At 72.6% G+C, this 227595-nt stretch carries 195 protein-coding genes, 1 tRNA gene, 1 pseudogene and 1 riboswitch (1 of these 198 only partly in view); of the genes and pseudogenes, 90 read left to right on the top strand and 107 right to left on the bottom strand.

All coding sequences use genetic code 11. The features are described from left to right. From ACQ9ZG_RS30120 to ACQ9ZG_RS30045, 16 genes are all read left to right on the top strand, one after another. Positions 1-596, top strand: partial view of an SAM-dependent methyltransferase gene (locus tag ACQ9ZG_RS30120; protein ID WP_028417226.1) — the 3' portion only. It extends 214 nt beyond the left edge of the window; the window shows 596 of its 810 coding nt (coding positions 215-810); the start codon falls outside the window, past its left edge; the stop codon is at positions 594-596. 875 nt (positions 597-1471) lie between these two features. Next, positions 1472-3253 carry a fatty acyl-AMP ligase gene (locus ACQ9ZG_RS30115; RefSeq protein ID WP_109914262.1) on the top strand — a complete coding sequence of 594 codons (1782 nt, stop codon included), beginning with the start codon at positions 1472-1474 and terminating at the stop codon, positions 3251-3253. Then, positions 3250-4974 (top strand): acyl-CoA dehydrogenase family protein, encoded by a 1725-nt coding sequence (locus tag ACQ9ZG_RS30110; protein ID WP_499281419.1) that lies wholly within the window; start codon positions 3250-3252, stop codon positions 4972-4974. Before ACQ9ZG_RS30115 ends, ACQ9ZG_RS30110 begins: the two co-directional genes overlap by 4 nt. After that, the gene (locus tag ACQ9ZG_RS30105; protein WP_499281418.1) at positions 4971-6689 is read left to right on the top strand and encodes an acyl-CoA dehydrogenase family protein; all 1719 of its coding nucleotides are present in this window, start codon (positions 4971-4973) and stop codon (positions 6687-6689) included. Before ACQ9ZG_RS30110 ends, ACQ9ZG_RS30105 begins: the two co-directional genes overlap by 4 nt. Positions 6690-6781: 92 nt before the next feature. Further along, positions 6782-7066, top strand: coding sequence for an acyl carrier protein (locus tag ACQ9ZG_RS30100; RefSeq protein WP_084990758.1), 285 nt, complete (start codon positions 6782-6784; stop codon positions 7064-7066). Beyond that, on the top strand, positions 7063-7995 hold the full coding sequence (locus tag ACQ9ZG_RS30095) for a 3-oxoacyl-[acyl-carrier-protein] synthase III C-terminal domain-containing protein (RefSeq protein WP_109916627.1): 933 nt from the start codon (positions 7063-7065) through the stop codon (positions 7993-7995). The genes ACQ9ZG_RS30100 and ACQ9ZG_RS30095 overlap by 4 nt, the downstream gene beginning before the upstream one ends. Positions 7996-8029: 34 nt before the next feature. After that, positions 8030-9394: a preATP grasp domain-containing protein gene (locus ACQ9ZG_RS30090; RefSeq protein ID WP_109916628.1), complete on the top strand. Its 1365-nt coding sequence runs from the start codon at positions 8030-8032 to the stop codon at positions 9392-9394. Next, positions 9391-10692, top strand: coding sequence for an alanine racemase (locus ACQ9ZG_RS30085; RefSeq protein WP_109916626.1), 1302 nt, complete (start codon positions 9391-9393; stop codon positions 10690-10692). The genes ACQ9ZG_RS30090 and ACQ9ZG_RS30085 overlap by 4 nt, the downstream gene beginning before the upstream one ends. Then, positions 10689-10952 (top strand): acyl carrier protein, encoded by a 264-nt coding sequence (locus ACQ9ZG_RS30080; protein ID WP_028417218.1) that lies wholly within the window; start codon positions 10689-10691, stop codon positions 10950-10952. Before ACQ9ZG_RS30085 ends, ACQ9ZG_RS30080 begins: the two co-directional genes overlap by 4 nt. A 3-nt stretch (positions 10953-10955) precedes the next feature. Beyond that, the gene (locus tag ACQ9ZG_RS30075) at positions 10956-11867 is read left to right on the top strand and encodes a hypothetical protein (protein WP_499281417.1); all 912 of its coding nucleotides are present in this window, start codon (positions 10956-10958) and stop codon (positions 11865-11867) included. After that, positions 11864-12526, top strand: a complete 663-nt coding sequence (locus tag ACQ9ZG_RS30070) for a hypothetical protein (protein WP_499281416.1) — start codon at positions 11864-11866, stop codon at positions 12524-12526. Before ACQ9ZG_RS30075 ends, ACQ9ZG_RS30070 begins: the two co-directional genes overlap by 4 nt. After that, positions 12523-13686 carry an acyl-CoA dehydrogenase family protein gene (locus ACQ9ZG_RS30065; protein ID WP_028417215.1) on the top strand — a complete coding sequence of 388 codons (1164 nt, stop codon included), beginning with the start codon at positions 12523-12525 and terminating at the stop codon, positions 13684-13686. Before ACQ9ZG_RS30070 ends, ACQ9ZG_RS30065 begins: the two co-directional genes overlap by 4 nt. Then, entirely contained in the window at positions 13679-15079 is a 1401-nt protein-coding gene (locus ACQ9ZG_RS30060) for an MATE family efflux transporter (RefSeq protein ID WP_499281415.1), read from the top strand. Before ACQ9ZG_RS30065 ends, ACQ9ZG_RS30060 begins: the two co-directional genes overlap by 8 nt. A gap of 1 nt (position 15080) precedes the next feature. Beyond that, a complete protein-coding gene (locus tag ACQ9ZG_RS30055) occupies positions 15081-16535 on the top strand; it encodes a condensation domain-containing protein (protein ID WP_109917471.1) in 1455 nt (484 codons plus the stop codon). Beyond that, complete coding sequence (locus ACQ9ZG_RS30050) at positions 16532-17224, top strand: 4'-phosphopantetheinyl transferase family protein (RefSeq protein WP_109917472.1); 693 nt, start codon at positions 16532-16534, stop codon at positions 17222-17224. The genes ACQ9ZG_RS30055 and ACQ9ZG_RS30050 overlap by 4 nt, the downstream gene beginning before the upstream one ends. Before the next feature lie 75 nt (positions 17225-17299). Further along, positions 17300-17947, top strand: a complete 648-nt coding sequence (locus tag ACQ9ZG_RS30045) for a DUF6518 family protein (RefSeq protein WP_219995647.1) — start codon at positions 17300-17302, stop codon at positions 17945-17947. A gap of 71 nt (positions 17948-18018) precedes the next feature. On the opposite strand, the gene ACQ9ZG_RS30040 is transcribed toward ACQ9ZG_RS30045, so the two are convergent. Next, positions 18019-18792 (bottom strand): glycosyltransferase family 2 protein, encoded by a 774-nt coding sequence (locus ACQ9ZG_RS30040; protein WP_028418784.1) that lies wholly within the window; start codon positions 18790-18792, stop codon positions 18019-18021. A 563-nt stretch (positions 18793-19355) separates the two neighbouring features. On the opposite strand from ACQ9ZG_RS30040, the gene ACQ9ZG_RS30035 reads away from it, so the two are divergent. Further along, a complete protein-coding gene (locus tag ACQ9ZG_RS30035) occupies positions 19356-19589 on the top strand; it encodes a DUF397 domain-containing protein (RefSeq protein ID WP_018492084.1) in 234 nt (77 codons plus the stop codon). Positions 19590-19693: 104 nt separating this feature from the next. Continuing rightward, positions 19694-20623: a DUF5753 domain-containing protein gene (locus ACQ9ZG_RS30030; RefSeq protein ID WP_232790439.1), complete on the top strand. Its 930-nt coding sequence runs from the start codon at positions 19694-19696 to the stop codon at positions 20621-20623. A 16-nt stretch (positions 20624-20639) separates the two neighbouring features. Here ACQ9ZG_RS30030 and ACQ9ZG_RS30025 read toward each other — a convergent pair whose 3' ends face one another. Together ACQ9ZG_RS30025 and ACQ9ZG_RS30020 are read right to left on the bottom strand one after the other, a co-directional pair. After that, positions 20640-21506, bottom strand: coding sequence for an SAM-dependent methyltransferase (locus ACQ9ZG_RS30025; RefSeq protein ID WP_050451559.1), 867 nt, complete (start codon positions 21504-21506; stop codon positions 20640-20642). A gap of 122 nt (positions 21507-21628) precedes the next feature. After that, positions 21629-22039, bottom strand: a complete 411-nt coding sequence (locus ACQ9ZG_RS30020; RefSeq protein WP_258312467.1) for a SigE family RNA polymerase sigma factor — start codon at positions 22037-22039, stop codon at positions 21629-21631. A gap of 503 nt (positions 22040-22542) precedes the next feature. Between ACQ9ZG_RS30020 and ACQ9ZG_RS30015 the strand changes: the two genes are divergently transcribed. The 9 genes from ACQ9ZG_RS30015 to ACQ9ZG_RS29975 all read left to right on the top strand — a co-directional run bounded on the left by ACQ9ZG_RS30015 (position 22543) and on the right by ACQ9ZG_RS29975 (position 31163). Beyond that, entirely contained in the window at positions 22543-22917 is a 375-nt protein-coding gene (locus ACQ9ZG_RS30015) for a hypothetical protein (RefSeq protein ID WP_181398417.1), read from the top strand. A 737-nt stretch (positions 22918-23654) separates the two neighbouring features. Further along, positions 23655-24116: an SUKH-4 family immunity protein gene (locus ACQ9ZG_RS30010; protein WP_109917475.1), complete on the top strand. Its 462-nt coding sequence runs from the start codon at positions 23655-23657 to the stop codon at positions 24114-24116. A gap of 238 nt (positions 24117-24354) precedes the next feature. Further along, entirely contained in the window at positions 24355-24687 is a 333-nt protein-coding gene (locus ACQ9ZG_RS30005; protein WP_109917476.1) for an SCO4225 family membrane protein, read from the top strand. A gap of 884 nt (positions 24688-25571) precedes the next feature. After that, positions 25572-27080, top strand: coding sequence for an ATP-binding protein (locus ACQ9ZG_RS30000; protein WP_499281414.1), 1509 nt, complete (start codon positions 25572-25574; stop codon positions 27078-27080). Next, entirely contained in the window at positions 27077-27520 is a 444-nt protein-coding gene (locus tag ACQ9ZG_RS29995; protein WP_018492076.1) for a roadblock/LC7 domain-containing protein, read from the top strand. Before ACQ9ZG_RS30000 ends, ACQ9ZG_RS29995 begins: the two co-directional genes overlap by 4 nt. Continuing rightward, positions 27517-27879, top strand: a complete 363-nt coding sequence (locus ACQ9ZG_RS29990; protein ID WP_026238238.1) for a DUF742 domain-containing protein — start codon at positions 27517-27519, stop codon at positions 27877-27879. The genes ACQ9ZG_RS29995 and ACQ9ZG_RS29990 overlap by 4 nt, the downstream gene beginning before the upstream one ends. A gap of 61 nt (positions 27880-27940) precedes the next feature. Further along, positions 27941-28489, top strand: coding sequence for a GTP-binding protein (locus tag ACQ9ZG_RS29985; protein ID WP_109914058.1), 549 nt, complete (start codon positions 27941-27943; stop codon positions 28487-28489). Continuing rightward, positions 28486-29844, top strand: coding sequence for a cytochrome P450 (locus ACQ9ZG_RS29980; protein WP_109914059.1), 1359 nt, complete (start codon positions 28486-28488; stop codon positions 29842-29844). The genes ACQ9ZG_RS29985 and ACQ9ZG_RS29980 overlap by 4 nt, the downstream gene beginning before the upstream one ends. A gap of 116 nt (positions 29845-29960) precedes the next feature. Further along, positions 29961-31163 carry a cytochrome P450 family protein gene (locus ACQ9ZG_RS29975; RefSeq protein WP_109914064.1) on the top strand — a complete coding sequence of 401 codons (1203 nt, stop codon included), beginning with the start codon at positions 29961-29963 and terminating at the stop codon, positions 31161-31163. A gap of 343 nt (positions 31164-31506) precedes the next feature. Here ACQ9ZG_RS29975 and ACQ9ZG_RS29970 read toward each other — a convergent pair. After that, positions 31507-31580, bottom strand: a tRNA-Pro gene (locus tag ACQ9ZG_RS29970). A gap of 126 nt (positions 31581-31706) precedes the next feature. Between ACQ9ZG_RS29970 and ACQ9ZG_RS29965 the strand changes: the two genes are divergently transcribed. After that, a complete protein-coding gene (locus ACQ9ZG_RS29965) occupies positions 31707-32426 on the top strand; it encodes a thiamine pyrophosphate-binding protein (protein ID WP_109914065.1) in 720 nt (239 codons plus the stop codon). 93 nt (positions 32427-32519) lie between these two features. Then, positions 32520-33422, top strand: coding sequence for a transketolase family protein (locus tag ACQ9ZG_RS29960; RefSeq protein WP_109914060.1), 903 nt, complete (start codon positions 32520-32522; stop codon positions 33420-33422). Positions 33423-33590: 168 nt separating this feature from the next. Here ACQ9ZG_RS29960 and ACQ9ZG_RS29955 read toward each other — a convergent pair whose 3' ends face one another. Next, on the bottom strand, positions 33591-33989 hold the full coding sequence (locus tag ACQ9ZG_RS29955; protein WP_109914061.1) for an MmcQ/YjbR family DNA-binding protein: 399 nt from the start codon (positions 33987-33989) through the stop codon (positions 33591-33593). A gap of 230 nt (positions 33990-34219) precedes the next feature. Here ACQ9ZG_RS29955 and ACQ9ZG_RS29950 point away from each other — a divergent pair, with 230 nt between their 5' ends. The 3 genes from ACQ9ZG_RS29950 (at position 34220) to ACQ9ZG_RS29940 (ending at position 39817) form a co-directional block, all read left to right on the top strand. Then, complete coding sequence (locus ACQ9ZG_RS29950) at positions 34220-37726, top strand: ThuA domain-containing protein (RefSeq protein ID WP_109914062.1); 3507 nt, start codon at positions 34220-34222, stop codon at positions 37724-37726. A 149-nt stretch (positions 37727-37875) separates the two neighbouring features. Further along, positions 37876-38604, top strand: a complete 729-nt coding sequence (locus tag ACQ9ZG_RS29945; protein WP_109914063.1) for a sugar phosphate isomerase/epimerase family protein — start codon at positions 37876-37878, stop codon at positions 38602-38604. Positions 38605-38956: 352 nt separating this feature from the next. Next, positions 38957-39817 (top strand): TetR/AcrR family transcriptional regulator, encoded by an 861-nt coding sequence (locus ACQ9ZG_RS29940; RefSeq protein ID WP_499281413.1) that lies wholly within the window; start codon positions 38957-38959, stop codon positions 39815-39817. Between the two features lie 235 nt (positions 39818-40052). Here the strand turns inward: ACQ9ZG_RS29940 and ACQ9ZG_RS29935 are convergent, their stop codons facing one another. The 3 genes from ACQ9ZG_RS29935 to ACQ9ZG_RS29925 are packed head-to-tail and all read right to left on the bottom strand — an operon-like array spanning position 40053 to position 42880. Beyond that, positions 40053-40931 carry an ABC transporter ATP-binding protein gene (locus ACQ9ZG_RS29935; RefSeq protein ID WP_109915601.1) on the bottom strand — a complete coding sequence of 293 codons (879 nt, stop codon included), beginning with the start codon at positions 40929-40931 and terminating at the stop codon, positions 40053-40055. A gap of 5 nt (positions 40932-40936) precedes the next feature. Further along, positions 40937-41956 (bottom strand): ABC transporter substrate-binding protein, encoded by a 1020-nt coding sequence (locus ACQ9ZG_RS29930; RefSeq protein WP_109915602.1) that lies wholly within the window; start codon positions 41954-41956, stop codon positions 40937-40939. 60 nt (positions 41957-42016) lie between these two features. Next, entirely contained in the window at positions 42017-42880 is an 864-nt protein-coding gene (locus ACQ9ZG_RS29925) for an ABC transporter permease (protein ID WP_026238234.1), read from the bottom strand. A gap of 253 nt (positions 42881-43133) precedes the next feature. On the opposite strand from ACQ9ZG_RS29925, the gene ACQ9ZG_RS29920 reads away from it, so the two are divergent. Then, positions 43134-44156 carry a LacI family DNA-binding transcriptional regulator gene (locus ACQ9ZG_RS29920; protein WP_109915603.1) on the top strand — a complete coding sequence of 341 codons (1023 nt, stop codon included), beginning with the start codon at positions 43134-43136 and terminating at the stop codon, positions 44154-44156. Between the two features lie 19 nt (positions 44157-44175). Here the strand turns inward: ACQ9ZG_RS29920 and ACQ9ZG_RS29915 are convergent, their stop codons facing one another. Genes ACQ9ZG_RS29915 through ACQ9ZG_RS29895 form a run of 5 tightly spaced genes read right to left on the bottom strand, consistent with a single transcriptional unit; the run spans position 44176 to position 48202 of the window. Continuing rightward, positions 44176-44760 carry a GAF domain-containing protein gene (locus ACQ9ZG_RS29915; RefSeq protein ID WP_028418765.1) on the bottom strand — a complete coding sequence of 195 codons (585 nt, stop codon included), beginning with the start codon at positions 44758-44760 and terminating at the stop codon, positions 44176-44178. Continuing rightward, positions 44757-45380: a GTP-binding protein gene (locus tag ACQ9ZG_RS29910; RefSeq protein ID WP_018492060.1), complete on the bottom strand. Its 624-nt coding sequence runs from the start codon at positions 45378-45380 to the stop codon at positions 44757-44759. Before ACQ9ZG_RS29910 ends, ACQ9ZG_RS29915 begins: the two co-directional genes overlap by 4 nt. Further along, the gene (locus ACQ9ZG_RS29905; RefSeq protein ID WP_018492059.1) at positions 45358-45729 is read right to left on the bottom strand and encodes a DUF742 domain-containing protein; all 372 of its coding nucleotides are present in this window, start codon (positions 45727-45729) and stop codon (positions 45358-45360) included. Before ACQ9ZG_RS29905 ends, ACQ9ZG_RS29910 begins: the two co-directional genes overlap by 23 nt. A 2-nt stretch (positions 45730-45731) precedes the next feature. Next, positions 45732-46166 (bottom strand): roadblock/LC7 domain-containing protein, encoded by a 435-nt coding sequence (locus tag ACQ9ZG_RS29900; protein WP_018492058.1) that lies wholly within the window; start codon positions 46164-46166, stop codon positions 45732-45734. A gap of 5 nt (positions 46167-46171) precedes the next feature. Beyond that, entirely contained in the window at positions 46172-48202 is a 2031-nt protein-coding gene (locus ACQ9ZG_RS29895) for a sensor histidine kinase (protein ID WP_499281412.1), read from the bottom strand. A gap of 373 nt (positions 48203-48575) precedes the next feature. On the opposite strand from ACQ9ZG_RS29895, the gene ACQ9ZG_RS29890 reads away from it, so the two are divergent. Beyond that, on the top strand, positions 48576-50021 hold the full coding sequence (locus ACQ9ZG_RS29890; protein ID WP_109916623.1) for a glyceraldehyde-3-phosphate dehydrogenase: 1446 nt from the start codon (positions 48576-48578) through the stop codon (positions 50019-50021). 215 nt (positions 50022-50236) lie between these two features. Here ACQ9ZG_RS29890 and ACQ9ZG_RS29885 read toward each other — a convergent pair whose 3' ends face one another. Next, on the bottom strand, positions 50237-51451 hold the full coding sequence (locus tag ACQ9ZG_RS29885; protein WP_109916624.1) for an MBL fold metallo-hydrolase: 1215 nt from the start codon (positions 51449-51451) through the stop codon (positions 50237-50239). Between the two features lie 96 nt (positions 51452-51547). Then, on the bottom strand, positions 51548-51988 hold the full coding sequence (locus ACQ9ZG_RS29880; protein WP_109916625.1) for a PPOX class F420-dependent oxidoreductase: 441 nt from the start codon (positions 51986-51988) through the stop codon (positions 51548-51550). Positions 51989-52137: 149 nt separating this feature from the next. Here ACQ9ZG_RS29880 and ACQ9ZG_RS29875 point away from each other — a divergent pair, with 149 nt between their 5' ends. After that, positions 52138-52749: a TetR/AcrR family transcriptional regulator gene (locus tag ACQ9ZG_RS29875; RefSeq protein WP_499281411.1), complete on the top strand. Its 612-nt coding sequence runs from the start codon at positions 52138-52140 to the stop codon at positions 52747-52749. Positions 52750-52848: 99 nt separating this feature from the next. Here ACQ9ZG_RS29875 and ACQ9ZG_RS29870 read toward each other — a convergent pair whose 3' ends face one another. Beyond that, positions 52849-53850: a DUF6745 domain-containing protein gene (locus ACQ9ZG_RS29870; RefSeq protein ID WP_109914628.1), complete on the bottom strand. Its 1002-nt coding sequence runs from the start codon at positions 53848-53850 to the stop codon at positions 52849-52851. Positions 53851-53999: 149 nt separating this feature from the next. Further along, positions 54000-54326: a DUF8820 family protein gene (locus ACQ9ZG_RS29865; RefSeq protein WP_018492051.1), complete on the bottom strand. Its 327-nt coding sequence runs from the start codon at positions 54324-54326 to the stop codon at positions 54000-54002. A gap of 334 nt (positions 54327-54660) precedes the next feature. Here ACQ9ZG_RS29865 and ACQ9ZG_RS29860 point away from each other — a divergent pair, with 334 nt between their 5' ends. The 6 genes from ACQ9ZG_RS29860 to ACQ9ZG_RS29835 are packed head-to-tail and all read left to right on the top strand — an operon-like array spanning position 54661 to position 60955. Beyond that, complete coding sequence (locus ACQ9ZG_RS29860) at positions 54661-55620, top strand: STM4015 family protein (protein WP_109914627.1); 960 nt, start codon at positions 54661-54663, stop codon at positions 55618-55620. Positions 55621-55625: 5 nt separating this feature from the next. After that, positions 55626-56579, top strand: coding sequence for an STM4015 family protein (locus ACQ9ZG_RS29855; protein WP_109914626.1), 954 nt, complete (start codon positions 55626-55628; stop codon positions 56577-56579). 22 nt (positions 56580-56601) lie between these two features. Further along, entirely contained in the window at positions 56602-57792 is a 1191-nt protein-coding gene (locus ACQ9ZG_RS29850; RefSeq protein WP_258312010.1) for an STM4014 family protein, read from the top strand. Between the two features lie 31 nt (positions 57793-57823). After that, complete coding sequence (locus ACQ9ZG_RS29845; RefSeq protein WP_099218385.1) at positions 57824-58633, top strand: STM4013/SEN3800 family hydrolase; 810 nt, start codon at positions 57824-57826, stop codon at positions 58631-58633. After that, entirely contained in the window at positions 58633-60015 is a 1383-nt protein-coding gene (locus ACQ9ZG_RS29840) for an STM4012 family radical SAM protein (protein ID WP_109914625.1), read from the top strand. The genes ACQ9ZG_RS29845 and ACQ9ZG_RS29840 overlap by 1 nt, the downstream gene beginning before the upstream one ends. 7 nt (positions 60016-60022) lie before the next feature. Then, positions 60023-60955, top strand: coding sequence for an STM4011 family radical SAM protein (locus ACQ9ZG_RS29835; RefSeq protein WP_109914624.1), 933 nt, complete (start codon positions 60023-60025; stop codon positions 60953-60955). A gap of 26 nt (positions 60956-60981) precedes the next feature. Here the strand turns inward: ACQ9ZG_RS29835 and ACQ9ZG_RS29830 are convergent, their stop codons facing one another. Together ACQ9ZG_RS29830 and ACQ9ZG_RS29825 are read right to left on the bottom strand one after the other, a co-directional pair. Further along, positions 60982-61809, bottom strand: a complete 828-nt coding sequence (locus tag ACQ9ZG_RS29830; RefSeq protein WP_028418753.1) for an SGNH/GDSL hydrolase family protein — start codon at positions 61807-61809, stop codon at positions 60982-60984. 171 nt (positions 61810-61980) lie between these two features. Then, entirely contained in the window at positions 61981-62982 is a 1002-nt protein-coding gene (locus ACQ9ZG_RS29825) for a LysM peptidoglycan-binding domain-containing M23 family metallopeptidase (RefSeq protein WP_499281410.1), read from the bottom strand. Positions 62983-62985: 3 nt separating this feature from the next. Then, positions 62986-63146, bottom strand: a riboswitch (cyclic di-AMP (ydaO/yuaA leader). 411 nt (positions 63147-63557) lie between these two features. On the opposite strand from ACQ9ZG_RS29825, the gene ACQ9ZG_RS29820 reads away from it, so the two are divergent. Then, positions 63558-64370 (top strand): tyrosine-protein phosphatase, encoded by an 813-nt coding sequence (locus tag ACQ9ZG_RS29820; protein WP_018492042.1) that lies wholly within the window; start codon positions 63558-63560, stop codon positions 64368-64370. A gap of 4 nt (positions 64371-64374) precedes the next feature. On the opposite strand, the gene ACQ9ZG_RS29815 is transcribed toward ACQ9ZG_RS29820, so the two are convergent. The 17 genes from ACQ9ZG_RS29815 to ACQ9ZG_RS29735 form a co-directional block, all read right to left on the bottom strand. Beyond that, a complete protein-coding gene (locus ACQ9ZG_RS29815) occupies positions 64375-64551 on the bottom strand; it encodes a DUF6126 family protein (protein WP_165272950.1) in 177 nt (58 codons plus the stop codon). Between the two features lie 109 nt (positions 64552-64660). Then, the gene (locus tag ACQ9ZG_RS29810; RefSeq protein WP_028418751.1) at positions 64661-65269 is read right to left on the bottom strand and encodes a helix-turn-helix domain-containing protein; all 609 of its coding nucleotides are present in this window, start codon (positions 65267-65269) and stop codon (positions 64661-64663) included. A gap of 66 nt (positions 65270-65335) precedes the next feature. Beyond that, positions 65336-66733 carry an aspartate aminotransferase family protein gene (locus ACQ9ZG_RS29805; RefSeq protein WP_109916275.1) on the bottom strand — a complete coding sequence of 466 codons (1398 nt, stop codon included), beginning with the start codon at positions 66731-66733 and terminating at the stop codon, positions 65336-65338. Then, positions 66730-67749: an adenosyl-hopene transferase HpnH gene (gene hpnH / locus ACQ9ZG_RS29800; protein ID WP_018492038.1), complete on the bottom strand. Its 1020-nt coding sequence runs from the start codon at positions 67747-67749 to the stop codon at positions 66730-66732. The genes ACQ9ZG_RS29805 and hpnH overlap by 4 nt, the downstream gene beginning before the upstream one ends. A 5-nt stretch (positions 67750-67754) precedes the next feature. Further along, positions 67755-68402, bottom strand: coding sequence for a phosphorylase family protein (locus ACQ9ZG_RS29795; RefSeq protein ID WP_499281409.1), 648 nt, complete (start codon positions 68400-68402; stop codon positions 67755-67757). Next, entirely contained in the window at positions 68402-70402 is a 2001-nt protein-coding gene (gene shc, locus ACQ9ZG_RS29790; RefSeq protein WP_109917238.1) for a squalene--hopene cyclase, read from the bottom strand. The genes ACQ9ZG_RS29795 and shc overlap by 1 nt, the downstream gene beginning before the upstream one ends. Positions 70403-70509: 107 nt before the next feature. After that, entirely contained in the window at positions 70510-71613 is a 1104-nt protein-coding gene (locus tag ACQ9ZG_RS29785; protein WP_050451552.1) for a polyprenyl synthetase family protein, read from the bottom strand. Beyond that, positions 71610-72995 carry a hydroxysqualene dehydroxylase HpnE gene (hpnE, locus tag ACQ9ZG_RS29780; protein WP_499281408.1) on the bottom strand — a complete coding sequence of 462 codons (1386 nt, stop codon included), beginning with the start codon at positions 72993-72995 and terminating at the stop codon, positions 71610-71612. The genes ACQ9ZG_RS29785 and hpnE overlap by 4 nt, the downstream gene beginning before the upstream one ends. A gap of 118 nt (positions 72996-73113) precedes the next feature. Next, positions 73114-74034 (bottom strand): presqualene diphosphate synthase HpnD, encoded by a 921-nt coding sequence (gene hpnD / locus ACQ9ZG_RS29775; protein WP_181006453.1) that lies wholly within the window; start codon positions 74032-74034, stop codon positions 73114-73116. 29 nt (positions 74035-74063) lie between these two features. After that, positions 74064-74975: a squalene synthase HpnC gene (gene hpnC, locus ACQ9ZG_RS29770; protein WP_028418745.1), complete on the bottom strand. Its 912-nt coding sequence runs from the start codon at positions 74973-74975 to the stop codon at positions 74064-74066. 430 nt (positions 74976-75405) lie between these two features. Beyond that, positions 75406-76191, bottom strand: a complete 786-nt coding sequence (locus ACQ9ZG_RS29765) for an ABC transporter ATP-binding protein (RefSeq protein WP_018492031.1) — start codon at positions 76189-76191, stop codon at positions 75406-75408. Further along, complete coding sequence (locus ACQ9ZG_RS29760) at positions 76184-77113, bottom strand: ABC transporter permease (RefSeq protein ID WP_028418744.1); 930 nt, start codon at positions 77111-77113, stop codon at positions 76184-76186. The genes ACQ9ZG_RS29765 and ACQ9ZG_RS29760 overlap by 8 nt, the downstream gene beginning before the upstream one ends. A gap of 101 nt (positions 77114-77214) precedes the next feature. After that, a complete protein-coding gene (locus tag ACQ9ZG_RS29755; RefSeq protein WP_109914634.1) occupies positions 77215-78087 on the bottom strand; it encodes a glycosyltransferase family 2 protein in 873 nt (290 codons plus the stop codon). 8 nt (positions 78088-78095) lie between these two features. After that, positions 78096-78875 (bottom strand): CDP-alcohol phosphatidyltransferase family protein, encoded by a 780-nt coding sequence (locus tag ACQ9ZG_RS29750; protein WP_026238229.1) that lies wholly within the window; start codon positions 78873-78875, stop codon positions 78096-78098. Further along, positions 78853-79914, bottom strand: a complete 1062-nt coding sequence (locus ACQ9ZG_RS29745) for an iron-containing alcohol dehydrogenase family protein (RefSeq protein ID WP_018492027.1) — start codon at positions 79912-79914, stop codon at positions 78853-78855. Before ACQ9ZG_RS29745 ends, ACQ9ZG_RS29750 begins: the two co-directional genes overlap by 23 nt. Further along, on the bottom strand, positions 79902-80639 hold the full coding sequence (locus tag ACQ9ZG_RS29740) for a phosphocholine cytidylyltransferase family protein (RefSeq protein ID WP_018492026.1): 738 nt from the start codon (positions 80637-80639) through the stop codon (positions 79902-79904). Before ACQ9ZG_RS29740 ends, ACQ9ZG_RS29745 begins: the two co-directional genes overlap by 13 nt. After that, the gene (locus tag ACQ9ZG_RS29735) at positions 80636-82468 is read right to left on the bottom strand and encodes a DUF5941 domain-containing protein (RefSeq protein WP_499281407.1); all 1833 of its coding nucleotides are present in this window, start codon (positions 82466-82468) and stop codon (positions 80636-80638) included. The genes ACQ9ZG_RS29740 and ACQ9ZG_RS29735 overlap by 4 nt, the downstream gene beginning before the upstream one ends. Before the next feature lie 319 nt (positions 82469-82787). Here ACQ9ZG_RS29735 and galE point away from each other — a divergent pair, with 319 nt between their 5' ends. The 4 genes from galE (at position 82788) to idi (ending at position 87173) form a co-directional block, all read left to right on the top strand. After that, positions 82788-83777 carry a UDP-glucose 4-epimerase GalE gene (galE, locus tag ACQ9ZG_RS29730; protein ID WP_109916963.1) on the top strand — a complete coding sequence of 330 codons (990 nt, stop codon included), beginning with the start codon at positions 82788-82790 and terminating at the stop codon, positions 83775-83777. Between the two features lie 158 nt (positions 83778-83935). Next, complete coding sequence (locus tag ACQ9ZG_RS29725) at positions 83936-84877, top strand: cation diffusion facilitator family transporter (RefSeq protein ID WP_028418740.1); 942 nt, start codon at positions 83936-83938, stop codon at positions 84875-84877. Between the two features lie 289 nt (positions 84878-85166). After that, positions 85167-86432, top strand: a complete 1266-nt coding sequence (locus ACQ9ZG_RS29720) for a GNAT family N-acetyltransferase (protein ID WP_499281406.1) — start codon at positions 85167-85169, stop codon at positions 86430-86432. A 147-nt stretch (positions 86433-86579) separates the two neighbouring features. Then, a complete protein-coding gene (gene idi, locus ACQ9ZG_RS29715; RefSeq protein WP_018492021.1) occupies positions 86580-87173 on the top strand; it encodes an isopentenyl-diphosphate Delta-isomerase in 594 nt (197 codons plus the stop codon). 188 nt (positions 87174-87361) lie between these two features. Here the strand turns inward: idi and ACQ9ZG_RS29710 are convergent, their stop codons facing one another. Both ACQ9ZG_RS29710 and ACQ9ZG_RS29705 read right to left on the bottom strand, forming a co-directional pair. Continuing rightward, positions 87362-87817 carry an ATP-binding protein gene (locus ACQ9ZG_RS29710; protein WP_078562645.1) on the bottom strand — a complete coding sequence of 152 codons (456 nt, stop codon included), beginning with the start codon at positions 87815-87817 and terminating at the stop codon, positions 87362-87364. 146 nt (positions 87818-87963) lie between these two features. Continuing rightward, positions 87964-88686, bottom strand: coding sequence for an HdeD family acid-resistance protein (locus tag ACQ9ZG_RS29705; protein WP_181398096.1), 723 nt, complete (start codon positions 88684-88686; stop codon positions 87964-87966). Between the two features lie 80 nt (positions 88687-88766). On the opposite strand from ACQ9ZG_RS29705, the gene ACQ9ZG_RS29700 reads away from it, so the two are divergent. Beyond that, complete coding sequence (locus tag ACQ9ZG_RS29700) at positions 88767-89543, top strand: enoyl-CoA hydratase/isomerase family protein (RefSeq protein ID WP_415738420.1); 777 nt, start codon at positions 88767-88769, stop codon at positions 89541-89543. A 213-nt stretch (positions 89544-89756) separates the two neighbouring features. Here ACQ9ZG_RS29700 and ACQ9ZG_RS29695 read toward each other — a convergent pair whose 3' ends face one another. Together ACQ9ZG_RS29695 and ACQ9ZG_RS29690 are read right to left on the bottom strand one after the other, a co-directional pair. Next, entirely contained in the window at positions 89757-90392 is a 636-nt protein-coding gene (locus ACQ9ZG_RS29695) for a DJ-1/PfpI family protein (RefSeq protein WP_109916349.1), read from the bottom strand. Positions 90393-90494: 102 nt separating this feature from the next. Next, a complete protein-coding gene (locus ACQ9ZG_RS29690) occupies positions 90495-91457 on the bottom strand; it encodes a GlxA family transcriptional regulator (protein ID WP_099218375.1) in 963 nt (320 codons plus the stop codon). A gap of 134 nt (positions 91458-91591) precedes the next feature. Here ACQ9ZG_RS29690 and ACQ9ZG_RS29685 point away from each other — a divergent pair, with 134 nt between their 5' ends. Beyond that, positions 91592-92458: an SCO6745 family protein gene (locus ACQ9ZG_RS29685; RefSeq protein WP_499281405.1), complete on the top strand. Its 867-nt coding sequence runs from the start codon at positions 91592-91594 to the stop codon at positions 92456-92458. A gap of 183 nt (positions 92459-92641) precedes the next feature. Beyond that, positions 92642-95077 carry a Tex family protein gene (locus ACQ9ZG_RS29680; RefSeq protein WP_499281404.1) on the top strand — a complete coding sequence of 812 codons (2436 nt, stop codon included), beginning with the start codon at positions 92642-92644 and terminating at the stop codon, positions 95075-95077. A gap of 66 nt (positions 95078-95143) precedes the next feature. Here the strand turns inward: ACQ9ZG_RS29680 and ACQ9ZG_RS29675 are convergent, their stop codons facing one another. From ACQ9ZG_RS29675 to ACQ9ZG_RS29665, 3 genes are all read right to left on the bottom strand, one after another. After that, positions 95144-96781 (bottom strand): ABC-F family ATP-binding cassette domain-containing protein, encoded by a 1638-nt coding sequence (locus ACQ9ZG_RS29675; protein WP_084990858.1) that lies wholly within the window; start codon positions 96779-96781, stop codon positions 95144-95146. Between the two features lie 433 nt (positions 96782-97214). Then, positions 97215-97949 (bottom strand): carbonic anhydrase, encoded by a 735-nt coding sequence (locus ACQ9ZG_RS29670; protein WP_499281403.1) that lies wholly within the window; start codon positions 97947-97949, stop codon positions 97215-97217. Positions 97950-98095: 146 nt separating this feature from the next. Then, a complete protein-coding gene (locus ACQ9ZG_RS29665) occupies positions 98096-99292 on the bottom strand; it encodes a glycoside hydrolase family 64 protein (RefSeq protein ID WP_499281402.1) in 1197 nt (398 codons plus the stop codon). A gap of 277 nt (positions 99293-99569) precedes the next feature. Here ACQ9ZG_RS29665 and ACQ9ZG_RS29660 point away from each other — a divergent pair, with 277 nt between their 5' ends. Next, on the top strand, positions 99570-100502 hold the full coding sequence (locus ACQ9ZG_RS29660; RefSeq protein WP_499281647.1) for an FAD-dependent oxidoreductase: 933 nt from the start codon (positions 99570-99572) through the stop codon (positions 100500-100502). Positions 100503-100662: 160 nt separating this feature from the next. Here the strand turns inward: ACQ9ZG_RS29660 and ACQ9ZG_RS29655 are convergent, their stop codons facing one another. Both ACQ9ZG_RS29655 and ACQ9ZG_RS29650 read right to left on the bottom strand, forming a co-directional pair. Beyond that, on the bottom strand, positions 100663-102408 hold the full coding sequence (locus tag ACQ9ZG_RS29655) for a BCCT family transporter (RefSeq protein WP_109917189.1): 1746 nt from the start codon (positions 102406-102408) through the stop codon (positions 100663-100665). A gap of 73 nt (positions 102409-102481) precedes the next feature. Then, the gene (locus tag ACQ9ZG_RS29650) at positions 102482-103870 is read right to left on the bottom strand and encodes a M14 family metallopeptidase (protein WP_499281401.1); all 1389 of its coding nucleotides are present in this window, start codon (positions 103868-103870) and stop codon (positions 102482-102484) included. A gap of 372 nt (positions 103871-104242) precedes the next feature. On the opposite strand from ACQ9ZG_RS29650, the gene ACQ9ZG_RS29645 reads away from it, so the two are divergent. Then, complete coding sequence (locus ACQ9ZG_RS29645) at positions 104243-105838, top strand: M1 family metallopeptidase (RefSeq protein WP_109914040.1); 1596 nt, start codon at positions 104243-104245, stop codon at positions 105836-105838. Between the two features lie 52 nt (positions 105839-105890). Here the strand turns inward: ACQ9ZG_RS29645 and ACQ9ZG_RS29640 are convergent, their stop codons facing one another. After that, entirely contained in the window at positions 105891-106811 is a 921-nt protein-coding gene (locus ACQ9ZG_RS29640) for an oxygenase MpaB family protein (protein WP_499281400.1), read from the bottom strand. 303 nt (positions 106812-107114) lie between these two features. On the opposite strand from ACQ9ZG_RS29640, the gene ACQ9ZG_RS29635 reads away from it, so the two are divergent. After that, positions 107115-107846 (top strand): MerR family transcriptional regulator, encoded by a 732-nt coding sequence (locus ACQ9ZG_RS29635; protein ID WP_109915619.1) that lies wholly within the window; start codon positions 107115-107117, stop codon positions 107844-107846. Positions 107847-107882: 36 nt separating this feature from the next. Here the strand turns inward: ACQ9ZG_RS29635 and ACQ9ZG_RS29630 are convergent, their stop codons facing one another. Genes ACQ9ZG_RS29630 through ACQ9ZG_RS29615 form a run of 4 tightly spaced genes read right to left on the bottom strand, consistent with a single transcriptional unit; the run spans position 107883 to position 113644 of the window. Beyond that, entirely contained in the window at positions 107883-110057 is a 2175-nt protein-coding gene (locus ACQ9ZG_RS29630; protein WP_109915618.1) for a 3-hydroxyacyl-CoA dehydrogenase NAD-binding domain-containing protein, read from the bottom strand. 36 nt (positions 110058-110093) lie between these two features. Then, complete coding sequence (locus ACQ9ZG_RS29625; protein ID WP_109915617.1) at positions 110094-111308, bottom strand: acetyl-CoA C-acetyltransferase; 1215 nt, start codon at positions 111306-111308, stop codon at positions 110094-110096. 48 nt (positions 111309-111356) lie between these two features. After that, positions 111357-112499: an acyl-CoA dehydrogenase family protein gene (locus ACQ9ZG_RS29620; protein WP_084990874.1), complete on the bottom strand. Its 1143-nt coding sequence runs from the start codon at positions 112497-112499 to the stop codon at positions 111357-111359. A gap of 8 nt (positions 112500-112507) precedes the next feature. Next, positions 112508-113644 (bottom strand): CaiB/BaiF CoA transferase family protein, encoded by a 1137-nt coding sequence (locus tag ACQ9ZG_RS29615; RefSeq protein ID WP_499281399.1) that lies wholly within the window; start codon positions 113642-113644, stop codon positions 112508-112510. A 272-nt stretch (positions 113645-113916) separates the two neighbouring features. Between ACQ9ZG_RS29615 and ACQ9ZG_RS29610 the strand changes: the two genes are divergently transcribed. Continuing rightward, positions 113917-115107 (top strand): saccharopine dehydrogenase family protein, encoded by a 1191-nt coding sequence (locus ACQ9ZG_RS29610; protein ID WP_109917213.1) that lies wholly within the window; start codon positions 113917-113919, stop codon positions 115105-115107. 71 nt (positions 115108-115178) lie between these two features. On the opposite strand, the gene mmpA is transcribed toward ACQ9ZG_RS29610, so the two are convergent. Beyond that, positions 115179-115325 carry a morphogenic membrane protein MmpA gene (mmpA, locus tag ACQ9ZG_RS29605; RefSeq protein ID WP_018491998.1) on the bottom strand — a complete coding sequence of 49 codons (147 nt, stop codon included), beginning with the start codon at positions 115323-115325 and terminating at the stop codon, positions 115179-115181. Between the two features lie 178 nt (positions 115326-115503). Further along, entirely contained in the window at positions 115504-116196 is a 693-nt protein-coding gene (locus ACQ9ZG_RS29600) for an endonuclease V (RefSeq protein ID WP_028418717.1), read from the bottom strand. A 53-nt stretch (positions 116197-116249) separates the two neighbouring features. Here ACQ9ZG_RS29600 and ACQ9ZG_RS29595 point away from each other — a divergent pair, with 53 nt between their 5' ends. The 6 genes from ACQ9ZG_RS29595 to ACQ9ZG_RS29570 all read left to right on the top strand — a co-directional run bounded on the left by ACQ9ZG_RS29595 (position 116250) and on the right by ACQ9ZG_RS29570 (position 126830). Next, entirely contained in the window at positions 116250-116552 is a 303-nt protein-coding gene (locus ACQ9ZG_RS29595) for a YciI family protein (protein ID WP_028418716.1), read from the top strand. 265 nt (positions 116553-116817) lie between these two features. Beyond that, positions 116818-117231: a spore wall synthesis regulator SsgD gene (gene ssgD, locus ACQ9ZG_RS29590; RefSeq protein WP_028418715.1), complete on the top strand. Its 414-nt coding sequence runs from the start codon at positions 116818-116820 to the stop codon at positions 117229-117231. Between the two features lie 262 nt (positions 117232-117493). Then, positions 117494-119125: an ATP-binding cassette domain-containing protein gene (locus tag ACQ9ZG_RS29585; RefSeq protein ID WP_109917214.1), complete on the top strand. Its 1632-nt coding sequence runs from the start codon at positions 117494-117496 to the stop codon at positions 119123-119125. 159 nt (positions 119126-119284) lie between these two features. Further along, positions 119285-123280 carry an eIF2A-related protein gene (locus ACQ9ZG_RS29580; RefSeq protein WP_109917215.1) on the top strand — a complete coding sequence of 1332 codons (3996 nt, stop codon included), beginning with the start codon at positions 119285-119287 and terminating at the stop codon, positions 123278-123280. Between the two features lie 93 nt (positions 123281-123373). Then, positions 123374-125695 (top strand): ATP-binding cassette domain-containing protein, encoded by a 2322-nt coding sequence (locus tag ACQ9ZG_RS29575; protein WP_109917216.1) that lies wholly within the window; start codon positions 123374-123376, stop codon positions 125693-125695. Between the two features lie 160 nt (positions 125696-125855). Further along, positions 125856-126830, top strand: a complete 975-nt coding sequence (locus ACQ9ZG_RS29570) for an acyl-ACP desaturase (protein ID WP_109917217.1) — start codon at positions 125856-125858, stop codon at positions 126828-126830. A gap of 42 nt (positions 126831-126872) precedes the next feature. Here the strand turns inward: ACQ9ZG_RS29570 and ACQ9ZG_RS29565 are convergent, their stop codons facing one another. The 3 genes from ACQ9ZG_RS29565 to ACQ9ZG_RS29555 all read right to left on the bottom strand — a co-directional run bounded on the left by ACQ9ZG_RS29565 (position 126873) and on the right by ACQ9ZG_RS29555 (position 128675). Next, positions 126873-127310, bottom strand: coding sequence for a hypothetical protein (locus tag ACQ9ZG_RS29565; protein ID WP_499281398.1), 438 nt, complete (start codon positions 127308-127310; stop codon positions 126873-126875). 243 nt (positions 127311-127553) lie between these two features. Continuing rightward, positions 127554-127808, bottom strand: a complete 255-nt coding sequence (locus tag ACQ9ZG_RS29560) for a WhiB family transcriptional regulator (protein WP_018491989.1) — start codon at positions 127806-127808, stop codon at positions 127554-127556. A gap of 45 nt (positions 127809-127853) precedes the next feature. Next, on the bottom strand, positions 127854-128675 hold the full coding sequence (locus ACQ9ZG_RS29555; RefSeq protein ID WP_109917624.1) for a VOC family protein: 822 nt from the start codon (positions 128673-128675) through the stop codon (positions 127854-127856). A gap of 294 nt (positions 128676-128969) precedes the next feature. On the opposite strand from ACQ9ZG_RS29555, the gene ACQ9ZG_RS29550 reads away from it, so the two are divergent. After that, positions 128970-131168 carry a DEAD/DEAH box helicase gene (locus ACQ9ZG_RS29550; protein ID WP_499281397.1) on the top strand — a complete coding sequence of 733 codons (2199 nt, stop codon included), beginning with the start codon at positions 128970-128972 and terminating at the stop codon, positions 131166-131168. Positions 131169-131257: 89 nt separating this feature from the next. On the opposite strand, the gene ACQ9ZG_RS29545 is transcribed toward ACQ9ZG_RS29550, so the two are convergent. Beyond that, positions 131258-132307: a multicopper oxidase domain-containing protein gene (locus ACQ9ZG_RS29545; RefSeq protein ID WP_109914494.1), complete on the bottom strand. Its 1050-nt coding sequence runs from the start codon at positions 132305-132307 to the stop codon at positions 131258-131260. A 221-nt stretch (positions 132308-132528) separates the two neighbouring features. On the opposite strand from ACQ9ZG_RS29545, the gene ACQ9ZG_RS29540 reads away from it, so the two are divergent. Both ACQ9ZG_RS29540 and ACQ9ZG_RS29535 read left to right on the top strand, forming a co-directional pair. Further along, a complete protein-coding gene (locus tag ACQ9ZG_RS29540) occupies positions 132529-135039 on the top strand; it encodes a ThuA domain-containing protein (protein ID WP_239008963.1) in 2511 nt (836 codons plus the stop codon). Continuing rightward, positions 135036-137282, top strand: a complete 2247-nt coding sequence (locus ACQ9ZG_RS29535; RefSeq protein WP_109914493.1) for an OmpL47-type beta-barrel domain-containing protein — start codon at positions 135036-135038, stop codon at positions 137280-137282. The genes ACQ9ZG_RS29540 and ACQ9ZG_RS29535 overlap by 4 nt, the downstream gene beginning before the upstream one ends. A 35-nt stretch (positions 137283-137317) precedes the next feature. Here ACQ9ZG_RS29535 and ACQ9ZG_RS29530 read toward each other — a convergent pair whose 3' ends face one another. Both ACQ9ZG_RS29530 and ligD read right to left on the bottom strand, forming a co-directional pair. Next, on the bottom strand, positions 137318-138385 hold the full coding sequence (locus ACQ9ZG_RS29530) for an ABC-2 transporter permease (RefSeq protein ID WP_109914492.1): 1068 nt from the start codon (positions 138383-138385) through the stop codon (positions 137318-137320). Continuing rightward, entirely contained in the window at positions 138382-139413 is a 1032-nt protein-coding gene (ligD, locus tag ACQ9ZG_RS29525) for a non-homologous end-joining DNA ligase (protein ID WP_258311981.1), read from the bottom strand. Before ligD ends, ACQ9ZG_RS29530 begins: the two co-directional genes overlap by 4 nt. 76 nt (positions 139414-139489) lie before the next feature. Between ligD and ACQ9ZG_RS29520 the strand changes: the two genes are divergently transcribed. Further along, positions 139490-140551, top strand: coding sequence for an ATP-dependent DNA ligase (locus tag ACQ9ZG_RS29520; protein ID WP_109914491.1), 1062 nt, complete (start codon positions 139490-139492; stop codon positions 140549-140551). 115 nt (positions 140552-140666) lie between these two features. Continuing rightward, a complete protein-coding gene (locus tag ACQ9ZG_RS29515; RefSeq protein WP_028418703.1) occupies positions 140667-141095 on the top strand; it encodes an ATP-binding protein in 429 nt (142 codons plus the stop codon). Positions 141096-141116: 21 nt separating this feature from the next. Here ACQ9ZG_RS29515 and ACQ9ZG_RS29510 read toward each other — a convergent pair whose 3' ends face one another. The 20 genes from ACQ9ZG_RS29510 to ACQ9ZG_RS29415 all read right to left on the bottom strand — a co-directional run bounded on the left by ACQ9ZG_RS29510 (position 141117) and on the right by ACQ9ZG_RS29415 (position 161971). Then, positions 141117-141524 (bottom strand): STAS domain-containing protein, encoded by a 408-nt coding sequence (locus tag ACQ9ZG_RS29510; protein WP_109914490.1) that lies wholly within the window; start codon positions 141522-141524, stop codon positions 141117-141119. Next, complete coding sequence (locus ACQ9ZG_RS29505; RefSeq protein ID WP_084990900.1) at positions 141521-142612, bottom strand: cobalamin B12-binding domain-containing protein; 1092 nt, start codon at positions 142610-142612, stop codon at positions 141521-141523. The genes ACQ9ZG_RS29510 and ACQ9ZG_RS29505 overlap by 4 nt, the downstream gene beginning before the upstream one ends. Continuing rightward, positions 142609-144288 (bottom strand): PP2C family protein-serine/threonine phosphatase, encoded by a 1680-nt coding sequence (locus tag ACQ9ZG_RS29500; protein ID WP_499281396.1) that lies wholly within the window; start codon positions 144286-144288, stop codon positions 142609-142611. The genes ACQ9ZG_RS29505 and ACQ9ZG_RS29500 overlap by 4 nt, the downstream gene beginning before the upstream one ends. 207 nt (positions 144289-144495) lie before the next feature. Then, positions 144496-145833 carry a lytic transglycosylase domain-containing protein gene (locus ACQ9ZG_RS29495; RefSeq protein WP_499281395.1) on the bottom strand — a complete coding sequence of 446 codons (1338 nt, stop codon included), beginning with the start codon at positions 145831-145833 and terminating at the stop codon, positions 144496-144498. 102 nt (positions 145834-145935) lie between these two features. After that, a complete protein-coding gene (locus ACQ9ZG_RS29490) occupies positions 145936-146685 on the bottom strand; it encodes a hypothetical protein (protein ID WP_499281394.1) in 750 nt (249 codons plus the stop codon). Between the two features lie 63 nt (positions 146686-146748). Next, positions 146749-147279: an Rv1363c family protein gene (locus ACQ9ZG_RS29485; protein WP_032756112.1), complete on the bottom strand. Its 531-nt coding sequence runs from the start codon at positions 147277-147279 to the stop codon at positions 146749-146751. 20 nt (positions 147280-147299) lie between these two features. Then, a complete protein-coding gene (locus ACQ9ZG_RS29480; RefSeq protein ID WP_499281393.1) occupies positions 147300-147995 on the bottom strand; it encodes a hypothetical protein in 696 nt (231 codons plus the stop codon). Then, positions 147992-148534: a hypothetical protein gene (locus ACQ9ZG_RS29475; RefSeq protein WP_028418695.1), complete on the bottom strand. Its 543-nt coding sequence runs from the start codon at positions 148532-148534 to the stop codon at positions 147992-147994. The genes ACQ9ZG_RS29480 and ACQ9ZG_RS29475 overlap by 4 nt, the downstream gene beginning before the upstream one ends. Beyond that, on the bottom strand, positions 148531-149799 hold the full coding sequence (locus ACQ9ZG_RS29470; protein ID WP_028418694.1) for an MlaD family protein: 1269 nt from the start codon (positions 149797-149799) through the stop codon (positions 148531-148533). The genes ACQ9ZG_RS29475 and ACQ9ZG_RS29470 overlap by 4 nt, the downstream gene beginning before the upstream one ends. After that, complete coding sequence (locus ACQ9ZG_RS29465; protein ID WP_258312331.1) at positions 149796-151085, bottom strand: MCE family protein; 1290 nt, start codon at positions 151083-151085, stop codon at positions 149796-149798. Before ACQ9ZG_RS29465 ends, ACQ9ZG_RS29470 begins: the two co-directional genes overlap by 4 nt. Continuing rightward, complete coding sequence (locus tag ACQ9ZG_RS29460; protein ID WP_099218929.1) at positions 151082-152212, bottom strand: MCE family protein; 1131 nt, start codon at positions 152210-152212, stop codon at positions 151082-151084. Before ACQ9ZG_RS29460 ends, ACQ9ZG_RS29465 begins: the two co-directional genes overlap by 4 nt. Position 152213: 1 nt before the next feature. Beyond that, on the bottom strand, positions 152214-153230 hold the full coding sequence (locus ACQ9ZG_RS29455; protein WP_018491968.1) for an MCE family protein: 1017 nt from the start codon (positions 153228-153230) through the stop codon (positions 152214-152216). Next, entirely contained in the window at positions 153227-154258 is a 1032-nt protein-coding gene (locus tag ACQ9ZG_RS29450; RefSeq protein ID WP_109917298.1) for an MCE family protein, read from the bottom strand. The genes ACQ9ZG_RS29455 and ACQ9ZG_RS29450 overlap by 4 nt, the downstream gene beginning before the upstream one ends. Beyond that, complete coding sequence (locus ACQ9ZG_RS29445) at positions 154255-155535, bottom strand: MCE family protein (protein ID WP_109917297.1); 1281 nt, start codon at positions 155533-155535, stop codon at positions 154255-154257. The genes ACQ9ZG_RS29450 and ACQ9ZG_RS29445 overlap by 4 nt, the downstream gene beginning before the upstream one ends. Continuing rightward, the gene (locus ACQ9ZG_RS29440; RefSeq protein WP_028418688.1) at positions 155535-156338 is read right to left on the bottom strand and encodes an MlaE family ABC transporter permease; all 804 of its coding nucleotides are present in this window, start codon (positions 156336-156338) and stop codon (positions 155535-155537) included. The genes ACQ9ZG_RS29445 and ACQ9ZG_RS29440 overlap by 1 nt, the downstream gene beginning before the upstream one ends. A gap of 3 nt (positions 156339-156341) precedes the next feature. Beyond that, complete coding sequence (locus ACQ9ZG_RS29435) at positions 156342-157232, bottom strand: MlaE family ABC transporter permease (protein WP_109917296.1); 891 nt, start codon at positions 157230-157232, stop codon at positions 156342-156344. Further along, positions 157229-158227: an ABC transporter ATP-binding protein gene (locus ACQ9ZG_RS29430; RefSeq protein WP_084990924.1), complete on the bottom strand. Its 999-nt coding sequence runs from the start codon at positions 158225-158227 to the stop codon at positions 157229-157231. The genes ACQ9ZG_RS29435 and ACQ9ZG_RS29430 overlap by 4 nt, the downstream gene beginning before the upstream one ends. A gap of 139 nt (positions 158228-158366) precedes the next feature. Continuing rightward, positions 158367-159902 (bottom strand): DUF6801 domain-containing protein, encoded by a 1536-nt coding sequence (locus ACQ9ZG_RS29425; protein WP_109917295.1) that lies wholly within the window; start codon positions 159900-159902, stop codon positions 158367-158369. A gap of 315 nt (positions 159903-160217) precedes the next feature. After that, on the bottom strand, positions 160218-160874 hold the full coding sequence (locus ACQ9ZG_RS29420) for a hypothetical protein (protein ID WP_018491961.1): 657 nt from the start codon (positions 160872-160874) through the stop codon (positions 160218-160220). Between the two features lie 161 nt (positions 160875-161035). Next, positions 161036-161971: a hypothetical protein gene (locus ACQ9ZG_RS29415; protein WP_109917294.1), complete on the bottom strand. Its 936-nt coding sequence runs from the start codon at positions 161969-161971 to the stop codon at positions 161036-161038. Between the two features lie 637 nt (positions 161972-162608). Between ACQ9ZG_RS29415 and ACQ9ZG_RS29410 the strand changes: the two genes are divergently transcribed. The 5 genes from ACQ9ZG_RS29410 (at position 162609) to ACQ9ZG_RS29390 (ending at position 167304) form a co-directional block, all read left to right on the top strand. After that, positions 162609-163823 carry a PucR family transcriptional regulator gene (locus ACQ9ZG_RS29410; RefSeq protein ID WP_109917293.1) on the top strand — a complete coding sequence of 405 codons (1215 nt, stop codon included), beginning with the start codon at positions 162609-162611 and terminating at the stop codon, positions 163821-163823. A 363-nt stretch (positions 163824-164186) separates the two neighbouring features. Then, a complete protein-coding gene (locus ACQ9ZG_RS29405; RefSeq protein ID WP_084990932.1) occupies positions 164187-164450 on the top strand; it encodes a hypothetical protein in 264 nt (87 codons plus the stop codon). A gap of 178 nt (positions 164451-164628) precedes the next feature. Beyond that, positions 164629-165585, top strand: a complete 957-nt coding sequence (locus tag ACQ9ZG_RS29400; protein ID WP_181398393.1) for a hypothetical protein — start codon at positions 164629-164631, stop codon at positions 165583-165585. 53 nt (positions 165586-165638) lie between these two features. After that, complete coding sequence (locus ACQ9ZG_RS29395) at positions 165639-166412, top strand: hypothetical protein (protein WP_109917291.1); 774 nt, start codon at positions 165639-165641, stop codon at positions 166410-166412. Then, positions 166396-167304, top strand: a complete 909-nt coding sequence (locus ACQ9ZG_RS29390; RefSeq protein ID WP_499281392.1) for an inositol monophosphatase family protein — start codon at positions 166396-166398, stop codon at positions 167302-167304. The genes ACQ9ZG_RS29395 and ACQ9ZG_RS29390 overlap by 17 nt, the downstream gene beginning before the upstream one ends. Before the next feature lie 19 nt (positions 167305-167323). Here the strand turns inward: ACQ9ZG_RS29390 and ACQ9ZG_RS29385 are convergent, their stop codons facing one another. After that, positions 167324-168487, bottom strand: coding sequence for an ArsB/NhaD family transporter (locus tag ACQ9ZG_RS29385; RefSeq protein ID WP_028418677.1), 1164 nt, complete (start codon positions 168485-168487; stop codon positions 167324-167326). 267 nt (positions 168488-168754) lie between these two features. Here ACQ9ZG_RS29385 and ACQ9ZG_RS29380 point away from each other — a divergent pair, with 267 nt between their 5' ends. From ACQ9ZG_RS29380 to ACQ9ZG_RS29370, 3 genes are all read left to right on the top strand, one after another. Beyond that, positions 168755-174634 carry a TIR domain-containing protein gene (locus ACQ9ZG_RS29380; protein ID WP_499281391.1) on the top strand — a complete coding sequence of 1960 codons (5880 nt, stop codon included), beginning with the start codon at positions 168755-168757 and terminating at the stop codon, positions 174632-174634. Positions 174635-174856: 222 nt separating this feature from the next. Continuing rightward, positions 174857-175696: an ATP-grasp domain-containing protein gene (locus ACQ9ZG_RS29375; RefSeq protein ID WP_109916807.1), complete on the top strand. Its 840-nt coding sequence runs from the start codon at positions 174857-174859 to the stop codon at positions 175694-175696. Between the two features lie 57 nt (positions 175697-175753). Further along, positions 175754-177847: an MDR family MFS transporter gene (locus tag ACQ9ZG_RS29370; RefSeq protein ID WP_499281390.1), complete on the top strand. Its 2094-nt coding sequence runs from the start codon at positions 175754-175756 to the stop codon at positions 177845-177847. A gap of 36 nt (positions 177848-177883) precedes the next feature. On the opposite strand, the gene ACQ9ZG_RS29365 is transcribed toward ACQ9ZG_RS29370, so the two are convergent. Next, positions 177884-178474, bottom strand: a complete 591-nt coding sequence (locus tag ACQ9ZG_RS29365) for a GNAT family N-acetyltransferase (protein ID WP_109914672.1) — start codon at positions 178472-178474, stop codon at positions 177884-177886. A 43-nt stretch (positions 178475-178517) separates the two neighbouring features. After that, positions 178518-178955, bottom strand: coding sequence for a YchJ family protein (locus ACQ9ZG_RS29360; RefSeq protein ID WP_109914673.1), 438 nt, complete (start codon positions 178953-178955; stop codon positions 178518-178520). Positions 178956-179061: 106 nt separating this feature from the next. Here ACQ9ZG_RS29360 and ACQ9ZG_RS29355 point away from each other — a divergent pair. Then, positions 179062-179178, top strand: a pseudogene (locus ACQ9ZG_RS29355) (cupin domain-containing protein); the annotation flags it as partial. Between the two features lie 12 nt (positions 179179-179190). Here ACQ9ZG_RS29355 and ACQ9ZG_RS29350 read toward each other — a convergent pair. From ACQ9ZG_RS29350 to ACQ9ZG_RS29340, 3 genes are read right to left on the bottom strand one after another with little or no spacing between them, the layout of a single operon-like run. Continuing rightward, positions 179191-180000, bottom strand: a complete 810-nt coding sequence (locus ACQ9ZG_RS29350; RefSeq protein ID WP_109915117.1) for an SAM-dependent methyltransferase — start codon at positions 179998-180000, stop codon at positions 179191-179193. A 46-nt stretch (positions 180001-180046) separates the two neighbouring features. Then, positions 180047-180283: a DUF397 domain-containing protein gene (locus ACQ9ZG_RS29345; RefSeq protein WP_018491947.1), complete on the bottom strand. Its 237-nt coding sequence runs from the start codon at positions 180281-180283 to the stop codon at positions 180047-180049. After that, complete coding sequence (locus ACQ9ZG_RS29340; protein ID WP_018491946.1) at positions 180283-181143, bottom strand: Sco1979 family transcriptional regulator; 861 nt, start codon at positions 181141-181143, stop codon at positions 180283-180285. The genes ACQ9ZG_RS29345 and ACQ9ZG_RS29340 overlap by 1 nt, the downstream gene beginning before the upstream one ends. A 207-nt stretch (positions 181144-181350) precedes the next feature. On the opposite strand from ACQ9ZG_RS29340, the gene ACQ9ZG_RS29335 reads away from it, so the two are divergent. Together ACQ9ZG_RS29335 and ACQ9ZG_RS29330 are read left to right on the top strand one after the other, a co-directional pair. Continuing rightward, complete coding sequence (locus tag ACQ9ZG_RS29335) at positions 181351-181812, top strand: ATP-binding protein (RefSeq protein WP_028418668.1); 462 nt, start codon at positions 181351-181353, stop codon at positions 181810-181812. Continuing rightward, positions 181806-182231, top strand: a complete 426-nt coding sequence (locus ACQ9ZG_RS29330) for a hypothetical protein (RefSeq protein WP_018491944.1) — start codon at positions 181806-181808, stop codon at positions 182229-182231. The genes ACQ9ZG_RS29335 and ACQ9ZG_RS29330 overlap by 7 nt, the downstream gene beginning before the upstream one ends. A 9-nt stretch (positions 182232-182240) precedes the next feature. Here ACQ9ZG_RS29330 and ACQ9ZG_RS29325 read toward each other — a convergent pair whose 3' ends face one another. From ACQ9ZG_RS29325 to ACQ9ZG_RS29290, 8 genes are all read right to left on the bottom strand, one after another. After that, positions 182241-183587, bottom strand: coding sequence for a 6-phospho-beta-glucosidase (locus ACQ9ZG_RS29325; protein WP_109915116.1), 1347 nt, complete (start codon positions 183585-183587; stop codon positions 182241-182243). Between the two features lie 108 nt (positions 183588-183695). Next, positions 183696-185264 (bottom strand): cytochrome P450, encoded by a 1569-nt coding sequence (locus ACQ9ZG_RS29320; RefSeq protein ID WP_499281389.1) that lies wholly within the window; start codon positions 185262-185264, stop codon positions 183696-183698. A gap of 186 nt (positions 185265-185450) precedes the next feature. Further along, on the bottom strand, positions 185451-186065 hold the full coding sequence (locus ACQ9ZG_RS29315) for a GTP-binding protein (RefSeq protein WP_003964952.1): 615 nt from the start codon (positions 186063-186065) through the stop codon (positions 185451-185453). Beyond that, entirely contained in the window at positions 186046-186417 is a 372-nt protein-coding gene (locus ACQ9ZG_RS29310; protein WP_026238214.1) for a DUF742 domain-containing protein, read from the bottom strand. Before ACQ9ZG_RS29310 ends, ACQ9ZG_RS29315 begins: the two co-directional genes overlap by 20 nt. Beyond that, a complete protein-coding gene (locus ACQ9ZG_RS29305) occupies positions 186414-186821 on the bottom strand; it encodes a roadblock/LC7 domain-containing protein (RefSeq protein ID WP_018491940.1) in 408 nt (135 codons plus the stop codon). The genes ACQ9ZG_RS29310 and ACQ9ZG_RS29305 overlap by 4 nt, the downstream gene beginning before the upstream one ends. After that, the gene (locus ACQ9ZG_RS29300; RefSeq protein WP_499281388.1) at positions 186818-188485 is read right to left on the bottom strand and encodes a sensor histidine kinase; all 1668 of its coding nucleotides are present in this window, start codon (positions 188483-188485) and stop codon (positions 186818-186820) included. Before ACQ9ZG_RS29300 ends, ACQ9ZG_RS29305 begins: the two co-directional genes overlap by 4 nt. A gap of 673 nt (positions 188486-189158) precedes the next feature. Beyond that, on the bottom strand, positions 189159-189665 hold the full coding sequence (locus ACQ9ZG_RS29295; RefSeq protein WP_109917485.1) for a MarR family winged helix-turn-helix transcriptional regulator: 507 nt from the start codon (positions 189663-189665) through the stop codon (positions 189159-189161). Continuing rightward, on the bottom strand, positions 189662-191398 hold the full coding sequence (locus ACQ9ZG_RS29290; protein WP_499281387.1) for an FUSC family protein: 1737 nt from the start codon (positions 191396-191398) through the stop codon (positions 189662-189664). Before ACQ9ZG_RS29290 ends, ACQ9ZG_RS29295 begins: the two co-directional genes overlap by 4 nt. 180 nt (positions 191399-191578) lie before the next feature. On the opposite strand from ACQ9ZG_RS29290, the gene ACQ9ZG_RS29285 reads away from it, so the two are divergent. The 4 genes from ACQ9ZG_RS29285 to ACQ9ZG_RS29270 all read left to right on the top strand — a co-directional run bounded on the left by ACQ9ZG_RS29285 (position 191579) and on the right by ACQ9ZG_RS29270 (position 194802). Next, on the top strand, positions 191579-192007 hold the full coding sequence (locus ACQ9ZG_RS29285; RefSeq protein WP_109917059.1) for a hypothetical protein: 429 nt from the start codon (positions 191579-191581) through the stop codon (positions 192005-192007). 137 nt (positions 192008-192144) lie between these two features. After that, complete coding sequence (locus ACQ9ZG_RS29280; RefSeq protein WP_109917060.1) at positions 192145-192795, top strand: thioredoxin-like domain-containing protein; 651 nt, start codon at positions 192145-192147, stop codon at positions 192793-192795. Between the two features lie 35 nt (positions 192796-192830). Further along, positions 192831-193448, top strand: a complete 618-nt coding sequence (locus tag ACQ9ZG_RS29275; RefSeq protein ID WP_032756158.1) for a DUF305 domain-containing protein — start codon at positions 192831-192833, stop codon at positions 193446-193448. Between the two features lie 106 nt (positions 193449-193554). Further along, entirely contained in the window at positions 193555-194802 is a 1248-nt protein-coding gene (locus ACQ9ZG_RS29270) for an ROK family protein (RefSeq protein ID WP_499281386.1), read from the top strand. Between the two features lie 126 nt (positions 194803-194928). Here the strand turns inward: ACQ9ZG_RS29270 and xylA are convergent, their stop codons facing one another. Further along, the gene (xylA, locus tag ACQ9ZG_RS29265) at positions 194929-196095 is read right to left on the bottom strand and encodes a xylose isomerase (RefSeq protein ID WP_415738347.1); all 1167 of its coding nucleotides are present in this window, start codon (positions 196093-196095) and stop codon (positions 194929-194931) included. A 220-nt stretch (positions 196096-196315) separates the two neighbouring features. Between xylA and xylB the strand changes: the two genes are divergently transcribed. The 4 genes from xylB (at position 196316) to ACQ9ZG_RS29245 (ending at position 201651) form a co-directional block, all read left to right on the top strand. Continuing rightward, positions 196316-197797 (top strand): xylulokinase, encoded by a 1482-nt coding sequence (xylB, locus tag ACQ9ZG_RS29260; protein ID WP_499281385.1) that lies wholly within the window; start codon positions 196316-196318, stop codon positions 197795-197797. Between the two features lie 70 nt (positions 197798-197867). Continuing rightward, a complete protein-coding gene (locus tag ACQ9ZG_RS29255; protein ID WP_109914424.1) occupies positions 197868-199148 on the top strand; it encodes a VWA domain-containing protein in 1281 nt (426 codons plus the stop codon). Further along, entirely contained in the window at positions 199148-199990 is an 843-nt protein-coding gene (locus ACQ9ZG_RS29250; protein ID WP_499281384.1) for a hypothetical protein, read from the top strand. Before ACQ9ZG_RS29255 ends, ACQ9ZG_RS29250 begins: the two co-directional genes overlap by 1 nt. A gap of 80 nt (positions 199991-200070) precedes the next feature. Continuing rightward, a complete protein-coding gene (locus ACQ9ZG_RS29245; protein WP_109917282.1) occupies positions 200071-201651 on the top strand; it encodes an aspartate:alanine exchanger family transporter in 1581 nt (526 codons plus the stop codon). A gap of 78 nt (positions 201652-201729) precedes the next feature. Here the strand turns inward: ACQ9ZG_RS29245 and ACQ9ZG_RS29240 are convergent, their stop codons facing one another. Next, positions 201730-201954, bottom strand: coding sequence for a DUF6243 family protein (locus ACQ9ZG_RS29240; protein WP_109917283.1), 225 nt, complete (start codon positions 201952-201954; stop codon positions 201730-201732). A 149-nt stretch (positions 201955-202103) separates the two neighbouring features. After that, positions 202104-202832, bottom strand: a complete 729-nt coding sequence (locus tag ACQ9ZG_RS29235) for a GNAT family N-acetyltransferase (protein ID WP_499281383.1) — start codon at positions 202830-202832, stop codon at positions 202104-202106. A gap of 221 nt (positions 202833-203053) precedes the next feature. Between ACQ9ZG_RS29235 and ACQ9ZG_RS29230 the strand changes: the two genes are divergently transcribed. Next, entirely contained in the window at positions 203054-204421 is a 1368-nt protein-coding gene (locus ACQ9ZG_RS29230; protein ID WP_028418651.1) for a cytochrome P450, read from the top strand. 50 nt (positions 204422-204471) lie between these two features. On the opposite strand, the gene ACQ9ZG_RS29225 is transcribed toward ACQ9ZG_RS29230, so the two are convergent. The 8 genes from ACQ9ZG_RS29225 to ACQ9ZG_RS29190 form a co-directional block, all read right to left on the bottom strand. Then, a complete protein-coding gene (locus ACQ9ZG_RS29225; RefSeq protein ID WP_109916991.1) occupies positions 204472-205446 on the bottom strand; it encodes an ABC transporter substrate-binding protein in 975 nt (324 codons plus the stop codon). A 1-nt stretch (position 205447) separates the two neighbouring features. Beyond that, a complete protein-coding gene (locus tag ACQ9ZG_RS29220; RefSeq protein WP_499281382.1) occupies positions 205448-207433 on the bottom strand; it encodes an ABC transporter permease in 1986 nt (661 codons plus the stop codon). Continuing rightward, complete coding sequence (locus tag ACQ9ZG_RS29215) at positions 207433-208554, bottom strand: quaternary amine ABC transporter ATP-binding protein (protein WP_499281381.1); 1122 nt, start codon at positions 208552-208554, stop codon at positions 207433-207435. Before ACQ9ZG_RS29215 ends, ACQ9ZG_RS29220 begins: the two co-directional genes overlap by 1 nt. After that, positions 208551-210170 carry a GMC family oxidoreductase gene (locus tag ACQ9ZG_RS29210; RefSeq protein ID WP_109917323.1) on the bottom strand — a complete coding sequence of 540 codons (1620 nt, stop codon included), beginning with the start codon at positions 210168-210170 and terminating at the stop codon, positions 208551-208553. Before ACQ9ZG_RS29210 ends, ACQ9ZG_RS29215 begins: the two co-directional genes overlap by 4 nt. Before the next feature lie 101 nt (positions 210171-210271). After that, on the bottom strand, positions 210272-211774 hold the full coding sequence (locus ACQ9ZG_RS29205) for an aldehyde dehydrogenase family protein (RefSeq protein WP_084990984.1): 1503 nt from the start codon (positions 211772-211774) through the stop codon (positions 210272-210274). Between the two features lie 151 nt (positions 211775-211925). Next, positions 211926-212759: an ATP-grasp domain-containing protein gene (locus tag ACQ9ZG_RS29200; RefSeq protein ID WP_109917531.1), complete on the bottom strand. Its 834-nt coding sequence runs from the start codon at positions 212757-212759 to the stop codon at positions 211926-211928. A 22-nt stretch (positions 212760-212781) separates the two neighbouring features. After that, the gene (locus ACQ9ZG_RS29195) at positions 212782-214044 is read right to left on the bottom strand and encodes a cytochrome P450 family protein (RefSeq protein ID WP_109917530.1); all 1263 of its coding nucleotides are present in this window, start codon (positions 214042-214044) and stop codon (positions 212782-212784) included. Then, positions 214041-215342, bottom strand: coding sequence for a cytochrome P450 (locus ACQ9ZG_RS29190; RefSeq protein WP_109917529.1), 1302 nt, complete (start codon positions 215340-215342; stop codon positions 214041-214043). The genes ACQ9ZG_RS29195 and ACQ9ZG_RS29190 overlap by 4 nt, the downstream gene beginning before the upstream one ends. A 493-nt stretch (positions 215343-215835) precedes the next feature. Here ACQ9ZG_RS29190 and ACQ9ZG_RS29185 point away from each other — a divergent pair, with 493 nt between their 5' ends. From ACQ9ZG_RS29185 to ACQ9ZG_RS29160, 6 genes are all read left to right on the top strand, one after another. Next, positions 215836-216570 carry a response regulator transcription factor gene (locus ACQ9ZG_RS29185; RefSeq protein WP_018491915.1) on the top strand — a complete coding sequence of 245 codons (735 nt, stop codon included), beginning with the start codon at positions 215836-215838 and terminating at the stop codon, positions 216568-216570. A 136-nt stretch (positions 216571-216706) separates the two neighbouring features. Next, the gene (locus tag ACQ9ZG_RS29180; protein ID WP_375138355.1) at positions 216707-218923 is read left to right on the top strand and encodes a sensor histidine kinase; all 2217 of its coding nucleotides are present in this window, start codon (positions 216707-216709) and stop codon (positions 218921-218923) included. A gap of 414 nt (positions 218924-219337) precedes the next feature. Then, positions 219338-219817: a hypothetical protein gene (locus tag ACQ9ZG_RS29175; protein WP_499281380.1), complete on the top strand. Its 480-nt coding sequence runs from the start codon at positions 219338-219340 to the stop codon at positions 219815-219817. Between the two features lie 90 nt (positions 219818-219907). After that, a complete protein-coding gene (locus tag ACQ9ZG_RS29170) occupies positions 219908-220582 on the top strand; it encodes a class F sortase (RefSeq protein WP_499281379.1) in 675 nt (224 codons plus the stop codon). A 211-nt stretch (positions 220583-220793) separates the two neighbouring features. Next, positions 220794-221783, top strand: coding sequence for a sphingomyelin phosphodiesterase (gene sph / locus ACQ9ZG_RS29165; protein ID WP_109916436.1), 990 nt, complete (start codon positions 220794-220796; stop codon positions 221781-221783). Positions 221784-221796: 13 nt separating this feature from the next. Next, entirely contained in the window at positions 221797-222600 is an 804-nt protein-coding gene (locus ACQ9ZG_RS29160; protein ID WP_109916435.1) for an N-formylglutamate amidohydrolase, read from the top strand. 45 nt (positions 222601-222645) lie between these two features. Here the strand turns inward: ACQ9ZG_RS29160 and rbsD are convergent, their stop codons facing one another. From rbsD to ACQ9ZG_RS29140, 4 genes are all read right to left on the bottom strand, one after another. Then, positions 222646-223035, bottom strand: coding sequence for a D-ribose pyranase (rbsD, locus tag ACQ9ZG_RS29155; protein WP_109916434.1), 390 nt, complete (start codon positions 223033-223035; stop codon positions 222646-222648). Further along, positions 223032-223955, bottom strand: a complete 924-nt coding sequence (locus tag ACQ9ZG_RS29150; protein WP_109916433.1) for a ribokinase — start codon at positions 223953-223955, stop codon at positions 223032-223034. The genes rbsD and ACQ9ZG_RS29150 overlap by 4 nt, the downstream gene beginning before the upstream one ends. A 76-nt stretch (positions 223956-224031) precedes the next feature. Then, positions 224032-225987: an ABC transporter permease/substrate-binding protein gene (locus tag ACQ9ZG_RS29145; protein WP_499281378.1), complete on the bottom strand. Its 1956-nt coding sequence runs from the start codon at positions 225985-225987 to the stop codon at positions 224032-224034. Next, the gene (locus ACQ9ZG_RS29140) at positions 225977-227503 is read right to left on the bottom strand and encodes a sugar ABC transporter ATP-binding protein (RefSeq protein ID WP_109917371.1); all 1527 of its coding nucleotides are present in this window, start codon (positions 227501-227503) and stop codon (positions 225977-225979) included. The genes ACQ9ZG_RS29145 and ACQ9ZG_RS29140 overlap by 11 nt, the downstream gene beginning before the upstream one ends. Between the last annotated feature and the right edge of the window lie 92 nt (positions 227504-227595).

Raw genomic sequence — 227595 nt, 5'->3', positions numbered from 1 at the left:
GCATCCGGCAGTTCCTGGACGTCGGTACGGGGCTGCCGACCTCGCCCAACCTGCACGAGGTCGTGCAGGAGGTGGCCCCGGAGTCCCATGTCGTCTACGTGGACAACGACCCGATCGTGCTCGCCCACGCGCGCGCCCTGCTCCAGAGCTCGCCCGAGGGCGCCACCGCGTACGTCGACGCCGACATGCACGACCCCGACGCGATCCTCGGCAGCCAGGAGTTCCAGGAGCTGATCGATCTGGACCGGCCCGTCGGGCTGATGGTGATCGGCATCATGCACTTCATCCTGCCGCCCGACGACCACCGGCTGGTCCGGCGGCTGCTGGACCCGCTGCCGTCGGGCAGCTATCTGGCCATGACCATCGGCACGGCGGACTTCGCGCCCGAGGAGGTCAACCGGGTGGCGCAGGAGTACCGCGAGCAGGGCATGCCCTTCGTCCTGCGCGATCTGCCCGCCGCCACGTCGTTCTTCGACGGGCTGGAGATCCAGGAGCCGGGGGTCACCCAGGTGCACACCTGGCGCCCCGGACCGGAGCAGGACGGCGTCGACGGCCGGGACATCGCCATGTACGGCGCGGTCGCCCGGAAGCCCTGAGGGCGCGCGGGGATCGCTGCGGCCGGGGTGCGGGAGGGCACCGCACTCCGGCCGGGGTGGCGGGGCTGTCTGCACGGCCGGAGTGCCGGGGCCCCTGTACGGCCGGAGTGCCGGGGCCCCTGTACGGCCGGAGTGCCGGGTTGTCTGTACGGCCGGGGTTCCGGGGGCGCCTGTACGGCCGGGGCGCCGGGAGCGCGACCGGGACCGGGCCCGCCTCCGCTCCTGGGGCCTGGCCGGTCCGCGAGATCGGTCCGTCCCGTTTCCCACCCCTTCCTCCCCGGCCGGATTGGTCTATACCTTTGACCTCGAAATGCTCCGGCCGGGAATCATTTCCCCCTTTCGTCAATACCAGCGGGCGAGCCTGAATTCGCTCACTTCACGCCCCCCGCACCGCACACACCGTCACGGACATCCGGAATGCGGATACGCGTCACCGGCCTACCGCCAAGTATTCAGGAACGACTTTCCAAGTCCTCCACATTCCTTTACGATCAGCCGGGCGACGGGCCAATTTCGGCCCCGCCCACGCGCTGACAGGATTTTCGACGTGACCGTGTACGGCAAATTACCCGCCCTCGCGGGCTCGACCTCCCTCGGCAGCATCACGGCGGCCACCTCGCCCTGAACCGCCCTCCGGACGCCCGGTCGACGGAGCGGCACCCTCCGCTCCCGTAGCGGTGTCGCACGTTCCCTTCCGGCCCGCCCCTGCCCCCGCTCCGGCCGCCCTTTTCCCGCCGGCACAGGCATGCGGACTCTGTCTCGCCCGGTCGCCCCGAAATGATCCGCCCATTCCGCCGTGGGCCCCGCACGGGCTTTTTTCACGCCGAAAGCAAATAGCGGAGCACGGGAAACAATTCTGCAGGAGGTCTGCCTAAATGCCTGAGCGCGAGAGTCTGGTGGCCCTGCTCCGCGAACGCGCCGCCGCACACGGCGAGCGGCCCGCGGTCGGGTTCAGCGCCGATCCGGCCGATCCGGCGGCCTACGAGGAGACCACCTACGGGGAGCTGGACGAGACGGCCCGCCGTACCGCCGTCCTGCTCCGGAGCGCGGGCGTGGCGGAGGGCGACCGGGTCCTGCTGCTCCATCCGCCGGGGCTCGGGTTCCCCCGGGGGTTCACCGGCTGTCTCTACGCCGGGGCGATCGCCGTGCCCGCCCCGATGCCCGACGGCTACCGGCGTCAGCGCGAGCGCCTCGCGGGCATCGCCCGGGACGCCCGGGTGAGCGCCGTGCTCACCGACCGCGTGACGGCCGAGGCGGTCACCGCGTGGGCCCGGGAGTGCGGCCTCCCGGACCTTCCGGTGCTCACGGTGGATCCCGACTCCCTTCCGCCCGCCGGGGATTGGCGCGCGCCGCGGATCGGAGCCCGTACGGTCGCCTTCCTCCAGTACACCTCCGGTTCGACCAGCGACCCCAAGGGCGTCGTCGTCGACCACGGCAACGTCCTCGCCAACGCCGAGGCGTTCGTGGGGACGGTCGACGTACGGCAGGAGACGCGCTGGGGCGGCTGGCTGCCCATGTACCACGACTTCGGGCTGATCGGGCTGCTGATCACCCCGCTCACCCTGGGCAGCACCACCGTCCTGATGTCGGCCGCCACCTTCCTCAAGCGCCCTTTTCTCTGGCTGCGGTTGATGGATGCGTACGACCTCCAGGTCTCCCCCGCCCCGAACTTCGCCTACGACCTGTGCGTCCAGCGGGTCACGGAGGCCCAGTCGGAGGGGCTGGACCTGTCCCGGTGGACGCACGCCATGAACGGATCGGAGCCGGTCCGGGCCCGTACGCTCACCGCCTTCGCCGAGCGCTTCGCCGCCGCCGGGCTGCGCGCCGACGCGCTGACCCCCGGCTACGGCCTGGCCGAGGCCACCCTCTGCGTCTCCGGGGCGCCCTCCCACCGCCCGCCGGTGATCACCCCGGTCGACGCCGGGGCACTGGCCGGGGACGTCTTCCGCCCCGCCGGTCCCGCGACGCCGCCCGGGGCGGCGCGTCCGCTGGTCAGCAGCGGCCGGCTCTGTCCCGGTGTGGAGGTCGTCGCCGTGGACCCGGGCGACGGCACGGTCCTGCCGGAGGGCACCATCGGTGAACTCTGGGTGCGCGGGCCGAGCGTGGCCCGGGGTTACTGGGAGAAGGAGGAGCAGAGCGCGCTGACGTTCGGGGCCGTCACCCGGGACGGCCGCGGCGGCTGGCTGCGCACCGGGGACCGGGGGCTGCTGGCCGACGGCGAGCTGTACGTCACCGGGCGGATCAAGGAGCTCCTGATCCTGGGCGGCCGCAACCTCTATCCGCACGATCTGGAGGCGGCCGTCCGCGCCACCCATCCGGCGCTGGAGCGCACCGCCACCGCCGTGTTCACCGTGCCGTCCGCCGGGGACCAGCTGGTGGTGGTGCAGGAGGCACGCCCGGCGCAGCTCGGCCCGGCCTCGGCCGGGGAGCTGATCGACGGGGTGACCCGGGCGCTGGGACGGGAGTTCGGCGTCGCCGTGCCCAACGTCGTCCTGGTCCGCCCGGGTGATGTCCAGCGGACCACCAGCGGCAAGATCCAGCGCACCCTGACCCGGGAGCTGCTGCTGGGCGGGGAGTTGCGGGTGGTCGAGCAGCGGGTGAGCCCCGCGCTGGAGCGGGCCCGGGCCGCGTACGCCACGACGGGGGCGCACCCGTGAGCGCGCTGACCGCCGCCGCCCTGGAGCGGGCGCTCGGGGACCCCTCGGACCCGAAGACACTGTTCTCGTACGCCCGTTGTGCGGAACTCGACCGGGCGGAGGCGTTCCCCGAGGCGATCTGCGCGGAGCTGGACCGGCTCGGCCTCCCCCGGCAGTACGTCCCCGAGGAGTACGGCGGTGCGCTCGCCGGTCTCCAAGAGCTGGCCGACCTGGTCCGGGTCGTCGCGCGGCGCGATCTCACGGTGGCGATCGGCCACGCCAAGAGCTATCTCGGCGCGGCCTGTGTCTGGACGGCCGGGACTCCGGAGCAGGCCCGGGCCCTGGCCGACCGGCTGTCCGCCGGGGCTCCGGTCTCCTGGGGGCTGACCGAGCGCGCCCACGGCAGCGATCTGCTGGCGACCGGGCTGGCCGCGGTACCCGACGCCTCGGGCGGCCACCGGCTGACGGGGGAGAAGTGGCTGATCAACAACGCCACCCGGGGCGAACTGGTCTGTCTGCTCGCCCGGACCGATCCGGCGGGCGGTCCGCGCGCGCTCAGCCTCTTCCTGGTCGACAAGGACCGGCTGGCGCCGGGTGCCCACCACTGCCTGCCCAAGCAGCGCACCCACGGGATCCGGGGCGCCGACATCAGCGGCATCGCCTTCGACGGGGCCCTGATACCTGCGGACGCCCTGGTCGGGGAGGCCGGGCACGGTACCGAGACCGTGCTCAGGACGCTCCAGCTCACCCGTACGGTCTGCACCGCGCTCTCCCTGGGTGCCGCGGACCACGCGCTGCGGCAGGCGGCCGCCTTCGCCGCGGGGCGCGAGCTGTACGGCGGCCGGCTGGCCCGTTTCCCGCATGTGCGGCGGACCCTCGGCCGCGCGCACGCCACGCTGCTGGCCTGCGAGGCGGTGAGCCTGGTCGCCAACCGCTCGGCCGGTGCCCTGCCCGGCGAACAGAGCGTCGCCGCGAGCGTGGTGAAGTCCTTCGTACCGGAGAGGGTCGACGCGCTCATCGCCGACTGCGGTGAAATCCTGGGCGGCCGGGCGTTTCTGACGGATGTTCATGAACACGGCACGTTCCAGAAGCTGGCCCGGGACCACCGGGTGGTGGGCATCTTCGACGGCAACCAGGCGGTCAACCGCAACGCCCTGATCAACCAGTTCCCGGTGCTGGCCCGCCGCTACCGGGAGGGCCGGGTGGACACGGCCGGGCTCGCGGCGGCGGTCGCCCCCGGCTCGCCCCTGCCGCCCGTCGCGCCCGGCCGGCTGGAGCTGGTCTCGCGGGGCGGCTCCAGTCTCGTGCAGAACCTGCCGTCCGCCGTCGCCGCTCTCCGTACGGCGGAGGGAACCGACCCCCGGCTGCTCTCCCTGGCCGAGCGGCTCCTCGACCGCTGCGAGGCGCTCCACGGGGAACTGGCCGCGCTGCGCCCCGCGCGCATCGCGTCCGCGCGCTCCTTCGATCTGGCCGAGGAGTACGAGGCGTGCTTCGCCGGAGCCGCCGTGCTCCACCTGTGGCTCGCGGGCGGCGGGCCTCCCGCCCGATCCGAGCCAGGGCTGCGGGCCGGGCCCGAGCTGTGGCGGGACGGGCTGTGGGCCAGGGCCGCGCTCGCCGCCGTGCTCGGCCGGAGGGACCAGGAGCCGGGCGACGGCGCCGAGTCGGACGCCCTGTACGACGCCGTGGAGGCCGTCGGTGCCGCCCCCGCCCCGGCGGCGGCGGCCGGAGAGGAGACCCGGTGAGCGGGACGGGACCGGCCGCGCACCCCGGCGCGGCGGAGCTGGAGCGTGCCTTCGGCGACCCCTGGGACCCGGCCAACCCGGTCGGTCACGCCGCCACGGTCGCGGCGGACGAGCGGGACGAGGTCGTGGCCGGTGGTGAGCGGCTGCTCGACGCGTACGGTCTGGGCGCCGAGTTCGTCCCCGTGGGCCTGGGCGGACGGCTGGACCGGCTGGACCGGCTGGTCGAGGTGGTGCGGCCGGTCTTCCGCCGTGATCCGGCGCTGGGGCTCGGCTACGGGGCCGCCTCCTTCATCGCGGCCGTCAACGTCTGGTCCTCCGGCGACGACGAGCAGCGGCGCCGGCTGGCGGACCTCCTGCTGGGCGGCGGCCGGGTGGCGACGCTGTACCACGAGCTGGAACACGGGAACGACCTGGCGGGCGCCGCGTTCGCCGCCCGCCCGCAGGCCGACGGCACCCTGCGGCTGCACGGCCGCAAGGAGGTGGTGAGCAACGCCGAGCGAGCCGAGGCGATGGTGGTCTTCGCCCGGACCTCGGACGCTCCCGGATCCCGCAGCCATACGCAACTACTGCTGGAGAAGCGGGAGTTGCCAGCCGACCGCTACCGGTACCGGCCGCGCTTCGCCAGCGTCGGCATGCGCGGGGTGCGGCTCGGCGGCATCGAGTTCGACGACTGCCCGGTCGGCCCGGAGACCGTGGTGGGCCGCCTGGGGCAGGGGGTGGAGAACGCGTTCCGCTCCTTCCAGATCACCCGGACCGCCCTGCCCGCGATGGCCACGCCCATCCTGGACACCGGGCTGCGGACCACCCTGCGCTTCGTCCGCTCCCGCCGGCTGTACGGCGGGTACGCGGGCGACCTGCCGCTGGTCCGCCGGACCCTGGCCGAGGCCTTCGCCGATCTGCTGGTCTGCGACGCCGTGGCCACCACCGGGACCCGGGCCGTGCACCTGCTGCCCGGCGCCACCGCCCTGTACTCCCCCGCCGTCAAGTACCTGGTGTCCAAGCGGCTGATGGACGCCATGGACCGCCTCTCGGTGGTGCTGGGAGCGCACTTCTATCTGCGCGAGGGCGAGTTCGCCATCTTCCAGAAGCAGTTGCGGGACCTCCAGGTGGTCGGCTTCGGCCACGCTGCCCGGGTCGTCTGCCTGTCCGCGGTCCTGCCCCAGCTGCCGGGGGCGGCCCGCCGGGCGGCCCGGGCCGGTGGAACGCCCGCGCTGCTGTCCCGGATCGGGGCGCCCCTGCCGCCGCTGGACTTCGGACGGCTCGCCCTCGCCGCCACCGGCCCGGACGAGCTGGCCGCCGTACCGGAGCGCATGGCGGAGGAGCTGGCCGGGAGCACGGACCACCGGGCCCTGGCGGGGCTGGCGGCGGTGTTCGCGGCGGAGTCGGAGCGCGTACGGGCCGGGGCTTCGGCGCTGGCGCCACGGGACCTGGCGGTCGGCGGCCCGGCCGACGCCCTGGAGCTCGCCGCCCGCTGGACGACGGTGGTGGCCGCCGCCTGCTGCCTCACCACCTGGAGGGACAACCGCGACGGCGGTGACCCCTTCCTGGCCGACCCGCTCTGGGCCGAGGCCGCCCTGACCCGGCTGCTCGCCGGGACGGGCCGGGGCGACGGCCGGCTGCCGCCCGAGCGGGCCGAGCCGCTCCACCGCGCCCTGCTCGACCGCGACGACGCCGGGCTCGGCTTCGACCTGGCCCGCCGCGAGCTGCCCGGCTGACCCCCTCCTGCCGCGACCAGCCCCCGCCGACACGCCCCCTCGGCCGCCGAGCCCGGCCCGCAACCCACCGCACCACGACCCTGGAGTACGCCTTGCCCGCCACCGACCACCCCACCGAACTGCGGGAGTGGATAGCCCACCGGGTCGCCGACTATCTGGAGTGCGCTCCGGAGGCGATCGACCCCGGGGTCCCGCTCAGCGACTACGGCCTGGACTCCGTCTACGCCTTCGTCCTCTGCGGGGACCTGGAGGACCACCTCGGCTTCCCCGTCGACCCCACCGTCGTCTGGGACCACCGCAGCGTCGAGGAGCTGTCGGCCCATCTCGCCCAGGTCGCCGCCGGGCACCGCGCGGACCCGCCGGGGACGGCCCCGTGACCGCGCTGCGGGCGGTATCGGCCCATCTGCCCTCCCGGAGCGTGCCGGTGGCCTCCCTCCAGGGTGAGCTGGATATGAGCGACAGTCAGCTGAGGGTCATGCAGCGGGTGTTCGGGCTCTCCGAGGTGCTGCGCGAGCCGGCGGGGACGGTGGCGGAGCTGATGCTCGCCACCGCCCGGGGGCTGGACGCGCTCCGGGGCCGGGAGCATCTGGTGCGCTACGTCGTGCAGGCCCGCACCATGCCGGCGGTCGCGCCCTACCCGGTCAACCCGCTGCACGAGGTCCGGGAGGCGCTGGGCCTGGGCCATGCCCAGGTGTTCAGCGTCTTCCAGCACGCCTGTGCCTCCGGGCTGCTCGCCGTGGACCTGTGCGGCAAGCTGCTGGCCGCCGACGGCGACCCGGACGCGCTGGCACTGGTGCTCACGGGCGAGAAGACGTTCACCCCCGCCGCCCGGACCGTGCCCGGGACGGCTGTCAACGGTGAGGCGTCTGCTGCGGTCCTGGTCGGCGTCGGCGGGGAGCGCGACCGGGTGCTCGGCTACGCCACCCGCACCCACGGCCGGTTCAACGCGGCGCTCTCGCTCACCCCCGAGGTGGCCGCCCAGTTCCAGCAGGCCTACCCCGCCGCCCTGGCCGAGGTGCTGCTCGCCGCCGCCGAGCGGGCCGGGACCACCCTCGGCGAGCTGGCGCTGATCCTGCCGCACAACGTCAACCGGGTCTCCTGGGTGCGGCTCTGCCGGGACCTCGGCATCCCCCTGGAGAAGGTGCTGCTGGAGAACGTGCCGGTCACCGGCCACTGCTTCTGCGCGGACCCCTTCCTCAACTACCGCACCGCCGCCGACCGGGGGCTGCTCCGGCCCGGCGACCGCTATCTGATGGCGGCGGTCGGCCTCGGCGCCACCTTCTCCGCCATGGTGCTCCAACACTGACCAGCCGATCCGACAGAAAGGAGCGGTCACCGTGATGCTGGACTTCATGGGCCGGCTGAGAACGGCCCTCACCGGCTCGCCCGACACCCCGCTCGTCCTCCTCGGCAACTTCGAGGTCGAGGAGGAGTGGGCCCGCGACGAGCCCGGACTGCCGCGCGTCGCCTTCACGGCGGGCAGCGCGGTCGTCCACCGCATGGACGCCTTCACGCTGCTCCTTGCGGGCAAGAGCGACCATGTCGTCCTCAAGGCGGCGCCCGACCCGGACCACCTGGGCTACCTGGAGGAACTGGGCCTGGACCTCCCCCGGGTGCACACCGTCCTGGGCGGCGATCCCGGGCAGACCGTCACGCGCGACGCCCTCGCCGACCCGGCCCTCCAGGAGACGCTGCGCGCCCTCGGGCCCGACGCCCGGATCGTGCCCCACGGCACCTCCGTACGGGAGGAGGAGCTGTCCGGTCTCACCGGCCTGCCCCTGGGCACCCCGCCCGCCGCCCTCTGCAAAGCGGTCAACAGCAAGGTCTACAGCCGGGCCGTGGCCGAGTCCACCGGGCTGCGCCAGGCCCCCGGCTGGAGCTGCGAGAACCTCACCGACCTGGACGCCGCCTTCGAGGAGGCCCGGTTCCTCCTGCGGGTCGGCCGCCGCGTCGTCGTGAAGGACGCCTTCGGGGTCTCCGGCAAGGGCATCAGCGTCCTCGACGACGAGCGGCGGCTCGACACCCTGCGGCGGATGATCGACCGGCGGGCCGCGCGCTCCGGCGACGACCGGGTGGTGCTGGTGGTGGAGGAGTGGGTCGACAAGACCGCCGACCTCAACTACCAGTTCACCCTGGGCCGGGACGGCTCCGTCCACTTCGACTTCGTCAAGGAGGCGATCACCGAGGGCGGAGTGCACAAGGGGCACCGCTTCCCGGCCCCGCTCACCACCCTCCAGCTCGACGCCGTACGCCACGCCGTCGAGGTGCTCGGCGGGCGGCTCGCCGCCGACGGGTACTTCGGGGTCGTCGGTGTCGACGCGATGACCGACCCGCAGGGCGGCCTCTACCCGGTCGTGGAGATCAACGCCCGGCACAACATGTCGACGTACCAGGTCCGGCTGCAGGAGCAGTTCCTCGGCCCCGGGAGCCACGCGCTGGCGCGCCACTACCCCGTACGGCTGCGGACGCCGCTCGCGTTCGGCCGACTCCGCACCCTGCTCGGGGAGTTGCTGTTCACCGGCAGCGGCAGCGGGCTGCTGGTCAGCAACTTCGCGACCGTCAACGCGGCCGCCACCGAGGACGGCACGCCCTACGAGGGCCGGCTCCACGGCCTGCTGATCGGGGACTCCCCCCGGTCCCTGGAGAGAACCGACGAGGCGGTCACGGCCCTGCTGGCCGCGCTCGGAGAGGAAGAGGGCGCATGACAGGGGAATTCCGCATCCAGGGGCTGGGCGTCAACCGGCTCACCGAAGAGTTCGGCACCCCGCTCTATCTGTACGACGGGGACGTGCTGCGGGCGCAGTTCGAGGGGCTGCGCGCACCGCTGCATCCGGCGCTGGAGATGTTCTTCTCGCTCAAGGCCAACCCCAACGTCTCCGTCTGCGCCCTGCTCCGCTCGCTGGGCGCCCGCGCCGAGGTCTCCTCGATGGCGGAGCTGGTGACCGCGCTGCGGGCCGGGGTCCCGGCGCACGACATCATCTTCCTCGGGCCTGGGAAGAGCCGCGAGGAGATCGCCGCCTGTCTCTCCGAGGGCATCCTGGCCACCGTCGTGGAGTCGTTCGAGGAACTGGCCCTGGTCGACGAACTCGCCGCCGAACAAGGCGTGTCGGCCCCGGTCGCCCTGCGGGTCAACCCGGGTTTCGCGGTCAAGGGATCCGGTCTCACCATGGGCGGCAAGCCCCGCCAGTTCGGCATCGACGAGGAGCAGATCCTCGCCGCCGAGGGGCTGGCCGAGCGGCACCCGCACGTCCGGCTCATGGGCGTCCACGCCTATCTGGGCACCCGCATCCTCGACGAGAACGTCATCGTCGAGAACTCCGCGCGCATCCTGGACCTCGCGGAGCGGGTCTCCGAACGGCTGGGCTTCGCCCTCGAACTCGTCGACGTGGGCGGGGGCCTGGGAGTCGGCTACTTCGAGAAGGAGCGGGACCTGGACCCGAAGGTCCTGGCCGACGGACTCAACCCGCTGGTCGAGGCCTTCACCCGCGACCGTCCCGCCACGCGGCTGCTGCTGGAGCTGGGCCGCTATCTGACCGCCCCGGCGGGCACCTATGTGGTCCGGGTCCGCTATGTGAAGACCTCCCTGGGCGAGAACTTCGCCGTCGCCGACGGGGGAACCAACCACCACATGGCGGCCGTCGGCATCGGCTCCTTCGTCAAGCGCAACTTCCCGATGCGGCTCCTCAACCGCCTCGACGAACCCGCCGACCGCCCGTGGGTGGTCACCGGCCCGCTCTGCACCCCCAACGACACCCTGGGCAAGAACGTCCCGCTGCCACCGGTCCGGGCCGGAGACCTCATCGGGGTCGACCGCTCCGGCGCCTACGGCCCCACCGCCTCGCCGGTCCTCTTCCTCAGCCACGGCTATCCGGCGGAAGTGCTCGTGGACGGCGGCCGGGCCCATCTGGTCCGGGACCGCGACACCACCGACGACCTGCTGGGCCGCCAGCACCGCTACGACCTTCCGGCCGCCGGGGCCGGGACACCCACCGAAGGAGCGTGACCACCATGTCCGACCTCACCCGCACCACCGTCGTCACCCGGATCAACGAGTCGCTCGGCCAGGTCCTCCAGCGCGAGCTGGAGCCCGCCGACGAGTCGCCCCGCCTCTTCGACGACCTCGGCCTGGACTCCACCAGCGTGCTGGAGCTGCTGATGCGGCTGGAGGACGAACTCGGCATCGAGTTCGACACCGACTCCCTGGAGCAGCACCACTTCGACAGCGTCGGCACCCTCGCCGACTACGTGATCGAGCAGGCCTGACCCATGTATCTGAGCGCCGCGGCCACCCTGGCCGCACCCCCCGGGCCGGGCCCGGTCCGGCTGCCCCTGCGGGTGCGCGCGATCACGGCCCGGCGCTTCGGGCCCGGCCGGCGGTTCGTCCGGGGCCCGGTGCCCTGGCTGGAGCAGTACTTCGCCGACCTCGCCGGGATCCACGGCGTGGGGCGGCGCCCCGGCTTCCTGGAGACCGCCACACGGAACAGCTACGCGGAGATGGCGGCCGAGACGGCGCTCGCACTCGGGCCGTTCGACGGCCCGGTCGGCCTGCTGGCCACCGCACACGCCGTCGAGGACTCCGACATGGAACGCTCCCCCACCGGCCACGTCTGCGAGCTGCTCCCGGGCGACCCGCTGCCGATCGGGGTGAGCGACCAGGGCTCGGCGGCGCCCTTCACGGCGCTGCGGCTCACCAGCGCGTACGTACGTCCCGGCGGGCTCGACCGGGCGGTCCTGATCGCCCTGGACCAGTCCAGCCGGCCGTACGCGGCCCCCGTACCGCCGGAGCGGGAGGTGACGGCCGACTGCGCGGTGGGGCTGTGGCTGACCGCCGACGAGGACGCCGACACCCGGCTGGCCCAGTGGACCGGCGTACGGCCCGAGGCGGTGGCCGGGCTGCTGGCCGGTGCCCTCGCCGCGGAGCCCGCGCCCGGGGTGCTGCTGGCCGGTGCCGGTCTGGACCCGGGCCTGGACCTGCCCGGCCGCGCCGAGGGGGCCGGGAGGCTGATCACCACCGGCCGGGGACTTCCCTGCACCGGGGTGTGGGAGAACCTCGCCCGGCTGCAACCCGCCCCGGGTGAGGGGCCGTTGCGCGTGACCGTCGTCGCGTACGAGCGGGCGCTCGGCCATCTCTCCCTCTGCTCGCTGACCCTGTACCCACGGGAGGAGGAGGGCCGATGACCACCCCCCACGACGGAGTCCGGCGCACCGCGCGCGACGCGGGTCTGGTGGCGGCGCTGACCGCGCTCCAGGACGAACTGGCTCCCGGAGCACTCCCCTTGGGCCCGGCCGGTCACGCACTGCTGCCGGAGGCCGTCGCCGCGGCCGCCCACGGCGTACGGCGCGGCGCGCGCACCGCCCCCCGTGAGCGGACCGCCGAGTCCTCGCCCCGTACCGTACGGCTGCACGGCGACACCCTCGTCGCGCTGCGCCATCCGCTGCCGCCCGGCCCCGAGGACCCCGACGACCCGTGGGCGCTGGGCCTGGCCCGGCTGCGGCTCGGGCTCTCCGAGGCGCTGCTCGACCGCTGCCTGGAGCATCTGTCCGGCCGGAGCTTCGGCGGCAGTCCCCTGCTGGTACGGCAGTTGGTGCAGGACGGCCTCGCCGAAGCGCTCACCGACCACCTGGAACTGGGTGAACTACTCGCCCCGGAAGCCCGGTTGACGGCCGGTGAGCTGGCCGCGCTGCACCGCGCCGTGACCCGGACCGACCGGGTCCTGCTGCGGCTGCTGGGCGGCCACGGCTTCCGGACCGACGGCCCCGGCCAGAGCGCCCATGTCTCCGAACTGCTCGCGGACGTCTACGCCGCGCCCCCCGCCGCCCCCGAGGAAGCCCCGTGACCCTGCTCGACGAACGGCTCCGGACCCTCCAGCACACCGCGCGGGAGTGGGCGGAGCAGCTCCGGCCGCTGGCGCTCGCCCTGGAGGAGGACCCGGACCGCGTCCGCGACCACCTGGACCTGCCGCTGTTCTCCTACCTCTCCCGCACCCCCGTCCCGCGCGCCTACCAGCCCGACCCCATCACGGTGGACGGGCGGGCGTACTACGGGACGGGCGGGCTGGAGCGGGTGGTGTTCTGCGAGGAGATCGCCGCCGTGGACGCGGGAATGCTGCTGGCCGCGCCCGGCCCCTCGCTCTCCGGCGTCCTGGTCTCCCTGCTCGGTGACGAGGAGCAGCAGTCCTGGTTCTACGGGCGGCTGATGGAACGTACGTCCTGGACCTTCCTCGCCCTCACCGAACCCGAGCGGGGCTCGGACGCGGCCTCGCTCACCACCACCCTCACCCCCCGGGAGAAGGGCGGCCCGCTGCTGCTCAACGGGGCCAAGCGCTTCATCGGCAACGCGGCGCGCAGCGACGTCGGGGTGGTCTTCGCCCGCACCCGGCCCGGCCCCCTCGGTGTGGTGGCGGCGCTCGTGGAGACCGGCGGGCCCGGCTTCGCGGCGGTGCCGTTCGAGACGGTCGGGCTGCGCGGCAACCAGATCTGCGAGGTCCGGCTGACCGATGTGGAGGTGCCCGCCGAACGGGTCCTGGGGCGTCATCTCTCCCCCACCCGGCGCGGGTTGATGGGCGCCGTCCAGGGGTTCAACCGGCTGCGCCCGGGGGTGGCCGCCCTGGCCCTGGGCATCGCCCGGGGTGCGTACGAGTACGTCGTGGCCCACCGTCGTACGCTGCGGGCGGACGAGGCGGCGGGGCTGGAGCGGATGGCGTTGCGGATCGAGGGGGTGCGACGGCTGGTGTACCGGGCGGGGGCCGCGGTGGACCGGGACGACCCGGGGCTAGGCGCGCTGGCCTCGGCCGCGAAGGCCCGGGCCGCCCAGCTGGCCGAGGAGGTCACCCTGGAGGCCCTGGAGTACTTCGGCCCCGGGGCACGGCTGGAGCATCCGCTGCTCGACAAGTTCGCCCGGGACGCGCGCGGGGTCGAGTTCATGGAGGGGACCCGGAACATCCAGCGGCTGAACGTGTTCCAGGGTCTGTCCCAGGGGAAGATCGACCGTGGCTGAGACCCGGGGCGCCGTCGGGAGCCCGGCCCGGTCGGTGCTCCGGATCGCCGTCCCGATGCTGCCGGCCGATCTCGTCGCCGTACTCGTGCCGCTGGCGGTGCTGGCGCTCATGGGGCGCATCGACGGGGACGCGCACTACGTGCGGGCGCTGTTCATGCCGGTGCAGTTCCTCTTCCTCGCCCTCATCGCCGGGATCGGCGCGTCCAACCAGGTGGCCGCCGCCGTCGCGCACGGGGCCGGGGACCTGCGCGGGGCCGGGGCGGCGCTGCGGGCCGACGCCCGGATCGCGGCGGGCGCGGGAGCCGCGTTCAGCGTGCTGCTGATCGTGTCGGCTCCGCTGCTGGGCGACCTGATGGGGGTCTCCGAGACGGCACGGGAGGAGTTCACGGGCTTTCTGCGCGCCATCGCCCCGGCCTCGGCCCTGCTGCTGGGCCCGGCCCTGACCGCCGCCACTCTGCGGGGCTGCGGTCTCGCCCGGCAGGCGGCGGCGGTGACGCTGCTGGCCGCGCTGACGGAGATCGGCGGGGTCGCCCTGCTCGCGCTGGGCGCCGGACTCGGCATCGCCGGGGTGGCCCCGGCCGTCGCCCTGTCGGGGCTGGCGGGCACCGCGCTGGGCTGGGTGCTGCTGCGCCGCGCCGGGCTGCTCGGCCCGGCGGCCTCGGCACCGGCGGGCCGCCCCCGGCCCGTGCCGCTGCGGTCCGCCGTCCGGCGGCTGACCGCCGTCGGCCTCCCGGTCGGCGCCTCCTATCTGGTGATCTGTGCCGCGAATCTGGTGCTGATGCGGATCCTGGCCCCCTTCGGTCCAGCGGTGCAGTCGGGCTACGCGGGCGCGGCGACCCTCCAGACCCTGCTGATCATCCCGGGGCTGGTGCTCGGCTCGGCCACCGCCATCGTGCTGAACAGCCACCGGGGCGCGGGCCGGAGCGGGCTGCTGAGCCCCACGCTCCATGCGGGTCTGCGGATCACGGCCGGAGCGTACGCGGTGCTCGCCGTGGTCTCGTACGCCGGTCGGGACCTGCTCGCCGGGGTGCTGTCCGGGGACCCGCAGATCGCCGCGGAGACCGCCCGGTACCTCCAGACGGTGGGGCTCAGCTATCTGCTGATGGGCCTGGTACTGGCGGCGCTGACGGTGCTGGAGCAGGTCGGCGGCGGGCCTGCGGCGCTCGCGATGAACGCCGTGTACTTCGTGGGCGCGGTGGCCGTCGGCGGGCGGCTGGCCGCCGACGGGGGCCCCGACGCGCTGTACCGCACCATCGCCGTCTTCAACGGGCTCGGGGCGGTGGCCGTGGGAGTGACCGTGTGGTTCGTCCGCCGACTCGCCGCCCGTGAGACGTCCGGCGCATCCGCCCCGGACACCCGACCCTCCACGATCCGTACCGGCAAGGGGACATGAGATGACCCGTCCGACACCGCACGCCCTGGCCGCCCCGACACCGGAGGCCACCCGGCACCTGATCGCCTTCCGGGGCGAGCGCGCCGCCACCGGTCCCGCCACCTGGGGTCAGCAGCACATCTGGCGGGACATCGTGGCGATGCTGCCCGACACGGCCTTCTTCAACATCGCCCAGGTGGCCTTCGTCCCGGCGGGCGTCGATCTCCCCTGCGTACTGGCGCAGTTGGCCGAGCTGGTCAGCCGTCACGAGTCGCTGCGCACCCTGGTGGCCCCGGGGGCGGACGGGGCTCCGGCACAACGGGTGCTCAGCGAGGGGGCGTTCGAGGTGGACGTCCTCGAACTGACCGGCGCCGAGCACGGTGCGGAGCTGCGCGAGCACTTCGCCGGGGCGGCCCGGCGGCTGGAGGCCCGGGGCTTCGACAACACCGCCGAGGTGCCCTTCCGGGCGCTGGTCGGCGTCCTGGACGGGGCGCCGCAGGCCGTCGTCCTGTGCCTCTCGCACTTCGCCGCGGACCTGGCCGGGGTACGCCTGCTGGCCGGGGAGCTGGACGCTCTCCTGGCGGCCCGCGCCGGGGGTGGTGAGCCGCCGGCGCGCCGGTCCGCGCGGGAACCCCTGGAGCAGGCGGAGTTCGAGAACTCGCCGGAGGGGCTCCGTATGGAGGAGAAGGCGCTCCGCCACTGGAGCGCCCAGCTCGACCGCGCCCCGGCGGACAACTTCCCCCGGCCGCCCGGCGATCCGGCCGAGCCGCGCTTCTGGCGGGGCGAACTGGTCTCGCGGGCGGTGCCGGAGGCGCTGCGGGCCGCCGCCGAGCGGTATCGCGCCACCGTCCCGAACGTGCTGCTGGCCGCCACGGCGGCCCTGCTGGCCCGGAGCGAGGGGCTGGATGCCTGCGGACTGAAGCTGGTGACCGCCAACCGCTTCCGCCCCGAACTCCACCACGCGGTAGGCAACCTGGCCCAGGAGGTGTTCGTCGCGGTCGATGTGTCCGGGGACTCCTTCGCGGACGTCCTGCGCAGCGTGTGGACCGCCACGCTCGGCGCCCACCGCAACGGGCAGTTCCGCCCAGAACGGGCCCGCGCCCTGGCCGAGGAGGCCGGGGTCGCGGTGGACTGCCTGGTCAACGATCTCTGGTCGACGACCTGGGAGGCGCCCGACCGCCCCGCCCTCTCCCCCGGCCAACTAGCGGAAGCGGCAAGGGAGTCGGTGTTCCGCTGGGCGGACCGCCTGGACCAGGACGAGGTGGCCTTCTTCCTGGAGACGTTCGCGGTCTTCGAGGACCCCGGGCTCATCCGGATCACTCTGCTCGGCGACACGTCCCGGATGGAGCCCGCCCGGATCGAGGGGTTCCTGCGCGGCCTGGAACGGGTCCTCCTCGCCCTCGCCGAAGGCGACCTGCCCCCGGCCGGCTTCCCGTCGGCGGCGGTACTCGACGCCCCGGGCCCGGTCCCCCGATGAACGGAGCGGAGGACGTGGTGGAGATCCGCCGCTTCCGGCTCGACCTCCCGCCGCCCGAGGTGGAGTCGCTGGCCGGGCTCCTCGACGTACGTGAGCGGGCCCGGCTGGAGACGCTGCGCTCGGCGGAGCACCGGCGCCGCTTCACCGTCGCGCACGCCCGCACCAGGCAGGCGCTCGGGGAACGGCTCGGGCTCCCTGCCGTACGCGTACGGTTCCGCTTCGGCCCGCACGGCAAGCCCGGCCTCGACGGCGACGCGGAGGCCCGGGGCCTCCGCTTCAGTCTCACCCACTCCGGCGAGGTGGCGGTGGTGGCGCTGAGCCGGGGCCGGGAGGTCGGCGTGGATGTGGAGCACCTGGATCCGTCCCGGGACCCGGTCCGGTTCGCGGCCCGCTGGTTCCCGCCGGACGAGAGCGCGTGGGTGGCCGGGGCGGCGGCCCCGGACCGGCTCCCCGGCTGCCTGCGCCTGTGGACCCGGAAGGAGGCGTGCGTCAAAGCCACCGGGGGCCGTCTCGTCCAGGGCCTGGCCCTCCCGGTGGGCACGGCCCCTCGCCCCCGGACGGTCGAGGGCCCGCCCGGCTTCCCCGGCCCCTGGACGGTCATGGACCTCCCGGCCGGCCCGGCCCATGCGGGGGCGGTCGCGCTGGAGGGCCCGCTCCCCTTCCGGCTGCTGGAACGCTCCATCGGCTGACGCCCCCTCCCCCCGCAGCGGGTGAGCCGGATCCGACTATGCACCCCATGTATAAACCGAAGGTATAGTCGGACCATGTCCACCACGCGATCTCTCGCGCACCCCGTCCGACCGCCGACCAGGGCGGCGGGCCTGCCGGCCGTGTGCCTCGGCGCGGGGATCGCGCTCGGCGTCCTCACCAATCTGCTCCAGGGCTGGCTTCCCTGGCCGTGGAGTCAGTTGGCGAACTCCGGCGGCGTCTGGTCCGTGTTCGCCTTCGTCGCGGGCGCGCTCGCGGCCGGCCGCACCGACAGGCTCCGTACGGCCGCGGCGGCCGGGGCGCTGACCGAGATCGGGCTGGTCGTCGGCTACTACGGCTACGCCGAGTTCGGGCGGGACGGCATGGGGTCGCTCGTCTTCCCGCTGCTCTGGATCGCGATGGCCTGCGTCGCGGGCCCGCTGTTCGGCATCGCGGGCGCCTGGTGGAGGCGGGGTGCCCAGCCCTGGCGCCGGTACGTGGCGCTCGGCGCGTTCGGGGGCCTCTTCGGGAGCGAGGCCCTCCACTCCTGGCTCACTCTCGGGTACGCGTCCCAGGCGGCGGCCTGCGCCGCCGTCGCCTGCGCGCTCCCGCTGCTGCTGGGCCGGACGGGGAAGGAGCGCGCCTGGAGTCTGGCGGCGATGCCCGTCGCCTCCTTCGCCGCGTACCTGGCCGTCTACGGCCTGCTCGACCAGGTCTCCGCCTGAGGGAGGCCGGGTGAGGCGCGCACCGGACGCCCTCGGCCCCGGGGCCGCCGCCCGTCCGCCTGCGCCTCCCGCTAGATGCGCGAGTTGCGCAGCGACTGCCAGGCGGCACCGGCCAGCGCGCGCGTCGACCGGACGACCGACAGATGCTCGTGCCGGCGATAGAGGGCCCAGTTGTACTGGACGAGCGAGAGCTTGTTGGAGGAGAGCGATCCCGCCTGGTGGGCCCGGTACACCGCGAGCGGCTCGGCCAGCCCCCGGGCGTCGGCGCCGTTCCGCATGATCGACAGCCAGAGGGCGTAGTCCTGCCGCTTGCGCATCTCGGGCATCAGCCTCGTGCCCAGGACCGTGCGGTCGTACATGGCGGTGAGGGCTCCGATGTAGTCCCGGACCAGCATGGCCCGGTAGTCCACGTGCTCCCGGGCACGGATCACGCGGTCGGTCGGGACCCAGTCGACGCTCTCACCGGCGTGGTCGGCGTCCATCTTGAAGTACGAGGTGAACGTGAGGGGAGCATCGCCTTCCGCGGCGAAGGCGAGCTGCTTCTCGGTCTTCTCCGGCAGCCACATGTCGTCGGAGTCCAGGAAGGCGATGTAGTCGCCGCGGGCCCGCTGGATCGCGAGATTACGGGCCCGTCCCGCGCCGCCCTGCTCGGGCGCCGTCTCCGGCAGGACCCGCTCGTCCCGCTCGGCGAACTCACGCAGCAGGTCCATGGAGCCGTCGGTGGACCGGTCGTCGGTGACCAGAAGCTCCAGGTCGGCGTGGGTCTGGGTGAGCACCGACCGGACGGCAGCGCCGAGGGTCGCCGCCGAGTTGTACACGGGCATCACGACCGACACCAGGGGCACAGCGCATCTCCTTGCCAGATCAGGTTCGACCGGTTCATTCAAGCATCGCCACCGAGGGGGAGCCGACACGAGGGTGGGCCGTCACCGGTCGGAACCACCGTGGGGGCGACCGGAACCACCGCGGGGCTTCCGTCGGCCGCCCCGCCGCCGTGCGGCCGGGGCTCGGCACCGCATGGCAGGTCACACCGTCAGTCACACCGGGGGCACGTGCACCCCATCCACCCCGTTAATTGAACGAGAAAATAGTCTTCCGCCACAATGCGCCACGTTCAACCAGGCCCTCGCCACCGCATGCCGGTCGGCCAATCCCGCGGCACCCTCCGGCCTCCAGCCCGAGCAGCACGTCAATTCACGCATACATTCATATCGTCACCTCAAAGGAACACCCTTTCGAGGGACACCGGGCGGCCCCGCCCTGCGGATATGATCACCATCACCTCAGTGGCCCATGAAATTTCATGGACCCGTGAAAGTGGGTATCGACCGGACACGCCCGCCTGGCGGGCATGGACCACCCTCTTCCCCATCTCTGCAGGTCAGGACCGAAAGGGCAAGTGGCACGCATGTACAAGAACGGTGTTTCGGCGGATTCCATCCAGGGCGTCACATGGGTGAAGTCGTCGCTGAGTGACGGTATCGGCGGCAACTGCGTGGAAATTGCCGAGCTCGGTGAAGGCCACGTCGCGCTGCGCAACTCCCGGGACGCCAGTGGGCCCGCGCTGGTGTACACCCCCGGGGAGTGGGAGGCGTTCGTCCAGGGCGCCAAGAACGGTGAGTTCGACGGCATGACTGTCTGAAAAGGGGATAGCCCCTCACTGCCGCCCCGTCGTTGACTCTTCGCTCTGGAATACTGGCCGCCGGGTCAGCGGCAGGGCGAGGAGTGATGATGTCCGATCGGAATTTGAGCATTGTTCCGGACGGTGACGTCGGCAGGCCGCCGGCCGTCGCAGCTGACCTTCTGGGAAGGCATCTGCGACGGCTTCGCGAGCGCGCCGGGCTCCTGCAGAAGGACGTGGTGGCGGCCAAGGCGATCGGCTCCGAGTCGATGCTCAGCAAGTACGAGACCGGCAAGGTCCCGGTCCAGGAGCGCCACGTCCGCCGCCTGGTACAGCTGTACGCGCTGTACACCCAGGGCGACCCGGTCGATCTGGAGGCCTGCCTCACCATGGCCAGGCAGTCCAACGAGAAGGAATGGTTCGCCGAGTACCGGGACGTCATCCCCGACCACGGAAACCGTCTCTTCAGCCAGGAGCGCGCGGCGCGGGAGATCCGCACGTTCGAGGCCCACCACGTGCCCGGACTGCTCCAGACACCGGAGTACGCGCAGGCCATCATGGAGGAGGCGGCGGCGCATGCCCAAGGTGCCCCGCACCCGCCCGATCGCGCGGCCCTCCGCCGCCGCATAGCGTTCCGCCTGGAGCGCCAGATGCATCTGTTCCTGCCGGGCGCACCGGACTTCTACGCCGTCCTGGACGAGAACGTGCTGCGCCGCACGAAGTTCAGCACGCCCGTCATGCGGGCCCAGCTGCGCCATCTGTTCACCCTCGCCGAGAACAGCCCAGGTATCCACATCCGGGTTCTTCCGTTCGACGCCGACGCGGGCCTCGTGCCACCGCACAGTTCGGTCACGCTGTTGCTGATGCAGTCGGGGTACGGCGACGACCTCGTCTACATCGAGTCCAGCAACATGGGCGGGGTCTACGTCGGCGATCCGGCCGCGGTGGAGAAGCACCGCCAGCGGCTCACCACGCTGTTCATGGGAGCCGCCGACAAGGACGCGACCCTGGCGATCATCGACGAACACATCCAGCGCCTCGTCGGCAGACGTTAGGAGAGATCCGGAGACGTCAGGGGATGCGGGCCACGCCTCCGAACTCCACCCATTCCTTCGTCTTCTGCCGGGGTCCGATCTCACCGTCGGGCCGCCAGAGCGACACCTCGCACGGAGCCTGGGCCTCCACCAGCTCCAACCCCTCGAAGAACCGGCCCACTTCGTCCAGGGAGCGCACCTCCCCCCAGTTCCCGCCCGTGATCTCACGCATGAACTGCGTGATGTCGGAACGCAGTTGCCCGTCATCGCTCGCCAGTTGGGAGATCACCAGGTGACTGCCCGGCGGCAGCCGGCGCGCCACGTCCCGTACGAGCTTCCAGGGGTCGTCCTTCTCCGGCACGCAGTGCAGGACCGACACGAAGAGACAGGCGATCGGCGTGTTCCGGTCGATCAGCCTGCGGACTTCGTCACTCTCGAAGATCGCCTCGGTGTTCCGCATGTCCTGGAGTATCACGGCGGTGGTCGCCGTGTCCTCCGCCAGCATCATTCTCCCGTGCCCGAGGACGATGGGGTCGTTGTCGACATAGACGACGCGTGCATCGGGATGGAACTGCTGAACGACCTGGTGCACATTGGGCGACGTCGGCAGCCCGGATCCGTGGTCGATGTACTGAGTGATTCCGCATTCTTCGGCGAGATAACGCACCGCGCGGACAAGGAAGGCACGATTCACCAGCGCCAGTTCGCGCGTACTGGGAGCTATCCGCAGAAGTTCTTCACAGGCTTCCCGGTCCACCGGATAGTTGTCACGGCCTCCGATTAACCAGTCGTACATTCTCGCCACGCTGGGCTTACTGAAATCAGGCTGGATGGCTTTTCTCCCCGCGTCCCGTCCGCGCGGCGCCCCCGCGCAGCGTCGGAGCCCTTTCGGACAGGGACCCATGCTAGGAGTTTCCCCCCCAGGAGGGCCAGCCACTTCACTACTCCGAGGGACGAAAAGGCCGTGAAACCACTACTTTCAGTCACCGGCCCAGCGGGCCAACGCCCCAGAAGCAGGAGGAATTGTCAGCCGTTTATGCTTTCCGCATATGCCACTCCCGCCGCCGTCCTGGTCGCGTACTGGAGCATTCCGTTGACCTCCAGTTCGTCGATGCCCATGAGGTCCGCCACCTCCGCCGGTCCGAGGCCCAGGCGGTAGCGCAGTACGACGACGTCGGCGTGCGGGCGGGGCAGGACCCGGTACACCGAGCCACCGGGCCTCGACCGGGCCCGCGCACTGCCCCGTTCGCTGATCAGGTTCCAGGAGACCGCCGCCGGCGACGGACTGCGCAGGGCCCTCTCCCAGACGGTCGCCAGATCCCCGAGCGCGTCCTGCGCCAGTTCCCTTCCGGAACCCGGGCATCCGGTGCAGGCGGTCGCGAATCGTATGTACGCGGCCAGACGGAGTGTGCAGAAAGCGGTGAACGTGACGGGCATCCGTAGTTCCAGCACCTCGTCCCCGACCGGCGGGAGGGGGGACCGGTCCCGTGAACGGACCTGTTCACCGCGCGGTATCGGTGCGCCGTACGCGGTCCGGGCGCGCCGGGCGCGGACCGCCCCCGGAGTTTCACTCCACACGCGCGCCCTCACCGTCCTCGCGGGGAGAGAGTAATGCGGGACCGCTCAGGGCGGAGTGGCGGGCCTGCTCCCACAATGGCCGAAACCGTTCAGCAGGGGCCCCCAGGTGCTCGATGAGCTCCCGTGCCTGTTCCCAGTCCTCCAGGATGCCGGGGAGGTCCCGCTCCTCCTGGGCCAGGCGGGCGTCGGTCTCGCCCCGGGCCACCGGGCCGGGCTGCGAGGCGAGCCTCAGCCCCCGGAGCGCGGCCCGGAGCCGGTCCATCGCACCATCGCGAGATGCCGGGTACGGGGGCCGGTGCCCCCGGGCCCACTCCCAGAGCCCGCGTACGTCGTCGGGCGAGCCGCGCATCACGGTGACGACCATGAAGGCCGTCGGCCAGGTCGGCACCACCTCACCGTCGAGGATCGCCCTCAGGCGGCCGGGCCGGATGCGGGTGAGGTGGCCGACCTCGCGGACGGTCAGCCCGCTGAACCAGAAGAGGTTCCGCAGCGCCTGCCCGAGCAGCCGGCGGCCGTCCCGCTTCCCGGCCCTCCCTCCGGCACCGCGCGGCCGGACGGCGCCAGAGCCGGGACCAGGACCGGGAGGGGGGCTGAGGCTGGAGCTGGAGCTGGAGCTGGAGCTGGAGCTGGAGCTGGAGGGACGGTCGCCTTCCGGGGCACGGTCACGCCAGTACTGCGCTCGACGCCGACAGGCGATCTGGCAGTACACCCGCGGCCGGCCCGTCCCCTCGCGCTGACGGAAACGGCGCCCGCACCCCTGGAACGCGCACTTCCTGTAGACCGCCTTCCCCGCCCCCTTCTTGCTCCCCTGCCGATCCGCCGTCGTGGCCACCGCGCTCCTTGGTCGGAATGGTGATGCCGGGACTCACCAGAGATCTGCTGAACGGGCTACGGACAGCGCGCTCCTCGAAGCCCTTGCGCGCCTTCGCCCCTGTGCGTCTTCCTGACGAAGAACGTAGGCAGCCAACCTGAGTCGGCACCAGTTCGAGAAAGTCCATGAAAGCGGAATGATCATGTATCGCTCGCCGGGGCGACCTGAGGAACACCCGGACAATTCCGCCGACTTGGCGATCACGTTCAGTCAACTTCCCCTGGAATGCGGAGAGAAAGTCGGGCATGCGGCCCTGTCTGCCGCAGACGAGGCCTTCCACTTCCGCGGCGCCAATCACTCTGAAGAGTGAAGTTGATAGCTCGCCTTTCCGTTCGCCGTGCAAGTGCACCAGAAGCCGCAGCGACGTGGGAGAGGGAAAGGACAGACGTGAGCCGCGGGACGACGGCATCGGGGGGCGACGGCATCCGGGGGCGCCTCGGTGACCGCCGCACCGGTCATCGAGGCGCTCCGCCCCGGCCCGTGGGGCAGGTCCGTGAGACGCACGTCCAGGAGCAGCCGTCGGGTCGGCAGGACAAGCAGTGCTCCGACCGCGCGGGTTCACCGGCTCGCCGAGACGTCGGCGGGCTGGGCTATGTTGCGGACATGAACGACGCTGAAGTCGCCTCGCTCCTGGCCGAATGCACCCGGTGCCCGTACCCCGGGGTGTGGCAGAGCTCCCCTTTCGCTGAGCGCACGGTCGACGGTACGCCGTATGCCCTGGTCGCGGTCGACCCCGGGGTGAGCGCGCTCGCCCTGCGGCCCGATGACGGCTCGCTGTGGTGTCTGCCGGAAGGTGATGCTCCCCAACTGGTGAACACCAGTGTCGAAGCGTTCCTCGCCTTCAACCGCGCCTATGAGGAAGCCGCCGCCGAGGCAGCCTCGTACGAGGGACCCGGTGACGGTCCGAGCGAGGACGAGGCCGTGGACCTGGCGGAGCAGGCCGCCGACGCGCTCACCGAAGCGCTGCTGGAACGATTCGGGGCGCTCGACGCCGAGGCCGTTGCCGACGAGAACTCCTTCTGGCACATCGGGGCCGAGGAGCTCGGCTACGGCATGAACGTGTGACCACGCTGATCACCGGGACAGGCCGCTCACCACGTGACCAGCGGCTCCCCGCCCACCGGCCGGTATCTCGTCGGAAGCGGGGGCGGCCCGAGCACCCGGACCCGGCCGGCACCCGCGACGGCCGGAGCCGATGATGAGTATGGGTACTCATGTGGCGGATTCCGGCGGGGGGCATCGTTCAGACCGTCAGCAGGTCAGCCACCGCACCGGGCATTCCGGCATTCTCAGGAGATCCGCCATGGAAAAGAACAGTCGCTCGTTTCCCCGGACTCTCCGCCACTACCTGGTGAACCCGCTGTCCCTGGGATACCTGGGCGTTGTTCTCGCCGTGTGCCTGTGGGTGACCGTCGACACCGTCTCCCACGCGTCCTCCGGAGACGCCAGTTTCGCCGGAGTGTGGGCCTTCCTGGTCACCGCGCCGACCTCGATGGTCTTCCTCGTCGCCGGCCCCGCGGGGCTGGCAGGCATTCCCATCGGCGCCCTCGTCCAGGCCGCCGCGCTCGGCGCCCTGCACCGCAACATCACCGAACGGCGGGCCCACCGCACCGGGAACGGCGTCAGCAACGCCTGACTGCCGGGCAGTTCGACAGGTCCCAGCACCAGGGCCCGCCCCTCTTCCGCCATGCCCTGAGCGCGAAGGCCGGCCACGGGCCCGGATCTCGCGCGGCAGGGCCGGGCGGCCTTCGTCATGGCCGTAGCCACCGGCACCAGGACCGGCACGAGTGACACAACTGAGCCTGATGACGATGAGGTTGCCGCCGTCCTGGACGAGGTTCAGATGGAGGCTCTGGACCGAGCCGGACATGTCCGGCCTTCATCGACCCCACAGAGGCGCACTCTTTCAGCCACCCGCACAGCTCGACGGCCGCACGTCGCCCAGGGCGGGACCCGAACGGCGTGTTGCCCCACAGCCAGGAAAACGTTGTCCGAGGCGGCACCACACGAACATGACGCACCATCAGAACAAGTGGGACCAGGACCCCTTCGAGGCCGGTCGAAAGGGTGCGACGCACGCGACCTGATGCGCCATCGGAAGGATGCCGCCCTGAGTGCGTCACAGTAAGGGCAGGTCAGAGGGGTCTTCGCGACTCGGCGTACAGCCAGGTGACGCTCGGAGCCTCCATCGGGCGTCGCAGCGGACAGCCCGTGCCGCCCGGGCGAGCCCTTCCCCCGCCTCGCCACCATCGTCCGCACCGGCGCCCGATTCGGACGCGGCCGCGGTGTACCGACACCGCCCTCGCGCGCCACCCCGGGAACGGACGGCCCATAGGCGTCAACGCGCCATTCTCAGTGACCTGTTGCAACCCAATGGGATCAAGAGATAAATAATTGAGATTAGTTGACCTACGCTTTACATGCCTTCAAACCCGAACCTGGGTTCGACATTTCGTGAAAGGTTTCGCTTCTCGTGGCTGGTACCGCCGTCCGCAGGATCGTCAGGCCGGGGCTGCCGCAGTGAGACGACCATCGAAAGAGCCACGACGCGCCCCTGGTGCGAGTGCCGCCGCCGGCTGGGCCGTCTCCCTGCCGGCCGCCGCCGGTGCGGGGTGGGCCGCCATCACCGTGGACGCCGAGTGGCACCGGGCCCTCGCGGGAGCCTGCGCCGCGGTCGTCGCCCTGCTGATCGCCCACGTACTGATCCTCACGCGGCGGCTCTCCGCCGAACGCGCTCACCGTGCCCGGGAGGCCGAAGTGGCCGCCGCCCGGGGCTCCGAGGTGGCGCATCTGGCGGCAGTGCGCGTTCCGGCCATCGCGGAGCGGTTGCACACCGGGCAGCAACTGGACGGCGTCCCGGGGCCGATGGCGCCTCCGGAGAAGACCGGTGAGGAGTTCGCACGGGCGCTGGACTCGGTCGTCGTCGCGCTCGGCTCGGACACGGCCGTGCACCGCGAGCGCGCTCTGCGCGACTCGGTCCAGGCCGCCTTCGAGTCCGTGGCACGCACCATGCACGTGATGGCGACCGTGCAGCAGCAGGTCCTGGACGAGGTCGAACGCTCCATCGAAGACCCTCTTCTGATGGCGAACGTGATGAAGGCCGACCACGCGGCCTCCCAGATGACCCGCAAGGCACAGACGCTTCTGGTGATGTGCGGGATCTGGCCCGCCCGTCGGGAGACCCGGCCGGTCTCGCTCTACGACTGCGTACGGGGCGCCCAGTCCCGGATCGTGGAGTTCGGGCGGATCGAGGTGCACGGCGGTCAGACCTTGTACGCGGTGCCCCCGGCCGTGGAGGGGCTGATGCACTCCATCGCCGAACTGCTGGAGAACGCCACGGTGTTCTCGCCGTCCAGTTCCCCCGTGGTCGTCAGCGTGCGGGAGGTGGGCTCCGGTGCGGTCATCGAGATCGACGACGCCGGGCTCGGGATGCCGCCGGACGTCCTGCACCAGGCCCTCGGCCATCTCCGCGACGACCTGGACCTGACCCGCCTGGGTGCGGTGCCCCGGCTCGGCCTGGCGTGTGTCGGGCGCTGGAGCCGGGAGCTGGGATTCAACGTGGAACTGAGCGGGTCTTCGGCGTACGGCGGCACACGTGCGGTGATGTTCGTACCGTTCCGCCTTCTGACCGACCCGTTGCCGAGGGCCGCGGCGCACCGCCGCCCGGCGAGCGAACCGGCCGGACACGCCATGCCCGCCGTTCCCCCGGCGGGCGTGCGCGACGACGCCCCCGAGCCGGCCGGCGTACCCGCCCCGACAACCGGTCTGCCCCGGCGTCGCAGCCGGCGCGGCGCCACCCAGGCCACGAGCGTCGCGCGGCACTCGGCGCCCGACCCGCAGCCCGGTGCCGCGCCCGCTGAACCCTGGACGCCGGAGGCGGCGCGCGCCTCGATCGCCAGTGTGGTGTCCGGGACGCTGCGCGGCCGGGCGGCCGTCGACGCGGACGGCGAGACCGGACCGGCATCGCCCCCGCACGGCGGACAGTCCCTGCCCAGTAACCCGAACGAGCACGCCGGAGGCCGACCGTGACCGGAACCATCACTCGACTCCCCGACCTGGGCTGGATGCTCCGCCCCCTCACCGAGATTCCCGGTGTCCGGCACGCCGTGGTGGTCTCCGAGGACGGGCTGCGTCTCGGGCACGCCTCCGCCGAGAACCTCTCGGGCCCGGTGGCCAGCCTGAGCGTCGCCGACGCCGAGTCGCTCTCGGCGGCCTGTGCCGCGATGACCATGACGGGCCGGTCCACCAGTGCGCTGCTGTTCGGGCGGGGTGCCGGGACACGCCAGCTGATGCTGGAGACCGACCAGGGGTTCGTGCTGTTCACCCACGCCGGGGTGGGCGCGCACCTGGGCGTCGCCACCGATCTGGACGCCGACGTGGGCCTGGTGGCCCAGCAGATGCAGCTGCTGGTGGCGAAGATCGGCGCCCACCTGACCAGCCTGCCCCGGGACGGGGCCACCGCGACGTGACGGCGGAGCGGCCTGAGGTGCCGCGGGCATCGGCGATCCGACCGTATGTCATCACACGCGGCCGCACGGAGTCCGAGGGCGAGCCGCTGTCCTGGGAGTCCCTGGTGATGACGTCGGAGACGGCGTTCCCCTCCACCCTCCAGCCGGAACACATCGCCATCCTCAAGCACTGCGAGGGGCTCATCTCGGTCGCGGAGGTGGCCGCCCACCTCGGCCAGCCGCCGTCGGTCGCGCAGGTGCTGCTCTCCGATCTCCTCCGATGGGGGCTGATCGTGACCCGGCCGCCCATCCCGGCGGCCGAACGCGCCGATGTGACCATGCTCAGAAAGGTCCTCCATGGTCTCGAAAGCTGCCTCTGAAACCCTGGCCGAGGCAGGCCCGCCACCCGCCGCGACCGACGGGAAGTACCTCGACTCGACGGTGTCGGGCGCGGCGAAGATCCTGGTCGTCGGCCCCCTGGGGGTGGGCAAGACGACGCTGATCGGTACGGTCTCGGAGATCGAACCGCTCTCCACCGAGGCATCGATGACCCAGGCGGGCGTCCGGGTCGACCCGGAGGTCGACAGCGGCAAGCGGACGACCACGGTCGCCCTCGACTTCGGCCGGCTGACCGTCGACGGCGACCTGGTGCTGTACCTGTTCGGCACGCCGGGCCAGCAGCGGTTCCTGCCGGCCTGGCAGGACCTGGCCAAGGGGGCGCTCGGCGCACTCGCGCTGGTGGACTCCCGGGACCTGGCGGCCTCTTTCGACGCGCTGGGCAACCTGGAGGATCTGGACCTCCCCTTCGCGGTCGCCGTCAACGTCTTCCCGTCCGGCCCCCGGTACGACGCCGACGACATCCGTACGGCCCTCGACCTGCTGCCCGACACCCCGCTGGTGACCTGTGACGCCCGGGACCGGGCCTCATCGATCCGGGCACTGATCGCCCTGGTCCGCCACCTCATCCACGTCGCCACGGAGTCCGCATGAGCACGCCCCACCCCACGGCCGGGCCGGCCGCCCGCTGCCCCGTGACCGGCGCCCCCGCCAAGGCGGCCGCACTGTACGGGCCGGGGCTCGACGGCAACACGATGCCCGCGCTGTACGAGGAACTGCGCGGCACGCACGGCCCGGTGGCGCCGGTCTCCCTCGCCCCCGGCATCGACGCCTGGCTGGTCCTGGGCCACCGGGAGCTGCTCCGGCTCACCCGCGAGGAGCAGGACTTCTCGCACGACCCGCGCCGGTGGAGCCTGCTACGCGAAGGCCGGGTGCCGGCCGACTCGCCGATCCTGCCCATGGTCGGCTGGCGCCCCGCGCTGCTCTTCGCGGACGGACAGCAGCACCGCAGGATGCGCGGCGCCGTCTCCGACGCGCTGGCCGGGATCAACGGGCACGAGTTGCGCCGCAGCGTACGGACCACCGCCGAGGCCCTGATCGCCGGATTCGCGGACGACGGCGAGGCCGATCTCGTCGCCTCGTACGCGCGCATGCTGCCGCTGCGGGTGATCGCCGGGCTGCTCGGGGTGGACGACCGGACCGGCCGGGAGCTGGTGGACGCGGTGGGCGGCCTGGCGTCCGGTACCAGCGGGGCGGCGGAAGCCAGCCGCCGGATGGGCGCCATCCTCCTGTCGCTGATCGAGGAGAAGCGGCGGGTGAGGGGCGAGGACATCGTCTCGGCGCTGCTGCACCACCCGGCGCGGCTCACCGACGAGGAGGTGCTGCACAACCTGGTGGTCATGTTCGTCGCGGGCAACCAGACCACGGTGAACTGGATCGCCACCACGCTGCGCATCCTGCTCTGCGACCCCGCGCTGCGCTCCTCCCTGAGCGGCGGCCACCTCAGTGTCGACGACGCACTGGACCTCGTCCTGTGGCGCTTCCCGCCCACCCAGAACTTCCCGGCCCGCTACGCCACCCGCGACATGAGGTTCGGCGAGCAGGACATCCGGGCGGGCGACATGCTGATCCTGGGTCTGGCGGCGGCCAACGCGGATCCGGAAGTCCTGCCGGTCGACGGCGCCCCGGTGGTCGGCAACCGCTCCCATCTGGCATTCGGCGCGGGCCCGCACACCTGCCCCGCCCAGGACCCGGCCCGGTTGATCACCCGGACCGCGGTCGACACGATCCGGCACCGGCTGCCCGACCTGGAACTGGCAGTCCCGGAGAACGAGTTGAAGTGGGTCAACTCGCCTTGGAGCAAGGGGCTGGGCACGCTGCCCGTGCGCTTCACCTCGCCGCAGTTGCCGCAGTTGCCGCAGTTGCCGGTACCCTCCCAGGCGTTCGAGGCCCCGGCCACCCCATGGCCGTACCGCGACGGGACGCGGCCACAGGCCCGTCCGCACTGACCCGTTCGCAGCCCGTCCTCCCCCGGCCTGTCTCCCCCTCCCCCTCCGCCCTCCGTAGACCTGGAGCCCTGTTGAACACCTCACCGCAGAAACCCACGGCCGACCGCCCGCACCGCCTGGACCCGGCGGGGGGCTGCCCGCACGCGGCCAACGCCCGACTCCTGGCTCAAGGCGCGGTGACCCCGGTGGTCCTTCCCGGCGAGGTGGAGGGGATGGCCGTGCTGGGCCACGACGCGCTGAAGGAGTTCCTCGCGCACCCCGACGTCGCCAAGAACGCGCAGCACTTCACCGCGCTCCAGGCCGGGGAGATCGCCGACGGCTGGCCGCTGAAGACCTTCGCCACGGTGCAGGGGATGACGACCGCGGACGGTGACGACCACCGGCGGCTGCGGTCGCTGATGGGCAAGGCGTTCACGGCCCGCCGGGTCGAGGAACTCCGCCCCTCCGTGAAGGAGTTGACGTCCCGCCTGCTGAACGGCCTGGAGGCGGCCGCCTCCGAGGACGGCGTCGTCGATCTGCGCGCCCACTTCGCGCTGCCGCTGCCGATGGGGGTCATCTGCGAGCTGCTGGGCGTGGACGAGGCCCACCAGGACCGGCTGCACGACCTCTCCAACAAGATCGTGGCCACGGACATCGGGCCGGCCGAGGCGATGGCGGCCAACCGCGAGATGGTGGAGGTGCTGAGCGCGGTCGCGGCCGCCCGTACGGCCGACCCGGGCGACGACCTGACCAGCGCGATGATCGCGGCCCGCGAGGAGAGCGGCGACCGGTTCAGCCCGCAGGAGCTGATCGGCACGCTGATGCTGACCATCATCGCGGGCCACGAGACGACCCTGAACCTGATCACGAACGCCGTACGCGCCCTGTGCACCCACCGCGACCAGCTCGACCTGGTCCTCTCCGGCGGGGCGAGCTGGGCGGACGTGGTGGAGGAGACCCTGCGCTGGGACAGCCCGGTCAGCTACTTCCCCTTCCGCTACCCGACCCGCGACCTGACCCTGGACGGCACCGTGATCCCCCAGGGCACCCCGGTCCTCGCCGGGTACTCGGCGGCCGGCCGCGACACCCGGGCCCACGGCCCGGACGCGGCCCGCTTCGACATCACCCGCACCGGCACGTCCCGTCACCTCTCCCTGGGACACGGGGCGCACTACTGCATGGGCGCGCCCCTGGCCCGTCTGGAGAGCACCACGGCCCTGGAACAGCTCTTCACCCGCTTCCCGTCGCTGGACCTGGCGATTCCGGATGCAGAACTGCCGCGCCACGCCTCGTTCGTGGGGAACAGCGTGCGGAAGTTGCCGGTGCGGCTGAAGGGGTGAGGGAGAGCCGCTTCCGGTAGGACCTGACCTTGATCCGCCGACGCCGAGGTCCCGGGTACACGTCCTGCGCGGGATCGCCGGCCCCGGCTCACCGAGCACCACCCAGAACCACCGACACCCGCACATCCGCAAGACCACGGCGGCCGGGACCGCTCTCCCGGTCCCCGTCACCGCGCTGAGCGCACCGCGCTCGCCGCCGGGCCCCGTCGTCATGACCCGCTGCCCCGGTCAGGGACGCCGGACCTCCGGCTGGTCCCGACCGGTCCCTACCTGGTCCCCAAAAATGATCAAGGGCCGGTCTCGGATTGCTCCGAAACCGGCCCTGATCTGCGACTGTCTCCAGTCGGGACGACAGGATTTGAACCTGCGACCCCTTGACCCCCAGTCAAGTGCGCTACCAAGCTGCGCCACGTCCCGCTGCCCGCCTGACCTGGGGTTTCCCCTGGCCGAACGCGCATGAGAACAATACCGCACTCCAGCAGGTGGTCACGAATCCCTTTCCCGCTTGACCTCAAGTTTGGTTGAGGTCGGATGCTCGGTGGCATGACGAACATGACCGCCGCACCGGTACGCGGCCTCCACGGCTCCTACGACTTCCACGACCTCGGCCGGCTGATCTCCCTGATGACCGGCGCCGAGAAGCACGCCCCCGCCGCGCACTCCACCACGGACGCGCTCTGGGTGCTCTACGACCGGGTCCTGCGCGTGACGCCCGCCACCGCCGACGATCCCGGGCGGGACCGCTTCCTCCTCTCCAAGGGCCACGGCCCCATGGCGTACTACGCCGTCCTGGCGGCCCATGGGTTCTTCGACGAGGAGGTGCTGCGCGGCTTCGGGACGTACGGTTCGCCGCTCGGGCACCACCCGGACCGGCTGCTCGTCCCGGGAGCGGAGATCGGCAGCGGCTCGCTCGGGCACGGTCTGCCGCTGGCCGTCGGGACCGTGCTCGGCCTACGGGCGCAGGGGCTCACCGACCCCCGGGTCTGGGTGCTGGTCGGTGACGCCGAGCTGGACGAGGGCAGCAACCACGAGGCCATCGCCCACGCGGGACCGGCCGGGCTGGAGCAGCTCCACACCCTGGTGATCGACAACGCCTCCGCCACCCACGGCTGGCCCGGTGGCATCGACTCCCGGTTCGAGGCGGCCGGCTGGTCGGCGGCAACGGTCGACGGCCGCGACCACGAGGCCCTGTACGCGGCCTTCACCGCGCCCCACCCCGGCCGGCCCCGGGCCGTGGTCGCCCGCGTCGAGCCCAAGCACTGACCGCCCCCGCACGTCCCACCCCGAACAGCCCAGCCCGGCCCGGACCGCTGCGAACCGCTCCGGACCGGCGGATTCCCTGGAGGAACCCTTCCCATGGACACCATGCGTGACCGATTCATCACCACCGCCTCACAGCTCCTGGAGGAGGAGCCCCGGCTGGCCGTCGTGCTCGCCGACATCAGCGCCGACGGCTTCGCCCCGGCCCGGCGGGCCCACCCCGACCGGGTGATCAACGTCGGCATCAGGGAGCAGTTGCTGATCGGCGCCGGAGCGGGGATGGCGCTGACCGGGATGCGGCCGATCATGCACACCTTCGCCAGCTTCCTGGTGGAGCGGCCGTTCGAGCAGGTCAAGCTGGACTTCGGCCACCAGGGAGTGGGCGGGATCCTCGTCAGCGCCGGGGGCTCGTACGACTGGCCCGCCGGGGGCTTCACCCACATGTCACCGGGCGATGTGGCGCTCCTGGACACGCTGGAGGGCTGGACGGTCCATGTGCCGGGCCACCCGGACGAGGCGGAGGCGCTGCTGCGGGGCGCGGTGGACGGCGACGACCGGGTGTACGTACGTCTCTCCCTCCAGGCCAACCGGGAGGCGCGGCCGGTGGCCGGTGGCGGCGGGTTCTCCGTCGTACGCGAGGGGCGGAACGGGACCGTCGTCGCGGTCGGCCCCATGCTCGACAACGTCCTGACGGCCACGGAGGGGCTGGACGTGAGCGTGCTGTACGCGACGACCGTCCGGCCGTTCGACGCGGCGGGCCTGCGCCGGGCCGTGGGTGCGGGCGCGCGGGCCGATGTGGTGATCGTGGAGCCCTATCTGGCCGGTACGTCGACGGCGCGGGCGAACGAGGCGCTGATGGAGGTGCCGCACCGGGTGCTCGGCCTGGGGGTGGGACGCGCCGAGCTTCGGCGGTACGGGCAGCTCGACGAACACCTGGCCGCGCACGGACTGGACGCACGGGGGCTGCGGGAGCGGATCACCGGCTTCCTGCGAGGCTGAGGCTGAGAAGCCAGGACGAGGATGCGTGTACGTACGCGAGGACGCGTGTGCGGGGTGTGCGAAGAGGCTCGGCCGGCACGCCTGCCGGGGCGGTCCCGGCGCCGCGCGGGGACCCCGTACACCGAACCCGGTCGGCGCCCCTCGGCATCCACCGGAGGTAGTGCCCCCTCACCCCTCCCCCGGCCCCGCCGGCTCCGGCTGGGCCGCCAGCAGGCGGCGGGGGGCGACCTGTCGCCAGGCGTCGGCGAGGATGGCGGCCAGTTCGTCCGCACCCTCCAGGGCGGCCAGCCGGACCCGCAGCCAGGCGTAATGGTCGTCGTGCCCCTCCTTGAGGAAGAACTTCTCCGGTTCGGCCGCGATCAGCTCCGCCCGGTCCTCCCTGGGGCACTTCACCCCCATGGCCGTGTCGTCGTCGCCCAGCGAGGCGAAGATCCTGCCCGCCACCCGGAAGGTGGGCTGCCCCCAGGCAAGCTTCTCGCTCGTGTCGGGCAGGGAGAGGGCTGCCGAGCGCACGGCCGCGGCGGTGACGCCGCCCGCCTTCCCGCTCCTGGTGCTTCTGGCGGTCATCCCGGTGCTCCGATCTCCCGACCCGGTGGCCCCCGGCGGCCGTTGCCGGGATTCGACCGTAGCCCCCGGCACCGACATCCGCCCCCGGCCGGGGCTTCCGCCGCCCCCGGACCGGCGGGCTCCGCAGACCCATTGACCCCGTCGGAGCCGTGAACCTACCCTGAACGGCGTACTTCAGAAAGCGCTTTCTACACCCCCGTAGTCGGCATCTACCGCACAGGGAGCGCCCCATGAAACGCCGTTCGTCACGCCGGTCCGGCCGCAACGGCCGTTCCCTCGCCAGACCGTCCCCCCTCATCGCCGTCACCTCGCTCCTGGCGCTGGTCCTCGCCCTGCTGGTGGCGGTGCCACCGGGGGCGCAGGCGGCGGCTCCGTACCGGGTGCTCGTCTACTCCGAGGTCACCAACTTCACCCATGACTCCATTCCGGCCGGGATCGAGGCGGTGCGAAAGCTCGGGGCCGAGCACGGCTTCGAGGTGGAGGCGACCGACGACTCCGCCGTCTTCAACGACGCCGACCTCGGCCGCTTCCAGGCCGTCGTCTTCAACAACACCAACTCCACCCCGGAGTCGGGGGACTTGCTGAACGCCGACGAGCGGGCCGCGCTCCAGCGGTTCATCCGTGCGGGCGGCGGCTGGGTGGGCGTGCACGCGGCGTCGGCCAGTGAGCGGGACTGGGAGTGGTACGAGGGACTGGTCGGCGCGATCTTCGACCAGCACCCCGCGGTGCAGACGGGCCGGATCAAGGTCCTGGACCGCGCCCACCCGTCCACCGGGCATCTGCCGGAGCTGTGGGAGCGGACGGAGGAGTGGTACAACTGGCGCTCCAACCCCACCTCCAAGGTGCACACCCTCGCCCAGATCAAGGTGCGTGACGGGGTCACCGGTCTCGACGAGGGCGTGGACCACCCGTTCTCCTGGTGCCAGAACTACGACGGCGGGCGCTCCTGGTTCACCGCGGGCGGCCACGACAGGGCCGCCTTCCAGGAGGAGGGGTTCGTCAACCATCTGCTCGGCGGCATCCAGTGGGCGGCCGGTGCGGCGGAGGGCGACTGCACCGCGACGCGTACCGGGTCGTTCCAGCGTACGGCGCTCGCGACGAGCGACCTGGCCGACCCGTTCGAGCTGGCCGTCGCCCCGGACCGCCGGGTGTTCTTCGCCCAGCGGACCGGAAAGCTGAAGGTGGTCGACCAGGTCACGATGAAGGTGTCGACCGCGCTGGACTTCGCGTACACCCCGGAGATGACCAGCCAGTCGGACGGGCTGCTGGGGCTGACCCTGGACCCCGGGTTCGCGGAGAACAACTGGCTCTATCTCCTCTACTCCGACAAGGTCGAGAAACGGCTGAACCTCTCGCGCTTCACCGTGGACGGCGACACCGTGGACCCGGCCTCCGAGAAACGGCTGCTGACCGTGCCGACGCTGCGCGGCGAGGGCCGGGCCAACTCGCACATGGCCGGTTCGCTCACCTTCGACAAGGAGGGCAATCTGTACGCGGCGACCGGTGACAACACCGACCCGTTCGCCTCGGACGGCTTCACTCCCATCGACGAGGGCGAGGGCAGGCGCGCCTGGGACGCGCAGATGACCGCGGGCAACACGAACGACCTGCGCGGCAAGATCCTGCGGATCACCCCGCAGGACGACGGGACGTACACCGTGCCGGAGGGGAACCTCTTCACCCCGGGTACGGAGAAGACCCGGCCGGAGATCTACGCGATGGGGATGCGCAACCCGTTCCGGATCACCACCGATCCGCGGAGCGGGGCGCTGATGGTCGCGGACTACGGCCCCGACGCGCGGGCCGCGGTGGCGGACCGGGGGCCGGAGGGGACCGTCGAGTACATGCGTATCACCGAGGCGGGAAACTTCGGCTGGCCGTACTGCATCGGGAACAACACCCCGTTCAACGACTACGACTTCGCGACGAAGACGTCCGGTCCGACGTTCGACTGCTCGGCTCCGGTCAACGACTCGCCGAACAACACGGGGCTGCGTGAGCTGCCGCCCGCCCAGCCCGCGACGGTCTGGTACGCCTACTCCGCCTCGGCCGAGTTCCCCGAGCTCGGCACCGGCGGCGGCGGGCCGATGGCCGGGCCCGTCTACGCCTACGACCCGGACAACACCTACCGCACCAAGTTCCCGGCGTACTTCGAAGGGAAAGCGTTCAACTACGAGTTGACGCGACAGTGGTTCAAGACGTTCTCGTACCAGAGTGAGGACCAGAGCTTCAGCGATCCCCGCTTCGGGCCGGTGCGGGCGGGCGACCTCCACTCCATCAACGGCATCTTCGAGGACATGGAGTGGAACCAGCCCTTCGACGCGGACTTCGGACCCGACGGGGCGCTGTACGTCATCGACTTCGGGCTGGGCAGCGGCACCGGGCGGGGCGGCAGCAACGAGGGCGCGGGCATCTACCGCATCGACTACGTCGGTGACGGCCGGCTGCCCGACGCCAAGCTCTCCGTCGACCGGGACAGCGGTCCGGCCCCGCTCACGGTGAACTTCTCCAGCGAGGGCTCCGGGCTCTTCCTCTCCGGCGACCAACCGGTGGATTATGCCTGGGACTTCGACGGAGACGGCGCCACGGACTCGACGGAGGCCAACCCCTCGCACACGTACACCGCGAAGGGGCTGCACACGGCCCGGCTCACCGTCACCGGACCCGGCGGGCTGACGGCACTGGCGGTGCGGGACATCACCGTCGGGAACACCCGGCCGGAGGTGACCATCCAGCAGCCGCCGGACGGAGGGATGTTCAGCTTCGGCGACACCATTCCCTTCACGGTCGAGGTGAGCGACGAGGAGGACGGGCAGAGCGGTCCGATCGACTGCTCGCGGGTCGTGGTGCAGTCGCAGCTCGGCCATGACACCCATCTGCATCCGCTCGACAACTACACCGGCTGCACGGGCGAGATCGTCACGGACGCCGGAGACAGCCACGGCCCCGGACAGAACCTCTATTACGGGATCACCGCCCAGTACGAGGACAAGGGCGCGCCGGACGCCCCCGCGCTCACCGGCTCCGCCTCACTGACCCTGCGCACCTCCTTCCGCGAGGCCGAGCACTTCATCGCGACCGGGGGCCGTAACGGCGGTGCCGAAGTGGGGAGTCGGGCGGACGCCTCGGCCGGGAAGCGGCTCATCGAGATCGAGGACGGCGACTGGGTCACCTTCGATCCGGTCCACCTCCAGGGGGTCGAATCGGTGACGGTCGGCGCGTCCTCGGGCGGGCTCGGCGGCACGGTCGAGTTCCGGTCGGGCTCCACGACGGGCGAGTTGCTCGGTTCGGTGACCGTGCCGAACACCGGCGGCTGGGAGAAGCTCGTCTCGCCGACGACCGCGCTCAAGGACCCGGGCTCCACGACGAAGCTGTACGCCGTCTTCAGCAACCCGCAGTGGAGTTCCGACAAGGCCGACCTGCTCTCCCTCGACTGGCTGCACTTCAACGGGCCGGGCGTGGAGAAAGAGGGCGGTGCGCGGGTGGTGGTGGAGGCCGAACCGGCCGACGGTGCGGCGCCGTCGACCGTCGCGCTGAGCAGCACGGTCGAACCGGCGGCGGGCCGCACGATCGCCTCGTACCACTGGGACTTCGGGGACAACGCGAAGCCGACCGGCCCCGAGGGGCCGACGGCGACGCACACCTACGACCGCAAGGGCGCCTACACCGCGCGTCTGACGGTCACCGACGACAAGGGCGACACGACGACCGGCGCCGTGCGCATCGATGTGCGATGAGAGGCGGGAAGCACGTGAACAGCACACGAAGAGCCTTTCTCGGCACGTCACTCGGGGCGGCCGCCGCGGTCGCCCTGGGCTCGGGACCGGCAGCAGCCGCGGCGGGCGGGCGGCGGGGCTGCCGTCGCATCCCGCCGTCCGGGATCGGTATGCACCTGTACACGATGCGGACACCGCTCGCCGCGGACTTCGCCGGGACGCTGGAGCGCCTCGCCGCGATCGGATACGCGACGGTCGGGGTCAGCGGCCGGCACGGCAACTCCCCCTCCGCGATACGGCGGATGCTGGACCGGGTGCGGTTGAGGGCGGTCCTGGAGCACGTCGGCTACGACACCGTGACCGGCGCCGGACTGCCGCAGGCCCTGGAGGACGTCCACACGCTCGGCGGGCGGTGGATCGTGGTGCCGAGCCTGCCGGGAGCACTGCACTCCCCGGCCGGATACCGGGAGGTGGCACGGCAGTTCAACCGGGCCGGGCTCGCCGCCCGGGAGTCCGGCCTCAAGCTGCTGTACCACAACCACGGCGGCGACCACGAGGTGGTGGACGGGGTCAGCCTGTACGACATCCTGCTGGCCGAGACCGATCCGGAGCTGGTCGGCTTCGAGCTGGATGTGTACTGGGCGGCCAAGGGCGGCTCCTCGGCTCCGGGCGACCTGTTCGTCCGGCATCCCGGGCGGTTCCCGGCGCTCCATGTGAAGGACATGGCGCCGAACGGGGACTTCGCGGATGTCGGGTCGGGGGTCCTGGACTTCCCGGCGATGTTCGACACCGCGCGACAGGGCGGGGTGCGGCAGTGGCTGGTGGAGCATGACGCCCCGGCCGGCCCGTTCGCCTCGGCACGGGCGAGCTACCGCTATCTGTCGCGGCTGCGCTACTGACCCGGCGGCGGCGCGCGGCACGGTGTGAGGTGGTGCGCCGTGGCGGTACGTGGCGCGGTGCCGCGTACGGGACGCGCGCCGCGCGGTCCGGTGCCGGGTGCGGGGTTCCGCGCCCGGGACCGGGCCGCGTCCGGTGCCGGGCGCGGCCGCGAGGAGTTCGCCGTACCGGGGGAGGACGGGCAGTCCGGGGGCGGTGTGCGGAGCGGGCTCGGTGGTGGTCATGGGGTGCTCCGCGCCGAGATCGATTCCGTCTGGCTCCCGTCGGACACCGCGATTCCAGAAATGGGTCGTCCCCCTTGCGGTTGTTAGACTCTGTAACAGGGGTGAGCACGGTCGGCGAGAGGGGACCGCCATGGAACGGGCCCAGCAGGGACCGCGCGCCCGGTACCGGGAGCAGACCCGCGCGGAGATCAAGAACCTGGCCCTGCGGCAGCTCGCGGAAGGCGGTGGCGGCGCCCTCGCCCTGACCCGGATCGCCAAGGAGATGGGCCTCTCCGGACCCGCCCTCTACCGCTATTTCACCAGCCGGGACGACCTGCTCAGCGCCCTGATCAGGGACGCGTACGACGATGCCGCGGCCGCGATGGCCCGAGCCGCGGCCCGCTCGGCCCGAGGCTCGCGCGGGGGGCGGGCACGGCTGCACGACCTCGCCGCCGCCTACCGTGCCTGGGCGGTCGCGGAGCCGCACCGCTATCTGCTGATCCGGGGCGATCCGGTCCCGGGCTATGTAGCGCCGGCCGACACCCTGGAGCGGGCCCGCGCGGTGCTGGGGCCCTTCCTCCCGCTCTTCGCCGCCGGGAAACCTGGTCCGGCGGTGGCCGGCACGGTGGAGGAGATGGCCGCCTGGCTGGCGGCGGACGGGACGGTGGGGGCGTGGGTGGCCCGGTACGCACCGGATGCGGTCGCACCCGGCTTGGAGGCCGGTGAGGCCGGTGAGGCCGGGACTGCCCAGGCGACCGGTGAGGCCGGAACCGCCGTGGAGGCTGGGACTACCAGGGCGACGGGTGAGGCCGACGCTGTTCGTGGAACCCGGACCGGAGGCGGGGACCGAGCCGCTGCCTCGGCGCTGGCGGGGGCGGTGCTGGCCTGGACCCAGGTGCACGGCTCGGTGAGCCTGGAGGTGGCCGGACAGTTCACCGGGATGGCGCACCGGGGCGGCACCTTGCTGGGCGCCCACATGGAGCTGCTGGCGGACGCTTTCGGGCTGGACTGAGGCGTCCGGGGGGGCGCCCCCGGGAGAGCGGGCCCCGGGGAGGCCGTCCCGCGAAAGGTACGGGGCCCCGGGAGACCGTCCCGCGCGAGGCCGGGGGCGCGCGGAGTGCCCCGTACCGAAAGGCAGAGGTCCCGAGCGGGGTGCCGTACGGACTCGCCCACCCGCCCCCGTACGACTCCCTCCCAGCTCCGCTCCCGTACGGCTCCCCCGCAGGCCGCCCCCGTACGGCCCCCGCTCAGTCCTGCGCCGACACCGCCCCCAGCAGTTCGCGGATGCGGGCCGCCGCCGCGCGGAACTCCGGGCGCCCCAGCGTCTCGCCGTAGTCGCGCTCGGCGGGCAGCCCCACCTCGATGATCTCCGTGATGGTCCCGGGGCGCGGGCTCATCACCACGACCCGGTCGGCCAGATAGACCGCCTCCGAGATCGAGTGGGTGACCAGCAGGACCGTGGTGCCGGTGGTGCGCCAGATCCGGTTCAGCTCGGTGTTCAGCTGCTCGCGGGTCAGGGCGTCGAGCGCGCCGAACGGCTCGTCCATCAGCAGGACGGGCGGCTCGTGGAGCAACGCCCGGCAGAGCGCGACCCGTTGCTGCATGCCTCCGGAGAGTTCGTGCGGGTAGGCGTCCTCGAAGCCGGTGAGGCCGGTCATCCGGATCAGCTCGTCGGCCCGGGCACGCGCCCGCGCCGCGGGCATGCGGCGCATCTCGGCCTGGAGCAGGATGTTGCGCAGCGCGGAGCGCCACTCCAGCAGGGCCGCGCGCTGGAAGACGTAACCGATGTCGTGGCGCGGGCCCTTGACCCGTTCGCCGCCGAGCAGCACCTCGCCCGAGGAGGCCGTGAGCAGGCCGGCGACCAGTTTGAGGAGCGTGGACTTGCCGCACCCCGACGGGCCGACGATGGCGACGAACTCCCCCGGCGAGACATCCAGCGAGATATCACTCAGCGCCGTCACGTCGCGCTTCTTGCTGCGGAACCGGACCTGTACGTCGGCCAGTTGTACTGACGCGGCCCCGACACCCGCCCCGGCACCGGCGGTAGGTGCCCGCTCGGCCGAAGTCCGCTCGGCCGGAGCCTCCTCCGCCGCGGCCCGCTCGCTCGTCGCCCGCCCCTTCGGCATCGTCGTCATCCCTTCAACGCCGTCTTCGTGTCCCAGTACTCGGCCACGGCCTTCGGCGAGGCCACCATGCCCGCCTCCGCGAACACGTCGATGGTCTGCTGCCAGTCGGCCTCGGTGTTGGTGCCCGGCGCCTGCCCCTCCGTGGCCTCGGTGTGCAGCAGGGTGAGCGTCGTGGCGAACTGCTCCGACAGGACCGACTCGGGGGGCAGTTGCCCGGACGCGCCCTGCATCGCGGTGACCGCGGGCCCCGGCGCCTTCGCGGCCGCCGTCCACGCCTCGCTCACCGCCGCCACCATCCGCCGGGCCAACTCCGGCTTCGTGGCGAGGATCTTCTGCCCGGCGAGCAGCCCGTTGGAGTAGAAGTTCAGGCCGTGCTCGGAGAACCGGAGGTAGGAGACCGGCTTCTTGGCCTTGTCCTGCATGGTGGGCCCCTGGTCGCTGGCGTAACCGAGCAGCCCGTCCGTCTTCCCCGAGATCACGGCGGCGATCTTCCCCGCCGGGTCGGTGTTCTGGACCTTGACGTCCGACTCGCCGATGCCGTTCTTCTTCAGGAAGATGGGGAAGGTCTTGGAGAGCGCGTCCCCGGCCGTTCCGGCGATGGTGCGGCCTTTGAGGTCGGCCGGTTCGGAGATGCCCTCCGCGCCGAAGGACTGCACGGAGGCGGGCGTGGTCTGGAGGAAGACGCCGAGGCTCTTCACCTTGACTCCCTGGTCCACCCCGGAGAGCAGCGCCGGGGTGTCCGCCCAGCCGAAGTCCGTCTGTCCGGCGGCGGTCGCCTGCACCGTCTTCTGCGAGCCCTGGCCCGCGCGGACTTCGAGGTCGATGCCGTGCTTCTCGAAGATCTTCTGCTGCTTTCCGTAGTAGAACGGGGCGTGTTCGCCGTACGGATACCAGTTGAGCGTGAGCGTGACCCGGTCCAGCTTCTTGCCGGAGTCGCTGGTGGTGGTCGACGCGTCCTCGCCGCCGCAGGCGGTCGCCACCAGGACGAGGGGTACGGCACCGATGAGGAGTCTGCGCGCGTGCATGGGCTGGCCCTTCTCGCGACGGGTCGGTACGGGAGGCGACCCGGAATCGTCGTGCTGGCGTCAGTACGTGGTGGTGGCCGAGGTGTCCCGGCGGCTCGCGTGCCACGGGAGCAGGAGCTTCTCCGCGATCTCGACGACGACGAAGAGGACGACGCCGATCAGCGACATCACCAGCAGCCCCGCGAAGAGCATCGGGGTGTCGAGGTTGCCGTTGGCCTGGAGGATCACATAGCCGAGGCCCTCGTTCGCCCCGACGAACTCCCCCACGACGGCCCCGGTCACCGCGAGGGTGACGGCCACCTTGAGGCCCGAGAACAGATGCGGGAGCGAGGCCGGGAAGCGGATCTTCACGAAGGTCTGCCAAGGCTTCGCCCCCATGGTGGCGGAGAGTTGGAGCATCTCCGGGTCGACGGCCTTGAGCCCGGTGACCATCGAGATCACCACCGGGAAGAAGGCGATGAGGACGGCGATCAGGATCTTGGGGGCGATGCCGAAGCCGAGCCACACCACGAAGAGCGGGGCGATGGCGATCTTCGGCACGACCTGGGCGAAGAGGAGGATCGGGTAGAGCGTGCGCTCGACGGTGGACGAGTACACCATCACCACCGCCGCGAGCACCCCGACGGCGACCGCGATGACGAAGCCGAGGAGCGTCTCGTACGTCGTCACCCAGCTGTGCTGCCAGAGATAACCCGCCTTGCCCGTCAGGACGTCGAGGGTCGCGCCGGGCGACGGTACGAGATAGGGCTCGACCACCTCGGCCGCCGCGACGGCCCACCAGAGTGCGAAGCAGGCGAGCAGCAGCGCCACGGGCCGCCAGCTCCGTTCCGCCGCCCGGGCCAGCCGCTCCCCCGCCGTGGGGCCCGCCCGGTGGGCGACCCCTGCCACCTCGGCGGGCCTCTTGGCCAACACACTCCCACTCACGGTGAACTCCCTGGATAACGAGGGTAGTTGTGACGAGCTGCGCCTTGCTGCGATGCTGCTGCCGGTCGGCTGAACGCGCTTTCAGAAAGCGCTTTCTGATAAGGTGCCGCCACGCTAATGACTCGCCGCGCACACGGTCAAGAGGCCGTCCGCAAGTTTCGGAACCTGCCACCGCCGCACCCTGGGGGCCGAGTTGAGTGAACGGGAACCATCGCCCCGCCCCACCGAACGCCGCCGCGCCCGGGCCCCCCACGTGACGCTCGCCGCCGTGGCCCGCGAGGCGGGTGTCTCCCCGGCCACCGCCTCCCGGGCGCTCAACGGCACCACCCGGGTCCGCGAAGAGCTGCGCGGCCGGGTGCGCGCGGCGGCCGATCTCCTCGGCTACATCCCCAACGCCCACGCCCAGGCGCTGGCCGGCACCGAGGGGAACCGTACGGTCGGGCTGATCTGCCACGACGTCGGCGACCCCTACTTCGCGGGCATCGCCGGCGGGGTGATGCGGGCGGCGGCGGAGCAGGACCTGCTGGTGATGCTCGCCTCCACCTTCCGTGAGCCGGCCCGGGAGATCGCGTACGTCTCGATGCTGCGGGCCCAGCGGGCGCGGGCCATCCTGCTGATCGGCTCCGGGTTCCAGGACCGGGCCTGGGAGCGGGCGATGGACGCGGAGCTGGGTCCGTATCTGCGCGCGGGCGGACGGGTCGCGGTGGTCAGCAGGCACCGGTCGCTGCGGGTGGACACCGTGCGGCCGGAGAACCGGGCCGGGGCCGCCAAGCTGGCGAAGGCGCTGGTGGCGCTCGGCCACCGGGAGTTCGCCGCGCTCACCGGTCCGCCCGAACTGACCACGGTGGCGGACCGGTTGGCCGGTTTCCGGGACGGGCTGGCGGAGGCGGGGATCGGGCTCGGCCGAGTGGTGCGCGGGGCGTTCACCCGGGAGGGCGGGCATGACGCGGCCCGGCGGTTGCTGGCCGCCGGTGGCTCCCGGCCGACGTGTCTCTTCGCGGTGACCGACGTGATGGCGGTCGGCGCGCTGGCCGCGCTGCGCGAGGCGGGGGTGCGGGTGCCGGAGGACATGTCGCTGGCGGGGTTCGACGACATCCCTCTCGTACGGGAGTTGTCGCCGCCGCTGTCCACGGTCGCACTGCCGCTCGCCGCCATGGGCGAGCGCGTCATCGCCCTGGCCCTGCGCACCCCTTCGGGGGCCGGGCGGTCGCGGGTGGTGCGGGTCGACGGAGAGGTGGTGCTGCGGGGCAGTACGGGTGCCCCGCCCGGGAGTTGAGGCGCGCGGCCCCGGATGGTCAGGGGTTCCGGTAGCCCTCCCGGTGGTCGATCTGGCGGACGAGTTCCTGGGCGAGGGACTTGATGGTGTCGAGCCCGGCGCGGCCCCAGGGGCGGGGCACGGTGTCCACGGCGCAGACGGTGCCCAGGGCGATCCCCGTACGGTCGATGAGGGGTGCGCCGAGATAGGAGCGCACGCCTATGTCGTCGACGACCGGATTGCCGGCGAAGCGCGGGTAGTCGCAGACGTCGTCCAGGACGAGGGCCTTGCGGCGCACGACGACGTGCGGGCAGTAGCCGCGGTCGCGGGCCATGTAGCGCGCGCTGCGGCTGCTGCTCGCCGCGGTGGCCCCCAGGTCCCGCCCGCCGCTGTTCCCCGCCGGGGTGTGCAGTCCCGCGAAGAACTGCCGGTTCTCGTCAATGAAGTTGACCATCGAGAAGGGGGATTCGGTCACTTCGGCGACCTTGTCGGCGAAGGCGTCGAAGTTGTCGAACGAGGCGTCGGCCCGTTCACCGAGGTCCAGCCTCCGCAGCCGCTCCGCGCGGGCCGGGCCGTCCCGGTCGGCGGGGGTCAGCAGCATCCGGCCGGTGGCGAAGGACGTCACTGGTGGGCTCCGAAGGCCTGGAGCGGAGCGGGCGCGGAGGTGGCGTTGATCAGATGCTGTACGAGGGTGACCAGCGCTCCCGTACCGGAGCTGGCGATCCGGGCGTCGCACAGGACGACGGGGACCGCGGGTCCGAGGTCGAGTGCGGCCCGGATCTCCTCGGGTTCGTAGCGGTAGGCGCCGTCGAACTCGTTGACGGCGACGATGAAGCCGATGCCTCGCCGCTCGAAGAAGTCCACGGCGGCGAAGCACTCGGCCAGCCGCCGGGTGTCGGCGAGCACCACGGCGCCGAGCGCGCCCTGGGAGAGCTCGTCCCACATGAACCAGAACCGCTCCTGTCCCGGCGTGCCGAACAGGTACAGCACATGCTGCTCGGAGAGCGTGATGCGGCCGAAGTCCATGGCGACGGTGGTGGCCGTCTTGGACTCGACGCCCTCCAGGTTGTCCGTGCCCACACTGACCTGGGTGAGCAGCTCCTCCGTGCTCAGCGGAGCGATTTCGCTGACCGCGCCGACGAAGGTCGTCTTGCCGACACCGAAGCCGCCCGCGACCAGGACCTTGAGGGCCACGGGGAAGAACTCGGCGGTTCCGGTGCGGTCAGAGCTGTCGTCGTAAACCATCGAGCACTGCCTCCAGCAGGGATCGGTCGGTGGGTGTGTCATGGAATGCGGGGGCGTGCGCGGTGACCGCGCCGCAGTCGACCAGGTCGGAGAGGAGCACCTTGGTGACGACCGCGGGCAGCCGGAGGTGTGCGGCGATCTCGGCGACGGACATGGGTCCCTCGCACAGTCCGAGGGCCACGGTGTGCTCGGGGCCGAGGTGGATGTCCGGTTCGATGCCCGTGGCCATGACCAGGGAGAGCAGATCGAAGCCGGTGGACGGCCGGGTGCGGCCGTTGCTGACGGTGTACGGGCGGATCAGCCGGCCGGCCGCGTCGTCGAGCAGGGGCCCGTCCTGCGGGGCCGGCACCCTCACAGCCCCGGGGTGAACGGGGCCCCGGCCGGCTGGCGGAGCGGGGTGGTCAGATAGGGCCGGACGCTCTTGACGAGCATCGCCATCTCGTAGCCGAGGACGGCGGCGTCCGCCTCGCGTCCGGCGAGGACGGCGAGACAGGTGCCGGATCCGGCGGTGGAGACGAAGAGCAGGGTGGAGTCGAGTTCGACGACCACCTGCCGGACGTCGCCGTTGTCCCCGAAGCGGGCCCCGGCGCTGCGGCCCAGGGAGTACAGCCCGGCGGCCAGGGCGGCCATGTGGTCGGCGCTGTCGGGGTCCATGCCGTGGACGGATTTCACCAGTCCGTCGGCGGAGAGAAGCACCGCGCTGCGCGTGTAGGGCACGCGCTGGACCAGTCCGCTCAGCAGCCAGTCCAGGTCCGAGACCTGACCGGACGCCATGTCGCTCGCCATCGTGTCTACTCCTTGAAGGTCGTGTCTTTACGGGGTTCCGGCACGGTGTGGCCCGGCAGGAAGGGGGCGTGCCCGGTCTGCGGGCGTCCGGGGGACGCGGGCGCTCCGGCGGCTCCTCGTACGGGGAGGGGGGCGAGGGTCTCCAGGGGGGCGTCGAGCGCGGTGGGCGCGGCCGGGTCGCCGTAGCCGGTGGTCTCGTCCTCCTGCGCGTTCTGCGCCTCGGCGAGGTCGACGCCGCGCCGGAAGGCGGCCATGAGGCCCGGGTCGTGCAGGGCGTGCTCGTCCTCGACCCGGGGGGCGGGCGCTTCGCGGAGCTGCGGAACGAGGTGTTCCTGGTTGGAGCGCTTCGGCAGCTCGGGGCGGGCGGCGGGCGGTGCGGGCCGGTCGACCCGCTGGGGGGTGAAGGGGGCCGGGGCGGTCCGGTCGGGGGCGGCCCCGGGGGGCACGGTCCGGTCGGTTGCCGGGAGCGCGGACCCGTCGGTGACGGCTGCCGGTGCGGCGGTCCGGTCGGGGGCGGCCGCGGGCGGTGCGGGCCGGTCGGCGCGCAGGGGCAGGGGTGGGGCCTCGGCGCGCGGCCCGGGCGTGCGGCTCTCGGGTGCGGCGTGGGCGTGCGAACCCGGGGCCTGGGCATCACGCGGATGACCGGCGGGCGCCTGGGCCGCGGGGACTGCGGCCTGCGGGGGTGCGGCCCGGACCTGCGGGGGCGCGGGCGGGGCCGGGGTCCCGTCGTCGGCGGGCGGCCGGTGCACGGCTCCCGGGGGCGGTACGGGGGCGGTGCCCGGGGCTGCCGGGTTCTCGGGGTCGGCCCCGAGGAGGGTCTGCGGCAGGACCAGGACCGCCTGGGTGCCGCCGTAGATGTTGCTCTGCAGGCGGACGGCGATGCCGTGGCGGCGGGCCAGGGCCGAGACGACGAAGAGACCGATCCGGCCGTCCTGGAGCAGATGGGCGACGTTGACCCGGTCGGGGTCGGAGAGGAGCGCGTTCATCCGGTTCTGCTCGTGGTCGGGCATTCCGAGGCCGCGGTCCTCCACCTCCAGCGCGATGCCGGCGGTGACGCGCTGGACGCGCAGCAGGACCTGGGTGTGCGGGGCGGAGAACACCGTGGCGTTCTCGACCAGTTCGGCCAGCAGGTGGATCACGTCGGCGACGGCGTGGCCGCGCAGGGTGCCGTCCATCGGCGGGACGAGCTTGACCCGGGGGTACTGCTCGACCTCCGCGATGGCCGAGCGGAGCACCTCGGTCATGGTGACCGGGTTGCTCCACTGGCGCCGGGAGACGGCCCCGCCGAGGACGGCGAGGTTCTCGGCGTGGCGGCGGATGCGGGTGGCGAGGTGGTCGACGTGGAAGAGGCCCTTGAGCAGGTCGGGGTCCTCGACCTCGTGCTCCAGCTCGTCCAGGATCTGGATCTCGCGGTGGACCAGGGACTGGAGCCGGCGGGCGAGGTTGACGAAGACCTCGACCTTCTGTTCGTTGCCCGCCGAGCTGACGAGCTGGGAGGCCTGGACGACGGCGGTGACCGCGGCGTCCTGGGCCCGGCCCATCTCCTGGGCGAGCAGGTCGAAGGCGTCGCCGTCGGGGGTGGCGGGCGGGGGCACGGGCCGCCGCGGTCCGACGGGCTCCCCGGCCCGGAGCTGCTCGACCACCCGCTGGATCTCGGCCTGGCCCTGGGCGCTGGTGCGGCGGAGCGTCAGCGCCCGGTCGAGCACGGCACCGGCCACCCGGTGGGCGCCGAGGTAGGCGGCGGCCACCGCGGCGACGGCCAGGGCCGCCGATCCGCCGAGCGCGGCCCAGAGGCTCGGGGACGGGTCGACCGCGCCGTCGCGGATGGTGAAGATGACGGCCGCCGCGCCGCTGAGCAGGGCGGCGACGGTGGGGAGCAGTGCGGTACGCAGCAGTTGTGGGCGTACGCGGGACTCGGCGGAGGGCTGTGCGGCGCGCGGCCTGCTGGTGCCCGAGTGGGCGCGAGCGCCGGGGCGGCCGTGCCGCCCGCCCTCACGGCGGTCCGGTCGCGCGGCGGGTGCGCGAAGTTGAGACATCAGCGTCCTCGGTACAGGGGGCACCCGAAATCGGCGTTCCCGGCGCCCCTGTCGGCGTTCATACGGTGTTCATGCGGTGGCACCGACGGTGGTGGTTCCCGTTCGGACCGGCGGTCGGCCGGTCCGGGGTACAGGAACCCCCCGTTGATCACCGAGCACACACGGTAGTCGCCACCAACCTGTGTGCGACGGGCAGTTGTGGAACTTGCCCGCCATCCGTCCCGCTCTGGTATGAGCCCTCGCACGAGCGCCCGATTACGCCGCATTGACACCGGTGCGCCCACCCGGCCGATCCCCCGAGGGGGACCACCTGAAGGATGATCGGACCGGGGCGGCTACCATATGAGCGCCGCCTAGCTCGAAAGATAAACACGTGACTGTCAATGACGACTCGTTCACCAACTGGATGCACCGCGAGGAGATCGCGGAGTCGATGATCCCGATCATCGGGAAGCTGCACCGCGAGCAGGACGTGAATGTCCTGCTGCACAGCCGCTCCCTGGTGAACAAGTCGGTGGTCAGCATCCTCAAGACCCACCGCTTCGCCCGGCAGATCGCCGGTGAGGAGCTGTCCGTCACCGAGACGATGCCGTTCCTCGAGGCGCTGACGACGCTGGACCTCGGCCCCTCCCAGATCGACATCGGCATGCTGGCCGCGACCTACCGGGCCGACGACCGCGGCCTGTCGGTCGAGGAGTTCACCGCCGAGGCGGTCGCCGGGGCGACCGGTGCCAACAAGATCGAGCGCCGCGACTCCCGGGACGTCGTGCTCTACGGCTTCGGCCGCATCGGCCGCCTGATCGCCCGGCTCCTCATCGAGAAGGCCGGTTCCGGCAACGGGCTGCGGCTGCGCGCCATCGTCGTACGCAAGGGCTCCGGCCAGGACATCGTCAAGCGCGCCTCACTGCTGCGGCGCGACTCGATCCACGGCCAGTTCTCCGGCACGATCACCGTCGACGAGGCGAACAGCAAGATCGTCGCCAACGGCAACGAGATCAAGGTGATCTACTCCGACGACCCGACGGCGGTGGACTACACCGCGTACGGGATCAAGGACGCGATCCTGATCGACAACACCGGCCGCTGGCGGGACCGCGAGGGGCTCTCGAAGCACCTGCGCCCCGGCATCGCCAAGGTGGTCCTGACCGCTCCGGGCAAGGGCGACGTCCCCAACATCGTCCACGGGGTCAACCACGACACGATCAAGGACGACGAGCAGATCCTCTCCTGCGCGTCCTGCACCACGAACGCGATCGTGCCGCCGCTCAAGGCGATGGCGGACGAGTACGGCGTGCTGCGCGGCCACGTGGAGACCGTCCACTCCTACACCAACGACCAGAACCTGCTGGACAACTACCACAGCTCCGACCGCCGTGGCCGTTCGGCGGCGCTCAACATGGTCATCACCGAGACCGGTGCGGCCTCCGCCGTGGCCAAGGCGCTGCCCGAGCTGGACGCGCCGATCACCGGCAGCTCCATCCGCGTCCCGGTGCCGGACGTCTCGATCGCGATCCTGAGCCTGCGCCTGGGCCGTGAGGCGAGCCGCGAGGAGGTCCTCGACTACCTGCGCAACGTGTCGCTGGCCTCCCCGCTGAAGCGCCAGATCGACTTCATCAGCGCCCCCGACGCGGTCTCCAGCGACTTCATCGGCTCGCGCCACGCCTCGATCGTCGACGCGGGCGCCACCAAGGTCGACGGCGACAACGCGATCCTCTACCTCTGGTACGACAACGAGTTCGGCTACTCGTGCCAGGTCATCCGGGTCGTCCAGCACGTCTCAGGCGTCGAGTACCCGACGTACCCGGCCCCGGCGGCCTGACCCCGTACGCCGTCCTCCCGCGAGGCGGACGGCGGCACCCGCCCCACCACGGCGACGCGGGCCGGCACCCCTTCCGTACGGGGTGCCGGCCCGCTCGCGTCCGCCAGCTGCTGCGGGACGGCGTGGTGGGGGCGGGGGCGGATGCTTGCCCCGTCCCCGACGGCTACCGTGTCCCGGCTCCGACGGTCACCGTGTCCCGGCCCCCGCCCCGGGGGTCAGCGCTCCCCGGCGACGTCCAGATCCCGCCGCACGACCGGGGCTGAGCCCGGGACCGGATCGGCCTCCGCCTCCGCCGTACGCCAGCGGGGCGGCGCCATCGGGGCGGAGACGGGCCGCCACCAGGGGGCCACCGGAAGCACGCCGGCCGGTTCGAAGGGTTCGCCCGGCCGGGGGAAGGCCGCCGCCTGCTCGGCCTCCTCGGCGACGTCCTTCGTCCACTCCGCGGGCTCGGCCCAGGCGTGCGGGGCGAGGTTGAAGGTGCCCCAGTGGATCGGCAGGAGCACCCCGTGCGGGCCTCCGCCCTGGAGGTCCAGGTGGGCGCGCATCCCCTCGGCGGGGGTCATGTGGATGTCCGGCCAGTACTCCGAGTAGGCGCCGATCTGGATCATCGTGGCGTCGAAGGGGCCGTGCTCGGCGCCGATGTCCCGGAAGCCGGGGAAGTAGCCCGTGTCGCCGCTGTGGTAGATGCGGTGCTCCGGGCCCCTGACGGACCAGGAGGCCCACAGGGTGTGCTGGTTGTTCCGCAGGCCACGGCCGCAGAAGTGGCGGGCGGGGGTGGCGGTGAGGCTGATCCCGTTGACCTTCGCGGTCTCGTTCCAGTCCAGTTCGCGCAGCCGGTCCGGAGCCACTCCCCAGCGCTCCAGATGGGCGCCGACCCCGAGCGGCACGGCGAAGACCGTGCCGGTGCCCGCCAGGGCGCGGATCGTCGGCAGGTCGAGGTGGTCGTAGTGGTCGTGGGAGATCACCACCACGTCGACGTCACCGAGCGTGGTGAGCGGCACGGGCACCGGGTGCAGCCGCTTGGGCCCGACGAAGGGGAACGGGGAGCACCGGTCGCCCCAGACCGGGTCGAAGAGCACCCGTCGGCCGTCGATCTCCGCGAGGACGCTGGAGTGGCCCATCCAGGTCAGCCGCAGCCCGCTGGCAGGCGGCGCGGCCAGATCCGCGAGGGTGGTGGCGTGGACCGGCACGGTGCCGGCCGGCGCCCTGCGGATCCGCTGCTCCTTCTGGAAGTAGACCTTCGCGAACTCCAGGGTGGAGCCGGACGGCCGGGTCCGGGCACCCAGCGGGTTCTGGAAGACCCCGTCGGCGAAGTTCGGCGAGTTCAGGATGCGCTGCAGCCGCGCTCCCGAGGGATCGGCCCCGAAGGGCTCGGAGCGCATCGAACGCAGCTTCGTGCGGAAGGGGACAAAGTAGTCGGCGCCGGTCACAACATCTCCAGGGGGAGTCGGTGTCGTCTCATTATCGTCGGACTGTCCGACAGGGCGAGAAGAGAGCGGTGAACGGAGCAGCCCGCGGGCGGCCCCTCAGCCACGCGGCTGTCCGTACACGTGCTCGATGCGCAGGGTGAGCACCACCCTGCGGTCCGCGACCATGGCGCGCCGGTAGTCCGCCCAGTCCGGGTGCTCGCCCCGCACGTCCCGGTAGAGCGCGATCAGGGACTCCACCGTGGCGTCGTCCGGCTCGGCGGCGGGCGGGGTCAGCTCGGCGGTGCCCTCCGCGACGGTCCAGGCCCAGCGGTCGCCACTGGTGACGTGGTAGCTCGCGCGGGGGTCGCGCCGGAGGTTGCGGGTCTTCGCCCGGCCCTCGGTGACCGACACCCGGATCGCCCGCTCGGCCGGATCGTAGGCGTGGCTCACGTTGGACAGCTGGGGCCGCCCGTCCCGCTTGAGAGTGACCAGCACTCCCCCGTCCTGCTCACCGATGAGCGTGAGCAGCGCTTCCTGGTCCGGTTCGAATGACGTCATGAACGGTCCAACGTGCCTGCCGCCGCCAGGATTCCGGCCCGGCCGCCTCGGCGGGGTGCGTCCCACCCGGGTGGCGCCGTCGCGTCGTCCCGGGGACGGCATGGTCTGCGGTGACCGGCAGTGACCAGGACATTGATTAGGGTGGTCGGGTGGCTAGAGTCCGGTTGAACGTGGCGGAGCGGCGCGAGGAGCTGCTGCGGGCGACGGTCGAGCAGATCGAGATCCGCGGGGCCTCCTCCGTGCGCATCGCCGATGTGGCGTCCGCGCTGGGGGTGAGCAACGCGCTGGTGCTCTACCACTTCACGACCAAGGAGAAGCTGGTCGCCGCCGCCTTCGCGTACGCGGCCGAGGCCGACCTCGCCCATCTGCGCAAGCTGCTGGCCCGCCGCACCACCGCCGTACGCCGCCTCCGCGCCGCCGTGCGGTGGTACGCGCCGACCGGGCAGGCCAAGGGGTGGCGGCTCTGGATCGAGGGGTGGGCCGCCTCGCTGCGGGAGCCCGCCCTGCGCGAGGTGGCCGGCGACCTCGACCGGCGGTGGAAGACGGAGCTGGCCGGGGTCATCGAGCAGGGTGCCGCCGCCGGGGAGTTCCGGTGCCCGGACCCGGAGTCGGCGGCCTGGCGGCTGACCGCCCTGCTGGACGGTCTGGCCGTGCAGATGACCTCGTACGAGGGTCCGCTGCCCCGGGCCACGATGCTGCGCTGGACCGACCAGGCGCTCGCCCGCGAGCTGGGCATCGACGAGTCCGCGCTGACCGCCTGACGCCCGTGTCCCGACGGTGCCCCCGCGCGCATCCAGGCACCTCACCGGCCCGCCCCGGCGCCTCGGCTGCCCCTGCTCCTCTCCCCCTTCCCCACCGCCTCAGGTCTGGCGGACCGGGGCGTAGGCCGCGCCCTCCAGTCCGAACGTCCAGGCCACCCCGTCCTTGGCGGTCCGCGTCCCGGGCGGCACGCGCAGCCAGTACGTGCGGTGGGTGCCGTCGGGCTCCGGGGTGGAGTTGACCACCTCGACCATCACCACGTCCTCGTCCCCGTCGAGGGCGATGCGCCAGAGGATGCCGGTCTCGTCGCGGTGGACGGGCTCGGCGCCGGACTCCGTGAGGTAGCGGTCGTAGCCGTAGTACTCCAGCATCACGCGGCGCAGCTCCGCGTTCTCCTCCTCGCGGATGCGCTGCGGGGTGAGCGAGGCCAGCTCCGCCAGGAACGCGGCGGGCACCGGCATCCCCCGCCAGGCGTACAGGGCGAACCCGTCCCGGTAGGCGAGGGCCGGTCCCTCCCCGTGGTCGAGCCGCCCCGCCTCGTCGCGGTGCAGGACCTCCGGCCGCTCGCTGATCACCACGGCCCGCTCGTAGGGCCACCACCAGCCGGCGGTCCGGGCCACCTCGGCCAGACCGGCCAGCCGGTCACCGCGCCCGTCGAAGGCGGCGAGCCAGGCGGCGTCGTGCTGGCCGAGCACCGCGTCGAGCAGCACCAGCCGCACGGCGCCCTCCTCCGTGGGCCGGGGCGCCAGATCGGCGACGACCCCGGCCCGTATCCGCTCGGCGAGCGCGGCCGTGGTCTCCCAGAGCTGCGCCCCGGTGGCGGACCAGAGGGCGGACCAGCCCGCCGGGCCCAGCTCGTCGTACATCCGCCGGCGCTCCTCGGCCCACGGCCGGGTGCGGACCTCCTCGCGCACCGACCGTCCGGCGTCGGTGAGCTTCTCCACGGCCTCGACGGCCGCCCGGGGCGACTGGGCCCAGACGATCCGCTCGGGCTCGGCCAGTCCCGCCAGACGGTAGGCGCGCCGCACGCCCTCCTCGGCGGCCGCCCGGTCCGCCGCGCCGGTCGCCGCCGCCACGTCCCGCCAGGAATTCACGTGCTGCATCGGTTGTCCCCGTCCCCAGTTCGCTGTGTGCTCGTCGTGCTCGGTTGTCGTCGTGCTCGGTAGTCGTACTCGGTCTGCCGTACCCGGTTCGTCTGCGGCGGGCGCGCCCGGTCGTGGTGACCGGTCCGCCGCCGGTCTCCCCGCGGGCGTCAGTCCGCGACGATGCGGACCGCGCCGGGCGCGTACTCCCGCTGGCGCACCACCCGGAACCAGCCCTGCGGCAGCGCGATCGTGGCGTGCTCCTCGTGCACCACCCGGCCGCCTTCGGGGAGATGGAGCAGCATCGGGCCGAACGGCCCCGCCTCCCGGATCAGCCGGCCGGGCCCCTGCACGGCGTGGGCGTGGCCCGTCACCTCGCCCAGCGCGAGCACCAGCCGCCCCCGGCCGTCGCGCAGTTCGCCCGACGCCTTGAGGAAGGGGGCGGGCACCGCCGACTCCTCCAGCGCCATGATCAGTACATCGCCCTGCCGGTACACAGACGTCTCCCCTCGGTCGCGGCACCCGCTGTGCCGGCCACGGGAAAAACGCTACGGGCAGGGTCTGACAACGGGCCCCCGCAGCAGGCTCGAAGCGGCCTTCCGCAGGGCTCGGAGCGGCCCGCCGACGGGATGCCGGAGCGGCCCGGCCGACAGGTTCCGAGCGCTCCGCCGACGGACTCCGAGCGGCCCGGCGGCAGATCCCGAGCCGTCCGGGCGACACGTCCCGACCGGCCCGTCGGGCGGTCCTCAGCGGTCCCGGTCGCGGCATTGTCAGTGCGGCTTGATAAACCTTGCGGACATCAGCAGTCCCCAGGATCAGGAGCTCAGGGCCATGTACGGTGCGCAGCATCTGCACGAGTTCGGCGGCCTCCCCGCCGTCGACTTCCAGCACACGGGCGCCGGGGGCTCCCGGCCCGCCGCCCACGCCGCCGCCTGGCGCGTCTCCGTCGAACCGTACGGCGACGACGACCGGGACCGGCCGTGGGCGGACGAGTTCGCGGACTTCCTGGACGCGGTCGACCCGGCCGGGGTCAAGGCCCTGATCATCGGCCAGTGGGGCGAGGCGTACGAGGAGGACTCCTCGGTCCCGATCGGCCTGGTGATCGCCGCCGCCGACCGGCTGACCTCGCTGGAGGCGGTGTTCGTCGGGGACCTGGAGGCGGAGCAGGCCGAGATCACCTGGATCGAGCAGTCGGACGTCACGGCCCTGCTGACGGCTTTCCCGGCGCTGACCGAGTTCGGGGTGCGGGGCGGCACCGACCTGGTGTTCCCGCCCGCCAAGCACGAGCGGCTGCGGTCGCTGACGATCCAGGCGGGCGGCCTGCCCGCACAGGTGGTCCGCGGAGTGATCGACAGCGAACTGCCCGCGCTGGAGCGGCTCGACCTGTGGCTCGGCGTGTCGGCGTACGGCGGTGACACGGAGGTCGCGGACCTGGCGCCGCTGCTGTCGGGCACCCGCTTCCCGCGCCTGCACCACCTGGGGCTGCGCAACAGCGAGGTGCAGAACGAGATCGCGGCGGCCGTGGCCTCGGCGCCGGTCGTCGCCCAGCTCCGGACGCTGGACCTGTCGAACGGGACGCTGGGCGACGAGGGCGCCGCCGCGCTCCTGGAGGGGCAGCCGCTCACCCATCTCGAAGTGCTCGACCTCCACCACCACTTCCTCACCGAGGCGATGGAGGAGCGGGTCCGCGCGTCGCTGGAGCCGCACGGAGTGCGCGTCGACCTGTCCGAGCGGAGCGAGCCGTGGGGCGACCGCGGCGCCGAGGGCCGCTACACGGCCGTTTCGGAGTGAGTGTCATGACCGACATCGATATCGAGCATCCCGACCACTTCCACGGCCTGCCGGTCCAGATCTGGGCGGCGTCCAGGGCTCGGCCCGCCGCCGACTCGGTGGCCTGGCGGCTGGAGACCGACTACGACGAGCAGACCGACTTCGCCGTCCTGTGGCAGCGGTTTCTCGACACCGTCGACACGGCACGGGTCCGGGCGCTCCTCGTCGGCCCGTGGTGGGACGGGGACTACAGCTCGTTCGAGCCCGTTCGGGACCTGCTCGTCGCCCACGCCGACCGCTTCCCGGCCCTCCGCGGCCTCTTCCTCGCCGATGTGGTGGGCGAGGAGTGCGAGGTGTCGTGGCTGCAGATGTGCGACGTCACCCCGGTGCTCGAAGCGTTTCCGCTGCTGGAGGAGTTCACCGTACGCGGCTGCGGCCAGGAAGGGCTGGCGCTGCGGCCGGTCCGTCATGCGCCGCTGAAGACGCTGCGCTTCGAGTCCGGCGGGCTCCCCGGTGACCTGGTGCGGGCCGTCGCCGCGAGCGAACTGCCCGCGCTGGAGCGGCTGGACCTCTGGTTCGGCAGCTCGTGGTACGGAGCCGACGCCACGGTCGAGGACATCGGACCGGTCCTGGCGGGCGGCACCTTCCCCCGGCTGCGCCACCTGGGCCTGCAGAACAGCGAACTCCAGGACGAGATCGCGGCGGCCGTGGCCTCGGCGCCCGTCGTGGCCCAGCTGGAGACCCTCGCCCTGTCCATGGGCACCCTCAGCGACACGGGCGGGGAGGCGCTGCTGAACGGGCAGCCGCTCAACCACCTCACCACGCTCGACCTGCGCCACCACTACCTCACCGACCCCGTGCTCGACCGGATCAGGAAGGCCTGCGCCCCGGCCGTGGTCGAGGCCGACGAGGCCGAGGACGACTACGCGGACGAGGGAGACGACGAGGAGCCGGAGCGCTATGTCGCGGTCAGCGAGTAGCGCGAAGGCGAACGTCCCCGGGATGAACGTCAGCGGGGCGAAGGGCAGCGGGGCAGGCGCATCCGGCGTGGGCGCACCCGGGGGCGCGGAGGCCCCGCGCTTCGCCGTGGTCGGCAATCCGGAGAACCGCCGGGTCGCCTTCTTCGAGGAGGCCGTGCGGGCCGCCGGGCTGCCCCCGGCCCGGGTGGTCCCCTGGCTCCAGGTGCTGGGCGGTGGGGCGGCGTTCGAGCCGGGCGAGACCGTACGGATCGACTCGCCCGGGGAGAACGCCGAGGTGGAGCGGCTGCTGCGCGGGGTGGACGACCCGACCCGGGTGGAGGGGTCGGCCCGGTGGTACGCCGCGTTCCGCACGGCGGCGGACGAGGTGGCACGGGCCGCCTCGGCCGTCGGCGCCACGACGCTGGCCTCCCCCGGTGACCTCGCCGCGCTCTTCGACAAGCGGCTCTGCCATGCCCGCCTGCAGGCGGCGGGGGTCGCCGTGCCCGCCTCGCCCACCTCGGGGCCGCACGGTGCGCAGGTGCGGGGCTGGTCCGACGTACGGGCGCTGATGCGGGAGCACCGGATGCCCCGGGCCTTCGTCAAGCTCGCGCACGGCTCCTCCGCCTCGGGGGTGCTGGCGGTCGAGACCGCGGGCCCCGGCCGGGTCCGGGCCGGCACCTCGGTGGAGCGGGACGGCGAGGGGAGGCTCTTCAACTCGCTGCGGGTGCGCCGGTACACCACGGAGCAGGAGGTGGGCGCACTCGTGGACGCACTGGCCCCGGACGGGCTGCACATCGAGCGCTGGCTGCCGAAGGCGTCCCAGCGGGGGCGCGTCGCCGATCTGCGGATCGTGGTGGTGGGCGGCCGGGCGACCCACGCCGTCGTCCGCACCAGCCTCTCCCCCATGACCAACCTCCACCTCGGGGGCGCCCGCGGCGATCTCGACGAGGTGCGGGCCGCCGTGTCGGCAGTGGGCGGCTGCTGGCGCGAGGCGCTGGCGATGTGCGAGCGGGCCGCCGCCTGCTTCCCGGGGACGCTGTGCGTGGGCGTCGACCTGCTGCCCGCGGCCGGCTGGCGGCGCTTCGCCGTCGGCGAGGTCAACGCCTTCGGTGATCTGCTGCCGGGGCTGACCGGGCTGCCGGGCAGCGGTGCCGAGGGGCTGGACACCTATGCGGCGCAGGTCGCCGCCGTACTGGACCGAACGAGGAACGACCATGCCGTCACGTCTCTCTGACCCCCCACGCCCCGACAGGGCCGAGCCCGACATGGCCGGGGTCGTGGGCAGTCACGACCTGCTGCTGGTCACCCTGGACACCCTGCGCCACGATGTCGCCGTCGAGCTGGCCGCCGCCGGGCGCATCCCCAACCTCGCCGCCCACCTCCCCGGCGGTGTGTGGGAGAAGCGGCACGCGCCGGGCAGCTTCACCTACGCCTCGCACCAGGCGATGTTCGCCGGGTTCCTGCCGACGCCCGCCGCCCCCGGCCCGCACCCGCGGCTCTTCGCGGCCCGGTTCGCGGGCAGCGAGACGACGGCGGACGGCACGTTCGTCTTCGACACCCCGGACCTGGTGTCGGGGCTCGCCGCCGAGGGGTATCGCACGGTGTGCATCGGCGGGGTCGGGTTCTTCAACCGGCAGGGGGCCCTCGGGTCGGTGCTGCCCGGGATGTTCCAGGAGAGCCACTGGGAGCCGGAGTTCGGGGTCGCCTCCCCCACCTCGTTCGAGGAGCAGGTGGCCCGGGCCGAGAAGGTCGTCGCGGAGCTGCCCCGGGAGCGGCGGCTGTTCCTCTTCGTCAACGTCTCCGCCCTGCACCAGCCGAACTGGTTCCACACCCCTGGCGCGACCCGCGAAGCGGGTGACTCCCGGGCCACGCACGCGGCCGCCCTGGAGTACGTCGACCGGCACATCGGCCGGCTCTTCGCCGCCGCGAGCAGCCGCCGCCGGTGCTTCGCCGTCGTCTGCTCCGACCACGGCACGGCATACGGCGACGACGGCTACACCGGCCACCGGCTCGGCCACGAGGCCGTCTGGACCGTGCCGTACGCCCATTTCTTCCTGGAACCGGGGGCCTCCTGATGACCACCAGCACCACCGCGGCGACCGGCGTACCCGGCGTGAGGCCGTACGAGAGCTACGTCTACGCCTATCCGCACAAGACGGCCTACCGCCCGCTGCCGGAGCGGCCCGCGCTGCGGGAGCTGTGGGCGGCCGAGCGGAAGGACGCCCTCTCCCTCTACCTGCACATACCGTTCTGCGAGGTCCGCTGCGGCTTCTGCAACCTCTTCACCCGGATCGGCGCGCCCGAGGAGCTGACGACCCGCTACCTCGACGCCCTGGACCGGCAGGCCGTGGCCGTACGGGACGGGCTCGGCGACGAGGAGCCGGTGCGGTTCGCGGCGGCGGCCTTCGGTGGCGGGACGCCGACCTTCCTGACGGCGGGCGAGCTGGAGCGGCTCTGCGACATCGCGGAGAAGCGGATGGGCGCCGACCTGCGGGCGGTGCCGCTCTCGGTGGAGACCTCGCCGTCCACCGCGACCGCCGACCGGCTGGCGGTGCTGGCCGACCGGGGCACGACCCGGATCAGCATCGGGGTGCAGAGCTTCGTGGACGCCGAGGCGAAGGCGGCCGTCCGCCCGCAGCGCCGGGCCGATGTGGAGGCTGCCCTCGGCCGGATCCGGGACGCCCGGATACCCCTGCTGAACATCGACCTGATCTACGGCATCGACGGCCAGACCGAGCGCACCTGGCTCACCTCGCTGGACGCCGCGCTGGCCTGGCGGCCGGAGGAGCTGTACCTCTACCCGCTGTACGTCCGCCCGCTGACCGGCCTCCACCGGCTGGGCGCGGGCGTGAGCGGCCCGGAGGCTGAGGCCCTGGAGCAGGCGGCCTGGGACGAGCAGCGGCTGCGGCTCTACGCGGTGGGCCGCGACCATCTGCTGGCGCACGGCTACGAGCAAGTGTCGATGCGGATGTTCCGCCGGGCCGACGCCCCCCAGGAGGGTCCCGAGGACTACGCCTGCCAGACCGACGGCATGATCGGCCTGGGCTGCGGGGCCCGTTCCTACACCTCCGCCCTGCACTACTCCTTCGACTACGCGGTCGACATGCGGGAGATCCGCTCCATCATCGACTCCTTCACCGCCACCCAGGACTTCTCCCGGGCCGAGGTCGGGCGGTACGTCGACGAGGAGGAGGCCCGCAGGCGCCACCTCCTCCAGTCCGTCCTCCAGGCGGCCGGTCTCCCCGTGGCCGACTACCGCGCGCGGTTCGGTACGGACCCGTGGGCGGACTTCCCCGCCGAGCTGGCGGGGTTCGCGGCCCGGGGCTGGCTGGACGAGGGGGCGCCGGAGGGGCTGCTGCGGCTCTCCGCGTCGGGCCTGGCCCACTCCGACGCGCTGGGGCCCGTGCTGTTCTCGCCCGGGGTGCGGGCGGCGATGGCCGCGTACGAGCGGAAGTGAGCGGGCCGTGGACCTGACCATCCTCTACCGGGGCCCGCTGGCCTCGTGCGACTACGACTGTCCGTACTGCCCGTTCGCCAAACGGCGGGACAGCCGGGCGCAGTTGACCTCCGACCGGGAGGCGCTGGAGCGGTTCACGGGGTGGGCGGCGGCGCAGACCGACGACCGGCTGTCGGTGCTGTTCACCCCGTGGGGCGAGGGACTGGTCCGGTCCTGGTACCGGCGGGCGCTGACCGAGCTGTCGCATCTCCCGCACATCGGCCGGGTCGCCATCCAGACCAATCTGAGCGGCCGCACGGCCTGGCTCGCGGACGCCGATCCGGAGCGGATCGCGCTCTGGTGCACGTACCACCCGGGGCAGACGCCGTACGAGCGGTTCCTCGGCAAGTGCCGTGAGCTGTCGGCCCGGGGCATCCGGTTCAGTGTGGGCGTGGTGGGGTTCGAGGCCCATCTGGAGGAGGCCCGGCGGCTGCGGGCGGCGCTGCCCCCGGAGGTCTACCTCTGGGTGAACGCCGCCGAGGGGCGGACGTACACGGACGAGGAGGCGGCGCGGTGGACGGAGCTGGACCCGCTCTTCCCGTACAGCAGGCATCCGCACCGGTCGGCCGGGCTGCCCTGCCGGACGGGCGAGTCCGTGATCTCGGTGGACGGCGAGGGGACCGTGCGGCGCTGCCACTTCGTCAAGGCCGAGCTGGGCAATCTGTACGACGGCAGCTACCGCCGGGCGCTCGGTCCGCGGGCCTGTCCGCTCGCCGTCTGCGACTGCCACATCGGCTATGTGCACCTGGAGACGCTGCCGCTGTACGACGTCTTCGCGGGCGGTGTGCTGGAGCGGATACCGGCCGGGCCGGGCGGGGGCCCGGCGCCGGACGGACCCCTGGTCCCGGGCCCGACCCGGCGTACGCTCCCCCTGCTGAACCCTGAGCCCCTGAATCCCTGAGAACCCGAGCCCCTGGGCACCTGCTGCTACAGCGGCAGCAGGTCCGGGCGCTTGGCCTCGACGTGGTCGCCGGACGACTCGCCGCGCAGCCGCCGCCCGATCCACGGCACGAGGTACTCCCGCGCCCACTGGATGTTGTCGCGCCCCTCGTGGAAGGTGCTGCGCTGGGCCTGCGGCGGCCAGGGCTGGTCCGGGTCGGCCGGGACGTCGTGGCCGAGGACCTGGGCGGCGCGCAGCGCGACCCGGGTGTGGCCCTCGGGCGAGAGGTGGAGCCGGTCGGCGTCCCAGGCGCGCCGGTCCTGCACCGAGCGCAGCGACCACAGGTCGAGCACCGGGCAGCGGTAGCGGTCCGCGATGGCCCGGAGGTGGACGTTGTACGTGGCGATCTTGCCCCGCATATGGCGCAGCACCGGGACGCCCCGGGTGTCGAAGCCGGTGGTGATCATGACGGAGCCGACCGCCTCGGTCAGCTCCGCGACGGCCTTCTCGTACCGCTCGGCCAGGTCGTCGGGGTCGGTGCCGGGCCGGATGATGTCGTTGCCGCCCGCGCAGAAGCTGACCAGGTCGGGGGCCAGCTCCTTGGCGCGGGGGATCTGCTCCTCGACGATCTGGTCGAGGAGGCGTCCGCGTACGGCGAGATTGGCGTAGCGGAAATTCCCGTGCCGGGTCTCGTCCGGGTTCGTCGCCGCGTCGGGGGCGGGGAGCCGGTCGGCGAGGAGAACCGCGAACCGGTCCGCCCAGCCGACAAAGGTGCCGTCGGGGCCGGGGTCTCCGACGCCTTCGGTGAAACTGTCCCCGATCGCCGCGTACGACCCGATGGTGTTCTGCTGCTGGGTTCTCGAATCGTCTGCCACAAGCACATATCCTGCACCGTTCAATGTGACCTACGCGACCGTAATACGGGGTTGACGGGTGGTGACATAGACCACCCGGTCTGATTTGGGTAAAGCCGGAATAAGTAGAGGGCGGTGTGCCACAGCACACCGCCCTCGATCACTTCACGCCCGGTGCGGGCCGCCCTCGGGTCAGAGGGAGACGCCGTGCTGGCGCAGGTAGGCGACCGGGTCGACGTCCGAGCCGTAGCTCGGGCCGGTGCGGACCTCGAAGTGGAGGTGCGGACCGGTGGAGTTGCCGGTGGAGCCGGAGAGGCCGATCTGCTGGCCGCCGGTGACGGTCTGGCCGGTGGAGACGTTCAGCGAGGACTGGTGGGCGTACTGGGAGTACATGCCGTCCGCGTGGCGGATGACGACCTCGTTGCCGTACGAACCGCTCCAGCCTGCCGAGACCACGGTGCCCGGGCCGATGGCGCGGACGGGGGTGCCGGAGGCGGCGCGGAAGTCGGCACCGGTGTGGTAGCCGCTGGACCAGCTGGAGCCGGAGGCGCGGTACTGGGTGGTGACCTGGGCGCTGTCCAGCGGGGCGGTCCAGCCGGAGCCGGTGGACTGCGAGGCGCCGGTCTGGGTGGTGGCACCGCTCCGCTTCTGCGCGGCGTCCGACTCGTCGGCCGAGATGGTGTCGCCCTTGGGCGCCTGCTCGGCCTTCTTCGGCGCGGCCTTGGGGGCGGCCTTCTTCTCGGCCTTCGGGGCGGACCTGGGCGCCGGGGCGGCCTTCTTGGCCTCGGAGGGCGCGGCGGAGCCGGCGGCCTTGGCGCCGAGGGTGAGCTTCATGCCCGGGAAGATCAGGCTGGGGTTCTCGCCGACGGTGGAGCGGTTGTCCTGGTACAGCTTCTGCCAGCCGCCCTTGAGCTGGTGCTCGGCGGCGATCTTCGCGAGGTAGTCGCCGGAGACGACGGAGTACGTCTTCGGGGCGGCCTTCGCCTTGGCGGGCGCGGCCTGCGGGGCGGCGGCCGGCACGACCGCGGCCGTGGCGGCGGCGGGCTTGACGGCCGGGGCGGCCTTCTCCGCTGCGTGGGCGCCGGTGGCGCCGATCAGCGGGAGGGCGAGTACGGCGCCGCCGGTGCCCGCGGCGAGGACGCCGCGGGTGATCGGGCCGGACTTGGGACGGCGGTGCTTACCCTGTGCGGGCATGGGGAAGTTCCTCTCCGGCGCCTGCGAGGTGAGCTGTCGGGTTCGGGCTGGAGATGCCCGGCCGCTGGATGGCGGCTTCACCCCTAGCCGGTCCGGATCGCTCCGGGCCGGCGGCTTACCTGGTTCCCCCGCTCCTGCCACACGTGAGTGGGTGGGTGCGAATTCCGGGCGGCGGCAGGATTAGGCGGTCCGTCCGGATTGACGGTGACCGTAAACGAGTCAGGACGACGGGAACAAGCCGTCGGTTGCCTCCCGGAATCATCGATTCAATTCCGCCCCGGATTTCCCGTCACACTCCGTGGATTACGGATCTTGGCTTTCCGTACGGATCCCGGGAAAACGACCGGGCTCCGTCGCCACGGTCCGTCACGGATATGATCCCGCTCACCTAGGGAATCCCATCTCCCCCATTAGCGGGGCATGTTCTGCGAAATGCACCAATACGGACATGCCGTCGGCACCACTTCTGACACTCCGTCATCCGGCCCATGATTTTCGGCCGAATCGATGTCGTATCGTCACAGGAGCGCCCTCGCCGGAGAGCCGCGCCGACGCCAGAGACTTCAGGAGCCACCGTGACGCAGCAGGTGCCGCAGGTCCCGCCGACCGAGACCGCACTGAACGGAGTCCGCAACTTCCGCGACGTGGGCGGGCTCCCCACCACGGACGGGCGGCGCACCGCCTTCGGCCGGCTCTACCGCAGCGGCCACCTGGCACACGCCACCGCCGAGGACGCGGCCTTCCTCTCCGGGCTCGGGCTGCACACCGTCTTCGACTTCCGCAACTCCGCCGACCACCAGCTCGACGGATACGACATCGAGTTGGCCGGTGTCCGCAATGTCAGCATTCCGCTCTCGGATCCGGCCGACGGAGCCGAGTTCTGGCGGCTGGTGCGCGACGGGAACATCGAGCAGCTGCGCTCGATCCTGGCCGGCGGCAAGGGCACCGAGCGGATGCTCCACATGTACCGCGCGACCATCGTGGACCGCACCGCCGAGCACAGCCGCGTCCTCCACGCCCTGGCGGAGGACAGCGTTCCGGCCCTGATGCACTGCGCGGCGGGCAAGGACCGGGCGGGGCTGTCGATCGCGGTCTCGCTGCTCGCGGTCGGCGTCGAGCGCGAGGCGATCGAGGCGGACTACCTCAAGTCCAACGACCCGCACCGCCGGTACAAGGTGAAGCGCACGGACATGTCCGCGACGGGGATGTCCCCCGAGGTGATGGAGCTGCTCAACCCGCTCTTCGGGGCCCAGTCCTCCTACCTCGCGGCGGCGTTCACGGCCATCGACGAGACCTGGGGCTCGACGGACCGCTATCTCTCGGAGGGACTGGGCGTCTCCGCCGCCACCCGGGAGCGGCTGCGCGAGCGCCTGCTCGACCAGGGCTGAGCGGCTACTCCGCGCCCGCCACCATGAAGAGCAGGTAGAGGAAGGCCGCGATCACATGGCCGACCACCAGGTAGGCGATGAGGCGGATCACCAGACCGCGCGGCATCCGGCGCTCCTGCGCGTCCTTCGTGGCCTTAGGCCGCCGGGGACTCAGCGGGTCGTAGTGTTCGGAATCGGACATGACGGTCCTCTCTGCCGGTCTCACGGCCGGTGGGTACGAAGGGTCCGGAGGTACGGGGGTCCGGAGCGCGGAGGTCCGCAGGTGTGCGGGGCCGCGGTGGTACGCGGGGTCAGCGCGCGTGGAGGGCGTTGCCGAGGCACAGCTCGGCCGCGGGGCTCTGGAGCAGGGAGTGGACGAAGAGCAGCTCCGCCCCGCCGCGGTCCAGGGCCGCGATCCGGTGCGGGGTGAGCGAGTCGAAGTGGGCGCTGTCGCCCGGGTCCAGATCGTGCACGGTCTCCCCCAGCGCGACCCGCAGCCGTCCGCCGACGACGTACAGCCACTCCTCACCGGGGTGCACGCGGACCAGGTCGCCCTGGGCGCCGTACGGGACACGGACCCGCAGCGCCTGCATGGCGCGGCCGGGGCTGCCGGCCCGGCGGTACATCCAGCCGTCGGCCTCGGCGCCCTCGAAGGCTCCGCCCCGGATGACCGCGTCGCGCTCGGGGGGCTTCTCGCCGAGCAGCTCGGAGACCGTCGTACCGTAGATACGGGCCAGGCCCAGCAGCATCGGCAGCGAGGGCTGGCGGCGGCCGGTCTCCAGCCGGGAGAGGTGGGCCGGGGAGAGTCCGGCCCGCTGGGCGGCGGTCTCCAGGGTGAGGCCGCGCCCGCGGCGCAGTTCGCGCAGTCGGGGGGCGACGCCGGGAAGCTCGTCGGCCGCCCCCTCGTCCTGAGGGTTCATGGTTCCATTGGGCCAGGAACTTTCCTCCCGGGCAAATAAATTGCCCGGGAGGCAAATCCCTCGGCCTCAGCGGTTGGCCACGGCCTGCTTGACCAAGGTCCGGCCGAAGTCCCACATCAGCCCGCCCCCGCTGTGGGCGTCATCCATCACCTCGGTGAACGCCGTCACGAAGCGGTCCACCTCCGGCTCCCCGATGATCAGCGGCGGGATCAGCTTGATCACTTCCAGATGGTCGCCGGAGACCTGGGTGAGGATGCGGTGCTTCTGGAGCAGCGGCACCACGACCATCTGGGCGAAGAGCCCCTTGCGGGCCGCCTGGAGCATGGTCCAGCGGCTGCGGAGCTTCAGCGAGGACGGGCGGCCGAACTCGATGCCGATCATCAGCCCGCGCCCCCGCACCTCGTGCAGCAGCTCGTAGCGGTCCACCAGGGCCGCCAGCCGCCCGCGCAGCAGGTCCCCGGTGCGCCGGGCGCCCGCGACGGTCTCCTCGTCCTCCATGACGGAGAGCACCGCGAGCCCCGCCGCCATGGCCTGGGCGTTGGAGCCGAAGCTCGCGGAGTGGACGAGGACCCGGTCCATCGAGGAGTAGACCTTGCGGAAGATCCACTCCTTGCCGAGCGTGGCGCCGACCGGCACATAGCCGCCGGAGAGCGCCTTGGCCACGCAGACGAGATCGGGCTCGACCCCTTCCTCGTGCTGGTAGGCGTAGAAGTCACCGGTCCGCCCGAGACCGGTCTGCACCTCGTCGGCGATCAGGAGCGCCTTGTGCCGGTGCAGCAGCTCCTGTGCCTCGCGCAGGAAGCCGGGAGGCGCGGCGTGCACTCCCTTGCCCTGGACGGGCTCGACGACCAGGGCCGCCACGTCGCCGCGCTTCAGCTCCCGGCGCAGCCCGTCCAGGTCGCCCAGGGCGATCGGGGTGTCGGGCAGCAGCGGGGCGAAGCCGTCCCGGAAGCCGCGCTCGCCGTTGACCGAGAGGGAGCCGGTGGTCAGCCCGTGGAAGGCGTGGTCGCAGTAGAGGACCCGGGGCTTCCCGGTGGCGTACCGGGCGAACTTCAGGGCCGTCTCGACCGCCTCCGTACCGCTGTTCCCGAAGAAGACCCGGTCCAGGTGCGGGCTGTGGCCGAGCAGCTTCTCCGCCAGCAGTCCGGGCAGCGGCTGGCAGTCGAAGCGGGTGAGGTCGGCGAGCTGGGCGTCGAGCACGTCGTGCAGGGCCCGGCGGACGACCGGGTGGTGCCGGCCGAGCCCCATGACGCCGAACCCGGCCAGCATGTCCAGGTAGTCCTGGCCGTCGGCGTCCCAGAAGTACGCGCCCTCGGCCCGCTCGTAGACCTTGTCGAAGCCGATGGTGTGCAGCATGCGCGGCAGCTGGTGGTTGAGGTGGCGTGCGTGCAGCTCGTACCGCTCGCCCCCGCGCTCCGCCAGCAGCCGCCCGAGGTCGAAGCCCTTTGGCCCGCCGTCCGTCACCGGTTGCCGCCGACGCTCTCCCGGGCCGCGCGCAGCGACTCCTTGAGCGATCCCATGGTCGCGAGGACGGCGGTGGGCTCGTAGCCGCAGTGGGCCATGCAGTTGGCGCAGCGCGGGTCCTTGCCCCGGCCGTACTTGTCCCAGTCGGTCTCCTCGATGAGCTGACGGTACGTCGGTACGTAGCCGTCGCTCATCAGGTAGCAGGGGCGCTGCCAGCCGAAGAGCGAGTAGTTGGGGATGGCCCAGGCGGTGCACGGGAAGTCCGCCTTGCCCTCCAGGAAGTCCAGGAAGAGCGGCGAGTGGTTGAGCCGCCAGCGGGCCCGGTTGCCGCCCGCGAAGGCCTTCTTGAAGAGTTCGCGGGTCTGGTCGACGCCGAGGAAGTGCTCCTGGTCGGGCGCCTTCTCGTAGGCGTAGGCGGGCGAGATCATCATCTCGTCGACCTTCAGGTCGTCGTTGAGGTAGTTGAGGACCTCGATGATGGTCTGCGGGGTGTCGGTGTTGAAGAAGGTGGAGTTGGTGGTGACCCGGAAGCCTCGCCGCTTGGCCTCCTTCATCGCCTCCACCGCCTCGTCGAAGACGCCCTCCTTGGCGACCGACTCGTCGTGCCGCTCCCGCAGTCCGTCGATGTGCACGGCGAAGGCGAAGTAGGGCGAAGGGGTGAACTTGTCGAGCTTCTTCCGCATGAGCATCGCGTTGGTGCAGAGGAAGACGTATTTCTTCCGCGCGACGAGCTGGCGCACGATCTCGTCGATCTGCGGGTGCATCAGCGGCTCGCCCCCGGCGATGGAGACCATGGGGGCACCGGATTCGAGCACCGCGCCCACGGCCTGGGCGACCGGCATGCGCTGCTTCAGGACACCGGCCGGGTGCTGGATCTTCCCGCAGCCCTCGCACGCGAGGTTGCAGGCGAACAACGGCTCGAGCTCGACGATCAGGGGGAACTTCTCACGCTTGCGGAGCTTCTGCTCGAAGAGATACGTCGCGACCTTGATGGACTGACGGAGCGGCATGGCCATCTGGCTCACCTCCTGGGGAGCAGTAAAGATCGGTGCCATTCGTAGAAAGCGGGAAGGACGGCACGGAGAACACGGAAGGCCGATATTCCACCGCGGACCGTGCCGATACGGACCAGCTCATGCTCTGGAGCGTCCACGACCACCCGGACGGCCGCAACCGGGCGCGGCCCGTGGCACAGGGCGGTGCGCAGTGTCGCGGCGGACTCCATGTCCACGGCGATGGCCCCGGTGGCCCGCAGCGCGGCTCTCTCGGGGCCGCGGACGACGTGGTCGGAGCCGGTCAGGGGGCCGGTGTGGACGGTGGCGCCGGGGACGGCCCTGGCCAGGGCGGCGACCAGCAGTCCGGTGCCGGTGCAGGGGGTGGCGCCGTCCGCGTCCCGGGCCTCCTCGGCGACGACCAGGTCCCCGGGGTGCATCCCGGGGGCCAGGCCCGCGCAGAAGCCGGAGGCGATGACGGCGGCCTCGGGGGCGCCACCGGGGGCGAGGGCGGCCGCCACGGCCGCCTCCGCCGCCCGGGGGCCCATTCCGGTCCGCAGGACCCGGACCGGGCCCGCGGGACGCCTGCCGCTGCGCAGGGCCACCTGTTCGATGCCCAGCGCGCAGGCGACCAGCAGCGGTGTCTGGTGGCTCCCGGGCCCCGGTGCGCCGGCCATCAGGCGCCCTGGGCGGCGCCCGTACGGTCGGCGAACGGGTCGCCGTACACGTAGCGCCCGAGTGCCGTGAGGGGGAAGACCTGGCGGTAGAGGTGGTAGTTGATGGAGAAGTCCCAGGGGAAGCCGGTGCCGGTGAAGTACGGCTCGTCCCAGGAGCCGTCGGCCTGCTGGGCCTCGGTCAGCCAGGTGACCCCGCGGGTGACGGCGACGCTGTCGCGGCGGCCGGCCGCCAGCAGGGCGAGCAGGGCCCAGGCGGTCTGGGAGGCGGTGGACTCACCGTGCCCGATCCACTTCTCCTCCCGGTACGAGCGCAGGTCCTCGCCCCAGCCGCCGTCGTCGTTCTGCACGGACTCCAGCCACTCCACCGCCCGGCGGACCGAGGGATGGGCGGCGGGCAGTCCGGCGGCGATCAGGGCGGGGACCACCGACCCGGTCCCGTAGACGTAGTTGACGCCCCAGCGCCCGAACCAGGCGCCGCACGCCTCCTGTTCGGCGAGCAGCCACTCGATGCCCCGTCGCGTACGGGGGTGCCGGGCGCGCCCCTCGACGGCGAGCATCTCCACCACGTGGCCGGTGACATCGGCCGACGGCGGGTCGATGACCTCGCCGAAGTCGCAGAAGGGCAGCCGGTTGGGGAAGGAGCTGGTGTTGTCGGCGTCGAAGGCGCCCCAGGCCCCGTTGCGGGACTGCATCCCGAGGTTCCAGCGGACCCCGCGCTCGATGGCGGCCTCCACCCGGGCGGGGTCGGGGTGGCGGACCCGGCGCAGCGCCAGGACGACTTCGGCGGTGTCGTCGATGTCCGGGTAGTTGTCGTTGTGGAACTCGAACGCCCAGCCTCCGGGGGCGAGTTCGGGCTTGCGTACGGACCAGTCGCCGGGCCGGGTGATCTCCTCGGCCAGCATCCAGTCGGCGGCCTTCACCAGCGCCGGGTGGTCGGGTCTGAGTCCGCCGTCGACCAGGGCGATGGTGGCCAGGCAGGTGTCCCAGACGGGCGACTGGCAGGCCTCGACCATCCGGGCGCCGTCCTCGCGGTGGACGGCGAACCGGTCCAGCGAGGCGAGGCCCGCCTTCATCACCGGGTGGTCCAGGTCGTAGCCGAGGAGGTGCAGGGCGATGAGGGAGTAGACGGCCGGGGGCTGGATGCCGCCCCAGCAGCCGTCGTTCTCCTGGCGTTCGACGATCCAGCGGGCCGCCACGTTCATCGCGATGCGGCGCAGCGGGCGCGGGGCGACCTTGTGGTAGAGGTGCAGCCCCTTGTCCAGGCGCTGGAAGAGTCCGTCCCAACTGACCGCCGGAGCCAGCTTCCTGGACGGGTTGGGGCGGGCCGGGTCGGTGTGCAGCTCGTCCAGGGCGAAGGGCGCGGGCCGCACGGGGCGCTTCGCGGAGACGACGGTCAGGGGGACGATGGTCTGCCGGGCCCAGCAGCCGAAGTCGTAGATGTTGAGCGGGACCCAGGAGGGCAGGAACATCAGCTCGGGCGGGAGCTCGGGGAGGTCGTCCCACTTCCACCAGCCGAAGAGCGCCAGCCAGATGCGGGTGAAGACCCGGGCGGCCGCGATGCCGCCCTGTTCCCTGATCCAGGAGGCGGCGCGGGCCATGTGGGGTGCGTCCGGGGCGTCCCCGGCCAGCCGCAGGGCCACATAGGCCTCGATGGTCGCGGAGAGGTCGCTCGGTCCGCCGTAGAAGGTGTTCCAGGTGCCGTCACCCAGTTGCTCGCCCCGGATGAAGAGGGCGGCGGCGCGGGTGGTCTCCGGGTCCTGGATGCCCAGGAACTGGCGCAGGAGCAGGTCCTCGGCGTCCATCGTGACGTTGGTGGCGAGGTCCCCCTTCCACCAGCCCTGCTCGTCCTGTCTGCCGAGAAGGTGCTCCACGGAGCTTTCGGCGGCCCGCCGCGCTGCGGCGAGCACCTCGTCCGGGGCGAGGGTCGTGCGGTCCGGATGTCCTGTCGTGGTCGCGGAGAGTTCCGCGGCCCCGGCGGGTCCGTCAGTCGTCGCTGTCATGAGCTTCCCCTTACGTGCAGTGGTTTCTCTGCTGTGCTGGGGTCTCCGTCGGCCGACGCCCCGGGCGGGGCGTCGGCCGGCGACTGCGCGTCATATACGGGTGCTGGTCATCTCTTCCGCACCACCACGAAGTCCGCGAGCGCGGTGAGCTGCGCCCGTACCTGATGTGGCATGTCGACACCGTGCAGCGCCTCGATGGCGACCGCGTGCTGCCGACGGGCTTCCTGGGCGGTCCACTCGCGGCCGCCCGCCTCCTCGATGAGCGCCGCGCGGGCGGCGAACTCCTCCTCGGAGAAGCTGTCGAAGTCGTTGCTCTTGGCGTCGGCGGCGAGCAGCTCCCCGAGCCGCTCGGAGGCCGGACCGCCCGCGGCGAGCGCGGCGACGACCGGGAGGGACTTCTTGCGCTGGCGCAGGTCGCTCCAGGTCTGCTTGCCGGTGGCCTCCGGGTCGCCCCAGATACCGAGCAGGTCGTCGACGGCCTGGAAGGCGAGGCCCAGGTGGTAGCCGTACGCCTCCAGGGTGTCGGCGGTACGGTCGTCGGCGCCGCCGAGCACCGCGCCGATGGAGACCGCGCAGGCCAGCAGGGCGCCGGTCTTGTTGCCCTCCATCTCCAGGCACTCCTCGACGGTGACCCGCTCGCGGTGCTCGTAGGAGATGTCCTGGGCCTGCCCGTCGATGAGCTTGCGGGTGGCCGAGGTCAGCCGGCGGGCCGCGCGGCCCGCCTCGACCGTGCCCAGCTCCAGCAGCAGGTCGTAGGCGAGGGCGAAGAGCGCGTCGCCGACCAGGATCGCCTGGGCGGGGCCGTGCACCTTCCATACGGTGTCGCGGTGGCGGCGCTGTTCGTCGCCGTCCATCAGGTCGTCGTGCAGCAGCGAGAAGTTGTGCACGAGTTCGACGGCGACGGCGCCGGGGACGCCCGCCTCGGCGGGGGCGCCGGCCGCCTCGGCCGACAGCAGGGCGAGCGCGGGGCGCACGGCCTTGCCGCCGTCACCGTCCGCGGGCCGTCCCTCGGCGTCGATCCAGCCGAAGTGGTAGGCCGCGACGGTGTCCATGGGCGGCGCCAGCCGGTCCACGGCGGCCCGCAGCACCGGCGCTGACAGGGCTCGTCCGCGCTCCAGAAGCGCGGTGACGTCCGTGGTCTGGTCCACGGTGTCGGAAGCCGGATTCGCCGGGGTCACTGACTCTCCTCTTGTTCCGGTGGTACTGCTCATGCCGCCTCCTGCAGCGGATGTCCTTGGGGGCGGCCGAGGTCGTGGAGGGCCGCGTCGGCGGCCTGGGAGCCGCTGCGCACGGCACCCTCCATCGTCGCGGGCCAGCCGGTGTCGGTCCAGGCTCCCGACAGGTGCAGCCCGGCCGCCCGCGTACGGGGGCCGGGGCGCAGCCGGCCGGTGCCCGGGGCGGGCGCGAAGGTGGCGGTGCGCTCGCGGGTGACGAAGAAGTCCCGGATGCCCGCGCCGCGTGCGGCGGGCAGCAGCCGCTCCAGCTCGGGGAGGTAGCGCTCCCGCAGCTCGGCGACGGGCAGGTCGATCTCGTCCTGGGCGGCGGACTGGGAGACCGCCAGATACTGGCCGGGGCCCTGCAGCCCCGAGGAGTGCGTACGGTCGAAGACCCACTGGACCGGGGAGCCGATCGCGGCGAAGAACGGGCGGCGCAGCACCTTGCGGTCGTAGATCACGTGCACGTTGAGGATGGGCGCGTTGTCGATGTCGAGCAGCAGGTCCGGCTCGTCCAGGGCGCCGGCGGGCAGCAGGTCGTGGGTCTCGTGCTGGGGCACGGCGAGGACGACGGTGTCGGCGGTGAGCCGCTCCCCCGCCGTCTCGACGCTCCAGCGGCCGTCCTCGGTACGGGTGAGGGACCCCGCCTTGGCGCGCAGCTCGGTGCGGACGCCCGCGGTGTCCAGGGCCTTGCGGGCGAGGGTGTCGTGCAGTTCGCCGAGCGGCACGGTGGCCCAGCCGATGTCGGCGGCGCCGGGTTCGGAGAGCAGGCCGGTCTTGAAGACCTTCGCGGCGAGCGCCATGGAGGCGTTCGGCGCGGTGGCGTTCAGGGTGGCGACGCCGACGAGGTCCCAGAGGGCCTCGACGGTGCGGTCGGACTGGCCGTGCCGCTTCAGCCAGGTGGCGAAGTCGATCTCGTCGAGGGCCGGGTCGGCGGGGTCGAGGCGGCCGAGCGCGAGGGCGGCGCGGCCGACGTTCGCCTTCTCCGCGAGGGAGAGGTGCGGATAGGCGGCGAGCCCTCCGGCGAGGTGCAGCGGTACGGGCAGCCCGGTGCGGCGGATCCGGCCGAGGCGGGGTCCGGCGGCGCGGCCGATGTCCAGGACGGGGACGTCCAGACGGTCCTGGAGGGGGGCGAGGTGGGCGCCGTCGATGCGGTCGAGGAACCAGCGGTAGCCGGTGCAGCAGCGCAGGTAGACGTGCTGTCCGTTGTCGACGGTGAGGTCGCCGCGCTGGAAGGAGAAGGCGAGGCCGCCGAGGCGGGGCCGCCCTTCCAGCAGGGTGACGTCGAGTCCGGCGTCGGCGAGGCGGAGGGCCGCCGTGATGCCGGCCAGTCCGCCGCCGACGACGACCGCGACGGGGCGCGGTGTCTCGTCGCTCATGCCTGCCCCTCTCGCCGGGCCGTCACCGGTCGCCGGGTCGTCCCGGTAGAGATCGTCGCAGTCGTGGACGCGTGCGGCCACCCGAGGGTTGACCGGGCGCCCGGCCCGCCGGAACGCATCAGGCTCGCCCCCGGGAGGTCAGCCGGGAGACATGGCGGGCGTCCAGGCCGGAGAGGCCGCGCACCGCGACGTACGCCTTCTCGTGGCCGGGCAGCGAGACCCGGCCGCGCAGCACGGCCTCCGGGTCGCGCTCGATCCGGTCCAGCAGGCGGCGGTAGATCCCGGCCATGGCGGCGACACAGGCGCCGCTGCGGCGGTCCAGCATGGGCAGCAGGCGGTATCCCTCGGCGAAGAGGGTCCGGGCCCGGCGGACCTCGAAGTGGATCAGGCCCGCGAAGTCGGAGCCGGGCGGCGGGGTGGTGCGGTGGAAGCCGGCGGAACAGCCGAATTTGGCCAGGTCGTCGGCGGGGAGGTAGGTGCGCCCGTTGCCGGCGTCCTCGCGGACGTCGCGCAGGATGTTGGTGAGCTGGAGGGCGAGGCCGAGGGTGTCGGCGTACTCGGAGGCCCGCTCGGCGCCGGGTGCGCCCGGTTCCGTGCCGAAGACCCCGAGGCTGAGGCGGCCGATGGCACCGGCGACGCAGCGGCAGTAGGTCTTCAGGTCGTCCCAGGTCTCGTACGTGGCGCCGCGGACGTCCATCAGGACGCCGTCGATCAGCTCGTCGAGGCCTTCCAGCGGCAGCGGGAAGCGGCGGGCGGCGTCGGCGAGGGCGACGGCCACCGGGTCGGTGTCGTCCTCCTCGACCTTGCCGTGCCGGATCCGGTCGAGCAGTTCGCGGGTGCTCTCCAGCCGGGTCCGCTTGGTCGCCGGGTCCAGCTCGCCGTCACCGATGTCGTCGACGCGACGGGAGAAGGCGTACAGCGCCGACATGGCCTGCCGCTTCTCGTACGGCAGCAGCCTGATGCCGTAGGCGAAGTTGCGGGCCTGCTGCCCGGTGACGGCCTCGCAGTAACTGTATGCGGCCTGGACCGGCGGCGACATGTGCGTCGTCTGTCCCTCCACGGTCAAGCTCACCTCTCTCTACGCGCTCTTCGCAGGACGACTGCGACTTCGCGCAGCATGCTCGGCTTGGTGGGCTTGGGCGGCCCCGGCAGTACGTCGAACCCGGCGGCCGAGATCGCGGTGAGGGCGGAGCGTCCGCCGCCGACGAAACCGGCGAGCAGGATCCTGAGCCTGCCGTCGACGCTGCCCACGAGGGGGGTGCCCTCGTTCAGCAGCTCGCTCGCGCGTTCGGATTCGTACGCGATCAGGGCGCGGACCGAGGCGCCGGCGGTGGGTCGGGCCAGGTCGGCCTCGGTGACACGGAAGCGGTCCATGTCCTCGGCGGGCAGATAGATCCGGTCGCGGGCGAGGTCCTCGGCCACGTCCTGCAGGTGCTCGACGATCTGGAGCGCCGTGCAGACCGCGTCGGAGCGGCGGACCCGTTCCGGGCTGGTGGTGCCGGTGAGGGCGAGGACCAGGCGGCCGACCGGGTTGGCGGAGAGCTCGCAGTAGGCGGCCAGCTCCTCGTAGGTGCCGTAGCGGCGGACCTTCTGGTCCTGCCGGTTGGCCTCGATCAGCCCGAGGAAGGGTTCGGGGGTGAGCGCGCGGCGCCGCACGGTGGGGCGCAGGGCGCTCATCAGGGGGTGGTGCGGCTCCTGGCCGGTGGCGGCGAAGACCCGGTGCAGGTCGGCTTCGAGGGCGTCGAGCATGGCGAGCCGGTCGTCGCTCTGCTCGGGCTCCAGGCCCAGGTGGCGGGCGTCGGCACCGCCGGGGGCGAGGTCGCCGTCACCGATGTCGTCGACGAGCCGGGCGAAGCCGTAGACCGCCATCAGGTCGTCGCGCCAGGCGCGGGGCAGGAAGAAGGGGGCCACGGGGAAGTTCTCGTCCGCGGCCTTGCCGAGGGTGGCGTCGCCGGTGCGCGCCTGCGGGGTGGAGGTCACTGCGGACCGCCCGGCGCGGGGACGGCGGGACCACGTCGGAGCTGGAGATTTTCCGTCATTGCCGTCACATCTCCCGTTCTACACTGCTGACCCAAAACATCCCTTTTCGGACACGCCGCTCGTTCTTCCGAGTGCACTGCGGCACAGCGGGCGGAGCGCCGGGGGCGTATCGCCCCACTTGCCATGAATCAGCACCGCTACAGCCTACGTTGTGCAGCTCACAGGGGTGCGGCGGGGTGGAGCGGCCCGCGGCGGCGGCAGGGTGCCGCACGTCAACCTTCTCCGTACGTCGGCGGGTTGACGTCATCCGCCGGGAGGAGATCACCCCCGGAGGCGTACTGCGGGGGGCCTCCGCCGGGCCGTGCAACGCCCCGCACACCGCTGCGGCCCCCACCGGAACGGTCCGGCGGAGGCCACAGTGGCTGGGAAACTACTTGCCCGTCTCGCGTTCGTACGCCTTGAGGACTTCCTCGGTGGGGCCGTCCATCAGCAGCTCGCCCTTCTCCAGCCAGAGCGCGCGGTCGCAGGTGTCCCTGATCGACTTGTTGTTGTGGCTGACCAGGAAGACCGTGCCCGCCTCCTTGCGGAGTTCACGGATCCGCGCCTCGGAGCGGACGCGGAACTTGTGGTCACCCGTGGCCAGCGCCTCGTCGATCATGAGGACGTCGTGGTTCTTGGCGGCGGCGATGGAGAAGCGCAGCCGCGCCGCCATGCCGGAGGAGTACGTGCGCATCGGAAGGGTGATGAAGTCCCCCTTCTCGTTGATGCCGGAGAAGTCCACGATCTCCTGGTAGCGGGAGCGGATCTCGGCCTGGGACATGCCCATGGCCAGGCCGCCCAGCACCACGTTGCGCTCACCGGTCAGGTCGCTCATCAGCGCCGCGTTCACACCGAGCAGCGAGGGCTGCCCGTCGGTGTAGACCCGGCCGGACTCCGTCGGCAGCAGACCGGCGATGGCCCGCAGCAGTGTCGACTTGCCGGAGCCGTTGGTGCCGATGAGGCCGATGGCCTCGCCCCGGTAGGCGGTGAAGGAGACGCCGCGCACGGCGTGCACCTTCCTGACCCCGCGCTGCTCGCCCTTGCCGCGGCGCAGCATCCGGCTCAGCGCCGCGGTGGCGCTGCCCCGGCCGCCCCCACCGCCGTTGACCCGGTAGACGATGTGGACGTCATCGGCGATGACCGTGGGAGTCCGTCCCTGCGTGTTGTCCTCAGCCACGGCCGTACCGTTCCTCTGCCTTCCAGAAATACACGAATCCCACGGCGCCCAGCAGCAGGGCCCAGCCGAGGCCGACGGCCCAGACGTGGTCCGGCAGGTTCTCGGAGCCGTATCCGTCGATCATGGCGAAGCGGACCAGGTCCATGTAGACGGCCGCCGGGTTGTACTGGAGCACGTCGGCGATCCACTGCGGCTTGTCCTTGAGCATCACCGGGATGGAGAACATGACGCCCGAGGCGTACATCCAGGTGCGCATGATGAACGGCATCAGCTGCGCGAGGTCGGGGGTCTTGGAGCCGAGCCGCGCCATGATGAGGGCGAGGCCGGTGTTGAAGACGAACTGGAGGATCAGGGCGGGGATCACCAGGAGCCACGAGAGCGAGGGGTAGCTGCCGAAGATGATGGCCACCGTGACCAGCACGATCATCGAGAAGAGCAGCTGCTGGAGCTGCTGGAGCGAGAACGAGACGGGGAGCGAGGCCCGGGGGAAGTGGAGGGCCCGGACCAGTCCGAGGTTGCCGGAGATCGACCGGACTCCCGCCATCACGGAGCTCTGGGTGAAGGTGAAGACGAAGACGCCGGTGACGAGGAACGGCACGAAGACGTCGTCGGGGATCCCCTCCCTGGTCCCCAGGATCAGTCCGAAGATCAGGTAATAGACACAGGCGTTCAGGAGAGGGGTGACCACCTGCCACAGCTGGCCCAGTTTGGCCTGGCTGTACTGAGCGGTCAGCTTCGCCCTGGAGAAGGCCAGGATGAAATGTCGCCGGCCCCAGAGCTGTCGCACGTATTCGAACAGCCCGGGCCGGGCACCGCTCACGGTCAGGCCGTACTTGGCGGCCAGCTGAGCCGGGCCGAGGCCCTCGTCGGCGGACGGCGGGGTCCCGAGGGCTACCCCACCGTCGTGGGTCGTGTCACTCACAAGTTGAAACTCTCGTCTTCACGCGCAGCCAGTCGCGGGCGCGGCTCAGGCGGACAGGTTCCGGAAAGAAAATACGCCTCATGGTCTCAGAGGACAGAGTCTCAGATGACCGGAGGTCGGCCCAGCCTCGTCAGCCGCCACACCGTACGCCACTTCATCGGGCGGCGGGGTCCGCAGGGCGTCGACCAGCCTTCCCGGAAACCGCCGAACCAGGCCTTCAGCGCGGGCGGCGACGGGCGCCTGACCAGGGTGAGCAGCAGCCAGACCCCCAGGTAGAGCGGGATCAGCGGGGCGGGCAGATTGCGGCGGGCCAGCCAGACCCGGTTCCGGGCCACCATGCGGTGGTAGACCGCGTGCCGGGAGGGGGCCGTGGTGGGGTGGTGCAGCACCAGGTCCGCGCGGTAGTCGATCATCCAGCCCGCGTCCAGCGCCCGCCAGGCGAGGTCGGTCTCCTCGTGGGCGTAGAAGAACTCCTCGGGCAGCGGGCCGACCTCGGCGAGGACCTTGGTGCGTACGGCGTTGGCGCCGCCGAGGAAGGTCGTGACCCGCGAGGAGCGCAGCGGGTCGGCCGCCCGGAGCCGGGGCACGTGCCGGCGCTGGGTGGTGCCCGTGTCGGGGTCGGTGATCCGGAAGGTGAGGATGCCGAGCCCCGGGTCCGACTCGAACGCCCGCCGGCACAGCTCGGCGGTGCCCCGGTCGGGCAGCAGCCCGTCGTCGTCGAGGAAGAGCAGGGCGTCCACCTCGGCGCCGGAGGGGCCGAACGCCTCGATGCCGATGTTCCGGCCGCCGGGGATGCCCAGGTTCTCGGGCAGTTCCACGGTCCGCACCCCGGGCGGGAGGTCCGGGACCGGGGCGCCGTTGCCGACCACCACGACCTCGATCCGGTCCCCGTCCTGGGCGGCGACCGAATCGAGGAGGGCGCGGAGTTCGTCCGGGCGGTTGCCCATGGTGATGATCACCGCGCCCAGTTTCATGGCTGGGGTCACTTCAGCCTGCTGGACGCCAGGACGGAGACGAGGTGCAGCAGGGTCTGCAGCAGCGCGATCCCGGCCAGGACGGCCGTGGCCAGGCGGGTGTAGAAGAGGTCGCCGCCGATGGTGTCGACGATCGCCACCAGCAGGATCAGCAGCGAGGCCTCGATCCCGAGGATCAGCCGGTGGAACTTGAGCGCTCCGGCCGCCCGGCGGGCCAGTGCCATGCCGGACGAGCGCGGCTCGGAGGCCGACTCCTTGACCGGCGGCAGCCCTCCCTGGTGGCGGGCCACCCCGACCAGGTCCGTCTCGGCCTTGATCAGGATCGCGCCGAGGGCGGCCAGGGTGCCGAGGAAGGCCCAGAGCCAGTCCGTCCGGCCCTCGCCCCAGATGTCCGCGGCGCGCAGGCCGAGGCCGACGAGGACCGCAGCGTCGCAGAGGTAGGCCGCGACCCGGTCCAGGTAGATCCCGCTGAGGGAGTACTGCTTCTTCCAGCGGGCCAGCTCGCCGTCCACACAGTCGAACAGCAGGTAGAGCTGGACCATCAGCACACCGAGCAGGGCGCCCGGGATGCCCGGCACCAGGAGGGCCGGGGCGGCGAGGACGGCGGCCAGGGTCATGACGTACGTGACCTGGTTCGGCGTCACCCGGGTGTTCACCAGGTAGCGGTCCACCCGCAGGGAGACCTCGCGCATGTACAGCCGCCCGGCCCAGTGCTCGCCGCTGCGCCGGTCCTTCACCCCGGCCGGGTGCACGACCGGGCGGAGTTCAGCTACTGATGGTCTTGGCATAGTCGGCGTACGCGTCCCTGATCTGGTCGGTGGACAGGTTGAGGTGCTCCAGGACCGTGAAGCGCCCGGGGCGCGTCTGCGGCGCGTAGTCGACGGCCCGGACGAACTCGTCCACGGTGAACCCGATCTCCTCGGGCAGGACCGGCAGGCCGTGGCGGCGCAGTATCGATGCCATCAGGAGGGACTCCTGGTGGGCACCGCGCAGATGCATGGCGAAGCAGGCGCCGAGGCCGACCTGCTCGCCGTGGCTGGCCGCGCGCTGGGGGTAGAGCAGGTCGAAGGCGTGGTTGATCTCGTGGCAGGCGCCGGAGGCCGGACGCGAGTCCCCCGCGACCGACATCGAGATGCCGGTCAGCACGAGCCCCTCGGCCAGCACCTTGAGGAAGGAGTCGTCACCGACCCCGCCCGGGTGGCGCAGCACGGCCTCGCCGGCCTGGCGGGCCATCGCGGCCGCGAGACCGTCGATCTCCTCGCCGTTGACCTCGTGCGCCAGCTCCCAGTCGGCGACGCAGGAGATGTTGGAGATCGCGTCCCCGATGCCGGAGCGGACGAACCGGACCGGCGCCTCACGGATCACGTCGAGGTCGATGACCACGGCGATCGGGGTGGGCACCCCGTAGGAGCCGCGCCCATTGTCGTTGTCCAGCGTGGCGACCGGCGAGCAGAGGCCGTCGTGCGAGAGGTTCGTCGCGACGGCGACCATGGGCAGCCCGACCCGCGCCGCGGCGTACTTCGCCACGTCGATGATCTTGCCGCCGCCGAGGCCCACCACGGCGTCGTAACGGTTGCCCTTGATGCCGTCCGCGAGCTTCACCGCGGAGTCGATCGTCCCGTCGGAGACGGGGTACCAGTCGGCGCCCGGCAGGTCCGGGGCGAGCCGCTCCTTGAGGGCGCGCCCGGAGCCGTCACTGATCGCGACGGCGAGCCGGCCGGAGGAGGAGATCCGCTGATCGGCCAGGAGACCCGCCAGATCGTCCATGGCGCCGCGCCGGATGTCGACGACGACCGGGGACGGAATGAGCCGGGTCAGTACTGGCACGCGATTTCACGGCCCTTCTTCAGGTCGTCGTGGTTGTCGATCTCGACCCAGGTCACGGTGCCGATGGGGGCCACGTCGACGGTGAAGCCGCGGTTGGCCAGCTCCTGGTAGCCGTCCTCGTAGTAGAGGTCGGGGTCGCGCTCGAAAGTGGTCTTCAGCGCGTCCGCCAGCTCCTCGGCGGCCTCTCCCTCGATGAGGGTGACGCCGATGTACTCGCCGGTGGCGGAGGCCGGGTCCATCAGCTTGGTGATGCGCTGGACGCCCTTGCCCTCCTCGACTATGACCTTCATCTCCTCGTCCGCGAGGGTCTTCTCGGTGTCGAGGGCGAGGATGATCTTCTGGCCCTTGCCGCGGGCCTCCAGGAGGGTCTTCTCGACGGAGACCGGGTGGACGGTGTCGCCGTTGGCGAGGATCACGCCGCGCTTGATGACGTCACGGGCGCACCACAGGGAGTAGGCGTTGTTCCACTCCTCGGCCTTGTCGTTGTCGATGAGCGTGATGGTGAGGCCGTACGTGGCCTCCAGCTCGGCCTTGCGCGCGTAGACGGCTTCCTTGCGGTAGCCGACGACGATCGCGACCTCGGTCAGTCCGACCGCCGCGAAGTTGGCGAGGGTGAGGTCGAGGACCGTCTTGTCGCCGTCGACAGGGACGAGCGCCTTGGGGAGCGTGTCCGTGTAGGGGCGCAGACGTCGTCCTGCACCGGCTGCCAGTACGAGGCCGATCATGCGAGTTCTCCTTCGTCGTGTACGGCGGGGGCCGAGGAGGACACCCAGAAGCGGATGGACTCCACGAGCACCACCAGAGCCACGGCCACCGCGAGGGCGGTGAGCGCGGTGGTGAAACCTGAGGCGTGGGTGAGTACGGCGGCGAGGACGGCCACCAGCGCGGTGCGGCCCTCGTGTCCACCGATCGTCCGCACCAGCCACCGGGGCGGCGCGCCGGTGCCACCGCGGATGCGGTACACCGTGTCGTAGTGATGGTAGGCGACGGCCGAAACCAGTCCGAAGGCCGCGGGAACGGCGTGGGGGACGTCACTGCGCGCGGCCAGCACCAGGATCGTGACGTACTCGGCGGCCCGGAAGACCGGCGGCACCAGCCAGTCCAGCGCGCCCTTGAGCGGGCGGGCGACGGCGAGGCCGGAGAGGAGCACGTACACCCCGGCGGCGGCGACGGTGAGCCAGCTGCCGTACGGGAGGAAAAGCGCCGAGCCGACCATCACGAGCGCCCCGAGCAGGGCCGCGGCGGGGACCGTGAACGCGCCCCGGAGGCCGGGGGCGACGGCGGCGACGGCCTGGGCGAGCGGTCCCGAGTCGGCCAGGTCCGCCAGGGCCTGCGCGGCCCGGTCGGTGCGCCGGGCCTTGCGGGTCAGCGAGCGCAGCAGGCGGCCCGCCGTGGTGTAGCAGGCGGCGAGGGAGCAGCCGACGAGCAGGGCGTAGAAGACGATGCGCGGGGTGGTCAGAGCCGTGAGCACGGCGATCATGGCCCAGCGCTCACCGATCGGCAGCACGATCATCCGGCGCGCCCAGACCGTCCAGCCGACGCTGTCGAGCTTGTTGGAGAGGGCGGCGGTGGGGCTGGTGTTGGCGACCGCGTCGTGGTTGGCCTCGTTGAACGAGAAGTCCACGACATGGCGGCAGGCCTGGAGGACCATCGCGCCGAGCGCCAGGGTCCAGACGTCGTCACCGCCGCGTACGGCGCCGATGGCGAGGCCCGCGTAGAACGCGTACTCCTTGGCCCGGTCGAAGGTGGCGTCCAGCCAGGCGCCCATCGTGGAGTACTGCAGCGAGTAGCGGGCGAGCTGCCCGTCGGTGCAGTCGAGCACGAAGGAGACCAGGAGCAGGAGCCCGGCCGCGATGTAGCCGCCGCGGGTTCCGGTGGCCGCCGCGCCCGCCGCGATGAGCGCGGTGACCAGGGACGCGGTGGTGACCTGGTTGGGGGTGAGGCCCCGGCGGGCGCACCAGCGGGCGATGTAGCGGGAGTAGGGGCTGATGCAGAAGGTGGTGAAGAACCCGTCGTGGGCCTTGACCGCGCTGCGCAGCCGTACCGCCTCGTCGTCGACCGAGGTGAGCCCGGCCACGGCGGCGGCCTCCTGCTCGGCGTCGGCGGGGACGGCCGCGACCAGGGAGCCGAGTGCGGGGCGGTGTACGGGGGTGCCCTCGGCCTCCAGCGCGGCGGCGATGCGGCCGGGGAGGGTGGGGTCCTCGGGTGCCGCGTCGGCCACGGGGGCGGCCGTCCGACCGGTCGCCCGGCCGTCCGCCGGCTCCGCGCCGGTCTCCGCTCCGGTTTCCGGGGCGGCTTCCGGTGCGGCGGTGGGGGCCCCGGCGACTACCGCCGCGGTGGTGCGCTGCAGGGCGCGCACCAGGGCCGGGCGGGCCTCCGCCTGGGCGGTGAGCGCGCCGGCGACGGCGGCGGCGGGGAAGCGCGGGTCGGTCAGTCCGAGCCGCAGCGCGTGGACGTGGCCCACGAAGCGCGGGTCGACGAGGGCGACCCGGCGGCCGGCCGGGACGGCGGCGAGGAGTGCTGCGGCGTCACCGGCGTCGGCGGCGGTGAGCACGTCGAAGCCCAGGGACCGCAGGTCGTCCGCGAGCGACGAGCCGGGTACCGGCGTACCGGTGAGGATGGCGGTCGACAGACGAACTCACTCCTTGGCACTGACGGGGTGGACGACACACGGCAGCACGGCCACGAGGCGGGCCGGCGGCATGTCGGCTGAGGTTATCGGATGTACGGAAGGGCGAGTTCACCACCCGTTTGTGCGCCGTTCGGGTGGTCATGGTCGGCCCGGTTCCGTCCGCGATCATCATCGACGATCGATGCCCCGCCCCACAAACCGCGCGCGGGTCACGGCCGCAGGGGCCCTTAGGCTGGCCGACATGACATGGCTGATCACAGGCGGGGCGGGATACATCGGGGCACACGTGGCGCGGGCCATGGCCGCGGCGGGAGAGCGGGTCGTGGTGCTCGACGACCGCTCCTCGGGGGTCGTCGAGCGGCTGCCGGACACCGTCACGCTGGTGGAGGGCCGGATCGCGGACCGGGCGCTGCTGGACCGGGTGCTCGCCGAGCACCCGGTGAGCGGTGTGGTGCACCTCGCGGCGAAGAAGCAGGTCGGTGAGTCGGTGGAGCGGCCGCTGCTGTACTACCGGGAGAACGTCGCCGGGCTGGGGGTGCTGCTGGAGGCCGTGGTCGCGGCGGGGGTGCGGCGCTTCCTCTTCTCGTCGTCGGCGGCCGTCTACGGCGTACCGGATGTGGATCTGATCACGGAGGAGACGCCGTGCCTGCCGATCAACCCGTACGGGGAGACCAAGCTCGCGGGTGAGTGGCTGGTGCGGGCGGCCGGGAGGGCACACGGAATCTCCACCGCCTGTCTGCGGTACTTCAACGTGGCGGGCGCGGCCGGGCCCGAGCTGGCGGACACCGGGGTCTTCAACATCGTCCCGATGGTCTTCGACCGGCTGACGCGCGGCGAGGCCCCCCGGATCTTCGGCGCCGACTACCCGACGCCCGACGGCACCTGCGTCCGCGACTACATCCATGTGGCCGACCTGGCCGAGGCCCATCTCGCCGTCGCGCGGAAGCTGGCCGGGCGCGAGGGCGGCGACCTGACGCTGAACGTCGGCCGGGGCGAGGGCGTCTCGGTACGGGAGCTGGTCGACGTGATCCGCGAGGTGACCGGGTACCCGGTGGAGCCGGTGGTCGAACCGCGGCGGGCCGGGGACGCGCCGAGGGCGGTGGCGTCGGACGCGCTGATGGTCCGGGAGCTGGGGTGGACGGCCCGCCGGGACGTCCGCTCGATGGTGGAGTCGGCGTGGGAGGGGTGGTGCCTGCGTCATCCCCAGGCCCGCCCCGGGACCCGTAGATGATCACCTCATCGCTCTGACCTGCGGAACGTTTCCGCAGGTCAGAGCATATGACAACGGTGTTCAGTACCGTGTTGCCCGATACCCCCCACCCGTAGTTCACTGGGCCGCGTCGGGCGGTTTCGCCCCGGCGCTGTCGCAGGGACCTGGAGGCGTTTCGCATGGGGGCTGGCCACGACCACGGGCACACGCACGGCGGACCGCCCCCGACCGGAACGGCGGCCGCCGCCTACCGGGGCAGGCTCCGCGTCGCCCTGACGATCACGCTGAGCGTGATGGTCATGGAGATCGTCGGCGGGGTGCTCTCCGACTCGCTCGCTCTGATCGCGGACGCCGCCCACATGGCCACCGACGCCCTGGGCCTCGGGATGGCGCTGCTCGCCATCCACTTCGCCAACCGCCCCGCCGGGCCGAACCGCACCTTCGGCTTCGCCCGTGCCGAGATCCTGGCGGCGCTCGCCAACTGCCTGCTGCTGCTCGGCGTGGGCGCCTTCCTGATCTTCGAGGCGGTCGACCGGTTCATCACCCCGGCCGAGACGAAGGGCGGCCTGGCGATCATGTTCGCGGCCGTCGGCCTGGTGGCCAACATCGTCTCCCTCTCCCTGCTGATGCGCGGGCAGAAGGAGAGCCTGAACGTGCGCGGCGCCTATCTGGAGGTGATGGCGGACACCCTGGGCTCGGTGGCGGTGATCGTCTCGGCGGGCATCATCATGGCGACCGGCTGGCAGGCCGCCGACCCGATCGCCTCCCTGGTGATCGGCCTGATGATCGTCCCCCGCACGGTGAAGCTGCTGCGGGAGACCCTGAACGTGCTGCTGGAGGCGGCGCCCAAGGGGGTGGACATGGCGGAGGTACGGGCGCACATCACGGCACTCCCCGGCGTCCTGGGCGTCCACGACCTGCACGCCTGGACGATCACCTCGGGGATGCCGGTGCTCTCGGCCCATGTGGTGGTGCGCCAGGAGATGCTGGACTCGATAGGGCACGAGAAGGTGCTCCACGAGCTGCAGGGCTGCCTCGGGGACCACTTCGACGTGGAGCACTGCACCTTCCAGCTGGAGCCGAGCGGTCACGCGGAGCACGAGGCGCGCCTCTGCCACTGAGGCCAAAGGAGCGGGCTGCCGCCGAGGGCCGGAGGACCGGGTCGGGGGCGGCGGCGGTGCTATGGTGGTCTCGCTGAGACGTTCGAGTCTCACGCGGACGTCCCGGACGGACCGGGAGCCTTTTCGACGGGCCCTTTCGAGAGGAGCTGAGGTTGATGACGGTCGCGACGACGCCTTCCCGGCGCGGCAATCGTTCTTCCCTCATCTCCCGGGTCTCCGGCTAGGTCCGCTTCTCTCCACCTCTCCTCCGGATCGAGTCGGGACCCTCAACACCTCAAGGGTTCCCCCGTTGACCGAGAACACCGACGCCTCGCGTACCGAGGCGTTCTTCACCCTGCACCACCGTCTCCCCCGGCAGAGCCCCGGCTCCGACACCACCACGCGCCGGCTGCTCGCCCAGGCCGGTCCGCTCCCCGACCGTCCGCGCGTCCTCGACCTGGGCTGCGGTCCGGGCCGCGCCTCCCTGCTGCTCGCCGCCGAGGCGGGCGCCGAGGTGACCGCGGTCGACCTGCACCAGCCGTTCCTGGACGAGCTGCGTGAGGCGGCCGACGCGCGCGGTCTGGGCGACCGCATCCGTACGGTCCGGGCCGACATGGGCGACCTCACCGGCCCCGCCTTCCCGGCGGGCTCCTTCGACCTGATCTGGGCCGAGGGGTCGGCGTACTGCATCGGCTTCGCCACCGCCGTACGCGACTGGCAGCGGCTGCTGGCCCCCGGCGGCACGATGATGATCTCCGAGTGCGTCTGGACCACGGACGCGCCCTCGGCCGGGGCGCGCGCCTTCTGGGACCGCAACGGCTCCCTGCGCACCCTGCCCGGGACCACGGCGGCGGCCGTCGCGGCGGGCTGCACGGTCCACGCGGTGCTGCTCCAGCCCGACAGCGACTGGGACGCGTACTACGGGCCGCTCGCCGAGCGGGTGGCGAGCGCCGACCCGGCGGTTCCCGGTATGGAGTGGGCGCTCGCGGCCACCCGTGAGGAGCTGGCCGTACGGCGTGCGCACGGCGCGGAGTACGGCTACGCCGCGTACGTGCTCCGCCCGGCCGACCCCCGCTGGACCACCCGGCCGGAGACGGCCGCGGACCGGGAGGCGGTGCACGCGGTGAACGCCGCCGCGTTCCCGACCCGGGACGAGGCCGACCTGGTGGACGCCCTGCGGGCCGACGCCGGGGCCTGGCTGCCGGAGCTGTCGTACGTCGCGGAGGCTCCGGACGGGTCCGTGGCGGCGTACGCGCTGCTGACCCGGTGCCGGATCGGGGACGCCCCGGCGCTCGCGCTGGCCCCGGTGGCCACCTCTCCCGCCTACCAGCGGCAGGGGGCCGGACAGGCGGTGGTGCGGGCGGCGCTCGATGCGGCCCGGGTGCGCGGGGAAGCGCTGGTGGTGGTGCTCGGTGAACCCGAGTACTACGCGCGCTTCGGTTGCGTACCCGCTTCCACCTACGGGATCCGGCCAGGTTTCGAGGTGCCGGACGAGGCGATGATGGCACTGGTGCTGGACGATTCCGTCCCGGTTCCGACCGGCATGATCCGTTATCCGGTCGCCTTCGGGGTCTGAAACACCGTCCGCCCCGCCGCGCACACCCCGTGCGGCGGGGCGGACATGCCCGGACCCGAAGTACGGACAAGCGGCTTTTGTACGGCAGACTTGGCCGGACTCGAGGGGTCCGGCGCACGAGGCCGGGAACCAAAGCGAAGGATGGGTATGCCGACCACACCAGCCACCGCGACGCACAGCTCGTCGAACGGCACCGCAGAAGCGATCATGCTCGAACTGGTCGACGAGAACGGCACCACCATCGGCACCGCGGAGAAGCTGGCGGCCCACCAGGCCCCCGGGCAGCTGCACCGCGCGTTCTCCGTCTTCCTCTTCGACGAGCAGGGACGGCTGCTGCTCCAGCGCAGGGCGCTCGGCAAGTACCACTCCCCCGGTGTCTGGTCCAACACCTGCTGCGGGCACCCCTACCCGGGCGAGGCCCCCTTCGCGGCGGCCGCCCGGCGTACGTACGAGGAGCTGGGGATCGCGCCCTCGCTGCTCGCGGAGGCCGGCACGGTCCGCTACAACCACCCGGACCCGGCATCGGGCCTGGTGGAGCAGGAGTTCAACCACCTGTTCGTGGGGATGGCCCAGAAGGAGCCGGCGCCGGACCCGGAGGAGGTCGGGGAGACGGCCTTCGTGACGGCGGCGGAGCTGGCGGAGCGGCACGCCGAGGCGCCCTTCTCGGCCTGGTTCATGACGGTGCTGGACGCGGCGCGCCCGGCGATCCGCGAGCTGACGGGGCCGTCCGCGGGCTGGTGACCCGGGCGCCGGCGCACCGGCTCCCGCGCCGGTGGCGTACGTGTCTCCGCGGCCGGGTGCGTGCTTCCTCGCGCGCCGGTCGCGTACGCACCCTCGCGGTCATGTACGCACCCTCGCGCACGGGTCGCGTACCGGCCTCGCGCGGGTCGCTGACCTGCCCGCGCGCCGCTCGCGTCCGTACCGGGCGGTCAGAGCCTCGTCTTCAACGGCAGGGCGGCCCAGATGGTCTTGCCGCCGCTCGCGGTGTGCTCCACGTCGCAGCTGCCGCCCGCCTCGGCGGTGATCTCCTTGACCAGCAGCAGCCCGCGGCCGCCCGTCTGGGCGTAGTCCGTCTCCAGCGCGGTCGGGCGGTAGGGGTGGCTGTCCTCGACCGAGACCCTGACCCAGTCGGCGCCGATGGCCACCTCGACCGCCAGCTCCGGCGAGAGCAGCGCCGCGTGCTTGACGGCGTTGGTGACCAGCTCCGAGACGATCAGCAGCAGCCCCTGCAGGATGTCGTCCTCGATCGGCACGCCCTGGCGGCCGATGAGGTCGCGCACGGCGTGCCGGGCCTGGGGCACGGAGACGTCGACGGCGGGGGCGGTGAAACGCCACACCCCCTCGTACGACACGGGATCGGCAGGGGGGCTCCCTAGGCTCTCCATTGTCCGGCACCAGCTCTCACTCGCACTGCACTGACCGTCGAGTAAAGAGTGTTGGGAATGGCTTGGTCCGTACCGTGCCACTGATCGGAAATAGCTGCGTATCGGCGCTATTCGACCAAGGGTGCGCGGAACTGCCGGACAGGGGACTACTTCTGACCGTCTCCCGGGGCCTTGGGCGGACTGTCCGTAGCCGGGGCGGGTGCATCGAGCCGTCCGGCCCCCCGGTCGTCGGGCCGGTCGCCGCCCCGGTCGTCGAGCCGGTCCGACACCATGCTGACGATGCGCCGGCCGCCGATCCCGATGGCGATGAGTCCGAGGCCGTCGAAGAGCAGGGCCAGCGAGAAGAAGACACCGAGGACGTACAGGCTGCTGTGCGGCCAGTCGAACAGCACCAGCAGACCCAGCAGCAGCCCGAAGGCGCCTTGCAGCAGGGTCCAGCCCATCTGCGGCCCCCGGACGACCACGCTGCCGACCAGCCGGAACACCCCGCCGGTCAGGAAGAGCAGCGCCGCGAACATGGTCAGCGCCTCGGCGGTGCCCTCGGGATGCCGGATGACCACGACACCCGCGGCGAGGTTCAGGGCGGCGACCACGACACCGAGCCAGAAGTAGTTGGTGCCGCGCGACTCGATCGCGTGCGCCAGGGCGACGAGGCCGCCGATCAGCAGCAGCCAGCCGAAGAGCAGCATCGAGGTGAGGGTGGCGACGCCCGTGTAGATCAGCCCGACGACGCCCGCGATCACCAGCAGGGTGCCGAGGAAGGCGAGCCAGCCGAAACTGCGGCTCAGCTTTCTGCCCTCGGCGGCGGGGCCGTGTCCGGCCCCCTTGGCGACTCCGCGCCTACGGCCTCCGGCACTGGGTCCGTTCATCGACAGCTCCTCACGGTGCGTGTCCGCTTCGCGACCCCTTCTTGATCATAGGTTCGAACCGTACGGATAGCATCCGGCGCATGGACCGTACGGAACCCCAGCTGCTCAGCTCCGTGGACGGCGGTGTCGCCACCGTCGTGATCAGCCATCCCGCCAAGCGCAACGCCATGACCGCCGCGATGTGGCGCGGCCTGCCGGAGCTGCTGGAGCGGCTGGCCGCCGACCCGGCGGTCCGGGTGCTGGTGCTGACGGGCGCCGGGGACACCTTCTGCGCCGGGGCCGACATCTCCACGCTGCGGGAGAGCGCCGGAGAGGCCAGGGCGCTCGCGGTGGCGGCGGAGGAGGCGCTGGCGGCCTTTCCCCGGCCGACGCTCGCCGCCGTGCGCGGCTTCTGCGTGGGCGGCGGCAGCCAGCTCGCGGCCGCCTGCGATCTGCGGTTCGCGCAGGAGGGCGCCCTGTTCGGCGTGACGCCCGCCAAGCTCGGCATCGTCTACGCGTCCTCCTCCACCCGGCGGCTGGTCGCCCTGGTGGGCCCGGCCACGGCGAAGCACCTGCTCTTCTCCGGTGAGCTGATCGGCACGGAGCGGGCCCTGCGCACCGGGCTGGTGGACGAGGTGCTGCCGGACCGCGCCGGACTGGACGGGCGGGTGGCGGCGTACGCCGGTGTGCTGGCCTCGCGCTCCCAGCTGACGCAGGCGTCGGCCAAGGAGTTCGCGGCGGGGCGCCGGGACCGGGACGCGTACTGGACCGCCGAGGCACGCTCCAGCGGCGACACCGCGGAGGGGGTCGCCGCCTTCCTGGAGCGACGGGAGCCGAAGTTCACGTACACGACGGGAGGCGCGGGGCCCGCCGGGTGATGCGGGGCCCGCCGGGTGATGCGGCGCCCACCGGGTGATGCGGCGCCCACCGGGTCACGCGGCCGATCGGGCCCTCCGGGGGCGATACCGGGCCGTGCCCAGGTTCTCGCCGGGCGCTACCGGGCCGTACCCCCGGTTCTCGCCGGGCCCTGCCGGGTGATGCCCCGTTCACCGGTGGGCCTCAGCGGGTGATGCCCCGGTTCCCGGCGGGCCTCAGCGGGTGGTGTGCCGGCTCTTCTCGCGCCACTGCTCCACCAGCTCCGCCGGGGCCTTCTCCGGGGATCCGCAGTCGTAGGGCGGCTGCGGATCGTACTCGGTGAGCAGCTGCACCGAGCGGGCCGTGTCGTCGCCCGCGATCCGGCCGAGCAGCGCGAGCCCCATGTCGATGCCGGAGGAGACCCCGGCGGCGGTGACGTACTTGCCGTCGAAGACCACCCGCTCCCCCGTCGGTTCCGCGCCGAATCCCTTCAGGGCCTCCAGCGCCAGCCAGTGGGAGGTGGCCCGCCGGCCCTCCAGCAGTCCGGCCGCCGCGAGCAGCAGGGAGCCGGTGCAGACGGAGGTCGTCCAGGTGGTGGCGGTGTCGGCGGTACGCAGCCAGCCGAGGAGGGTCCCGTTCGCCATCTGGTCGCTCTGCCCGGGGCCCCCGGGCACGATCACCAGGTCCGGGGAGGGCACCTCCGCGAGGGTCCGATGGGCGACGAGGTGCAGGCTGCCGGTGTCGTTGGCGACGGGGCCGGTCCGTTCGGCGACGAAGACGACCTCGGCACCGGGTGCGCGGCTGAGGATCTCGTAGGGCCCCACCGCGTCCAGGGCGGTGAAGCGGTCGAAGAGCGTGATGGCGATCTGCACGGGGGGCCTTCCGGTCGGTAGGTCGGGTCGTGTCGGGTCGGGTCGTGATCGCGGGTCGAGTGGTCGGGGATCTGGGATTCAGCGGTTCGGCGGCTCAGCGGTTCAGGTGGTGGATATCGGTGTACGGAAGCGGCGGCGGTACTCCGCGGGTGCCGTGGCCAGGGCCTTCACGAAGGCGCGGCGCATGGCCTCCGGGGTGCCGTAGCCGCTGGCGCGGGCGATCCGCTCGACGGAGTCGGAGGTGTCCTCCAGCAGCCTGCGGGCGTGCTCCAGGCGTACGCGGTCGACGTACCGCCCCGGGGTCGTCCCGGTCTCCGCCCGGAACGCGCGGGCGAAGTGGCGGGGCGAGAGCCGGGCGCGGGCCGCGAGGGCGTCCACGGCGAGGTCGGCGTCCGGGTGCTCGGTGATCCAGTGCTGGACCTCGCGCAGCGGTTCGCTCCGGGCCGTCTGGGCGCTGAGCTGGGCGCTGAACTGGGCCTGGTTGCCGGGGCGGCGGAGAAAGACGACGAGGTGGCGGGCGACGGTCAGCGCGAGGTCCCGCCCGTGGTCCTCCTCCACGAGGGCGAGCGCCAGGTCGATGCCCGCGGTGACCCCGGCGGAGGTGGCCAGCTTCCCGTCCCGTACGAAGATGGGGTCGGGGTCGACGTGGACCAGGGGGAAGTCACGGGCGAGCTGTTCGCAGGAGTTCCAGTGGGTGGTGACCCGGTGGCCGTCCAGCAGCCCCGCGCGGGCCAGGAGCAGGGCGCCCGTGCAGACGGAGACCAGCCGCTCGGCGCGGGGCGCGTGGGTCCGCAGCCACTCGGTCAGCCCGGGGTGGGCGTCCCGGGTACCCAGGCCGCCGGGGACCAGCAGCGTGTGCGGCACGGGTGCCTCGGCCAGGCTGCTGTCGGGCAGCAGCCTCAGCCCGGCGGTCGTCCGGACGGGGCCGCCGTCGAGGGAGGCGGTGCGCAGCCCGTAGGAGACGCCGGGGGCGTGGGAGGCCCCGGCGAAGACCTCCATCGGGCCGGTGGCGTCGAGGCTCTGGACGCCGTCGAAGAGGACGACGAGCACGGTTCGCTGGGTCACGACTGTCATCCTGGGCGGCGGGCGGTGACGGCTGCAATGACGGGTTCCCCACCTTTCCTGCCATCGCGCCGATCCGCGCGCCCGAGCGCTCCCCGGGGTTACGTGCCGTACCAACCAGTCGGTAACGTGCGGGTATGAGTACTCTCCCGGCTCGCGCGGAACGCCGCTGTCACAACGCCGTCAACCCGCTGCACTCGTGCCTCTTCTTCTCCCCCGACCTGGGCGCCGAGATGGGCAAGGTCGGCCTCGACGACCCGAGCGCCGTCTACTTCGCCACCCGTGCAGCCGCCTTCGGGGCGGTGGGGGCGGGCACCGTCACCGCCACGTTCTACAACTTCAACCCCGCCCTGGTGGCCCGGCACGTGCCCGCCGTCTGGTCCCTGGCCACGCCCGAGCAGGTGATCGAGGCCCGGTGGCGGGCGGCGGACGCCACCCTGCGGCGGGTGCTCGGCGAGGAGGCCATCGCCTCCGCGGAGATGGCGGAGGCGGCCCGGCTCGCGCTGCGGGCCACCGAGGCCTGCACCCCGTACGCCCGGCCGCTCTACGCCGCGCACGCCGAGCTGCCGGTTCCCGACGAGCCCCACCTGGCGTTCTGGCACGCCGCGACCCTGCTCCGCGAACACCGGGGCGACGCCCATCTCGCCGCTCTGCTCGCCGCCGAGCTGGACCCGCTGGAGTCGCTGGTCAGCCACACCGCGACCGGCAAGGGCATGGCGATCGGCTGGATCCTCGCCTCCCGGGGCTGGCGCCGCACCGACTGGGAGGCCGGGTCCGAGCGGCTGCGGGAGCGCGGACTGCTCGCGGCGGGCGAAGAACTGGCGCTGACCGACGCGGGTACGGCGCTGCGCGCGGAGGTCGAGGAGGCGACGGACCGGATGGACCGGGCCCCGTACGAACACCTCGGCGCGGAGGGCGTGGAGCGGCTGACCGAGCTGGGGCGCGGCTTCCTCTTCGCGGCGGCCGCCGCGGGCGCGTTCCCGTCCGAGGCGACCGGGCGCTGATCCCCGGCGGGCCGGGGCTCCGGCCTGTCGTGCCGGGCTCCGGGGCCGGGGCTCCGGGCGTGTTCGACCAGGTCACGCGACAGGGGCCCCGGCCACCCGGCAGAATGCAGCCCTGGGGCCCGGATCGGAACGAGAGGGCCCTGTCACTGCACAGCCAGCACGAGAAGGCGAGTCGGTAGAACCGTGACGACGTCCATCGAAGGCAGGATCGCCGAGGAACTCGGCGTACGGGAGCGACAGGTCAGGGCGGCCGTCGAGCTGCTCGACGGCGGGTCCACCGTGCCGTTCATCGCTCGCTACCGCAAGGAAGCGACCGAATCGCTCGACGACGCGCAGCTGCGCACGCTGGAGGAACGGCTGCGCTATCTGCGGGAGCTGGAGGAGCGGCGTACGGCGATCCTCGAATCCGTACGGGAGCAGGGCAAGCTCGACGCCTCGCTGGAGGCCGCGATCCGGGGGGCCGAGACCAAGGCGCGCCTGGAGGACGTCTACCTGCCGTTCAAGCCCAAGCGGCGGACGAAGGCCCAGATCGCCCGGGAGGCGGGGCTCGAACCGCTGGCGGACGGGCTGCTCGGCGACCCGTCGGTCGACCCGCTCGCCGCCGCTGCCGCTTTCGTGGACGGCGACAAGGGCGTGGCGGACGCGGCGGCGGCCCTGGAGGGCGCGCGGGCGATCCTCACCGAGCGGTTCTCCGAGGACGCCGACCTGACGGGTGAGCTGCGCGAGCGCATGTGGACCCGCGGCCGGCTGGCGGCGAAGGTGCGTGAGGGGCAGGAGGAGGCGGGCGCCAAGTTCGCGGACTACTTCGACTTCGCGGAGCCGTTCACCGCGCTGCCCTCGCACCGGGTGCTCGCGATGCTGCGCGGCGAGAAGGAGAACGCGCTCGATCTGGTGCTGGAGCCGGACGGGCCCGAGGCCGCCGAGCAGCCGGGCCCGTCCGCGTACGAGAACATGATCGCCCGCCGCTTCGAGGTCGCGGACCGGGGCCGTCCGGCCGACAAGTGGCTGGGTGACACGGTGCGTTGGGCCTGGCGGACCCGGATCCAGGTGCACCTGGGCATCGATCTGCGGCTGCGGCTGCGAACGGCCGCGGAGGACGAGGCCGTACGGGTCTTCGCCTCGAACCTGCGCGATCTGCTGCTCGCCGCCCCGGCCGGGACGCGCGCCACGCTGGGCCTGGACCCCGGGTTCCGTACGGGGGTGAAGGTCGCGGTCGTCGACGCCACCGGCAAGGTGGTGGCCACCGATGTGATCCACCCGCACGTGCCCGCCAACAAGTGGGACCAGGCGCTGGCCAAGCTCGCGCACCTCGCGAAGGAGCACGCGGTCGACCTGATCGCGATCGGCAACGGCACGGCGTCCCGGGAGACGGACAAGCTCGCCGGTGAACTGATCGACAAGCACCCGGAGTTGAAGCTCACCAAGGTGATGGTCTCGGAGGCGGGTGCCTCGGTGTACTCCGCCTCCGCCTTCGCCTCGCAGGAACTGCCCGACATGGACGTCTCGTTGCGCGGCGCGGTCTCGATCGCGCGGCGGCTCCAGGACCCGCTGGCCGAGCTGGTGAAGATCGACCCGAAGTCGATCGGCGTCGGCCAGTACCAGCACGACCTGTCCGAGGTGAAGCTCTCGCGCTCGCTCGACGCGGTCGTCGAGGACTGTGTGAACGGGGTGGGCGTGGACGTCAACACCGCCTCCGCGCCGCTGCTTTCGCGGGTCTCCGGGATCAGCTCCGGGCTCGCGGAGAACATCGTCGCGCACCGCGATGCCAACGGCCCCTTCCGCTCCCGCAAGGCGCTCAAGGATGTGGCCCGGCTCGGCCCGAAGGCGTACGAGCAGTGCGCGGGCTTCCTCCGCATCCGGGGCGGCGACGACCCGCTGGACGGTTCCAGTGTGCACCCGGAGGCCTACCCCGTGGTGCGGCGGATGGCGAAGACGACCGGCGGCGAGGTCGCCGCGCTGATCGGCAGCACGGACACCCTGCGGTCGCTGCGGGCGGCGGACTTCGTGGACGACGTGTTCGGTCTGCCGACGGTGACGGACATCCTCAAGGAGCTGGAGAAGCCGGGCCGCGACCCCCGGCCCGCCTTCCGCACGGCCACCTTCAAGGAGGGCGTCGAGAAGATCGGCGACCTGGAGCCCGGCATGGTGCTGGAGGGCGTCGTGACGAACGTGGCCGCCTTCGGGGCCTTCGTCGACGTCGGCGTCCACCAGGACGGCCTGGTCCATGTGTCGGCGCTGTCGAAGACGTTCGTGAAGGACCCGCGCGATGTCGTGAAGCCCGGGGACATCGTAAAGGTCAAGGTCATGGACGTCGATGTGCAGCGCAAGCGGATCTCGCTCTCGCTGCGGCTGGACGACGAGCCGGGCGCGGGCGGAGGTGTCGGGCAGGGTCGCGGTGAGCGCGGCTCCCGGCCGCCGAAGCAGCGGCAGGGCCAGGGCGGTCAGGGTTCGGGTGGCGGTCAGGGCCGGCAGGGCGGCGGCGGGCGCGACCGGCGCGGTGGCGGCGGTGGCCGACAGGGTCAGGGCTCTCCGGCTCCGGCCAACAGCGCGATGGCGGACGCGCTGCGGCGGGCCGGTCTGACATCCGACCCGAAGCAGGGCGGTGGCCGGGGGCGCTGAGCCCCGGCCGATCCGACGAGGGGGCGGGCCGCGCGTGCGGCCCGCCCCCTCGTCGTCGTAGCTCGCTCAGACTTCCTTGACCTGGCCCTCCGCCACCTCGACACGGCGCGTGGTGCGGACGGCTTCGAGCATCCGGCGGTCGTGGGTGACCAGCAGCAGGGTGCCGGTGTAGCTCTCCAGGGCCGACTCCAACTGCTCGATGGCGGGCAGGTCCAGATGGTTCGTCGGCTCGTCGAGCACCAGGAGGTTGACGCCCCGGCCCTGGAGCAGGGCGAGGGCGGCCCGGGTCCGCTCGCCCGGTGAGAGGCTGGTGGCCGGGCGCATCACATGGTCGGCCTTGAGCCCGAACTTGGCGAGCAGCGTGCGGACTTCGGCCGGTTCGGTGTCGGGGACCGCCGCGCAGAACGCCTCCAGCAGCGTCTGGGAGCCGAGGAAGAGCTTCCGGGCCTGGTCCACCTCACCGACCACGACGCCCGAACCGAGCGTGGCATGCCCGGAGTCGAGCGGCAGCCGCCCCAACAGGGCCGCGAGCAGGGTGGACTTGCCCGCCCCGTTGGCGCCGGTGATGGCGACCCGGTCGGCCCAGTCGATCTGGAGCGAGGCGGGGCCGAAGGTGAAGTCACCGCGCACCACGCGGGCTTCGCGCAGGGTCGCCACGACCGAGCCGGAGCGCGGGGCGGTGGCGATCTCCATCCGCAGCTCCCACTCCTTGCGCGGCTCCTCGACGACATCGAGGCGCTCGATCATGCGCTGGGTCTGCCGGGCCTTCGCCGCCTGCTTCTCGCTCGCCTCGCTGCGGGCGTTGCGGCCGAGCTTGTCGCCGTCGGTGGCCTTGCGGCGGGCGTTCTTGACGCCCTTGTCCATCCAGGAACGCTGCATATGGCCGCGCGCTTCGAGGGAGGACTTCCGGTCGGCGTACTCCTCGTACTCCTCGCGGGCGTGCCGGCGCGCGGTCTCGCGCTCCTCCAGATAGGCCGCGTACCCGCCGCCGTAGAGGTTGATCTGCTGCTGGGCCAGGTCGAGTTCGAGCACCTTGGTGACCGTGCGCATCAGGAACTCGCGGTCGTGGCTGATGACGACGGTCCCGGCCCGCAGTCCCGAGACGAAGCGCTCCAGGCGCTCCAGGCCGTCCAGGTCCAGGTCGTTGGTGGGCTCGTCCAGCAGGAAGACGTCGTAGCGGGAGAGGAGGAGCGAGGCGAGCCCGGCGCGCGCCGCCTGGCCACCGGAGAGGGCCGTCATCGGCAGGTCCAGGCTGACGGTGAGCCCGAGCTCGGCGGCGACCTGCTCGGCCCGCTCCTCCAGATCCGCGCCGCCGAGGGCGAGCCACCGCTCCAGCGTCTCGGAGTACGCGTCGTCCGCGCCCGGCGCCCCGGCGACCAGGCCCTCCGTCGCCTCGTCCATGGCCCGCTGGGCGTCGGCGACCCCGGTGCGGCGGGCCAGGAACGCGGCCACGGTCTCGCCCTCGCGCCGCTCGGGCTCCTGCGGGAGGTGGCCGACGGTGGCGGTGGGCGGGGAGAGCCGCAGCTCGCCCTCCTCGGGGCGGTCGAGACCGGCGAGCAGGCGGAGCAGGGACGATTTACCGGCGCCGTTGACTCCGACGAGACCGATCACGTCCCCGGGCGCGACGACGAGGTCGAGTCCGGCGAAGAGTGTGCGGTCGCCGTGTCCGGCGGCGAGGTCCTTGGCGACGAGGGTGGCAGTCATCAGGGTGCCGATCCTAATGGCCGCGTCCCGGTGGCCGCGCCGGGCGGCGTCGGGGCGGGCTCGGTCCCGGTCCGCGTCCCTGTCGCTGCCCGGGTCCGGTCCGTGTCCGGGGCCGGCCTCTGTCCGGGGCCGGACACCGACCTGGACCACCCTCTGCCCTGGTCCGCTCTCTGCCCTGGTCCGGCCTCCGTCCGGTTTCGGTCTCTGTCCGGTTTCGGCTCCGGTCCCAGATCGGCCCCGGTTGCGGCCCCGGTCGATCCCCGCTTCGGCCCGGATGCCCGGGACCCGGGCCGGGTCCGGTCCTGGGCCGGGTCCGGTCCTGGGCCGGGTCCGGTCCTGGGCCGGGTCCGGTCCTGGGCCGGGTCCGGTCCTGGGCCGGGTCCGGTCCTGGGCCGGGTCCGGTCCTGGGCCGGGTCCGGTCCTGGGCCGGCCGTCAGTCGATGCGGTGGACCAGCTGGGTGGTGAGTTCGTAGCGCGCGCCCACCACCGCCAGCTTTCCGGCGGCCACCTGTGCCGCGAGGTCGGCCTCGCGCGCCAGTCGGCCCCGGACCAGCCGGACCTGGGCGCTGACCGTGGCATCCACGCGCGCGGGGCCGTGGTGCGCGTGGTCGATCGCGGGCCGGATCTGGTCGGCGACGTACTGGATGTGCGCGGGCAGGCGCTCCCCCGTCTCCTCCGCGTGCACGGCGGCGGCGACCGCGCCGCACGACTGGTGGCCCAGGACCACGACCAGCGGGATGCCCAGTTCGAGGACGCCGTAGGCGATGCTGCCCAGCACCGCCTCATCGAGCACCTCACCGGCCGAGCGGACGGTCATGAGGTCACCGAGCCCCTGGTCGAAGACCAGCTCCGGCGGGACGCGGGAGTCGATGCAGCCCAGTATCAGCGCGAAGGGCGCCTGTCCGGACACCAGTGAGTCGCGCACCGCGACGGCCTCATGGGGGTGGCGCTGGCGCAGCGTGCGCCAGCGGCGGTTCCCTGCGGCGAGTTCCTTCAGCGCGGCGGCGGGGGTCGTGGGCCGCGCCAGGGGTGCGGCCGGGGGGCGCGGGGCGGCGCCGACGGGCGAGGAGCCGGCGGCGAGGACGCCGGCCGCCGCGGTGGCGGCGGAGGCACGGAGGAGGGTGCGGCGCGTGGTCGGCGCCGTCCGGGAAGCTCGGGCGAATTTCACCAGCGGACGCTAACCCCCTTACAGATGAGGCAAGTTGGCACCCGGAACGTTTTGGGAACACCTTGACCATCTCTTGGGCGGGTGGTGTGACACGCCTGGCCGTGTCACACCACCCGCCCGCGAACAGAGCCCGGGAACAGGGACCGTCAGCTGAACCGGTCGAGCGTGATGAACGCCTCCTGCGGGTTGCCGTCGTGGACGAGCGACTCATGGGCGCCCACGTCGTCGAAGGCGAAGCCGTACGCCTTGCCGTCCACCATCTGCGCGTGGATGAGGCGGGAGTAGTGGTTGGTCACGGAGTCCTTGTAGAAGTTCGCCGCGTTGTTGTCGGGGTGGTTGGTGCCGTTCAGCAGGGTGGAGCGGTTGTAGCCCGCACACAGCGTGCGGGAGATCGGGCCGCGTACCAAGTCGTTGGGGGCGTCCAGGTGCTTGTAGCAGCCGAAGACGCTGTCGGAGTCGGGCTTCTGGAACGAGGTCACCACGGCGCCCGCGCTGTTGGTGAAGTTCATGACGTTCCCGGAGACCCGGCCGTAGTACTTGGTGTTCGGCTCGTGCGCGAACGGGGTCACCGTCAGGACGGAGCTGCTGTAGCGGCTCCAGACCCGGTTGATGTAGTCGTTCATGATGCCGGCCGGCAGGGCTCCGGAGCCGACGCCGTGCCCCGGGGACAGGGCACGCACGACCGTGCCGTCGGACCGGGTCTGGATGAGGCCCGACCACCCGCCGGACTGGTTGCGGAGCCCGTTGAGGACGGCGTTGTAGCCGCCCGACTTGAGCCGCCCGGTGTTCTTGACGGTGCCGTTGGGCGCCTTGACCCCGACGGCGTAGGGGGCGGAGAACATGTCGACCTGGGTGCTGTTGATCCACAGGCCCGCGTCGTTGAGCGTGTACTCGGTCCAGTTGAACAGGATGTTCCTGTTCGGGTCGCTCGGGTTCTGGACCGCGGGCTGGACGAGGCCGCCGGTGGTGACCTTGAAGACGAGCTTCTGTCCGTACGAGAAGTAGACGCGGCCGGAGAACTTCGGCATCCGGATCGTGAGCGACTGGCCGTTGCGCGGCCCGGCGATCGAGGCGTCCGGCGCCGGGGTGGGCGGGTTGCCGCCGGCGGGCCAGGGGTGGAAGGTGCCGTTCGCGTCCGCCCAGCCCTGGCGGCCGGTGGAGAGCTGGGTACCGAGGTTGTAGATGTAGATCTGGTCCGCGCGTCCCGAGTCGTTCTTGATGGTCAGCGGGATGGTGGCGGGCACCGCCGCCTCGGCGGGCTGCTCGGCGACGCCGGTGGTCAGACCCAGGGCCAGGGCCAGCGCGGCGGTCAGCGAAGCGAGGCCTCTCCATGGAACGGACATGCTCGTCCTCCTCATCGGGCGAAATCCGTGGGGGTGGAACGGGGGTACATCACCTGGAGCATGAGAGCGCTCTCAGAATCCCGCCGGGGCCAACAACTGTCAACGAGCGTGCCTCAACTCGTCGCACTCGCCCCGCTCTGGACACCGGGCCGCCGCCTCTCGGCCCGCCCCCCTCACCCTGGCCGCGGGATTCCGGTTTCCGTTAGCGTCCGAGCGGTGAAGCCGCGTACGGGCGCGGCGGACGCGTACCGAGAGGACGGTCGGCACGGTGACAGGAGTGGCCGCGGAGGCGGATGTGATCGTGGTGGGCGGCGGGGTCATCGGCCTGACCACCGCCGTGACCCTGGCGGAGCGCGGGCTGCGGGTGCGCGTCCTGTCGCGCGACGCCGCCGGGGCGACGACCTCGGCGGTGGCGGGCGCGCTGTGGTGGCCGTACCGGATCGAGCCCGCCGAACGGGTCGGCGCCTGGTCGCTGGAGACGCTCGCGGTGTACGAGGAGTTGGCCGCCGCCCCCGGGGAGACCGGCGTACGGCTGGTGCCGGGGCTGCACGGCGGGGAGCGGTTCGCGGCGCTGGGGCCCTGGGCGGCGGAGCTGAGGGGCGCCGTGGAGGTGGCCGAGGGGCTGCGGACGGTGCTGCCGCTACTGGACATGCCGGTGCACCTGGCCTGGCTGGAGCGGCGGCTCGTGGCGGCGGGCGGTGTGGTGGAGCGGCGGGCGGTGGGCCGGTTCGCGGAGGCGGCCGAGCGGAGCCCGGTGGTCGTGAACTGCACGGGGCTCGGGGCGCGCGAGCTGGTGCCGGACCCGGGGATGCGGGCGGTGCGGGGGCAGTTGGTGCTGGTGGAGAACCCGGGGATCGAGGAGTGGTTCACCGAGGCGGACCCGGCCTCGGAGGCAACGACGTACTTCTTCCCGCAGCCGGGCCGGCTGGTGCTGGGCGGTACGGCCCGGGTGGACGACGAGCGCCCGGAGCCCGACGCGGCGGTGGCCCGGGAGATCGTGGCGCGGTGCGCGCGGGTCCGGCCGGAGATCGCGGACGCCCGGGTGCTGGGGCACCGGGTGGGGCTGCGGCCGGTCCGGGAGGGCGGGGTGCGGATCGAGGCCGGGGCGCTGCCGGGCGGCGGGCGGCTGGTGCACAACTACGGGCACGGGGGCGCGGGGGTCACCGTGGCCTGGGGCTGCGCGCGGGCGGCGGCGGCCCTGGTGGGCTGAGCCGCCGCCAGGTCCACCGCCGCGCGGAGTGGCGCGTCGTACGGGGTACACCGTGCGGGGTGTCGCCGCGCCCGGTGCCACCGGGCGGGCCACCGCCGTACACGTCACCCCCGAAGCCAGCACCACCGCCCGCGCGGTACCGCCCGGCGCGTCCCAGGGATCACTCCTCGGGGCGCTTCTCCATCCGGACCTCCTTGTGGCGATCGTCCGTGGTCACCGCCGTACCGGGGCCGATGCGGATCTCGAAGTCGCCGTCGTACTTGGCGTGGCCCTCGATCACCGCCGACTCGACGGCCTCCACCCCGAACTCCTGGCGGACGATCTGCGGGTCCCTGCGCAGGTCCCGCATCAGGGCCACGCACATGCCGATCATGACGACGACGAAGGGCGCGGCGACCAGGATGGTGAGGTTCTGGAGCCCTTCGAGCGCGTTCTCCTTGCCGTCACCGATGAGCAGCATGATCGCGGCCACGGCCCCGGTGACGACACCCCAGAAGATGACGACCCACTTGCCCGGCTCCAGGACGCCCTTCTGCGAGAGCGTGCCCATGACGATGGAGGCGGCGTCGGCGCCGGAGACGAAGAAGATGCCGACGAGGATCATCACCAGGATGCTCGTGACGGTCGCGATCGGGAACTCCTGGAGGACGCCGAAGAGCTGCGCCTCGGGGGTGTCGGCTCCGGTGAGCTTGCCCGCCTCGTCCAGCTTCATGGCCGAGCCGCCGAAGACGGCGAACCAGATCAGGCTGACGGTGCTGGGGACCAGGATGACACCGCCGACGAACTGGCGGATCGTGCGGCCGCGGCTGATCCGGGCGATGAACATGCCGACGAAGGGCGTCCAGGAGATCCACCAGGCCCAGTAGAAGACGGTCCAGCCGCTGAGCCAGTCGGCCACCTCGCCGCCGCCGGTGGCCTCGGTGCGGCCGACCAGCTGGCCGAGGTCGCTGATGTAGGCGCCCAGCGAGGTGGGGATCAGGTCGAGGACGAAGATGGTGGGACCGGCGACGAAGACGAAGAGGACCAGCAGCAGGGCCAGCACCATGTTGATGTTGGAGAGCCACTGGATGCCCTTCTCGACCCCGGAGACGGCGGAGGCGACGAAGCAGACCGTCAGCACGGCGATGACGGCGACCAGAAGACCGGTGCCCGCCTTCTCCAGCCAGTCGAGTTCCTGGATCCCGCTGCCGATCTGGAGCGCGCCGAGACCCAGCGAGGCCGCCGAGCCGAAGAGGGTCGCGAAGATGGCCAGGATGTCGATGAAGCGCCCGAACCCGCCGTGCGCGTGGCGCTTGCCGATCAGCGGCTCGAAGACCGCGCTGATCGTCTGCCGCCTGCGCATCCGGTAGGCGCTGTAGGCGATGGCGAGGCCGACCACCGCGTAGATCGCCCAGGGGTGGAGCGTCCAGTGGAAGAGGGTGGTGGCCATCGCCGTCTGCATCGCCTCGGCCGAGTCGGCCGGGTCGGTGCCGGGCGGCGGGGTGCGGAAGTGGGCGAGGGGCTCGCTCACGCCCCAGAACATCAGCCCGATGCCCATGCCGGCACTGAACATCATCGCGATCCAGGAGATGGTCCGGAACTCCGGCTGCTCGTTCTCCTGGCCGAGCGTGATCTTCCCGTACCGGCTGATGGCCAGCCACAGGGCGAAGATGACGAAGCCCGAGGCGGCGAGCATGAAGGCCCAGCCGCCGTTGTGGATGAGGCCTTCGAGCAGCTTGCCGGACGCGGTCTCCAGCGAAGAGGTGGCGGTCGCGCCCCAGATGACGAAGGCGAGAGTGAGGACCGCCGTGACGCCGAACACCACGCGGTCGGTGGTCGGGGTCCGGGTGCTGACTGGTTCGGGAGGAAGGTCCGCCGTGACCGACAGCTCTTCCCGTCCCTCCGCCGACTGGTCTTCCTGGGGCACTGATGGCACCTTTCACCGAGTCTGAAAAACGCTCTTCGTAGGCAGTACCACACCTGCCCAGGTTCTAGAAGGATCAACAAGTGATGTTGGCTTGACCATATGTGAGGGGATATGTCGCTCGCTGGTCGAGAAGGAGCGGAATCAGCTTTCTGGCCGACTGCCGGAGGGGCACGAACACGCCATCCCCGTCCTGGCGGGAGCGGACGCCGTGCAGGGCGAGGGCGTCCTTCACCCCGGCGTACCGGGCCGCGTCCAGCCGGTAGCCGCACGGCGGGTCGGTGAGGATCTGATCGGGCCGGGCCGGGTCGTTGTCGGCGCCGCCCAGGTGTACGGGGCCGCGGTCCACGAACCCCGCCAGGCGGGAGAGCCCGGTCGCCGCGCGGAGGCGGTCGCCCTGCTCGTCGCTGAAGTCGAAGAGGCCGCGCAGGGCCGTCCGCTGGGAGTGCACCCGGCGCCGCTGGTTGAGGGCGGGGTCGTCCTTCTCCTCCGCGCTCAGCGCGTCGATCCGTGACTCGACGAGGAGGCCGGCGGCGTGCTTGAGGCCGGAGGCGTTGCGCAGGATGCGTTCCTGCCCGTCGCCCGCCGTCTGCTTGACGGGGTCGCCGGTGGCGGGGTCGGTCCAGATGCCGTAGTGGCCGCTGCTGTAGCCCGCCCGGGTCGCGGCGGACCGTACGTACCGCTCCGCGAGGGTCTTCGAGAGGCCGTGGACCCCGCTCGCGACGTTCGGGTTGCGGGGCCAGAGGACGAAGAGGTCCTTGTCGTAGTACGGGGGCGTGGCCCCGTACTCGTGCAAGTCGTAGATGACATCCGGCCGTTCGTCGCGGACGGCGGCGGCGATGGCCCGGCCCTCCGCGGTCGCCAGGGCGATGTGGTCCCGGTTGATGTCGACACCGTCCGCGTTGCCCCGGGTGCCGGCTGCCCGGCCGTCGGGGTTGGCGGTGGGCAGGACCAGGACCGTCGTACGGGAGAGGAAGGCGCGGGTGGACCGGTCCTCGGCGAAGGCCAGATCGCGCAGGGTGGTCAGACAGGCCTCGCGGCCGGCGGGCTCGTCGCCGTGCTGACTGCAGATCAGCAGGACCGTGGTCGCGGTGGGACGGGGCTGACCGATGCGTACGAGCTGGAGGGGGCGGCCCTCCCGGGTGGTGCCGATCCGGGCGACGGTGACCCGGTCGCTCGCCCGGTCCACCGCCCCGAGGAACGCCTGCTCCTCCCCGAGCCCGGTCCAGCGCGCCCCGTCGCTCGTCTCGAACGCGGTGCGCGGCGGGCGGGGCGCGGCCTCGGCCGGTGCGATCGCGAAGGGGACGGCCAGCGCCGCCAGCACCCCGGCCACCACCGCGCCCCGCCGCCGCGTCCCCCGGCCCCGGCGCGGCAGGCCGGACGGCGGGCGGGCCGCCCCCGCGACCGGCCCCAGCCAGGGATGCGGGCTGAGCATGCGGAGCGCGCGGGTGAGGCGAGGGGTCATCAGCGGCTGCCTCCCGGAGTACGGCTCGGGGTACGGCCGGCGTGCCGCACGGCGAACACCGCGCGGCACGCCGGTCTGTCGGTGCAGCGGAGGTTACCCGGGTCAACTCCCGTGCAACAGGGGGCGATCACTGCCGACCGTGACAAGGGCATGGCGATCGTGTGACAGGGATGCCCGGAATCGACCGGCCTGCTCCACGGGCTGCATAGCCTTTCTCCCGACCGGTCGGCACCACTCCGACCGGTCGCACGGCCGGGCCGGGACCCTCCCCTGCCCGGTCGCACGGCCGAGCGGGAACCAACCCCCGCCCGGTCGCCCGGCCGGGCCGCGACATCCCACGCCCGGCCGACCGTCCGACGATTTGGAGTATGCGTGCACCGCAGATTCATCGTCCCCAGCGCCCTGGCGGCCACCCTCGTGCTGGCGATCCCGGCATCGGCCGCGACCGGCACCGTGGGCGCCCCGGGTATCGGCGACCGCTACTACCCGGCGGCCGGAAACGGCGGCTACGACGTCTCCCACTACGACCTGCGGCTGAAGTACCAGCCGTCGACCGACCTGTTGGAGGGCACGGCGACGATCCTCGCCACCACCACGCAGGAGCTGACCCGCTTCAACCTCGACTTCGGACTCCCCGTCTCCGAAGTGCGGGTCAACGGCAGGGAGTCCGCCTTCGCCAGGAGCGGTGACCAGGAGCTGGAGATCACCCCGGCGGACCGCCTGACGAAGGGCAGGGACGTCTCGGTGGTCGTCCGGTACGCCGGAAAGCCCTCCGAGCTGAAGATCAACGGCTGGACCGCCTGGGCCCGCACCCCGGACGGCGGCGTCGCCGCGCAGGAGCCGGAGTCGGCGGTCTGGTGGTACCCGAGCAACGACCACCCGCTCGACAAGGCCACGTACGACATCTCGGTCTCCGTGCCGGACGGCACGCAGGCGATCAGCAACGGCGTTCTCGTGTCGCAGAGTTCGAAGCTCGGCTGGACGCGCTTCAACTGGCGCTCCGACAAACCGCAGGCCACGTACCTCTCGACGCTCGCGGTCGGCAGGTTCGACATCACGACGGACAGGACCGCCGACGGTCTGCCGGTGCTCAACGCCTACAGCAAGGACCTCGGCCCCCACGCCGGTGCCGCCCGCGCCAGCATCGAGCGGACCACCGAGGTCGCGGAGTGGCTGACCGAGGTCTTCGGCCCGTATCCGTTCAACGCGCTCGGCGGCTATGTGCCCAACGTGGCCAGCGGCTTCGCGCTGGAGACCCAGACGCGGCCGTTCTACAGCCCCCGGCAGTTCGCGAACGGCGCCAACGTCTCGGTCGTGGTCCACGAGATCGCGCACCAGTGGTACGGCAACAGCGTGTCGGTGAGCGGCTGGAAGGACATCTGGATCAACGAGGGGTTCGCCCGCTACAGCCAGTGGCTCTGGTCGGAGAAGGAAGGCGAGGGCACCGCGCAGGAGCTGGCGGACTACGTCTACGCCCAGCACCCGGCGGACGACCCGTTCTGGAAGGTGAAGCCGGGCGACCCCGGTCCGGACAAGCAGTTCGACATCGCCGTCTACGACCGGGGAGCGCTGGCGCTCCAGGCGCTGCGCAACGAGGTCGGTGACGAGACGTTCTTCGCCCTGCTGAAGGGGTGGCCGACGGAGAAGGCGCACTCCAACGCGACCGTGGGCGACTTCCTGCGGTACGCGGAGCGGGTCTCGGGCAAGCCGCTGGCGACGCTGTTCGACACCTGGCTGTACCAGCCGAAGCGGCCGGCGGTCCCGGCGGCGGCCTCGGCGGGGATCGCGAAGGACGCGCTGTCGTCCCGGGCGGCGGTCGGGCCGGAGCGGCCGGCGTCGTGGAAGAAGATCGCGGCGACGAACACGGTCCACGACCACGGGGCCCACGGCCACGACAGCCACGGCCATGATCGGGGCAGCCAGGGCGGTCACGGCGGCGACGGTCATCGGGGGACCGACCACCGCTGATCCAGCGATACGCGCCGCACGCACGGCGTCAGGGGCGTCGGAGCGGCGAGGTTCAGCCGTTCCGGCGGCCCCCGGCGGTGGCGTACGCGGCGCGGGCGGCCCGCGCCCTCGGCAGATACCGCAGCCGCTCCGGGAGTACGGGGACCACCGCCCGCACCACCGCGCAGAACCGCCGCAGCCGCCGCTCCTGGGCATCTGTCCACGGCAGGCCGATCGCCGCGCGGGCGTCCGGCGGCATGAGCCCGATGGTGACGAACCGCCGGAAGCGGGCGAGCGGCGGCAGGAGCACCGGCCACAGGGCGCGCAGGATCAGCCGCAGCGGCCACGGGCCCCGATCGGGTGCGGGCACCGGCTGGCCGACGTCGACCAGTTCGCGCACCACGGTCGTCGCCTCGATCTCCCCGGCGAGCATCGTCTCCCAGTACGGCCGGAACTCCTCGATGGTCTGCGGCATGTCCCGGTCGTGGATGCCGAGGATCCGCCCGACCTGGAGCCACTCCGCGTACAGGGCCCGCTCCTGCGCCGGGGTCATCGGCCGGATCAGATAGCGCGCCGCGTGCCGGTAGACCGGGAAGCCGGTGGCGTGCACCCAGGCGTAGTTGGCGGGCGTCAGCGCGTGGTAGGCACGGCCCCGGGTGTCGGTGCCCCGGATGGTGCGGTGGAGCCGGCGCAGTCTGCGCCCCTCCGCGGCGGCCCCGTCGCCGCCGTACACCCAGAGCTGGAGCGAGCGCAGGGAGCGTTCGCCGCGCCCCCAGGGGTCGGTGCGGAAGACGGAGTGTTCGTCGACGCCCGCTCCGACGGCCGGGTGGGCGACCTGGAGGGTGAGGGCCGCGGGCAGCATCAGCAGGGCCCGGACGTCCCCGGACAGGCTCCAGAGCACGCCGCCGGGCGGGGGCGGCAGGGGGTCGTCCGCGCTGCTCGTCCCGTGCTCCCGCGGCTCCGGCGGGACCGCCGTGTGCCGGTCTTTCCTCATCCCTTCATGATCCCTCGTCCGTGGGAGAACCATGAGGCCGGGGCCTCGTGCCCGCCTCCAGGACAGCCCCGGCCTCCCCGCCCGGCCCTGCCCGGGCGCCCCGCCCCGGCCGATGCCCCCGTACATACGTGATCCCCGACATGCCTTCACCGTACGGCCCGGCACTGACAACGGGGTCGGCGAGCGGGGCGGGCACGGGGCGGGGCCGGGGTGGACGGCGGGGCCTCGGTGCCGGAGACTTTCACAGTGGTGGTGAGACAGCGGAACTGTCCGATACAGGGGTCCGAAGTGCGGGGAGCAGAGATGGCGACGGGGACCGACGAGCCCACGCTCACGGTGGACGAGCTGGCGGCACGCGCCGGGGTCACCGTACGCACCGTGCGGTTCTACAGCACCCGGGGCCTGCTGCCGCCCCCGGTCATCGGGCCGCGCCGGGTCGGGCACTACGGGGCCGACCACCTCTCGCGGCTCGCGCTGATCGAGGAGCTCCAGCACCAGGGCATGACGCTCGCCGCGATCGAACGGTACCTGGAGCAGTTGCCGCCCGACCTCAGCGCCCGCGATCTGGCGATCCACCGGGCCCTGGTGGCGTCCTGGGCACCGGACACGGCCGAGGACATGACGCGGGCGGAGCTGGAGAAGCGGGCGGGGCGGGCGCTCACCGGGCCGGACGTGGACCGGCTGGCGGCGATGGGGGTGCTGGTCCGGGCCGAGGAGGACGGCGGAACGTACCGGGTGGATCTCGGGCTGCTGCGGCTCGGGGTCGAGCTGCTGGACGTGCCGATCGCCCACGAGACGATCCTCGCGGCCCGGACCGTGCTGCTGGAGCACACCCGTTCCGCCGCCCAGGAGATGACCCGGCTCTTCCGGGACGAGGTGTGGAATCCCTACCGCGAGCAGGAGGGCGATCCGGAGCATGTGGCCGCGATGAAGTCGCTGTCGGCCCATATGCAACCGATCGTCGTCCAGGCGCTGGTGACGGCCTTTCAGCGATCGCTCAAGGAAGAGCTGCGGGCCGCGTTCACCGCCGAGTGACGGTGGACGCGGCCCGCGTGGAAGCCCGCCCACGGCTCAGTCGTGGAAGGTCTCGCCCTTCTCCGCCTTCTCCACGAGCAGCGCGGGCGGCAGGAACCGGTCGCCGTAGCGCTCGGCCAACTCCCGGGCGCGGGCGACGAATCCGGGCAGGCCGCCCTCGTAGCCGTTGATGTACTGGAGCACACCGCCGGTCCACGGCGGGAAGCCGATGCCCATGATGGAGCCGATGTTGGCGTCCGCGACGGAGATGAGGACGTTCTCCTCCAGGCAGCGGACGCTGTCCAGCGCCTCGGAGAAGAGCATCCGCTCCTTCATGTCCTCGAAGGGGACCTCCGCGTCGGCCTTCGTGAAGTGCTCGCGCAGGCCCGGCCAGAGACCGGTGCGCCTGCCCTCCTCGTCGTAGTCGTAGAAGCCCGCTCCCCCACTGCGGCCCGGGCGGCCGAACTCGTCGACCATGCGGTCGATGACCTCGTCCGAGGGGTGGCCGGGCCAGGTGCCGCCGGCTTCCTCCACCGCGCGCCTGGTCTCGTTGCGGATCTTGCGCGGCAGGGTGAGGGTCAGGTCGTCCATCAGGGAGAGCACCTTGGCCGGATAGCCGGACTGGGCGGCCGCCTGCTCGACCGAGGCGGGCTCCACACCCTCGCCGACCATGGCGACGCCCTCGCTGATGAACTGGCCGATGACGCGCGAGGTGAAGAAGCCGCGCGAGTCGTTGACGACGATCGGCGTCTTCTTGATGCGCCGTACGAGGTCGAAGGCGCGGGCCAGCGCCTCGTCGCCGGTCCGCTCGCCCTTGATGATCTCGACCAGCGGCATCTTGTCGACCGGGGAGAAGAAGTGCAGGCCGATGAAGTCGGCCGGGCGGGAGACGCCTTCGGCCAGGACCGTGATGGGGAGGGTGGAGGTGTTGGAGCAGAGCAGCGCGTCGGGCTCGATGACCTCCTGGATCTCCTGGAACACCTTGTGCTTGAGGCCGGTGTCCTCGAAGACGGCCTCGATCACGGCGTCGCAGCCCGCGAGGTCGGCCACATCGCCGGTCGGGGTGATCCGGGCCAGCAGTTCGTCGCGCTTCGCCTCCGTCGTGCGGCCCCGGGAGAGCGCCTTGGCGAGCAGCTTCTCGCTGTACGCCTTGCCCTTGGCGGCCGCCTCGGTGGAGACGTCCTTGAGGACGACCTCGATCCCGGCCCTGGCGCAGGAGTAGGCGATGCCCGCGCCCATCATCCCGGCACCGAGCACGGCGACCTTGCGGACCGGGCGCTCGGGGATGCCCTTGGGGCGGCTGGCACCGGAGTTGACGGCCTGGAGGTCGAAGAAGAACGCCTGGATCATGTTCTTGGAGACCTGGCCGGTGACCAGCTCGGTGAAGTACCGGGCCTCGATGGTCAGGGCGGTCTCGAAGTCGACCTGGGAGCCCTCGACGGCCGCCGCGAGGATGTTGCGCGGCGCGGGCATGGGCGCGCCCGCGAGCTGCTTCTTCAGGTTGGCCGGGAACGCGGGGAGGTTGGCGGCGAACTTGGGGTTGGACGGGGTGCCGCCGGGGATCTTGTACCCCTTGACGTCCCAGGGCTGCCGGGACTCGGGGTTGGCGTCGATGAAGGCGCGGGCCTTCTCGGTCATCTCCTCGCGGGTGGCGGCGACTTCGTGGACGAGGCCGTTCTCCAGGGCGCGCCGCGGGGTGTACTGGGTGCCCTGGAGCAGCACCTTGAGCAGGGCGTCCGCGATGCCCATGAGGCGTACGGTGCGGGTGACGCCGCCGCCCGCCGGGAGCAGGCCGAGGGTGACCTCGGGGAGGCCGATGCGGGAGCCGGGGGCGTCGAGCGCGATCCGGTGGTGGGAGGCGAGCGCGATCTCGTAACCGCCGCCGAGGGCGGCGCCGTTGATGGCGGCGACGACGGGCTTGCCGATGGTCTCGATGCGGCGCAGCGAGCGCTTGATGGCGGTGCCGGTGCCGAAGGCGGCCTGGGCGTTCTCCGGGCCGACCTTGATCATGTCCTTGAGGTCGCCGCCCGCGAAGAAGGTCTTCTTGGCGGAGGTGTAGATGATGCCGCGGATGGAGTCCTTCTCGGCCTCGGCGCGGTCCGCGATGGCCTCGATGGAGTCCTTGAAGGCCTGGTTCATCGTGTTCGCGGACTGGTCGGGGTCGTCGAGGACGAGGGTGACGACGCCGGTCTCGTCCTGTTCCCAGCGGATGGTGGTGCTCTCGGTCGTCATGTCGGTGTCTTCTCCGTAAGCAGGTGGGGCTGGAGGTCAGATGCGTTCGACGATCGTCGCGACGCCCATGCCGCCGCCGACGCAGAGGGTGACCAGGCCGAACCGCTGGTCGCGGCGCTCCAGTTCGTCGATGACGGTGCCGAGGATCATCGCGCCGGTGGCGCCGAGGGGGTGGCCGAGGGCGATGGCGCCGCCGTTGACGTTGACCTTGTCCAGGCTCAGGCCCATGTCCTTGACGAACCGCAGGACGACCCCGGCGAAGGCCTCGTTGATCTCGACGAGGTCGATGTCGTCGATGGTCAGCCCGGCCTTGGCGAGCGCCTTGCGGGTGGCGGGGGCGGGGCCGGTGAGCATGATGGTGGGCTCGGAGCCGGAGACGGCGGCGGAGACGATCCGGGCGCGCGGGGTGAGGCCGTAGCGCTCCCCGACCTCCTTGGAGCCGATGGCGACGAGGGCGGCGCCGTCGACGATGCCGGAGGAGTTGCCCGCGTGGTGGACGTGGTCGATCTTCTCGATCCAGTGGTACTTCTGCAGCGCCACGGCGTCGAAGCCGCCCATGTCACCGATGGCGGCGAAGGAGGGCTTCAGGGCGGCGAGGGAGTCGGCGGTGGTGCCGGGGCGCATGTGCTCGTCGTGGTCCAGGACGAGCAGGCCGTTGCGGTCCTTGACGGGGACGACGGAGCGGGCGAAGCGACCGTCCTTCCAGGCCGCGGCGGCGCGCTCCTGGGAGAGGGCGGCGTACTCGTCGACGTCGCGGCGGCTGAAGCCCTCGACGGTGGCGATGAGGTCGGCGCCGATGCCCTGCGGGGCGAAGCCGGTCTCGAAGCTGGTCATCGGGTCCATCGCCCAGGCTCCGCCGTCGGAGCCCATCGGCACCCGGGACATCGACTCGACGCCTCCGGCGAGCACCAGGTCCTCCCAGCCCGAACGGACCTTGGCGGCGGCCAGGTTGACGGCCTCCAGGCCCGAGGCACAGAAGCGGTTCTCCTGGACGCCCGCGACGGAGTCGGGGAGCCCGGCCGCGATGGCGGCGATCCGGGCGATGTCGGAGCCCTGGTCCCCCAGCGGGCTGACCACGCCGAGGACGATGTCGTCGATGACGGCCGGGTCGAGGTCCGGGAAGCGGCCCTGGATCTCGTGGATGAGGCCGACGACCAGGTCGATCGGCTTGGTGCCGTGCAGGGCGCCGTTGGCCTTGCCGCGGCCGCGCGGGGTGCGGATCGCGTCGTAGACGAATGCTTCGGTACTCAAGACAGCTGCCTTTCGGGGGTGGTGGTGAAGAACGAGGGGCCCGGGGGCTCAGGCGAGCAGCGAGCGGCCGATGATCTCCTTCATGATCTCGGTGGTGCCGCCGTAGATGGTCTGGATACGGCCGTCGGTGAACGCCTTGGCGACCTTGTACTCGCTCATGTAGCCGTAGCCGCCGTGGAGTTGGAGGCAACGGTCGGCGGTGCGCTTCTGGAGTTCGGTGGCCCACCACTTGGCCATCGAGGCGTGGACGGCGTCCAGCGTCCCGTCCGAGTGGTCGACGATGCACCGGTCCAGGAAGGTGCGGGTGACCGCGCACTCGGTGGCCATCTCCGCGATCTCGAAGCGGATGTGCTGGAGCTTGGCCAGCGGCCGTCCGAAGGCCTCGCGCTCCTTGACGTACTGCGTGGTGATCTCCAGCAGGTGTTCGGCGGCGGCGATGGCGGCGACCGCTATGCCCATGCGCTCCTGGGCCAGGTTGGTCATCAGGTGGAGGAACGCGCCGTCGAGTTCACCGAGGAGGTTCTCCTTGGGGACCCGGACGTCGTTGAAGAACAACTCCGCGGTGTCCTGCGACTTCTGGCCGATCTTGTCGAGGTTGCGGCCGCGCTCGAACCCTTCGGCACCGCGCTCCACGACGATCAGCGAGAGCCCCTTGGCGCCGCCGTCGGGGGTGGTCTTCGCGACGACGATGACCAGGTCGGCCAGGATGCCGTTGGAGATGAAGGTCTTGGAGCCGTTGAGCAGCCAGTGGTCGCCCTTGTCCTCGGCGGTCGTGCGGATCGCCTGGAGGTCGGAGCCGGCGCCCGGTTCGGTCATGGCGATGGCGGTGATGGTCTCGCCGGAGCAGAAGCCGGGCAGCCACCGCCGCTTCTGCTCCTCGGTGGCGAGGCCGGTGAGGTACGGGCCGATGATGTCGTTGTGCAGGCCGATCGCGAGGCCCGGCGCCCCGGCCCGGGTGAACTCCTCGGCCAGGACGGCGCTGTAGCGGAAGTCGGTCGAGCCGCCGCCCCCGTACTCCTCGGGGACGGCGAGGCCGAGCAGCCCGGCGCGCCCGGCGGCGAGCCAGGCGTCCCGGGAGACGATGCCGTCCTGCTCCCACTGCTCGTAGTACGGGAGCACCTCCTTGGCCAGGAAGGCCCGGACGGTCGCGCGGAACGCGTCGTGCTCCTCGGTGAAGATCTGGCGTTGCACGGGGTCTCCTAGTCTCGGGGGGTGGGCCGGAGCCCCGGTACGTCCCAGTCGGCGGCGACGGCGTCCGTGTCGGCGCCCGGCCGTGCGGGGCCGCTGCGGACGGAGGCGGGGGTGGCGGAGAAGCGCGGGGCGGGGGCGGGCTGGGTGATGCCGCTGTGCTCGACGTAGGTGGAGCGGGCGGCGAGGTGCGGGTGGTGCGGTGCCTCGCGGAGGGAGAGGACGGGGGCGACGCAGGCGTCGGTGCCCTCGAAGACCTCGGTCCACTCCGCACGCGTACGGGTCAGGAAGCGCTCGGTGACGGCGGCGCGCAGCTCGTCCCAGCGGGCGAACTCCCACCGGTCGGGGAAGGCGTCAGCCAGGCCGAGGAGGCGGGCGAACTCGGCGTAGAACCGCCCCTCCAGCGGGCCGACCGCCATGTGGCCGCCGTCGGAGGTGGCGTAGGTGCCGTAGAAGGGGCAGCCGCCGTCCAGCAGGTTGGTGCCGCGCCGGTCCTGCCAGCTTCCGGCGGCCAGCATGCCGTGGATCATCGAGGCGAGGTGGGAGGCGCCGTCGACGATCGCCGCGTCCACCACCTGCCCCGTGCCGCCCGGGGTGCGGGCGTGCTGGAGGGCGGCGAGGACTCCGACGACGAGGTAGAGCGAGCCGCCCGCGTAGTCCCCGACCAGGTTGGCGGGGACCACCGGCGGCTCGTCCGGGCTGCCGATCATGGAGAGGGTGCCGGTGAGCGCGAGGTAGCCGATGTCGTGCCCGGCCCGCTCGGCCAGCGGCCCGTCCTGGCCCCACCCGGTCATCCGCCCGTAGACGAGCTTCGGGTTCCGGGCGAGGCAGGCCCCGGGTCCGACTCCGAGCCGTTCCGCGACACCGGGGCGGTTCCCCTCGATCAGGATGTCCGCGCGTTCGACCAGGTCCAGGACGCGTCCGGCGCCGGCCTCGTCCTTGAGGTCGACGAGGACGGAGCGCTTGTTGCGGTTGGTGATGTCGTACGCCGGGTCGATGCCGAGGGCCGGTCCGCCGGGCCGGTCGACGCGTACGACATCGGCGCCGAGGTCCGCCAGCACCATCCCCGCGAACGGTCCGGGACCGATCCCCGCCAGCTCGACGACACGGACTCCCGCCAGCGGTCCGTGCTGCCCCGTGCTTGCCATCCGTGAGCCCCCAGGGGTGTGACACAACCGATGTAACATCAACGATGCTAAGAACGCGCCCGGCTCGGCACAACCCCCCGGGCCGAGCAAGCGCTTAGTTCTCGCCGTGACCGTGATCCTCCCGCATCCTCGCCGGACCTTCCACGCGGCCACGCCCGAGGCCGTGGCCGCCCTCCCTCCGCCCCGCACCCCCCGCCCGGCCGCACGCCCGCCGCTCCCCTCCGCTAGCCTGCCTGCCACATCTGTGCCGCCCCTCGCCCCCGGAGGCAGTCGTGAACAGGCAGAACGAGGCACCTCGCCCGCTGGACGTCGCCCTTTTCGGCGCCACCGGTTTCGTGGGGGTGCTCACGGCCGAGTACCTGGCGGCGCACGCCCCCGCCGGGCTGCGCTGGGGGCTGGCCGGCCGCAGCCGCGCCAAGCTGGAGCGGCTGCGCGACCGGCTGACCGCTCTCGAACCCTCCTGCGCGGAGCTGCCGTTGCTGGAGACCGACGCGGACGACGCGGACGCGCTGCGCGAACTCGCGCACTCCGCACGGGTGGTGGCCACGACCGTGGGGCCGTACGTCCTGTACGGCGAGAAGCTGGTCGCCGCCTGCGCCGAGGCCGGGACGGACTACCTCGACCTCACCGGCGAGGCCGAGTTCATCGACCGGACGTATGTGCGCCACGACGCACGGGCCCGGGAGACGGGCGCGCGGATCGTGCACGCCTGCGGCTTCGACTCCGTACCGCACGACCTGGGCGCGTACTTCACGGTGAAGCAGCTGCCGGAGGGGGTGCCGCTCACCGTCGACGGGTTCGTCCGCAGCAACGCCGTCTTCTCCGGCGGTACGTTCGCCTCGGCGCTCACCGCGATGGGCCGCGGACCGCAGATGCTGCTCGCCGCCCGGGAGCGACGCCTGCACGAGCCCCGCCAGGTGGGCCGCCGCGTCCGCACCCCGGCCGGATCCCCGCACTTCAACGGGGCCGTCGGCACCTGGGCGCTCCCGCTGCCGACCGTGGATCCGTCCATCGTGGGCCGCTCGGCGCGGGCGCTGGAGCGGTACGGCCCCGACTTCCGCTACCGCCACTTCGCCTCGGTCAAGACCCTCCCGATGGCCCTCGGCGGCCCGGCGGCCGTGGGCACGCTGGTCGCAGCCGCGCAGGTGAAGCCCGTACGGGAATGGCTGATGGGGCGGTACGAGTCGGGGCAGGGCCCGGACGCCGAGCGCCGCGGGCGGAGCTGGTTCACCGTCCGCTTCGTCGGGGAGGGCGGGGGCCGGCAGGTCTTCACCGAGGTGTCCGGCGGCGATCCCGGCTACGGCGAGACGGCCAAGATGCTGGCCGAGTCGGCGCTCAGCCTCGCCCTGGACAAGCTCCCGGAGACCTCCGGCCAGGTCACCACGGCGACCGCGATGGGCGACGCGCTGCTGGACCGGCTGACGGCGGCGGGGATCCGCTTCCGGGTGGCGGCGGTGCGGTGAGACTCCGCTTCCGGGTAGCGGCGGTGCGGTGAGACTCCGCTTTTGGGCAGCTGCCGCGCAGTGAGACTCCGCTAGAAGATCCAGCTCACCAGCGTGTAGAGCATCGCGCCCAGCCAGACGAGACCGACGACCCCGCCGAGGGCCATGCCGAGCGCGACGCGGCGCTGGGCGGGGTCGATGGGCCGGGCGGTCCGGATGGCCGTACGAGAGGTGTTCATACGTTCAGCCTGCCCAGCAAGATCGGTTTACGCCATCCGTACGGATACTCAGTCGGCCGGATACTCTGCCGCCCGCCGGCGAAATCCGGTGGCACGGGCCGTCGGAGGCGGGTGACGGTTCGTCCCATGGGCAACTCCCGGGCGTATCCCGTGAGGACCCGCCGGAGGGGATGGTCCCTCAGGCCGTGGCCTCCCGCAGGGTCTGCCGGCAGAGGGCGTCCGCGCGGCGGGTGCTCTCCGGCTGGCGGAAGCGGCGGGCCAGGCGGAGGGTGTGGGCGCAGGCGTTGTCGAGGTCGATCCGGTGGCCCACGGAGACGAAGATCGGGTTGGTGTTCTCCTGGGTGCGCAGGGCCCGGCCCACCACCTCGTCGCCGTCCAGCAGCGGGGAGAAGTCGCCGCGGCGGGGGCCGGGGGCTTCGTAGGAGAAGGTGAACGGGTTCTTGCCGACGCCGATCACGGGCAGCCCGGTCAGCACGCCCAGGTGGCTGGCGAGGCCGAAGCGGCGGGGGTGGGCGAGGCCGTAGCCGTCGCAGACGACCAGGCCGGGGTCGACGGTCAGCGACTCCAGGGCCTCCAGCGCGGTGGGGATCTCGCGGAAGGCCAGCAGGCCGGGGACGTAGGGGAAGGTGATCGTGCCGACGGCGGTGGCCTCGTCCACGGTCTCCAGGGTCTCGGCGTCCAGGACGACGGCCGCCGCGACGACCACGTCCTTCTCGTCGTCGTACGCCACGTCGATCCCGGTCACCAGCCCCGTCCCGGGCGCCGGACCCGGCTCGTCCAGCACCACCAGGCCGCGCAGGCGGTCCTGGATCGCCCGGCCCTCGGCTTCGTCCGCGGGGGTCTGATGGGCGGGAGGGGGCTGCGTAGTCATGACCAGCAGCTTAGGCGGTGTCGGGGTACGCCCGGTCCCGTAGCCTGGCGATCATGTTCGTACTCGAATTGACCTACACCGCCCCGGTCGAGCGCGCGGACGCGCTGATGCGGGAGCACATCGCGTGGCTCGACGAGAGTTACGCGGCGGGTGTCTTCGTCGCCTCCGGCCGCAAGAACCCCCGGGACGGCGGGGTGATCCTCGCCGTCGGGACGGACCGGGCGCGGATCGAGGAGATCGCCGCGGCCGACCCCTTCGCCGTGCACGGTGTCTGCTCCTACCGGATCACCGAGTTCACCGCGACGAGGACCGCACCGGAACTCGCCTCCCTCAAGGAGGAGTTGCCCGGTCAGTAGGCCGGACGGCCGCCCCCTCCCCTCGGCCGGGGCCCCGCCCGACGCGGTGCGTGGCCGGGAAGCGGGCAGGAGGGGCGGGGACGCCGGTGCACCGGAGGAGACGCCGGGCGTGGGCGGGGCACGTGTGCGGCCGGGCGGTGGCACCCCGGCGGTGGCACCCCGGCGGTGACGCAGCTCACGCAACCCGCCGGTGCACGGATCGTCGGGTTCCGTCGTCTACTCCAATGCCGGGAACCGTTCACCCAGCCGCGAGAGGGAGCAGGTCTTGACCAGCGTTATCGAGCAGTCCGTGCAGGCCCGCATGGTCGCGTCCGCGCCGCGGATGGAAACCCTGCCCGCCACTCTGAGTTACGACGTCACGGACCCCTTCGCCGTACGCATGGCGTTCCCGGCCCCGGCGACCCTGGAAGGGACCGAGGTGTCCTGGGAGTTCTCCCGCGAGCTGCTGACGGCCGGGATCGACGCACCCGCCGGGGAGGGGGACGTCCGGGTCCGGCCGTTCGGGTACGAGCGGACGGTGCTGGAGTTCCACGCGGCGGAGGGCATCGCCATGGTCCACGTCCGCACGGCGGAGCTGCGCCGCTTCCTGGAGCGGGCACAGGAGCTGGTGCCGGCGGGTGACGAGCACCGCCACCTCGACCTGGACCGGAATCTGACCGATCTGCTCGGCGGCGCCTGAGACCCCGGCGCGGCGCGCTCGCGCCGCCCCCCTGGCGGCTCGGACTCCCGCGCCGCGGAAAACCCGTTGCCGGGCCGGGTGTCCCGCTTCTACCTTCGTGATGTCCCTGTTGCCGTCGATCGGAGAAGGACGTTGCTGATCTGAGCCCCCACACCGTGCGGCGCCGCCACGCCCTGCCGTGGCCGCAGGCGCTCCCGTGTGCGATCTCAGCGCATCAGCCGATCGTCCCTTCCGCTCTCCTCGACGTGCACGGGAGTCCCGTATGTCATCCTCCGGCATCCATGTCAGCTGTACCTCCCTCTCCTTCTCCTGGCCCGACGGCACCGGGGTGTTCTCCGGCTTCGACTTCGCCGTGGGCCCCGGCCGCGCCGGGCTCATCGGGGTCAACGGGTGCGGCAAATCCACCCTGCTGCGGCTGATCGCCGGTGACCTCACCCCGCTGGAGGGCGGGATCGAGGTCCGGGGCGGGCTCGGTCATCTGCCGCAGACCGCCACCCTGGACACCGCGCTCCGGGTCGACGAGGTGCTGGGCATCGCGGAGCGGCGCGCGGCGATCGACGCCGTCGAGGCCGGTGACGTACGCGCGGAACGGTTCGCCGTGATCGGTGACGACTGGAACGTGGAGCAACGGGCCCACGCCACCCTGGAGGGGCTCGGCCTCGGCGCTCTCGGGCTGGACCGGACCGTCGGGGAGATGTCCGGCGGCGAGTGCGTGCTGCTGCGGCTGGCGTCCCTGCTGCTGGCCCGGCCCGGGGTGCTGCTGCTGGACGAGCCGACGAACAACCTGGACGCGGTGGCGCGCGGGCGGCTCTACGACGCGGTCGACGCCTGGAGCGGAGCGCTGCTCGTGGTGAGCCATGACCGGGAGCTGCTGGAGCGGGTCGACCGGATCGCGGATCTCCGGGACGGCTCGGTGACCTGGTACGGGGGCAACCTGTCGGCGTACGAGGAGGCGATCGCGGTCGAGCAGGAGGCGGCGCAGCGCATGGTGCGGGCGGCGGAGTCCGACGTCCAGCGGCAGAAGCGCGAGCTGGCCGAGGCCCGTGCGAAGTTGGCCCGGCGCAGGCGGTACGGGCAGAAGATGTGGGACACCAGGCGGGAGCCCAAGGTGGTGATGGGCCAGCGCAAGCGGTCCGCCCAGGAGTCGGCCGGCAAGCACCGCATCCTGCACACCGAGCGGCTGGCGGAGGCCCGGGAGCGGCTGGTGGAGGCGGAGTCGGCGGTCCGCGCGGACGAGGAGATCCGGATCGAGCTGCCGGCGACACGGGTGCACCCGGGGAGCGAGGTGCTGCTCCTGCGCGACCCCGTACCGCCCTACGGGCCGCCGCTGCGCGGCGAGTTGGTGGTGCGCGGGCCCGAGCGGATCGCACTGACCGGGCGCAACGGGGCCGGGAAGACAGCCCTGTTGCGCACGATCGCGGGCGAACTGGCCCCGCTCTCGGGGGAGGCCACGGCGCTGCTGCCGCTGGGGTTCCTGCCGCAGCGGCTGGACTCGCTGGACGACTCCCGGTCGGTGGCGGAGAACGTGAAGCGGTCGGCGCCGGGTCTGAGCGACAACGGGGTGCGGGCGCGGCTCGCGCGGTTCCTGATCAAGGGCGCGGCCGCCGATCTTCCGGCGGGGACGCTGTCGGGCGGGGAGCGGTTCCGGGCGGCGCTGGCGATGCTGCTGCTGGCGGACCCGGCGCCCCGGCTGCTGCTGCTCGACGAACCGACGAACAGCCTGGACCTGGCGAGCGTACGGCGGCTGACCGAGGCCCTGGCGGCGTACGAGGGGGCGGTGATCGTGGCGAGCCACGACGTACCGTTCCTGGAGTCGATCGGGATCACCCGCTGGCTGTCGCTGGACGGGGAGCTGCGGGACACCTCGCCGGAGGAGGTGCGGGCGGGACGGTGAGGGGCGGTGGCGGCGGGCGTTCGCCGTGGCCGCGCCGCCCCCTTGTTCGGCTGCGTGAACACCGGGTGGTGTAGGAGACTTCCGACATCCGAGAAGCCGTCACCGTATCCGGGAGGCCCGATGCGAGGAGGCCTGCCTCGGCCGGGGTCTGCCGTCACCGTGCTGCTGTTGCTGATCGTGCCGCTGGTCGCCGCCGTGGGTGCCGTGGCGGGCAACGAGATCAACGCTCTCACGAACCTACCCGGTTGGCTCCGGCCCGCCCGGGACCACCCGCTGAGAGTGGCGGCCGCGGCGGCCGTGGTGGCGGGCGTCCTGGGTGTGGTCGCCTGGCGCGTCCAGCAGGTGCAGGCCGCCAGGGACAGCGACTTGCCCGTGCGCCCCTCCGCCCTGCGCGGTGGGCTCATGGTGCTCCACCCGGACGCGGGCGGCTGGGTGGTGGACCGTGCCGAGGAGACCCGGGCACTGGTCGAGGCCCTGACCGGCCGAGCGGAGCAGGGCGCGGGCATGCGCGTCGTCGGGCTGCACGGGGCGGGCGGCTTCGGCAAGACCGTCCTGTACGGGCGGGTATGCGAACACCCCGACGTCCGCGCCCATTTCGGTGACCGCGTCTTCAGGCTCAGCCTGGGCCGGGGCGCCAAGTCGCCCGCCGCCATCGCGGACAAGGTGAACAACCTGCTCACCCGTCTGACGGGCACGAACCCGGGATACACCGACCCGGAGGCGGCCGGCGCCGAACTGGGCCGGCTGCTGGACGAGCTGCCACGGAGCCTGCTGGCGCTCGACGACGTCTGGTACGGGGACCAGTTGCCGCCCTTCCTCACCGGAGGCCGCGCCTGCGCCCGGCTGATCTCGACCCGGTCGCCGACGCTGCTGCCCCCGACCGCGTCCACCGTGAAGGTCGACCGCATGACCATGGAGCAGTCGGAGGCCGTGCTTCTGCGCGGGCTGGAGCCGGGAGCCGTGCCCACCGCCACCGTCAGGGACCTGCTGCGCGTCACCGGCCGCTGGCCTCTGCTGCTCAACCTCTCCTGCGGATTCATCTCCTTCCACGCCACGCGTTTCACCGACCGGCCGTACGCGGAGGCCGCCGCGGAGCTGCTGGGGCTGATCGAGGCGGCGGGGCCCGCGGCCCCCGGTGTGTCGGGCGTGGACTACGAGCCCGACGCGGACCTCGACGACAGCGCCGTTCGCCGGCGCATCGTGAGGGCCACCATCGAGGCGGGCACGAAGCTGCTCCCGCCCGGCAGCGAGGAGTGCTTCGCGCGGTTGGGGATCTTCGCCGGCAGCGAAGCGATCCCTCTCCCGGTCGTCACCGCCCTGTGGAGCCGGGCCGGCGGACTCGACCGGGCCGACGCCCACACCCTGTGCCACCGGCTCGCGGGACTGTCCCTGGTGACGGTGAACGACCACGGCGGCGTCTCCCTGGTGCTGCACGACGTCATCCGCGACCATCTGCGACGCGAGCTGGGACCGGACGGGGTGGCCGCCGCGAGCAGATGCCTCGTCGACGGCCTGCGGCAGACTCTCGACCACGGCGGGACGCCCACCCCGTGGTGGGAGCTGCGCTCCGAGTACGCGCTCGGTCACCTCATCCGCCATCTGATCGAGGCCGGGTACGAGGCGGAGGCCCGTGGGACGGCGACCGATCTGCGCTGGATCGAGGCGCGGCTGAACACGGCCCCCAACGCCCCGCACGCCGACCTCGTCCAGATACCCGACCCGGACGCGGAGCTGAGGGCGGCCGTCCATGTGCTCGGCGCCTCGACCCACCTGCTGTCCGCCACCGAGCCGGCGCACTCGCTCGTCGACGTCCTGTACAGCCGCCTCGCCCATGTCCCGCTGTGGCGGGACCAGCTCGCGGCACTCGCCGCCGCCCGCACCCTGCCCCGTCTGGTCAACGGCCACCCCCTCCCCGACACCCCGCACCCCGCCCTGGAGCGCACGCTGACCAGTGCCGCCACGGGAGCGTACGCCCCGGCGTGGTCCCCGGACGGCAGGCAGCTCGCCGCGCTCGGGCACCAGGGCGCCGTGCGGGTGTGGAATCCGGTCACCGGCGAGATGACCCACGTCCTCACGCCGGACAAGTCCGTGCGGTTCATGGCCTGGTCCCCGGACGGCTGCTTCATCGCCACCCTCTCCGGTACCCGCACCCTGGGCACGTCCCCCGAAGCGGACGCCGCCGCGGGGAGTGGACGGGGGCTGGGCGGCACCGCGCAGGTGTGGGATCTCCAGACCGGGTCGGTGCGGACCCTCGGCCACGACGTGCTGGACCTGATCTGGTCCCCGGAGAGTACGCATCTGCTCACTCGGAACATCGGCCTCAACGCGTCTCTTTGGGACGCCGCGACAGGCACCTCCGTCTGCACCCTGCGCTCGCCCGGCGGGCCGCTCATGGAGTTCGCCTGGTCCCCGAGCGGCGACCGGCTGGCCGTCACGGACCTCGGGACGTCGGTCCGGCTGTGGTCGGCGGAACGCGTCAAGGCCGGCCGAGGGGACGAGCCGGCGGCGCTGATCGGCCACACGGGCGTCGCGCGCTCGGTCGCCTGGTCATCTGACGGCGCCCTGCTCGCCACCACGGACGCGAGCGAGCACGTACGTCTGTGGCATGCGGAGACGGGGACGCTCGCGCACTGCCTGGCGGGGCACGGGGCCGCCGTCCGCACCGAGACCTCGTCACCGGTGCGCCACACGATCTGGTCCCCGGACGGCAGCCTGCTGCTGACGCTGGACCACTCGGGCGTGGCACGGCTGTGGGAGACCGCGACCGGTACCCACCTGCACACCTGCACCGGCCCCGAGCTGCTCGGCCACACCGTGGCCTGGTCGGGCGACGGCAGCAGGTTCGCCGCGGCCGACGCCGTCGGCGAGGTTCACGTACGGGAGGGGCGGACGGGTGCGGTGGTCCATACCCTGAGCGACCGGGGAAGCCCGAGGGACGTGCGGTGGGCTCCCGACGACGGCACTCTCCTCGTGCGCACCGGTGACGCCGTGCACCTGTGGAGCCCGGACAGCACCGCGCCGTCGCGCCGCCTTCCGGGAGGGGCGGGAGCACAGTGGTCACCGGACGGCACGCGCCTGGCCGTCGTCGATCACTCCGGTCGTCTGCGGATCTGGCGCTCGGTCTCCTTCCCGCCCGCGGCGACACCCGGTGCGCGCGCTGTCCCGATGAACGGGTTCGCCTGGGCGCCGGTGGGCACGCGCCTGGCCACGCTCGGGGACCGCTCGGACACCCGCGCCTCGGTGCGGGTGTGGGACGGGCGCACGGGCGAGGTGGTCCAGGACCTGCCGGGGCCGCTGCCGGGTGTACGCCGACTGCTGTGGTGCCCCGAGGGCCGGTGGCTCGCTGTCTCCGACGGGGGAAGCGCCGTGCACCTGTGGGACACGAGCACCGGCACCGCCGCCCCGCCGCTCACCGGGCATACCGGGACGGTGCGGGGGATGGCGTGGTCGCCCGACGGAGTCCATGTGGCGACCGTCGACAGCGCGGGGCTGCTGCGCTGCTGGGACCACCGCGGCGCGGACGTGGTCGGTGTCGGCCACGGAGTGGGCGTGCCGGTGTGGTCGCGGGACGGAGCCCTGCTGGCTCTGGCCGATGGCCACGGGCGGGTCCAGCTGCGCGATCCGTTCTCGACGGCCCCGCCCTATGTACAGCCCGGCGGTACGGGATCGGTGCGGGCGATGGCATGGTCGCCCGGCGGCACCCCCCGCTTCGCCGTCGTGGGCGGCAGCGTCGGACCGCGCCACCGGCTGCGGGTCTGGGACGCGGCGGGCCGCCGGCTGCTCCATTCGCTCCCCCTCCCGGGCGGTCCCTCCGTCGCGCTGGCGTGGTCGCCCGACGGGGAGCTCATCGCCGTCCTCGGCCAGGGCGGAACCGTCCACGTCTGGAACTGCCGGGAGGACACGCCGGCGCGGCGGCTCGCGGGCCGGGCGCGTGCCATGGGCTGGTCCCCGGACGGCGAGCATCTGGCGACGGCCGAGAGCGGTGCGGGCGGTGCGCTGATCGTCTGGGACGCCCGCACCGGCCACAGGCTCGCGCTGATGCGCACCGCCGCCGATCTGTCGTGGTGCGCCTGGTCACCGGCCGGAGGGATGCTGGCCGCCGGCGGAGAAGGAGGGTTGTACTTCTTCCGCTTCCGGAGCGGCGAGGGCTCCTGACCAGGGCCGGGCGGCCGGGCGAGTGCGAGTTGGCGGCAGGTCGTCCGGAAAAGGCGACAGAAGCTGTCGGGTATCGGGCCTAGCGTCGCCGGTATGGATCACAGCACCCGTCCCCGCATCGCCACGAACGGCCACCGTCCCACCGAGCGCTCCATCGCCATCACCGGAGCGCACGAGAACAATCTGCGCGATGTCTCCCTCGACCTGCCCAAGGGCCGGATCACCGTCTTCACCGGGGTGTCCGGCTCGGGGAAGTCGTCGGTCGTCTTCGACACGATCGCCGTGGAGTCCCAGCGGCAGCTGAACGAGACCTTCACCTCGTTCCTGCGCAACCGGCTGCCGAAGTACGAGCGGCCACGGGCGGAGTCGATGGAGAACCTGTCCGTGGCCGTCGTCATCGACCAGAGGCCGCTGGGCGGCAACGTCCGCTCGACCGTGGGCACGGCGACGGACATCTGGTCGGTGCTCCGGGTGCTGTTCTCGCGGTACGGCACCCCGAGCGCGGGCGGGGCCACCGCGTACTCCTTCAACGACCCGGCGGGGATGTGCCCGGAGTGCGACGGGGTGGGGCAGGTGGTGCGGCTGGATCTGGACCGGGCGGTGGACTGGTCGAAGTCGCTGAACGAGGGGGCGCTGCTGCTGCCCGGGCTGGGGGTCGGCAGCTGGGAGTGGAGCCTGTACGGCGGGTCGGGGCGCTTCGACAACGACCTGCCACTGCGGGAGTTCGGCGAGGAGGACCGGCAACTCCTGCTGTACGGTTCCGGGTTCACCGTCCAGCTCGACATGCGGACGGGCCCGGCGGAGATGCGGTTCGAGGGGGTGGTGACCCGGTTCGAGCGGCTCTACCTCAAGCGGGACACGGCATCGCTGTCGGAGAAGCGGCGCGCGGCGGCCGACCGGTTCACCGTCGAGCGGGTCTGCGGATCCTGCGAGGGGGCGCGGCTGAACGCGGCGGCGCTCGCGACCCGGGTCGACGGGCTCTCACCGGCCGACTACGGGCGGATGGAGGTCTCCGAGCTGGTCGGCGTGCTGGCCCGGATCGACGACCCGGTGGGCGGCCCGATCGCGGCGGCGGCCCGTGAGCGGCTGGAGCGGCTCGTGGGGATCGGGCTCGGTTATCTCAGCCTGGACCGCCAGACGTCCACCCTGTCGGGCGGTGAGGGCCAGCGGCTCAAGATGGTGCGCCACCTGGGGAGTTCGCTGACCGGGCTGACCTTCGTCTTCGACGAGCCGAGCGTGGGGCTGCACCCCCGGGACGTCGGGCGGCTGGGTGACCTGCTGGTGCGGCTGCGCGACAAGGGCAACACCGTGCTGGTGGTCGAGCACGACCCGGATGTGATGGCGGTGGCGGACCACATCGTCGACATGGGCCCGCGGGCGGGTACGGAGGGCGGACACGTCGTCTTCGAGGGCCCGTTCGACCGGCTGTGCGCGTCGGACACGCTCACCGGCCGGTCGCTGCGCCGACGCACCCCGCTCAAGGGCGAGTTCCGCTCCCCCACCGGCCAACTCCCGGTCCGGGGTGCCGATCTGCACAACCTCAAGGGACTGGACGTGTCGTTCCCGGCCGGGGTGCTGACCGTGGTGACCGGGGTCGCGGGTTCGGGCAAGTCGACGCTGGTGTCGGAGGTGTTCACGGCGGCCCACCCCGAGGCGGTGGTCATCGACCAGAGCGCCATCACCGCCTCGTCCCGCTCGACCCCGGCCTCGTACATCGGCGCGCTGGACACCATCCGCAGGGTCTTCGCCCGGGAGAACGGTGTCGACGCCGGGCTGTTCAGCTTCAACTCCGCCGGGGCGTGCCCGGGGTGCGCGGGGCGCGGGGAGATCTCCACCGACCTGGCGTTCATGGACCCGGTCACCACGACCTGCCGGGAGTGCGAGGGCCGCCGGTTCCACGACGACGTGCTGAAGCACCGGGTCGGCGGACGGTCCATCGTCGACGTGCTGGAGATGACGGCGGCGCAGGCGGTCGGGCTCTTCGAGGACCGGGCGCTGCTGCGGAAGCTGCGGACGCTCGACGAGGTCGGCCTCACCTATCTCACGCTCGGCCAGCCGCTCAGCACGCTCTCCGGCGGCGAGCGCCAGCGGATCAAGCTCGCCACTCAGCTGCACCGCACCTCCAGCGTGTACGTCCTGGACGAGCCGACGACCGGGCTGCATCTGGCCGACACGGGGGCGCTGGTGGATCTGCTGGACCGGCTGGTCGACGCGGGGAACACGGTGGTGTGCGTGGAGCACAACCTGGAGGTGGTGAAGCGGGCGGACTGGGTGATCGATCTGGGGCCGGACGGCGGGAAGAAGGGCGGCGAGCTGGTCTTCGCGGGCACGCCGAAGGGGCTGCTGGCGGACCGCACCTCGGTTACCGCCGAGTATCTGCGGCGGGATCTGGGGCTGCCCGCAGAGCCCCGCTGACCTGCGAGGACGCGGACATCACGGCCATGAGCCGGACACATGACGGTACGTAGTCGGGCGCCAGCGGGGACGGGCTTGGCTTTGCCCTTACGGTCGCCTTAACCTACGGTCTCGTAACCTACGAAGCCGTAGGTAATTCTCCCGTCCCCAGGAGCCACCCGTGACGATCACCTCTCCCCACCTCGGCAGTTCGAAGGCGTGGACCGACGCCCAGCTGCTGTTCGCGCTCGAAGAGGTGGTCGAGAAGGAGCTCAACCGCCATCTCAAGGTCGCCAAGGACTGGATGCCGCACGAGTACGTTCCCTTCTCCGACGGCCGGAACTTCCCGGGCGTCTTCGAGGACGGCGAGGCGTGGTCGGCGGACCAGTCCAAGGTCACCGACATCGGCAAGATCGCGCTCGTGGTGAACCTCCTCACCGAGGACAACCTCCCCAGCTACCACCACGAGATCGCCTCCCTCTTCGGCCGCGACGGCGCCTGGGGCACCTGGGTGCACCGCTGGACCGCCGAGGAGGGCCGCCACGGCATCGTGATGCGCGACTACCTGCTCACCTCGCGCGCCGTCGACCCGGACAAGCTGGAGCAGTTCCGCATGGCGCACATGGCGGAGGGGTTCGAGTCGGACAACCGGCACTCGATGCTGCACTCCGTGGCGTACGTCGCCTTCCAGGAGCTGGCCACCCGCGTCTCCCACCGCAACACCGGCCACCAGTCCGGCGACCCGGTCTGCGACCGGATGCTGGCCCGGATCGCGACCGACGAGAACCTGCACATGGTCTTCTACCGCAACCTCCTGGGCGCCGCCTTCGAGCTGGCCCCGGACCTGACCATGCAGGCCGTGCGCGATGTCGTCGTCAACTTCCGGATGCCCGGACACGGCATGCCCGGCTTCGAGCGGGCCGCCGCGCAGATGGCGATCGGTGAGATCTACAACATGCGCATCCACCACGACGACGTGATCCAGCCGGTGCTGCGCTACCTGAAGGTCATGAGCATCGACGGGCTCGGCCCCGAGGGCATGCAGGCCCAGGAGGAGCTGGGGCTGTACATGGGCGGGCTGGACAGCGAGGCCGCGAAGTTCGACGAGAAGCTCGCCGCCCGCAAGGCCCGGATGGCGGCCCGCGGCCGCGCCTGAGCCACCCGCCACCGCCCGGACGCCCCACGCCGCCGGGCCCCGTCACTCCGCCGCGGTGAACTGCCCGTACGCCACGTCGCGCACATCGCCGCAGGGGTGCCGGCGGAGCATCCGCAGCTGGGTGCGCCACGGCCCGGTCCACCCGGTGCGCCGGCCGCAGGCCACCGTCAGCTCGGCGGCGAACAGGCCCTCCGCGAGATCACCGGTCCCCGCCGGCCGCGCGACGACGCCGAGCAGGACCTCCGGATCACCGGCCTCGGCCCCACGGGCGGGCCGGTCCCGCCCGGCTCCCGCGTCGTCCGCCGTCTCCCCCGTGGCCGGCAGGGCCGGCGCGCACTTCAGCGCGGTGGCCGCCTGCTCACCGGACGGCGCGGCCTCCGCCAGGGCCACGGCGGCGGAAATCCAGGTTCCGCGTCGGCTCATGTCGGTGAGCGGGTCGACCGGGACGGCGGCGGCTGGGCCGTCAACCGCCGCGCGCATAAGGCGAGTTCACGCATGCGCTGAGGATGGGGCAGGGGGTCGAGCGCGTCCGGGAGGGCGGCGGAGAGGACGAGCGGCCGGGCATCGGCGCGGACGAGGACGGCGCGGGAGGAGCCCATCGGTGCTCCGGCGTGCGCGCCGGCGGCCGGTCCCGAGCCCGCGGTGACAGGGCCGGTCCAGGATTCCGCGCGGCGAAAGCCCCGTACGGACGCGTCGTGGGACCGCTCCTCCACGAGCCCTCGTTCAGCCCTGTTCGCGCTCTTTCCGGCGCAGCCGCTCGCGCTCCTTCTCCGAGAGCCCGCCCCAGACGCCGAACCGCTCGTCGTTGGCGAGGGCGTATTCCAGGCAGGCCACGCGCCCCTCGCAGGCGCCGCACAACTGCTTGGCCTCGCGCGTCGAACTTCCCGGGGCCGGAAAGAAGAACTCGGGTCCGGCCTGCGCGCACAGCGCGCTCTCCTGCCAGTCGAGCGCGTCCTCGGTCACCATGTTGATCAGCATGGGGCTACGGTGCACGGCCCCGATAAACGACCGATCAACGACTCATCAATCTCCCGGCGCGCCGCCTTCCCCTCCCTGCCTCGGCTGGGGCTTCATGAGCGCGAACACCGCCCCGTACGGATCGGTGACGTTGGCCATCGTGCCGACGCCCGGGACCTCCATGGGCGGCAGCGCCTCCGCCCCGCCGAGCCGCTTCGCCGCGGCCACCGCGCCCTCCACGTCCTCGACCTCGAAGTACGGCAGCCAGTGCGGACCGCGCGCGGCCTCGGCCGGTACGTCGCCCATGGCCACCAGGCCGCCGAACGACAGCTCGGGGCCGGTCCCCGCGGGGTGGACCGTGGTGTAGACGTACTCGGTGCCCTCGACCTTGAGCGGCTCGGTCTTCCACCGGAAGACATCGCCGAAGAACCGGGACGCCGCCGGGACGTCCGGGGTGTACAGCTCGACCCAGAGAAGCGATCCCGGCTGCTGGATCATGCCCACACCGGGGTTCTGCCGGGGCTGCCAGACGCCGAAGTACGCCCCGCCCGGGTCCAGGAAGCCGCCCATGCGCCCGTAGTCCAGGACCTCCATCGGCTCGAAGGCCAGGCGGCCGCCGGCCTGGTTCACCAGCTGGGCGGTGGAGTTGACGTCGGACGACCGGAAGTAGACCGACCAGGCGCTGGAGGACTGCTCCTCCGGGACCGTCATGACCCCGGCGACGGTGTGCCCGTCCAGGGTGAACATCCCGTATCCCCCGACCTCGGGGCCGCCCGCGAGCAGCTCCCAGCCGAGGAGTCCGCCGTAGAACGTGAGGGCCCCGTCGAGGTCGGGCGTGCCCAGGTCGATCCAGTTGGGCGCTCCGTCGGGGAAGGCGGGGTCGAGCATGGCGTGCTCCTTCGGCGGATCACTGGACCCCGCACGCGCACACGGCGGCGCGGGGGCTGTTCCCTGTCCCGTCGAGTCTCGCACCGGCCACTGGCCACCGCAGTCCGCGCGGGGCCGTCCGGGCTGCGGGGCCGTGCCGAGGGGAGGTGCGGCCTGCGCGGATCGCGAGTGGCTGTTCCGTGGCCGGGGGACGGAGAGGCCGCTCACCGGCTCGGGCCGGGGGTGTCGGTGGGGCGTGGGACGATGACGACGTACAGCTGGAAGACCACTTCCCGACGGCGGCGAGAGCGAACGATGACGGAGACGGGGACGCGGACCGTCCGCCCGGGGGCGACGGGCCGGGCCGTCCGGGAGCTGCTGGCCGAGGCGGAGGCGCTGCTCGGCAGGTCGGCCGCCGTGCGGGAGGACCACGCCCGGGCCGTCGACGCCGTACGGACGGTTCTCGACCCGCTGCTCTCCGCCCTGGTCGACCGGGAGCTGACCGCCATCCCGGTCACCCGGCTCAAGGACGTCACGGAGGGGCGGCTGCGCCTCACCGCCCTCGAACAGGCCGGGTTCACCACCGTCGGACAGGTCCACGGCACGGCCCGCTACGAGCTGCGCCTGATCCCCGGCGTCGGGGCGCACACCGCCGACCAGGCGCTGGCGGCGGCCGGGCAGATCGCGGACGCGGTGCGCGAGACCGTCTCCGTACGGATCGACATGGACGCCCCCGACGCCACCACGACCGCCCTGGTCGTCGCCCTGCACCGGCTGGTCGAGGCCGGTCCGGACGCGCGGCGGGCCGTGGAGGCGGGCCGGCGGCTGGACGAGGGGCTCCGGCCCCTGGTGGCCGCCGCCGCACCGGCGGGGAGCCGGCTGCGGATGCTGTTCAGCGGCACGGAGGCGCGGCGGCGGGCGCTCGACGCCGTGGCCGGGGTGCGGGGGGCGCTGGCGGAGGCGGACGGGCAGGAGCTTCCGCTGCTCTTCGGGCAGGTCTCGGTGGATCTGCTGCGGGCGCCGGAGTCGGCGCCCGGGGCGTGGGTGGACTTCGAGCTGCGGTCCGCCGAGTACTACAGCCTGCTCGCGGAGCTGTCCGGCAGCGGGCCGGACCGGGATGCCGCCGAGGGGTTCCTGCCCGCCGGGATCGCGGACCGGGTACGCGCGCTGCGGCTGGACGACACGCGGCTGCGGGTCTCCCTGCGCGGCTACCAGTCGTTCGGGGCGCGGTTCGCGCTGGCGCAGAAGCGGGTGATCCTCGGGGACGAGATGGGGCTCGGCAAGACCGTGCAGGCCATCGCCGCGCTCGCCCATCTCGCGGCGCGGGGCGAGCGCCACTTCCTGGTGGTGTGCCCGGCGAGCGTGCTGATCAACTGGGACCGCGAGGTCCGCGCCCGCTCCACCCTGCGCCCGCTGCCGGTGCACGGGCCGGAGCGGCTGGAGGTGTTCACGGAGTGGGTGGCGAGGGGCGGGGTCGCCCTCACCACGTTCGACGCGTTGCGGACGCTGCCCGAGGGGGGCCCGCCCCTCTCGATGCTGGTGGTCGACGAGGCGCACTTCGTGAAGAATCCCGCCACCCGGCGGGCCCGGGCGGTCGCGGCGTGGGCGGAGGGCGCGGAGCACGTGCTCTTCCTCACCGGGACGCCGATGGAGAACCGGGTGGAGGAGTTCCGCAGTCTCGTCCGCCGGCTCCGCCCGGAGCTGGCGGATGGGGTGAGCACGACGCACGGCGCCGCCGGTTCGGAGGCCTTCCGCCGGGCCGTGTCCCCCGCCTATCTCCGCCGCAACCAGGTGGACGTGCTCGCCGAACTCCCCGCGCTGGTGCATGTGGACGAGTGGGAGGAGTTCGGCCCCGAGGACCTGGCGGCGTACCGGGAGGCGGTGGCGTCGGGGCAGTTCATGCGGATGCGCCGGGCCGCGTACGCCAGGCCCGCGACCTCGGCCAAGCTGGAGCGGCTGCGGGAACTGGTCGACGAGGCGCGGGACAACGGGCTGAAGGTGGTGGTCTTCTCCTACTTCCGGGAGGTGCTGGCCGCCGTCGGGGAGGCCCTGGGGCCGGAGGCCCTCGGGCCGGTCTCCGGGAGCCTTCCGGCCGCCCGGCGGCAGGAGCTGGTCGACACCTTCTCCGCCGTCGACGGGCACGCGGTGCTGCTGAGCCAGATCCAGGCCGGGGGCACCGGGCTCAACATGCAGGCCGCGTCCGTGGTCATCCTCTGCGAGCCGCAGATCAAGCCGACGCTGGAGCACCAGGCGGTCGCCCGCGCCCACCGGATGGGCCAGGTCCGCACGGTCCAGGTGCACCGGCTGCTGGCGGCGGACAGCGTGGACCAGCGGATGGTGGAGCTGCTGGCCCGCAAGGACCGGCTGTTCGACGCGTACGCCCGGCGCAGCGACCTCGCGGAGGCCGCGCCGGACGCCGTGGACGTGTCGGACGGCGATCTGGCCCGGCGGATCGTGGAGGAGGAGCAGCAGCGGCTGGTCCGCCAGCAGGGGCGTCCGGCCCGCCCGGAGTGAGCGGACGCCGGGCCCGTGGGCGGGCAGCGGGGCGGGCCGCCGCCGAGCGGCTCGGCGACCGACCCCCTCGCGACGCCCCGGGCGCCGGGTCAGTGCTGGTGCCCCGCCGCTCCCTCGTCCGCCCCCTTGCCCTCGCCCTTGTCCTTGTCCTGGGCTGACTTCTTCTCGGCGCCGCCCGCCCCGTGGTGGTGCGGCTCGTACCCCGGGATGGTGCCGTCCGGCTTCTTGATCAGCAGCAGTCCGGCCATGCCCATGTCGGAGTGGCTCTGCACATGGCAGTGGTACATCCAGGCGCCCGCGCCCACCCGTTCGCCCGCGATGATCTGGAGGCCGAAGGAGTCGGCGGGGCCGCAGATCTTGTTGTCGATGACCCGGCTCGGGTCGTCGGGGCCGGTGAGGATGCCGGTCCGGTTGTCCGCCCAGCGGTGACCGTGGATGTGGAAGGTGTGGTAGAACTCGCCGTGCGTGATCATCACGAATTCGAGCCGGTCCCCCACGGTGGCCTCGAAGTTGACGCTGTTGTGGGCCGTCTTGTTGTTGATCATCATGTCGTTGAAGACGACCGTGCACGTCTGGTCGGGCAGCAGGTCGCCCTTCCTGCGCACCACGAGCGGCCCGTACAGCCCCTTGCGGATGCCTCCGGTGCCGTGGTCGGTGCCGACGACGTGGTCGTGGTAGTGCCAGTAGCCCGCGCTGCCCGGCTCGTACGTACCGTCCTTGCGCGTGCCCGGCTTGTGGGTGCGCCAGGTGTACGTGCGGGTGCCGCCGGCCTCGACGTGACTCTTGTTCATCCGGGTGCCGTCGTTGGCGATGTCGTAGTCGACGCCGTGGACATGGAGGCTGACGTCGCCGTCGGTGAGGTTCTCGAAGTCGATGTGGAGGGTGTCGCCCTCGTTCAGCTCGATGAGGGGGCCGGGGATCGACGCCTTGCCCTTCTCGAAGCCGTAGCCCAGTTCGCCGTTGGGCAGCTTCTCGGCGTACATCCTGATGCGGCGCACCGCTCCCCCGGCCGGGGCCGTACGCGGTCCGCTCTCCGCGGAGCTTGCCTGCACAGCACCGAGCGACAACGATGTCACACCGGTGGCCGCCGCGGCCGCGCCGCCGACCAGCATCCGCCGGCTGAAGGTCCTTCGGTCCATGTCGAACTCCCTACTGGGATAAGGAAACTGGCGGAGACGGGAAGGGCCGGGCGCTCCCCGGAACGGCCCATACCGTAGCCGGGGCCCGAGCGTTTATCCACACTCAGGACAAAGTTTGTGCGATTGCTGCCTTAGCTATTGGCGGGCCGCGAAAAGAGGTCTAGCTTCGTGCGCTGTCGCAGTCAACGCTGCAGTGACCACAGAAGGGTTGGGTGACCCACATGCACGGCGCATCGCCTCACCGGTCGAGATCACGCCATCGACGCGGCCTCGCGGCGGTCGTGGCGGCCGGCGCACTGACCGTGTCCCTGCTGAGCGCCGGAGGTCCCGCCAACGCGGGCACCTCGCCGGACAGGGACCTGGTGGAGAAGATGGCGACAACGTTGTCCCTGCCGTCCCCGCCGGGCGCGAAGAACCAGGTCAAGGTGCTGGTCTTCCATGCGTCGGCCGGTGACGAGGCACCGTACACGGACGCCGGGATCGCGGCGATCGAGAAGATCGGGCAGACCGGTCCGGAGGCCGGCCGCTTCACCACCGTGGCCACCGCCAACCCGAACGTCTTCACCAACGGCAAGCGGCTCGGCTCCTTCCACGCGGTGGTCTTCCTGACCGGCGGCGGGGACGTCCTGGACCCCGCGCAGGAGGCGGGCCTGGAGGCGTACATGGAGGCGGGCGGCGGCTTCCTCGGCATCCATGACGCGGCGCGCACCGAGCCGTACTCGGACTGGTTCACCGGTCTGATCGGCGCCCGCCCGGCCGCCAACAGCCCGACCGCCGTGCAGCGTGCGACCGTCGAGGTCGGGGACCGGGTCCACCCCGCGACCAAGAACCTGCCGCTGGAGTGGAAGCGCCCCGACAAGTGGCTGAACTGGACGAAGAACCCGTCCGGTGACGTCCACACCGTGGCGCGCGTCCGGGAGCTGACGTACCAGCCGGGCGCGAGCGCCAACGGCTGGGACCACCCGGTCTCCTGGTGCCGCGACTACGACGGCGGGCGCTCGTTCTACACGGCGATGGGCGGTACGGCGGACAGCTTCGCCGAGGCCGACTTCCGCGACCATCTGCGCGGCGCCCTCGCCTGGACCAACCGCACCTCGCAGGCCGACTGCAAGGCGACCATCAACGCCAACTACACGGCCGAGCGCCTGACCCAGCCCAACCAGCCGGGCCAGAACGACCAGATCGGCGAGCCGCACGGCCTGGTGACCGCGCCGGACGGCAAGGTCTTCTACATCGGACGCGGCGGGGCCGACAGCTCCCAGCCGGTCGTCACGGACTGGAACAACCCGAACATCGGCAAGGGCAAGGGCGAGGTCCACGTCTACGACCCGCAGACGAAGAAGGTCACCCTCGCCGGGGCCCTGGAGGTCTTCGGCAACAAGGGCGGCGGCGACGAACTGACCAAGAACGAGGAGGGTCTGCTCGGCATCGAGCTGGACCCGGACTTCGCCTCCAACGGCTGGGTCTATCTGCACTACACCCCGCACGCGAAGATCGACCGCGACAAGCACATGGCGACCCGTCAGGTCTCGCGTTTCACCTACGACCCGGCGTCCGGGAAGCTGGACCTCGCCTCGGAGAAGGTGCTGCTGGGCTGGCCGGTGCAGATCCACAGCTGCTGCCACGCGGGCGGCGGTATGGCGTGGGACTCGAAGGGCAACCTCTACATCGCGACCGGTGACACCAACTCCTCCGGTTTCAGCAGCGGTTACTCCGGCAACAACCCGGAGCCGAACTTCAAGGGCGTCTCCTTCGCCGACGCCCGCCGCACCTCGGGCAACACCAACAACCTCAACGGCAAGATCCTGCGCATCCACCCCGAGGACGACGGCACCTACACCCTCCCGTCCGGCAACCTCTTCACCGGCAGGGAGCCGGACGAGGGCGGCGGGAAGACCCGGGGCGAGATCTACGTGATGGGCGTACGGAACCCGGCCCGGATCTCGATCGACCCCGCCACCGACACCCTGTACGCGGGCTGGGTCGGCCCCGACGCGGGCTCGGCCTCGACCACCTGGGGCCCCGCCAAGTACGACACGTTCGCCGCGATCACCAAGGCGGGCAACCACGGCTGGCCGTACTGCATGGGCAACAACCAGCCCTACCGGGACCGCAATCTGCCCGATCCGAGCAAGCCGCTCGGCTGGTACGACTGCAACGCCCCGAAGAACGAGTCGCCCCACAACGACGGTCTGGTCAAGCTGCCGCCGGTGACCCCCAACACCATCTGGTACTCCCCGCAGGGCGGCGGGGTCGACTACCCGCGTGACGCCAACGGTGTCCCGAGCTACAAGGCCGAGGAGCAGAAGGAGTTGCTGCCCTGGCTCAAGGGCGGCGGCCAGGCGACCATGAACGGCCCGGTCTACCGCTACGACGCACAGAGCGATTCGACGGCGAAGTGGCCCGCGTACTGGGACGGCAAGTGGTTCGTCGGCGACTTCTACGACGACACGCAGCCGCGCCACGCGGTGATCACCGACCCGAAGACGGTCGGCAAGGGCGGACTGCCCGTGCACGCCGAGTCGTTGAAGAAGATCATCCCGGTCGGCAACGACGGCATCCGCAACCTGATGGACTGGAAGTTCGCACCGGACGGTTCGCTGTACGTCCTGGACTACGGGCGCGGCTTCTTCACCTCCGACTCCAAGTCCGCGCTGTGGCGCGTGACCTACAAGGGCGGCGCGGCGACTCCGGCCGTCAAGGACCTGGTTGGAAAGGCGGCAGCGCAGTGAGACACCCCACGTACCTCGCCCGGCGGCGGCATCGGCCGCCGAGCTTCTGGGTGGCCCTGATGGCCTCCCTGGTCATGGTCCTCGGGCTCACCTCCACGGCCGCGTACGGCAAGGGCGGCGACGACCGGTCCGGGGCGCGGGCCGCCGCCGACCAGGTGCTGACCTGGACGGCCGGTGACCCGATCGACCGCTATCTGAGCGCGCCGGAGACGGCGGTGGCCGGCAAGGCGACCATCGTCTTCGAGAACAGCACGGCGACCGGCAACACGACGGGCATGCCGCACACGCTGACGTTCAGCACGTCGGACCCGGAGCACAACAACGACGTCCAGGTGAACATCCTGGCCAACCCGACCGACTCCGAGGGCGGCAAGCACAGCGTCGAGGTCACGCTCACCCCGGGCACGTACCTCTACACCTGCACGATCCCCGGCCACGGTCAGATGAAGGGCGTCCTGACCGTCACCGAGGGCGGCGGCGAGGAGGACACCGAGGCGCCCGCGACCTCGGCCAAGGTCGACGGCGACCAGAACGGCGACGGCGCGTACATCGGCCAGGCCACCGTCACCGTCGAGGCGACCGACGCGGGCTCGGGCGTCGACACCGTCGAGTACGCGCTCGGCGCCGACGGTGAGTGGCAGCCCTACACCGCGCCCGTGGTCGTGAGCGAGGTCGGTGACCACACGGTCCGCTACCGGGCCACCGACAAGGCGGGCAACACGGCCGAGGAGAAGTCCGTCGACTTCGCGGTCGCGGCCCCGCCCACCGACGACGAGACACCGCCGGAGACCTCGGCGACCGTCTCGGGCGAACAGGACGGCGACGGGGCGTACCTGGGCATGGCCACGGTCACCGTGACCGCGTCCGACACCGGGTCCGGCGTCAACACCATCGAGTACGCGCTCGGGGCCGACGGTGAGTGGCAGGCGTACACCGCCCCGGTGATGGTCCACGAGGTGGGCGAGCACACCGTCCGCTACCGGGCCACCGACCGGTCCGGGAACGTGGCCGCCGAGAAGTCCGTCGCGTTCACCGTCGTCGAGCCGCCGTCGCAGGACAAGACGGCCCCCGAGACCTCGGTGAAGGTCGAGGGGAACAAGAACTCCGACGGCGCGTTCATCACCAGCGCCAAGGTCACCGTCACCGCGACCGACGACGACTCGGGCGTGGACAAGGTCGAGTACTCCCTAGACGGCGGCCCCTACCTCGCCTACACCGCCCCCGTCCTCGTCGACCGGGTCGGCCACCACACCGTCGCGCACCGGGCCACGGACAAGGCGGGCAACACCTCCGAGGCCGAGCGGGTGTCGTTCACCGTCGCCCAGGGCGGCGGGGTCCCGGCGCCCAACTGCGCGGAGTTCGACGAGCGGCACACCGTCTTCGTCGGCACGGTCGACACGGGCGTCCCGAACCGGATCACCCGTAACCGCTGCACGATCAACGAGCTGATCGAGGACGAGAAGGACTGGTCCTCGCACGCGCTGTTCCTCAAGCACGTGACCGCGGTCCTCGACAAGCTGAGGACCGACGGCGTGATCGACCAGCGCGAGCGCAAGGCCATCAACCAGGCCGCCAAGCAGTCGGGCATCGGGAAGCCGGGCCAGTCCGAGGGGTACACCAAGCTCTTCGACGGCACGGCGGCCTCGCTCGCCAAGTGGCAACACGTGGGCGGCGGCGCGTTCGGGCTGAACGAGGAGGAAGGCTCCATCACCAGCTCCACCACGGTGGGCGGCATGGGCATGCTCTGGTTCCCGACCCGGGCGTACGGCGACTTCTCGCTCAAGCTCCAGTGGCGCGACGACGCCCCGGGCTCCGGCAACGCCAACGGCGGGGTGTTCGTCCGCTTCCCGAAGGTCCACGACCACCCGGAGGAGTCGCGTCCGGAGTGGGTCGCCATCAAGTACGGCCATGAGATCCAGGTCAACGACCGGCCGGACGGCGACATGTACAAGACCGGATCGGTCTACGGCTTCGACCGGGTGGGCCTCGGCGGCGCCGGGGTCACCCCCAAGGGCACCTGGAACGACTACGAGATCAAGGTGGTCGACCAGCACTACGAGATCTACCGCAACGGTGTCCTGATCAACGAGTTCGACAACAACGGTGGCCAGCTCTTCGAGCCGCCGCGCGGTGACGACCCGGGCACCGACGGCCGGCGGTTCGCCTCCGGTTACATCGGGCTCCAGGTCCACGGGGTCACGGACGTCATCTCGTACCGCGACATCCGGATCAAGGAGCTGTAAGCCGTACAGGATGCTGTAAGCCGTACGGAGTGGTCTCAGGAGGCCGTGGCCGCATGCTCGGGCGTGCGGGCACGGCCTCCTGGGTGCCGGTGGCGCCACACCCAGAAGACCGTGCAGGAGACCAGCGCCCAGGCGGCGAGCACCAGGTACGGGAAGACGAACTGGTGGCCCTGGTAGTAGACGGCCGTGTGCTGGGCGTTGACGGAGGCGCCCGGCGGCAGCCAGCGGCCGATGTGCCCGAGGGCGGAGGGCAGCAGCGGCCAGGAGACCGCCCCGCCGGAGGACGGGTTGCCGAGCAGGACCATGACGCCCCAGGTGGGGATCATCGCCCACCGGCCCATCAGGGTGTTGAACATGGTGAAGACCATGCCCGAGGTGAACATCGTGAACGCCAGGATGAGCCACGACTGGACGAACGGCAGGTCCACCGCCCCGAGCCACCAGTCCACGGCCGCCGCGATGGCGAACCCGCCGAGCAGGGCGTACGCGGCGGTGAACGCGATGCGCTCCGCCGGGTCGAGGCCGCGGGCGTGGATGCTGAGCTGGATCGCGCCGAGGAAGCCCATGATGACGGCGGCCAGCGAGATGTAGAAGAGGGCGAGCCCGCGCGGATCACCGGGCTGGAGCGGTTTGACGTCCCGGACGGTGACCGGCACCCCGGTGGCCTCCCCGGTCTCGATGCCCGCCTTGCCGAGCAGTTCGGCCACGGAGGCGCCGGAGGCCCCGGCCACGTCGAGCGCCACCCCGTTCTCCGCGGCGCGGACGATCGCGAAGACCTTCTGCTCGTCCAGGGCGCGCCGGGCGTCCGCGAGGTCCCAGTAGTCGTGGAGTTCGAGCGAGGCGTCGAGGGCCTTCTCCATCCCGGCGACGAACGCCTCGCCGCGCTGCACTGCGGGCTGGGTGACCAGGGCCGCCGGGATGCGGTGCGGGGTGGGCTTGGCCATCGCGTACGTGTAGGAGCCGGCGAAGAGTCCGGCCGCGGCGGCGACGATGAGGACCAGGACGGTCGCGGGGAGGAACGGGCCGTTCTTGTACGCCTCCCAGCGTTCGCGGAGCGTCAGGGGGCGGCCGTGGGCACCGTGCTTCTCGCTGCTTCCGCTCACGCGGTACCGCCGCCGTCACCGTCGTCGTGGCGGGCGCGGCTGGGCTGGACCCGCTTCGGTTCGCCGGGCATCTTCGGGTACTCCGGCGGGTACGGCATGTCCCCGAGCCCGCGCTCCTCCTCGTCCCGGTCCGCCAGCTCCAGCAGGCCGTCCAGCCGGAACGCCTCCTGGTCCATGTCCGCGTGGACGTCCCCGAGTTCGGCGTACCGGCCCGGCATCGTGGCGATGTCGAAGTCGCGCGGTTCGGCGTCGTCGATCTCCTCCCAGCGCAGCGGTGCCGAGACCGGGGCGTGCGGGAAGGGGCGTACGGAGTAGGCGGAGGCGATCGTGCGGTCGCGGGCGGTCTGGTTGAAGTCGACGAAGATCCGCTCCCCGCGCTCCTCCTTCCACCAGGCCGTCGTCACCCGCCGCGGCATCCGCCGCTCCAGCTCCCGCCCGGCGGCGATGGCGGCGCGCCGGACCTCGGTGAAGGTCCAGGCGGGCTCGATGGGGACGAAGACGTGCATCCCGCGCCCGCCGGAGGTCTTGGGCCACCCCCGTACGCCGTGGTCCTCCAGGACCGAGCGCAGCTCGTGGGCGGCGGTGACCGCGTCGGCGTAGTCGGTGCCGGGCTGCGGGTCCAGGTCGATGCGCAGCTCGTCCGGGTGGTCGGTGTCCCCGGCCCGGACCGGCCAGGGGTGGAAGGTGAGGGTGCCGAGGTTGGCGGCCCAGATCACGGCGGCGAGTTCGGTGGGGCACAGCTCGTCGGCGGGGCGGCCGCTGGGGAAGGCGATGCGGGCGGTGGGGATCCAGTCGGGGAGGTTCTTCGGGGCGCGCTTCTGGTAGAAGAAGTCGCCCTCCACCCCGTCCACGAACCGCTGGAGCGTGGTCGGCCGGTGGTTGAGGGCGCGGGTGATCCCGGGGCCCACGGCCAGGAAGTATTCGGCCACGTCCCTCTTGGTGTAGCCCTTCGCCGGGAAGTACACCTTGTCCGGGTTGGAGAGCCGCACCGCTCGTCCGCCCGCGTCCAGCTCCACCGCTTCTCCCATGACGGCCACCGTAGGCCGGTCGCACATATGCCGCACATCGGGAGACATAGGTGTGCGGGGGCGCCAGAATCGGGCCATGGACCTGCCGGTGATGCCGCCCGTGAAACCGATGCTCGCCAAGTCGGTGGCCAAGATCCCGCCGGGCATGAGCTATGAGGCGAAGTGGGACGGCTTCCGGGCGATCGTCCACCGCGACGGTGACGAGGTGGAGATCGGCAGCCGTACGGGCAGGTCCCTGACCCGCTACTTCCCGGATCTGGTGGACGCCGTGCGGGAGAACCTGCCGCCGCGCTGTGTGCTCGACGGGGAGATCGTCATCGCCCACGAGGGGCGGCTCGACTTCGACCGGCTCAGCGAGCGCATCCATCCGGCGGACTCCCGGGTGCGGATGCTGGCCGAGCGGACCCCGGCGAGCTTCATCGCCTTCGACATCCTGGCCGTGGACGACACCTCGCTGCTGAGCACCCCGCAGGCGGACCGGCGGGCCGTGCTGGAGGCGGCTCTCTCCGGCGCCTCCGCGCCCGTGTTCCTCGCCCCGTCCACCACCGACATCGAGCTGGCCCGGGAGTGGTTCGACCGGTACGAGGGGGCGGGACTGGACGGGATCGTGGCCAAGCCACCGGATCTGCCGTACCGGCCCGACACCCGGGTGATGTACAAGATCAAGCACGAGCGGACGGCCGACGTCGTGGTGGCCGGTTACCGGGAGCACAAGAGCGGCCCGGTCGTCGGCTCGCTGCTGCTCGGCCTGTACGACTCCGGTGGCGTGCTCCAGCACGTCGGGGTCTGCGCGGCCTTCCCGATGCGGCGCCGCGCCGAGCTGGCCGAGGAACTGGCCCCGCTGCGCTGCGAGTTCACCGGCCATCCATGGGGCGCGTGGGCGGACGCGGCGGCGCACGAGGCCTCCCGGCTGCCGGGGACGCAGAACCGCTGGACGGGAAAAAAGGACCAGGCGTGGGTACCGCTGCGGCCGGAGCGGGTCTGCGAGGTGGCGTACGACCACATGGAGGGCGACCGGTTCCGCCATACGACGCAGTTCCGGCGGTGGCGCCCGGACCGGACCCCGGCGAGCTGTACGTACGCGCAGCTGGAGGAGGTCGTCTCCTACGACCTGGCGCAGGTGCTGGCGGGCGGCTGACCCGGGGGGCCGTGGGAGGTGTGGAGACGGCGAGAGGGGGAATGCGGTGGTTTCCACGGGAAGTTCCGCATTCACCGAGCGCCCTTCACCGACGGCGTGGAAAGGAGGTACGGGCGTGCACCCTACCCCGCACACCCCTCCCGTACGTCACGCCGATGCCGTACCCCTCCGTGTGCCCAGCAGCGCGGCCGAGGCGCGCGATGCCGTGACCCGGCTGCTGACGGCGGAGTTCGGCGGCCTGACGGACGAGACGCTCGCGAACGTGGTCGTGGCTGACGCCCTGCTGGTGACCTCGGAGATCGTCACCAACGCGCTGCGGCACGCCGACGGGGTCACCGGCTTCTCGGCCCGGATCATCGGCGGCGACCTCCATCTGGTGGTCGACGACGCGGACCCCCGCCATCCGGTCCTCCAGGAACCGGTCCCGGGGTCGGTCGGGGAGGGCGGCTACGGCTGGTCGCTGGTCCACCGGCTGACCACACGGCTCTCCGTCACCCCGCACGGGCGCGGCAAGCGCATCGCCGCCGTGGTCGCCCTCGCCTGAGCCGGGGGCCACGGCCCGCGGTCAGGAGGTGGGCGAGGGGTGCGGGTCGGACGGCCCCTCCTCGCCCGCTCCCCTGGCCGGCCACCGTTCCTCCTGGTCCCGGCGGGCGAACAGGTGGTCGATCCCGGTGATCCGCATGATCCGGTCAAGGAAGGCCGGGGCCTCCTCGACGTGCAGGCGCACCCGCCGGACCGCCGTGTCGCGGTGGATCTGGAGCAGGGCCGAGACGCCCATGGAGTCGCACATCCCGAGCCCCGCGCAGTCCAGGTACAGATCGTCCAGTCCCGGCCGCGCCGTCAGCTGCTCCATCGCCCGCCCGACCAGTTCGTCACTGGTGTCGTGGTCCAGGTCCCCGGTGAGGCGCAGCCGCACCCAGCCCCGGCCCTCCTCGGCGGTGACGGTGAGGAGAGGACTCGGCAGGGCGGTCATGCGGGGGCTCCGGGTGACTGATCGGTGGCGGCCACGGCCTCGTCCAGGTGGCCGCGGGCTCGGTCGAGCATACGGGTGGCGCGCGGGAAGTCCTTCAGCTCGGCGGCGAGGGCGTCCAGGGCGGGGCGCAGGGACCGGGCGGGGACCCGGCGGGCGGTCAGGACAGCGGCGGTCCACCGGATGAAGTCGGTGAAGAGGTCGTCGCTGTCGGTGTAGAGGGCGACGCCGAGGAACTCCACGATGTGGGCGACGTCCTCGGCCGTGCGTTCGCGCTGCGGGGCGGAGTAGTCGGCCATCGCGGGGAAGTCCCGCTCCAGCCGGGCCAGCACCACCCGGACGAGCCGGGCTCTGGCCCGGACGACGAGGGTGTACTCCTGGTCGCTGAGGTGGGCCAGGCCGTCGTTCTCGCGGCGGCCCGCCGCGAGGTCGGGGGACGGGATGCCCTCGGCCAGCCGACGGGCGGCGGCCCGGGCGTCGGGGGCCCAGGCGTCGGCGCCGAGCAGCCGGGCGTAGCGGCCGTCGGGGCCGAACGCGGCGCCGCCCGCCAGCACCGGCACCCCGACGGCCTGGCAGGCGGTGATCGCGGAGTGGGCGGTGGGGAGCCGGGTGGCGAGCGAGGAGGAGAGGGCGACCGCGTCGGACCCGGTGTTGTGGAGATGGGTCACCAGGTGGGGGGTGGGCACCTGGGCGCCCAGGAAGTCGACCCGCCAGCCGCGCAGGGTGAGGACCTCCGCGAGCAGCCGGGCGGGCAGGGCGTGCCACTCGTGGTCCACGCAGGCGACGGTGATCCGTCCGCCGTAGGGGGCCGGACGGTGGGCGGGGTGGTGGGCGAGCGCGGCGATGACGCGCTCCGCGATGGCGGTCGCGGCGTGTTCCTGGGCGACGGTGAGCCGGTCGGCCTGCCAGGCGCGGCCGACCCGGGCCTGCACGGGGGCGATCACGTCGAGCAGGACCGTCTCCGCGGAGACGCCGGTGTCCAGGGCGGTCAGCACGAGATCGGCCGCGCGGTACTCGTCCCGGCCGGTCACCGCGGCCCAGAGATCGCCCCGGAGCGTATCGAGACCGGTGGCGTCGACTGTGGTGGTCATGCGGTGTACCTGCCCCGTGTGTGGCCGTCCACCGCGGTGAGATGAGTCGTCGGCGGTGCGGTGATCGCCACCACCGCCAGATCGTCGTGGCCGCCGTCGCCCAGCCACTGGGCCGCCAGCATCCGGATGTGCTCCACCACGGCCTCGCCGGGCATGCCCACGCACTCGGCCAGGGCGCGCTTCAGCCGTTCGTCGCCGAAGAGCTCACCGCCGAGCGGGCCGCCGCGCGCCTCGGTGATGCCGTCGGTGTAGAGCAGGCACGTCTCCCCGGGCAGCAGGACGGCCTCGACCGTACGGGCCGTCACCTGGTCCAGCGCCCCCACCAGGCTGCCGTGGGTGGGGACCTCCTCCACCCGGCCGTCGTTGCGCACGATCAGGGGCGCCGGGTGCCCCGCCGAGGTGAGGCGCAGCCGCACCTGGTTCCCCGAGCGCAGCACGGAGGCGAGGACCAGGGTCGCGAAGCGGGTGTTGTCGGAGTTCAGCAGGGCCCCGTTGAGGAGCTGCAGCACCCGCTCGTGGTCGTCGGCCATCGGCACCAGGGCCTGGAGCGTGTTGCGGATCTTGCCGGTGAGGACGGCGGCCTCCAGCCCCTTGCCGCAGACGTCCCCCAGCACCACCAGCGACGGGTCGGCGGCCGTGGGCCCGGGGTGGACGTCGTAGAAGTCGCCGCCCACCCGCTCGTGGGCGTTGGAGGGGCGGTAGCCGCCGGCGAACTCCACACCCCGCACCCGGTGGAGCCGGGGCGGCAGCAGGTCGCGCATCAGCGTACGGGTGATGCTGTGCTGCTCCGCGTAGAGGCGCGCGGCCGAGAGGGCGGCTCCGGCGCGGGCGGCGAAGAGCCGGGCGAAGGTCTCCTCGGTCTCGCTGAACTCCCGGCGCGTCTCCGTACGCAGCAGGATCAGCGCCCCGGCGGGCACCCCGTGGCCGGGCAGCGGGGTGACGACCACCGAGCCGACCGGCGTGCGGAGACCGTCGGGGACGAGCCAGTCGGGCAGGGACGTCGGGTCGATCCACTGGGACGGGACGGGCGGGAACCCCTTCAGCGCCTCGGCCAGGCCCGGCACGGTGGCCGGGTCGGCCGCGACCAGCCCCTGGCTGGCCTCCCCGCCCGCGACGGCCCGGGTGACGGGCAGCCTGCGGCCCGATGCCGGGGCCACCACGACGGCCGCGTCGGCGAAGAACCCGGCGGCCAGCCTGGCGGTCGCGGCCATGCACCGCTCGGCGTTGAGCGAGGAGAGCAGGACGTTGGACGCCTCGGCGAGAAAGGTGGTGCGCTCGCGTTCGGTGGTGAGGGCCTCCTCGGCGGCGTACCGGGCGGTCTGGTCGACCAGCCACCACACCACCTCGCCGTTGGCGCGCCGGGTCGGATGGGCCTCGAAGCGGCGGTCCCGGTACTCCCCCGGCACGGCGGGCCGCCGCGCGCCGCCCTGGTGGACCGTGTCGGCGGCCACCTCCGCCGTGGCCCGGGCCAGCCAGGAGAGGCCGTCGGGCAGCGGAGCGCCCTCCGTCACGCCCGGCAGCAGCTCCGTCTCGCCGTCGGTCCGGACGGCCGTGCCGGTCGGACCGACGGTGACCATCGCGCACGGCGGGCAGCCCCAGTCCGCGGGAGCGAACCGCTCCTTCGTGGGTGTGCCGCCTTTCGTGGTGGTGCCGGTCTCTGCCTTGGGTGAAGCCATGAGGGGGGACCCGCCTGCGGCGAGTCGCACCACCTTCCGGTCGGACGAATTGTTTCCCTGGGGCAAACATCTCGGAGGACGCCCCAAATAGCAACCCGATCCCGCACCCGTCCACCGTGCGGGTCACCTGCGGCACAGGATGGTCACCTCACCCTTCCGATGTCTTTGCGAGGCCTTCACATGGAGAGGCCTTCACCGGGCGGGTCGTCAGGGGGCGGGGGCCTCACAGGGCGGGGAGGCGGCGTCGTCTCCCCCGGTCCCGCTCCCGGGGGCGGCGCCGGGGCAGTCGGGGGAGGTGGGGGCCGTGGGATCCGTGGCGCTGGGGTCGGGGCTCGGGCCGGGGTCCGGGTCCGTGGGGGTGGGCGTGGGTGTCGGGGTGGGGCCGGGGCCCGGGTCGGTGGGCCCGGGGCCGGTGGGGTCGGGGCTCGGGCCGGGGTCGGTGGGGCCCGGAGTCGGGTCCGTGGGGTTCGGCGTGGGCTTGGGGCCCGGGTCCGTCGGGTCGGGGCCGGGCGTGGGGTCGGTCGGGGTGGGGGTCGGGCCCGGTGAGCCGGGATCGGTGGGGGCCGGGGTGGGGGTCGGCTTGGGCGTCGGCGGGCGGGTGGGCTGCGGGCCGATGACGATGCCTCCGCCACCGCTGCCGGGCGGCCCGGCCGGTGTACCGGAACCGACCGGAGCCTTGGGCCGGTTCACCCCACCCGGTCCCGGGCTGATCGGCAGCACCCCCTGGCCGTCCGCGACCGGGTGGGCGCCCTCGCGGTAGTACCGCAGCCAGGACAGCACCGTGCGGAGATACGCGTCGGAGCGGTTGTAGCTGAGGATCGCCCGGTCCAGGCCGGCCCTGCCGGTCAGGTCCCGGCCGCCCGCACAGAGGTAGTGCCCGGCGGCGAGGGCGGCGTCGTAGATGTTGTTCGGGTCCTTGCGGCCGTCGCCGTTGCCGTCCTTGGCCCAGTTGACCCAGGTGGACGGGATGAACTGCATGGGCCCGACGGCCCGGTCGTACGTCCGGTCGCCGTCGTACACCCCGTTGTCCGTGTCCCGGATCAGCGCGAAGCCCACCCCGTCGAGCGCGGGCCCCAGGATCGGGGCGAGGGTGGTGCCGTGCGCGTCGACCCTGCCGCCCGCCGCCTGCCCGGACTCGACCTTGCCGATCGCCGCGAGCAGTTGCCACGGCAGCCCGCAGCCGGGGGCGGTGCGGAGCAGGGACCGCTCGGCCTTGCGGTAGGCGGCGAGTACGGTCGCCGGGATCCCGGCCTCGGAGCGGAAGGACGCCACGACCGGCGGCGACGGCGTCTCCCCGGCCTGGGGCGGCTTGAGCGGGGCCGGGGGCTCCGGGCTCACCAGCGGAGGCAGCTCGGTGTGGTACGAGTCGTCGCCCGGCACCTCGCTCCACACCACGTCGTCCGTGCCCGGGGCGGCCCGCTCCCCGCGCGAGGCCGCCACGGCGTCCACGAAGTCGGGCGCCTGGGACGCGGTGAGCGCGGCCATGGCGGCGACCGCCGTGACCGTGCCGGTGAGCTGCCGGCGTACCGTGCCGTTGAACCTCATGACGGGTCCCCTCTCCCCGGTGATCCGGGCTCTCTCCCGGCTCTCCGGGGTCTCGCGGTCTGTCCGGGCGCGGCGGCTGTCCGGGCCTGGTGGTCCGGCGGTTCAGCGGGTGAACGTGTCGATGGCGGCGATCCGCCAGGTGTCGCCCCGGCGGACGGCGTCCACGGCGAACATGGCCGCCGCGTAAGTGGTCTCCTCGTCCTTGCCGGTACGGGTGTTGCTCTGGTCCGCGAAGACCAGCAGCCGGGCCCGGTCGCCGTCCAGGTACTCCACCGCGCTCGCGGTGACCGTGGTGGTGAGGACCAGCTTCTGCTTCTCCCCCTGCTCCCGGACCTCGGCCAGCATGTCCCTGTGCTGCCGCACCGCCCGGCCGGTGAGATGCGTCTCGGCCGCCCGGTCCGCGCGGGCGGGTGAGGCGTAGTCGTACGAGAAGACGGCGCCGACCGCCTCCCCGATCCGGCCCTTCACCTCGCTGGTGCGGGCGATGTCGGTGAGCGCGGTGTTCTGCCGCGCGGGCTCGTCGCGCAGGGCGGCGGCCGAGCCGAACGCCCAGGCGGCGAAAGCTCCGAGGAGGACAGTGAGGGCGCAGAGGAGGGCGGGGAGGGCGGCGGATCGGGGGCGGCGGGTGGCGCGGCGGGGCGGCTCGGGATCTGCCTCTGTCTCCGCCTCCGTCCCCGGCTCGGGCGCGGGCTCGGGCTCGGGCTGTGGCTGCGCGTCCGCCGCCGTCTCCGGTTGCGGTTCCGTCGCCGTCTCCTCGGTGGGCCGGGTGAGGAGTTCGGCGGCCGGGCTCGGGCGCGTCGGCGAAGTCGCCAGTCTGCGGCGGCGGTTGACGAGGTGGCGGGTCGTCGACATGGACGGTCCTCTCGGGTACGGAGGTGGGGCGGCGGGCGGGTGCGGGCGGGGCGCGGCGTGTGGTCAGCCGGCCGTGGAGCCGACGGGCGCCTGGCCGAGCGCGCTGAGCTTCCACCCCTCCGGGGTCCGGGTCAGGGTGCCGAGCATCCGGCTCTCCTTCACCGCCGGGTCGCCCCCGGGCGCGGTGACGGTGACCCGGAGCGCCACCATCACCCCGGCCCGGCCCGCCCGTTCGTCGAGTTCGGTCACCGCGCCGGAGAGCACCTTCGCGGTGCTCACCGTCTTCGCCGCCTCGATCTGCTTCGCGAACGCGTCCCGGCCGTCCACGAGTTGGCGGTGGAGATCGCCGGTGGTCGACTCCTCCCAGCTGTCGAGCCCCTTCCCCAGGGTGCGATGGTCCAGGGTGTTCATGTTCTGGACCGCCTGCTCGCCCGCCGCCAGCGCCGCGTCGCGTGCCCGCGCGTAGGAGGCCGCGTCGTCGTGGGCGGCGTCGTAGCGCTCCCAGCCGCCCCAGCCCGCCGCCGCTGCCGCGACGACCGTCAGGGCCGCCGCCGCGATCACGAGGGGGTTCCTGGTCGTTCCTGCCCGTGCCATGCGCTGTCTCTCCCCTGCCCTCATATGGAGCTGATCTCGACGATCCGCCAGTGCCCGTCCCGCAGTTCGGCGGTGACGGAGAGCTGGGCGGATGCGGTGGTGGCCGGCCGTCCCCGGCGTTCGTAGACCTGGTCGAGGAAGACCAGGAGGTGGGCGCCGGTGCCGGAGAGCCGGGTGACCCCGGCCCGTACGACATGGGTGGTGAGCGTCAGTCTCTGGTCGGCCGCCTGCTTCTCGACCTGGCCGAAGAGTGCGGCGTACTGCTGAAGTGCCTTGCCCGCCAATACCTGTTGGGCCGCCTCCTTGGCGAGGCCGGTGGCGTCGGGGCCGTAGGAGAAGATCCGGCCGAGCGCGTTGCTGACGTCGCCGGTGACCCGGGTGGTGGCCTGGGTGTCCGTGAGGGCGAGGTTGGCGGTGGCCGGGGTGTCGCGCAGCTGCTGCCCCGCCGCGAAGAGGTACCCGCCGGTGGCGAGGAGGGCGAGCGCGAGGACGGCGCCGAGGAGGCGCGGCCACCGGCGGCGGCGGCCGGGCGGCCCGTCCGGGGTTCCGTCCGGGCTGTCCGAGGTGCCGTCCGGGGTGCGCTCCGGGGCGTCGGGCGTGCTGTCCGACGCGTCGGGGGTGCTCTCCGGGCCGTCGGAGCGGTCCTGCCCGTTCTCTCCGTCGACGCGTTCCTCCTCGTCGACCGCCTTGCTCTCCAGCACGGTGCGCTCACTCATCCGTCGTCCTCTCCCGCCGCCATCGCCGTGAGCGCCTTGACCTTCCAGCCGTCGCCGGTACGGGCGAGCGTGGCGGTGAAGCGCTTGCGCTGGGTGCCGGGGGCTCCCGTGCGCGGGGTGACCTCGACGTCCACGGTGGCGATCAGCTCCGCCGTGCCGGTGCGGTCGTCGAGGGCGGTGAGCGCGGCCGAGGTCACCGTGGCCTCGGCGGTGTCGCCCGCCGTCGTGAGCGTCCTGGCGTCGGCGGCCGAACTCCGCTCCAGCTCGTCGTGGAGCGGGCCGGTGGAGGCCTCGCGCCAGGCCCGCAGGCCGGTGGAGACCCCGGCCGCGTCCTTGCCGTCCAGGGTGTTCAGCGTGGCCATGTGCCGTCTGCCCTCGGCCAGGGCCGCGTCACGGGCCTCGGCGTAGGCGAGGGTGCGGTCGCCGCGCGCCTGGGCGTACGACCAGGCGCCGAGCCCGCAGACCAGGGCGGCGGCCAGCAGGACGGCCCAGCCGCCGAGCAGCCGGGGGCGCGTGCCCGTTCCCGTACGGAGTCTCATGAGCCGCCTCCCAGGCCGAGCAGCCCGGCCATCCCCGGGGCGGGCGGCGCGGTGCGGGGTTCGGTGCCGAGCGCTCCGGGCAGCCGGTCCTTCGCCCCCGTACCGCCGCCGTCGCCCAGCAGCATCGAGCCGGGCTTGGCGGGGGCCGGGACCGGGCCGCCCTTCGGGGCGTTGGCGCTGCCCCGGACGTTGATGCCGGTGCCGGGTGAAGAGGCGCACCGGGCGCGGGTGTTGAGGGCGGGGGCCGGTGAGGTGTCGAGCCCGTTGCGGTACGCCGTCGCCCCGTATCCGGCGGTGCACGGCAGCGGTTCGAAGAAGGTGACCGACATACCGAACCGGGCGCCGTCCTCGTCGACCGCGCTCGCTCCGGCCGCGACCACCGCCGGAAGCTTCACCAGCAGCTCCTCCAGGCCGCGTTGGCGGGTGACGGCGACCTCCGACGTGGTGAGCAGGTTGGCGACGACGACGCCGAAGGCGGGGTCGAGGTCGCGCAGCAGGCCGCTGATCTGTACGGCGGCGTCCGGGGTCGTCGCGATCAGCCGCCGCAGATCGCCGTCGGAGGACTTGAGTTCGGCGGCCAGCTCCTTGGCGCCCGAGGCGAACCCCTTGAGCGCCGCGCCCTGTTCGGCCTGGGTCCGCAGCACGGTCTCGCCGTCGGCCATCAGCCGGGTGGTGACCGGCAGCGCCTTGTCGGCCGCCTCGATGAACTCGCTGCCGCTGTCCAGCAGCACCTGGAGGTCGTCGCCGCGCCCCTCGAAGGCGGTGCCGAACTCCTCGACGACCGTGCGCAGATGTTCCAGGTCCACCGAGCCCGCGAAGTCGTTGACGCTGGTGAGGACTTCGGTGGGCGGGGCGGGGAGCGTGGTGTCGGCGGCGTCGATCACCGAACCGTGGCCCAGGTAGGGGCCGTCGGAGCGGGTGGGGCGCAGGTCGACGTACTGCTCACCGACGGCGGAGAGGTTGGCGACGACGGCCCGCAGGCTGTCCGGGATGGGCGGGGCGTCCTTCTCGATCCGCAGCTCGGCCTCCACCCCGTCGTCGGTCAGCTCGATGGGGCCGACGCGGCCCACCGAGACGCCCCGGTAGGTGACGTTGGAGTGGGTGTAGAGGCCGCCGGTCTGCGGGAGCTGGACCGTGACGGTGTAGTAGCTGCGCAGCCCGACGTAGTGGCCGAGCCCGGCGTACCGCACGCCGAGATAGCCGAGGACCAGCACGGCGATGACGAGGAAGGCGATGTTCTTGAGCCGGATGGCGGGTGTGATCACGGGGTGCTCCCCTGCTCGGTCCCCGGGGTCCGGGAGGCTTCGGGCTGCGAGGTCCCCGACACGGCCGGCAGCGGGAGCGGCAGCACGCTCCGGGGGGCCGCCGCACCCTCCGTACCGTCCCCGCCGCCCCCGCCCGGTTCGTGCGGGGGCGGGGGCAAGGTCGGGTCGTCCGGGGTCAGCGCCGGGATGATCCGCGTGCCGGGTGCGGCCGTGACGTCCAGGTAGACGTTCAGGTAGTCGCCCTTCACCCCGCGCAGCACCTCGTCCGTGAACGGGTAGGTGAGCGAGGCCTGCAGGGAGTCGGGAAGGTCCTGGCCGGAGTCCGCGAGGGCCTTCAGTGTCGGGGCGAGCGCCTTGAGGTCCGCGATCATGTCGGCCTTGCTCCGGTTGACGGTGTCGACGGCCACGGTGGAGAGGGCGTCGAGCGAGCGCAGCATGGTGAGCAGGGAGCCGCGCTGCTTCTCCAGGACCTTGAGCCCGGGGCTGAGCCCGGTGAGGACCGTTCCGACGTCCTGTTTCCGGGTGGCGAGGGTGGCGGAGAGCCGGTTGAGGCCGTCCAGGGCCCGGGTGATGTCGCCTCGGTTGTCGTCCAGGTTGGTGACCAGGGTGTCGACCCGGTTGAGCATCGAGCGGATCTGCGGTTCCTGGCCGGTGAGCGCCTTGTTCAGCTCGGTGGTGATGGTCTTGAGCTGGTTGATCCCACCGCCGTTGAGGAGCATGGACAGCGCGCCGAAGACCTCTTCGACCTCGGGGTTGCGGTTGGTGCGGGCGAGCGGGATGCGGCCGCTCTCCGCCAGGGAGCCGCGTGCGGTGCCCTGCGCGGGCTGGGTGAGCTGGATGTACTTCTCGCCCAGGAGGCTGGACTGTTCGAGGCGGGCGTAGGCGTTGGCGGGGAGGGCGATGTCCCCGTTGACCCGCATGGTGACCCGGGCGCTCCAGCCGTCCGGGGCGAGGTCGATCCGGGTGACGCGGCCGACGGAGACGTCGTTGACCTTCACCGAGGACTGCGGGGCCAGGCTGAGGACGTCACCGAACTCGGCGGTGATCTCGTACGGGCGCTCCCCCAGGTCGGCGCCGCCCGGCAGCGGGATCTGTTCGATGCCGGTGAGGACGGGACCGTCGGCGCGGACGGCGACGAGGGCGATCAGGGCTCCGGTGGCCAGCAGGGCGACGGCTCCGACGGCCAGCCGGGCGACCGTACGGGGGCCGGTGCGGGCGTCGGCGGTCTGCGGGGGCCCGGCCGTGGCGTCCGGGGGGCCGCTGGTGGTGTGCGGGGTGCCGCTCATCGTTCCGCTCCCTTCTTCCGCTGCTCCGTCGGCTGTTTCTCCGGGGTGCCGAAGACCGTGCCGACCTCCGGCAGCGGCAGCACGGGCAGGGCCTTGCGGCGGTTCGCGTCGACGGGTGCGAGGCCGGGCGGCGGGCCGGAGGCGGCGGCCGGGTCGGTGAGCGGGCCGCCCATGGAGAGTTCGTTGAGGTTGGCCCGCCCGTTCAGGGTCCGGTTGGCGGGGTCGTACGCGTTCAGGACGTTGCCCGCGGCCAGCGGCAGCGTGTCCATCGCCTCGGCCAGCGAGGCGCGCTGGTCGACGAGGGCCTGGGTGATGGGGACCAGGGCGTCGACGTTCTTCTTCAGCGCGCCCCGGTTCTTGGCGATGAACGTCTTCACCTGGCCGAGGGCCGCCCCCAGCTCCTTCAGCGCGGCGCTCAGGTTCTTCTTGTCGTCCGCGAGGAACGAGGTGACCGAGTCGAGCTGCTGCTCGGCGGTGCGGACCTCACTGTCGTTCTCCTTGAGCATGGTGGTGAAGGACTGGAGGGAGGAGAGGGTGTCGAAGAGGTCGCCGCTGCTCCTGTCGAGCGTCTTGGCGGCCTTGCCGAACTGTTCGACGGAGTCCCCGATGGCCTTGCCGTTGCCGTCCAGGTTCTTCGCCCCGGTCTCCAGGAGCCGGGCGAGCGCCCCGTCGGCGTTGGCCCCGTTCGGGCCGAGCGCCGTGGTGATCTCGGTGATGGAGGCGTACAGCTGGTCGACCTCGACGGGGGTCGCGTTGCGGGCGGCGGGGAGTTCGGCGCCGTCCGCGAGGAGCGGCCCTCCGTCGTAGGCGGGAGCGAGCTGGACGTACCGGTCGGCAACGAGGCTGGGCGCGACGACGACCGCGTGGGCGTCCTCGGGCACCTTGACGCCCTTGTCCAGCCGGAGGACGACCCTCACCTCCTCTCCCTGGGGGGTGACGGACTCGACCGTGCCGACGCGGACCCCGAGGACGCGCAGGTCGGACCCGGCGTAGACGCCGGTGGCCCGTTCGAAGTAGGCGGTCACGGTGGGCCGGGAGTCCTGCTCCAGGGCGCTGACCCCGGTGGTGGCGGCCACGGCGACGACCGCGAGTCCGGCGCCGATCCCGATGATGCGTGTACGTCTCATGTCAGCGGCCGCCTTGCTTCGGTGGCATGCATCCGGTGGCCGGGGGTGTGCCGGCGGGGAGGTAGTTCGGGGGGACGACCCCGCAGGCGTAGGTGTCGAACCAGCGGCCGTTGCCGAGGGTGTTCCCGACGAGCCGGCTGTAGGTGCCGGTCATGGCGAGCACCCGGTCCAGGCTCTTGCGGTTCTTGGCCAGGACGGCGGTGACCCGGCCGAGGGAGGCGAGGGTGGGGCCGAGCTGCTTGTCGTTCTCCTCGACGAGTGCGGTGAGCTGGGTGCCGAGGCTGCGGGTGCCGGTGAGCAGCAGGTGGATGGCGTCGCGGCGGGCCTGGAGCTCCCCGAGGAGCAGGTTCCCGTCCTCCAGGAGGGTTTCGAAGCTGCTCTTCCTGCCCGCGAGCGTCTTGGTGAACTGTTTGCTGCTCCGCAGGAGCGTGGCGAGCTGGGCGTCGCGCGTGGAGACCGTACGGGAGAGGGCGGAGAGCCCTTCGGCGGCGCTGCGGACGTGGGGCGGGGAGTCCTTGAAGGTGGCGGAGATCGTCTCGAAGCTCTTGGCGAGCTGCTCGGTGTCGATCTCCTCGATGGTCTCCCCCAGCCCGTTGAACGCCTGCGTGACGTCGTACGGGGAGGTGGTGCGGCTCGCGGCGATACGGGAGCCGGGGTCCTGGGGGCCGTTGCCGAGGGGGTCGACGGCGAGGTACTTCTCGCCCAGCAGGGTCTTGACGGCGATGCCCACGGTGGAGGAGTTGCCGATCCAGGCGTCCTTGACCTTGAAGTCGACCTTCACCCGGGGCCCGTCGAGCGAGACCCCGGTGACCTCGCCGACCTTCACCCCGGCGATCCGCACCTCGTCGCCCTCGGAGAGGCCGGCGGACTCGGTGAAGTCGGCGCTGTACGTCGTGCCGCCGCCGATGAAGGGCAGGGAGTCGGCGCGCCAGGCGGTGAGGGCGAGGAGGGTGAGGACGAGGAGTCCCACGACCGCGACGGCGACCGGGTTGCGTTCCCGGATGGGGGTGAGGGTCATGCCAGGCACCTCGGCTGCGTGATGGCGATGCCGGTGGGGGGCGGGGAGCCGTCGTCGGTGGCCACCCCGCCGACCTTGGCCTCGCAGAGGTAGAGGTTGAGCCACGAGCCGTAGGAGGTGAGGCGGCTGATCGCCTCCATCTTGGCCGGGGTCCTGTCCAGGAAGTTCTCGATCTGCGGTGTCCCCTTCTCCAACTCGCCGCTGAGTCGTCCGAGTTGGCGGATGTTCTCCTTGAGGGGGGCCCGGCCGTCCTGGAAGAGGTCCGCGGTCACGGTGGTCAGGGCGCCCATGGCGGTGACGGCCTCACCGAGCGGTTTGCGGTCGCCGGAGAAGCCGGAGACCAGCTTCTCCAGGGTGACCACGAGGTCGTCGAACCCGGCCTCCCGGTCGTTGACGGTCTTGAGGACGGTGTTGAGGTTCCTGATCACCTCTCCGATCACCCTGTCCTTGGCCGCGACGGTGCTGGTGAGCGAGCCGACGTGGCGCAGGATGGAGTCGACGGTGCCGCCCTCGCCCTGGAGGACCTGGACGATGGAGCCGGCGAGCTGGTTGACGTCCGGCGGGGAGAGGCCTTCGAAGAGGGGCTGGAAGCCGTTGAAGAGCTGGGTGAGGTCGAGCGCGGGTGTGGTGCGGTCGAGGGGGATGGTGGCCCCGGGCGCGAAGGTCCGGCCGACCGGGCCCGCGCCCCGGTCCAGGTCGACATAGCGCTGGCCGACCATGTTGAGGTATTTGATGGAGGCCGTCACGGAGGCGGGGAGCGTACGCCCCTTCCGTACGCCGAAGGTGACCTCGGCCACCCGGCGGTCGGCCACCTGGACGGATTCGACCTGGCCGACCTTCACCCCGGCGATCCGGACGCTGTCGCCGGGGATGAGGCCGGTGGCGTCGGTGAACCGCGCCTTGTACGTGGTGGTGTCGCCCACCCCCGTGTTGGCGATGGAGAGGCCGAGGACGGTGGTGGCGAGGACGGTCACCAGGACGAAGACGAGGGACTTGGTGAGCGGTCCCGCGAGCGAGCGGCGTTTCACTTGAGCTTCACCTCCGCACCGCGGAAGGCCGGACCGATGAGCACACTGCTCCAGTCGGGCAGGGTCTGCGGCTGCACGTTCAGTGAGGGGGCGACCAGCTCGTTGACGAGCCGGGACTCCTGGGGCGAGTTGGGCAGGCCGAGCGCGGTGTCGCGCGCGGCCGGGGGCGGGGCGGTGACGTCGGCCACCCGGCGGTTGTCGGCGGCGGGGGCGGCCCTGCCGACGTACGGCACCGAGTAGCAGCGCGGTCCGCCGGTCGCGCTGTAGACCGGGGTGTCCTTGCCGGGGACGTACCTCCCCTGCGAGGGAACGGACTTGACCGTCACATGCAGTCCGGGCTCGTTCGTCCCCTTGCCGAGCGCCTTGTCCATGGCGGGCACGAAGCCGGCGACCGTACGGAGGGTGCAGGGGAACGAGTCGGCGTGTTTCGCGAGGAGTTCGAGCGTGGGGCGGCCGGAGGAGGAGAGCCGGATCAGGTTCTCCCTGTTCTCCCGCAGGAAGGAGGTGACGTCCCGCGCGGAGGCGGTGGTGGTGCCGTACAACTCGGCCAGCCGCGCCTCCTGTTCGGCGATGGTGCCGCTCGTGGTGGTGGCGTCGGTGAGGGCGTCCAGCACGTCGGGGGCGGCGTCCGCGTAGAGCGTGCTGACCTTGACGAGCTGCTTGATGTCCTCGTTGAGGGTGGGGAGTTGGGGGTTGAACTTCTTCAGGTGCCCGTCCAGCGTGGCCAGGGTCTCGCCCAGCTTCTCGCCGCGCCCTTCGAGCGCCTGGGATACGGCGCCGAGGGTGGCGGAGAGCTTCTCCGGCTTCACCGCGGTGAGCAGCGGCAGGACGTTGTCCAGCACCTCTTCCAGCTCGATGGCGTTGCTGGAGCGGTCCTGCGGGATCACCGCCCCGGCGCTGAGCGTCCGGCCGGAGGGGGTGCGGGGCGGGACCAGGGCGACGAACCGCTGGCCGAAGAGGGTGGTGGGGAGCATCTGGGCGGTGACGTCGGCGGGGACCCGCTCCAGCTTGTCGCGGTCGATGGCCAGGGTGAGCCGGGCGCCCTCGGCATCGGTGGCGATGGATCTGACCTGTCCGATGACGACCCCGCGCAGCTTCACATCGGCGTTGTCGTGCATCTCGTTGCCGACCGGTCCGGTGCGGACGGTGACGGTGGCGTCGTCGGTGAACTCCTTGTCGTACACGGCGACCGAGACCCAGATGAGGAGGGCGGGGACCAGGAGGAAGGCGACCCCGGCGGTTCTGCGGCGGACGGTTCGTGCTCCGCGTGGACTCATCAGCCGGCCACCTTCACCGTCGTCGTGGCGCCCCAGATGGCGAGGGAGAGGAAGAAGTCGGTGACGCTGATCAGCACGATCGCGTTCCGCACCGAACGGCCCACGGCCACGCCCACCCCGGCGGGTCCGCCGGTGGCGTGGAAGCCGTAGTAGCAGTGGGCGAGGATCACCAGGACGCTGAAGATCAGCACCTTGAGCACCGACAGCAGCACGTCCTCCGGGGAGAGGAAGAGGTTGAAGTAGTGGTCGTAGGTGCCCGCCGACTGGCCGTTGAAGAGGATGGTGATGGAGCGGGAGGCGAGGTACGAGGAGAGCAGCCCGATCGCGTACAGCGGGATGATCGCGACGACCCCGGCGATGATCCGCGTGGTGACGAGGTACGGCATCGACCGCACGCCCATCGCCTCCAGGGCGTCGACCTCCTCGTTGATCCGCATCGCGCCGAGCTGCGCGGTGAACCCGGCGCCGACGGTGGCGGAGAGGGCGAGCCCGGCGACCAGGGGCGCGATCTCCCGGGTGTTGAAGTAGGCGGAGATGAACCCGGTGAAGGCCGAGGTGCCGATCTGGTCGAGCGCCGCGTACCCCTGGAGGCCCACGACCGTGCCGGTGAAGAGCGTCATGGCGACCATCACGCCGATGGTGCCGCCGATGACCCCGAGGCCGCCGCTGCCGAAGGCGACCTCGGCCAGCAGCCGCTGCACCTCCTTCAGATAGCGGCGCAGAGTTCGCGGCACCCAGAGCAGGGCCTTGACGTAGAAGGTGAGTTGGTCGCCCGATCGGTCGAGCCAGCTGAGCATCGCCATGGCTCAGCCCCCCTTCGCGGGGACGATCTGGAGGTAGATCGCCGTGAGGACCATGTTCACGAAGAACAGCAGCATGAAGGTGATGACGACGGACTGGTTGACCGCGTCGCCGACGCCCTTGGGGCCGCCGCGCGGGTTGAGGCCGCGGTGGGCGGCGACGATGCCCGCGATGAACCCGAAGATGAGGGCCTTGAGTTCGCTGACGTACAGGTCGGGAAGCTGGGCCAGGGCGGAGAAGCTGGCGAGATAGGCGCCCGGGGTGCCGTTCTGCATGATGACGTTGAAGAAGTAGCCGCCGAGCGTGCCGACCACCGAGATCAGGCCGTTGAGCAGGACGGCGACGAGCATGGTGGCGAGCACCCGGGGGACGACGAGGCGCTGGACGGGCGAGACGCCCATGACCTCCATCGCGTCCAGTTCCTCGCGGATCTTGCGGGAGCCGAGGTCGGCGCAGATGGCGGAGCCCGCGGCGCCGGAGATGAGCAGCGCCACGATGATCGGGCTGGCCTGCTGGATCACCGCGAGGACACTGGCGCCGCCGGTGAAGGACTGGGCGCCGAGCTGCTGGGTGAGCGAGCCGACCTGGAGGGCGATGACCGCGCCGAACGGGATGGAGACGAGTGCGGCGGGCAGGATCGTGACGCTGGCGACGAACCAGAACTGCTCAATGAACTCGCGTAGTTGGAAGGGCCTGCGGAAGATGGCGCGGGCCACGGCGAGCCCGAGCGCGAAGAGCTTGCCGGTCTCCCGGAGGGGGGCGAGCAGCCGGCTGGGACGCCGCTGCTCCGGGGCTCCGGAGGGAGTCCCCGGGACGGTTTCGGCGGGGGTCTCGGACAGGGTGGGTGCGGGTTCCCCGGGCGGGTCGGGCGGCCGCACCGGCAGCGGCGCGGTCACGCTCTCGCACCTCCCGCGGCCGGGGCGTAGCTGTCGAGGATGGCCGTACGGGCGGCCTCCGGCAGCTCGCCCATCATCGCCATGACCCGCTCGCGGCGGCGCAGCGCTCCCTGGCGTACGGGCATCCCGGGCGAGGGTTCCAGCTGCGGGACGACGGTCCTCGGCAGGGCGATCGTGTCGGCGTGGCCGAGGGAGTCGCTGCGCCGCTGCTCGGCGGCGAGGGTGGCGGCGTCCTTCTCCTCGGACATCCCGATGGGTCCCTCACGGCGTCCGGCGAGGAACTGCGCGACGACCGGGGTGTCGCTGGTGAGGAGCACCTCGCGCGGCCCGAAGGTGACGAGGTTGCGGCGGAACAGCATCCCCATGTTGTCCGGGACGGTCGCCGCGATATCGAGGTTGTGGGTGACGATCAGCATCGTCGCGTCGATCTGCGCGTTGAGGTCGATGAGGAGCTGCGAGAGGTAGGCGGTGCGCACGGGGTCGAGCCCGGAGTCCGGTTCGTCGCAGAGGATGATCTGCGGGTCCAGGACGAGCGCGCGGGCGAGTCCGGCCCGTTTGCGCATTCCCCCGGATATCTCGCCGGGGAGCTTCCCCTCGGCGCCGAGCAGTCCGACGATCTCGATGCGCTCCATGACGATGCGGCGGATCTCGGATTCCCTCTTGCGGGTGTGTTCGCGCAGGGGGAAGGCGATGTTGTCGAAGAGGGACATCGAGCCGAAGAGTGCGCCGTCCTGGAACATCAGGCCGAAGAGCTTCCGGGTCTCCATGATGTCGCGTTCGGAGCTGTTGACCATGTCGACGCCGTTGATGAGGACCCGGCCCTGTTCGGGTTTCAGCAGCCCGATGATGGATTTCAGGAAGACGGTCTTTCCGGTGCCGGAAGGGCCGAGCATGACACTCACCTCACCGGCGGGCAGGGTGAGGCTGACGTCCTGCCAGATGTTCTGCTTGCCGAAGGACTTCGTCAGGCCCTCGACGACTACTTCGATTCCCATCGGTCCTCCTTCGAAGGGGTGGTGGCCATCGTCATCTGTCGGCGCTCCGGCGGTCGGAAATCGGCGGAAGGGAAGGTGGCGCGGAGGGGTGTCCGGAATTGCGGGGTCGCTCCGGTGACGGCTGCGACCCCTTCCGGCGTCACTTCTGGGGCTTGGGCACCTTCGGAGGGCAGTCGGGGCCGTCCGGATTGGTCGCCACACAGAGCGGGGCCTGGGTCATCTTGGTGTAGTTGTCGGCCTTCTTGCCGACGCTGGAGATGGCCGAGGTGAAGAGCGGATCGAGATTCTCCCCGACGCCGCATCCCTTGAACGGCGGGATGTGCGCGTATCCGGTGAGGTTTCCGCCGGTCGCCACCAGATAGCCGGCCGGCGGATAGCTCTGGCCGTATCCGCGCAGCACCTGCTCGAAGGGCCGTTCCGTGCGGCAGTCGGGCCCGACGTCCAGGGGGACGCCGTTCACCTCCACGTCGTACAGGCGCATGGAGAGCTGGGCGGTGACAGTGGATTCCTCGGGGTAGGTCGGGGTGTTGGTGACCGTGTGGGTCTGGACGACGGCCGGGGGGCCGACCTGTTCGAGGACCATGGTGGCGGTGGTCGGCATGAAGCCGTAGGAGAGGAAGGTGGCTTTCGTCGGCGGCAGTTGGCGCTTGCCCTCGTACTCGAACTCCACCTCGGAGGTGACGTCGACGGTGGAGGCGCAGGAGTCGTTGATGTACCGCTTGTTGAGGACGACCTTCATGAAGGCGGGTCCCAGGGCGGCGGCCCCGTCGAGCTTGACGGCGTTGGCGTACCCGGCGGCGTACGTCTCCGCCGTGGTCATGATCCACTCGGGCGGGATCTCGATCGGGCAGCTGCCGGGGTTCTCGTCGTCGAGCGCTTCGAGCCGCGCCTCGGTGAGGTCCTCGATCTTCCGGTGGGCGTCCGGGTCCAGGCCGGGGGCCGGGCGGACGGACGGCGGAGCGGGTTCGGCCGGGTCCTCGCCGGGGGTGGTGGGGTCCGGTGCGGGGGTGGTCGGACCGGCGCCGTCGCGGACGGTGATACGGGCGAGGGGGCGCTCCTTGTCGTCGGCGGGGGCGCAGACGACGGTGAGGTGGGGGGGTGTGGTGGGGGCGCCGTCCTCGGTGAAGGAGGCGAGGGTGAGGGTGAGTCCGGCCGGGGCGAGGGTGGCGGGGCCGGGGATGCCGAAGGCGACGGTGGGGACCTCTCCGGTGGCGGTGAGCACCACGCCGTCCGTGTCGTTGTTCTCGCCGCCGTTCCCGCCTTCGTCCTGCGGGGGTAAGGCGACCTCGAGGGCTTCGAGCTGCTGCCAGGAGGCGTCGGCGGTGTGGTCGCCGTTGGTGTTGCGTACGGTCAGTTCGGCGGTGGCCGACAGGGTGGCCGCCTCCAGGGCGGTGAACTGCGTGAGCGCCGACCGGGGCAGGGGCACCGCGACGGAGACGTCCCGGGGGCGGACCGTCTCCCCGGTCCGGGCCGTGACGGGAAGGGCCGCCTTCACCACGGCCTCCACCTGCTCCGTGCCGGAGGGGAACGGGCAGGTGTAGGGGACGGTCACCTCGGACGTCTGGCCGGCCGCCACCGATTCGGCGCTCGGGATGAGCGCGGTGGCGGCGACGAGGGCTCCGCCCAGGGCGAGGTGGAGGGGGCGTCTCGCCGCGGCGCGTGCATCGAGGGTCATACGGATGGTGTCCTTCCGGCGCGCGCGGGCCCATCGGTGCGATGGCTGCGAAATGGGGTCCACTTCTCGGCAACGGCCTTTCGGGCGGCTCGGAATGGTCCTTACCGACGGGTACGCTACGCACCCTTCCGGGCGCCTGGGAAGAGCCGGGAATTCGGCCGTTTCAGGGGAGTCCGGTTCTTGTCAGCCGATGACAATTCCGTCCCGGGGAATTATCGGCGAGTGAGTGGAGAAGCACGGATGCCCGGCCGCCGGGACCGCACGGCCGGGCACCATGCTCACGAGCCGCGCATCGGCGGCGGGGGATCAGCCGCGTCAGCCGCTGATGACCGGGGACTTGCCGGTGGCCGTGTTCACGATGGTGTAGAGGCCCTGGAAGCTGGCGGTGGTGCCGACGATGCCGCAGCCGCCGCCGACCTTGTTGGCGATGGCCAGGGTGAGGCCGCCGCCCGCGGTGTTGAGGGTGCCGTTGCTTCCGCCGGTGCTCGGGTTGTTGTACTTGGCCGCCACCTTGCCGGTGACGTCGAAGGTGCAGGGGCCCAGCAGGCTGCTGCCGGTCACCTTCGCCTTGATCGCTCTGATCTCACCGGTCGTCTGGCCGGTGGAGTTGGTGCCCGCGCCCGCCGCGTAGTCGAGACCCCAGATCTGCCACGGGGGCGTGGTGGTGACCGTCCACGTGGAGCTGAACGGGCCGGTGCAGGGCGAGTTGAACGAGATCGCCGAGATGGAGGCGAGCTGCGCCGGGGAGCCGGAGACCGGGGACGTGGGGGCGTTGCCCGACGCCGCGGAGGTGGCGCACTGGATCTTGTTGCCGTTGTTGTCGGTCAGCACGGTCACGCCGGCGCTTCCGGTGAAGTTGCCGGTCGGCGTGATGGTCCAGCTGCTCGGCGCGGCGATGGCCGAGGGGACGGCCAGGGCGACGGATGCCACGGCGGCACCGATCGCGGTCAGGACGCCGGATCGCTTGATCATGGAATTGCTCCTCTTTTTCCTTGTCCCGCTGGGGATACGAATCGACGTGCGCACGAGGAATTCGGCGGCACGCTTCGAACTGGACCGGAACACCTCCTTCTTCGGGGTGTGCGGCGCCCTCGGGGGAATGGCGGGCGCCGGGGAATGGAGGGCGCAGGCCGCTACCGCACCGCGGAGTGCCAGAACTCCGACAGCTTCCGGCCCTCGTTCGGCGCCAGGCCGGCCGGGTCGTAGGGGCTGCCGAAGTAGGTCGAGGTGTTGTCGAGCTTCACGCTGTTCTTCCCGGAGGCGGACGGGAGCCCGGTCTTGAGGTTGACCGCCCAGTCCAGGATTCCGGCCACTCCGCAGCCGCTGGCGCCGGGGACGGCGAACGTGGTGTCGCCCTGGTCGGCGCCCGAGAAGGTGTAGCGGCCCATCTCGCCCTCGTCGTCACGGGTGCCGTCCGCGGCGAACCGCTGGAGCGAGAGGCTCGGCGCGTTGATGTTCTGCGGCCTGAGCAGCACCGGGGCGGAGGTGGTCCCGATGTAGCACTTGTCCCCGAGGAACGGGTTCTTCAGATGGATGCGGACCGGGATGGTGAGAATGGGCTCACCGGTGGAGAAGGCCGCCACCATGTTGAAGTCCCGTGGGGCGCCCGCCGGTTCGATGGTGGCGGTGATCCGGTTGAGGTTGTTGTCCGTCAGCTGCCGGCAGATGGCCGAGACGAAGGGGACGGAGCTGGGGCACATCAGCCCGAGCAGCCCCCCGGGCACCGTGGCCTGGTCGGCGGTGAGCGCACCGCCCGCCGGGGCCACCAGCGTGTTGGTGCCGTCGCTGCGCTGGACCACGCCGAGCTGCAGATCGGTGTTGCCGGTGGGCACCTGGCTCTTGCCGAGCGTGATGGAGCCGGTGGCCGAACTGGAGGCGATACAGGTGGCGATGGTCTCGATGCCGTCCGCCGCGAGCATGGCGGGGGCGTCGACCGGGCAGCGGTCGAAGGGGGCCCAGTCGCCGTTGAGCTGAGTCTGCGCGGCGGCCGAACCGGTGGAGAGCACGGCGCTGAACGCCGTTAATGCCGCGAGCACCCCTATGCGGGTGCGGTTGGAAACGGATCTCATGTCGTCCCCTCTTTGTGAGCCGTCACATGTGCGGCTTCGTGCGCGAAGTTGACCGGTTCTCCGACGCATGCCCGCACCGCGACGCGGACGTCGGCAGTGGTGGAGCCGCGGGGTGGACCCGGGAGAGAGAAGATCTGAGCGTCAAATTTCGGGCAGATTTCATGGCCGAATTGAACGAAGCGTGATGTTACTCGCGGGAAACACAGCGACACAATCCGTCCGGCCAAGAATTTTTGCGCGGCCCCGTTTTTGATCCGTAAATGAGTAACCGCGGGTCACCCCCTTGTCAGGGAATGCGCATACGCGGCCCCGGAATACCGGCCGACCGGCGGATCCCGGCCGCCCCCGGCCCGCCCGGAACGGCCCCCTGCCGACGTCAGGGCACCTTGCCACCACCGGAGCAGGCGGCCGAAAGTCATTGTCCGAAAGCGCGCAGCACCGTCCGACCTGCGCGGAAGTGCCACCGCGCGGACATGATGCATGCCCCCTGCATCCCGATCTTGTCCAAGTGGTGTGCAGTGCCTGTTCCGTGGTCTATCTTCGTCGCGGACTTGGTACGCACCTGTCGGTTCGTGGGAGCGCTTTCCCCCCACCGTCTCACCCCACCACCGGGCGCCGGGAGCAGAGGGGACTTGGCATGGCACACCTCATACAGCCGTTGGACACCGATGACCCCCTGGGGCCACTCCCCCAGGAATTCGCCGCGATCATGCGGCCCGAACTCCCCAGCCTCATCAAGGAAATCGGTGTGGAGGTCACCCGCGCCTATCCGGAATACGCCCGGCTGCTGGACGGCCCGAACGGCCAGGCCATCCGGGTGGGCGTGGAGCAGAGCCTCGCCTCCTTCGTCGACCTGGTGGCCGAGCCCACCGCCTCCACCACTCTGCGGGACGACATGTGCCGGCGCTTCGGGCGGTTCGAGGCGTACGAGGGCCGGACCATGGACACCCTGCAGGGCGCCTACCGGCTCGGGGCGCGGGTGGCGCTGCGGCGGGCCAAGAAGGTGGGGCAGAGCTACCACCTCTCCCCCACCCTGATGCTCAGCTTCGCCGACGCGCTCTTCGCCTACGTCGACGAGCTGGAATCGCTTTCCCGCGAGGGCTTCCTGGAGGTCCAGTCGCAGTCCGGGGAGCAGAGCGAGGCGCTGCGCCGGCGCCTGCTCCACCTCATCCTCGCCGGGCGCCCCGCCCCGCGCAGCGCCATCGCCGACCTCTGTGAGCAGACCGGCTGGACGCTGCCCGACGAGGTCACCCTGGTCGCCGTCCGCGCCCCGGCCACGCTCGACCGGCTCGGCGCCGACCGGGACCTCCTCCTCGATCTCAGCGACCCGCAGCCGCACCTGCTCATCCCCGGCCCGGTGGACGAGGCCCGAAGATCCATGCTGGAACAGGCCCTGCCGGCCGGCCGCGCGGCGATCGGGCTGACCGTTCCGACGGGCCTGGCCTGCGACTCGATCCGGTGGGCCCGCCGGGTGCTGGAGCTCGTCGACTCCGGCGTGATCGACGACGCCCCGGTGATCCGCTGCGAGGACCACCTCATCACCCTGTGGCTGCTCTCCGACCCCGCCCTGCTCGACCAGCTCGCCCAGCGGGAGCTGGCCGCCGTGGCCGGGATCAGCACCACCCGCCGCGAGCGGCTGATCGAGACGCTGCGGATCTGGCTGGACACCCGGGGCACGGCGGCCCAGATGGGCGAACTGCTCGATGTGCACCCGCAGACCGTGCGCTACCGCATGCGCAGCCTGGAGACCATCTTCGGTGATCAACTCGTCGACCCCGAAAGCCGTTTCGCCACCGAGGCCGTGCTCCGCGCGTTACGCCTGCGCACCCGCTCGGCCGGCACATCCTCCTAGGGCCTCTCGTTTGGATCACGCCGGGCTCGCGTGCCCCGGCACGCACACCTGCGGCGTTGTCGTCAATCACCATGGCTCCGCCATGCCTCAATCCTCCGCCTTGCAGCTGCACGCACCGGACCCCGCTCCCTGTTCCGGCCTGATCCAAACGAAAGACCCTGATCCGGATCACGTTCGGCGCGACAGGTCAACTTACCCGCGCGTAAGGCGAAATAGACGGTCAGTCCCAAACGGTTGCGACACGGAGACGTCTCCGACGAGAAACCCGGAACCGCGTCCCGTACACAAGGAGGAGTCTGCCGCTCATCCGGCGGCAGCACTCACGTACCGCCTCCTGGCCAACCATCCGAGAGGGAACACCCGATGACCGCCTCGCACCTCCTCGTACCCGTGCCGATCCCGGACCGGGTCGCCGCGCTGATCGGCTCGTGCATCCCGCCGCACATCCTGGAGGCGGAGTTCGAGGCCGACTGCGCGGCCCGCGAGGTCCGCCGGTTCCGGGGCCCCCGGCTGGCCGACGAGGACCGGGCCGACCGCGAACAGGCACTCGCCGAACTGGCCCGCGCCAACAAGCTGCTCTCGGCCCACCACCCCCGGCTGGCGGTGGGGCCGCGGTCGTTCGCGTGACCCGGCGGCATCGGGGCCGAGCGCGCTCGTCGGCGCGCGGGGACGAGCCCGGGCGCGGGGCTCCCGATCCCCGTACCACCCCCGCGCTCCCCTGCGGCCGAAAGGCGTTCTGGTGGGCTCGCGACCCCGCCCCTAGCATCGGTGCGGTCGGGGCGCACGGGGGACGATGGAGGAGAGCATGGTCGGCGGACCGGAGAGGCCGGGGCGCCTGGAGAGGCTGCTCCACTGGATCGCACGGAACTTCGAGCTGCTCCTCGCGGTGCTCGGCGCGGTCACCGTCGGCGTCATGGACCTGTTCGGTGACGCGCTGGGGGACGACGCGACGGCCGCGGCCACCGTTCTCGTGCTCGGTGCCATCGCGGCCGGTTCGCTGCGCCAACGGGCCCGCGCCGATCACCTCGCCGACGCGGTCGACGGCATCCAGCGGGCCTTCGAGGACATGGAGATGGTGCGCTCCCTCACGGGCAGCGAGATCGGCGCCGAGTTGCGCACGGCGCGCGAGCGCAGCAACTCCTGGGACTTCAAGGGCGGCACCGGCACCTATCTGCGGGCCGTGACGCTGCCCGAATGCGTGAACCGGGCCCGGGGCAACCGCTCGAACCTCACGTTCACCATCGAGGTCGTCGACCCGGCCGACGGCGGCGCCTGCGCGGCCTACGCCAGCTTCCGCCGCTCGTACGCGCCGACGGAGAACTCCTCCGACCCGGAGACGTGGACCCCGGAGCGGACGAGCAAGGAGTCGTACGCGACCGTCCTGGCGGCGGGCTGGCACCTGCAGCGCCTCCCGGGGATGACCGTGCACCTCTATCTGTCCTCGACCGCGCCGACGCTGCGCTTCGACGTCTCGCCGTCCCGCCTGATCATCACCCAGGACGATCGCGCGCAACCCGGACTCCTGGTCACCAAGAACCATCCGCTGTACCGCTACTACAGCGTCGAGCTCCAGCAGAGCCGCAACCAGGCCCGCAAGATCGAACTGAGCCAGGCCCGGGCCCTCGACGCCGATCCGACCGCCGACCAGGCACGGGCCTTCTTCGAGAGCGTCGGCCTGCCGCTGCCCACGAGCTACGCCGACGGAGCGGTGCGGGAGATCGTGGACAAGGCCCTGCGCGCGGAGAACCCCTACCCGGTCTGACCCGTCGCCGGCCACCGGCCGCACCGATCCGAGAGGCCAGGACGCGCCACGCCATGGATGCCCCCCACGGTCCGGACATCGACTACGACGCTCTGCGGAGGCTGCTCGCCCCGGCCCCCGGTCCTGCCCCCTCGCCGGGCGCCGGGCCGTCGTCGGCGGACCGTACCGCCGCGGGCGAGCTGGCCGTCTCCGTCCTTCGGGCGGTCGCCGAAGGGCGCTGGAGCCTGGCCGCGGTCCGCCACCCCCTCGGCTTCCTGTGCCTGCCGGTGCTCAGGGACGGGGCCAGAGGGGTGTGCGTCCATCTCTTCGGCGCCGGGAACGGAGGCGACGGCAGCGGAGGCGCCGGCAGTTGGGGCGCCGACAGCGGAGGCGGCGGGGGCCGGGGCGATGCGCCGCTCGTCCACGCCCACAGCTGGTCGCTCGTCAGCCTCGTCCTGTTCGGGCGTGTGACGAACCACTCCGTGCGGGTCGTCGACGATCCCGTGGCACCGACCCACCGCGTGTACGAGGTGCGCAGCGGCCCGGACGGTACGGACGAGGTGCGCGGTACCACGCGGTTCGTGCGCGGCATACCGGACGGTTCCGGCCACAGCACGACCGGTGACGTCTATGTGGTCAGGCCCGGCGAGTTCCATGCGACGGTGGTGGCCGACGGGCGTCCGGCGGCCACACTGGTGCTCGGCGAGACACAGCCCGGAAGCAAGGACATGTCCCTGGGCCTCCTGTCCGGAGAGGGCCACCGTTCGGTACGGGAGATCTGCGGCCGGGAGGAGACCGTCGTGGCGGTGCGGGCCGCTCTGAGGAGGATCGATGAAGCGGACGGCTGACGGGCACAGCGGGTACGCGGCCGAGCTGGCGGTCGCCCTGGCCGCGGCCGAGGAGGCGGGGAGGATGCTGCGCGGCCGTTTCGGCGACGTGTGGCGGATCGGCGTCAAGGGCGAGGACGGCGACGTCGTCACCGAACTCGACCTGGCGGCCGAGCGGATCGTGGTCGACCGGCTCCGCGAGGGGTTCCCCGGGGACCGCGTCTGGTCGGAGGAGGCGGGGATCCTCGCGGGGGCGGCGGACCGGACCTGGCTGGTCGACCCGCTCGACGGGAGCAACAACGTCGCTGTCGGGCTGCCCGTGTACGCGGTGGGGATCGGGCTGTGCGTGGAGGGAGCGCCCGTCCTCGGCGTGGTCCACGAGCCGCAGACCGGTGTGACCTGGCACGCGGTGCGGGGCGGCGGGACGCACCGGCGCGGAGGGGGTGCCGACGCGGATGCCGGGGGGACGGCAGCGGGGCCCGGAGCGGTGGCCGTCGCCGGGGCGCCCCTTCCCGACACCCCGGTGCCCGCCTCCGCACCGCGCCTGGTCGTGGCGTGGACGCAGGGGCACTCGGTGCGCAAGGACGATCCGGTCGCCTGGGCGCTGCGGGGTGCCCTGGAGCGCCGCACGCGGCGCGTCCTCGCCCTGTGGGCACCGCTGATCGGATGGTCGATGCTGGCGCGCGGGACGATCGACGGCTTCGTGGGGTACTGCGCGGAGGCCGTGGACTTCCCGCCCGGCGCGCTGCTCGCGCAGGAGGCGGGGTGCGAGTTCCGTACGTTCGACGGCGGCCCGTTCCGGATCGGCTTCACCGGTCCCGACACGGGGCGCTGCTTCGTGGCCGGGCGCCCCGACGTCATCGACCGGCTGGTGGCGCTCACGCGGGAGGCGACGGGAGCCTCGTTGGTGTGAGGCCCGCGGGCCGCCGTGATCAGCTCGTCAGGGCGAGCGCGCCGGTTGCCGCCACCGTGCCGGTGACCGCCAGGACGAGCCCGGTGCCCATGAACCGGGCCAGGGGGATCCTGACCCCGGCGGTGCGGCAGCGCTCGAACCACAGCAGGGTGGCGAGTGAGGCCCAGGGGGTCACCAGGGCGCCGACGTTGGTGCCGATGAGGAGGGCGAGGAGTTGGTCCCGGTTGCCCTCCGGCACCGCGGACTCGCCCGCGAGGTAGACCGGCAGGTTGTTGAGCACGTTGGAGAGTCCGGCGCCGACGGCGGCGGAGCGGAAGAGGCCCGCCGCGTGCTCGCCCGCCCCCATCGCGTGCGTCAGCAGGCTGTGCAGACCGTGGACGTTGACGGTCTCCACCACGAGGAACATGCCGGGCACCATGACCAGCAGACGCCAGGGCACGAGCGACAGCCGCAGCTCGCCCGGCCGGCGGAGAGCGAAGGCGACGATCACGACGAGCGCGGCGGCGAGGGAGTCGACCCACAGCGGCAGCGGCGTCACCAGGATGGCGACGAGGAAGCCCGCGCAGGCCAGGGCGCACACGCGGAAGAGGACGGGATCCGACGGGCGGAACGCGGCCGTCGGCACGTACCGGTCGGCGCCGCGCCGCCCTCTCCTCCAGTACATCGCCCACAGGCACACCGCCGTCGCGGCGATGGCGGCCACCTGCGGGGCCCACATACGGGCCGCGAGGCCACCGGCCGACAGGCCGACCCGGTCGGCGGCGAGGAGGTTCGTCAGGTTGGAGACGGGCAGCAGGAGGCTCGCGGTGTTGGCGAGCCACACCGTCGTCATCGCGAGCGGCAGGGGCGTGATGCCCACCCGGGCCGCCATCGCGAGCATGACCGGGGTGAGCAGGACCGCCGTCGTGTCGAGGTTGAGGATGAGGGTGGTCGCCGAGGCGAAGACCACGCAGAGGCCGAAGAGCCGCACATAGCTGCCCCGGCCGACGCGCGAGATCCCTCCGGCCAGCACATCGAAGACCTGCGCACGGCCCATGAGCTCGGCCATGACGATGACGGTGGCGAGGAAGGCGAGCAGGGGTGCCGTACGGCGGGCCACATCACCCGCCGCCTGAGCGGGCAGCACACCGGTCGCCAGCAGGATCAGGCCACACGCAAGCAGCGAACAGGCCAGCAGGTCCAGGGGGTGCAAGCGTCTGCGTGAGGATTCGAGTGTCGGCACTGCGACAGGTTCGCACACCGGTGCGGGTGCGAAGCAAGATTGCCCGGGGGACGCGCGGGGATCCGGCCGACGGGCACAGCCAGGGGTCGCACATGCGCGCGAGGGGTACTTCCTACGGTGCGGAATCCCCCGTCCGTTCCGCCGGTTCTCGCCAACTCCGCTTCATCGCAACGATTTTGGCCTGTTGTCCAGCGGCAGCACTTCGGGCGCGGTTCCTAGGATGGGCGGATGACGACGGGCAGCGCGGGCACGCCGCAGCGGCAGGGCACCTTCTTCATCAGCTACTCCCCGGCCGACGAGGCATGGGCATCCTGGATCGCGTGGACCCTGGAGGAGGCCGGCTTCCGCACGGTCATCCAGGCCTGGGACTTCGTCGCGGGCAGCAACTTCATCGACTACATGGACCGCGGTGTCAGCGAGTCCGTCGCCGTCATCGCCGTCCTCTCCCGGAACTACCAGGGCTCCCGCTACGGACGGATGGAGTGGCAGGCGGCGCTGCGCTCCGAGCCGGACCAGCCCGACCGCAGGCTGCTGACCGTGCGCGTGGACGAGGCGCCGGTCGAGGGGCTGCTCGCGACGATCACCTACGTCGACCTCGTCGGCGTGCCCGACGCGCGCACCGCGCGCGGGCTGCTCCTCACCCGCGTCGAGCAGGCGCTCGAAGGCCACGCGCGCCCCCTCGACAGGCCCTCGTACCCGGGCGGGGGACCGGCCCGCTCCCCCGCCGTGCCCGCCCGGTCCTGGCGGCAGCCGCTGACCGGCGGCGCCGACCGGGGTGGCCGGCGAAGGCCGGACGCCGCCCCCTCCTACCCTCCGGCGGTGCCGGGCGGCACACGGCAGGAGGCCGTCAGCATCCTGCACCTCGCGGGGCCCGAGTTCGGACGCGGCCGTGAGCCCGAGGAACTGCTCCGCGACGTCCAGAGCGGGCTGATCGAGCTGCGGGACGGCGGCGCCCCCTCACCGGACCTGGTCCTGGTCTCCGGCGACATGACCGCATCGGGCTCGCCCCGAAACTGCGCGCAGGCGCTCGACTTCCTGACCGGGCTGCGCGCTCAGCTCCGCCTCGCCCCGCACCGGGTGCTGGTCGTGCCGGGCAACCAGGACGTCAGCGACGCCGCCTGCCAGGCGTACTTCCACAGCTGCGAGGCCGACGAGATCCGTCCGCAGCCGCCGTACTGGCAGAAGTGGCGCCACTTCAGCCGGCTGTTCGAGGGGCTGTACCAGGGACTCGACACCGTCTTCGGCTCCGACCAGCCCTGGACGCTCTTCCCCGTACCGGAACTGCGCACGGTCGTCGCCGGCTTCAACTCCTCGATCGCCCGCACCCACCGCCTGGAGGACCGGTACGGACTGGTCGGGCGGGCCCAGGCGGCCTGGTTCGCCGAGACGCTCCGCCAGTACGAGGAGGAGGGCTGGCTCCGGGTCGGGCTCATCCGGCACCCGCTCCTCCCCCACGCCCGCGGTGGCGGGGCGTCCGGGCCGGGCGGCGGCACTGGGGAGGCGCCCGGACCGCTCCGCGACACCGATGTCTTCGGGCGGCTCCTCGCGCCCCGCCTCCACCTCCTCCTGCACGGCCCCGGCGGGGACGGCAGGGACCAGAACGCCAGGCCGACCCATGCCGAACTGCCCTCCGCCACCGGAGCCCTGCCGCTGCTCGGGGCCGCGGGACCGGGGCGGTTCAGCCTGCTGCGCATCGATGCGCGCGGGGTCGAACGGTGGACACCCCACGAGGAGGGTTCCACCGCCGAGCCCGTCGTCCATCCGGTCGACTGGCACTCCGCGCCCCGCTTCCCCGACGACACCGGTGACGAGGAGATCCCCGCGCACGGTTCGGGACACGCGGACAACCGCACCGTCAACGACCCAAGCGCCCAGCTCGCCGAGCGGGTCAAGGACGTCCTGCGGGCCCGCCGCCCGGACGTGCGCCTGCGTGACGTTCGGCCCGCCGGGCCCGAGGACCTGACCCAGATCGTCGCCGCCTGGGACGAGGACGACGTGGTGCGGCTGCTGCGCCTCGCGGTCCAGCCCGGCACCCCCACCGACGACGACCTCGACCGCCTGCTCGCCCTGGTCCACGCCGACGACGCGGGCACCGACGCCGAGCTGGTGTACGCGGGCGAGCGGCCCGAGCCCGGGCTGCGCGAGCGTGCGGCGCGCCGTGGGGTACGGGTGCGCAGCTTTCTGGAGCTGCAGGGCCTCATCGACCTGCGCGGCTACGTCGCCGCGCAGACGGCGGAGCTCTCCGCGGAGGGGCCCTACGCCCCCGAGCTGTACCTCCCCCAGCGCTACCGCGACGAGGTCCACCCGGGCGACGGGGAGGGCGACGACCTCGTCGACGAGATGCTCCGGCTCCTGGAGACCGACCAGGGCCGGGTGCTCCTCCTCCTCGGCAGCTTCGGCCACGGCAAGACCTTCGCGCTGCGGGAGCTGGCCCGCCGCATCCCCGAACGGCTCCCGCACCTGGCCCCGCTGCTCATCCCCCTCCGCTCGCTGGACCGCTCGCACAGCCTCGAAGGTCTCGTCGCCGCCCATCTCGCCAACCGCGGTGTCGACGTCATCGACCTGCGCGCCCTGCGCTACATGCTGCGCCAGGGCCGCGTCGTCCTCCTCTTCGACGGCTTCGACGAACTCGTCAACCGGGTCAGCTACGAACGCGCGGCCGAGCACCTGCACACCCTCCTCAAGGCCGCGGTCGACCACGCCAAAATCGTCGTCAGCGGCCGCACCCAGCACTTCCGCTCCGACGAGCAGGTCCTCACCCCGCTCGGCGAGCAGGTCGGACTCCTCCCGCAGCGCCGGCTCCTGTCCGTCGAGGGCTTCGCGCCCCACCAGATCCGCCGCTACCTCGTCAACTACTACGGCGACGAGGAGGCGGCCACCCGCCGGTACGAGCTGCTCCTCGGCATCCGCCAACTGCTCGACCTCTGCAGCAACCCCCGGCTGCTCAGCTTCGTGGCGGCGCTCGACGAGCAGCAGATCAGGGCCGTGGCACGCTCCGGGGGAACGCTCAGCGCGGCCCGGCTCTACGAGGACGTCTTCCGTACGTGGCTCCGCTTCGAGGAGCGGCGCGGGCAGGGCGGCCCGGGCGCCGCGCCGGGACTGGAGCTCGACCAGTTGTGGCGGTCCGTCACCGCGCTGGCGCTGCGCCTGTGGGAGAGCGGGCGCGGCAGTCTCCCCCTCGCCGAGCTGACCCAGATCGTCGCCGAGACCTTCGGACAACACGACGACCGGGCGCTCTTCGCGCACGAGGCCCAAGCGGTCGGCGCAGGCACCCTCCTCGTCCGTGTCGACGACGGCGTCTTCCACTTCATCCATGAGTCGGTCATCGAGTGGCTCGTGGCGAGAGAGGCCGCGCGACGCCTCGGCCAGGGGGACGACACACTCCTCACGAAGCGGGAGCTCTCGCCGCTCGCCGTCGAGTTCTTCTGCGACCTCGCGGACGCGGAGCAGATCACCGCGTGGGTGCGGCGGACCCTGGAGAGCCCTGGCCAGGACCCCGGCGAGAGCGCCGGCGGAGCCTCGGGCACCGGGCGGGCGGGGGCGTCCGCCACCGACGCCGCCCGTACCAACGCCTACCGCTTCACCCGGCGGCGCCGTGTGTCGGTCGACGCCGACCTGCGGGGCGTGCACTTCCCCGGCGAGGACCTCTCCGGCCGCGATCTGTCCGGGCTCGACCTGACCGGGGCCAACCTCACGGACACCCAGCTCTCCGGTGCCGACCTCTCCGGTGCCGTCCTGCGGGGCGCCCGCCTCACCGGAGCCCGGCTCGACGGCGCCAACCTGAACGGGGCCGACCTGAGCCACGCCGACCTGCGCCGTTCCCGGCTCATCGGCTCGGACCTGCGCGGAGCGCGGCTCACCGGGAGCCGCTGGCGGCGCGCCGTCCTCATCCGCAGCGAACTCGACGACGAGGCGGCCCGGTCCGAGGAGCTGGCCTCCGCGACCATCGCCCCGGGGGTGCCCCTGGAGACCGTGCTGCGCCCGGCCTCCGTCAGCGTCCCCTACGGCTTCAGCCGGCAGCAGGGCCGACTGCCCGAGCCCGTCGCGTACAGCCCGGACGGGGAGCTCCTCGCCGCGGGCAGCCAGGACGGCAGCGTCCTGATCTGCGCGCCCGAGAACGGCGAGGCGCTGCGCGTCCTGCACGGCCACACCGCCCGGGTCTACGCCGTCCGGTTCCGGGACTCGGTGCTGGCGACGGGCAGCGCGGACGGCACCGTGGCCCTGTGGGACCCGGTGTCGGGCCGCTGCCGTGCCAAGCTCTCCGTCCACCCGGACGGGGTCTGGCCGATCACCCTCGACCCGACCGGTGCCATGCTCGCCACGGGTGACGGCGACGGCGTCGTCCGGCTGTGGGACACCGCGAGCGGCGACCGGCTGCACGCGTTCCCCGGGCACACCGTCCTCGTCTACACGACCGTCTTCAGCCCCGACGGGCGCACCCTCGCCACGGGCGACAGGAGTGGCACCGTGCGGATCTGGGACACGGTGACGGGAGAGCTGATCGCCAGTCTCCCGGAGCACGACGGCCCCGTGTTCCGGGTCCGCTTCAGCCCGGACGGAAGTCTCCTCGCCACCGCCGACGAAGGCGTCGCCGACCACGGGACCGTACGGATCTGGCGCGCCCGTGACCAGCGGCTCCTGCACGAGCTGCGGGGCCACTCGGGCCGTGTCTACACCCTGGACTTCCACCCCGGGGGCGACCTCCTGGCGAGCGGCGACACCGACGGCGGGGTGCGGTTGTGGGACCCGCGCACCGGGCTGCCGGGGCCGCCGCTCGAACAGGGTTCGGGAGGTGTCTACCAGATCGTCTTCGCCGACGACGGCCGCCGCCTCGCGGCCTGCGACTCGACCGGCGCCGTCCGCCTCTGGCGGCTCTCGGCGGGGCACGAGGGGTACGAGGCCGTACCCGAGCCCCTGCAGCCGACCCCGCACCAGGGCTCGGCCTGGTCGTGCCGGTTCCGGCCGGAGGACTCGCAGCTGGTGACGGCCGGGGACGACGGCGTGGTGCAGATCTGGGACGCGGCGACCGGCCAGGGCAAGCCGATCCTGCGCGGTCACGGGCGGCGCGTCAACGCGGTCTCCTTCGACGCGACGGGGCGCTGCCTCGCGAGCGCGGGAAGCGACGGCATCGTCCGCCTGTGGGACGTGCGCACCGGCCGGTGCCTGCACGAACTCGTCGGCCGGGGCGACCGGTTGATCTCGGCCGTGTTCAGTCCGGTGGGCAGCGTCCTCGCCACGGCGGGCAGCACGGGCCACGTCTCGCTGTGGGATGCCGAGGGCGGCACGTTCCTGCGCGAGCTGGACGTCGAGACGGACCGCAGCTGGGCCGAGGCGTTCAGCGCGGACGGCGAGCAGATCGCCACGGCCAACGACGACGACTCGGTGAGCCTGTGGCGGCGCGCCACCGGCTCCCACGACCTCCATCTCGACGGCCACCAGGGCCGGGTGCGGTCGGTCGCGTTCGCCAAGGACGGTGCCTCCGTGGCGACCGGCTGCGACGACGGGCGCGTACGTGTCTGGCGCACCCGGGACGGTGCCCTCTCCAAGACCCTGCGCGGCCATGCCGACCGGGTCTACGCCGTGGCCTTCGGCCCGGACCTCTCCTGGCTCGCGAGCGCCTCGTGGGACGGCACGGCGGTGGTCTGGCGGGACGGCGTCGCCCGGCACGTGCTGCGGCACAGCACGGGCAAGCTCTGGACGGCGGCCGCGCACCCGACGCTTCCGCTGCTCGCGACGGCGGGCGACGACCGCGTCATCAGGCTCTGGGCCCCGGAGACGGGGGCGGAGAAGGACGTCCTTCGGGGGCACAGCGGCCGGATCTACTCGCTCGCGTTCAGCCCGGACGGGAAACACCTCGCGAGCTCCGGGGACGACGGAACGGTCCGGTTGTGGCGGGTGGGCGCGGACCCGGCGACCGTGACGCGGAAGGCGACGCTCATCGGGGTGCAGGGCGGCTGGGCGGCCCTGACACCGGACGGGGGGTACAAGTCCGAGGGCGAAGTGGCGGGCGAGTTCTGGCACGTGGTGGGCATGACGAGGTTCGCCGCGGGGGAACTCGACCGGCACCTGCAGGGGGCCCGGAGGCTGGCCCGGGACGAGGAGCTGTGAGTCCGGGGAACGGTCGGGTACGAGGCGGGTGCCGACGAGCGCCCGGCTCGCCGCGATGCCCGGGACCGGGCGGCTCCGTCGCAGGAGGCTGAGGGCGGCGCCACCGCGGAAGGGTGTGCGGCGCCTGCCGGAGGGCCGGAATTGGGCGTGCGGGCCCCCGTGCGGCATCCTGCGGGGCGGGCGGTGTCCCCGTCGCCCGCCCCGCGCTCACCCGGAGAAGCCATGACCGCCCCACGCCGACCCGCCCTCCTCCTCGTCACCGACCTCGCCTACCAGGCGCGCGGGCGGCGCTACTGCGACGAGGACATCTTCCTGGCCTCCCGGCTGCGCGAGGCGTTCGACGTCGCGCTCTGCCACCCCCGCGACGCGGCCGCGCTGCTGGACCGCTTCGACCTCGCCCTCGTACGCAACAGCGGGCCCGTCCTGCACTACCGGGAGGCGTACGACGCGTTCCGCGCGCGGGCGCTGGAGCGGGGGGTGCCCGTGTACAACCCGCTGGACGGGCGCGGGGACATGGCGGGGAAGGAGTACCTGGTGGAGCTGGGCCGGGCCGGGTTCCCGGTGATCCCCACGGTGGACCGGGCGGCGGATGTGGGGCTGCTGCCCGAGGCCGGGGCGTACGTGGTCAAGCCGAAGCTGGGGGCGGACTCGGTTGGGCTGCGGTTCGTCGGCCCGGCGGAGGTGGCGGACGAGCTGGAGCGGGAGGGCGCGGGGGTGCTGCTCGCGCAGCCCCGGATCGACTTCCGCCACGAGGTCTCCTTCTTCTTCGTCGACCAGGACTTCCAGTACGCGCTGTACGCGCCGGACCCGGAGCGGCGGTGGGTGCTGGAGCCGTACGCGGCGGGCGCGGAGGATCTGGCGTTCGCCCGCCGGTTCGTCGCCTGGAACTCCCTCCCGTACGGCATCCAGCGGGTCGACGCCTGCCGTACGGTCGAGGGGGAGCTGCTGCTCGTGGAGCTGGAGGACCTCAATCCGTATCTCTCGCTCGACCGGGTGGGCGAGGAGGTCAGGGAGGCGTTCGTGGCCCGGCTGACGGCGTCGCTCGCCGCGCTGACCGGCTGACCCCCGTCCGGCCCGCTCCCGCATGCGGGCGGCGGGAGCCGGTGTGAGGGTGCAGACGTGACCACTGCCAGCGAGCAAGCCCCCGCCGCGCAGAGTGCCGCCGCGCCGCCGCCCGTCCTCGACCGGCGGCGGCGCAACATCGTCTTCGCCACCATCGTGCTCGGGATGCTGCTGGCGGCGCTCGACCAGACCATCGTGGGCACGGCCCTGCCGACGATCGTCTCGGACCTGGGCGGCGCCGCGCACATGTCCTGGGTGGTCACCGCCTATCTGCTCACCGAGACGATCGCCACCGTCCTGGTCGGCAAGTTCGGTGACCTCTTCGGGCGGAAGCTGGTCTTCCAGGTCTCGGCGATCATCTTCATCACCGGCTCGTTCCTCTGCGGACTCGCCTCCGACATGCTGCTGCTGATCATCTGGCGCGGGATGCAGGGCATCGGCGCCGGCGGTCTCATGGTCACGTCGATGGCGCTGATCGCGGACGTGATCCCGCTGCGCGAGCGCGGCAAGTACCAGGGGGCGATCGGGGCCGTCTTCGGCATCTCCACGGTGATCGGGCCGCTGCTCGGCGGGCTCTTCACCGACCATCTGACCTGGCGCTGGGCGTTCTACGTCAACGTCCCCATCGCGATCGTCGTGGTGATCGCCGCCGCCCGGAACATCCCCGCGGTGAAGGCGGCGGGGCGGCCGGTCATCGACTACGCCGGGATCGCGTTCGTCGCCGTCGGGGCGAGCGCGCTGATCCTCGCGACGAGCTGGGGCGGCAACGAGTACGCCTGGGGCTCCCCGGTGATCATCGGGCTGTTCACCGGCGGGATCATCGCCCTGGCGCTCTTCTGTGTGATCGAGACCCGGGCGAAGGAACCGATGCTGCCGATGCGGCTGTTCCGAAACCCGGTCTTCACCGTGTGCTCGGTGCTCAGCTTCATCGTGGGCTTCGCGATGCTCGGCTCGATGATCTTCCTGCCGACCTATCTCCAGTACGTGGACGGGGACTCGGCCACCCTCTCCGGCGTACGGACCCTGCCCCTGGTCGCCGCGCTGCTGGCCGCCTCGGTCTTCAGCGGCACGGTGGTCAGCAGGACCGGCCGCTACCGCCTCTTCCCCATCGCCGGAACGCTGGTCATGGCGGCCGGGCTCTTCCTGCTCTCCCGGATGGGGCCGGAGACCGGGGTGTGGCTGGAGTCGCTGTACATGGTGGTGCTGGGGCTCGGGATCGGCCTCGCCATGCAGGTGCTGACGATCGCCGTGCAGAACACCGTGGACTACGCGGACCTGGGCACGGCCACCTCGGGCGTGACGTTCTTCCGTACGCTCGGCAGCGCCTTCGGCACGGCCGTCTTCGGGACGATCTACGCCAACGCGCTGACGCCCAACCTCCGGGACGGGATCGCCCAGGCGGTGGCGGCGGGCGGCGACCCGGCGGCCCTGGCCCGGGCAGCGGAGAGCCCGCAGGCCCTGCACGCGCTGCCCGCCGCGCAGGTGGAGCCGCTCTCCCAGGCGTACGCGCAGACCCTGCACACCGTGTTCCTGTGGACGGTGCCGGTGGCGCTGATCGGCTTCGTCGTCGCGCTCTTTCTCAAGGAGGTGAAGCTGCGGGACTCGGCCCGGCTCGCCTCGACGGACATGGGCGAGGGCTTCGCCCAGCCGGGCAGCGGCGACTCGGAGAAGCTGCTGGAGATCTCGGTGGCCTCGATCCTGCACGGCGCCGGTCCGGACACCGCCCGCCGGATCATCCGGGAGTCCGACACCCGGCTGGACATGGCGGGCGCCTGGGCGGTGATGCAGGTCGACCTGTTCACCCGGATGGTCGGCCACGCCGGGCTGCGGCTCATCGCGACCCGGCACCGGCTGCCGCCGGAGGTCCTGGTGCCCGTCTTCGACCGGATGATCGAGGAGGGCTATCTGACGGGGGACGGCCGGATCTTCTCGCACACGGCGGCGGGCGCGCGCGAGGCCCGGGTGATCTCGGAGGCCTGGGGCCGCTGGCTCAACGAACGGCTGGCGGAGGACGGGGCCCGGCCCGGCGACGGACAGTTGCGGGCCGCCGTGGACGTGATCGCGAAACGGCTCCTGGCGGAGGACCTGGCCCAGGAGCTGTCACCGGAGCCCCGTCCGGGCGGCTCCACCCGGGTCGGGGCCCCCGCCTGATCGCCCGGGGCCGGGGCGCCCGCCCGGCGCCCCGGGTCAGCCGTGGTCCCAGGCCCGGTGCCGGGTCTGCGCCTCCCACTCCTCGCGGAGCAGCGCGAGGAGGGCGCTGTCGTGGCGGCGGCCCCGGTGCAGACAGGCGGACCGGCGCACGCCCTCCTGGGTGAAGCCCGCCCTCTTCAGGGTGGCGAGGGAGGCGGTGTTGTCGGTGTGGGTGATGGCCTCCACACGGTGCAGAGGCAGTTCGCCGAAGGCCAGGTCGGTGAGGGCGGCCAGGGCGTCGGCGCCGTACCCCTTGGCCCGGTGCTCGGGGGCGAGCAGGAGGTAGGCCTCGGCGGTGCCGTCGACGAAGTCCTCCTCGTGGAGGGCTATGTGACCGATGGGCGTGTCGTCCGGGAGCAGGACCAGGAAGTCGTCCCGGGTGCGGTCCTCGACATATGCGACGAGCCGTTCGTGCAGGTCGTGGAGGGGCCCCGGCCAGATTCCGGTCTCGCGGGCGGCGACCGGGTCGGCGCGCCAGCGCTGGATGAGCGCGGCGTCGTCCGGCTCGACGGGGGTGAAGGCCACCTGCTCGCCGCGCCAGACCCTTTCCCGCGTGGCGTGCGGGGCTTCCGCTTCGTCCTCGTGCATGCGCGGATCATAGAGGGCCCGCCGCCCCGGTGGACAACGGATTTCAGTCGGCGAAGACCGCCGACGCGTAGACCCAGGCGCCCTCGTGGCGGACGAAGCGGCTCTGCTCGTGGAGGGAGTCGGGCCGGCCGTCGTCGGTGTAGCGGGCGCGGAAGGTGACCGTCCCGGTGGTGTGGAACGCGCTGCCCTCGGTGGTGGCGAGGATCTCCAGCCCGGTCCAGCGCGTCGCGGGGTCGAAGTCCACGCCGGGCGGGCGGGTCCCGGGGTGCCAGGTGCGCAGGAGGTACGGGGCGTCCTGGACGACGAAGGCCGCGTACCGGGAACGCATCAGCGCCTCGCAGGTCGGGGCGGCGGCGCTGCCGGCGTGGAAGCGCCCGCAGCACTCCCCGTACGTCGCGGGCAGCCCGCAGGGACAGGGCGAGGCGGCGGTGATGCGCGGGGCGGCGGGCTGCCGCCCGGGGCGGGAGGTGCGTCGTGACATGGGTCCATTGTGCCGCCGGGGTGCGGTCCGGCGGTCCGGGACCGGGCCCGCGGGCGCTCCGGGCCCGGCTCACCGCCCCGCCGCGAACCGGCGCCGGCCGCGTTCGGCGGACGGTGCCTCGCTCCTGCTCCTCGAGCCCTCCGGTACGTCGACGGTGGGCGACGCCCACGACCCCGTACCGGACCACGTGGACGCGACGACGGGCCATGCGCTGACCCGGTGAGGCGCTGCGGGCTCAGGGCTTGCGGGCCACTCCCGCGTAACCGGGGATCGGCTCGTCGCCCGGGACGTCGATGACCTCGCCCAGCTCCGGGTGCCAGTCGGCGGAGAGCGAGACGCCGGGCTCGACCAGTTCCAGGCCGTCGAAGAGGGCTGCCAGTTCGGCGCGCGATCGGGGGCGCAGGGTCATCCCGCGCTCCTTGTACAGGGCGCGGGCCCGGGCCGCGCCCTCCGGGTCGAAGTCGCCGGTGGTGTGCGAGAGGACCAGATAGCTGCCGGACGGGAGCTGGCCGACCAGCTTCCCGACCAGTTCGGCCGCCCCGTCCTCGTCGTCGATGAAGTGCAGCAGGGCCAGCAGGGAGAGCGCGATCGGCTGCCCGAAGTCCAGCACCTGGCCGGCCTCGGCGAGGATCGTCTCCGGTTTGCGGGCGTCGGCCTGGATGTACTCGGTGGCGCCCTCGGGGGTGGAGCGCAGCAGGGCCGCCGCGTGGGCCAGGACGATCGGGTCGTTGTCGCAGTAGACGACCCGGGCGTCGGGGGCGGTCCGCTGGGCGATCTGGTGGAGGTTCGGCTCGGTGGGGATGCCGGTGCCGATGTCCAGGAACTGGCGTACGCCCCGATCCGCGAGCCAGCGGGTGGCCCGGTGCATGAACGCCCGGTTGACCCGGGCCATGTCCCGGCCCCTGGCGTCGAGCTTCAGCAGTTGGCGCGCCATCTGTTCGTCGACCGGGTAGTTGTCCTTGCCGCCGAGGAACCAGTCGTACATCCGGGCGGGATGCGGCTTGCTCGTGTCGATCTCGATGGCCAGGGGGTCTCGCCCGGTCATGGCGCACTCCATGGGATAGGGGTCGGGGAGGATGGGTGGTGGTGCGTCAGGTGAGGAGGAAATCCGCCTGGCCGGCCTTGGCGCCCTGGATGAACGCGGCGATCTCACCGTTGGAGTAGATGAGCGCGGGGCCGTCCGGGTCGGCGGACTGGCGCACCGCGACCCGCCCGTCGTCGAGCTTCATGGCCTCGATGCAGTTGCCCCCGTTGCCGCCGCTCCAGGGCTTGTACCAGCCTTCGGAGCCGAGGTCGGCGGCCGGCATGCCGTTGTATATGTGGTTCATCACAGCTCCTTGCGGAAGTCCCGGAGGATTTCCTTCGTGCGTAGCGCAGTCGCGGCCTGGGCCGCCATCCGGTCCATGACCTCCAGGTACGAGGCCACCTCGGGGCGCGCGTCGAAGTAGACCGCTCCGGTCAGGTACTCGCTGAAGACCATGTCGGGAAGTTCGGGAACGGCGAAGCGGAAGAGGACGAACGGCCCGTAGGTGCCCGGGTGGTGGCCGCTCGCGAACTCCGCCAGCTGCACGGTGACATGGGGCAGCTCGGCGGATTCGAGCAGCTTGTCGATCTGGGCGCGCATCACCTGCGGGCCGCCCACCGGCCGCCGCAGGACCGTCTCGTCCATGATCACCCAGAGCCGCGGGGCGTCGTCCTTGGTGAGCAGGGACTGCCGCTCCATCCGCAGCGCCACATGGCGTTCGATGTCCTCGGGCCGGGTCTGGCCGACGGCCCCGGTGCGCATCACGGAGCGGGCGTACTCCTCGGTCTGGAGCAGGCCCGGGATGAAGTGCGGCTCGTACATGCGCAGGAGGCTCGCGGCTCCCTCCAGGCTGACGTACATGCTGAACCAGTCGGGCAGCACATCGTGGAACCGCTGCCACCAGCCGGGCTTGTTGGCCTCCTCGGCCAGTTCGACGAAGGCCTCGGCCTCGTCGTCGGCGACGCCGTACGCCTTCAGCAGCAGCTGGACATAGGGGATCTTGAGCCCGACCTCGGCCGTCTCCATCCGGCGTATCGTCGCGGGGGCGACCCTGAGCACCTTCGCCGCCTGGTCACGGGTCAGTCCGACGCGCTCCCGCAGATCCTGCAGGCGCTTGCCGAGCACGACCTGACCCACGGTCGGGGCGGACCGTGGTTCGCTCACTTCAGACCTCCCCATGCGCTGTTTTGCGAGCAGTGTGCCACGCGTGCGCCCCCAACGACACGGTCACTCTGAAAATTTCAGAGTGCCCCTTGCCAAGTGTCCTCGGCAGGGGGAGAGTTGGTCATCGAACCAGTTCGCTCAGTCATGACCGCTCCTCCGACACCGGGGAACGAAGCGTGACGCAGCCCCCACTGTGAGGAATCGGTCGTGGCACCTGGCAGTGCGCTCATCCCCCGGCTCATGGATCTCACCCCCGGGACGGAAGCGCTCCGATACTGCTTCGCGCTGCCCGCGCGCCCGGAGTCGGTGGCCGGGGCCCGGCAGCTGACCCGGGCCCGGCTGGAGAGCTGGCGGCTGGGCGGTGACGTCTACGACGCGGCCGTGCTCATCGTGTCCGAGCTGGTCACCAACGCGGTCGTGCACACCGCGAGCACCCGGGTGGTCTGCGAGCTGCGCTGCCTGGGCAGATGGCTGCGGATAGCCGTGCAGGACCAGGGGCACCAGCCGGGCGGTCCCCGGCTGCGCCGCTGCTCCGACGACGAGCACGGGAGGGGCCTGCTGCTGGTCGACACGGTGAGCAGCTCGTGGGGTTCCCACGACGCCGGTGACGACTCCGGCCGGATCGTGTGGGCGGAGCTCCCGCACGGCGGCGCGGAGCGGCCATGCTGAGGAACGCGCTGTCCAAGCTACGCGGTGCGCACCGCCCGCTCCCCGCCGAGGAGCCCCGTGGGGGCCGGGTCCGGCTGGCGCTGCCGCCCTCGATGTCCGCCACCCTGGGGTGCGACGCGGTCGGCGTGCCCGCCCGGCACGGCTTCCGGCTGATGTCCCATCTCCCGCGCACCGGGTGCGTGTTCGCCGACGCGGACCGCTGGTGGTGGATCGTCCCGGCCGGTTCGGACCTGGATCTCGACTGGCCCGGTCAGGTGTTGTACGCACGGGGCGCCGACGTCCCCGCCGTGCGCCCCAAGCTGATCCACTCGCCGGACAGCCTCACCCCCTACACCCCGCCCATCCCGCTGTTCCTGATGGTGTGCCAGATCGCGGGAGTGGCGCCGACCTGGGCCAGGAGCGCCGTCCCGGCCCCGTGATTCCGCCCTCTACGGCCGGTCGAGGTGGGCGAGTTGCGGGTGGGCCTCGGCATAGCCGTCCACCAGCTTCGCCGCCACGGCCACGGAGTCGACCAGCGGGTGGAGGGCGAAGGCCCGCACCGCCGCCGCCCGCGACCGGCTCTCCGCCGCCTCCAGCACTGTACGCTCCACGGCCTTCACGGCGGTGACCAGACCGGCCGCGTCGTACGGGAGCGGCGAAACCGCCACCGGGTGGGCGCCGTTGGCGTCGACCAGGCAGGGCACCTCCACGACGGCCTCCGCGTCCAGGCAGGACAGGGCCGTGCGGTTGCGGACGTTGAGGATGAGCGAGGTGCGCTCGTTGCGGGCGACGGCCCGCATGAGGGCGAGGGCCACCTGCTCGTAGCCGCCGGATTCGAGGTCGCTCTCCGCCCGCTCCCCCGCGCCGGCCACCTCGCGGTTCTCCGCCATGTACGTGGCCTCGCGCTCGGCACGGGTACGGTCCCAGGTGGCCAGGGCCGGGGTGCCGGGCCGCCGCATCCGGGCGTAGAACCCCTCCTGCTGCTCGCGGAGGAAGGCGCCCCGGGTCTGCTCGGCCTCCTGGTAGGCGCGGACGGCCTCCCGGTTGAAGTAGTAGTAGTGCAGGTACTCGTTGGGGACCGCGCCGAGCGAGGCGAGCAGGCCGGCGCCGAAGAGGCGGCCCTCCTCGAAGGAGGAGAGCAGCGCCGGGTCCGCGAGCAGCCGGGGCAGTTCGTCCCGCCCGTCGACGTACAGCCCCCGCACCCAGCCCAGGTGGTTGAGGCCCGCGTAGTCGATCCAGGCCCGGTCCGGGTCGGCGCCCAGGGTGCGGGCGATGCGCCGCCCGAGCCCGACCGGGGAGTCGCAGATGCCGATGACCCGGTCTCCGAGGTGGCGGGACATGGCCTCGGTGACCAGCCCGGCCGGGTTGGTGAAGTTGATGGTCCAGGCGTGCGGGGCGATCCGGGCGATGCGCCGGGCCAGCTCGACGGCGACGGGGACGGTGCGCAGTCCGTACGCGATCCCGCCGGCGCCGACGGTCTCCTGGCCGAGCACGCCCAGGTCCAGGGCGACGCGCTCGTCGGCGGCGCGTCCGGCGAGGCCGCCCACGCGGATCGCGGAGAAGACGAAGTCGGCGCCGCGCAGCGCCTCGTCCAGTTCGGTGGTCGCGACCACGGCGGGCGCGTCCGGGATGTCCCGCGCCTGTTCACCGAGGACCCGGGCGACGGCGGTGAGCCGGTCGGCGTCGGTGTCGTAGAGGGTGACCCGGGTGACCCGGCCCTCGGCGTGATCGCCGAGCAGGGCCCCGTACACGAGAGGCACCCGGAATCCGCCACCGCCAAGAATTGTCAGCTTCACGCTGCTCGATGGTACGGGGACGGACCCGGCGGACGGCGGAACGGCCCCGGAACCCGGCTGCGGGTTCCGGGGCCGTCGGTCACGGGGCCGGGGCCGTCGACGGCGGGGTCAGTACCCCTTCCACCAGCGGGCGACGGCCTGCCAGAGCCGGGCGGGCGCGGCGGGACGGCGCTGCGCGGGGACCACGGCGGTGCCGGGGGCCGGCTGACCGCCCGCCGGAGCCGTGCCCTCGGCGGGCGGGGCGGGCCGGGGCAGCGGCGCCCCGCCCGGGGCGTGGGCGGGCTGCGTCCCGGCGAGGGAGTGCGCGGGCTCGGGGACGGGGCGGGCCGGGGAGGAGATCTCCCAGTCCCCCGCGGGACGGGCCGGGCGGGCCATCACCGAGAGCGGGTCGGCGTCCAGCTTCTGCTGCGGGCTGGGGGCGAACTTCACCGGCAGCTCGACCAGGTGGCGGGACATGATGTTGCCGACCCAGCGCAGCTCGCCCTCATCGACGCCCAGCTGGAGGTCGGGCAGCCGCATCAGGAGCGCGTCGACGCCCACGTCCGCGATGGCCCGGCCGATGTCCTGGCCGGGGCACTCGTGCGGGCCGCCGCTGAAGGCGAGGTGGGCGCGGTTGCCGCCCATGTCGGCGGCGAGGTCGGGGCGGACCGCGGGGTCGGTGTTGGCGGGGGCGATCCCGACGAGCAGCGCGTCACCGGCCTTGATCTGCTGGCCGCCCAGCTCGGTGTCGCCGACCGCCCAGCGGCCGAAGACGGCGGTGAACGGGGGCTCGTCCCACAGGGTCTGCTCCACCGCCTCGGGGACGGTCATGTGGCCGCCGCTGAGCCGGGCGCGGAAGCGCGGGTCGGTGAGGACCATGCGCAGCACGTTGGCGATGAGGTTGGCGGTGGACTCGTAGGCGGCGATGAGGATGAGGCGCAGGTGCTCGACGACCTCGACGTCGGTCATCGTCGCCGGGTGCTCGACGAGCCAGGTGGCGAAGTCGGGGGCCGGTTCGGCGCGGCGGCGCTCCACGAGGCGGGTCAGCACGGCGACGACATGGGCGTTGCTGGCGACGGCGGTCGCGGTGCCCCGGGTCATGTCACGGGCGGCCTGGACGAGACGCTCGTCGTACTCCTCGGGCATGCCGAAGATCGCGCACATCACCATCATCGGCAGGTGCTCGGCGAACTGGCCGACGAGGTCGGCGCTGCCCTTCTCGCAGAAGTCGTTGACCAGGCGGTTGCTGAAGCGGTTGATGTGGCGGCGGACGCCCCGGGTGTCGATGCGCTCCATGCTGTCCGTGACCGCGCCGCGCTGCCGCTCGTGCTTGGCGCCGTCGGCGAAGACGCAGATGGGCTGCCAGGTGAAGATCGGGGCGAGCGGGTGGTCGGGCGCGACGCTGCCGTCCTGGAGGGCCCGCCAGCGGCGGGAGTCGCGGGAGAACTGGGAGGGCGTGCGGGTGAGGTGGAGGTTCTCGCTGTGGCCGAGGACGAGCCAGGCGGGTACGTCGCCGTGGAGCAGGACCGGGGCGACCGTGCCGTGCTCGGCGCGGAGCTTGTCGTAGAGGCCGGCGGGGTCGTTCTCCGCCTCGGGGCCGTACAGCCGGCGCAGGCCGCCGGGGCCGGTGCCGAGGTTGTGCGCGGGGCACTGGGGCGGCGGGACGGCGCCGGGTTCGTGGTGGAAGGGGGTTGTCACGGTGGCTCCAGGGATCAGGGCGGCCGGGGATCGAGCGGGGGGTGGGCGAGGGGTCGTACGGGGAGGGCGCGTCGGGGGAACGGCGCGCGCCCCGGCGTCGGAACGGCCGGGAACCGTCCCGAGGCCGGTAGGGCGTGGGCGTCGGGCGAGGGGCCGGCTGTCCGGGGCGGGGGCCGGCTCCCGCCGTCAGGCCAGCGGGACCGCCAGGCTGTGCAGATAGCGCATGAGGGTCATCAGCACATCGCGGCTGGAGGCCCGCAGCCGGGCGTCGCAGTCGATCATCGGGACCTCGTCCGGCAGGTCGAGCGCCCTGCGCAGGGCCTCGACCGGGTGGTGCGGTGCGTCGGGGAAGGTGTTGACGGCCACCACGAAGGGCACCCCCCGCTCCTCCAGCCGGCCGATGACGTCGAAGCTGACCTCCAGCCGCCGGGTGTCGATGAGGACGACGGCGCCGAGGGCCCCTTCGAAGAGGCCGTTCCACAGGAACCAGAAGCGCTCCTGGCCGGGGGTGCCGAACAGGTAGAGGATCAGTTCCTCGCTGAGGCTGATCCGGCCGAAGTCCATGGCCACGGTGGTGGCGGTCTTCGTCTCCACCCCGGCGTTGTCGTCCACGCCGACACCGGCCTGGGTCATGGTCTCTTCGGTCGTCAGGGGCCGGATCTCGCTGACCGAGCCGACCATGGTCGTCTTGCCGACCCCGAACCCGCCGACGATCACGACCTTCACCGCGGCGGTGGCCGTGGTGGGGAGGACGTCCTCGCTGCGGGGTCCGGTGATCGTGTCAGAGCTTCTGAAGTCCATGCATCACCGCTTCGAGAAGGGACCTGTCGGGGAGTGTGGCGCGGACGATCGGCGCACGCGACTCGATGAGTTCGGTCGCGAGGAGATCGCTCAGGAGCGAGGTGACCACGCTGAACGGCAGGCTGAGGTAGGCGGAGATCTCCGCGACCGATAAGGGCGCCTGGCAGAGCCGCAGGATCGCGGCCTGCTCCGGCTGGAACGTCGGCGAGGGCTCGGCCTGCGCGACGACCATGGTGACCAGGTCGAGTGCGGCCCGCTCGCTGTCGTCGAGATCACCCGTGATCACGTACAGCCGTTCCGGGTCGATGAGCGCCGGATCGGTCGTGCGGCGTTCTCGTCGGGGTCCGCTCATCCGGACTGCCCGCCGTGGCGGGGCGGACTGGTCAGGTGGGCGCCGATCCGCACGACCATGTCCCGCATCCTGGCGCCGACCAGCCCGGCGTCCACCGTCTCGCCCGCCAGCACGGCGAGATACGCGCCGGTCCCGGCCGCCATCAGGTAGAAGAAGCCGCCCGTGACCTCGATGACCACGAGCTTCATCATGCCGTCGCTGTACGGGATCTCGGTGGCCACCGCGGCGGCCAGGCTCTGCAGCCCGGCGCAGGCAGCGGCCAGCCGGTCGGCGACGTCCGGGTCGCCGCCGTGCATGGCGATGCGCAGCCCGTCCGAGGAGAGCACCACGATCTGATGGATGCTCGGCACGTCGTCGGCCAGTTCCTTGAGCATCCAGTCCATGTTTCCCCGCTGCTGGATCACTTCAGGTCTCCCTTGTCCCACGCGTCATCGGAGTCTTCGCCGTGCTTCGGTTCCTGCGGTACGCCGTTGACGGCCTTGGTGAAGGCCTCCAGCCAGAGGCCGGGGGGCTTCTCGCCGCCCTGCCCACCGGGTCCGCCGGGTGCGGTGCCTCCGGTGCCCTGGTGCCCGCCCCGTTGCGGCAGCCCTCCGTTGACGGGGGCGGCGGGCGGCGGGGGCTGCTGCGGCAGGTTGTGCGAGCCGAGCGGGGCGCGGCCCCGGCTGCGGCGCTGCGGCAGACCGTTCTCGGTCCACTCGGTGACCACCGGGACGTCGTCCTCCATGGCCGGGACGGGCCCGGCCGGACGCGCCGCGCCGGCGGGGGCGCCCGCGGGGGCCGGGGCGACCGCGGAGGGGACCGGGCCGGTGGCGGCGGGCTTGGGCTTGCGCTTGCCGGGGGGCGGCACCACGTGCTGGAGCTGCGACATGTCCAGCGAGCTGGTGGGCCGCGAGGTGGCGCCGATGCCGTGGGCGATGCCGGGGGCCGGGCCGGTGGTGATCATGTCGCGCGGCACGATGAGGACCGCGCGGACCCCGCCGTACGCCGACTGACGCAGCGAGACCTGCAGTTGGTACATCCGGGAGAGGCGGCCGACGACGGCCATGCCGAGCCGGGGGGACTCGCCGAGGTCGTTCATGTTGATGCCGGCCTGGGCCTGGGCGAGCATGTTCTCGGCCCGGGCGCGGGCCTCCTCGCTGAGGCTGACGCCGCCGTCCTCGATCTCGATGGCGATGCCGGTCTGCACCTCGACCGCGGTGACGTGCACCCGGGTCTGCGGCGGCGAGTAGCGGGTCGCGTTGTCGAGCAGTTCGGCGCAGGCGTGGATGAGCGGCTCGACCGAGGTGCCGACGATGGCGACCTTGGCGATCGAGTGCAGATCGACGCGCTGGTACTCCAGGATGCGGGACATCGCGCCGCGCAGGACGCTGAACAGCGGTACGGGCTTGGGCCACTGGCGGCTGGGCCGGGCCCCGCCGAGGACGGCGATGGAGTCGGCGAGCCGGCCGATCAGCGCGGTGCCGTGGTCGATGCGCAGCAGGTCGTCGAAGACCTCGGGGTTGCGCCCGTAGTGGTCCTCCATCTCCCGCAGCTCGCTGGCCTGGCGGTGCACGATCGCCTGGACGCGGCGGGCGACGCTGACGAAGGCGCGCTGGGCGGAGTCACGCCGCGCCTCCTCGTTGTCGATGACTTCGAGGACCTGGTAGATCTGCTCCCGCAGGGCCTTGGGCAGATGCCGGTTGGCGGCGTCCGCGTCGACGATGTCGCGCATGACCTCCTCGGGCGAATTGCCCACCCGCAGCCGCCGGATGGCGGCGGGCATGACTTCCTTGGTGAGCCGCACGGTCTCGGAGTCGTGGCTGAGGATGCGGTGTTCCAGATAGGCGACGCGCTGTTCGTACTCCGCGCGCTGAGCGGCCATGGCCCGCTTGCGGCGGTGCAGCGCCACGGTGAGCACGGCGACCACGACCGTGGTGATCGCGCCGCACACGGCGACTGGTATCCGCGCGGCCGGGACCACCAGTGCCGCCCCGGCGGCGGTGGCCGCGGCCAGCAGGACCACGGGGGGCAGGACTACGCGGACGACGGGGACTTCTCTGTCGGTCGGCGGTGATTCAACACGGACCATCTAAACCCTCTGGCGGTTGATTCCGGGGTGTACCGGGATGTATACGCACGTGAGCGGAGACTCATGAACAAGTGCTCGAATTCGCATCAACTCGACTTCACTGCGCGTGAGCTTAGCCAGATCAGAACAGGGGATCGGCATATTCACCCAACCCCCTGCGGGAGCCCGCGAAGAGGAATACACTCGCCAGTTTTAGCACTCACCGCTGTGGAGCGTGCGCGGGGAGTGACGAAAGGCGGAAACGGCCTGGCGTCGACCCCTCGAATCCCGACAGGCGGGACACATCGAGGGGTCAAACCGGCTGATACACGATCAAATCACCGGCAGAGCAGCCGATGTGTATCGCGGAATGGGACAGAGGCACAGACGATCGAACCGGATCGAAAGGAACAGATTCCCGATCACTCCCCGGGTGAACGGGAAAAACGCCGTGCTGACGCGTTCCCGGCCGCCGCTCCCCCGCACCCGCCCAGCACCCCGCGCGCATGGTGGAGCGGCGGGTGTCCCGGCGGTCGGGCCGCCGCCCGGCGGCCCCGGGAGCGATACCCGGAGTGACGGCCGGGCGGAGAAGGGGCCGGGCGGAGAAAGGGCCGGGCGGACAGGAGCCGGACGGAGAAGGGGGCAGGCGGACCAGGCGCGGGCGGCACCGTACGCGCCGCCCGGTTCGCCGGGATCAGCGGCGCGTCCCGCCGAGGCGGCCCTCCAGCTGGACCAGCAACTCGCTCAGTCCGGAGCTGAGTTCGGTCCGGCTCCGCTCGTCGAGCCCCGAGAGCACCGCCCGTTCGTACGCGAGCTGTTCGGGCAGCAGCCGGTCCACCAGGGCGCGGCCGTCATCGGTGAGGCGGACATGGGCGACCCGGCGGTCACGCTCGTCGCCCCGGCGGTCCACCAGGCCGCGTTCCTGGAGGGCGCGCAGCCGCTTGGTGACGGCGGCGCCGGAGGAGAAGGTCTCCCGGGCCAGCTCGCCGGGGGTCAGTTCCCGGTCGGTACGGCGTACGGCGCCCAGGAGGTCGAACTCGGCGCGGGTCAGCCCCGCGGAGCGCAGCGGGGCGTCCTCCGCCTGCTGGAGAAGGGCGGCGCAGCGGTTGATGCGGCCGATCAGCTCCATCGGGCCGGTGTCCAGCTCCGGGTTGACGGCCTGCCACTGCCGTACCACCGAGGCAACGATGTCGTCGGTCACTCCGCTCCGTTCGCCGGGGCAGGGACCGTCGCGCCGCGCCGCGCCTCCGGGGCGCGGGCGGCCGGACCCAGCCGTTGTGCTGTCGCGGTGAGCGTACGGTGTCCGGCCCGCTCGGCCGCGAGAACCTCCTGCTCGGGCAGGGCGCGCTGCCACCACTCGCCCGCCGCGGTGTCGGCAGCCTCGCGCAGTTCGACGAGGCTCGCGGTCAGCGCGCGGCGCGCCCGGGCCCGCTCGGCGGGGGGCCGCCCGGCCGCCCGTTCCGCGTCCGTGCGGGCCTCGGCGGTGGCGTGCAGCGCGCGCTCGACGCGGCCCGCCGCCCTGCGGTTGGGGATCAGCGCCGCCGCGAGGAACCCGGCGAGCGCGCCGAGGACGGTGTCCAGGACCCGGTCGCCGATCAGTTCACCGGCCGGGTGCGGCGCGCCGAACTCCAGGACCAGGAGGGCCATCGGGGTGACGGCGACGGAGCCGAGCCAGTAGTTCCGGGTGATCAGGGCCTCGGCGGCGAAGCCGAAGAAGAGGCAGCACAGGACGAGCGCGAGCGGGGCGGTGCGGGAGAGCGGCAGGACGGCGGCGAAGACCAGGACGCCCAGGAGGTTGCCCAGGGTGCGCTGGAGGGTCCGGTTCCAGGTGAGAGTGATGTTGGCCTGGTAGAGGGAGGCGGCGGTGACGATCACCCAGGCGGGGCGGCCGACCCCGAGGGCCGCGCAGAGGAGGCCGGCGAGGGCGCAGCCGACGAGGGTGCGGGCGGCGACGGGGAGCAGCGGCGATCCCGGGCCGAGGCTCCGCAGCAGGGTCCGGCGGGCGGCACGGCGGCGGCCGGGGTCCCGCAGGGCGGTCCGCTCTGCGTCGATGCCGTACAGCTCGCTGCGCTCGGTGCCGTACGCCCCGTCAGGTCCCGGCGGAGGCGGTACGGGGACGGGGCCGCGCCCCCGGGTCAGGGCGGCCAGGCGCCGCAGCCGGTCCGCCTCCGCGGCCGGGTCCGCGGCCGACGGGGTGGCGGCCGCCTCCGCGTGCGCCACCAGCCGTTCCAGGGAGCGCCGTACGGGGGTGGGGCGGCCGGAGGCGAGCAGGCACTGCCAGGCGGCGTGCACGGCGGCGGCCGCGGCCCGGTGGGTCCGGGGCCCGGGGTCGGCCACGCGGTCGGCGGCGGCGGCCAGGGCGCGGGCGGCGGCCCGCCGTTCCGGCCCCTCGCGGCGGATCAGGGCGGGTCCGGCACAGACGAGCCAGGCCACCGCCCCCGCCGCCAGGGTCAGCGCGAGATGCGCCGGAACCTGGCCGAGCCGCTGCGGGGCGAAGAGGGCGGCGGAGCTGACGAAGGTGAGGATCACCGGGCCGGGCGGGCCGGTGCGGGTCGCGTCGCACCCCGCCTTCTGGACGGCGGCGAGCAGCGCGCCGACCGCGACGAGCACGCCGGTGGAGTGGGTCAGCGAGGCGGTGACCAGCGCGGCCCCGAGCCCGGCGGTCATGGCGAGCACGAGGCCGGCGAGGGTCCTGGCCCGCCGGGCGTAGGGCAGGCCGTGTCCGTACAGCGCGCAGAGCGAACCGGCCATCGTGTAGGTCACGAGGTCGAGCCGGCCGAGGGCAAGCAGCGTCAGCTGCGGTACGGCGGAGGCGGCCACCACGCTCAGCGCGGGCTTGAACCAGGTGTCCGACGGACGGCCGAGCCGGAGCGGGGCGACGAGGGGGAGGCCGCGGGCCCGGGGGCGCCGGGGCCAGATGGATGCATCACTCACCCACATACGTTAACAGGTGTTACACCTGTAAAAGATATGCGGGACGGATGCCGCTCGGCACCGGTCCGGGAATGGGTCCCTGGGACTCTGTTCGACCGCGTGGCCCCTGAGGCACACTGTCCCGCGTAATCGGTGACCCATATTCTTTGAATCTTCATACAGCTACTACGATGACGGGCCATGACCAGGGTGAGCGCGCGGACCGACCGGGAGCGGTGCCGCTCCCGTGTGCCCGCCTCGCCGGTCGGGGTCTTCGCCCTGCTGGCCCTGCTCTTCTGCTGCTCGGTCACCACCCCGGCCGCCGCCGTGCCGGTGGCGATGGAGGCCCCGTCCGCCGTACGGACGCTGACCCCGGTGACCGGTCTGCACATCGAGCCGGTCGCCATGGCCGTCCCCGTCGACCGCGGGCTCGGGACCTCGTGCCACGGCGGCTCGACCCACTCGGCCGCCGTGGTGCTGCCGGTGGCGTCCGCGCCCCTCGCGCTCCCCTGCTCCCCCGTGGCCGTCGCACCCACCGCCCCGCTGACCGGGGCGGCCGCCATCCGGGGGCCCTCCCACGACGGGGTCGGCTCCGTCGATCAGCTGCGTCTTCAGGTTCAACGGATCTAGAGCCGGGTCCGCTCCTCCCTGCTCCGCACCCCCGTGCCGGAGCGGTGGGAGCGGCTGCCCGTATGCCCTGTTCCCCTCCCCCTCCCTGTATCGACCCGGGTGCATCCGCCGCATCCGCTGAACGACGAGGATCTCCCATGGCTTCCGCCAAGAACCCGAACTCCCCCGCAGCCGCCCGCCGCGCCAAGCTCGAGGAGGCCCGCCGCAAGGAGCGGGCCCGTGAGCGGCGGGGCCGCCTCATCACCATCGGCGCGTCCGTCGCCGTCGTGCTGGCGCTGGTCGCCGGGGGCGGCTACCTGGTCTACCAGGCGAACGAGAAGGACAAGAAGGAGGATCAGGCCCGGAACTCGCCCGTCACCGGTGAGCGCACGTGGAAGGACCTGAAGCAGGGCCACGTGGAGACGAAGGTCGACTACCCGATGACCCCGCCGGTCGGGGGCGACCACAGCCAGGTCTGGATGAACTGCAACGCGGACGTCTACACCGAGGAGATACCGAAGGAGAACGCCGTCCACTCCCTGGAGCACGGCGCGGTCTGGGTGACGTACAACGACAAGGCCTCCGAGGCGGACGTCAAGGCGCTGACGGAGAAGGTCAAGTCGACTCCGTACTCCCTGATGAGCCCGGTCAAGGACCAGAAGGACCCGCTGATGCTCAGCGCGTGGGGCAAGCAGGTGACGGTGGACAGCGCCTCGGACTCGCGCGTCAACCAGTTCTTCACCAAGTACGTCCAGGGCCCGCAGACGCCTGAGCCGGGTGCCGCCTGCACGGGCGGGCTCGACAGGTGAGCGCCGTGACCGGCCCGTTCTCCTCCACCCGGCGGATGGTGCTCGCGGGCGCCGTCGTGCTGCTGCTGGCGGTGGGGCTGGTGGCGCTGATGGTCGGGCGGCCTTCGTCGGCGTCCTCGTCCGCGAGGGCGGCGCAGTCCGCCGCGGCGGAGGGGTCGGCGGACGCCGGGTTCGCCCGGGACATGGCGATCCACCACCAGCAGGCGGTGGAGATGTCGTTCATCGTGCGCGACCGCACCGAGGACGAGGACGTGCGGCGCCTGGCGTACGACATCATCAACACCCAGGCCAACCAGCGCGGGATGATGCTGGGCTGGCTGGAGCAGTGGGGCCTGCCCAAGAGTTCGGCGGAGCCGCCGATGACGTGGATGGGCCACACCATGAAGCCGACCGGCGACGGTTCGCTGATGCCGGGCATGGCCACGACCGCCGAGCTGAAGGAGCTCAAGGCGGCCGAGGGCAGGGCGGCCGAGGTGCTGTTCCTCCGGCTCATGACCGTGCACCACCGGGCCGGGGTGGACATGGCGCGGGCCGGGGCCGAGAAGGCAGGCACCGATGTCATCCGCAATCTGGCGAAGGGCATGGTCAACGGCCAGGAGTCCGAGATCGGACTGATGGCGACCATGCTGAAGGCGCGCGGCGCCCAGCCGTGAGCCGGTGGACGGCCCCCTTCCGCACGGATCACCCCGTGCGGAAGGGGGCCGTCGGCGTCCGCGGTACGGCCGGTCGTCACCGGCATCGCATAGGCTCGGCGACGATATGAAGAGCATCCTCACTCCGCTGGGGCCCAAGGCCGACAAGGACACCGTGCGACGGCACAACCTGAGCCTGGTGCTGCGTGCCGTCCGGGACGAGGGCGAGAGCGGGGAGGCGACCCGCGCCGGGGTCTCCGCCAGGGTCGGACTGACCCGGGCCGCGGTCTCCTCGCTGGTCGAGCAGCTCATGGAGAGCGGGTTCCTGACCGAGTCGGGCAAGACGTTCAGCGGGCAGGCCGGGCGCCCCGGCACCGCGCTCAAGGTGGCCCGCACCGGCCCGGCCGGGCTCGGGGTGGAGATCAACATCGACTACGTGTCGGTCTGCGTCGTCGACCTCGCGGGCACCGGCCGGGTCCGCCAGACCGAACACCTGGACAACCGGGGCGCGCCCGCCGGGGAGGTCCTCGCCCGTGCGGCCCGGATCGCCGCGCGGACCCTGGACTCGGCGCGCGAGCAGGAGCTGCGCCCGGTGGGTGCCACGCTGGCCCTGCCCGGCCTGGTCTCCGGCGGCTCGGTGCGGCAGGCCCCCAACCTCGGCTGGAACGAGGTCCCGGCGCAGGACCTCTTCGCCGAGGCGCTGACCGCCCTGCGGCCGGGCCACCCGGTGCTGCCGGTCGCCTCCGAGAACGAGGCCAACCTCGCGGCCCTGGCCGAGCTGTGGTTCGGCGGCCTCGGTGACCTGCGGAGCTTCCTCTACCTGACCGGTGAGATCGGGGTCGGCGGCGCGTTGGTGCTCGGCGGCGAACTGCTGCGGGGCGCGCACGGGTTCGCCGGGGAGATCGGCCATGCCGTGGTGGACCCGGACGGGCCGGAGTGCCGGTGCGGGTCCCGGGGCTGCCTGGAGCAGTACGCCGGGCAGACGGCGCTCCTGCGGGCGGCCGGGATCGACGGGTCCGGGGGCGGCGCCGGGGTGGTGGAGCTGGAGCGGCGCGCGCGGGCCGGGGACGGCCGGGCGGTGGCGGCGCTCACGGAGGCCGGCCGGATGCTCGGCCGGGTGGTGTCGGGGGCGGTGAACCTGGTCGACCCGGACGCGGTGGTGCTCGGCGGGATCTACCGGAGCCTGATGCCGTGGCTCGCACCGCCCGCCGACGAGGAGCTGACGGGCCGCGTGGTCTCGGGCCTCTGGTCCCCCGGCGGCGGCCGCCTCCGCGCGTCGTCGGTGGCGGGCGACGCGGCCCGGGGTGCGGCGGCGCTGGTGGTGCAGGACGTCCTGGCCGACCCGGTGGCGTACGCGGAGCCGTACGGGGTGTGAGACGGGGGCGTACGGGGGGGGGCGGGCGCGTACAGGGGTGGGCTCGGTGCCTTCCCGGCGGCCCGGCGCTCCGCGAGGGCCCGGGGCCCGGCCGCGTACCGCCGGGCCGGGCCCCGCCCCCGGCCCTCAGCGCACGCCCAGCAAGTGGTCCATGGCCAGCTGGTCCAGCACCTCGAAGGCCATGCCGCGTTCCGCCGCCGCGTCCGCGTCGAACTCCTCGTACGCCGTGCGGTCCGCGAGCAGCGCGGCCAGGCCGTCCCCCGCGGTCGGGCGCGCCAGCTGGTCCAGGCGGGAGGCGCGCAGGGCGGCCCGCACCTCGGGGTCGGCGCGGAAGGCCGCCGCGCGCTCCTTGAGGATCAGGTAGTTGCGCATGCACCCGGCGGCCGAGGCCCAGACACCGTCGTAGTCCTCGGTGCGCGGGGGCTTGAAGTCGAAGTGGCGCGGGCCCTCGTAGCCGCTCTCCAGAAGGTCGACGAGCCAGAACGCCTGGCGCAGGTCGCCCGCGCCGAAGCGGAGGTCCTGGTCGTACTTGATGCCGGACTGGCCGTTGAGGTCGATGTGGAAGAGCTTGCCCGCCCACATGGCCTGGGCGATGCCGTGCGGGAAGTTGAGCCCGGCCATCTGCTCGTGCCCGGTCTCGGGGTTGACCCCGACCAGTTCGGGGCGCTCCAGGCGCTCGATGAAGGCGAGGGCGTGGCCGATGGTGGGGAGCAGGATGTCGCCGCGCGGCTCGTTCGGCTTGGGCTCGATGGCGAAGCGGAGGTCGTACCCCTGCTCGGTGACGTACTCGCCCAGCAGGTCGAAGGCCTCCTTCATGCGGTGCAGGGCGAGGCGTACGTCCTTGGCTGCGCCGGACTCCGCGCCCTCACGGCCGCCCCAGGCGACGAAGGTGGTGGCGCCGAGTTCGACGGCGAGGTCGATGTTGCGCAGGGTCTTGCGGAGCGCGTACCGGCGTACGTCGCGGTCGTTGGCGGTGAACCCGCCGTCCTTGAAGACCGGGTGGGTGAAGAGGTTCGTCGTCACCATGGGCACGACCAGGCCGCTCGCGTCGACCGCCTGCCGGAACCGCTTGACGATCGCCTCGCGCTCGGTCTCCGACGAGCCGAGGGGGATCAGGTCGTCGTCGTGGAAGGTCACGCCCCAGGCGCCCAGTTCCGCCAGGCGCTGGACGGAGTCCACGGGGTCGATGGCCGCGCGGGTGGCGTCGCCGAAGGGGTCCCGGCCCTGCCAGCCCACGGTCCACAGACCGAAGCTGAACTTGTCCTCGGGGGTGGGGGTGAAGCGTTCCGTCATCGTCGTCCGACCGCCTTCGCCTGCCGTCGGGGCCAGGGCCACGCGCCCGGCACCCCTATTTGTTCACTGTCATGACTAATCATGCACGGGGTTCCCGGCCGACGTCACCCCCGCGGTCATGGCGAGTTCTCCCGCGATCTGTTCCCCGCGGCCGGGATCACGTAATTTGTTCGCGTCACAGCCGAATGAGCCCCACCTCACCACCGGAAAGAGGCCGCCCATGCCGTCACGAACCGTCGTCATCGGCGTGGACAGCTCCACCCAGTCCACCAAGGCCGCCGTGATCGACGCCGTGACCGGCGAGCAGCTCGCGGTGGGGCGCGCACCGCACACCGTCACCGGGGAGTCCGGAGCACGGGAGAGCGACCCGGAGGTGTGGTGGCGGGCGCTGGGCGACGCGGTCGCGGCCGGGCTCAAGGAGTCGGGGCTGCCCGCCCGCTCGGTCACCGGGATCGCGGTCGCGGGCCAGCAGCACGGGCTCGTCGTGCTGGACCGCTCGGGCCGCCCGCTGCGGCCCGCCCTGCTCTGGAACGACACCCGCTCGGCCCCGCAGGCCGTCGCGCTCACCGCCGAGCTGGGCGGACCCGGCGCCTGGACCGGGCGGACCGGATCCGTGCCGGTCGCCTCGATCACCGCGTCCAAATGGCGCTGGCTCCGCGAGCACGACCCGGAGGCCGCGAAGGGAGCCGCGGGCGTCCGGCTGCCGCACGACTTCCTCACCGAGCGGCTCGCGGGCGTGGCGGCGACCGACCCCGGGGACGCCTCGGGCACCGGCTGGTACGCCACCGCCACCGGCGCGTACGACCCCGGGCTGCTGGACCTGCTCGGCCTGGACCCGGCCCTCCTCCCCGAGGTCGCGCCCACCGGAGCCGCCCGGATCGGCTCGCTGACCGGTGCGGCGGCCGAGGCGCTGGGGCTGCCGGCGGGGATCGCGGTCGCGGCGGGGACCGGTGACAACATGAGCGCGGCCGTGGGCCTGGGGCTCGGCGGCGCCGGACTGCTGGACCACCCGGTCCTCTCCCTCGGCACGTCCGGGGTGGTCTTCGCCGCCTCCCGTACGCGCTCCACCGACCCGGCGCTCTCCGGGTTCGCCGCCGCCGACGGCACGTTCCTCCCGCTGGCCTGCACCCTCAACTGCACGCTCGCCGTGGACAAGGTGGCCTCCCTGCTCGGCCTGCACCGCGAGGACACGGCCCCCGGGGGCGAGGCCGTACTGCTCCCCTACCTCGACGGCGAACGCACCCCGGACCTGCCCACCGCCTCCGGGCTGCTCACCGGCCTGCGCCACGACACCACCCCGCAGCAACTGCTGGGCGCCGCCTACGAGGGCGCGGCCGTCACCGTACTGCGGGCACTGGACACGCTGTTGCGGGCCTGCGGTCTCGACCCGGACGCCCCGGAGGTGGCGGCACGCCCGCTGCGGCTGATCGGCGGCGGGGCGCAGGGGCGGGCCTGGGTGGAGACGGTCCGCCGGCTCTCCGGCCGCCCGCTCGTCCTTCCGTCGGGCGGCGAGCTGGTCGCCCTCGGCGCGGCCGCGCTCGCCGCGTCGGCGGCGGGCGGCGGGGACCCGGTGGCGCTGGCGACGGCCTGGGGAGCGGGTGGGACGGACCGTCGACTCGACCCGCAGGAGCGGGATTCGGCGACCTGGCAGCGGGTCACCTCGGTGCTGGACCGGGCCGCGGAGCCGCTGCTCGGCGGCTGACACGCGGGCGGCGCGAGGGGCCCGAAGTCCCCGGTTGGGAATACCAACTGATTTTCCATAAGATCCGGCGATGATCACAAGAAATCGGCTGACGGCCGGGGTGTGCATAGCGCTGGCCACCCTGGCCGCCGGGCTCGGCACCGCGATCCCCGCGGCCGCCGACGGACCACCCGCCACACCCGCCCCCAAGGTCGAACTCGTCCTCGACGTCAGCGGCTCCATGCGCACCCGCGACATCGACGGCCAGTCCCGGATGACCGCCGCGAAGCAGGCGTTCAACGACGTCCTGGACGCGGTGCCCGAAGGGGTCCACCTCGGCATCCGCACCCTCGGGGCCGACTATCCGGGCGAGGACCGCAAGGTCGGCTGCAAGGACACCAAGCAGCTCTACCCGGTCGGCCCGCTGGACCGCACCGAGGCCAAGACCGCCGTCGCCACCCTCGCCCCCACCGGCTGGACCCCGATCGGCCCCGCCCTGCTCGGCGCGGCCGACGACCTCGACGGCGGTGACGGCACCCGCCGGATCGTCCTCATCACGGACGGCGAGGACACCTGCGGCCCGCTCGACCCGTGCGAGGTGGCCCGCGAGATCGCCGCGCGCGGCACGCACCTGGTCATCGACACCCTCGGCCTGGTGCCCGACGCCAAGATCCGGCAGCAGCTCACCTGCATCGCGGACGCGACCGGCGGCACGTACACCGCCGTCCAGCACAAGGAAGACCTCTCGCGCCGGGTGAAGCAGCTGGTGGACCGGGCGGCCGAGCCGGTCGTCACCCCGGTCGCCACCGAGGGCGCGGGCAGCTGCTCCGCCGCGCCCGAGCTGAAGCCGGGCCTCTACACCGACCGCCAGGTGATCGGTGAGCACCGCTGGTACCGGGTCGACGTGCTGCCCGGCCAGGAGTTGCGCGCCTCGGTGAGCGTGGCGGCCGACCGGGCCGTCGACAACGACTACGGCGTCCTGCTGCGCGCGGTGACGGCCTCCGGGCGCGAGATCGTCCGGGGCGAGGCGTCCGGCACCGGACGTACGGATGTGATCTCGTCCGGTCTCCGCTATCCCAAGGCGGAGGTGGAGGACGGTGACGACGGCAGCGGCAAGCCCGCCGCCGAGACCGTCTGCCTCCAGCTCGCCCACTCCTTCTCCGCGCCCGCCTCGGTGAAGCGCGCCCCGGGCCTGCCGGTCGAGCTGACCGTGGACCTGGTGGACGGACCGGACCGGGCGGCCGACGTGGCCGCCTTCGGGCTCGGCCGCGGCTGGTGGCTGCTGGGCGTCCTCGTGCTGACCGGACTGGTCGCGGGGCTGCTCTTCGGCTGGATCTCGCGCTGGCGCATCGCCGTATGGAGGACCAACTGATGGTGACGACGACTTCCCGCCGCGCCCGGGTCCGTGGCGCGCGGCGCGCGTTCGCCGGGGTGCTGCTGGCCGGGCTGGCCCTGTTCACCTCGGCGGGTGCGGCGGCGGCCGACGACCCGACGCCCAGCGCGAGCGCCGGTGACGAGGGGCCCGGGCCCACCGAGGCCGGGACCACGTTCCGTACGGCGACCGCGCTCCGGCAGGGACAGAGCGGCACCGCGCAGGCCTCGGCGGGCGACTACCTGTACTGGGTGTTCCCGGCCGACACCGGCGGGCGCGCGACCGTGCGGGCGACGGTCGAGCTGCCGCAGGACGAGGCGAAGCGCTCGGCCTCCACCTGGCAGATCGACGTGTACGACGGGCTGCGCCGCCGTCAGGCGTGCCAGTACGGCCACCAGACCCGCAAGGCGGCGGCCGACGCGAAGGCGGTGGAGCTGTCCTGTGTGCTGCGCACCGTGCGGTCCTGGTCGGAGCCGTGGGCGAACGACCCGCTGCCGGGCAGCTACTACGTGCGGCTGACGGTCGTGAACCTGCCGGCCGACGAGCTGGGGCTGCCGTTCAAGGCCGAGGTGCGGGCCGACGTGGTGGACGCGGGCGGCGCCCACCACGTGGACGGCGCGCTCGCGGAGCCGCTGGTCCCGGGGATCTCGGTGACCGGCGCGTCCGGCACCTCCCAGGCCCGGGCCGCCGGTGAGCCGGAGGACGGCTGGGCCTCCGGCTGGTGGACGAGCCGCTGGCTCTGGACCGTCGGCGGCGGGGTCCTCGCCGCGCTCGCGGGCGTGTTCGGCTACTCGCTGACGCGTGGCCGGGGCCGCCCGGCGCACGTACCGCACGGGGCCTGAGGGCCCGCCGGCCGGGTGGCGGCCTTCCCGCTCCTCGAAGATCCTGACCTGGACCGCTTCGAGACGGGGAGGCACGGCCGGTGTGGCAGTTCTTCGCGGACAACCCGTGGGTGACCGTGTTCGCGGTGATCACGCTCGGCGCGCTGCTCGGCATGGTGCGCTTCGGCCCGGTACGGCTGGGGGCGGCCGGTGTCCTCTTCGTCGGCCTCCTCGTGGGGGCGCTGGACGAGGACATCGCCGCCGCCGTACCGGCCGGAATCTCGGCGCTGGGGCTCGCCCTGTACGTGTACACGGTCGGCCTGGAGTCGGGGCCCGCGTTCTTCCGTGAACTGCGCGGCCAGCTCGCGGTGATGGCCGGGGCCGTGGTGGCGCTCGCCGTCACGGCGGTGGTGGTCGGCCTGGTCGGGCACGGCTGGTTCGGGATCAGCGGCCCGTTCCTCGCGGGCGGGTACGCGGGCATCGGGACGACCACGCCGGGCCTGGCCGCCGCCCAGGACGCCTCCGCCGACCCCACCCAGCCGGCCGTCGGATACGCCATCGGCTACCCGCTCGCCGTCGTCATCACGATCATGTTCGTCGCGGCCATCGCGGCCCGCCGCACCTGGACCGCCCGCCGCGACCCGGACTCGGGGCTGCCCGCCATCCTCGTCACCCGTACGGTCCAGGTCTCCCGGGAGACCCGCTGGGCCGACGTCCCCGGGGTGACGGCCCACCGGGTGCTCGCCAGCGAGTACCGCCCCTCCGGCGGAACGGCCCGGGTCGCCCTGGAGCTGGACCGGCTCGCCCCCGGCGACCAGGTCGTCCTGGTCGGCGGCGAGGACGACGTACGGGCGGCGACCCGGGCACTGGGAGCGCTCGCTCCCCGCCATCTGCTGGACGACCGCAGCGCCGTGGACTACCGGCGGGTGCTGCTCACCAATCCGGACCTCGCCGGGCACACGGTCGCCGAACTGGGCCTGGGCGAGAAGTACGGGGCCGTGGTCAGCCGGGTGCGGCGCGGCGACTTCGACATGCTCGCCCACGACGGACTGCTGCTCCAGCTCGACGACCGGGTGCGGGTGGTGATGCCGCGCGAGCGGACCGGCGAGGTCACCGCGTATCTGGGCGACACCGAGGCGAAGGTCAGCGAGGTGAGCGCGGTCAGCCTGGGGCTCGGGCTGACCCTGGGCTTCCTCATCGGCATCCCCTCCCTCACCCTCGGCTCCACCACCCTGGCCCTCGGCACCGGGGCGGGCCCCCTGGTGATGGGCATGGTCCTCGGCTGGCGCCGCCGCACCGGCCCCCTCGTCTGGACGCTCCCCACCCGCGCCAACCTGACCCTGCGCCAGATCGGGCTGCTCCTCTTCCTCGCCGTGGTGGGCCTCACCTCGGGCTACTCGTTCCGTGAGAACGCCTTCTCGCTCTTCGGCCTGAAGCTGGCGGCCGTGCTGGCGATCGGTGCGGTGGTCAGCTACGCCCTGATGGTGCTGGTCGCCAAGGGGCTGGGCCAGAGCCGGGAGCGGACGATGGGGCTGCTGTCGGGCTATGTGGGCAACCCGGCGATCGTGGCGTACGCCAACAGCCGGGCGAGCGACAGCCGGATCAACAACGGGTACTCGACGCTCTTCGCGCTGGCCATTCTGGTCAAGATCGTCTGCATCCAGCTGATCGTGGGGCTGTGAGCGGGTGGGGATCACCGCGCCGCACGGCCTGGGCGCCGGCTCGGCTCTGCGTACGGGCCCCGTGACCGGGGCCCGTGTTCAGCTCTGCGGGGTGTCGTCGCCGGTCTGCCCGGCGGTCTCGGCCGTGCCCGCCGTGCCCGCCTTCTCGCGCATCTTGCGCACCAGCTCCGCCTTGCGGTCGGCCGCGTTCTGGCGGTCGAGGTTGCGGTGCGGGCCGTTGTTCTGCCGTTCCGCGCGGGACTGCCGCTTGCGCTGGCCGCCGCCCTGGCCGACGGGGTTGTTGATGTTCTTGCTGTCGGTCATGGGTTCTCCCGGTTGACGGTGTGCGGTGACCTAAGGATGCGACGCCCGAGGGCGTCGGCAGGGGCCCATCACGCTCTCACTCGTCCATCGGCGCCCGAAGGAACACGGGAAGGACGTTACCTGGTCCCCGCGCACCGCTCCGACCGCCCTCACCGCAGCCGTACGCTCAGCTGGGCCCCCAGCTCCCGGTAGCCCAGCGCCGCCGCGACCCGGCGGGAGGCGGCCGGCCGGGCCCGCCACTGCGGGAGCAGTCCGGCGGCGAGGGCGTGGGCGGTGGCCTCGGACGCCACCTGCCGGGCGAGGCCCCGGCCCCGTGCCTCCGGTGCGGTCAGGACGCAGAGGTGGGCGGTGCCGCGAGGCCAATGGGCGTAACCAGCGGCGGCGAGGACCCGCGCGCCCCCGTCCCGTACGACGAAGACCGGTGAGGTGATCTCTTCCAGCCCGCTCTCCCCCGCGTCCGCCTCCCCCGCCTCCTCCGACAGGGCCGGCAGCGCCGCGTCACCGGGCGGCAGGCGCTCGGCCGGGGTGCCGGTGGACTTCGGCGGGCGGAGGTCCTCCGGGGCCAGGTAGGCGAGAACCGCCGGGCCGAGCGTGTCGGACACCGGGAGGAGGGCGGTGGCCGTCGCGGGGTCGGTGAGCCGGTCGGCCGGCAGGCCGTTCAGGGCGCTCCGTACGGCATCCGCGGCCCGAGCCGTGGGCGCGGTGATCAGGGCTCTCTCCCCGATGGTCACCGCGCCCACCCAGGACGGCGGCGCCAGGGACGAGAGCGGGGAGGTGAAGACCCCGGGGCGGCCCGGTTCTCCGAAGGCGGCCTCCGGTGCCGCTGCCAGCTCCCGCCACAGCGCTCTGGCACGGCCCGCCGTTGCGTCGATCGACATGCCGGGATTGTCACATGAGACGGAGAGACCGCCGTCATCATTTGTTCGAATGCGGTATCTGCGCCGACTGCCATCGACAACTCACCTGCCCCGCAAGGCTGCTGACGGATTCCGGCCACGCCGGACCGGCACCCTGGCGGAGTGCCCGCCTCATCGCGTTCGATGAGGTTCGAACGACGGCGCGCCACCCATGGCGCATTCCAGGGAGCGGAGTCCTTTCGATGTCCACGCAGACCGGCCCGGCGCTCGGCACCACCTCCACAGGCCCCGTGCCCGTACCGGGCCCCAGGGGGCTGCCGCTGCTCGGGAATCTGCCGCAGTTCGGGAAGAACCCCCTCGCCTTCTTCGAACTCCTGCGGGGACACGGCGACCTGGTGCGCTGGCGGTTCGGACGCAACCGGTGCCTGTTCGTCTCGGACCCGGCCCACATAGGCGAGCTGCTGACCGAGACGGAGCGCACCTTCGACCAGCCGAGCCTCGGGATCGCGTTCCGTACGGTGATGGGGGACGGCATCATCGTGGCGCGGGGCCGGGAGTGGCGCCGCAAACGGTCGCTGGTGCAGCCGTCGGTGCGGCCCAGGCAGGTGACGTCGTACGCGGCCACCATGGCGGCCTCCGCCGTGGAGCTGGCCGACAGCTGGTCCGACGGTGAACGCGTCGACATCAAGCGGGAGATGGCGGCGCTGACGCAGAGGATCGCGGTGCGCACCATCTTCGGGGTGGACACCCCGGCGGACTCGGAGGCGATGGGCCGGGCGATGGACGTGGCCCAGGCGGAGATCGGCAAGGAGTTCGCCGGGATCGGGGCGCTGCTGCCCGACTGGGTGCCGACCCCCGGCCGGGCGCGGATCAGGAAGGCGGCCGCCGTCATCGACGCCGAGGTGGCGCGGGTGGTGGCCCGGCACCGGGACGGGGAGACCGAACGGCCCGATCTGCTCAGCCGATTGCTCACCGCGGTCGACGAGAGCGGTGAGCGGCTGAGTGACGAGGAGATCCGCGACGAGACGGTGACCCTGTACATCGGCGGCCACGAGACGACGAGTTCGACCCTGGTGTGGGCGTGGTACCTGCTCTCCCGCAACCCGCGGGTGCGCGCCGCCCTCGCCGAGGAGCTGGACCGGGTGCTGGGCGACCGGGAGCCGGGGATCGACGACTACGCCCGGCTCCCCTACGCCCAGGCCGTGGTGAAGGAGACCCTGCGGCTGTATCCGACGATCTGGCTGATCACGGGTGTCGCGAAGGAGGGCGCGCGGCTGGGCGGTATGCCGGTCGAGGAGGGGACGCGGGTGTGGAGCAGCCAGTGGTCCACGCACCGGGATCCGCGGTGGTTCCCGGAGCCGGAGGAGTTCCGGCCGGAGCGCTGGGACCCGGAGGAGGGTGACGAGATCGCGGAGTACGCGTGGTTCCCGTTCGGCGGTGGGCCCCGGGTCTGCCTGGGGACCCGGTTCGCGATGGTGGAGGCGGTCCTGGTCCTCGCCGTGCTGGCCCGGCGTTTCGTGCTGGACGTCGATCCGGGGACCGTCGAGCCCGTACCGAGTCTGACGCTCCAGCCGGACCGGGACGTGCTGGCCACCGTACGGACGCGGTAGGTGCACAGGGTGCCCGGTCCCTTACCGCGGGACCGGGCACCCCCGCCGCCTCACTCCTGCGGCAGCCACTTCTTCCAGACGTCCGGGTGGCGCTCGATCCAGCGCTTCGCCGCCTCCTCGGGGGTGAGCCGCTGGGAGGCGATCATCTCGGAGACCTCGTTCTGGTGCTGCTCCGACCAGTGGAACTTCTTCAGGAAGCCGGCCGCGTCCCCGCCGCGCTCGACGAAGTCGGCGTTGAGGAACTTCTGCAGCGGCGTGGTCGGGTAGGCGCAGTCGATGTCCTTGGGGTCCTTGGCCGCGCACTCCTCGGTGTACTCGGGGAGCTTCACCTCGACCATGGGCACCTCGTTGAACAGCCACTGCGGCTGGTACCAGTAGCTGAGGAAGGGCTTCTTCTCCTTGGCGAACTGCTGGATCTGGGTGATCTGGGCCGCCTCGGAGCCGGCGAAGACCACCTTGTAGTCCAGGTCGAGGTTCTTCACCAGGGCCACGTCGTTGGTGACGTAGGAGGGCGAGCCGTCCATCAGCTGGCCCTTGCCGCCGCTCTCGGCCGTCTTCAGCTGGTCCGCGTACTTGTTGAGGTTCTTCCAGTCCGTGACGTCGGGGTGCTGGTCGGCGAAGTACTTGGGGACGTACCAGCCGATGTGGCCGGTGACCCCGAGGTCGCCGCCGCGGACGATGGTCCTCTTCTCGTCGACGTACAGCTTCTCCTGGTCGGGGTGGCCCCAGTCCTCCAGGATCGCGTCGACCCGGCCCTGGCTGAGGGCGTCCCAGGCCGGGACCTCGTCGGTCTGGACGAGGTCGACGCGGTAGCCCAGCTCGTCCTTGAGGAGCTGCTCGGCCACGGCGACGTTGGCCTGGGCGCCGACCCAGGACTGGACGGAGAGGGTGACCGTCCTGACCCCGGCGGGGGCGGCGAACGGGGAGGCCTGCTTCGTCATGTCGGCGGCGCCGCAGCCTGCCGTGGTGAGCAGGGCGGCGGCCGAGGCGAGCGCCACGGCCGGGCGGATGCGGGAGCGGTTCATCTCAGCTCTCCTGTCGCTGGCGGCGGGCGGTGGGCTGGGTGACCCGGTCGAGCATCAGGCCGAGGCACACGATCGCCGCTCCGGCGACCAGCCCGGTGGCCAGGTCGCCCTGGGCGAGGCCGAAGACGACGTCGTACCCGAGTGCGCCCGATCCGACCAGTCCGCCGATGATGACGACGGCGAGGACGAGCACGACCGCCTGGTTGACGGCGAGCAGCAGGGAGGGCCGGGCCAGCGGCAGTTGGACCTGGCGCAGTTGCTGGCCGGGGGTGGCGCCGAGCGAGCGGGCGCCCTCCAGCGCGGCCGGGTCGACGCCCCGCAGCCCCTGGGTGGTGATGCGGACGACGGCGGGCAGCGCGTAGACGACGGCCGCCGCGGCCGCGGGGGCGCGGCCGACGCCGAAGAGGGCGACGACGGGGATGAGGTAGACGAACTGCGGCATGGTCTGGAAGACGTCCAGGACCGGGCGCAGCAGCTTCTCCAGCCGTGCGCTGCGGGCCGCGCCGATCGCGATGGCGAAGCCGAGGACCAGGGTGACGGCCACGGCGGCGATCACCTGGCTGAGGGTGTCCATCGAGGGTTCCCACACTCCGAGGACGCCGATCGCGGCCATGGCGAGGACGGCGGTGGCGGCGGTGCGCCAGGTGCCGATGGTCCAGGCGAGGGCGGCGACGACGAGGAGCACCGACCACCAGGGCAGGGAGGTGAGTCCGCTGCGCAGCGGGTTGAGGACGCCGCTGGTGAAGTGGGAGGCGAGGTCGGCGGTGCCGCCGACGACGGGGACCCCGGTGTAGAGGTGGTCGACCATCCAGTCCTTGGCGGTGTTGACCGGTCCGGCGATGGCCACGGTGGCGTCGTCGGGCCAGACCCGGCCGTCGGTGAGTCGTCCCACGAGGGCGACGGCTGCGGTGACCAGGGCGGCGAGGCCCCAGCCGCGCCACCCGCGCAGGAGGGCCGGGCCGGTGGGCTCGGCGCCGATGCGGCGGCCGGCCGCCTCCGTCGTACGGTCCAGGACGACGGCGAGGAGCACGATCGGGATGCCGGCGGCGAGGGCGGCGCCCACGTCGACGGAGGAGAGCGCCTGGTAGACCCGGTCGCCGAGGCCGCCCGCGCCGATCACGGACGCGATGACGGCCATGGAGAGCGCCATCATGATGGTCTGGTTGAGGCCGAGCAACAGCTCCTTGCGGGCCAGCGGGAGGCGGGCGGTGAGCAGCCGCTGCCGGCCGGTCGCGCCGAGCGAGGTGACGGCCTCCATGACCCCGCCGTCCGCGCCGCGCAGGCCCAGCGCGGTGAGCCGGGCCATCGGCGGAGCCGCGTAGACGACGGTGGCGAGGACCGCTCCGGGCACGCCGATGCCGAAGACCAGCACCACGGGGAGCAGATAGGCGAAGGCGGGGAGCACCTGCATGGTGTCGAGCACCGGGCGCAGGATGCGGAAGACCCGGTCGGAGAGTCCGGCGGCCAGGCCCAGGAGGAGGCCGAGGACGACGGAGGCGAGGACGGCGACGACCATCAGCGCGAGCGTCTGCATGGTCGGCACCCACATGCCGAGCAGCCCGCAGGCCAGGAAGGAGGCGGCGGCGGTGAGCGCGAGCCTGATGCCCGCGACCCGCCAGGCGACGGCGGCGGCGAGCACGGTCACCCCGGCCCAGCCGAGGGCCAGGAGCACCAGGTAGACGCCGCGCACGGAGAGCACGACGGCGTTGCTGATGTGGCCGAAGAAGTAGAGGAAGAGCGGGTGGCTGTCCCGGTTGGAGACGATCCAGTCGGTGACGCTGCCGAGCGGGCCGGAGAGGTCGGCGGTGAGCGCGTCGGGCCAGACCCCGCCGCCCCAGCGGCCGTGGACGAGGGGGACGAGGACGGCGGCGGCGAGCACGAGGAGCAGCAGCTTCCCGGCCGTCGGGCGTTCGCGGAGGGCGGCGACCGGCCCCCGGCCCGTGCCCGACCGGGCGGGGCGGACCGGGGTCGCCTGGGCGGTGGCCATCAGAGGGTCACCTCGCGGGGGCCGTCGGGTGTGCCGGGGGCCGCGGGGCCGTCGGCCGCGGATGTTCCGGCCACCACGTCCAGCAGGCACGCGTGGTCGACGACGCCGACGAGCCGGCCGCCGTCCATCACCCGGGCGGCGGGGTCGCCGGAGCGGGAGACGGCCTCGATGGCCGCGGAGACCGTGGCGTCGGGGCGCACGGCCGGGCCGCGCTCGCTCTCCCCGGCGAGCGGGGGGCGCATGGCGGTGGCCACGGTGAGGACCTGCTCGCGCGGCACGTCCCGGACGAACTCGGCGACGTAGTCGTCGGCGGGCGAGCCCACGATCTCCTCGGGGGTGCCGAGCTGGACGATCCCGCCGTCGCGCATCAGCGCGATCCGGGTGCCCAGGCGCAGGGCCTCGCTCAGGTCGTGGGTGATGAAGACCATGGTGCGGCCCTCCTCGCGGTGCAGCCGGACCACCTCGTCCTGCATCTCGCGGCGGATCAGCGGGTCCAGTGCGCTGAACGGCTCGTCGAAGAGGAGGACGGAGGGGTCGACGGCGAGCGCGCGGGCGAGGCCGACACGCTGCTGCTGGCCGCCGGAGAGCTGCGAGGGGCGGCGGTCCTCCAGTCCGGCGAGGCCGACCTTCTCCACCAACTCGGCTGCCCTGGAGCGGCGTTCGGCCTTGCTCAGGCCCTGGATCTCCAGGCCGTAGGCGACGTTGTCCAGCACCGTGCGGTGCGGCAGCAGCCCGAAGTGCTGGAAGACCATCGCGGTGCGGTGGCGGCGCAGTTCGCGCAGCCGGGCGCGGTCCATCGCGAGGACGTCCTCGCCGTCGATGGCGAGGGTGCCGCTGGTGGGCTCGATCAGCCGGGTCAGACAGCGGACGAGGGTGGACTTGCCGGAGCCCGACAGGCCCATGACGACGAAGACCTCGCCCTTGCGGACATCGAAGGAGACATCCCGGACGGCGGCGGTGCAGCCGGTGGCCTCGCGCAGTTCGGCGGGCGGGAGGGCAGCGTACTCGCTGCCGGGGATGCGGTCGGCCTTGGGGCCGAAGACCTTCCAGAGGCCGCGTACGGAGAACACGGCGTCCTCGGCTGCATCGACAGGGGCCTCGGGGGCCTGGGTCGCGGTCATCGGGCATCATCTCCGGTGCTGGTACCAGTGGTCGGCACGGCGCCGTCGGCGCCTGCCCCCTGCGCGAGGAGTTCGGCGCACTTCTCGCCGACCATGAGGACGCCGATCATCGGGTTGACGGCGGGCATGGTCGGGAAGACCGACGCGTCCGCGATCCGGATGCCGTCGAGTCCCCGGATGCGCAACTGCGGGTCCACGACGGCTTCCCGGTCGTGGGCGGCGCCCATCCTGCAGGTGCCCGCCGGGTGGTAGACGGTGTGGGCGACCTTGCGGGCGTACTCGCTGATGTCCTCGTCCGAGGTGACCTCGGGGCCGGGGCAGACCTCGCGCTTCAGCCAGTGGGCGAGCGGTTCGGTGGCGGCGATCTCCCGGGCGAGCCTGATGCCGTCGACGAGGGTGCGGCCGTCGTGGTCGTCCTCGTCGGTGAAGTACCGGAAGTCCAGGGCGGGCTTGACCTCGGGGTCGGCGCTGGTGAGGTAGAGGCGGCCCCGGCTGCGCGGCTTGGGGATGTTCGGGGTCATCGACACCCCGTGCTCGGGCTTCTCGTAGCCGAGCCGCTCGGGGTTGTCGGTGAAGGGGATCTGGTAGAAGTGGAACATCAGGTCCGGGCCCTGGGATCCGGGGTCGCGGCGGACGAAGAGTCCCGCGTCGGAGTCCATCGCGGAGTTCTCCGGGATGGGTCCGTCGGTCTCCCAGACGATGACGGACTCGGGGTGGTCCAGCAGGTTCTCGCCGACGCCCGGCAGGTCGTGGCGCACCTCGATGCCGAGTGCTTCCAGTTCCTCGCGCGGGCCGATCCCGGAGTGCAGCAGCAGCCGGGGCGTGTCCACCGCGCCCGCGCAGACGATGACCTCGCGGGCGGCGCGCAGCAGGATCTCCTCGCCGTCCTTCGTCCGGACGTGGACGCCGGTGGCGCGGGTTCCGTCGAACTCCAGGCGGTAGGCCCAGGTCTCCAGCAGGATGCGGAGGCCCGGCCGGTCACCGGCCTCGATGTGCGGGTGGAGGTAGGCGACCGAGGCGGAGGAGCGCTTGTTGTTCTCGGGGTGGTAGGCGAGGTCGAAGAAGCCGACACCCTCGTGGAACGGCTTGCTGTTGAAGCTGTCCACGCGCGGGACCCCGGCGGCCTGCTGGGCGGCGTCGACGAAGTCGCGGGCGATGGCGTTGCGGTCCTTCTCGTCCACCGGGACGATATTGTTGCGCAGCCTGGTGAAGTACGGGTCCATCGCGGCCGCGTCCCAGCCCTCGGCGCCCGCCTCGGCCCACTCGTCCCAGTCGCCGGGCAGCGGCTTGAAGCTGATGAGGGTGTTGTGCGAGGAGCACCCGCCGAGGACCCGGGCGCGGCTGTGCCGGATGTGGCTGTTGCCGCGCGGCTGCTCGGTGGTGGGGTAGTCGTAGTCGAGGTCGCCGCCGAGGAGGCCGAGCCAGCGGCGGAGGGTGAGGACGTCGTCGCGGTCGATGTCGGTGGGGCCGCCCTCGATGAGGGTGACGGTCACGTCGGGGTCCTCGGTGAGCCGGGAGGCGATGACCGATCCGGCGGTGCCGCCACCGACGATCACGTAGTCGGCCACGGGGCCCTCGGGGTCGGGTACGGCGGTGCTGCGGGGGGTGGGGGGCATCGGTCTCTGCTCCTTCTGCAAGGTTCGTGCGTGTGCGTGGTGCTGCGAACAGCCGGGCGGGGCCGGGCGGTTACGGAAATACGTCCCGGCCCCCGCAGGCGTCAGCCGGCGAACCAGCGCTGGGGGCGCGGGTTGAGGTTCTGGTAGATGTGCTTGGACTCGCGGTACTCGGCGAGGCCGGTGGGGCCCAGCTCGCGGCCCGTACCGGACTTGCCGAAGCCGCCCCACTCGGCCTGGGGGAGGTAGGGGTGGTAGTCGTTGATCCAGACGGTGCCGTGGCGCAGCCGTCCGGCGACCCGGCGGGCCCGGCCGGCGTCCGTGGTCCAGACGGCGCCGGCGAGGCCGTAGTCGGTGTCGTTGGCCAGGGTGATGGCCTCTTCCTCGGTACGGAAGGTCTCGACGGTGAGAATCGGGCCGAAGGTCTCCTCGCGGACCACCTTCATCTCCCGGTGGCAGCCGTCCAGGACGGTCGGGCGGTAGAAGTAACCGCCTTCGGGGCGTACGTCGTTGGGCTCGGGGCGCTCGCCGCCGGCCCGGACGACCGCGCCCTCCTCGCGGGCGGAGGCGACGTACGCCTCGACCTTGGCGAGCTGCTGGGCGGAGACGAGGGGGCCGCACTCGACGCCGTCCAGGGTGCCCCGGCCGAGGCGGATGGCGTCGGCGCGGCGGGCCAGCTCGGTGACGAACCGCTCGCGGACGCTTTCCTCGATGATCAGGCGGGCCCCGGCGGAGCAGACCTGGCCGCTGTGGAAGAAGGCGGCGTTCAGGGCCTGGTCGACGGCGGTGTCGAAGCCCTCGTCGGTGGCGCAGGCGTCCGCGAAGACCACGTTGGGGTTCTTGCCGCCCAGCTCCAGGGCGACCTTCTTCACGGTGGGGGCGGCGGCCCGGGCCACCTTCGTCCCGCTGGCGAGGCCGCCGGTGAAGGAGACCAGGTCGACGTCGGGGTGCTCGGAGAGGCGGGCGCCGACCGGGTCGCCCGCGCCGGTGACGAGGTTGGCGGCGCCGTCGGGGAGTCCGGCCTCCGCGAGGAGCCTGATCAGGTGGACGGTGGAGAGCGGGGTGACCTCGCTGGGCTTGAGCACGAAGGTGTTGCCGGCGGCGAGGGCCGGGGCGATCTTCCAGCTGGCCTGGAGGAGGGGGTAGTTCCAGGGGGCGATCAGGGCGCAGACGCCGACGGGCTCGTGGACGACGATGCTGTGGATGTCGGGGTCGCCCGCGTCGACGACCCGGCCGCCGCTCTCGTTCATCACCAGGTCCGCGAAGTAGCGGAAGGCTGCTGTCACGTCGTCCACGTCGACCCGGCCCTCTTCGAGGGTCTTTCCGGTGTCGCGGCTCTCGGTGATCGCGATCTCCTCGCGGTCCCGCTGGAGCAGGTCGGCGACCCGGCGCAGCAGGGCGGCCCGCTCCGCGACGGGCCGGTGGGGCCAGGGGCCGTCGTCGAAGGCGCGCCGGGCGGCCGCGACGGCCGCGTCGGTGTCCTCGGTACCGCCCTCCGCCACGACGGCCAGGACGGTGGCGTCGGCGGGGTCGAGGATCTCGCGGGTCGCGCCTGAGGCGGCGGCCTGCCAGGTGCCGTCGATGTGGATGGTGCTGAGCGCCGACATGTCGTGTTTAGCCTTCCGTACCCGAAATGCCCCCGCCGGTTCGGCCGGGGGCGTCCTGCGCGGTGGACCGGGGTACGGCCACACCGACGGACGGGGCCCCTCCCCCGTCCGCCGGAATGTATGCCAAGAATTTAACTCTGCGTGATACACCTCACGCGGGCTCGACGCCCCGCGATGCGGCGGGCCCGGTGGGCACGGCCCGCCGGAAGGGCCGGTCCCGGTCGCGGAGCAGGTCCTCGGGCCCGGCCGACCGGAGCACCACATCGAGGGCCCGGCCGGGGTCGGCGGCGTACACGTTGCTGAACCACGCCATGTTGGCCTCCACCACGGCCCAGCCGCCGGGTCCGGTGGGCGGGACCGTGCGGCCGACGTCCAGGACGACGGGACCGGGAAGGGTGGCCCCGCACGCCTCGACGAGCCGCCGGGCGAAGGCGCGTACGGCGGGCTCCTGCGGGTGTCCCGCCAGGGGCTCCGCGTCGAGCAGCCCGTGGACGGCGTACCGCGAGCCGGTACGGATCTCCCCGTCCAGCAGGAAGAGCCGGAACTCCTCCGCCCACGTCACCACCGAGCCGACCTGGACCAGAGGGTCCCCCGCGACATCCGGCAGCTCGGCCCCGCTCCCGTACACCGCGGCCGGGAAGCTCTTGTCGGTCGGCGGCTTCGCGAAGAGCGGGCCCGGGAGGCGGCGGGCCCCGGAGAGCGGCAGGCGGCGGATGTGCCGTCCGGTGAACGCGTACGGCAGCCCGTCCAGCCACCCGTCGTCCGGCTCCAGCAGCGCCACCCCGAGCGGCCGGGCCACCCGGGCGGCGAAGTGCGGGCCGCCGTAGTAGTGCGCGTCCCCCCGGCCCGCGTACCGCTCCGGCACCCCGCCCACGGGCAGGACGGCCACCTCCATCCCACGCCCCCGCGCGGCCCCGGCCAGCAGGGCCGCCGTGGTGGAGCGGTGCGGGGCGAGGGCGAGCAGGCCCGGCCGGGACGACGGCATGCGCACGCGTACGGGGGCGGGCTCAGCCCAGCAGGACCGGGAAGGCGGCCATGTCGTTCTGGGTCATCACCGGCAGCTTGGTGATCTCCGCGTCCGGGACGGCGAGCCGCAGCCCGGGGAAGCGGCCGAAGAGCGCGGGCAGCGCGATGCCCGCCTCGACGCGGGAGAGCGCGGCGCCGGGGCAGATGTGCGGGCCGTGGCCGAAGGTCATGTGGCGGTTGCGGGTGGGGCGGGTGATGTCGAAGGCGTCGGCGTCCTCGCCGTGCTGCCCGGTGTCGCGGCCGATGGCCCGGTAGGAGATGACGACCCCTTCGCCCTTCCTGATCACGGTGTCGCCCACGGTGATGTCCTCGGTGGCGAACCGCATCAGCAGATGCGTGGTGGGGGTGTCCCAGCGCAGGGTCTCCTCCACCACCGCGTCCCAGCCGACCTCGCCCGCCAGAACCCGGGCCAGCTGGTCGGGGTGGGCGAGGAGGGCGCGTACGGCGTTGAGGATGAGGCCGATCGTCGTCTCGTGCCCGGCGGCGACCATCGCCTTCAGATTGCCGACCACCTCCTCCTCGGTGAGCGGTTCGCCGCCCTCCTCGGCCAGGATCAGCGCGCTGGTGAGGTCGTCCGTGGGGCGGGCGGTCTTCTCCCGTACGAGGTCGGCGTAGAAGACGTCCAGGTCCGCGAGGAGTCTCAGGCGCTCCTCCTGCGGGGTGAGCATGGAGAAGAACGCCTTGTACTGCCGGGTGAGCATCGGGTGCTCGGACTCGTCGACGCCCATCAGCATGCCGACGACCTTCATCGGGAGCGGCTGGGCGAAGACCGCCTTCAGGTCGACGACACCGTCCTCGCCCCGGGCCGCCTCCAGGTTGTCGAGCAGCTCGTCGGTGAACTTCTCGATGGCCGGGCGGATCGCTTCGAGCCGGCGCGGGGTGAGCGCCTGGGAGGTCTTGGTGCGCAGCCTCCGGTGCTCGGCCCCGTCCACGGTGAACATGGAACGCCCGGCGTCGATCATGCCGATGAGCGGCCATGCACGTGTCACCACTCCGGTACGCCAGAGCTCCCAGGCCTCGATGTCCTTCACCAGCCGCTGGTCGACGAGGAGTTGACGGGCCTCGGCGTGCCGGGTGACGGTCCAGGCGGGGACGCCGAGCAGCTCGATCCGGGCGAGCACCCCGGCCTCGCGCAGCCGCGCGGTCTCCCCGTCCAGGTCCTGGACCATGGGGTCGATGACGACGGCCCCGGCGCCCCGGCCGGCTTCTGCGGCCGGGGCGGCCGCGGCGTGCGGGCAGTTCACAGCGCGTCTCCTGTCGTGCGTACGGGGGTGAAGCGGACGGGCAGGGAGGTCGTCCCGCGCAGGAAGGCGGAGGGCCTGCGCACCAACTCCGTCGCCGGTACAGCCAGTTCGAGGTCGGGGAGCCGGTCGAGGAGGACTTCGATGCCGGTACGGGCGATGATCTCCGCGATCTCCTGGGCGGGGAAGGGGCAGCGGTACTCGCCGTGGCTGAACGCCATGTGGGCGTTGTTGCCGCCCTGTCCGGAGCGGACCAGCAGATCCGTGACCTGCTGGCGGATGTGGGGGTCGCCGTTGGCGGCGCCGAGGCCGAGGAGCAGCATGTCGCCGCGGACGATGTTCTGCCCGCCGAGCCGGGCGTCGCGCGCGGCCCACCGCCCGGCCAGGATCTGGGTGGGGGCGTCCTCCCAGAGCACCTCGTTCATGGCCTCCGCGACGCTGTGCCGGCCGCCGGAGAGGGCATCCGCGAACTGGTCCTCGGTGAGCATCAGCCGGGTGGAGTTGCTGATCCAGTCGGCGGTGGGCAGGTGCCCGGCGGCCGTGACGGCCATCAGGTCGAGCGCGTACTCCTCGTCGGTGAACGGCTCGGGGTGGGACAGCATCCGCGAGGTCACGTCGTTGCCGGGGTGCGCCCGCTTGGTGGCGACGAGCCGGTGCATGTGCTCGCCGAAGCGCAGATGCGCCTTCTGGGCGTCGGGACCGCCGTCGGCCAGGTCCTTGAGCACCCGGGCGATGTCGGCGCCCTCGTCGTCGGGGAAGCCGACGAGCCGGGCGAGGACGAGGACGGGGAGCGGCTCGGCGAACTCCGCGACCAGGTCGGCGGTGCCCCGGCTGCACACGGCGTCGATGAGCCGGTCGGCCAACTGCTCGCAGTGCTGCCGGATCTCGAAGGGGTCGGCCTCTTCGAGCGCGGGGACGACCATGTCGGCATGGCGGCGGTGCTCGGCCCCGGCGGTGAAGTAGATGGAGGGCATGGGGGTGCCCACCATGGGGAGCAGCGGCCAGTCGGCGGGGATGTTCTCCCACTGGTTCCACAGGGAGACGTCCCGGGGGAACAACTCGCCGTCGCTGGTGACCTGGTGGAGTTCGCGGTAGCCGATGACCAGCCAGGCGGGGAAGCCGCCGGGCAGTTCGACGGGGACGACGGGGCCGTGGTCGCGCCGCATGGAGCGGTAGAGCGCGTGGGGTTCGGTGTGGAACCCGGGTCCGCTGAGCGGGATGGCTCCGGTGCCGAAGTTCGCGGGGCAGCCACCGCCCCCACCGGCCGAGGGCGCGGGCGTGGCGGGCGAGGGGTTCGTCATCGTACGGACTCCAGTGGCGACGGCTTCGCGCGTTGCGACCATACGATCAACGCGGCACCACTATAAGGAGCTTCTGTGAATCGGCGGGGCGGAATCGAGACCTTTTCCGCCCGCTCCCGGCCCGACCGCTTCGCCTTGTCGATCACTTCCGTACGACATCTGCGCAACTTTGATCACAAGATCGACATCGGAGCCGCCGACTCCGTTTCGGGAACGGCGACTTCCGGCCCCGAAACGGCTGCTTCCTGTTCAGGGGCGGGGGCAGCCGGATGCCCTCGGTGTGCTGGGCCATCAGCAGGGGCCCGACGATCACGGCAGCCCCCGACGCCGTGGTGTGCGTCGACCCGCCACCGTCCGGACCGAGGCCGTTCGACCCGTCCCCTTCCGCCGGGGCGCCGCCCCACCGGGGTGGACACGCCGGTTCGCTTCCCGGCTTCCGCGTCCCGGAACCCGCCCCGGTCTCGCGCCGGAGCCGCGCTCTACGATCGGAGGCGTGTGCGCAGACGTCATAGTTGCCGAGGACGACGAGAAGCAGGCCGAACTCGTACGCCGCTATCTGGAACGGGAAGGACACGCCGTACGGATCGTGGGCGACGGGCTCGCCGCGCTCGACGCCGTCCGGCACCGGGAACCCGACCTGCTGGTTCTCGATGTGATGATGCCGCGGGCCGACGGCCTCGACGTGGTGCGGGTGCTGCGGGCCGAGGGCCGGGAGCTGCCGGTGCTGATGCTGACCGCCCGGACCACCGAGGACGACCTGCTGCTGGGGCTCGACCTCGGCGCCGACGACTACATGACCAAGCCCTACAGCCCGCGTGAGCTGATGGCCCGGGTGCGGACGCTGCTGCGCCGCGCCCGGCGGCCGGGCGGTGCGGCACCGCCCGCCGACGACCCCGTCCTGCGGGTGGGCGGCCTGGTGGTCGATCCGGAGCGGCACGAGGTGACGGTGGACGGCGAGCCGGTGGAGTGCACCCGGGGCGAGTTCCGGATCCTGGCCGCGCTGGCGGCCGGTCCCGACCGGGTGTTCAGCCGGCAGCGGCTGCTGGAGGAGCTGCACGGCTTCGACCGCTACATCAGCGACCGGACGGTCGACGTGCACATCATGAACCTGCGCAAGAAGATCGAGCCCGCGCCGCGGCGGCCGGTGCGCCTGCTCACCGTCTTCGGCGTCGGCTACAAACTGACCGACCCGGACCGGGCCGGGGCGAAGGCCGGACGGCGTGCGTAGGGGCCGGGAGGCCGGTACGGACAGCGTACGCAAGGGCCGGGAGCGCGGGCCGGACAACGTACGCAAGGGCCGCGAGCACGGCCCGGACGGCGCGCGGAGGAATGGGGAGGCCGGCCGGGCCCGCTCCCGCTCCCGGGTGCCGTTGCGGCGGAGTCTGCTGGGGCGGCTGCTGGGTGTGTCGGCGCTGGTCGCCGCGTGTTCGGTCGCCGCCACCGCCTGGCTCGCCGTCCAGACCACCTCGGGCGCCATCCGGCAGGAGCAGGGCCGCAACCTCGCCGCCGACGCCCGGATCTACGACACCCTGCTCGGCTATGCCGCGCAGAACCCCACGTGGAACGGGGTGGACGCGACCGTACGGAAGCTGGCCGAGGAGTCGGGCCGCCGCATCGCGCTCACCACCCAGAGCAGGCAGTTGCTCGCGGACTCCGCCACCGCCGAGGTGCCTCCGCCTCTGCCGCCGCAGGCCTCCGCGGTGGTCGACCCGCTCTCCGTCGACACCGTTCTGGCCGCCCGCTCCACCGAGGGGCAGGGCACGGCCGCCGACCGGATCGACCCGCGCGCGGTGGGACCGTTCCTGCTGCCCGCGGCCGAGCGGACGGAGCTGCGGCAGCTCGCCGAACGGCACGCGATCTGCCTGAACCGGTCGGGGATCGCCGCCGACGTGGTCGTCGGACCGAGCGGACGGCCCCGGGTCCAGACGGTGGGCAACGCCCCCGAACGCGTCCTCAGCACCAAGTGCGAGTCCTTCGCCCTGGACGCACCCACCCGGACCGAACGCAAGGCCCTCGACGCGCTCAACGGTCTGGCCGACGCCTGTCTGGAGCGCCAGGGGAGAGAGGGCGTACGGCTGGACCAGAACCTGTTCTGGGGCGATCAGGTCACCGAACCCCGGCAGGAGCAACGGCCCGTTCCCGTCCCGGAGGACGCCCGTGAGGCCCGGGCCGCCCCCGCTGTGGAGCCGCCCCGGGAGTTCACCGGCGAGGACGACCGGGCCATCGCCTCGTGCGTGGGCACGGCCCGCAGCGAACAGCTCGGTTCATACGTCGCATCCCCCTCACTCCTGTTCATCGGTGACGAGGGCGGCGCGACGGTGCCCGGCTTCGACCTCTCCCCCGCCAACACCGCGAAGATCGCCGGAGCGGCGGCGCTGGTCCTGGCGCTGACCGTGGGCGCTTCGGTACTCGCGGGCGCCCGGCTGGTCCGCCCGCTGCACGCGCTGACCGGGGCCGCCCAGCGGATACGGGACGGCGAGGAGTCCGCCTCCGTCCCGGTCTCCGGGGACGACGAGATCGCCCGGCTGGCCGCCGCGTTCAACGACATGTCCGCGCACCGGGCCCGCCTGGAGGAGCAGCGCCGGGCCATGGTCAGCGATGTGGCCCATGAGCTGCGGACTCCCCTGAGCAACATCCGGGGCTGGCTGGAGGCGGCCCAGGACGGCCTGGCGGACCCGGATCCGGCGTTCGTCTCCTCGCTGCTGGAGGAGGCGGTGCAGCTCCAGCACATCATCGACGACCTCCAGGACCTGGCCGCCGCCGACGCGGGCGTGCTCCGGGTGCACCCCGAACCGGTGCGCGTCGGGGAGCTGCTGGCCCAGGTCGCCGCCGCCCATCAGGCCCGCGCGGACACGGCGGGGGTCACGCTGAGGGTGGCGGCGGACGGGCCGGTACCGGAGGTGGCGGCGGACCCGGTGCGGCTGCGGCAGGCGGTGGGGAACCTGGTCTCCAACGCCGTACGGCACACTCCGGCGGGCGGGACGGTGACGCTGCGCGCGTACGGGGGTGGGGCGGCGGGGGGATGCGCCGCGTCCCGGTCCGGGGCCGTGTTCGAGGGCGGGTCCGGTACCGATTCCGGTTCCGGTTCCCCGACCGGGCACGGGTCCGGGTCCGGGTCTGGGTCCGAGTCCGCTTCCCCGACCGGGCGCGGGGGCGGGTCCGGGTCCGGTTCCCCGACCGGGCACGAGGGCGGGTCCGGGTCCGGTTCCGGTTTCCCGCCGGAACACGGCGGCCGGTCCGAAGGTGCGGCCGGTTCCGTAGGGGGCTCCCGAGACGGGTCCGGGTCACGGTCCGGGGACGGCTCCAGGGCCGGGGCCGGGTCCGGCTATCCGCCCGGTGACGTCGTGATCGAGGTGGCGGACACCGGGACCGGCATTCCGGCCGAGGACCTCCCGTACGTCTTCGACCGCTTCTGGCGTGCGGAGAAGTCCCGCAGCCGCCGTACGGGAGGCAGCGGGCTCGGGCTGGCCATCGTCCGGAAGCTGGCCGAGGCCCATGGCGGGACAGCGGGCGCGGAGAGCACGGAGGGCGAGGGTTCGGTGTTCTCCATCCGCCTCCCGGGCCCTGCTCCGACGCCTTGACGGCCCGTCGGGCAGGCGGCACCGGCAGGGCCTGGACGGACCTCCGAACAGGGACCGGGCAGGGACCGGGCGGCGACACCGGCACCGGCGGGCTGATCCCCTGACAGGAGCGGCGCAGGCGGCACCGGCAGGGCCTGGGCGGGTCCCCTGGCAGGGGGCAGGGCAGGCGCCCTGGGGAAAGCCGGGCAGGTGTCCTGGCAGAGGCCGGGCGGTGCGCTGGCAGAGGCCGGGCGGTGCGCTGGCAGAGGCCGGGCATTGCCCCGGCAGGGGATCCGGGCCGTGCCCTGATGGGATGACCACAGTGTCCTGACAGCTTCCTCATATCTCCCCGACAGCCTGGCTCCCAGCCCCGCACCCGGTGCACACCGGCACCCGGGCCCGCCGCGGGGCGACGGAGCAATTGGAGCCATCCGTATGACAGCTGTGACCACCGCTCGCCTCACCCTGCGCACGGCCGTGCTCGCCGCCGTGGCGGCCGGTGCGGTGCTGGTCCCGTCCACCGCCGCCTTCGCCGACGCGGCCCCGAAGCCGTCGGCGCCCGCAGAGAGCACCCCCGAGGTCTCGCCGGAGCGGCAGAAGGCTGCCGAAGCCGCCCAGGCCGCGGAGCCGTCCAAGGACGCGCCGAAGGAGGCCCGTCCCTCCGCCGCACCCCGTGGCGGCGTCGCGGCGGGCGACCGCCCGGCGGCCGTCTCCGACAAGGACACGGCGGCCAAGGAGAGGGCGGCCGAGGAGGCCGCCACCAAGCCGGAGGCCGCGCCGCGCGGTGGCGTGGCGGCCGGTGAGCGCCCGGCCGGCAACGACTCCAGCGGCACCACCGCCCTCGCGGGCACCGCAGCCGGGCTCGCGCTGCTCGCGGGCGCGGGCACCCTCGTGGTGCGCCGCCGCAACGGCTGACCCGTCGCCACCACCCACCCCTGACACCGGGCGTGGTGCCGTCCCCCACCGGGGCGGCGCCACGCCCGGTGGTTCCTCTGGAGACTCCTGATGCACGCCCGCCCTTCCCTCCTCCGCCGCCACCCCGCCGCGGCCGCGCTGGTGACCGCGCTGGTGACCTGTACCGCGCTGACGGCCTGCGCGGGACCGGCGCCCTCACCCGCCACGTCCGCGGCAGCGCAGCCCACCCCGCCCCCCGGCCCGGCGTCCTCGGGCGGAACCGCCACCCCCGACACCCCCGACGACACGGCCGACGGCAACGCGGCCGGCGGACCGGCCTCGGACGCGGCCCCCACCCAGGTCTCCATCCCCTCCCTCAAGATCCGCAGCTCCCTCATGCGCCTGGGGCTCAACCCCGACGGCACGGTCGAGGTCCCGCCCGCCGAGCAGGGCATGACGGCGGGCTGGTACACCGGCGGGGCCGTTCCCGGCCGCCCGGGGCCCGCCGTCCTGATCGGGCACAACGACACCCGCTTCGGCCGGGCCGTCTTCCACGACCTCAAGGACATCGCCAAGGGCGCCGAGGTGCTCGTCCGGGGCGGCGACGGGAGGTCGCGGAGCTTCACCGTGACGGGCAAGGAGACCGTGGACAAGAAGGCGTTCCCCACCGAGCGCGTCTACGGAGCCACCGAGGGCAGCACGCTGCGGCTGATCACCTGCGACGGCGCGTTCGACGACGAGGGACACCCGGTGGACAACCTGATCGTCTACGCCGAGCCGAGCTGAGCTGAGCCGGAGCGAACCTCGTCGGACGAGTCGGGCAGCGACGGGCCACGGGGGGCGAAGCCGGAACGAGTCGGACCACGTCGGCCTGTGACCGAATCCAGATGGCAGCGAGCCGGACAGACTCCTGGCATCCGATGTCTACCCGTGGGTAACTGCCACTGCTTTGATGGGTGCACCCGGTACGCCCCCACTCACTTCAGCAGGAGACCTCGTGCCGCACTCCGCTTTCCGCCGTCTGTCCGCCATGGCCCTGACGGCCGCGCTCGCCGCCGTCCCCATGGCCGTGAACGCCCCCTCGGCCACGGCGGCCACCACCACGGACACCCCGTCGCTGCGGGTGCTGTCGTACAACGCGTTCCTGTTCAGCAAGACCCTGTACCCGAACTGGGGCCAGGACCACCGGGCGGCCGAGATCCCGAAGACCTCCTTCTTCCGGGGCAACGACGTGGTGGTGATCCAGGAGGCGTTCGACAACGGGGCCTCCGACGCCCTGCTGCGGAACTCCGCCGCCCAGTACCCGTACCAGACCCCGGTGGTCGGCCGCACCAAGAGCGGATGGGACGCCACCGGCGGCTCGTACTCGGCGACGACCCCGGAGGACGGCGGTGTCACGATCCTGAGCAAGTGGCCGATCGTCCGCAAGGAGCAGTACGTCTACAAGGACGCCTGCGGTGCCGACTGGTGGTCCAACAAGGGCTTCGCGTATGCGGTGCTGAACGTCAACGGTGCCCGCGTCCATGTCGTGGGCACCCACGCCCAGTCCACCGACCCGGGCTGTTCGGCGGGCGAGGCCGCCACCATGCGCAGCCGCCAGTTCAGGGCGCTGGACGCCTTCCTGGACGCCAAGAAGATACCCGCCTCCGAACAGGTCGTCGTGGCGGGCGACTTCAACGTGGACGGCCACTCGGCCGAGTACGCCTCCTTCCTCAAGGACGCGGACCTGGTCGCGCCGGACACCAGGACGGGCCACCGCTACTCGTTCGACACCCGCGACAACTCCATCGCCTCCGAGCGCTACCCGAGCGACCCCCGCGAGGACCTGGACCACGTCCTCCACCGCGCCGGTCACGCGAAGCCCGCGGGCTGGAACAACGACGTGGTCAAGGAGCAGAGCGCCCCGTGGACGGTGTCCAGCTGGGGCAAGAGCTATACGTACACCAACCTCTCCGACCACTACCCCGTGATCGGCGCCGCCAACTGAAGGGACCCGCTCCGTGAGCCCTGGCCCCCAGCCGTCGTTCCGTCTGCACCCCGGAAGCCCCGACTCGCCGGTACTGCTGCACGTACCGCACGGGTCGCGGACCGTCCCGGACGACGTACGCGGCGAAATCGTGCTGGCCGACAGCGCTCTGGAGCGGGAGCTCGACCACATCACCGACGCGCACACGGCCGAACTGGCCGCCCGGACAGCCGGTTCGGCCGTGTGCGCGGCCGCCCGCCCCTGGCGCTTCGTCAACTCCCTCTCCCGCCTGGTCGTCGACCCCGAGCGCTTCCCCGACGACCGCGAGGAGATGCGCGCCGTGGGCATGGGCGCGGTCTACACCCACACCACCCACCGCGAACGGCTCCGCGCCTCGACCACGGACCATGTCCCGCTGCTGGAGCGGTACTTCCACCCGTACGCGCAGGCGATGACGGAGGCGGTCGACGCCCGGATCGCCGCCACGGGCCGTGCGGTGGTCGTCGACGTCCACTCGTACCCGACCGCGCCGCTCCCGTACGAACTCCACGCCGCCGGCCCCCGCCCGGCGATCTGCCTGGGCACCGACCCGTTCCACACCCCGCCGCGGCTGCGCGCGCTCGCGGAGGAGGCGTTCGCCGGCTTCGGCTCCACCGGCGTCGACAGCCCGTTCGCCGGGACGTACGTCCCGCTGAAGCACTACGGCACGGACCGCCGGGTGACGGCCCTGATGGTCGAGATCCGCCGCGACACGTACACGGCCGAGCCGGGCGGGCCCGCCGGACCCGGCCTCGACGCGCTGGCCGGTGCGCTGGCGGAGCTGGTGTCCCGGCTCTGAGACCCCGGCCGCTCCGGTACCGCCACCGCCCCTTCGCTCAACCCCTCAGAAGAACACCCCGCACCGCAGCAGCACGTTGGCGTACGGCCGGGCCTCCCCCGTCCGTACGACCAGGCGTGCCGCTGCCGTACGGGCCTTCAGCTCGTCGTGCGGGACCAGGTCCAGCCCGGGGAAGTGGCCGTCCAGGAGTGCCGCGGCCTCCGGGTTGGCGTCGCGTATCTCCTCGGCGGCCGTCGCGCCCTCCACCACCAGTTCGTCGAGCAGCCCGGCCACCACCTCCGCGAACGACGGGGTCCCGGCGCGGAAGGCGAGGTCGACGACGCGCGGGCCGGGCGGGATCGGCATACCCGCGTCGCAGATCAACACCTGGTCGCCGTGGCCGAGTTCGGCGATGGCTCCCGCCAGATGGCGGTTGAGGATGCCCGACCTCTTCACAGCGCGTCGACCTCGTCCAGGGTCGGGAACGACGCCTGAGCCCCCTGTGACGTCACCGCCGCCGCCCCCACCCGTACGGCGAAGGCCGCCGCCTCGCGCAGGTCGTCGCCCCGGCCCAGCCGCCAGGCCAGGGCCGCCGTGAACGCGTCCCCGGCCCCCGTGGTGTCGACGGCCCCGACCCTCGGGCCGACCAAGTGGTCCAGGGAGTCCGCCCGGCTGTCGGCCACCAGCGCACCGTCCGCACCCAGCGTGATCACGACCGAGCGCGGGCCCAGCGCGAGCAGGGCCGGGGCCCAGTCCTGCGGGGTCCCGCCCGCCCCCTCGCCCAGGATGAACCGCGCCTCGTGCTCGTTGACCACCAGTGGATCGCAGGCGGCCAGCACCTCCGCGGGAAGCGGGGCGGGCGGGGACGGGTTGAGGACGAGACGGGCCCCGGCGGGCAGGCGGCGCGCTGTCTCCGCGACCGTCTCCAGGGGGATCTCCAGCTGTACGGAGACGACCCGGGCGGCGGCGAGCAGCGGGGCCGCCGCCCGTACGTCCCCGGGGGTGAGCCGGCCGTTGGCGCCCGGGGAGACCACGATGCTGTTGTCTCCCGAGGGGTCCACGGTGATCAGGGCGACCCCGGTGGGGGCCCCGCCGACCAGGACGCCGTCCGTGTCCACGCCCGCCGTGCGCTGGCTCTCCAGCAGCAGCCGGCCGTGGTCGTCGTCACCGACCCGGGCGAGCAGGGCCGTGCGGGCTCCCAACCGGGCTGCCGCGACGGCCTGGTTGGCGCCCTTGCCGCCCGGGTGGACGGCGAGGTCGGAGCCGAGGACCGTCTCGCCGGGGGCGGGGCGGCGCTCGACGCCGATCACCAGGTCGGCGTTGGCCGAGCCGACGACCAGCAGGTCGTACCGGTCGTCGGGGGCGTTGTCGTGCATGGGTGTGCTTCCTGCTTTCGTCGGTCGGAACCGGGCGGGACGGTACGGGGCAGGGTGGGCCGAGGTGGGGCGGGCGTCAGGAGAAGTCGGCCACGTTCTCGCGGGTGACCACCTTGACCGGCACCTTCACCGTCTTCTCCACCGTGTCACCCTTGGCCGCCTTCACGGCGTTCTGCACGGCGATCCGGCCGAGTTCGCTCGGCTGCTGTGCCACCGAGGCGTAGAGCGTTCCGGCCCCGACCGCCTTCAGACCGTCCGGGGTGCCGTCGAACCCCACGACCGACACGGACTTCCCGGCCTTGCCGCCGAGCGCCTTGACCGCGCCGAGCGCCATCTCGTCGTTCTCCGCGAAGACCCCGGTGATGTCCGGGTGGGACTGGATGAGGTTGGTCATGACGTCCAGGCCCTTGGTGCGGTCGAAGTCGGCGGGCTGCTTGGCGACCACCTTGATGCCCGGGTGGGCCTTGAGCCCTTCGGCGAAGCCCGCACCGCGCTCACGGCTGGCGGAGGTGCCCGCCGTGCCCTGGAGGATGACGATGCTGCCCTTGCCGCCGAGCCGGTCGGCCAGCGCGTCGGCCGCGAGCTTGCCGCCCGCCACGTTGTCGGAGGCGACGAGGGTGGCGGTGTCGGCCTTGTTCACACCGCGGTCGGCGGCGATCACGGGGATGTCGGCCTGGTTGGCGCTGCGGACGCCCGGCCCCACGGCATCGGAGTCCACCGGGTTGACGATGATGGACGAGACGCCCGAACTGGTGAAGTTCTGGAGCTGGTTGGCCTGCTGCGAGGCGTCGTTCTGGGCGTCGGTGACGGTGAGGTCGATGCCCGCCTTCTCCGCTTCGGCCTGCGCACCCTCCTTCATCTGCACGAAGAAGGGGTTGTTCAGCGTCGAGAGGGACATGCCGACCTTCTTCGCGCCCCCGGAGGAACCGGAGTTGAGGTAGGAGACCCCGCCGACGACGACCGCCACGGCGAGCGCGGCCCCGGCGAACCGGAGCGCTCCCCTGCGCCCGGACCCGGGCGCGCCGGGTGCGGAGCCGGCCGAGGAGGCCGCGCCCGAACCCGCCCTGCGGCGCAGGGTGTCGAGGAGGACGGCCAGCGCGATGACGACGCCGATGACGACCTGCTGCCAGAACGCCGACACCGAGAGGAGGTTGAGGCCGTTGCGGAGGACGGCGAGGATGAGCGCGCCGATCAGGGTGCCGGACGCCTTGCCGACCCCGCCCGCCAGGCTGGCGCCGCCGATGACGACGGCGGCGATGGCGTCGAGTTCGTACCCCTGGGCGGCCTGCGGCTGTGCGGAGACCAGGCGTGAGGCGAGGACGATGCCCGCGACGGCGGCGAAGAGGCCGGAGAGCGCGTAGATGACGATCTTCTGACGCTTGACGCGGAGGCCGGAGAGCCGGGCCGCCTCCTCGTTGCCGCCGATCGCGTACATCGAACGGCCGATGAAGGTGCGGCCCAGGATCAGCGCGGTGAGCAGCCCCATCGCGATCATCACGAGGACCGGGACGGGGAGCCAGCCGCCGAGCGTGTCGCCGAGCCGCGAGACGGAGTCGGGGAATGCGATCGGGCTGCCCTGCGAGATGACCAGCGAGAGACCGCGGGCGATCGAGAGCATGGCCAACGTCGCGATGAACGGCGGGAGTTTGCCGTACGAGATGAGGGCGCCGTTCACGAAGCCGCAGGCGATACCGGTGACGATCGCGAGGAGCACCGCGAGGACGACCGGCACCCCGGCGGACGTGGCCGACCAGGCGAGGACCGTCGCGGAGAGGGCCGCCACCGAACCGACGGAGAGGTCGATGCCCGCCGAGACGATGACGAAGGTGACGCCGAACGCGAGGATCGCGGTGACGGCCGCCTGCACGCCGACGTTCAGCAGGTTCTGGGTGGTCAGGAAGTCGCCGGAGAGCAGCGACATCGCCACCAGCAGGACGACCAGGGCGCTCAGCGCCCCGTTGTCGAGCAGGACGCGGCGTATCACGGACGTGCCCCCCGCGCCCGTGTCACTCTTGAGTGTCTCAGTGGCCACGGGGGCCCTCCTCTGCGTTCTTCGGTGCGGGGTGTTCGTCGGACGCCTCGGTGGAGACCGCGAGGGCCATGACGGCGTCCTGGGTGGCCTGTCCGGCGGGGAGTTCACCGGCGATCCGGCCCTGGGCCATGACCAGCACCCGGTCGCTCATGCCGAGGACCTCGGGCAGATCGCTGGAGATCATCAGGACGGCGTGGCCGGACGCGGTGAGTTCGTTGATGAGCTGGTAGATCTCGACCTTGGCGCCGACGTCGATGCCCCGGGTCGGTTCGTCCAGGATCAGCACCCGGGTGTCGGCCAGCAGCCACTTGCCGATGACGACCTTCTGCTGGTTGCCGCCGGAGAGGGTGCGGACGTGCTGGCCGAGGCCGGACATGCGGACGCCGAGCTGCTTCGCGATGCGGGCGGCGGCCGTACGCTGCGCCTTGAGGTCCACCAGCCCCGAGCGGGTGGCGGAACGCAGGGTGACCAGGCCCAGGTTCTCCTGTACGGAGGCGTCCAGGACGAGGCCCTGCCCCTTGCGGTCCTCCGGCACGAGGCCTATCCCGGCGCCCATCGCGGCGGGCACGTCGTGCCGGGCGAGGCGTTCGCCGCGCACGTCGACGGTGCCCGTGTCGTACGGGTCGGCGCCGAAGACCGCGCGCGCCACCTCCGTACGACCGGCGCCGACGAGTCCGGCGAGGCCCACGACCTCACCGGCGTGCACGTCGAAGCTGATGTCGTGGAAGACGCCGTCCCGGGTCAGTCCGCGCACGGAGAGCAACACCTCACCGGTGTCCGGGCGTTCGCGCGGATACTGCTGCTCGATGCTGCGGCCGACCATGAGCTGGACGAGCCGGTCCTCGGGGGTGGAGGCGGGCACCTGGTCGATGCTGCGGCCGTCGCGCAGGACGGTGACGCGGTCACCGAGAGCGGCGATCTCCTCCAAGTGGTGGGTGATGAAGACGATTCCGACGCCGTCCGCGCGCAACTGCCGGACGATGGCGAAGAGTCTGTCGACCTCTTCCGAGGTGAGCACGGCGGTCGGCTCGTCCATGATGAGGACGCGGGCATCCAGGCTGAGCGCCTTGGCGATCTCGACCATCTGGAGCCGGGCGATGCCCAGTTCGCGGACCTTGGCGTCGGGACGCACGTCCACCCCGACCCGGCGCAGCAGCTGCTCCGCGTCGGCCCGCATCCGCCGGTGGTCGACGAGCCCGAAGCGGCGCGGCTGCCGGCCGAGGTAGATGTTCTCGGCCACCGTCAGATCGGGGACGAGGTTGAACTCCTGGTAGATGGTGGCGATCCCGAGCCGCTCGGCGGCCTGGGCGTCGTCGATGCGCACCTCGCGCCCCTCGGCGAGGATGCGGCCCCGGTCGGGGCGGTAGGCGCCGGAGAGCATCTTGATGAGGGTGCTCTTCCCCGCACCGTTCTCGCCCAGCAGGACGTGGACCTCGCCGCGGCGCAGGTCGAAGTCGACGTTGTCGAGCGCCACCACACCGGGGAAGGTCTTGCGCAGCCCCTCGATGCGCAGCAACTCGTCGGGGTGGGGCGCCGGTCGCTCGTCCGGCCGGGACCCCGGCCCGTCGGCCGGCGTGGTCGCCGCCGGCCCGGGGCGCCCCTTGGGCT

Origin of the sequence: Streptomyces araujoniae (assembly GCF_050871195.1) — a bacterium.
Taxonomy (GTDB): Bacteria; Actinomycetota; Actinomycetes; order Streptomycetales; family Streptomycetaceae; genus Streptomyces; species Streptomyces bacillaris.
This window is presented reverse-complemented; position numbering and strand designations above follow the sequence as displayed.

What these genes read in the sequence shown, in the direction of transcription:
- ACQ9ZG_RS30115 (WP_109914262.1), top strand. Translation starts at nt 1,472, where the DNA reads ATGCCTGAGCGCGAGAGTCTGGTGGCCCTGCTCCGCGAACGCGCCGCC.
- ACQ9ZG_RS30090 (WP_109916628.1), top strand. Translation starts at nt 8,030, where the DNA reads ATGCTGGACTTCATGGGCCGGCTGAGAACGGCCCTCACCGGCTCGCCC.
- ACQ9ZG_RS30085 (WP_109916626.1), top strand. Translation starts at nt 9,391, where the DNA reads ATGACAGGGGAATTCCGCATCCAGGGGCTGGGCGTCAACCGGCTCACC.
- ACQ9ZG_RS30075 (WP_499281417.1), top strand. Translation starts at nt 10,956, where the DNA reads ATGTATCTGAGCGCCGCGGCCACCCTGGCCGCACCCCCCGGGCCGGGC.
- ACQ9ZG_RS30070 (WP_499281416.1), top strand. Translation starts at nt 11,864, where the DNA reads ATGACCACCCCCCACGACGGAGTCCGGCGCACCGCGCGCGACGCGGGT.
- ACQ9ZG_RS30055 (WP_109917471.1), top strand. Translation starts at nt 15,081, where the DNA reads ATGACCCGTCCGACACCGCACGCCCTGGCCGCCCCGACACCGGAGGCC.
- ACQ9ZG_RS30050 (WP_109917472.1), top strand. Translation starts at nt 16,532, where the DNA reads ATGAACGGAGCGGAGGACGTGGTGGAGATCCGCCGCTTCCGGCTCGAC.
- ACQ9ZG_RS30045 (WP_219995647.1), top strand. Translation starts at nt 17,300, where the DNA reads ATGTCCACCACGCGATCTCTCGCGCACCCCGTCCGACCGCCGACCAGG.
- ACQ9ZG_RS30035 (WP_018492084.1), top strand. Translation starts at nt 19,356, where the DNA reads ATGTACAAGAACGGTGTTTCGGCGGATTCCATCCAGGGCGTCACATGG.
- ACQ9ZG_RS30025 (WP_050451559.1), bottom strand. Translation starts at nt 21,506, where the DNA reads ATGGGTCCCTGTCCGAAAGGGCTCCGACGCTGCGCGGGGGCGCCGCGC.
- ACQ9ZG_RS30020 (WP_258312467.1), bottom strand. Translation starts at nt 22,039, where the DNA reads ATGCCCGTCACGTTCACCGCTTTCTGCACACTCCGTCTGGCCGCGTAC.
- ACQ9ZG_RS30015 (WP_181398417.1), top strand. Translation starts at nt 22,543, where the DNA reads ATGAAGGCCGTCGGCCAGGTCGGCACCACCTCACCGTCGAGGATCGCC.
- ACQ9ZG_RS30010 (WP_109917475.1), top strand. Translation starts at nt 23,655, where the DNA reads ATGAACGACGCTGAAGTCGCCTCGCTCCTGGCCGAATGCACCCGGTGC.
- ACQ9ZG_RS30005 (WP_109917476.1), top strand. Translation starts at nt 24,355, where the DNA reads ATGGAAAAGAACAGTCGCTCGTTTCCCCGGACTCTCCGCCACTACCTG.
- ACQ9ZG_RS29980 (WP_109914059.1), top strand. Translation starts at nt 28,486, where the DNA reads ATGAGCACGCCCCACCCCACGGCCGGGCCGGCCGCCCGCTGCCCCGTG.
- ACQ9ZG_RS29965 (WP_109914065.1), top strand. Translation starts at nt 31,707, where the DNA reads ATGACGAACATGACCGCCGCACCGGTACGCGGCCTCCACGGCTCCTAC.
- ACQ9ZG_RS29960 (WP_109914060.1), top strand. Translation starts at nt 32,520, where the DNA reads ATGGACACCATGCGTGACCGATTCATCACCACCGCCTCACAGCTCCTG.
- ACQ9ZG_RS29955 (WP_109914061.1), bottom strand. Translation starts at nt 33,989, where the DNA reads ATGACCGCCAGAAGCACCAGGAGCGGGAAGGCGGGCGGCGTCACCGCC.
- ACQ9ZG_RS29950 (WP_109914062.1), top strand. Translation starts at nt 34,220, where the DNA reads ATGAAACGCCGTTCGTCACGCCGGTCCGGCCGCAACGGCCGTTCCCTC.
- ACQ9ZG_RS29945 (WP_109914063.1), top strand. Translation starts at nt 37,876, where the DNA reads ATGCACCTGTACACGATGCGGACACCGCTCGCCGCGGACTTCGCCGGG.
- ACQ9ZG_RS29940 (WP_499281413.1), top strand. Translation starts at nt 38,957, where the DNA reads ATGGAACGGGCCCAGCAGGGACCGCGCGCCCGGTACCGGGAGCAGACC.
- ACQ9ZG_RS29935 (WP_109915601.1), bottom strand. Translation starts at nt 40,931, where the DNA reads ATGCCGAAGGGGCGGGCGACGAGCGAGCGGGCCGCGGCGGAGGAGGCT.
- ACQ9ZG_RS29930 (WP_109915602.1), bottom strand. Translation starts at nt 41,956, where the DNA reads ATGCACGCGCGCAGACTCCTCATCGGTGCCGTACCCCTCGTCCTGGTG.
- ACQ9ZG_RS29910 (WP_018492060.1), bottom strand. Translation starts at nt 45,380, where the DNA reads ATGGTTTACGACGACAGCTCTGACCGCACCGGAACCGCCGAGTTCTTC.
- ACQ9ZG_RS29900 (WP_018492058.1), bottom strand. Translation starts at nt 46,166, where the DNA reads ATGGCGAGCGACATGGCGTCCGGTCAGGTCTCGGACCTGGACTGGCTG.
- ACQ9ZG_RS29895 (WP_499281412.1), bottom strand. Translation starts at nt 48,202, where the DNA reads ATGTCTCAACTTCGCGCACCCGCCGCGCGACCGGACCGCCGTGAGGGC.
- ACQ9ZG_RS29880 (WP_109916625.1), bottom strand. Translation starts at nt 51,988, where the DNA reads ATGACGTCATTCGAACCGGACCAGGAAGCGCTGCTCACGCTCATCGGT.
- ACQ9ZG_RS29870 (WP_109914628.1), bottom strand. Translation starts at nt 53,850, where the DNA reads ATGCAGCACGTGAATTCCTGGCGGGACGTGGCGGCGGCGACCGGCGCG.
- ACQ9ZG_RS29860 (WP_109914627.1), top strand. Translation starts at nt 54,661, where the DNA reads ATGTACGGTGCGCAGCATCTGCACGAGTTCGGCGGCCTCCCCGCCGTC.
- ACQ9ZG_RS29855 (WP_109914626.1), top strand. Translation starts at nt 55,626, where the DNA reads ATGACCGACATCGATATCGAGCATCCCGACCACTTCCACGGCCTGCCG.
- ACQ9ZG_RS29850 (WP_258312010.1), top strand. Translation starts at nt 56,602, where the DNA reads ATGAACGTCAGCGGGGCGAAGGGCAGCGGGGCAGGCGCATCCGGCGTG.
- ACQ9ZG_RS29845 (WP_099218385.1), top strand. Translation starts at nt 57,824, where the DNA reads ATGGCCGGGGTCGTGGGCAGTCACGACCTGCTGCTGGTCACCCTGGAC.
- ACQ9ZG_RS29840 (WP_109914625.1), top strand. Translation starts at nt 58,633, where the DNA reads ATGACCACCAGCACCACCGCGGCGACCGGCGTACCCGGCGTGAGGCCG.
- ACQ9ZG_RS29825 (WP_499281410.1), bottom strand. Translation starts at nt 62,982, where the DNA reads ATGCCCGCACAGGGTAAGCACCGCCGTCCCAAGTCCGGCCCGATCACC.
- ACQ9ZG_RS29815 (WP_165272950.1), bottom strand. Translation starts at nt 64,551, where the DNA reads ATGTCCGATTCCGAACACTACGACCCGCTGAGTCCCCGGCGGCCTAAG.
- ACQ9ZG_RS29810 (WP_028418751.1), bottom strand. Translation starts at nt 65,269, where the DNA reads ATGAACCCTCAGGACGAGGGGGCGGCCGACGAGCTTCCCGGCGTCGCC.
- hpnH (WP_018492038.1), bottom strand. Translation starts at nt 67,749, where the DNA reads ATGGCCATGCCGCTCCGTCAGTCCATCAAGGTCGCGACGTATCTCTTC.
- ACQ9ZG_RS29795 (WP_499281409.1), bottom strand. Translation starts at nt 68,402, where the DNA reads ATGGCCGGCGCACCGGGGCCCGGGAGCCACCAGACACCGCTGCTGGTC.
- shc (WP_109917238.1), bottom strand. Translation starts at nt 70,402, where the DNA reads ATGACAGCGACGACTGACGGACCCGCCGGGGCCGCGGAACTCTCCGCG.
- ACQ9ZG_RS29785 (WP_050451552.1), bottom strand. Translation starts at nt 71,613, where the DNA reads ATGAGCAGTACCACCGGAACAAGAGGAGAGTCAGTGACCCCGGCGAAT.
- hpnE (WP_499281408.1), bottom strand. Translation starts at nt 72,995, where the DNA reads ATGAGCGACGAGACACCGCGCCCCGTCGCGGTCGTCGTCGGCGGCGGA.
- hpnD (WP_181006453.1), bottom strand. Translation starts at nt 74,034, where the DNA reads ATGTCGCCGCCGGTCCAGGCCGCATACAGTTACTGCGAGGCCGTCACC.
- ACQ9ZG_RS29755 (WP_109914634.1), bottom strand. Translation starts at nt 78,087, where the DNA reads ATGAAACTGGGCGCGGTGATCATCACCATGGGCAACCGCCCGGACGAA.
- ACQ9ZG_RS29750 (WP_026238229.1), bottom strand. Translation starts at nt 78,875, where the DNA reads ATGCCAAGACCATCAGTAGCTGAACTCCGCCCGGTCGTGCACCCGGCC.
- ACQ9ZG_RS29740 (WP_018492026.1), bottom strand. Translation starts at nt 80,639, where the DNA reads ATGATCGGCCTCGTACTGGCAGCCGGTGCAGGACGACGTCTGCGCCCC.
- galE (WP_109916963.1), top strand. Translation starts at nt 82,788, where the DNA reads ATGACATGGCTGATCACAGGCGGGGCGGGATACATCGGGGCACACGTG.
- ACQ9ZG_RS29725 (WP_028418740.1), top strand. Translation starts at nt 83,936, where the DNA reads ATGGGGGCTGGCCACGACCACGGGCACACGCACGGCGGACCGCCCCCG.
- idi (WP_018492021.1), top strand. Translation starts at nt 86,580, where the DNA reads ATGCCGACCACACCAGCCACCGCGACGCACAGCTCGTCGAACGGCACC.
- ACQ9ZG_RS29710 (WP_078562645.1), bottom strand. Translation starts at nt 87,817, where the DNA reads ATGGAGAGCCTAGGGAGCCCCCCTGCCGATCCCGTGTCGTACGAGGGG.
- ACQ9ZG_RS29705 (WP_181398096.1), bottom strand. Translation starts at nt 88,686, where the DNA reads ATGAACGGACCCAGTGCCGGAGGCCGTAGGCGCGGAGTCGCCAAGGGG.
- ACQ9ZG_RS29700 (WP_415738420.1), top strand. Translation starts at nt 88,767, where the DNA reads ATGGACCGTACGGAACCCCAGCTGCTCAGCTCCGTGGACGGCGGTGTC.
- ACQ9ZG_RS29685 (WP_499281405.1), top strand. Translation starts at nt 91,592, where the DNA reads ATGAGTACTCTCCCGGCTCGCGCGGAACGCCGCTGTCACAACGCCGTC.
- ACQ9ZG_RS29675 (WP_084990858.1), bottom strand. Translation starts at nt 96,781, where the DNA reads ATGACTGCCACCCTCGTCGCCAAGGACCTCGCCGCCGGACACGGCGAC.
- ACQ9ZG_RS29665 (WP_499281402.1), bottom strand. Translation starts at nt 99,292, where the DNA reads ATGTCCGTTCCATGGAGAGGCCTCGCTTCGCTGACCGCCGCGCTGGCC.
- ACQ9ZG_RS29650 (WP_499281401.1), bottom strand. Translation starts at nt 103,870, where the DNA reads ATGACCCCTCGCCTCACCCGCGCGCTCCGCATGCTCAGCCCGCATCCC.
- ACQ9ZG_RS29640 (WP_499281400.1), bottom strand. Translation starts at nt 106,811, where the DNA reads ATGAGGAAAGACCGGCACACGGCGGTCCCGCCGGAGCCGCGGGAGCAC.
- ACQ9ZG_RS29635 (WP_109915619.1), top strand. Translation starts at nt 107,115, where the DNA reads ATGGCGACGGGGACCGACGAGCCCACGCTCACGGTGGACGAGCTGGCG.
- ACQ9ZG_RS29630 (WP_109915618.1), bottom strand. Translation starts at nt 110,057, where the DNA reads ATGACGACCGAGAGCACCACCATCCGCTGGGAACAGGACGAGACCGGC.
- ACQ9ZG_RS29615 (WP_499281399.1), bottom strand. Translation starts at nt 113,644, where the DNA reads ATGGCAAGCACGGGGCAGCACGGACCGCTGGCGGGAGTCCGTGTCGTC.
- mmpA (WP_018491998.1), bottom strand. Translation starts at nt 115,325, where the DNA reads ATGAACACCTCTCGTACGGCCATCCGGACCGCCCGGCCCATCGACCCC.
- ACQ9ZG_RS29600 (WP_028418717.1), bottom strand. Translation starts at nt 116,196, where the DNA reads ATGACTACGCAGCCCCCTCCCGCCCATCAGACCCCCGCGGACGAAGCC.
- ACQ9ZG_RS29595 (WP_028418716.1), top strand. Translation starts at nt 116,250, where the DNA reads ATGTTCGTACTCGAATTGACCTACACCGCCCCGGTCGAGCGCGCGGAC.
- ACQ9ZG_RS29585 (WP_109917214.1), top strand. Translation starts at nt 117,494, where the DNA reads ATGTCATCCTCCGGCATCCATGTCAGCTGTACCTCCCTCTCCTTCTCC.
- ACQ9ZG_RS29575 (WP_109917216.1), top strand. Translation starts at nt 123,374, where the DNA reads ATGGATCACAGCACCCGTCCCCGCATCGCCACGAACGGCCACCGTCCC.
- ACQ9ZG_RS29565 (WP_499281398.1), bottom strand. Translation starts at nt 127,310, where the DNA reads ATGCGCGCGGCGGTTGACGGCCCAGCCGCCGCCGTCCCGGTCGACCCG.
- ACQ9ZG_RS29560 (WP_018491989.1), bottom strand. Translation starts at nt 127,808, where the DNA reads ATGCTGATCAACATGGTGACCGAGGACGCGCTCGACTGGCAGGAGAGC.
- ACQ9ZG_RS29555 (WP_109917624.1), bottom strand. Translation starts at nt 128,675, where the DNA reads ATGCTCGACCCCGCCTTCCCCGACGGAGCGCCCAACTGGATCGACCTG.
- ACQ9ZG_RS29550 (WP_499281397.1), top strand. Translation starts at nt 128,970, where the DNA reads ATGACGGAGACGGGGACGCGGACCGTCCGCCCGGGGGCGACGGGCCGG.
- ACQ9ZG_RS29545 (WP_109914494.1), bottom strand. Translation starts at nt 132,307, where the DNA reads ATGGACCGAAGGACCTTCAGCCGGCGGATGCTGGTCGGCGGCGCGGCC.
- ACQ9ZG_RS29540 (WP_239008963.1), top strand. Translation starts at nt 132,529, where the DNA reads ATGCACGGCGCATCGCCTCACCGGTCGAGATCACGCCATCGACGCGGC.
- ligD (WP_258311981.1), bottom strand. Translation starts at nt 139,413, where the DNA reads ATGGGAGAAGCGGTGGAGCTGGACGCGGGCGGACGAGCGGTGCGGCTC.
- ACQ9ZG_RS29520 (WP_109914491.1), top strand. Translation starts at nt 139,490, where the DNA reads ATGGACCTGCCGGTGATGCCGCCCGTGAAACCGATGCTCGCCAAGTCG.
- ACQ9ZG_RS29510 (WP_109914490.1), bottom strand. Translation starts at nt 141,524, where the DNA reads ATGACCGCCCTGCCGAGTCCTCTCCTCACCGTCACCGCCGAGGAGGGC.
- ACQ9ZG_RS29505 (WP_084990900.1), bottom strand. Translation starts at nt 142,612, where the DNA reads ATGACCACCACAGTCGACGCCACCGGTCTCGATACGCTCCGGGGCGAT.
- ACQ9ZG_RS29500 (WP_499281396.1), bottom strand. Translation starts at nt 144,288, where the DNA reads ATGGCTTCACCCAAGGCAGAGACCGGCACCACCACGAAAGGCGGCACA.
- ACQ9ZG_RS29495 (WP_499281395.1), bottom strand. Translation starts at nt 145,833, where the DNA reads ATGAGGTTCAACGGCACGGTACGCCGGCAGCTCACCGGCACGGTCACG.
- ACQ9ZG_RS29490 (WP_499281394.1), bottom strand. Translation starts at nt 146,685, where the DNA reads ATGTCGACGACCCGCCACCTCGTCAACCGCCGCCGCAGACTGGCGACT.
- ACQ9ZG_RS29485 (WP_032756112.1), bottom strand. Translation starts at nt 147,279, where the DNA reads ATGGCACGGGCAGGAACGACCAGGAACCCCCTCGTGATCGCGGCGGCG.
- ACQ9ZG_RS29480 (WP_499281393.1), bottom strand. Translation starts at nt 147,995, where the DNA reads ATGAGTGAGCGCACCGTGCTGGAGAGCAAGGCGGTCGACGAGGAGGAA.
- ACQ9ZG_RS29475 (WP_028418695.1), bottom strand. Translation starts at nt 148,534, where the DNA reads ATGAGACTCCGTACGGGAACGGGCACGCGCCCCCGGCTGCTCGGCGGC.
- ACQ9ZG_RS29465 (WP_258312331.1), bottom strand. Translation starts at nt 151,085, where the DNA reads ATGAGCGGCACCCCGCACACCACCAGCGGCCCCCCGGACGCCACGGCC.
- ACQ9ZG_RS29460 (WP_099218929.1), bottom strand. Translation starts at nt 152,212, where the DNA reads ATGAGACGTACACGCATCATCGGGATCGGCGCCGGACTCGCGGTCGTC.
- ACQ9ZG_RS29455 (WP_018491968.1), bottom strand. Translation starts at nt 153,230, where the DNA reads ATGACCCTCACCCCCATCCGGGAACGCAACCCGGTCGCCGTCGCGGTC.
- ACQ9ZG_RS29445 (WP_109917297.1), bottom strand. Translation starts at nt 155,535, where the DNA reads ATGAGTCCACGCGGAGCACGAACCGTCCGCCGCAGAACCGCCGGGGTC.
- ACQ9ZG_RS29440 (WP_028418688.1), bottom strand. Translation starts at nt 156,338, where the DNA reads ATGGCGATGCTCAGCTGGCTCGACCGATCGGGCGACCAACTCACCTTC.
- ACQ9ZG_RS29430 (WP_084990924.1), bottom strand. Translation starts at nt 158,227, where the DNA reads ATGGGAATCGAAGTAGTCGTCGAGGGCCTGACGAAGTCCTTCGGCAAG.
- ACQ9ZG_RS29425 (WP_109917295.1), bottom strand. Translation starts at nt 159,902, where the DNA reads ATGACCCTCGATGCACGCGCCGCGGCGAGACGCCCCCTCCACCTCGCC.
- ACQ9ZG_RS29420 (WP_018491961.1), bottom strand. Translation starts at nt 160,874, where the DNA reads ATGATCAAGCGATCCGGCGTCCTGACCGCGATCGGTGCCGCCGTGGCA.
- ACQ9ZG_RS29415 (WP_109917294.1), bottom strand. Translation starts at nt 161,971, where the DNA reads ATGAGATCCGTTTCCAACCGCACCCGCATAGGGGTGCTCGCGGCATTA.
- ACQ9ZG_RS29410 (WP_109917293.1), top strand. Translation starts at nt 162,609, where the DNA reads ATGGCACACCTCATACAGCCGTTGGACACCGATGACCCCCTGGGGCCA.
- ACQ9ZG_RS29405 (WP_084990932.1), top strand. Translation starts at nt 164,187, where the DNA reads ATGACCGCCTCGCACCTCCTCGTACCCGTGCCGATCCCGGACCGGGTC.
- ACQ9ZG_RS29400 (WP_181398393.1), top strand. Translation starts at nt 164,629, where the DNA reads ATGGTCGGCGGACCGGAGAGGCCGGGGCGCCTGGAGAGGCTGCTCCAC.
- ACQ9ZG_RS29395 (WP_109917291.1), top strand. Translation starts at nt 165,639, where the DNA reads ATGGATGCCCCCCACGGTCCGGACATCGACTACGACGCTCTGCGGAGG.
- ACQ9ZG_RS29390 (WP_499281392.1), top strand. Translation starts at nt 166,396, where the DNA reads ATGAAGCGGACGGCTGACGGGCACAGCGGGTACGCGGCCGAGCTGGCG.
- ACQ9ZG_RS29380 (WP_499281391.1), top strand. Translation starts at nt 168,755, where the DNA reads ATGACGACGGGCAGCGCGGGCACGCCGCAGCGGCAGGGCACCTTCTTC.
- ACQ9ZG_RS29375 (WP_109916807.1), top strand. Translation starts at nt 174,857, where the DNA reads ATGACCGCCCCACGCCGACCCGCCCTCCTCCTCGTCACCGACCTCGCC.
- ACQ9ZG_RS29365 (WP_109914672.1), bottom strand. Translation starts at nt 178,474, where the DNA reads ATGCACGAGGACGAAGCGGAAGCCCCGCACGCCACGCGGGAAAGGGTC.
- ACQ9ZG_RS29360 (WP_109914673.1), bottom strand. Translation starts at nt 178,955, where the DNA reads ATGTCACGACGCACCTCCCGCCCCGGGCGGCAGCCCGCCGCCCCGCGC.
- ACQ9ZG_RS29350 (WP_109915117.1), bottom strand. Translation starts at nt 180,000, where the DNA reads ATGACCGGGCGAGACCCCCTGGCCATCGAGATCGACACGAGCAAGCCG.
- ACQ9ZG_RS29345 (WP_018491947.1), bottom strand. Translation starts at nt 180,283, where the DNA reads ATGAACCACATATACAACGGCATGCCGGCCGCCGACCTCGGCTCCGAA.
- ACQ9ZG_RS29330 (WP_018491944.1), top strand. Translation starts at nt 181,806, where the DNA reads ATGCTGAGGAACGCGCTGTCCAAGCTACGCGGTGCGCACCGCCCGCTC.
- ACQ9ZG_RS29315 (WP_003964952.1), bottom strand. Translation starts at nt 186,065, where the DNA reads ATGGACTTCAGAAGCTCTGACACGATCACCGGACCCCGCAGCGAGGAC.
- ACQ9ZG_RS29310 (WP_026238214.1), bottom strand. Translation starts at nt 186,417, where the DNA reads ATGAGCGGACCCCGACGAGAACGCCGCACGACCGATCCGGCGCTCATC.
- ACQ9ZG_RS29300 (WP_499281388.1), bottom strand. Translation starts at nt 188,485, where the DNA reads ATGGTCCGTGTTGAATCACCGCCGACCGACAGAGAAGTCCCCGTCGTC.
- ACQ9ZG_RS29285 (WP_109917059.1), top strand. Translation starts at nt 191,579, where the DNA reads ATGACCAGGGTGAGCGCGCGGACCGACCGGGAGCGGTGCCGCTCCCGT.
- ACQ9ZG_RS29280 (WP_109917060.1), top strand. Translation starts at nt 192,145, where the DNA reads ATGGCTTCCGCCAAGAACCCGAACTCCCCCGCAGCCGCCCGCCGCGCC.
- ACQ9ZG_RS29275 (WP_032756158.1), top strand. Translation starts at nt 192,831, where the DNA reads ATGGTGCTCGCGGGCGCCGTCGTGCTGCTGCTGGCGGTGGGGCTGGTG.
- ACQ9ZG_RS29270 (WP_499281386.1), top strand. Translation starts at nt 193,555, where the DNA reads ATGAAGAGCATCCTCACTCCGCTGGGGCCCAAGGCCGACAAGGACACC.
- xylA (WP_415738347.1), bottom strand. Translation starts at nt 196,095, where the DNA reads ATGACGGAACGCTTCACCCCCACCCCCGAGGACAAGTTCAGCTTCGGT.
- xylB (WP_499281385.1), top strand. Translation starts at nt 196,316, where the DNA reads ATGCCGTCACGAACCGTCGTCATCGGCGTGGACAGCTCCACCCAGTCC.
- ACQ9ZG_RS29255 (WP_109914424.1), top strand. Translation starts at nt 197,868, where the DNA reads ATGATCACAAGAAATCGGCTGACGGCCGGGGTGTGCATAGCGCTGGCC.
- ACQ9ZG_RS29250 (WP_499281384.1), top strand. Translation starts at nt 199,148, where the DNA reads ATGGTGACGACGACTTCCCGCCGCGCCCGGGTCCGTGGCGCGCGGCGC.
- ACQ9ZG_RS29240 (WP_109917283.1), bottom strand. Translation starts at nt 201,954, where the DNA reads ATGACCGACAGCAAGAACATCAACAACCCCGTCGGCCAGGGCGGCGGC.
- ACQ9ZG_RS29235 (WP_499281383.1), bottom strand. Translation starts at nt 202,832, where the DNA reads ATGTCGATCGACGCAACGGCGGGCCGTGCCAGAGCGCTGTGGCGGGAG.
- ACQ9ZG_RS29230 (WP_028418651.1), top strand. Translation starts at nt 203,054, where the DNA reads ATGTCCACGCAGACCGGCCCGGCGCTCGGCACCACCTCCACAGGCCCC.
- ACQ9ZG_RS29225 (WP_109916991.1), bottom strand. Translation starts at nt 205,446, where the DNA reads ATGAACCGCTCCCGCATCCGCCCGGCCGTGGCGCTCGCCTCGGCCGCC.
- ACQ9ZG_RS29220 (WP_499281382.1), bottom strand. Translation starts at nt 207,433, where the DNA reads ATGGCCACCGCCCAGGCGACCCCGGTCCGCCCCGCCCGGTCGGGCACG.
- ACQ9ZG_RS29215 (WP_499281381.1), bottom strand. Translation starts at nt 208,554, where the DNA reads ATGACCGCGACCCAGGCCCCCGAGGCCCCTGTCGATGCAGCCGAGGAC.
- ACQ9ZG_RS29210 (WP_109917323.1), bottom strand. Translation starts at nt 210,170, where the DNA reads ATGCCCCCCACCCCCCGCAGCACCGCCGTACCCGACCCCGAGGGCCCC.
- ACQ9ZG_RS29205 (WP_084990984.1), bottom strand. Translation starts at nt 211,774, where the DNA reads ATGTCGGCGCTCAGCACCATCCACATCGACGGCACCTGGCAGGCCGCC.
- ACQ9ZG_RS29200 (WP_109917531.1), bottom strand. Translation starts at nt 212,759, where the DNA reads ATGCCGTCGTCCCGGCCGGGCCTGCTCGCCCTCGCCCCGCACCGCTCC.
- ACQ9ZG_RS29190 (WP_109917529.1), bottom strand. Translation starts at nt 215,342, where the DNA reads ATGACGAACCCCTCGCCCGCCACGCCCGCGCCCTCGGCCGGTGGGGGC.
- ACQ9ZG_RS29175 (WP_499281380.1), top strand. Translation starts at nt 219,338, where the DNA reads ATGACAGCTGTGACCACCGCTCGCCTCACCCTGCGCACGGCCGTGCTC.
- ACQ9ZG_RS29170 (WP_499281379.1), top strand. Translation starts at nt 219,908, where the DNA reads ATGCACGCCCGCCCTTCCCTCCTCCGCCGCCACCCCGCCGCGGCCGCG.
- ACQ9ZG_RS29150 (WP_109916433.1), bottom strand. Translation starts at nt 223,955, where the DNA reads ATGCACGACAACGCCCCCGACGACCGGTACGACCTGCTGGTCGTCGGC.